231 protein-coding genes and 4 tRNA genes (2 of these 235 only partly in view) are annotated in these 227,437 nt (G+C 68.3%); 74 read left to right on the top strand and 161 right to left on the bottom strand.

What is annotated here, in order from left to right:
- Together AORI_RS44600 and glmS are read right to left on the bottom strand one after the other, a co-directional pair.
- A protein-coding gene (locus AORI_RS44600) for a bifunctional ADP-dependent NAD(P)H-hydrate dehydratase/NAD(P)H-hydrate epimerase (protein ID WP_016331130.1) crosses the window boundary here: on the bottom strand, positions 1-880 show its 5' portion. It extends 560 nt beyond the left edge of the window; only the first 880 of its 1,440 coding nucleotides appear in the window; the start codon lies at positions 878-880; the stop codon falls past the left edge of the window.
- 14 nt (positions 881-894) lie between these two features.
- Entirely contained in the window at positions 895-2,757 is a 1,863-nt protein-coding gene (gene glmS, locus AORI_RS44595; RefSeq protein WP_043848549.1) for a glutamine--fructose-6-phosphate transaminase (isomerizing), read from the bottom strand.
- 129 nt (positions 2,758-2,886) lie between these two features.
- Here glmS and AORI_RS44590 point away from each other — a divergent pair, with 129 nt between their 5' ends.
- Positions 2,887-3,711, top strand: coding sequence for a dienelactone hydrolase family protein (locus AORI_RS44590; protein WP_016331128.1), 825 nt, complete (start codon positions 2,887-2,889; stop codon positions 3,709-3,711).
- Positions 3,712-3,761: 50 nt separating this feature from the next.
- Here the strand turns inward: AORI_RS44590 and AORI_RS44585 are convergent, their stop codons facing one another.
- From AORI_RS44585 to AORI_RS44565, 5 genes are all read right to left on the bottom strand, one after another.
- Complete coding sequence (locus AORI_RS44585) at positions 3,762-4,298, bottom strand: hypothetical protein (RefSeq protein ID WP_016331127.1); 537 nt, start codon at positions 4,296-4,298, stop codon at positions 3,762-3,764.
- Between the two features lie 29 nt (positions 4,299-4,327).
- Entirely contained in the window at positions 4,328-6,727 is a 2,400-nt protein-coding gene (locus AORI_RS44580; RefSeq protein ID WP_016331126.1) for a hypothetical protein, read from the bottom strand.
- Positions 6,727-7,041 (bottom strand): hypothetical protein, encoded by a 315-nt coding sequence (locus AORI_RS44575; RefSeq protein WP_016331125.1) that lies wholly within the window; start codon positions 7,039-7,041, stop codon positions 6,727-6,729. Before AORI_RS44575 ends, AORI_RS44580 begins: the two co-directional genes overlap by 1 nt.
- 138 nt (positions 7,042-7,179) lie before the next feature.
- On the bottom strand, positions 7,180-7,485 hold the full coding sequence (locus tag AORI_RS44570) for an acyl carrier protein (protein ID WP_043847888.1): 306 nt from the start codon (positions 7,483-7,485) through the stop codon (positions 7,180-7,182).
- On the bottom strand, positions 7,475-9,172 hold the full coding sequence (locus tag AORI_RS44565; RefSeq protein WP_043848548.1) for a fatty acyl-AMP ligase: 1,698 nt from the start codon (positions 9,170-9,172) through the stop codon (positions 7,475-7,477). Before AORI_RS44565 ends, AORI_RS44570 begins: the two co-directional genes overlap by 11 nt.
- Positions 9,173-9,187: 15 nt before the next feature.
- Here AORI_RS44565 and AORI_RS44560 point away from each other — a divergent pair, with 15 nt between their 5' ends.
- Positions 9,188-10,120 carry a cytochrome P450 family protein gene (locus tag AORI_RS44560; protein WP_016331122.1) on the top strand — a complete coding sequence of 311 codons (933 nt, stop codon included), beginning with the start codon at positions 9,188-9,190 and terminating at the stop codon, positions 10,118-10,120.
- 4 nt (positions 10,121-10,124) lie between these two features.
- Here the strand turns inward: AORI_RS44560 and AORI_RS44555 are convergent, their stop codons facing one another.
- The 6 genes from AORI_RS44555 to rplM all read right to left on the bottom strand — a co-directional run bounded on the left by AORI_RS44555 (position 10,125) and on the right by rplM (position 15,939).
- Positions 10,125-10,604, bottom strand: coding sequence for a hypothetical protein (locus tag AORI_RS44555; RefSeq protein WP_016331121.1), 480 nt, complete (start codon positions 10,602-10,604; stop codon positions 10,125-10,127).
- An 11-nt stretch (positions 10,605-10,615) separates the two neighbouring features.
- On the bottom strand, positions 10,616-12,994 hold the full coding sequence (locus AORI_RS44550) for a hypothetical protein (RefSeq protein WP_016331120.1): 2,379 nt from the start codon (positions 12,992-12,994) through the stop codon (positions 10,616-10,618).
- On the bottom strand, positions 12,994-13,302 hold the full coding sequence (locus tag AORI_RS44545) for a type VII secretion target (RefSeq protein ID WP_016331119.1): 309 nt from the start codon (positions 13,300-13,302) through the stop codon (positions 12,994-12,996). Before AORI_RS44545 ends, AORI_RS44550 begins: the two co-directional genes overlap by 1 nt.
- 84 nt (positions 13,303-13,386) lie before the next feature.
- Positions 13,387-14,721 carry a phosphoglucosamine mutase gene (glmM, locus tag AORI_RS44540; protein ID WP_016331118.1) on the bottom strand — a complete coding sequence of 445 codons (1,335 nt, stop codon included), beginning with the start codon at positions 14,719-14,721 and terminating at the stop codon, positions 13,387-13,389.
- Between the two features lie 256 nt (positions 14,722-14,977).
- Positions 14,978-15,472: a 30S ribosomal protein S9 gene (rpsI, locus tag AORI_RS44535; protein ID WP_007031073.1), complete on the bottom strand. Its 495-nt coding sequence runs from the start codon at positions 15,470-15,472 to the stop codon at positions 14,978-14,980.
- A 14-nt stretch (positions 15,473-15,486) separates the two neighbouring features.
- Positions 15,487-15,939 (bottom strand): 50S ribosomal protein L13, encoded by a 453-nt coding sequence (gene rplM, locus AORI_RS44530; RefSeq protein WP_016331117.1) that lies wholly within the window; start codon positions 15,937-15,939, stop codon positions 15,487-15,489.
- Between the two features lie 276 nt (positions 15,940-16,215).
- On the opposite strand from rplM, the gene AORI_RS44525 reads away from it, so the two are divergent.
- Complete coding sequence (locus tag AORI_RS44525; RefSeq protein ID WP_043847887.1) at positions 16,216-17,106, top strand: hypothetical protein; 891 nt, start codon at positions 16,216-16,218, stop codon at positions 17,104-17,106.
- Between the two features lie 59 nt (positions 17,107-17,165).
- A complete protein-coding gene (locus AORI_RS44520; RefSeq protein ID WP_016331115.1) occupies positions 17,166-17,921 on the top strand; it encodes a DUF4333 domain-containing protein in 756 nt (251 codons plus the stop codon).
- A 123-nt stretch (positions 17,922-18,044) separates the two neighbouring features.
- Here AORI_RS44520 and AORI_RS44515 read toward each other — a convergent pair whose 3' ends face one another.
- The 5 genes from AORI_RS44515 to AORI_RS44495 all read right to left on the bottom strand — a co-directional run bounded on the left by AORI_RS44515 (position 18,045) and on the right by AORI_RS44495 (position 25,348).
- A complete protein-coding gene (locus AORI_RS44515) occupies positions 18,045-18,329 on the bottom strand; it encodes a WXG100 family type VII secretion target (RefSeq protein WP_016331114.1) in 285 nt (94 codons plus the stop codon).
- A gap of 52 nt (positions 18,330-18,381) precedes the next feature.
- Complete coding sequence (locus AORI_RS44510) at positions 18,382-18,702, bottom strand: WXG100 family type VII secretion target (protein WP_081809631.1); 321 nt, start codon at positions 18,700-18,702, stop codon at positions 18,382-18,384.
- Positions 18,703-18,935: 233 nt separating this feature from the next.
- Positions 18,936-19,298: a hypothetical protein gene (locus tag AORI_RS44505; RefSeq protein ID WP_016331112.1), complete on the bottom strand. Its 363-nt coding sequence runs from the start codon at positions 19,296-19,298 to the stop codon at positions 18,936-18,938.
- A 12-nt stretch (positions 19,299-19,310) separates the two neighbouring features.
- Positions 19,311-21,272 carry a type VII secretion-associated protein gene (locus tag AORI_RS44500; RefSeq protein WP_043847886.1) on the bottom strand — a complete coding sequence of 654 codons (1,962 nt, stop codon included), beginning with the start codon at positions 21,270-21,272 and terminating at the stop codon, positions 19,311-19,313.
- A gap of 68 nt (positions 21,273-21,340) precedes the next feature.
- A complete protein-coding gene (locus AORI_RS44495; protein WP_016331110.1) occupies positions 21,341-25,348 on the bottom strand; it encodes a type VII secretion protein EccC in 4,008 nt (1,335 codons plus the stop codon).
- A gap of 515 nt (positions 25,349-25,863) precedes the next feature.
- Here AORI_RS44495 and eccD point away from each other — a divergent pair.
- Both eccD and mycP read left to right on the top strand, forming a co-directional pair.
- Positions 25,864-27,228: a type VII secretion integral membrane protein EccD gene (eccD, locus tag AORI_RS44490; RefSeq protein ID WP_016331108.1), complete on the top strand. Its 1,365-nt coding sequence runs from the start codon at positions 25,864-25,866 to the stop codon at positions 27,226-27,228.
- A 23-nt stretch (positions 27,229-27,251) separates the two neighbouring features.
- Entirely contained in the window at positions 27,252-28,898 is a 1,647-nt protein-coding gene (gene mycP, locus AORI_RS44485) for a type VII secretion-associated serine protease mycosin (protein WP_016331107.1), read from the top strand.
- A gap of 85 nt (positions 28,899-28,983) precedes the next feature.
- On the opposite strand, the gene AORI_RS44480 is transcribed toward mycP, so the two are convergent.
- From AORI_RS44480 to eccB, 3 genes are all read right to left on the bottom strand, one after another.
- Positions 28,984-30,132 (bottom strand): WXG100 family type VII secretion target, encoded by a 1,149-nt coding sequence (locus AORI_RS44480; RefSeq protein WP_016331106.1) that lies wholly within the window; start codon positions 30,130-30,132, stop codon positions 28,984-28,986.
- Between the two features lie 5 nt (positions 30,133-30,137).
- Positions 30,138-30,452: a type VII secretion target gene (locus AORI_RS44475; RefSeq protein WP_016331105.1), complete on the bottom strand. Its 315-nt coding sequence runs from the start codon at positions 30,450-30,452 to the stop codon at positions 30,138-30,140.
- 68 nt (positions 30,453-30,520) lie between these two features.
- Positions 30,521-32,134: a type VII secretion protein EccB gene (gene eccB / locus AORI_RS44470; protein ID WP_081809630.1), complete on the bottom strand. Its 1,614-nt coding sequence runs from the start codon at positions 32,132-32,134 to the stop codon at positions 30,521-30,523.
- Positions 32,135-32,692: 558 nt separating this feature from the next.
- Between eccB and eccE the strand changes: the two genes are divergently transcribed.
- From eccE to AORI_RS44455, 3 genes are all read left to right on the top strand, one after another.
- Positions 32,693-33,874, top strand: coding sequence for a type VII secretion protein EccE (gene eccE, locus AORI_RS44465; protein WP_016331103.1), 1,182 nt, complete (start codon positions 32,693-32,695; stop codon positions 33,872-33,874).
- On the top strand, positions 33,871-34,593 hold the full coding sequence (locus AORI_RS44460) for a hypothetical protein (protein WP_007031058.1): 723 nt from the start codon (positions 33,871-33,873) through the stop codon (positions 34,591-34,593). The genes eccE and AORI_RS44460 overlap by 4 nt, the downstream gene beginning before the upstream one ends.
- Before the next feature lie 243 nt (positions 34,594-34,836).
- The gene (locus AORI_RS44455) at positions 34,837-35,796 is read left to right on the top strand and encodes an endonuclease domain-containing protein (protein ID WP_016331102.1); all 960 of its coding nucleotides are present in this window, start codon (positions 34,837-34,839) and stop codon (positions 35,794-35,796) included.
- Here AORI_RS44455 and truA read toward each other — a convergent pair.
- From truA to AORI_RS83810, 40 genes are all read right to left on the bottom strand, one after another.
- The gene (truA, locus tag AORI_RS44450; RefSeq protein WP_081809765.1) at positions 35,766-36,599 is read right to left on the bottom strand and encodes a tRNA pseudouridine(38-40) synthase TruA; all 834 of its coding nucleotides are present in this window, start codon (positions 36,597-36,599) and stop codon (positions 35,766-35,768) included. The genes AORI_RS44455 and truA overlap by 31 nt on opposite strands.
- A 73-nt stretch (positions 36,600-36,672) precedes the next feature.
- On the bottom strand, positions 36,673-37,236 hold the full coding sequence (gene rplQ, locus AORI_RS44445) for a 50S ribosomal protein L17 (protein WP_016331100.1): 564 nt from the start codon (positions 37,234-37,236) through the stop codon (positions 36,673-36,675).
- Between the two features lie 74 nt (positions 37,237-37,310).
- Complete coding sequence (locus tag AORI_RS44440; protein WP_005166811.1) at positions 37,311-38,384, bottom strand: DNA-directed RNA polymerase subunit alpha; 1,074 nt, start codon at positions 38,382-38,384, stop codon at positions 37,311-37,313.
- A 127-nt stretch (positions 38,385-38,511) separates the two neighbouring features.
- A complete protein-coding gene (gene rpsD / locus AORI_RS44435) occupies positions 38,512-39,117 on the bottom strand; it encodes a 30S ribosomal protein S4 (RefSeq protein ID WP_007031054.1) in 606 nt (201 codons plus the stop codon).
- Positions 39,118-39,140: 23 nt separating this feature from the next.
- Positions 39,141-39,548 (bottom strand): 30S ribosomal protein S11, encoded by a 408-nt coding sequence (rpsK, locus tag AORI_RS44430; RefSeq protein WP_004558885.1) that lies wholly within the window; start codon positions 39,546-39,548, stop codon positions 39,141-39,143.
- Positions 39,549-39,566: 18 nt separating this feature from the next.
- Positions 39,567-39,752 carry a hypothetical protein gene (locus AORI_RS44425; protein WP_005166807.1) on the bottom strand — a complete coding sequence of 62 codons (186 nt, stop codon included), beginning with the start codon at positions 39,750-39,752 and terminating at the stop codon, positions 39,567-39,569.
- The gene (gene rpsM / locus AORI_RS44420; RefSeq protein WP_005166805.1) at positions 39,749-40,129 is read right to left on the bottom strand and encodes a 30S ribosomal protein S13; all 381 of its coding nucleotides are present in this window, start codon (positions 40,127-40,129) and stop codon (positions 39,749-39,751) included. Before rpsM ends, AORI_RS44425 begins: the two co-directional genes overlap by 4 nt.
- 205 nt (positions 40,130-40,334) lie before the next feature.
- Complete coding sequence (rpmJ, locus tag AORI_RS44415; protein ID WP_004558882.1) at positions 40,335-40,448, bottom strand: 50S ribosomal protein L36; 114 nt, start codon at positions 40,446-40,448, stop codon at positions 40,335-40,337.
- A 36-nt stretch (positions 40,449-40,484) separates the two neighbouring features.
- Positions 40,485-40,706, bottom strand: a complete 222-nt coding sequence (gene infA, locus AORI_RS44410) for a translation initiation factor IF-1 (RefSeq protein ID WP_005166804.1) — start codon at positions 40,704-40,706, stop codon at positions 40,485-40,487.
- Positions 40,707-41,217: 511 nt separating this feature from the next.
- Positions 41,218-41,994, bottom strand: a complete 777-nt coding sequence (map, locus tag AORI_RS44405; RefSeq protein ID WP_016331098.1) for a type I methionyl aminopeptidase — start codon at positions 41,992-41,994, stop codon at positions 41,218-41,220.
- Between the two features lie 44 nt (positions 41,995-42,038).
- On the bottom strand, positions 42,039-42,593 hold the full coding sequence (locus AORI_RS44400; RefSeq protein ID WP_007031052.1) for an adenylate kinase: 555 nt from the start codon (positions 42,591-42,593) through the stop codon (positions 42,039-42,041).
- Positions 42,590-43,897, bottom strand: coding sequence for a preprotein translocase subunit SecY (gene secY, locus AORI_RS44395; protein WP_007031051.1), 1,308 nt, complete (start codon positions 43,895-43,897; stop codon positions 42,590-42,592). Before secY ends, AORI_RS44400 begins: the two co-directional genes overlap by 4 nt.
- Positions 43,898-44,203: 306 nt before the next feature.
- A complete protein-coding gene (locus AORI_RS44390; protein WP_043847884.1) occupies positions 44,204-44,836 on the bottom strand; it encodes a LysE family translocator in 633 nt (210 codons plus the stop codon).
- 50 nt (positions 44,837-44,886) lie between these two features.
- Complete coding sequence (locus AORI_RS44385) at positions 44,887-45,657, bottom strand: hypothetical protein (protein WP_228688295.1); 771 nt, start codon at positions 45,655-45,657, stop codon at positions 44,887-44,889.
- A gap of 277 nt (positions 45,658-45,934) precedes the next feature.
- Positions 45,935-46,381, bottom strand: a complete 447-nt coding sequence (gene rplO / locus AORI_RS44380) for a 50S ribosomal protein L15 (RefSeq protein ID WP_016331095.1) — start codon at positions 46,379-46,381, stop codon at positions 45,935-45,937.
- The gene (gene rpmD, locus AORI_RS44375; RefSeq protein WP_007031047.1) at positions 46,378-46,563 is read right to left on the bottom strand and encodes a 50S ribosomal protein L30; all 186 of its coding nucleotides are present in this window, start codon (positions 46,561-46,563) and stop codon (positions 46,378-46,380) included. Before rpmD ends, rplO begins: the two co-directional genes overlap by 4 nt.
- Before the next feature lie 2 nt (positions 46,564-46,565).
- Positions 46,566-47,210: a 30S ribosomal protein S5 gene (gene rpsE, locus AORI_RS44370; RefSeq protein WP_007031046.1), complete on the bottom strand. Its 645-nt coding sequence runs from the start codon at positions 47,208-47,210 to the stop codon at positions 46,566-46,568.
- Between the two features lie 31 nt (positions 47,211-47,241).
- Positions 47,242-47,640: a 50S ribosomal protein L18 gene (gene rplR / locus AORI_RS44365; RefSeq protein WP_007031045.1), complete on the bottom strand. Its 399-nt coding sequence runs from the start codon at positions 47,638-47,640 to the stop codon at positions 47,242-47,244.
- 2 nt (positions 47,641-47,642) lie between these two features.
- On the bottom strand, positions 47,643-48,182 hold the full coding sequence (gene rplF / locus AORI_RS44360) for a 50S ribosomal protein L6 (protein WP_016331093.1): 540 nt from the start codon (positions 48,180-48,182) through the stop codon (positions 47,643-47,645).
- Positions 48,183-48,198: 16 nt separating this feature from the next.
- Positions 48,199-48,597 (bottom strand): 30S ribosomal protein S8, encoded by a 399-nt coding sequence (gene rpsH, locus AORI_RS44355; RefSeq protein ID WP_007031043.1) that lies wholly within the window; start codon positions 48,595-48,597, stop codon positions 48,199-48,201.
- An 80-nt stretch (positions 48,598-48,677) separates the two neighbouring features.
- A complete protein-coding gene (locus AORI_RS44350; protein ID WP_005166789.1) occupies positions 48,678-48,863 on the bottom strand; it encodes a type Z 30S ribosomal protein S14 in 186 nt (61 codons plus the stop codon).
- A gap of 4 nt (positions 48,864-48,867) precedes the next feature.
- Positions 48,868-49,431, bottom strand: coding sequence for a 50S ribosomal protein L5 (rplE, locus tag AORI_RS44345; protein WP_016331092.1), 564 nt, complete (start codon positions 49,429-49,431; stop codon positions 48,868-48,870).
- A gap of 2 nt (positions 49,432-49,433) precedes the next feature.
- On the bottom strand, positions 49,434-49,748 hold the full coding sequence (rplX, locus tag AORI_RS44340; RefSeq protein WP_005166786.1) for a 50S ribosomal protein L24: 315 nt from the start codon (positions 49,746-49,748) through the stop codon (positions 49,434-49,436).
- Between the two features lie 3 nt (positions 49,749-49,751).
- Positions 49,752-50,120, bottom strand: a complete 369-nt coding sequence (gene rplN, locus AORI_RS44335; protein ID WP_005166785.1) for a 50S ribosomal protein L14 — start codon at positions 50,118-50,120, stop codon at positions 49,752-49,754.
- 79 nt (positions 50,121-50,199) lie between these two features.
- The gene (gene rpsQ / locus AORI_RS44330; protein ID WP_007031041.1) at positions 50,200-50,481 is read right to left on the bottom strand and encodes a 30S ribosomal protein S17; all 282 of its coding nucleotides are present in this window, start codon (positions 50,479-50,481) and stop codon (positions 50,200-50,202) included.
- Positions 50,478-50,726, bottom strand: a complete 249-nt coding sequence (rpmC, locus tag AORI_RS44325) for a 50S ribosomal protein L29 (protein ID WP_007031040.1) — start codon at positions 50,724-50,726, stop codon at positions 50,478-50,480. Before rpmC ends, rpsQ begins: the two co-directional genes overlap by 4 nt.
- On the bottom strand, positions 50,726-51,145 hold the full coding sequence (gene rplP / locus AORI_RS44320; RefSeq protein ID WP_005166782.1) for a 50S ribosomal protein L16: 420 nt from the start codon (positions 51,143-51,145) through the stop codon (positions 50,726-50,728). The genes rpmC and rplP overlap by 1 nt, the downstream gene beginning before the upstream one ends.
- Positions 51,146-51,148: 3 nt before the next feature.
- Positions 51,149-52,006: a 30S ribosomal protein S3 gene (gene rpsC / locus AORI_RS44315; RefSeq protein ID WP_016331091.1), complete on the bottom strand. Its 858-nt coding sequence runs from the start codon at positions 52,004-52,006 to the stop codon at positions 51,149-51,151.
- On the bottom strand, positions 52,006-52,422 hold the full coding sequence (rplV, locus tag AORI_RS44310; protein ID WP_005166780.1) for a 50S ribosomal protein L22: 417 nt from the start codon (positions 52,420-52,422) through the stop codon (positions 52,006-52,008). The genes rpsC and rplV overlap by 1 nt, the downstream gene beginning before the upstream one ends.
- A gap of 28 nt (positions 52,423-52,450) precedes the next feature.
- Positions 52,451-52,732: a 30S ribosomal protein S19 gene (gene rpsS, locus AORI_RS44305; RefSeq protein WP_003102083.1), complete on the bottom strand. Its 282-nt coding sequence runs from the start codon at positions 52,730-52,732 to the stop codon at positions 52,451-52,453.
- A gap of 18 nt (positions 52,733-52,750) precedes the next feature.
- A complete protein-coding gene (gene rplB / locus AORI_RS44300; RefSeq protein ID WP_005166779.1) occupies positions 52,751-53,584 on the bottom strand; it encodes a 50S ribosomal protein L2 in 834 nt (277 codons plus the stop codon).
- Between the two features lie 16 nt (positions 53,585-53,600).
- Positions 53,601-53,912 (bottom strand): 50S ribosomal protein L23, encoded by a 312-nt coding sequence (gene rplW / locus AORI_RS44295; protein ID WP_005166778.1) that lies wholly within the window; start codon positions 53,910-53,912, stop codon positions 53,601-53,603.
- On the bottom strand, positions 53,909-54,595 hold the full coding sequence (gene rplD, locus AORI_RS44290; RefSeq protein WP_016331090.1) for a 50S ribosomal protein L4: 687 nt from the start codon (positions 54,593-54,595) through the stop codon (positions 53,909-53,911). Before rplD ends, rplW begins: the two co-directional genes overlap by 4 nt.
- Before the next feature lie 2 nt (positions 54,596-54,597).
- Positions 54,598-55,248 carry a 50S ribosomal protein L3 gene (gene rplC / locus AORI_RS44285; protein WP_007031036.1) on the bottom strand — a complete coding sequence of 217 codons (651 nt, stop codon included), beginning with the start codon at positions 55,246-55,248 and terminating at the stop codon, positions 54,598-54,600.
- A 34-nt stretch (positions 55,249-55,282) separates the two neighbouring features.
- Entirely contained in the window at positions 55,283-55,588 is a 306-nt protein-coding gene (rpsJ, locus tag AORI_RS44280) for a 30S ribosomal protein S10 (protein WP_003102098.1), read from the bottom strand.
- A 411-nt stretch (positions 55,589-55,999) separates the two neighbouring features.
- Positions 56,000-57,193, bottom strand: a complete 1,194-nt coding sequence (gene tuf, locus AORI_RS44275) for an elongation factor Tu (protein WP_016331088.1) — start codon at positions 57,191-57,193, stop codon at positions 56,000-56,002.
- Positions 57,194-57,317: 124 nt separating this feature from the next.
- A complete protein-coding gene (gene fusA / locus AORI_RS44270) occupies positions 57,318-59,417 on the bottom strand; it encodes an elongation factor G (protein WP_016331087.1) in 2,100 nt (699 codons plus the stop codon).
- A 63-nt stretch (positions 59,418-59,480) separates the two neighbouring features.
- Positions 59,481-59,951: a 30S ribosomal protein S7 gene (gene rpsG, locus AORI_RS44265; protein ID WP_007031033.1), complete on the bottom strand. Its 471-nt coding sequence runs from the start codon at positions 59,949-59,951 to the stop codon at positions 59,481-59,483.
- Complete coding sequence (rpsL, locus tag AORI_RS44260; protein WP_003102113.1) at positions 59,951-60,325, bottom strand: 30S ribosomal protein S12; 375 nt, start codon at positions 60,323-60,325, stop codon at positions 59,951-59,953. Before rpsL ends, rpsG begins: the two co-directional genes overlap by 1 nt.
- Positions 60,326-60,648: 323 nt before the next feature.
- Positions 60,649-60,795, bottom strand: coding sequence for a hypothetical protein (locus AORI_RS83810; RefSeq protein ID WP_016331086.1), 147 nt, complete (start codon positions 60,793-60,795; stop codon positions 60,649-60,651).
- Between the two features lie 191 nt (positions 60,796-60,986).
- On the opposite strand from AORI_RS83810, the gene AORI_RS44255 reads away from it, so the two are divergent.
- The 4 genes from AORI_RS44255 to AORI_RS44240 all read left to right on the top strand — a co-directional run bounded on the left by AORI_RS44255 (position 60,987) and on the right by AORI_RS44240 (position 63,864).
- Complete coding sequence (locus AORI_RS44255; RefSeq protein WP_016331085.1) at positions 60,987-61,559, top strand: YbaB/EbfC family nucleoid-associated protein; 573 nt, start codon at positions 60,987-60,989, stop codon at positions 61,557-61,559.
- Between the two features lie 118 nt (positions 61,560-61,677).
- On the top strand, positions 61,678-62,037 hold the full coding sequence (locus tag AORI_RS44250) for an ESX-1 secretion-associated protein (RefSeq protein WP_016331084.1): 360 nt from the start codon (positions 61,678-61,680) through the stop codon (positions 62,035-62,037).
- 15 nt (positions 62,038-62,052) lie between these two features.
- A complete protein-coding gene (locus tag AORI_RS44245; RefSeq protein ID WP_016331083.1) occupies positions 62,053-63,240 on the top strand; it encodes a hypothetical protein in 1,188 nt (395 codons plus the stop codon).
- Between the two features lie 3 nt (positions 63,241-63,243).
- Entirely contained in the window at positions 63,244-63,864 is a 621-nt protein-coding gene (locus AORI_RS44240; RefSeq protein WP_016331082.1) for a hypothetical protein, read from the top strand.
- A gap of 4 nt (positions 63,865-63,868) precedes the next feature.
- Here AORI_RS44240 and AORI_RS44235 read toward each other — a convergent pair whose 3' ends face one another.
- The 9 genes from AORI_RS44235 to rpoB form a co-directional block, all read right to left on the bottom strand.
- Positions 63,869-64,363 (bottom strand): GNAT family N-acetyltransferase, encoded by a 495-nt coding sequence (locus AORI_RS44235; protein ID WP_016331081.1) that lies wholly within the window; start codon positions 64,361-64,363, stop codon positions 63,869-63,871.
- Between the two features lie 72 nt (positions 64,364-64,435).
- Positions 64,436-64,927 carry a hypothetical protein gene (locus tag AORI_RS44230; RefSeq protein WP_016331080.1) on the bottom strand — a complete coding sequence of 164 codons (492 nt, stop codon included), beginning with the start codon at positions 64,925-64,927 and terminating at the stop codon, positions 64,436-64,438.
- A 55-nt stretch (positions 64,928-64,982) separates the two neighbouring features.
- Positions 64,983-65,216, bottom strand: a complete 234-nt coding sequence (locus tag AORI_RS44225) for a hypothetical protein (RefSeq protein WP_016331079.1) — start codon at positions 65,214-65,216, stop codon at positions 64,983-64,985.
- Positions 65,217-65,242: 26 nt separating this feature from the next.
- Positions 65,243-65,476: a hypothetical protein gene (locus tag AORI_RS44220; RefSeq protein ID WP_016331078.1), complete on the bottom strand. Its 234-nt coding sequence runs from the start codon at positions 65,474-65,476 to the stop codon at positions 65,243-65,245.
- A 25-nt stretch (positions 65,477-65,501) separates the two neighbouring features.
- The gene (locus AORI_RS44215; protein ID WP_016331077.1) at positions 65,502-67,262 is read right to left on the bottom strand and encodes a hypothetical protein; all 1,761 of its coding nucleotides are present in this window, start codon (positions 67,260-67,262) and stop codon (positions 65,502-65,504) included.
- A gap of 81 nt (positions 67,263-67,343) precedes the next feature.
- Positions 67,344-69,188, bottom strand: coding sequence for a selenium-binding family protein (locus AORI_RS44210; RefSeq protein ID WP_228688294.1), 1,845 nt, complete (start codon positions 69,186-69,188; stop codon positions 67,344-67,346).
- 606 nt (positions 69,189-69,794) lie between these two features.
- Positions 69,795-70,895, bottom strand: coding sequence for a serine hydrolase domain-containing protein (locus AORI_RS44205; protein WP_228688293.1), 1,101 nt, complete (start codon positions 70,893-70,895; stop codon positions 69,795-69,797).
- A 325-nt stretch (positions 70,896-71,220) separates the two neighbouring features.
- Positions 71,221-75,132 (bottom strand): DNA-directed RNA polymerase subunit beta', encoded by a 3,912-nt coding sequence (locus AORI_RS44200; RefSeq protein WP_016331074.1) that lies wholly within the window; start codon positions 75,130-75,132, stop codon positions 71,221-71,223.
- A gap of 85 nt (positions 75,133-75,217) precedes the next feature.
- The gene (rpoB, locus tag AORI_RS44195) at positions 75,218-78,718 is read right to left on the bottom strand and encodes a DNA-directed RNA polymerase subunit beta (protein ID WP_037332717.1); all 3,501 of its coding nucleotides are present in this window, start codon (positions 78,716-78,718) and stop codon (positions 75,218-75,220) included.
- A 646-nt stretch (positions 78,719-79,364) separates the two neighbouring features.
- On the opposite strand from rpoB, the gene AORI_RS44190 reads away from it, so the two are divergent.
- Positions 79,365-80,549 carry a hypothetical protein gene (locus tag AORI_RS44190; protein ID WP_228688292.1) on the top strand — a complete coding sequence of 395 codons (1,185 nt, stop codon included), beginning with the start codon at positions 79,365-79,367 and terminating at the stop codon, positions 80,547-80,549.
- Between the two features lie 158 nt (positions 80,550-80,707).
- Here AORI_RS44190 and AORI_RS44185 read toward each other — a convergent pair whose 3' ends face one another.
- The 13 genes from AORI_RS44185 to rplJ all read right to left on the bottom strand — a co-directional run bounded on the left by AORI_RS44185 (position 80,708) and on the right by rplJ (position 93,555).
- Positions 80,708-81,574: a hypothetical protein gene (locus AORI_RS44185; RefSeq protein WP_016331071.1), complete on the bottom strand. Its 867-nt coding sequence runs from the start codon at positions 81,572-81,574 to the stop codon at positions 80,708-80,710.
- A gap of 138 nt (positions 81,575-81,712) precedes the next feature.
- Complete coding sequence (locus AORI_RS44180; protein WP_016331070.1) at positions 81,713-82,234, bottom strand: hypothetical protein; 522 nt, start codon at positions 82,232-82,234, stop codon at positions 81,713-81,715.
- 31 nt (positions 82,235-82,265) lie between these two features.
- Complete coding sequence (locus AORI_RS44175; protein WP_016331069.1) at positions 82,266-83,531, bottom strand: MCE family protein; 1,266 nt, start codon at positions 83,529-83,531, stop codon at positions 82,266-82,268.
- The gene (locus AORI_RS44170; RefSeq protein ID WP_043847882.1) at positions 83,531-84,733 is read right to left on the bottom strand and encodes an MCE family protein; all 1,203 of its coding nucleotides are present in this window, start codon (positions 84,731-84,733) and stop codon (positions 83,531-83,533) included. Before AORI_RS44170 ends, AORI_RS44175 begins: the two co-directional genes overlap by 1 nt.
- Positions 84,733-85,911: an MCE family protein gene (locus tag AORI_RS44165; protein WP_016331067.1), complete on the bottom strand. Its 1,179-nt coding sequence runs from the start codon at positions 85,909-85,911 to the stop codon at positions 84,733-84,735. The genes AORI_RS44170 and AORI_RS44165 overlap by 1 nt, the downstream gene beginning before the upstream one ends.
- Entirely contained in the window at positions 85,908-86,894 is a 987-nt protein-coding gene (locus AORI_RS44160) for an MCE family protein (protein WP_043847881.1), read from the bottom strand. Before AORI_RS44160 ends, AORI_RS44165 begins: the two co-directional genes overlap by 4 nt.
- The gene (locus AORI_RS44155; protein WP_016331065.1) at positions 86,891-87,922 is read right to left on the bottom strand and encodes an MCE family protein; all 1,032 of its coding nucleotides are present in this window, start codon (positions 87,920-87,922) and stop codon (positions 86,891-86,893) included. Before AORI_RS44155 ends, AORI_RS44160 begins: the two co-directional genes overlap by 4 nt.
- On the bottom strand, positions 87,919-89,256 hold the full coding sequence (locus AORI_RS44150; protein ID WP_016331064.1) for an MCE family protein: 1,338 nt from the start codon (positions 89,254-89,256) through the stop codon (positions 87,919-87,921). The genes AORI_RS44155 and AORI_RS44150 overlap by 4 nt, the downstream gene beginning before the upstream one ends.
- Positions 89,253-90,089 carry an MlaE family ABC transporter permease gene (locus AORI_RS44145; RefSeq protein ID WP_016331063.1) on the bottom strand — a complete coding sequence of 279 codons (837 nt, stop codon included), beginning with the start codon at positions 90,087-90,089 and terminating at the stop codon, positions 89,253-89,255. Before AORI_RS44145 ends, AORI_RS44150 begins: the two co-directional genes overlap by 4 nt.
- 3 nt (positions 90,090-90,092) lie before the next feature.
- A complete protein-coding gene (locus AORI_RS44140) occupies positions 90,093-90,845 on the bottom strand; it encodes an MlaE family ABC transporter permease (protein ID WP_020633292.1) in 753 nt (250 codons plus the stop codon).
- A gap of 38 nt (positions 90,846-90,883) precedes the next feature.
- Positions 90,884-92,053, bottom strand: coding sequence for an ABC transporter ATP-binding protein (locus AORI_RS44135; RefSeq protein WP_016331062.1), 1,170 nt, complete (start codon positions 92,051-92,053; stop codon positions 90,884-90,886).
- 509 nt (positions 92,054-92,562) lie between these two features.
- Positions 92,563-92,955: a 50S ribosomal protein L7/L12 gene (rplL, locus tag AORI_RS44130; protein ID WP_016331061.1), complete on the bottom strand. Its 393-nt coding sequence runs from the start codon at positions 92,953-92,955 to the stop codon at positions 92,563-92,565.
- A gap of 48 nt (positions 92,956-93,003) precedes the next feature.
- Complete coding sequence (rplJ, locus tag AORI_RS44125) at positions 93,004-93,555, bottom strand: 50S ribosomal protein L10 (RefSeq protein WP_016331060.1); 552 nt, start codon at positions 93,553-93,555, stop codon at positions 93,004-93,006.
- A gap of 329 nt (positions 93,556-93,884) precedes the next feature.
- Between rplJ and AORI_RS44120 the strand changes: the two genes are divergently transcribed.
- Entirely contained in the window at positions 93,885-94,730 is an 846-nt protein-coding gene (locus tag AORI_RS44120) for a hypothetical protein (protein ID WP_016331059.1), read from the top strand.
- A gap of 164 nt (positions 94,731-94,894) precedes the next feature.
- On the opposite strand, the gene AORI_RS44115 is transcribed toward AORI_RS44120, so the two are convergent.
- The 6 genes from AORI_RS44115 to AORI_RS44090 all read right to left on the bottom strand — a co-directional run bounded on the left by AORI_RS44115 (position 94,895) and on the right by AORI_RS44090 (position 98,529).
- Entirely contained in the window at positions 94,895-95,659 is a 765-nt protein-coding gene (locus tag AORI_RS44115; protein WP_016331058.1) for an alpha/beta fold hydrolase, read from the bottom strand.
- A 77-nt stretch (positions 95,660-95,736) separates the two neighbouring features.
- Entirely contained in the window at positions 95,737-96,450 is a 714-nt protein-coding gene (gene rplA / locus AORI_RS44110; protein ID WP_016331057.1) for a 50S ribosomal protein L1, read from the bottom strand.
- 82 nt (positions 96,451-96,532) lie between these two features.
- Positions 96,533-96,967, bottom strand: coding sequence for a 50S ribosomal protein L11 (gene rplK / locus AORI_RS44105; RefSeq protein WP_005152062.1), 435 nt, complete (start codon positions 96,965-96,967; stop codon positions 96,533-96,535).
- Between the two features lie 78 nt (positions 96,968-97,045).
- Positions 97,046-97,900, bottom strand: coding sequence for a transcription termination/antitermination protein NusG (gene nusG, locus AORI_RS44100; protein WP_016331056.1), 855 nt, complete (start codon positions 97,898-97,900; stop codon positions 97,046-97,048).
- 76 nt (positions 97,901-97,976) lie between these two features.
- The gene (secE, locus tag AORI_RS44095; RefSeq protein WP_007031001.1) at positions 97,977-98,429 is read right to left on the bottom strand and encodes a preprotein translocase subunit SecE; all 453 of its coding nucleotides are present in this window, start codon (positions 98,427-98,429) and stop codon (positions 97,977-97,979) included.
- A gap of 27 nt (positions 98,430-98,456) precedes the next feature.
- Positions 98,457-98,529, bottom strand: a tRNA-Trp gene (locus AORI_RS44090).
- 206 nt (positions 98,530-98,735) lie between these two features.
- Here AORI_RS44090 and AORI_RS44085 point away from each other — a divergent pair.
- Complete coding sequence (locus tag AORI_RS44085; RefSeq protein WP_016331055.1) at positions 98,736-99,965, top strand: pyridoxal phosphate-dependent aminotransferase; 1,230 nt, start codon at positions 98,736-98,738, stop codon at positions 99,963-99,965.
- Positions 99,962-100,858, top strand: coding sequence for a TIGR03619 family F420-dependent LLM class oxidoreductase (locus AORI_RS44080; RefSeq protein WP_016331054.1), 897 nt, complete (start codon positions 99,962-99,964; stop codon positions 100,856-100,858). Before AORI_RS44085 ends, AORI_RS44080 begins: the two co-directional genes overlap by 4 nt.
- 37 nt (positions 100,859-100,895) lie before the next feature.
- Here AORI_RS44080 and AORI_RS44075 read toward each other — a convergent pair whose 3' ends face one another.
- Positions 100,896-101,111, bottom strand: a complete 216-nt coding sequence (locus tag AORI_RS44075) for a hypothetical protein (RefSeq protein WP_016331053.1) — start codon at positions 101,109-101,111, stop codon at positions 100,896-100,898.
- Positions 101,112-101,228: 117 nt separating this feature from the next.
- Between AORI_RS44075 and AORI_RS44070 the strand changes: the two genes are divergently transcribed.
- On the top strand, positions 101,229-102,161 hold the full coding sequence (locus AORI_RS44070) for an SGNH/GDSL hydrolase family protein (protein WP_016331052.1): 933 nt from the start codon (positions 101,229-101,231) through the stop codon (positions 102,159-102,161).
- Positions 102,162-102,236: 75 nt separating this feature from the next.
- Here the strand turns inward: AORI_RS44070 and AORI_RS44065 are convergent, their stop codons facing one another.
- From AORI_RS44065 to AORI_RS44040, 6 genes are all read right to left on the bottom strand, one after another.
- Positions 102,237-102,641 carry a MaoC family dehydratase gene (locus AORI_RS44065; protein ID WP_016331051.1) on the bottom strand — a complete coding sequence of 135 codons (405 nt, stop codon included), beginning with the start codon at positions 102,639-102,641 and terminating at the stop codon, positions 102,237-102,239.
- Positions 102,638-103,087, bottom strand: a complete 450-nt coding sequence (locus tag AORI_RS44060; RefSeq protein WP_016331050.1) for a MaoC family dehydratase N-terminal domain-containing protein — start codon at positions 103,085-103,087, stop codon at positions 102,638-102,640. Before AORI_RS44060 ends, AORI_RS44065 begins: the two co-directional genes overlap by 4 nt.
- 88 nt (positions 103,088-103,175) lie before the next feature.
- Entirely contained in the window at positions 103,176-103,340 is a 165-nt protein-coding gene (gene rpmG / locus AORI_RS44055; protein ID WP_005152047.1) for a 50S ribosomal protein L33, read from the bottom strand.
- 45 nt (positions 103,341-103,385) lie between these two features.
- Positions 103,386-103,458, bottom strand: a tRNA-Met gene (locus tag AORI_RS44050).
- Positions 103,459-103,507: 49 nt separating this feature from the next.
- Positions 103,508-103,580, bottom strand: a tRNA-Thr gene (locus tag AORI_RS44045).
- A 79-nt stretch (positions 103,581-103,659) separates the two neighbouring features.
- Positions 103,660-106,275 carry a putative bifunctional diguanylate cyclase/phosphodiesterase gene (locus tag AORI_RS44040; RefSeq protein ID WP_016331049.1) on the bottom strand — a complete coding sequence of 872 codons (2,616 nt, stop codon included), beginning with the start codon at positions 106,273-106,275 and terminating at the stop codon, positions 103,660-103,662.
- A 280-nt stretch (positions 106,276-106,555) separates the two neighbouring features.
- Here AORI_RS44040 and AORI_RS44035 point away from each other — a divergent pair, with 280 nt between their 5' ends.
- The 6 genes from AORI_RS44035 to AORI_RS44015 all read left to right on the top strand — a co-directional run bounded on the left by AORI_RS44035 (position 106,556) and on the right by AORI_RS44015 (position 112,954).
- Positions 106,556-107,494 carry a GNAT family N-acetyltransferase gene (locus AORI_RS44035; protein WP_043847880.1) on the top strand — a complete coding sequence of 313 codons (939 nt, stop codon included), beginning with the start codon at positions 106,556-106,558 and terminating at the stop codon, positions 107,492-107,494.
- Between the two features lie 19 nt (positions 107,495-107,513).
- Positions 107,514-108,362: an SAM-dependent methyltransferase gene (locus tag AORI_RS44030; RefSeq protein WP_043847879.1), complete on the top strand. Its 849-nt coding sequence runs from the start codon at positions 107,514-107,516 to the stop codon at positions 108,360-108,362.
- A 166-nt stretch (positions 108,363-108,528) separates the two neighbouring features.
- Positions 108,529-110,931 carry an endopeptidase La gene (gene lon / locus AORI_RS44025; RefSeq protein WP_016331046.1) on the top strand — a complete coding sequence of 801 codons (2,403 nt, stop codon included), beginning with the start codon at positions 108,529-108,531 and terminating at the stop codon, positions 110,929-110,931.
- 165 nt (positions 110,932-111,096) lie between these two features.
- Positions 111,097-111,297 carry a hypothetical protein gene (locus tag AORI_RS84740; protein WP_081809629.1) on the top strand — a complete coding sequence of 67 codons (201 nt, stop codon included), beginning with the start codon at positions 111,097-111,099 and terminating at the stop codon, positions 111,295-111,297.
- The gene (locus AORI_RS84735; protein WP_081809628.1) at positions 111,294-111,797 is read left to right on the top strand and encodes a helix-turn-helix domain-containing protein; all 504 of its coding nucleotides are present in this window, start codon (positions 111,294-111,296) and stop codon (positions 111,795-111,797) included. Before AORI_RS84740 ends, AORI_RS84735 begins: the two co-directional genes overlap by 4 nt.
- A complete protein-coding gene (locus AORI_RS44015) occupies positions 111,794-112,954 on the top strand; it encodes an alkaline phosphatase PhoX (protein ID WP_016331044.1) in 1,161 nt (386 codons plus the stop codon). The genes AORI_RS84735 and AORI_RS44015 overlap by 4 nt, the downstream gene beginning before the upstream one ends.
- Before the next feature lie 41 nt (positions 112,955-112,995).
- On the opposite strand, the gene AORI_RS44010 is transcribed toward AORI_RS44015, so the two are convergent.
- On the bottom strand, positions 112,996-113,646 hold the full coding sequence (locus AORI_RS44010; protein WP_016331043.1) for a DedA family protein: 651 nt from the start codon (positions 113,644-113,646) through the stop codon (positions 112,996-112,998).
- A 153-nt stretch (positions 113,647-113,799) separates the two neighbouring features.
- Here AORI_RS44010 and AORI_RS44005 point away from each other — a divergent pair, with 153 nt between their 5' ends.
- The 4 genes from AORI_RS44005 to AORI_RS43990 are packed head-to-tail and all read left to right on the top strand — an operon-like array spanning position 113,800 to position 116,288.
- Entirely contained in the window at positions 113,800-114,933 is a 1,134-nt protein-coding gene (locus AORI_RS44005) for a sensor histidine kinase (protein WP_016331042.1), read from the top strand.
- Complete coding sequence (locus tag AORI_RS44000; RefSeq protein WP_043847878.1) at positions 114,924-115,568, top strand: response regulator; 645 nt, start codon at positions 114,924-114,926, stop codon at positions 115,566-115,568. Before AORI_RS44005 ends, AORI_RS44000 begins: the two co-directional genes overlap by 10 nt.
- Before the next feature lie 43 nt (positions 115,569-115,611).
- A complete protein-coding gene (locus AORI_RS43995) occupies positions 115,612-115,902 on the top strand; it encodes an ArsR/SmtB family transcription factor (RefSeq protein ID WP_016331040.1) in 291 nt (96 codons plus the stop codon).
- Positions 115,899-116,288, top strand: coding sequence for a VOC family protein (locus AORI_RS43990; protein ID WP_016331039.1), 390 nt, complete (start codon positions 115,899-115,901; stop codon positions 116,286-116,288). Before AORI_RS43995 ends, AORI_RS43990 begins: the two co-directional genes overlap by 4 nt.
- 60 nt (positions 116,289-116,348) lie before the next feature.
- Here AORI_RS43990 and AORI_RS43985 read toward each other — a convergent pair whose 3' ends face one another.
- Together AORI_RS43985 and AORI_RS83630 are read right to left on the bottom strand one after the other, a co-directional pair.
- Positions 116,349-116,729, bottom strand: coding sequence for a VOC family protein (locus AORI_RS43985; RefSeq protein WP_016331038.1), 381 nt, complete (start codon positions 116,727-116,729; stop codon positions 116,349-116,351).
- 47 nt (positions 116,730-116,776) lie between these two features.
- Positions 116,777-116,920: a hypothetical protein gene (locus tag AORI_RS83630; protein WP_158073309.1), complete on the bottom strand. Its 144-nt coding sequence runs from the start codon at positions 116,918-116,920 to the stop codon at positions 116,777-116,779.
- Between the two features lie 96 nt (positions 116,921-117,016).
- Here AORI_RS83630 and AORI_RS43980 point away from each other — a divergent pair, with 96 nt between their 5' ends.
- The 3 genes from AORI_RS43980 to AORI_RS43970 are packed head-to-tail and all read left to right on the top strand — an operon-like array spanning position 117,017 to position 119,349.
- Entirely contained in the window at positions 117,017-117,655 is a 639-nt protein-coding gene (locus tag AORI_RS43980; protein ID WP_016331037.1) for a TetR/AcrR family transcriptional regulator, read from the top strand.
- 40 nt (positions 117,656-117,695) lie between these two features.
- Complete coding sequence (locus AORI_RS82365; protein WP_016331036.1) at positions 117,696-118,910, top strand: DUF4241 domain-containing protein; 1,215 nt, start codon at positions 117,696-117,698, stop codon at positions 118,908-118,910.
- Between the two features lie 16 nt (positions 118,911-118,926).
- A complete protein-coding gene (locus AORI_RS43970; RefSeq protein WP_016331035.1) occupies positions 118,927-119,349 on the top strand; it encodes a PPOX class F420-dependent oxidoreductase in 423 nt (140 codons plus the stop codon).
- Here AORI_RS43970 and AORI_RS43965 read toward each other — a convergent pair.
- A complete protein-coding gene (locus AORI_RS43965) occupies positions 119,334-119,849 on the bottom strand; it encodes a GNAT family N-acetyltransferase (protein ID WP_043848540.1) in 516 nt (171 codons plus the stop codon). The two genes, AORI_RS43970 and AORI_RS43965, sit on opposite strands and share 16 nt — an antisense overlap.
- Positions 119,850-119,889: 40 nt before the next feature.
- Between AORI_RS43965 and AORI_RS43960 the strand changes: the two genes are divergently transcribed.
- The 3 genes from AORI_RS43960 (at position 119,890) to AORI_RS43950 (ending at position 121,742) form a co-directional block, all read left to right on the top strand.
- Complete coding sequence (locus AORI_RS43960; RefSeq protein ID WP_043848539.1) at positions 119,890-120,456, top strand: dihydrofolate reductase family protein; 567 nt, start codon at positions 119,890-119,892, stop codon at positions 120,454-120,456.
- Between the two features lie 95 nt (positions 120,457-120,551).
- Positions 120,552-120,923 carry a hypothetical protein gene (locus AORI_RS43955; RefSeq protein WP_016331032.1) on the top strand — a complete coding sequence of 124 codons (372 nt, stop codon included), beginning with the start codon at positions 120,552-120,554 and terminating at the stop codon, positions 120,921-120,923.
- Between the two features lie 60 nt (positions 120,924-120,983).
- Positions 120,984-121,742 (top strand): class I SAM-dependent DNA methyltransferase, encoded by a 759-nt coding sequence (locus AORI_RS43950; RefSeq protein ID WP_016331031.1) that lies wholly within the window; start codon positions 120,984-120,986, stop codon positions 121,740-121,742.
- Here AORI_RS43950 and AORI_RS43945 read toward each other — a convergent pair.
- The 3 genes from AORI_RS43945 to AORI_RS43935 form a co-directional block, all read right to left on the bottom strand.
- Entirely contained in the window at positions 121,693-123,093 is a 1,401-nt protein-coding gene (locus tag AORI_RS43945; protein WP_016331030.1) for an MFS transporter, read from the bottom strand. The two genes, AORI_RS43950 and AORI_RS43945, sit on opposite strands and share 50 nt — an antisense overlap.
- Positions 123,090-123,662: a TetR/AcrR family transcriptional regulator gene (locus AORI_RS43940; RefSeq protein ID WP_228688291.1), complete on the bottom strand. Its 573-nt coding sequence runs from the start codon at positions 123,660-123,662 to the stop codon at positions 123,090-123,092. The genes AORI_RS43945 and AORI_RS43940 overlap by 4 nt, the downstream gene beginning before the upstream one ends.
- A 93-nt stretch (positions 123,663-123,755) precedes the next feature.
- Positions 123,756-123,837, bottom strand: a tRNA-Tyr gene (locus tag AORI_RS43935).
- 119 nt (positions 123,838-123,956) lie between these two features.
- Here AORI_RS43935 and AORI_RS43930 point away from each other — a divergent pair.
- Positions 123,957-124,448, top strand: coding sequence for a YajQ family cyclic di-GMP-binding protein (locus AORI_RS43930; RefSeq protein WP_016331028.1), 492 nt, complete (start codon positions 123,957-123,959; stop codon positions 124,446-124,448).
- Between the two features lie 49 nt (positions 124,449-124,497).
- Here the strand turns inward: AORI_RS43930 and AORI_RS43925 are convergent, their stop codons facing one another.
- Positions 124,498-125,172 (bottom strand): hypothetical protein, encoded by a 675-nt coding sequence (locus tag AORI_RS43925; RefSeq protein ID WP_016331027.1) that lies wholly within the window; start codon positions 125,170-125,172, stop codon positions 124,498-124,500.
- 184 nt (positions 125,173-125,356) lie between these two features.
- Here AORI_RS43925 and AORI_RS43920 point away from each other — a divergent pair, with 184 nt between their 5' ends.
- Together AORI_RS43920 and rfbA are read left to right on the top strand one after the other, a co-directional pair.
- On the top strand, positions 125,357-126,505 hold the full coding sequence (locus AORI_RS43920) for a sialidase family protein (RefSeq protein ID WP_016331026.1): 1,149 nt from the start codon (positions 125,357-125,359) through the stop codon (positions 126,503-126,505).
- Between the two features lie 52 nt (positions 126,506-126,557).
- Entirely contained in the window at positions 126,558-127,439 is an 882-nt protein-coding gene (gene rfbA / locus AORI_RS43915; protein ID WP_016331025.1) for a glucose-1-phosphate thymidylyltransferase RfbA, read from the top strand.
- Here the strand turns inward: rfbA and AORI_RS43910 are convergent.
- From AORI_RS43910 to htpX, 3 genes are all read right to left on the bottom strand, one after another.
- Positions 127,429-128,745, bottom strand: a complete 1,317-nt coding sequence (locus AORI_RS43910) for an NtaA/DmoA family FMN-dependent monooxygenase (RefSeq protein WP_016331024.1) — start codon at positions 128,743-128,745, stop codon at positions 127,429-127,431. The two genes, rfbA and AORI_RS43910, sit on opposite strands and share 11 nt — an antisense overlap.
- A gap of 3 nt (positions 128,746-128,748) precedes the next feature.
- Positions 128,749-129,819, bottom strand: a complete 1,071-nt coding sequence (locus AORI_RS43905; RefSeq protein WP_016331023.1) for an LLM class flavin-dependent oxidoreductase — start codon at positions 129,817-129,819, stop codon at positions 128,749-128,751.
- 211 nt (positions 129,820-130,030) lie between these two features.
- Positions 130,031-130,897: a zinc metalloprotease HtpX gene (gene htpX / locus AORI_RS43900; protein WP_016331022.1), complete on the bottom strand. Its 867-nt coding sequence runs from the start codon at positions 130,895-130,897 to the stop codon at positions 130,031-130,033.
- Between the two features lie 134 nt (positions 130,898-131,031).
- Here htpX and AORI_RS43895 point away from each other — a divergent pair, with 134 nt between their 5' ends.
- The 18 genes from AORI_RS43895 to AORI_RS84120 all read left to right on the top strand — a co-directional run bounded on the left by AORI_RS43895 (position 131,032) and on the right by AORI_RS84120 (position 150,870).
- A complete protein-coding gene (locus AORI_RS43895) occupies positions 131,032-132,000 on the top strand; it encodes a YncE family protein (protein WP_016331021.1) in 969 nt (322 codons plus the stop codon).
- Positions 132,001-132,024: 24 nt separating this feature from the next.
- Positions 132,025-133,212 carry a BtrH N-terminal domain-containing protein gene (locus AORI_RS43890; protein ID WP_016331020.1) on the top strand — a complete coding sequence of 396 codons (1,188 nt, stop codon included), beginning with the start codon at positions 132,025-132,027 and terminating at the stop codon, positions 133,210-133,212.
- 9 nt (positions 133,213-133,221) lie between these two features.
- The gene (locus AORI_RS43885; protein ID WP_016331019.1) at positions 133,222-133,737 is read left to right on the top strand and encodes an acyl-CoA thioesterase; all 516 of its coding nucleotides are present in this window, start codon (positions 133,222-133,224) and stop codon (positions 133,735-133,737) included.
- A 135-nt stretch (positions 133,738-133,872) separates the two neighbouring features.
- Complete coding sequence (locus tag AORI_RS43880) at positions 133,873-135,798, top strand: S8 family serine peptidase (protein ID WP_043847877.1); 1,926 nt, start codon at positions 133,873-133,875, stop codon at positions 135,796-135,798.
- A 331-nt stretch (positions 135,799-136,129) separates the two neighbouring features.
- Positions 136,130-137,365, top strand: a complete 1,236-nt coding sequence (locus AORI_RS43875) for a class I SAM-dependent methyltransferase (RefSeq protein WP_016331017.1) — start codon at positions 136,130-136,132, stop codon at positions 137,363-137,365.
- Entirely contained in the window at positions 137,362-138,153 is a 792-nt protein-coding gene (locus AORI_RS43870) for a sugar phosphate nucleotidyltransferase (RefSeq protein WP_016331016.1), read from the top strand. Before AORI_RS43875 ends, AORI_RS43870 begins: the two co-directional genes overlap by 4 nt.
- The gene (locus AORI_RS43865) at positions 138,150-138,803 is read left to right on the top strand and encodes a PIG-L deacetylase family protein (RefSeq protein ID WP_043848538.1); all 654 of its coding nucleotides are present in this window, start codon (positions 138,150-138,152) and stop codon (positions 138,801-138,803) included. Before AORI_RS43870 ends, AORI_RS43865 begins: the two co-directional genes overlap by 4 nt.
- 5 nt (positions 138,804-138,808) lie before the next feature.
- The gene (locus tag AORI_RS43860) at positions 138,809-139,831 is read left to right on the top strand and encodes an NAD-dependent epimerase/dehydratase family protein (RefSeq protein WP_016331014.1); all 1,023 of its coding nucleotides are present in this window, start codon (positions 138,809-138,811) and stop codon (positions 139,829-139,831) included.
- Positions 139,831-141,105, top strand: a complete 1,275-nt coding sequence (locus AORI_RS43855) for a DUF4910 domain-containing protein (protein ID WP_016331013.1) — start codon at positions 139,831-139,833, stop codon at positions 141,103-141,105. The genes AORI_RS43860 and AORI_RS43855 overlap by 1 nt, the downstream gene beginning before the upstream one ends.
- A gap of 7 nt (positions 141,106-141,112) precedes the next feature.
- Positions 141,113-142,387, top strand: a complete 1,275-nt coding sequence (locus AORI_RS43850; protein WP_016331012.1) for an MATE family efflux transporter — start codon at positions 141,113-141,115, stop codon at positions 142,385-142,387.
- Positions 142,384-143,334: a glycosyltransferase family 2 protein gene (locus AORI_RS43845; protein ID WP_016331011.1), complete on the top strand. Its 951-nt coding sequence runs from the start codon at positions 142,384-142,386 to the stop codon at positions 143,332-143,334. The genes AORI_RS43850 and AORI_RS43845 overlap by 4 nt, the downstream gene beginning before the upstream one ends.
- Positions 143,331-144,518 carry a polysaccharide pyruvyl transferase family protein gene (locus tag AORI_RS43840; RefSeq protein WP_016331010.1) on the top strand — a complete coding sequence of 396 codons (1,188 nt, stop codon included), beginning with the start codon at positions 143,331-143,333 and terminating at the stop codon, positions 144,516-144,518. Before AORI_RS43845 ends, AORI_RS43840 begins: the two co-directional genes overlap by 4 nt.
- Positions 144,515-145,063 carry a dTDP-4-dehydrorhamnose 3,5-epimerase family protein gene (locus AORI_RS43835; protein WP_016331009.1) on the top strand — a complete coding sequence of 183 codons (549 nt, stop codon included), beginning with the start codon at positions 144,515-144,517 and terminating at the stop codon, positions 145,061-145,063. Before AORI_RS43840 ends, AORI_RS43835 begins: the two co-directional genes overlap by 4 nt.
- Before the next feature lie 4 nt (positions 145,064-145,067).
- The gene (locus AORI_RS43830) at positions 145,068-146,384 is read left to right on the top strand and encodes a glutamate-1-semialdehyde 2,1-aminomutase (protein WP_016331008.1); all 1,317 of its coding nucleotides are present in this window, start codon (positions 145,068-145,070) and stop codon (positions 146,382-146,384) included.
- Complete coding sequence (locus tag AORI_RS43825; RefSeq protein WP_016331007.1) at positions 146,381-147,880, top strand: right-handed parallel beta-helix repeat-containing protein; 1,500 nt, start codon at positions 146,381-146,383, stop codon at positions 147,878-147,880. The genes AORI_RS43830 and AORI_RS43825 overlap by 4 nt, the downstream gene beginning before the upstream one ends.
- Before the next feature lie 55 nt (positions 147,881-147,935).
- On the top strand, positions 147,936-149,372 hold the full coding sequence (locus tag AORI_RS43820) for a right-handed parallel beta-helix repeat-containing protein (protein WP_016331006.1): 1,437 nt from the start codon (positions 147,936-147,938) through the stop codon (positions 149,370-149,372).
- A gap of 155 nt (positions 149,373-149,527) precedes the next feature.
- On the top strand, positions 149,528-150,478 hold the full coding sequence (locus AORI_RS83805; protein ID WP_228688290.1) for a hypothetical protein: 951 nt from the start codon (positions 149,528-149,530) through the stop codon (positions 150,476-150,478).
- 203 nt (positions 150,479-150,681) lie between these two features.
- A complete protein-coding gene (locus AORI_RS84120) occupies positions 150,682-150,870 on the top strand; it encodes a mycothiol transferase (RefSeq protein ID WP_016331004.1) in 189 nt (62 codons plus the stop codon).
- Here AORI_RS84120 and AORI_RS43805 read toward each other — a convergent pair.
- The 11 genes from AORI_RS43805 to AORI_RS43755 all read right to left on the bottom strand — a co-directional run bounded on the left by AORI_RS43805 (position 150,857) and on the right by AORI_RS43755 (position 166,939).
- On the bottom strand, positions 150,857-151,489 hold the full coding sequence (locus AORI_RS43805) for a phosphatase PAP2 family protein (RefSeq protein WP_016331003.1): 633 nt from the start codon (positions 151,487-151,489) through the stop codon (positions 150,857-150,859). The genes AORI_RS84120 and AORI_RS43805 overlap by 14 nt on opposite strands.
- Positions 151,486-152,667 carry a glycosyltransferase family 4 protein gene (locus AORI_RS43800; RefSeq protein WP_016331002.1) on the bottom strand — a complete coding sequence of 394 codons (1,182 nt, stop codon included), beginning with the start codon at positions 152,665-152,667 and terminating at the stop codon, positions 151,486-151,488. Before AORI_RS43800 ends, AORI_RS43805 begins: the two co-directional genes overlap by 4 nt.
- On the bottom strand, positions 152,664-153,869 hold the full coding sequence (locus tag AORI_RS43795) for an O-antigen ligase family protein (RefSeq protein WP_016331001.1): 1,206 nt from the start codon (positions 153,867-153,869) through the stop codon (positions 152,664-152,666). The genes AORI_RS43800 and AORI_RS43795 overlap by 4 nt, the downstream gene beginning before the upstream one ends.
- 1 nt (position 153,870) lies before the next feature.
- Positions 153,871-155,394: a right-handed parallel beta-helix repeat-containing protein gene (locus tag AORI_RS43790; RefSeq protein WP_016331000.1), complete on the bottom strand. Its 1,524-nt coding sequence runs from the start codon at positions 155,392-155,394 to the stop codon at positions 153,871-153,873.
- Positions 155,391-157,337, bottom strand: coding sequence for a heparinase II/III family protein (locus AORI_RS43785; RefSeq protein ID WP_016330999.1), 1,947 nt, complete (start codon positions 157,335-157,337; stop codon positions 155,391-155,393). Before AORI_RS43785 ends, AORI_RS43790 begins: the two co-directional genes overlap by 4 nt.
- Positions 157,337-159,517 carry a bi-domain-containing oxidoreductase gene (locus AORI_RS43780; RefSeq protein ID WP_016330998.1) on the bottom strand — a complete coding sequence of 727 codons (2,181 nt, stop codon included), beginning with the start codon at positions 159,515-159,517 and terminating at the stop codon, positions 157,337-157,339. Before AORI_RS43780 ends, AORI_RS43785 begins: the two co-directional genes overlap by 1 nt.
- Positions 159,518-159,532: 15 nt before the next feature.
- A complete protein-coding gene (gene asnB / locus AORI_RS43775; protein ID WP_016330997.1) occupies positions 159,533-161,428 on the bottom strand; it encodes an asparagine synthase (glutamine-hydrolyzing) in 1,896 nt (631 codons plus the stop codon).
- Positions 161,429-161,439: 11 nt separating this feature from the next.
- A complete protein-coding gene (locus AORI_RS43770) occupies positions 161,440-163,038 on the bottom strand; it encodes a Wzz/FepE/Etk N-terminal domain-containing protein (protein ID WP_016330996.1) in 1,599 nt (532 codons plus the stop codon).
- A complete protein-coding gene (locus AORI_RS43765) occupies positions 163,035-164,315 on the bottom strand; it encodes a YveK family protein (protein ID WP_016330995.1) in 1,281 nt (426 codons plus the stop codon). Before AORI_RS43765 ends, AORI_RS43770 begins: the two co-directional genes overlap by 4 nt.
- 139 nt (positions 164,316-164,454) lie before the next feature.
- Positions 164,455-165,642, bottom strand: coding sequence for a glycosyltransferase family 4 protein (locus AORI_RS43760; protein WP_016330994.1), 1,188 nt, complete (start codon positions 165,640-165,642; stop codon positions 164,455-164,457).
- On the bottom strand, positions 165,623-166,939 hold the full coding sequence (locus tag AORI_RS43755) for a nucleotide sugar dehydrogenase (RefSeq protein WP_043848536.1): 1,317 nt from the start codon (positions 166,937-166,939) through the stop codon (positions 165,623-165,625). The genes AORI_RS43760 and AORI_RS43755 overlap by 20 nt, the downstream gene beginning before the upstream one ends.
- A gap of 381 nt (positions 166,940-167,320) precedes the next feature.
- Between AORI_RS43755 and AORI_RS43750 the strand changes: the two genes are divergently transcribed.
- Complete coding sequence (locus AORI_RS43750) at positions 167,321-168,319, top strand: hypothetical protein (RefSeq protein WP_043847874.1); 999 nt, start codon at positions 167,321-167,323, stop codon at positions 168,317-168,319.
- Positions 168,320-168,397: 78 nt separating this feature from the next.
- Here the strand turns inward: AORI_RS43750 and AORI_RS43745 are convergent, their stop codons facing one another.
- The 3 genes from AORI_RS43745 to ddaH all read right to left on the bottom strand — a co-directional run bounded on the left by AORI_RS43745 (position 168,398) and on the right by ddaH (position 170,760).
- A complete protein-coding gene (locus tag AORI_RS43745; RefSeq protein WP_016330991.1) occupies positions 168,398-169,060 on the bottom strand; it encodes a glycoside hydrolase family 75 protein in 663 nt (220 codons plus the stop codon).
- A 106-nt stretch (positions 169,061-169,166) separates the two neighbouring features.
- Positions 169,167-169,823: a polysaccharide deacetylase family protein gene (locus AORI_RS43740; protein WP_016330990.1), complete on the bottom strand. Its 657-nt coding sequence runs from the start codon at positions 169,821-169,823 to the stop codon at positions 169,167-169,169.
- A 91-nt stretch (positions 169,824-169,914) separates the two neighbouring features.
- Positions 169,915-170,760 (bottom strand): dimethylargininase, encoded by an 846-nt coding sequence (gene ddaH / locus AORI_RS43735; RefSeq protein ID WP_016330989.1) that lies wholly within the window; start codon positions 170,758-170,760, stop codon positions 169,915-169,917.
- Positions 170,761-170,834: 74 nt separating this feature from the next.
- Between ddaH and AORI_RS43730 the strand changes: the two genes are divergently transcribed.
- From AORI_RS43730 to AORI_RS43715, 4 genes are all read left to right on the top strand, one after another.
- Entirely contained in the window at positions 170,835-171,281 is a 447-nt protein-coding gene (locus tag AORI_RS43730) for an Lrp/AsnC family transcriptional regulator (RefSeq protein WP_005151923.1), read from the top strand.
- 13 nt (positions 171,282-171,294) lie between these two features.
- Positions 171,295-172,047 carry an enoyl-CoA hydratase gene (locus tag AORI_RS43725; protein ID WP_016330988.1) on the top strand — a complete coding sequence of 251 codons (753 nt, stop codon included), beginning with the start codon at positions 171,295-171,297 and terminating at the stop codon, positions 172,045-172,047.
- A gap of 289 nt (positions 172,048-172,336) precedes the next feature.
- Complete coding sequence (locus tag AORI_RS43720; RefSeq protein WP_016330987.1) at positions 172,337-174,244, top strand: 2-oxoacid:acceptor oxidoreductase subunit alpha; 1,908 nt, start codon at positions 172,337-172,339, stop codon at positions 174,242-174,244.
- Positions 174,241-175,305, top strand: coding sequence for a 2-oxoacid:ferredoxin oxidoreductase subunit beta (locus AORI_RS43715; protein ID WP_016330986.1), 1,065 nt, complete (start codon positions 174,241-174,243; stop codon positions 175,303-175,305). Before AORI_RS43720 ends, AORI_RS43715 begins: the two co-directional genes overlap by 4 nt.
- A 72-nt stretch (positions 175,306-175,377) precedes the next feature.
- Here the strand turns inward: AORI_RS43715 and AORI_RS43710 are convergent, their stop codons facing one another.
- The 3 genes from AORI_RS43710 to AORI_RS43700 all read right to left on the bottom strand — a co-directional run bounded on the left by AORI_RS43710 (position 175,378) and on the right by AORI_RS43700 (position 178,182).
- Complete coding sequence (locus AORI_RS43710) at positions 175,378-176,685, bottom strand: sunset domain-containing protein (protein ID WP_016330985.1); 1,308 nt, start codon at positions 176,683-176,685, stop codon at positions 175,378-175,380.
- 15 nt (positions 176,686-176,700) lie between these two features.
- Entirely contained in the window at positions 176,701-177,726 is a 1,026-nt protein-coding gene (locus AORI_RS43705; protein WP_043847873.1) for a polyprenyl synthetase family protein, read from the bottom strand.
- A 150-nt stretch (positions 177,727-177,876) separates the two neighbouring features.
- A complete protein-coding gene (locus AORI_RS43700; RefSeq protein WP_016330983.1) occupies positions 177,877-178,182 on the bottom strand; it encodes a DUF6204 family protein in 306 nt (101 codons plus the stop codon).
- A 180-nt stretch (positions 178,183-178,362) separates the two neighbouring features.
- On the opposite strand from AORI_RS43700, the gene AORI_RS43695 reads away from it, so the two are divergent.
- Together AORI_RS43695 and AORI_RS43690 are read left to right on the top strand one after the other, a co-directional pair.
- Positions 178,363-179,022, top strand: coding sequence for a hypothetical protein (locus tag AORI_RS43695; RefSeq protein WP_016330982.1), 660 nt, complete (start codon positions 178,363-178,365; stop codon positions 179,020-179,022).
- A 112-nt stretch (positions 179,023-179,134) separates the two neighbouring features.
- Entirely contained in the window at positions 179,135-179,770 is a 636-nt protein-coding gene (locus tag AORI_RS43690) for an SRPBCC family protein (RefSeq protein WP_016330981.1), read from the top strand.
- Here the strand turns inward: AORI_RS43690 and AORI_RS43685 are convergent.
- From AORI_RS43685 to AORI_RS43675, 3 genes are read right to left on the bottom strand one after another with little or no spacing between them, the layout of a single operon-like run.
- Positions 179,746-180,486 carry an HNH endonuclease gene (locus tag AORI_RS43685; RefSeq protein WP_016330980.1) on the bottom strand — a complete coding sequence of 247 codons (741 nt, stop codon included), beginning with the start codon at positions 180,484-180,486 and terminating at the stop codon, positions 179,746-179,748. The two genes, AORI_RS43690 and AORI_RS43685, sit on opposite strands and share 25 nt — an antisense overlap.
- Positions 180,483-181,670, bottom strand: a complete 1,188-nt coding sequence (locus AORI_RS43680) for an AAA family ATPase (RefSeq protein WP_016330979.1) — start codon at positions 181,668-181,670, stop codon at positions 180,483-180,485. The genes AORI_RS43685 and AORI_RS43680 overlap by 4 nt, the downstream gene beginning before the upstream one ends.
- Before the next feature lie 26 nt (positions 181,671-181,696).
- Entirely contained in the window at positions 181,697-182,755 is a 1,059-nt protein-coding gene (locus AORI_RS43675) for a hypothetical protein (protein ID WP_016330978.1), read from the bottom strand.
- 314 nt (positions 182,756-183,069) lie between these two features.
- Between AORI_RS43675 and AORI_RS43670 the strand changes: the two genes are divergently transcribed.
- The 4 genes from AORI_RS43670 (at position 183,070) to AORI_RS43655 (ending at position 186,205) form a co-directional block, all read left to right on the top strand.
- On the top strand, positions 183,070-183,492 hold the full coding sequence (locus tag AORI_RS43670) for a hypothetical protein (RefSeq protein WP_016330977.1): 423 nt from the start codon (positions 183,070-183,072) through the stop codon (positions 183,490-183,492).
- Positions 183,492-184,109, top strand: a complete 618-nt coding sequence (locus tag AORI_RS43665; protein WP_016330976.1) for a DUF3558 domain-containing protein — start codon at positions 183,492-183,494, stop codon at positions 184,107-184,109. Before AORI_RS43670 ends, AORI_RS43665 begins: the two co-directional genes overlap by 1 nt.
- Before the next feature lie 263 nt (positions 184,110-184,372).
- A complete protein-coding gene (locus AORI_RS43660) occupies positions 184,373-185,425 on the top strand; it encodes a hypothetical protein (protein ID WP_228688289.1) in 1,053 nt (350 codons plus the stop codon).
- A 27-nt stretch (positions 185,426-185,452) separates the two neighbouring features.
- A complete protein-coding gene (locus AORI_RS43655) occupies positions 185,453-186,205 on the top strand; it encodes an ESX secretion-associated protein EspG (RefSeq protein ID WP_016330974.1) in 753 nt (250 codons plus the stop codon).
- A 5-nt stretch (positions 186,206-186,210) separates the two neighbouring features.
- Here AORI_RS43655 and AORI_RS82130 read toward each other — a convergent pair whose 3' ends face one another.
- From AORI_RS82130 to AORI_RS43550, 21 genes are all read right to left on the bottom strand, one after another.
- Positions 186,211-186,843, bottom strand: a complete 633-nt coding sequence (locus AORI_RS82130; RefSeq protein WP_016330973.1) for a Scr1 family TA system antitoxin-like transcriptional regulator — start codon at positions 186,841-186,843, stop codon at positions 186,211-186,213.
- A 32-nt stretch (positions 186,844-186,875) separates the two neighbouring features.
- Complete coding sequence (locus AORI_RS43645; protein ID WP_016330972.1) at positions 186,876-187,661, bottom strand: alpha/beta fold hydrolase; 786 nt, start codon at positions 187,659-187,661, stop codon at positions 186,876-186,878.
- A 97-nt stretch (positions 187,662-187,758) separates the two neighbouring features.
- Positions 187,759-189,324, bottom strand: coding sequence for an NADH-quinone oxidoreductase subunit NuoN (nuoN, locus tag AORI_RS43640; RefSeq protein ID WP_016330971.1), 1,566 nt, complete (start codon positions 189,322-189,324; stop codon positions 187,759-187,761).
- A 3-nt stretch (positions 189,325-189,327) separates the two neighbouring features.
- A complete protein-coding gene (locus tag AORI_RS43635; RefSeq protein ID WP_016330970.1) occupies positions 189,328-190,878 on the bottom strand; it encodes an NADH-quinone oxidoreductase subunit M in 1,551 nt (516 codons plus the stop codon).
- Positions 190,879-191,053: 175 nt separating this feature from the next.
- Positions 191,054-192,952 carry an NADH-quinone oxidoreductase subunit L gene (gene nuoL, locus AORI_RS43630; protein WP_016330969.1) on the bottom strand — a complete coding sequence of 633 codons (1,899 nt, stop codon included), beginning with the start codon at positions 192,950-192,952 and terminating at the stop codon, positions 191,054-191,056.
- 12 nt (positions 192,953-192,964) lie between these two features.
- On the bottom strand, positions 192,965-193,264 hold the full coding sequence (gene nuoK / locus AORI_RS43625) for an NADH-quinone oxidoreductase subunit NuoK (RefSeq protein WP_005151882.1): 300 nt from the start codon (positions 193,262-193,264) through the stop codon (positions 192,965-192,967).
- Positions 193,261-194,106: an NADH-quinone oxidoreductase subunit J gene (locus AORI_RS43620; protein WP_016330968.1), complete on the bottom strand. Its 846-nt coding sequence runs from the start codon at positions 194,104-194,106 to the stop codon at positions 193,261-193,263. The genes nuoK and AORI_RS43620 overlap by 4 nt, the downstream gene beginning before the upstream one ends.
- A complete protein-coding gene (gene nuoI, locus AORI_RS43615; protein ID WP_016330967.1) occupies positions 194,103-194,642 on the bottom strand; it encodes an NADH-quinone oxidoreductase subunit NuoI in 540 nt (179 codons plus the stop codon). Before nuoI ends, AORI_RS43620 begins: the two co-directional genes overlap by 4 nt.
- Complete coding sequence (gene nuoH, locus AORI_RS43610) at positions 194,629-195,966, bottom strand: NADH-quinone oxidoreductase subunit NuoH (RefSeq protein ID WP_016330966.1); 1,338 nt, start codon at positions 195,964-195,966, stop codon at positions 194,629-194,631. The genes nuoI and nuoH overlap by 14 nt, the downstream gene beginning before the upstream one ends.
- Positions 195,963-198,443: an NADH-quinone oxidoreductase subunit G gene (locus tag AORI_RS43605; protein WP_016330965.1), complete on the bottom strand. Its 2,481-nt coding sequence runs from the start codon at positions 198,441-198,443 to the stop codon at positions 195,963-195,965. Before AORI_RS43605 ends, nuoH begins: the two co-directional genes overlap by 4 nt.
- Positions 198,440-199,720, bottom strand: coding sequence for an NADH-quinone oxidoreductase subunit NuoF (gene nuoF / locus AORI_RS43600; protein WP_016330964.1), 1,281 nt, complete (start codon positions 199,718-199,720; stop codon positions 198,440-198,442). Before nuoF ends, AORI_RS43605 begins: the two co-directional genes overlap by 4 nt.
- Positions 199,720-200,592: an NADH-quinone oxidoreductase subunit NuoE gene (gene nuoE, locus AORI_RS43595; RefSeq protein WP_016330963.1), complete on the bottom strand. Its 873-nt coding sequence runs from the start codon at positions 200,590-200,592 to the stop codon at positions 199,720-199,722. Before nuoE ends, nuoF begins: the two co-directional genes overlap by 1 nt.
- Positions 200,589-201,959, bottom strand: a complete 1,371-nt coding sequence (locus AORI_RS43590; RefSeq protein WP_016330962.1) for an NADH-quinone oxidoreductase subunit D — start codon at positions 201,957-201,959, stop codon at positions 200,589-200,591. Before AORI_RS43590 ends, nuoE begins: the two co-directional genes overlap by 4 nt.
- Entirely contained in the window at positions 201,956-202,720 is a 765-nt protein-coding gene (locus AORI_RS43585; protein ID WP_016330961.1) for an NADH-quinone oxidoreductase subunit C, read from the bottom strand. Before AORI_RS43585 ends, AORI_RS43590 begins: the two co-directional genes overlap by 4 nt.
- 5 nt (positions 202,721-202,725) lie before the next feature.
- Positions 202,726-203,274 (bottom strand): NuoB/complex I 20 kDa subunit family protein, encoded by a 549-nt coding sequence (locus AORI_RS43580; RefSeq protein ID WP_005151847.1) that lies wholly within the window; start codon positions 203,272-203,274, stop codon positions 202,726-202,728.
- A gap of 6 nt (positions 203,275-203,280) precedes the next feature.
- Positions 203,281-203,688, bottom strand: a complete 408-nt coding sequence (locus AORI_RS43575) for an NADH-quinone oxidoreductase subunit A (RefSeq protein WP_037335926.1) — start codon at positions 203,686-203,688, stop codon at positions 203,281-203,283.
- 852 nt (positions 203,689-204,540) lie between these two features.
- Positions 204,541-205,827 carry a geranylgeranyl reductase family protein gene (locus tag AORI_RS43570; protein ID WP_016330959.1) on the bottom strand — a complete coding sequence of 429 codons (1,287 nt, stop codon included), beginning with the start codon at positions 205,825-205,827 and terminating at the stop codon, positions 204,541-204,543.
- 2 nt (positions 205,828-205,829) lie between these two features.
- Complete coding sequence (locus tag AORI_RS43565; protein WP_043847871.1) at positions 205,830-206,528, bottom strand: class I SAM-dependent methyltransferase; 699 nt, start codon at positions 206,526-206,528, stop codon at positions 205,830-205,832.
- Positions 206,509-207,366: an AfsR/SARP family transcriptional regulator gene (locus tag AORI_RS82125; RefSeq protein WP_016330957.1), complete on the bottom strand. Its 858-nt coding sequence runs from the start codon at positions 207,364-207,366 to the stop codon at positions 206,509-206,511. The genes AORI_RS43565 and AORI_RS82125 overlap by 20 nt, the downstream gene beginning before the upstream one ends.
- Positions 207,367-207,435: 69 nt before the next feature.
- Complete coding sequence (locus tag AORI_RS43555; protein ID WP_016330956.1) at positions 207,436-208,539, bottom strand: glycosyltransferase family 4 protein; 1,104 nt, start codon at positions 208,537-208,539, stop codon at positions 207,436-207,438.
- 2 nt (positions 208,540-208,541) lie between these two features.
- Positions 208,542-209,660 (bottom strand): glycosyltransferase family 4 protein, encoded by a 1,119-nt coding sequence (locus tag AORI_RS43550; protein WP_199749887.1) that lies wholly within the window; start codon positions 209,658-209,660, stop codon positions 208,542-208,544.
- A gap of 110 nt (positions 209,661-209,770) precedes the next feature.
- On the opposite strand from AORI_RS43550, the gene AORI_RS43545 reads away from it, so the two are divergent.
- A complete protein-coding gene (locus AORI_RS43545; RefSeq protein WP_043847870.1) occupies positions 209,771-210,601 on the top strand; it encodes an inositol monophosphatase family protein in 831 nt (276 codons plus the stop codon).
- A gap of 179 nt (positions 210,602-210,780) precedes the next feature.
- On the opposite strand, the gene AORI_RS43540 is transcribed toward AORI_RS43545, so the two are convergent.
- The 3 genes from AORI_RS43540 to menD all read right to left on the bottom strand — a co-directional run bounded on the left by AORI_RS43540 (position 210,781) and on the right by menD (position 214,555).
- Positions 210,781-211,233 carry a DUF3592 domain-containing protein gene (locus AORI_RS43540; protein ID WP_016330953.1) on the bottom strand — a complete coding sequence of 151 codons (453 nt, stop codon included), beginning with the start codon at positions 211,231-211,233 and terminating at the stop codon, positions 210,781-210,783.
- A gap of 22 nt (positions 211,234-211,255) precedes the next feature.
- Positions 211,256-212,770 carry a M1 family metallopeptidase gene (locus AORI_RS43535; RefSeq protein WP_016330952.1) on the bottom strand — a complete coding sequence of 505 codons (1,515 nt, stop codon included), beginning with the start codon at positions 212,768-212,770 and terminating at the stop codon, positions 211,256-211,258.
- A 108-nt stretch (positions 212,771-212,878) separates the two neighbouring features.
- Positions 212,879-214,555, bottom strand: a complete 1,677-nt coding sequence (gene menD, locus AORI_RS43530) for a 2-succinyl-5-enolpyruvyl-6-hydroxy-3-cyclohexene-1-carboxylic-acid synthase (protein ID WP_016330951.1) — start codon at positions 214,553-214,555, stop codon at positions 212,879-212,881.
- A gap of 57 nt (positions 214,556-214,612) precedes the next feature.
- Between menD and AORI_RS43525 the strand changes: the two genes are divergently transcribed.
- From AORI_RS43525 to AORI_RS43510, 5 genes are all read left to right on the top strand, one after another.
- Positions 214,613-215,536, top strand: coding sequence for a 1,4-dihydroxy-2-naphthoyl-CoA synthase (locus AORI_RS43525; protein ID WP_007030899.1), 924 nt, complete (start codon positions 214,613-214,615; stop codon positions 215,534-215,536).
- Between the two features lie 99 nt (positions 215,537-215,635).
- Entirely contained in the window at positions 215,636-216,010 is a 375-nt protein-coding gene (locus AORI_RS82360; RefSeq protein ID WP_016330950.1) for a hypothetical protein, read from the top strand.
- Positions 216,011-216,042: 32 nt separating this feature from the next.
- Positions 216,043-217,167: an o-succinylbenzoate--CoA ligase gene (gene menE / locus AORI_RS43515; RefSeq protein ID WP_043847869.1), complete on the top strand. Its 1,125-nt coding sequence runs from the start codon at positions 216,043-216,045 to the stop codon at positions 217,165-217,167.
- Positions 217,168-217,229: 62 nt separating this feature from the next.
- Positions 217,230-217,388 carry a hypothetical protein gene (locus AORI_RS83800; protein WP_167337758.1) on the top strand — a complete coding sequence of 53 codons (159 nt, stop codon included), beginning with the start codon at positions 217,230-217,232 and terminating at the stop codon, positions 217,386-217,388.
- Between the two features lie 84 nt (positions 217,389-217,472).
- Positions 217,473-218,342 (top strand): 1,4-dihydroxy-2-naphthoate polyprenyltransferase, encoded by an 870-nt coding sequence (locus AORI_RS43510; protein ID WP_016330948.1) that lies wholly within the window; start codon positions 217,473-217,475, stop codon positions 218,340-218,342.
- 59 nt (positions 218,343-218,401) lie between these two features.
- Here the strand turns inward: AORI_RS43510 and cds1 are convergent, their stop codons facing one another.
- From cds1 to AORI_RS43495, 3 genes are read right to left on the bottom strand one after another with little or no spacing between them, the layout of a single operon-like run.
- Positions 218,402-219,484, bottom strand: a complete 1,083-nt coding sequence (gene cds1, locus AORI_RS43505; RefSeq protein ID WP_016330947.1) for an L-cysteine desulfhydrase Cds1 — start codon at positions 219,482-219,484, stop codon at positions 218,402-218,404.
- Positions 219,481-219,759 carry a DUF4229 domain-containing protein gene (locus AORI_RS43500; RefSeq protein ID WP_016330946.1) on the bottom strand — a complete coding sequence of 93 codons (279 nt, stop codon included), beginning with the start codon at positions 219,757-219,759 and terminating at the stop codon, positions 219,481-219,483. The genes cds1 and AORI_RS43500 overlap by 4 nt, the downstream gene beginning before the upstream one ends.
- Before the next feature lie 11 nt (positions 219,760-219,770).
- Positions 219,771-220,244, bottom strand: coding sequence for an Lrp/AsnC family transcriptional regulator (locus AORI_RS43495; protein WP_016330945.1), 474 nt, complete (start codon positions 220,242-220,244; stop codon positions 219,771-219,773).
- 247 nt (positions 220,245-220,491) lie between these two features.
- Here AORI_RS43495 and AORI_RS43490 point away from each other — a divergent pair, with 247 nt between their 5' ends.
- Together AORI_RS43490 and AORI_RS43485 are read left to right on the top strand one after the other, a co-directional pair.
- On the top strand, positions 220,492-220,704 hold the full coding sequence (locus tag AORI_RS43490) for a BldC family transcriptional regulator (RefSeq protein ID WP_016330944.1): 213 nt from the start codon (positions 220,492-220,494) through the stop codon (positions 220,702-220,704).
- A 149-nt stretch (positions 220,705-220,853) separates the two neighbouring features.
- Positions 220,854-221,036: a hypothetical protein gene (locus AORI_RS43485; protein ID WP_016330943.1), complete on the top strand. Its 183-nt coding sequence runs from the start codon at positions 220,854-220,856 to the stop codon at positions 221,034-221,036.
- On the opposite strand, the gene AORI_RS43480 is transcribed toward AORI_RS43485, so the two are convergent.
- The 7 genes from AORI_RS43480 to hemL all read right to left on the bottom strand — a co-directional run.
- Positions 221,033-222,367 carry a MinD/ParA family ATP-binding protein gene (locus AORI_RS43480; protein ID WP_016330942.1) on the bottom strand — a complete coding sequence of 445 codons (1,335 nt, stop codon included), beginning with the start codon at positions 222,365-222,367 and terminating at the stop codon, positions 221,033-221,035. The two genes, AORI_RS43485 and AORI_RS43480, sit on opposite strands and share 4 nt — an antisense overlap.
- Before the next feature lie 79 nt (positions 222,368-222,446).
- Positions 222,447-223,418, bottom strand: coding sequence for a c-type cytochrome biogenesis protein CcsB (gene ccsB, locus AORI_RS43475; protein ID WP_016330941.1), 972 nt, complete (start codon positions 223,416-223,418; stop codon positions 222,447-222,449).
- A gap of 5 nt (positions 223,419-223,423) precedes the next feature.
- Positions 223,424-225,004: a cytochrome c biogenesis protein ResB gene (resB, locus tag AORI_RS43470; RefSeq protein ID WP_016330940.1), complete on the bottom strand. Its 1,581-nt coding sequence runs from the start codon at positions 225,002-225,004 to the stop codon at positions 223,424-223,426.
- The gene (locus AORI_RS43465; protein WP_016330939.1) at positions 225,001-225,774 is read right to left on the bottom strand and encodes a cytochrome c biogenesis CcdA family protein; all 774 of its coding nucleotides are present in this window, start codon (positions 225,772-225,774) and stop codon (positions 225,001-225,003) included. Before AORI_RS43465 ends, resB begins: the two co-directional genes overlap by 4 nt.
- A 225-nt stretch (positions 225,775-225,999) precedes the next feature.
- A complete protein-coding gene (locus AORI_RS43460) occupies positions 226,000-226,581 on the bottom strand; it encodes a TlpA family protein disulfide reductase (RefSeq protein ID WP_016330938.1) in 582 nt (193 codons plus the stop codon).
- Positions 226,578-227,210: a histidine phosphatase family protein gene (locus tag AORI_RS43455; protein WP_016330937.1), complete on the bottom strand. Its 633-nt coding sequence runs from the start codon at positions 227,208-227,210 to the stop codon at positions 226,578-226,580. Before AORI_RS43455 ends, AORI_RS43460 begins: the two co-directional genes overlap by 4 nt.
- Positions 227,207-227,437, bottom strand: the 3' portion of a protein-coding gene (hemL, locus tag AORI_RS43450) for a glutamate-1-semialdehyde 2,1-aminomutase (protein ID WP_016330936.1). It continues 1,074 nt past the right edge of the window; the window shows 231 of its 1,305 coding nt (coding positions 1,075-1,305); its start codon lies off the right edge, out of view — the gene reads right to left on this strand; the stop codon is at positions 227,207-227,209. Before hemL ends, AORI_RS43455 begins: the two co-directional genes overlap by 4 nt.

The raw sequence follows: 227,437 nt of genomic DNA, 5'->3' as shown, positions 1-227,437 counted from the left end.
CCCGGCCCGCGTCGGTCACCGAACCCGTCGCGATCACCTCGGGCCAGTGCCCGCGCACGACATCCGCGGCATGACCGGCGTACCGCACCAGCCCGGACGTCGCCCGCACCGCCGCACCGGCCGCGAGCACGGCCGCGCCCGGATACGTCGCCGACCCGGCGGCCACCCCGACCACGCCCTGGCTGTACTTGTCGTCGTCCGGCCCCGGCACCGGCCACGCAGCGGCGACGTCGGCCGTATCGAGCCGCTGAAGATCGGGCTCGCTGAGCCGCAGCCCGATGTCCACCAGGGAGACCTCGCCGCAGGACGCGGGCGCGAGGGCGTGCACCGGCTTGAGCGCGCCGAACGTGACCGTCCGGTCGGCCACGACCGCCGGACCGTCGACGGCGCCGGTGTCCGGATCCACCCCGCTCGGCAGATCGACGGCCAGCACCGGAGCGCTCACGTACTCCAGCAGCGCGGCGGCGTCCGGCCGCAACGGCCCGCGCGCCGAGATACCGACGATCCCGTCGACGACGAGATCGGCTCGCCGGATCCACTGTGGACCGTCCTCAAGGGACACTACCCTGCCACCGGATCGCTTCAACGCCGCCAAACCCGGGCCGTGCGCGCGTTCGGGCTTCAGCAGGATCGCGGAGACGGCCACGTTTCGGCGGCGCAGGAACGCGCCGGCCCACAAGGCGTCACCGCCGTTGTTCCCCGACCCGACGAGCAGCGTCACCCGCCGCCCGGACACCGAGCCCGTGTGTTCGGCCAGCATTTCAGCGGCGTGCACGGAAAGACCGAAAGCCGCGCGCCGCATGAGCTCGCCGTCGGGGGTGACGGCGAGCAACCGGTCTTCCGCCGCGCGAATCCGTTCCGTGGTCCAGATTCCCTGCACGACGCCTCCGGTCTCTACTCGACGGTGACCGACTTCGCCAGGTTACGCGGCTTGTCGACGTCGTACCCGCGCGTGCGGGCGATCTCGGCGGCCAGCACCTGCAGCGGCACCGTGGAGACCAGCGGCTGCAGCAGGGTGGGGACGGCCGGGATCTCGATCAGCTCGTCGGCGAACGGGCGGACGGTCTCGTCGCCCTCCTCCGCGATCACGATCGTGCGGGCACCGCGCGCCTGGATCTCGCTGATGTTCGACACCAGCTTCGAGTGCAGCACCGCCCGCCCCTTGGGCGAGGGCATCACCACGACGACGGGCAGGCCCTCTTCGATCAGCGCGATCGGGCCGTGCTTGAGCTCGCCGGCGGCGAAGCCCTCGGCGTGCATGTACGCCAGTTCCTTGAGCTTCAGCGCACCTTCGAGGGCGACCGGGAAACCGACGTGACGGCCGAGGAACAGCACGGCCTTCGAGTCGGCGATCCGGCGGCCGAGGTCGCGGACCTGGTCCACAGTGGACAGGACCTTCTGCACCGCGGCGGGCATCGCTTCGAGTTCGGCGAACTCGCGGGCGACCTCGTCCGGGTACTTGGTGCCGCGGGCCTGCGCGAGCGCCAGGCCGACCAGGTAGTTGGCGGCGATCTGCGCGAGGAACGCCTTGGTCGAGGCGACGCCGATCTCCGGACCGGCGTGCGTGTAGAGGACGGCGTCCGACTCACGCGGGATCTGCGCGCCGTTGGTGTTGCAGACGGCCAGGACGCGGGCCTTCTGCTCGCGCGCGTGGCGGACGGCTTCGAGGGTGTCCGCGGTCTCGCCAGACTGGGAGACGGCGACGACCAGCGTCGCGCGGTCCAGCACCGGGTCGCGGTAACGGAACTCACTGGCGAGCTCGACCTCGACCGGGAGGCGGCACCAGTGCTCGATCGCGTACTTGGCGACGAGGCCCGAGTGGTACGCGGAACCGCAGGCGACGACGAAGACCTTGTCGACGTCACGCAGGTCCTGGTCGGAGATGCGCTGCTCGTCGAGGATGATCCGGCCGCCGTCGAAGTGGCCGCGCAGCGTGTTCGCCAGCGCCTCCGGCTGCTCCTCGATCTCCTTGAGCATGAAGTACTCGTGGCCGCCCTTTTCCGCGGCCGAGAGGTCCCAGTCGACGGTGAACGGCTTGGCCTGGGCGGCGTCGCCGTGGAAGTCGGTGACCTCGTAGCCGTCGCGGGTGATCACGACGAGCTGGTCCTGGCCGAGCTCGACGGCCTCGCGGGTGTGCTCGATGAACGCGGCGACGTCGGAAGCGACGAAGTGCTCCCCCTCGCCGACGCCGACGACCAGCGGCGAAGAACGGCGGGCGGCGACGACGGTGTCCGGCTGGTCGGCGACGGTCACGACCAGGGTGAACGCGCCCTCGAGACGACGGCAGACCGCGGCGACGCTGGCCGCGAAGTCGCCCTTCGTGTCGCCCTCGGTGTACGCGCGGGCGATCAGGTGCGCGGCGGTCTCGGAGTCGGTGTCGCTCGCCATCTCGACGCCTTCGGCCTCGAGCTCGGCGCGCAGGGCGGCGAAGTTCTCGATGATGCCGTTGTGCACGACGGCGACGCGCTGCGAGGCGTCGCGGTGCGGGTGCGAGTTGCGGTCGACCGGGGCGCCGTGGGTGGCCCAGCGGGTGTGGCCCATCCCGGCGGTGCCGGTGAAGGCGTCCCTGCCGACGGCGTCGAGCTGGGTCTCCAGGTTGGCCAGGCGGCCCGCCTTGCGCTCGACGTTCAGCGCGCCGGCGCCGTCGAGGACCGCGACGCCTGCCGAGTCATAGCCGCGGTACTCCATCCTGCGCAGGCCGCCGATGACGACGTCCAGGGCCGGGCGGTGTCCGACGTATCCCACGATTCCACACACGGCCACCAGCCTAACGACGGGAATCCGGCCCCCTCGCCCGGGCGCCCACGTGTCGCCTTTAGCGGGCTAAACGCGACGCGTGGGGCGGCGCGCGGGCCGGACGGGGGTGCGGGCAGTAAGGTCACGACCATGGCCAGCAAGCCCAAGCAGCTGCTCGCGGAGCTGTCCCACCCAGGTCCGCACGACGTTCTGCGCGGCAACCTCGCCCTGGTCGGACTGCCCGGTGTCGTGTTCACGCCCCGTTCCGGGCTCGGTCTGCCCGCGATCGCCTTCGGGCACGGCTGGCTTCAGCCGACCGGGAGCTACCGGCACCTGCTCCGGCACCTCGCGAGCTGGGGCATCGTCGCGGCGGCTCCGGCCACCCAGCGCGGGCCGCTGCCTTCGCACCGGCTGCTGGCCGGCGACCTGCTCACCACGCTCGAGCTGATCACGACGGTCCGCCTCGGACCGGACGGCATCAGCGTCGACCCGGCGAAGCTCGGCCTGGCCGGGCACTCGACCGGCGGCGGTTCGGCGGTGCTGGCCGCCGCGCAGGCGGCCGAGAACGACGAGCGACCCGAGATCCGCGCCGTCGCGACCATCACCCCGGCCCAGACGCTGCCGCCGGCGACGGTGTCGGCCCGGTCGGTGACCGTGCCCGGCCTGCATCTCGCGGCGAGCGAAGACCTGGTCGCGCCGCCGGTCGGCCATGCCGAGGCCATCGCGGACGCGTGGGGCGGGCCGGTGCAGCTGCGGAAGCTCGGGAAGTCGTCGCACCTCGGCGTCACCGAAGGCAGGCACTGGAGCCAGCTGCTGCTGCACGGGAAGCCGCACCGCGGGACCCAGCAACTGGCGCGGGCGCTGTTCACCGCGTTCTTCCTCACGCACCTGACGGGGACGACGAAGTACCAGCCTCTGCTGGACGCCGACGTCAAACGCGCCCCCATCGAGCTCCAGGACGAACCCGCCGCCTGACCGCCCGGATCGCGTTTAGCCCGCTAAACGCGATCCGGTGCCGAAGCAGGTCAGTCGACCATCCACGAGTTGTTCGAGAAGTCGTCGTCGTCGAAGCCCTTGTCATCACGGGCGTGACGACCACGACGACGCGCGGGCGTGCCGGGCGCCTCAGGCGCCGCGGCACCCGGAGCGGGCGTCGCCGCCGCGGGCGGGACGTCGACCGTCGCCGGCATCCCGGGCACCCCGGGGGCGACCGGAGGAGGCGGCGGAGGCGGAGCCGGCCGCGACACGTCAGGACGCGCACCGAACTCGGCGAACCGGGCGTCCGGCTTGTCGTCGTCCTCGATGTCGAAGCCGATGGTGTGGCTGCGGTCGGCGGTCGTCTTGCCGGTCAGCCAGCCACCCGCCTCCTTGCTCCGCTTCCCCAGCTCCTGCATGTGAGCGGCGTACTTGTCGTGGATGGCGGCGTCCTTCTGCATGGTCTCCACCGCCTGGGCCTTGGCGTCGGCGAGATGCCGCTCCCGCAGCCCGCGCTGCTCCAACTGCTCCGTGATGGCGGCGTCCTGCCTGGACATGGCGGCCGCCAGCCGGTCGACAGCGCTCATCGGTCCTCCCTCGTTCCCCGGTCAGGCGATCATCGCTCGTAACTGATCGAACGGTCGCCACCCTCGTCGTCGAGCGATCCGCTGATCCGGCCGCCCGCACCACTGGTCTCGAAAATGCCACCCTCGACGCGGTACTGGCTCGACCCGCGCTGCGTGTCACCCCCGCCACCGCCTGCCGCGCCGCCCATGGCGCCCATGCCACCCATCATGCCGCCCATTCCGGCGGGCGAGCTTCCGGCACCGCCCGCACCCGCGGGCGCAGGGTCCATCCCGCCGGGAGCCATCCCGAGACCGCCTTCGGCCCCGGCCGGCTGCGCGCCGCCTCCGGACTGCATTCCAGCTTCCAGCGAGCCGGCTTCGTTCAGCGCCCCCGAAGAAGCACCTTCGATGGGGCTTCCGAGCGCGCCTTCGAAGCTGCCCCCGCCTCCGCCGCCGCTCGCGGCCGGCGCGGTGCCATCGGCACCGGCACCCGAAGCACCACCGCCACCAGCGGCTTCAGCTCCCGCGGACACCCCAGCGGTCCCCTCGGCACCGACACCGACCTCGACGCCGCCAGGTGCGCTGAAGCCACTGCTGCCGCCTCCAGCGGGCGCCATCCCTGCCTCGGCCGGGGCGGGCATCGTCCGAATGTCGTCGGTCTTGCCGGGCTGCGGGTTGCCGGGATTCCGGTCGTCGAGGCCGTTCTTGAGGTCTTCGCCAGGCTTAAGCTCTTTCTTCTCACCCTTTTCGTCGAGGGTGTAGGTGGTCGGCTCGCCCTTGCCGTCGTCGACGGTCACCACGGTCGGGCCGTTCGGGCCGTCCGGCTGCTCGGCGGTGATCTTGAGGTTGCCGTCCTGGATGTGGATCTTGCCGTCCGGGCCGGGCCGGTAGACGCCGTCGGGACCGGGCTCGCCTTCCTTGACGGTGCCCTTCGGCCCGAACTCGCCTTCCTTGAGGTCCTTGCCCTCTTCGCCAGGCTTGCCGTCCTCGCCCTTCGGGTCGCCGAAGTCGAGCTTGTAGTCCTTCTCGTTGCCCTTGCCGTCGTCGACCTTGATGTCCATTTTGCCGTCTTTGTCCGGCTCGGTCATCTCGATCTTGTTGTCGCCCTTTTGGACGGTCATGGTGTCCTGACCGTCGATGCCGTCCTTGATCGCCTCACCCGTCGAGGGGTCGATCGGGTACGGCTTGCCGGTCTCGGGGTCGATTTCCAGCGGCTTGCCGGTGACCGGGTTCGTGCCCTCGGCCGGCTTCTCCTCCGGCTTCGGCGTCTCGGGGACCTCCGCGGCCGGCGGCGTGCTCGCACCGCCACCACTGCCGCTTCCACCGCCAGTGCCACTCCCGCCACCGGTGCCGCCGCCGGTGTTCCCACCGCCGCCGGTGTCGTTGCCCTTGCCCTTGCCCTTGCCGTCGTCGGCGGGCGGCTTCTCGGAGCCGGGCGCGGGGAACGGGTTCGTGTAGTCCTCCATGAACCGCGAAAGCTCGTGGTACTGCGTGTTGATCGTCTCGGTCGCGTTCTTGCAGAGCTTCTTGAAGTTCTCGTACCGCTCACCGAACTCGGTGGCGAACGAACCCTTCAGCCACTGCTTCGCGGCCCCGATCGCGTAATCCTTGTTCTCGTCGTTCAGCTTGCAGTCGTCATGACGCAGCCGTTCGGCGAGGTTGTTGCCCGGACACGCGGAGTCGAGCCAGTACGCGACGTCCATGAGCTTTTCTTTGGAGTCGACCTTGCCGTTCGCGATGTCGACGACCTGCTTCGCGATGTACAGGGGCGCCGTCGCGACCTTGTCGACCCGGAGCTTCAGCGTCTCGTCGACCTTCAGCTTGAGCGCGCTGTAGATCTTGTCGATGGTCGAAGGCACCAGCTTGATGGCGCCGTCCATCTGCGCGATGAGTTCCTTCGCGTCAGGCTGGATCCGCTGCTCGTACTTGACCTTCGCGGCCGTCGCGCCCTCGCCCTTCCAATCGTGGAAGAGCGTGGTCAGCGCCGAAGACGCGTCCCTCTGGGTCTGCTCGACGATCTTCTTGGCGTCGGCGAGATCCTCGACCTCGTCGAACATCTTCTGGAAATTGATCTCGCGGTTCTCGTGGAACCGGTCCCAGATGTCGGTCTTGTAGCTGATTTCGCCCGACTTCTCCGGCATCTTGTTCCAGACCTGCTCGGCCCAGTCGGAGAAGAAGTCCAGTGCCGGCTTTCCGAGGTCGAGCACCTGGTCGGATTTGGTCGTCGAACCCCCGGCGGCGGGCCGGGACATGGCGTCGAGGTCCTTGTCGGCCTGCTTCGTTTCGGCCGCCTGCTTCTTGTCCCCGGCCGCGTTCGAGTCCCGTTCGGCGACGGCCTTCTTGTATGCCGCTTCCCTGTTCCACGGCAGCATCAAGGCGTCTTTGGTGCCCTGAGTGACGTAGGGGTCCTTCAGCATTTCGTCGATCTGTGCCTGCGTCGGTTGACTCATTACTGGGCTCCCGCCTTGTTGGCAGCCGCGGCGTTCGCCTGGTCGGAAGAGGTGTAGCGGGTCGACGCGGTGCTGACTCCGCCGGCGAGCTGGGTGAGCTGGCCCGCGTAACCCTTCATCGCGTCGGAAATGGCGAGAATCCCGGTGGCGTAGCCCTTTTGGTAGTCCTTGTGGACCCGGCCGAAGTTCTCGGGCCCGACCTGGGTCGGCCCCACCTTCCCCGCCTCGGACGTCGTTTTCTCAGCCGCGCGCTCCAACGACGTCGACGCCGTGAGCATCGCCTCTGAATCGGCTTTGTAGCCCCCGTCCGGCATGACCGGTGCCCCCTTCGTCCCGCTGTATCCGCCTCGTTGTCCTACCTACGACGCACGCCGGCGGCATCAGGTGCCGTCGCATATGCACACAGAATGTACCCACCGGTCATCCGGCCCGCAGGGACATTCACACCTTTGCTAACTCAAACGATTTCGGCGCAAGAAGCCTGGTAGACCGCGTTTTCGCGGCTTCGCGCCCGCCTCGACGGCTTCGGCGAGCACGGTCGCCGCGCTCCGGATGTCGACAAGGCGGTCCAGCTCGTCGAGGTCGAGGTCGACACCGAACTCCACCTCGACGGTCGCCAGGAGCCGGACACGGCGCCGGGAGTCGACGCCCATCTCGGCGAAGGGCGTGTTCTCGTCGATGGTCTCCGGATCGACGTCGAAGGTCTCGCAGACGAGGGCCTTGATCTCGTCGACGTACTCGCTCCCGTCAGCTGCCATGGGGGAATTCTGTCCCATCCGCCGTCCAGTACCGCGTTCTGGCCGCGGAACGCGCGACCTTGCCGCTGGAGGTCCGCGGCAGACCGCCGGGCTTCACCAGGAAGAAGGCGCGGAGGCGCACGTCGTGCCGCTCGGCGACGGCGCGGGTGGCTGCCCGCTCGATCTCGGCTTCATCGAAGTCGGGGGCCTTCCGGGCGCGCTCGGCGACCACGACGACGCCCTCGCCTTCGTCACCGTCGACCGAGAACGCGGCGACCCGTTCGGGACCGAGGAGGGGATGCGCGGCGGCGACCGTCTCCTCGATGTCGTGGGGGCTGTGGTTACGGCCATCGATGATGATCAGGTCCTTGATGCGGCCGGTCACCGACAGCCTGCCGTCGCGGATCGCGCCCAGGTCGCCGGTGCGGAGCCAGCCGCCCTCGCCGTCGAGTTCGGCGTCGAACACCTCGGCGGTCAGGTCCGGACGCCGCCAGTACCCGGCCGCCACGTTGGGCCCCTTCACCCAGATCTCGCCCACTTCGCCTTTAGCGGGCAAAACGCGATCCGGTGTGGGGACGACGCGGACCCGCTGCCCCCTGGGCCAGCCGATCTCGACGACCTCCCGGCCGTCCACTTCGGTCACCACCGGGCCGTCGGAATCGCCGCTGGCGACGTAGACCGTGGCCTCGGCCAGACCGTAGGACGGCCGGAACGCGCCACGCGGGAAGCCGTGGGGTTCGTAGGCGGCGAGGAACTCGCGGACGGTCGCCGCCCGGACCGGTTCACTGCCGCTGAGCGCGATCGACACCGTCGAGAGGTCGTACTCGGCGCGCTTCGCCTCCGGCACGGCCTCGGTCACCAGGTCGTACGCGAAGTTCGGGGCCGCCGTGAGCGTGTTCGGATACGACGACATCAGCAGCAGCCAGCGCTCCGGGCGCCGGATGAACTCCAGCGGCGCGATGAACACCGTCCGGCCGCCGGAATGCATCGTCCCCGCGAGCAGTTGCGCCAGCCCCATGTCGTGGAAGAACGGGATCCAGCCGACGCACGTGGTGCGCTCGTCGACGTCGTAGGCGTCGCAGATCTGCCAGCAGGCGGCCGACAGGGCTCGATGCGTGACGATCACGCCCGCCGGTGATCGCGTGGTGCCGGAGGTGTACTGCAGGTAGGCGGGGGCTTCGGGGGAAACCGGCGACGGCAGCGACCGGTCCGCCGGGTCCGTCGGCAGGGTGTCGACGGCGATGATCTCGCGGGGCGCCGGAACCGGCTCGGTCTCGGCGAACTCCGTCAGCCGCCCGACCAAGGCTTCCGAGGTGAGCCAGATGTCGGCGTCGCAGTCGTTGAGGACGCCGACCAGCCGCTCGCGATGAGCGCGGACGTCCGGAGCGGACAGGGGCACCGCGACGGCGCCGGCGTACAACGCGCCGAAGAACGCGACGACGTAAGAGAGGTCCTGCCGCGCCGTGATCGCCACGCGGTCTCCTGGCCGGATGACCTCGCGCAGCTTCGCCGCGACCGCCCGGACGTGGACGAGCAGCTCCGCCCAGGTCAGCGTGTCCTCGACGGGCTCTTGGCGGTTCGAGCAATCGAGGTGCGTGTACGCCGGGCGCTCGACGTCGGCGCGTTCGAGCAGCCGCCGTACGAGCGGGGTCCGTAAGACTTCTTCGGGCACTTCTGAGCGCACTGGCACATCCTCCGGCCGCGGCATGGGCATCATACGAACGTGGACGACTTCTTCGTGCTGGACGATCCCGCGGATCGCGTCAAGGCCCTGCGCGACCGCGAACTCAGCTCGAACCCGGGCGGCGCCGCGGCCGAGACCCCGAACCTCCTGCTGATGGACGGCGCGGACCACCGGCGGCTGCGCGCGGTCGTCAAGGAGGTCATCGCCCTGGTGGAGCCGCTTCCGGACGCCGTGCTCACCGACCTCCGGATCGCGTTTAGCCCGCTAAAGTCGCTCCGGCGGTTCGATCTGGTGGCCGATTTCGCCAGGCCCGCGGCGGCCAGGGTGACGGAGGCCGTGCTCGGCACGGTCGAGCCACTCGGCGAGAAGCTCCTGACGAACCTTTCGGAGACCGCCGCGAACCTCGACGTCTGGTCGGGCGGGCCCGCCGGAGCCGACACCGCCGCGCTGAGGGTCGCGATGTTCTTCCTCAAGGCGACGGCCGTCGAAGGCGGCGGGCTGGCGCTGCTCCGCGAAGCACACGAAGCGGGCCGGATCACCGAAGACGAGCTGATGATCACGCCGGTGATGCTCGCCCACGCGGCGTACGAGAACTCCATGAACTTCCTCGCCCTCGCCGGCCTCGAACTCCTACGCCGCCCCGACGTTCTCGACGACGTACGCGGCCTGATCCACGAAATCGCCCCGACCCGCTTCGCCGCCCGACGCGTGACCACGCCGTTCTCCTTGGCGGGCAAGGACTTCACGACCGGGGACAAACTGGCCATCCCGCTGGGCCCCGACGCCGAACTCGCCTTCGGCCTCGGCCGGCACACCTGTCCCGGCTCGCGGGTCGCGGTCGCCGAGGGCGAAGTCGCGCTTCGCGCCCTCGCCGAAATCCTGACTCCCGACCACGTCGCCGAAGACGTGCGATACAAGACGCACGCCGTCTTCCACGGCGTCGAGCGGGCCGTCGTGGCGCTGCGAACCTGACCGCTCAGGTCGCCAGCCAGTCGGTGTTGGCGAAATCGTCGTCGTCACCCCGCGCGGCCGCCGCCCGCCGGTGCCGCCCGGCCGGACGCTCCTCCGGCGCGGGAGCCGGAGGCGGTGGAGGAGGTGCCGGCGCCGGAGGAACAGGCGGCCGGTACGCGACCGGCGCTTCCTCGGCCGTCCGATACCCGGCCCGACGCTCGTTCTCGGCCTCGTCCTCCTCGAACCCGAAGTCGCCGTCGTCCTCGACCTTCTCGCTCAGCGTCGACTCGGTCGCCCAGCCACCCGCGGCCTCCGCGCGCCGCTTCTGCTCGCTTCGCGCCGCCAAGGCCGCGGCCGTCTCCTGCTTGAGCTGGTCGCCCGCGGTCCGGGTCTCCTCGATCGCCTTGGCCGCGCGGTTGTCGACCAGGTACATCCGGTCGCCGTTCTCGCGCTCCAGCCCGGCCAGCTTGTGCCGGAGTGTGGCGAGATCCTCCTCAGGATTCACTGACCCCTCCCCTAGCGGAAGCCGATGACGCCGTCGTCGTCGAGCGAGCCGCTGATCCGGCTGCCCGTCGTCGTCGCGGTGTCGAACAGGCCGCCGTCGACCCGGTATCCGCTGGACGTGCGCTGCTGGTCTTCACCGGATCCTTGTCCGCCTCCGGCCGCACCGCCGCCCATCATGCCCATGCCGCCCATCATCCCCGCACTGGCCGCGGCCGGATCCTGGGCGCCCCCTCCGGGAGCGGAACCGAGCCCGGACGACGTCGTGGGCGAGGCCCCGCCACCGCCGGTCCCGGCCGGATCCGACGCCTCGCCGAGGCCGTTGTCCCCACCGGCGAACGGGTCGCTCAGCGACTGCGCCGTCGTCGCTTCCGGATCGCTTTCGGCCGTCACCGGTCCGGTCTGAGCGGGCGCTCCGCCGCCGCTCCCTCCGGACGTGGCTTCGTGCGGCCGGACACCCGGCTCGGCCGCCTGGCGTGCGGTCTCTTCGGCGGGCTGTGCGGCGGCATGCCTTCCAGCCGTCTGCGGTGTCGAGTCCGGGCTCGCGTGACGGCCGGCCGCAGGCTCGTCTTCGCCCAGCGTGTACTTCGACGGATGCCCCGAGCCGTCGTCGACGGTCACCAGCGTCGGCCCGTCGGGACCGCTCGGGCGTTCCGCGGTGATCTTGAGGCCGCCGTCCTCGATGTGGATCTTGCCGTCGGGGCCGGGCTGGTGGACCTGTCCGGGGTTCGAGGCCGACGGCTCGGCGCCCTCTCGCGGAGCCGGGTCACCCGCGGCGGCCTTGCCGTCACCGAAGTCGAGGTCGTAGTCCTTGACCTGCCCCGTGCCGTTCTGGACGGAGATACCCATCTTCCCGTCGGCGCCGGGTTCGGCCATGGAGATCTTGCGGTCACCCTGCTCGACCGTCACCGGCTCGGGCCGGGTGTCCTCCTTGATCGCCTCCCCCGTGCGGGGGTCGATCGGATACGGCTCGCCGGTGGCCGGGTCGATGTCGAGCGGCTTGTCCGTGACCGGGTTCTTCTCCTCGCCCGGGACTTCGGGCTTCGCCGGCTCCGGGAGTTCGGTGTTGCTCGGCGTCATCCGCCCGGCGCCGCCCCCGCCGGACGACGGGCCACCACCGCCACCCGCGGACGGGCCACCGCCACCACCCTTCTCGACCGGCTTTTCAACGGGCTTCTCGCCACCGGTTTCCGGGGTCTTGCCCAAATCCGCGAACGGATTCTCGACCACCTGCCCGAGCGAGTCGAAGTACGCCTTCCACGCGCCGTTGATCGCGTCGCGCGTGTTCTTGCACACCAGCTGGAAGTTCTCGATGTGCTTGCCGAACCAGCCGAGGAAGACGTTCTTCAGCCAGGCCACCGCCTGAGGTTTGAGGACCTCGTCGATGGTGCTCTGGTCGATGTCGCCGGCGTCGTCGTTGAACGCGTCCTTCGCTTCGATGCTCAGGAACTTGATGCAGTGGATGATGTCGTTCTGGCTGCACGAGCCGTCGGCGATGCGGATGATGCGCTCGATGTCCTGCGCCGTGGCACCGTCGATGTTGTCGGTGAACCACTTCTGCAGCCACTCGACCTTCTCGCGGCAGAACTTGCCCACCGAGGCGTTGGTTCGCAGAAGTCCGTCGCCCGCCGCCTTGAACGCTGCGGCGACCAGGCCGGTCTTGTCCGAATAGGCCTTCTGATAGGCACGCGCCTGCTCGGCCGCCGGGCCTTCCCAGGTGCCGAGCGAATTCCCCAGCTTTCCGGAGACGTCCTGCGCCGACCCGGCGATGGCCGTGCCGACCGCGGTCAGCTCGTCCGCGCTCGCCTTGAACAGGTTGAACGGGATGTTGTCCTGTTCGTGGTAGAGCCGCTGCAGCTCGCCGAGGGAAATCGCCGCCCCGCCGCCGGCCAGGGACAATGCGCGGACGTACAGCGGGTGGAAGATCTCGTAGACCTTGAACCCCGACAGACCGGGGACCATGATGTCGTTCGAATTCGCGCAGCCCGGATCGGTCTCGGTGGCGCGCCCGCCGATCTCCTGGGTCTTCGCCGCGTCCTTGTTGAGCGCGTCGCGATCGCCTTGCCGTCCGGCGGCCTGGTTCGCGTCGTACTTCTCTTGCGCGGTCTTGTAAGCCGCCTGGACCTCGCCCAGGGAGCCGTCATTGACGTTGAGATCGCCCTCGGTGATCCAGTCACCGTTCATCGACTTGATGTAGTCCCGGAAGCCGTTCCGCTCGGCTTCGCTGGCGAAACCGCAGCTTTCCGGCGTCTCGTCCTCGATGTAGTCGATGTAGTTGAGGGCGAGTTCGCGTTTCGTGTCGCGGTCGATGTTCGGGTCGTTGAGGATCTTCTCGACTTCGGCCCGGCTGGGAATGTCGTGGCCGCCACCGCCGCCGACGTCTGCGAGGCCCATCAGTGCTTCCTCATCTCGGCGGCGTTGGAGTCCTCATTGGACTGGTAGAGGTCCTTGGACGCCGCGAGTTTGCGCCCGAACTCGTCCGACGCGGCGAGATAGCTGCGCGCGCATTTCGCCAGGCGCTGGATGCTCGCGGAATAGCCGTTGAAGCAATCCCCGTGTGCCGGACCGAAGCTCGCCGCGCTCAGGTTGATCTGCTCGACCGCCCCGATCGGCCCTTCACAGGCCTGCTTGGGCAGATCCTGCAGAACCTTGGCCGCCTCGTTCAGCTGAGCCGGATCGACCTTGTGCCCTTTACCCGCCACCGTCACCCTCCCCTAGGTATACGCACACGGAATGTACCGGGCCGGTAACCGCAGCGCAGCGACTTGGGGAGAACGTGAGAGGGCTTACGAGGCGGAGGAGACGACTCCCGCCAGCCTGTCCGCGGCCGCCTGCGCGGTGTCGTGTGCCGGGGCCTCGACCATGACGCGGACCAGCTGCTCGGTGCCCGAGGGGCGCAGCAGGACCCGGCCTTCTTCGCCGAGCTCGGCTTCGACGGCGCCGACGGCGTCACGGACCGCGGCCGAGACGGCGACCGCCGCCTTGTCCGCCACCGGGACGTTCACCAGGACCTGCGGCAGGCGGTTCATGACGGCGGCGAGGTCGGCGAGCGACTTGCCGGTGGACGCCATGCGGCTCATCACCCGCAGCGCGGTGAGGAGGCCGTCACCGGTGGTCGCGTAGGCGGGAAGGACGACGTGGCCCGACTGCTCGCCGCCGAGCGCGAACCCGCTCGCGCGGAGCTCTTCGAGGACGTAGCGGTCGCCGACGGCGGTGGTGACGAGGTCGATGCCGTGGGCACGCATCGCCAGGTGCAGGCCGAGGTTGCTCATCACGGTCGCGACCAGGGTGTTCTTGGTCAGCTCACCGGTCTCGGCGAGCGCGAGCGCGAGGACGGCCATGATCTGGTCGCCGTCGACGAGTTCACCCGAGGCGTCGACCGCGACGCAGCGGTCGGCGTCACCGTCGTGCGCGATGCCGAGGTCGGCGCCGTGCTCGACGACGGCCGCGCGCAACGCGTCCGGGTGATTCGACCCACAGTGTTCGTTGATGTTCACGCCGTCGGGGTCGGCGTGGATCGCGATGACCTCGGCGCCGGCCTTGCGGTAGACGTCGGGGGCGGCGAAGGAGGAGGCGCCGTTGGCGCAGTCGACGACGACGCGCAGGCCTTCGAGCGGGTGCGGCGTGGCCGACAGCAGGTGCTGGACGTAGCGGTCACCCGCGTCGGGGACGTCCTTCACCCGGCCGACGCCGATGCCGGTCGGGCGGGTGACGGGGGCGGCGAGACCGGCTTCGATCTCGTCTTCGATCCCGTCGGGAAGTTTGTGGCCGCCCGCCGCGAAGAGCTTGATGCCGTTGTCGGGCATGGGGTTGTGGGAGGCGGAGATCATCACGCCGAGGTCCGCTTCGAGCGCGCCGACGAGATACGCGACGGCGGGCGTCGGGAGGACGCCGAGGCGGAGCACGTCGGCGCCGGCGGACGTGAGGCCCGCCACGACGGCGGCCTCGAGCATCTCGCCGCTGGCGCGCGGGTCACGGCCGACGACCGCGACCGGGCGGTGCGAGCGGTCGTGGGCGGCGAGGACGCGAGCGGCGCTGGCGGCGAGCGAGAGCGCCAGCTCCGGGGTCAGCTCCTCGTTGGCGAGGCCACGTACGCCGTCGGTACCGAATAGACGAGCCATCTGTCGACCTCCTTGAAAAACCACCACGACAACCTAGCCAGTGCCCCTGCGCCCCCTCCCGCACCCCCGGTTCGCCTTTAGCGGGCTAAACGCGACGCGCGCGACTTTAGCGGGCTAAACGCGACACGGGTGGGGCACGTGTGGCGGGTGTGACAGGTGGGACGGCGGGCGAGCGGGGCCCGAAGGACCCCGGAAACACGGAAGCGCCCATCCGAGAGACGGATGGGCGCTTCCGCGGGTTGCGCCAGAGGCGCGATCAGCGCTTGCTGTACTGCGGAGCCTTACGGGCCTTCTTGAGGCCGTACTTCTTCCGCTCCGTGGCGCGGGCGTCACGGGTCAGGAAGCCGGCCTTCTTCAGGGCCGGACGGTCGTCGGCGTCGACCTCGACGAGCGCACGGGCGATCGCGAGACGGAGCGCACCGGCCTGGCCCGAGATCCCGCCACCGTGCAGGTTGGCGAAGATGTCGAACGAGTCGGGCTTGTCGACCGTCACCAGCGGCTCACGGATGAGCTGCTGGTGCACCTTGTTCGGGAAGTACTCTTCGAGCGTGCGGCCGTTGAGCTTGAACTCACCGGTACCGGGAACGACGCGGACCCGGACGACGGCTTCCTTGCGGCGGCCGACGGTCTGGGCGTTGCCACCGGCGGCGCGCGACGGGCGCGGGGCGGCGGGGGTTTCGCTGGTCGCGACGGCGTCACCGACCGCGGGGGTCTCGACAGCCTCGACGGCCTCGGTCTCGGTGCTGGTCACAGACTGTTCCTCACTCACTTCGCGACCTGCGCGATCTTGGTGATCTCGCGCGCCTGCGGCTGCTGCGCGGCGTGCGGGTGCTCGGCGCCGGCGTAGACCTTCAGCTTCTTCGCCTGGGCGCGGCCGAGCTTGTTCTTCGGGAGCATGCCCTTGACGACCTTCTCGAGCAGGTGCTCGGGCTTGGTGTCGAGCAGCTCGCCGAAGGAGCGCTTCCGCAGACCACCGGGGTAACCGCTGTGCCGGTACGCGAACTTCTGCTCGCGCTTGTTACCGGTGAGCGCGACCTTCTCGGCGTTGACGATGATGACGAAGTCACCGGTGTCCACGTGCGGGGCGTAGGTCGGCTTGTGCTTGCCGCGCAGCAGCGTGGCGACCTCGGTCGCGAGCCGGCCGAGCACGACATCCTCGGCGTCGATCACGTGCCAGGCACGAGTGACGTCGCCGGGCTTGGGGCTGTACGTGGGCAAGGGTCTACCTCGTCGTCAACATTGCGTGTGGGTTCTGTGCGGGCCTAGCGCTTACGCGCCGCAGCGCACAACGACATATGAAGATACCCCCACGCCCGACCCTACTGCGAAGCGGGGGTCGGTCCGGGGTCCCATACTAGGACCGGCGCCCGGCGGGCGCCCCGCAACTGTACCTCGCCGGTGTGGCGGAACCGCCCACGGCATCATCCTTCGCGGGAGAGGATGAGACGATCCGGACGCGCACCGCGCGCGGGGGACTCGATCAGGGGAACGGCGATGAACAAACGTCCAACGACCATCTTGTGCGTGCTGAGCGCCGTGCTGGCGCTGACCACCGCCTGCGGCCAGGGGCGCGCGGGCACGGCCGTGCCGAAGGGCGACGACGCGGCGACCTACGTCGGCACGAAGTTCGAAACGGCGATGAACAAGCTGCAGGACACCATCGGCGACCAGCGCGACGTCACCAGCGAGTCGGGCGCCTACTTCCGCTTCGACGAGAAGTACATCCGCAGCACGATCTCCTCGGCCCGCACCGGTTCGCCGGAAAGCCGGGTCAGCCGCCAGCGCTCGCAGAAGAACCCGGACGAGAGCATCGACTGGTACACCCCGGGCGACGGGACCGTCGAGTACGTGTACCTCGGCCCCGTCTACAAGAGCCTCGCCCCGACGCCGTGGGTTTCGATGCCGAAGTCCGAAGCCGGGCTGACCATCCCCTGCGCGTGGGTCGGCATCATCACCGCCTGCAAGATGGCGGACGCGATCGCCGTGTCCTACAACGCGGACAAGAAGATCGTGAAGGGCGCCAAAAGCCTTCCGGAGAACCGGATCGAGCTGACCGCCGACATCCCGTTCGGGAAGTTCATGGAGCGGCGGGTGGAGATCCTGCCGACGTCGATCAGCAGCGCGGTCACGGCCGAGATGAAGAAGGCCCCGGTGCGCACCACCGTGTCCCTCAACCCGGACGGGACGCTGAGCCAGATCGTGATGGAGGCCAAGATCGAGGGCGGCGGGCACAAGATCGAGCTGCGCTACGACTTCCGCTTCACCGGCAAGGCGAGCGCGCAGGATCTGCCGAAGCTGCCGGACGCCTCACAGATCACCGTGCTGCCGGACAAGGCGGCCAAGGACGACTTCAACCGCCGCTTCAACGAGTTGAAGGGCGTCTGAGGCATGACTCGCTTTCGTCCCGACGCCGTGAAGTCCTCCCCGTCCCGAGGTGACCACCGATGAGCCAGCCGCCCGAACAGCAGCCACAGCAACCACAACAGCCGCAGCAGTGGTGGCAGCCGCCGTCGACTCCCGCGAACCAGCAGCAGGGCTGGCAGCAGGAAGGCCAGGCGACCGGTCCGCACTCCGGGCAGTGGCAGCAGAACGACCCGAACGCGGCGACCACCGGTTCCTACACGGGGCAATGGCAGCAGCAGCCCGGCGTCACCGGTTCCTTTTCCGGGCCCTGGCAGCAAAGCGCCGCTCCGGCGCCGGGTACGGCGTGGCAGCCGCAACAGCAGCAGCCGATGCCACAGCAGCAGGATTGGCAGGCACAGCAACAAAGTCCGGGCACTCCCCCGCAGGGGCAGTACGGCGGCGGGTTCCAGCCCGCCCAGCAGGCACAGCCGTCCCAGTACGGTGGGCTCGGTGCTTTCGGCACCGAACCCGAGAAGAAACCCAAGGTTTCCAAGAAGACCTTGCTGATCGGCGGGATCGCCGCGGCCGTCGTGATCGCGGGTGGCGTCGGGGCCTGGCTGCTCGGCGCGTTCGCGGGTGACACCCTCGACCAGAAGTCGGTCCAGGACGGTGTCGTCCGCGTGCTCAACGAGCATTACGGCGAGCCGGACGTGAAGAACGTGACCTGTCCGTCCGGCCAGCCTGTGGAGAACGGCACCACGTTCGATTGCACGATCGAAATGGCGGGACAGCAGAAGAAGGTCACCGTCCGGGTGCTCAACACCTCCCCGGAGTTCGAGGTCGGCGCACCGCACTGAGCCTCTCCTCAGGACAGGAAAGCCGCGACGATCCCGTCGCGGCTTTTCCTTTGACACAAACGAAACGGCGGGCTCGGCATCCGAAGATGCCTGCCCGCCGTTGCTCGTTCGGAGCCGGGAGACTCAGAACAGGCCGGTGACGCCCTGTTCCGTGGCCTGGTAGCCGTCGGCCAGCTGCGGCAGCACGCCGGCGACCTGCGCGAGCAGCTGCTTGAGCTCCTCGAACTTGTTGTCCCACTCCTGCTGAGCGGCCATGTACGCGACCTTCGCGTCACCGTCCCAGGTGTTGACCAGCGGGGACAGGTCGCTCTTCAGCTGCCCGAAGAGGGACTCCAGCTCGCCACCGGTGCTCTTGCAGTCGTCGGCCGCCGCGTGGATCGTGGCGTAATCGACCTTCATCTCGCCCATGAATTCCTCCAGTTATCAGAAAAGTTTTGGTTTTTGGTGCGGTGTAGCCGAATCAGCCGAGGACGCCGAAGCCCTGGTTGACCGACTTGATGAGCTCCTGCTGCTGCTGCTCGGTCGCGTTGTACTTCGAACCGGCCTGCTCGAGCAGGTCACCGATGTTCTGGAGGGCCTGGTTGAGCCCACGGCCCGCCCGGTCGAAGCGCTCCATCACGTTGTTGAACGCGAGCGCCGCGTCGCCGGTCCAGCCCGCGCGGGTGGCCTCGATGTTGTCGCGAAGCTTGCTCAGGTTCTGGTCCATCGAAACGCGGACCTCGGTCACGCGCTTCTCGGCCTCGGTGAACTGCTCAACTGTCCCGGTAAATCCGCCAGCCATGGGAGCTACCCCCTTCGTTCGTGGTTTATCCGTACTCGGTGAAGTTCGTTTGGTACGGACCTACGACGGAGACACTGCCACGTCTGGTTCCCTCTTGTCGCTCGTTGGTTTCAAGTAGTTGCTTGCGTTAACGCTCCCGGCGGGAACCGCCATCGGGAATCCGGCGCGCGCGCTGCGATTCACGTCGAAAAAAGGGCTTCCACCACGGGATTTAGCGAATGCACAGCGGCCGGTCAATCGCCGCGGCTCATGATTCGCGACTGCGAAAAGTCCTCGTCGTCGTCACCCACACGTGGCCGTCTGGACACGGGTTCCGGCCGAAGGGGAACCAAATCCGCCGCCGGCGGCAATGCGGGAACCGGAAGACCGGCGCCCGCGCGGAACCGTTTCGCGGCGTTCCGGAGCACGGCGGGGGTCGGCGCGGTCTCGCCGCCCGCGAGCCGTCCCTTGCCGAATTGCTTCGCGAGTTCGGCGTTCTCACCCCGGCGGCGTTCGTAGCGTGCCTTGGCCGTACGGGCGACCTGCCGGGCATAGGTGACCGCGTCACGTCCTGTGCGCGCGAAGTGCTCAGCGGCGGTCTCGGGTTCGGGTGGCATGAGCCTCCCCCTTCAGTTGACGACCACCATCGTTTTGACGACCTGCTCGCAGGCCGCGCTCACCCGTTGTTCGTGCGGTGAGCCGGTGCCGTACTGGCAACCGATGTGGACGCGGATCTTTCCTTGAGCGACGACGTACCAGTCGACCCGGGCAGCCGGCTTGGTCTCGCGGTAGTGGATGACGGTCTTGCCGGCGTACTCCGCGGCGCCGTTGAAGCCGCTGTACACATTCGGCTTGCCCCGGGCCTCGGCGCCGAGTTCGTCGACGAGCTTCTGTCTGTCGGCCGTCGCGTCGTAGGTCATCACGTATTCCTGGGCGACCACGAGGTCGTCCCCGTTGAGGGAGTCGCTCGGGTGGATCACCACCTGACGCTTGGCGACGCGGTCGTCGGTCTGCGTCCAATCCGGCGGCGCGACGAAGCGGTAGTCGTACTGGGCAAGCGTGCGGCCCTCCGGCTCGGCTTCCCCGCTGTTGACCGCGAAGAGGACGCCGCCGGCGATCGTCGCCACGGCCACCACGGCCGCGGCGACGATCCAGGGTGTCTTCTTCTTCCCGCCACGCTCGGCGGATTTGGTCTCACGGGCGTGCTCACCCGGCCGCCACGGCTGCGGGAGCGCCACCCCCTGCTGGCCCATCGGCGGCGACGGCGGCCCCTGCTGCCGCGTCGCGTTTAGCGGGCTAAACGCGCTCTGCGGGGGCGGGGCAGGCTGGTGAGGGCCGGGAGGGAACGGGGGACGCGGCGCGTCGGGGCGCCGGTCCGCGGGAGCGGGAACGGGCGCGGGGGCACCGCCGACCCGCGAGACCGCGGAGCCCGCCAGCGAACCCGTCCGGTCCGGGTCGATCAGCACGGCACGCAGCGCGCCGCGGGCGACCACGGTCTCGGGCTGGTCCAGCGTGGTGGGGACGACCCCGGTCCGCTCGTGCACCAGCCGGGACACCATCGGGATCCGGCTCGACCCGCCGACGAGGAAGATCGCCGTCAGCTGCTTCGGCCGCAGTCCGGAATCGCCGATCGCGGCCACGGTCAGCTCGACCGCGCGCCCGAGCGGGCCCGCGATGAGCCGCTCGAGATCCTCCCGGGTCACATGCGCGTCGGCGAACGGCGGCGGCATCGGGACGTCGGTGTACGCGTGCCGCGACAGCGTCTCCTTCGCGCCGCGCACGTCCTGCCGCAGCACGCGGCGCCGCCGCCGGTCCGTGAGTTCGCGGCCTTCGACGAGCTTCCGCCATTCCGGCGGGTCGGCGGCCGAGACCAGCGAGCCCACGTGCTCCAGGAGCGCCTGATCGACGTCCGCGCCCCCGAAGCTCGGATCCCCCCGGGTGGCCAGCACCTGGAACCCGGCGCGTTTAGCGGGCGAACTGCGATCCGCCGGGCTGCCGGGCATGCGCTGCACCACCGAGACGTCGACCGTGCCACCGCCGAGATCGAGGACCGCCAGCGCGTCGCCGGGGCGGCCGCTGAACTCGACGGTGCGCTCGGAGTTGAGATCGGCCGGGGCGAACGTCGCCGCGTGGTAGACCGCCGCGGCGACCGGCTCCGGCACGAGCGCGACCTGGCGCGCGAGCCCGTTCGCGGCCTGCCGGAGCAGCCGGGTCCGGGTCGCGCCCCAATCCGCGGGATGGGTCAGGACGAGCAGCTCGACCTCGGCGTCACCGGCGAGCCGGCGCGCCTCGGTCACCGCGCGCTTCAGCACGGCGTGGACGACGTCGGTCACGCGCAGGACGTTGTCGCCCAGCAGCAGATCGCCTTCGTCGATCCGGCGCTTCGGGTTCGGCTCGTAGCGCGACGGGTCCACCGCCGCCTGCCGTTCCGCCTCCTGGCCGACGAACAGCGTCCCGTCCGGCGCGGCGTAGACCGCCGACGACATCAAAGGCTGCCCATCCACCACGACGACCTGCGGCTCGCGGCCGTTGATCGAAGCGACTACGCAGGTGCTCGATGTCCCGAAGTCCACCGCAACCCGCACTGTCACAAGCCACTCCCGCAGATCGTCGTCGTCACCCCACGCCCGGCCAGTCCCTCACCTGGTTCCGCGGGAGGTCAGTCCGGCTGGATCCACGAGACCTGCATGAGCTGCTTGCCGTGCTTCCGGGTCACGAGGTTGCCTCGGCCCGGCGGCATCTGGCTCGGCTTCACGTTGGCGACGAGGTTGCCCTCGTCCCGCGAGCCGTTCATGACCATACCGGGCGCCGCGATCTCCCTGAGCTTGCCGAGGATCGGGTCGAACATCGCCCGGCTCGCGCCACCACTGCGGCGGACGACGACGATGTGCAGACCGACGTCCTTCGCCTGCGCGAGGAATTCGGCGAGCGGCTTCAGCGGGTTGCTCGTCTGCGTGGCGACCAGGTCGTAGTCGTCGACGATGATGAACAGCTCCGGACCGGTCCACCAGGACCGGGTCTTCAGCTGCTCCTGCGTGACGTCGGGGCCGGGGAGCCGCCGGGTCATCGACCCGTGGACGTCCTTGACCATGCTGTCCAGCTGCGCGGCGGACACCGCGTAGCCGAGCAGCTGGTCTCCGCCGACGAAGCCGAGCATCGTGCGCCGGTAGTCGACGAGGATGATGACCGCTTCCTGCGTCGTGTACCGCTCGGTGATACCCCGGGTGATCTGGCGCAGCAGGTTCGTCTTGCCCGACTCGCCGTCCGCGAACGCGTAGAAGTGCGAATCGGCGGCGAAGTCGAGGTAGATCGGCTGGAGGTCTTCCTCGTTGACACCGATCGGCACCAGCTTCGTGTTGCGCTTGGTGTCGATGGCCAGGACCTCGTCGTAGGTGACCATCTCCGGCAGCAGGCGGACCTGCGGCGCCGGGCGGCCCTTCCACGCGGCCTTGATCTTCGCGACCGCGTCGGCGACACCGGCGGCGACGTCGTCCGGGTTGCTCGATCCGTCGATCCGCGGCAGACCGGTCAGCAGGTGGAGCTTGTCCCTGGTGAGACCGCGGCCGGGGCGCCCGGCCGGGACGTTCACCGCGACCCGGCGGTCGATGTCCGACTCGCTCGGGTCACCGAGGCGGAGCTCGAACCGGGTACCGATCATGTCCTTGATCGCCGGGCGGATGTCCGCCCACCGGTTCGCCGCGATGATGACGTGCACACCGTAGGAGAGACCCTGGGTGGCGAGCTTGGTGATCGAAGTCTCCAGCTCGTCGAAGTCGTCCCGCAGGGCCTTCCAGTTGTCGACGATCAGGAACGCGTCACCGAAGGCGTCTTCCTCGGGCTTGATCTCGCCCCGCCGCTTGCGGTTGCGGAACTCGTTCATCGAGTCGATGCCCATGGCACCGAACCGGCCTTCCCGCTCGGTGAGCAGGGTGGTCAGCTCGGCCACGATCCGGCGGGCCTTGTCCGGCTCGCGCCGCGCGACCGCGACCCCACCGACGTGCGGCAGGCCCTGGAGACCGGCCAACGTACCGCCTCCGAGGTCGAGCGCGTAGAACTGCGCTTCCTCGGGGGTGTGGGTCAGCGCCATCGACATGATCAGCGTCCGGAGCATGGTCGACTTGCCCGACTGCGGGCCGCCGACGATCACACCGTGCCCGGCGCCACCGGAGAAGTCGGCCCACAGCAGGTCACGACGCTGTTCGTACGGGCGGTCGACGATGCCCATCGGCACCTGCAGCCGTCCGTTGCCGAAGAACCCGACCGGGGAAAGACCGCGGTCGTCGGTGGGGTTCAGGTTCGGCAGCAGGGTGTCGAGCGAGTTCGGCTCCTTGAGCGGCGGCAGCCACACCTCGTGCGCGGGCGGGCCCTGGCCGATCAGCCGGGACACGATCACGTCGAGCTCACTGGGCTCGACGGCCTCCTCCGACTTGGCCTCTTCCACCGGCGCGGCCTCGATCTGCTGCGGTTCCGGTTCCTTCGGCAGTTCGACGAAGTCCGGGACGAACAGCTGCGGGCGCTTGTCCGCGCGGACCACGGTCGCGACCGGGCCGGCGGCCTTGATGCCCGCGGGCCGGTACGGGCCCGAGACGTATGACGCCTTGAAGCGGACCAGCGTCGAGGTGTCGTACTTGAGGTAACCGCCACCGGGAACGGACGGCAGCTCGAACGCGTCGGGCACGCCGATCGCGGCACGGGATTCCGCGGCGGAGAAGGTCTTCAGACCGATGCGGTAGGAAAGGTGCGAGTCGAGACCGCGCAGCTTGCCCTCTTCGAGCCGCTGCGACGCGAGGAGCATGTGCATCTGCAGCGACCGGCCCAGACGGCCGATGGCGACGAACAGGTCGATGAAGTCCGGCTTCGCGGCCAGCAGCTCGGAGAACTCGTCACAGACGATGAAGAGCGCGGGCAGCGGGTCGAGGTCGGCGCCGTTCTCGCGGGCCTTCTCGTACTCCCAGACGTTCTTGAAGTTACCGCCGTTCTTCAGCGCCTCCTGGCGCCGGTTCATCTCGCCCGCCAGCGCGTCCTTCATCCGGTCGACCAGCGTGACCTCGTCCGCGAGGTTGGTGATGACCGCGGAGACGTGCGGCGCGGAGTCCAGACCGAGGAACGTCGCACCACCCTTGAAGTCGACGAGGACGAAGTTCAGCGTGCTCGACGAATGCGTGGCGAGCATGCCCAGCACCAGCGTGCGGAGGAACTCCGACTTACCGGAACCGGTCGCCCCGATGCACAGGCCGTGCGGGCCCATGCCCTCCATCGCGGCTTCCTTGATGTCCAGCTCGACCGGCTGGCCGTACTCGCCGACGCCGAACGGGACGCGGTAACGGTCCCGCACCGGGCGCGGGCGCCAGGCCTGCTGGACGTCGAAGGTCATCGGGTCGCCGGGGATGCCCAGCAGTTCGAGCAGACCGGGGTTGGACAGCAGCGGCTCTTCCTCGGCGGCGTCCTGCGCGGCGGTGCCGACGCGGTACGGGGCGAGGAGGCGGGCCAGTGCTTCGGCCTCGACCACGCTGAGCGTGTCCGGACGGCCGAACCATTCGACGCCGCCGGCGCTGCGCGCGCCGAGGCGGTCTTCCTCGACGACCAGCCGCAGACCACGACGGGCCGCGAGGTTGCCGATGGAGTCGGAAAGGTCGATCAGGGTGACGCCGACCAGACCCTCTTCGAGGATGATCTGCTCTTCGCGGGTGACCTCGGCGTCGTCGACGATGATGACGATATGCGGCTGGTCCGGGGCGGGCGTCGCGTTGCGGGAGAACCGCTGGCGGTCACGGAGTTCTTCGTCGAGCCACTGCTCGATCTGCGCGAGGGAGCCCGCCATCATCCGCAGCTGGCCGATACCGTCGGCGAGCGCCGGGTGCTGGGCGTGCGGCAGCCACTTCGCCCACTCCCACTCCTCCTTGGCACGGCCCGCCGTGGCGACCGCGATGAGGACGTCGTCGGGGCTGTGGAAGGTGACCAGCTGGGCCAGCATCGCCCGGGTGAGGCCGCGGGTCAGACCGCGGTCGCCCTGCATGCTGACCGCGGCGAACCCGCGGAGGGTGATCTGGGTCGGGAGGTCCGGGACGATCGAGTGCGCGCGAACGAACCGGCGCAGGGCGAGCGTGGCGATCGGCTCCAGTTCGTCGACCGGGCCGGTCTGCGGCGGCACGAGCCGCGTCGCGAGGCGGTGCGAGCTGCGGCCGACGCGGAGGTGGAGGAAGTCCTGGTCGTTCTGGCGGCGTTCCCACATGCGGCGGCTCGCGGCCAGCGACCACAGGGTCTGCGGGTCGGGGTGGACCCATTCGAGCGCGGCGCGCTGGTCGACCATGGCCTCGCGGGCCCTGTCGCGCATCTGGCCGAGGTAGCGCAGGTAGTCCTTGCGGTCCTCGTCCATCTCGGCCTTTTTGGCGCCGCCGCCCTTGCCCGCGCCGCCGGCCATCATGCCGACGGTGCTGAGCACCATCATGCCGCCCATCATCATCATCATGGGATTGCGTCCACCGGTGGTGAACATGAAGACCATCATCCCGATGGAGGCGACGATCATCACCGCGGGAAGCAGCTTCATGACGATGTTGCCCGGGATGGTGCGGGGCACCTCAGGCGGCGGTTCGAGATGCACCTCGCCGCCCGGCGGCCGCGGCGCCGCCAGGCGCGGTGACTTCTTGAACTGCAGCGTGCTCATCGAAGGACCCCTCTTCAAACTCGACGATGGCGGCCACCGTTGGTGCGCGTACGGGTGCGCGAGACAACCTATCGAACGTGACCGACGAAATCCGGACAACGCCGAGAACGGCCCCGACCGGGACCATACGCATGCCGGGAGTGTAGGGCTCCGGCTCCGCCGACGTGCGTTTAGCGGGCTAACTGCGATCCGGCGCCCACACGCCCGGACGTGCGTTTAGCCCCCTAATCGCGATCCGGCCACCCAGACGCGCCACTTGCGTTTAGCCCCCTAAACGCGATCCGGCGGTCCGGGGCACCCAGGTGCCCGGGGCTCAGGCGCGTCGCGTTTAGCCCGCTAAAGTCGACGCGCCGGCAGCCGGGCAGGGAGGCTTCGCAGGTCGCCTCTCCTACTTTTGCCGGTCTTTTTCCGACAGTCGATGATGTGGGCACCCGGGTTCGGTATAGGTTCCCCCGGGAGCAGACTCTCAGGGCAGGGGGAAGGCAGTGGCAACGGGCACGACGGTATTCAGCAGGGTGACGGTGGTCGCGCCACGCACCCGGATCGACGTGGCTTTGCCGGCTGACGTCGCGGTGGCGGACCTGCTGCCCATGCTGTTGGAGATGGCGAAGGAGGCGACGCCGGACGGCGGCGCCCGCCACGGCGGCTGGGCACTGGCGAAGCTGGGCGACGCGCCACTCGACCCGAGCCGGACCCTCGCGTCCCTCGGTGTCGTCGACGGTGAGCTGCTTCAGCTGCGCAAGCGCAACGAGAACCCGCCGCCCCCGCTGTACGACGACGTCGTCGACGCGATCGCCGAGTCGTCCCCGGACAGCTTCCGTCCGTGGACCAAGGAGACGGCGCGCCGCTTCGGGCACATCGCGGGCGGCCTCTCGCTGTTCTTCGCGGCCCTCGCGCTCTTCACCAGTGGCTCCTTCTACGGCGGCAACGCACTCGCAGCCGCGATCGCCGGCGGTGTCGGCGCGATCGCGTGCGTCGCGATCGGCGCGACCCTCGCCAAGGCCTACCAAGCCGAGGCGACCGGTGTGCTGATCGCCGCGACAGGCGGTCTGCCGCTGGCGTTCGTCAGCGGGTTCTACATCGTGCCGGGGCTCTCCCTGTGGGCGAACCTGCTGCTCGCGAGCACTCTCGTGATCATCGTGGCGGCGGTCTGCATCCTCGTCATCGGACACGGGATCACCACCTTCATCGCGGCCGCGACGACGGCCACGATCTCGGCGCTGACGTTCCTGGCCGCGACGCTCATCGACACCCCGATCGCCGGGATCGCCGCCGGCGCCACCGCGTTCTCGCTGGCCTGCATCTCGATCCTGCCGCGCGCGACGATCAAGCTCGCTGCCCTCCCGACGCCGCACGTCCCCGGCAGCGCCGAAGAGCTCAAGGAAGACTCGGGCTTCCCGGACTACCGCGCCATCGAACGCCGCACCGCGGTCGCCCACGAGTACATGACCGGCCTCCTGACCGGTTGCGGCGCGGCCACAGCGCTGTTCGCGATCATCGCCTCGACTTCCCCGACGGTCTTCGGCCCGATCCTCGGCGTGATCGCCACGCTGGTCCTGCTCCTCAGGGCGCGCGCGTACGCGAACGGCGCGCAGGCCATCGCCCTGCTGACCACCGGCATGGTGTCCGGCGCGGGCATCCTGCTCGGCTGGATGTGGTCGGCGAGCCCGTTGAACCGCGTTCTGTTCGTGTTCGGCGCGCTGCTGCTGATCGGCGCCGGCGCGCTCGTGGTCGGCGTGATCTTCCCGAACCAGCGCTTCTCGCCGCCGCTGCGGCGGACGGTGGAGATCTTCGAGGCCGTCTTCATCGCGACGGTGCTCCCGCTGGCGCTCGGCGTCATGGATCTCTACACCACGCTGCGCCACCTCAACTTCAAGTGACGACCCGATCGGATGATGCTCTGATGGCTGTAGCGCGGAAGTCCAGGGGGACGCGCGTCCGCCACCTCGGCCTCGCCGGACGTACCGGAACGGTGCTGCTGGCGGCCGGTATCGGTGTTCTCTCGCCGGCGTCGGTGGCTCTTCCGGCGTGGGCGCAGCAAAGCAGCGTCGCGCCGGAAGCCGGCGGTTACTACGCGACCCCGCCGCAGGTGAACAAGTCCATGAAGCCGAACGACGAAGGCAAGCCGGACAAGACCTACGAGAAGAAGACCGAGTGCGTCCAGCGCAGCAAACTCGGCGGCGACCAGGTCGACATCAAGAACCGGCCCTGGGGTCAGCAGTACCTGCAGATCGAACGGGTGCACCAGTTGATGCGCGGTGCCGGGCAGTCGTCGGTCGGCGGGGGCGTCAAGGTCGCCGTGATCGACACCGGCGTCTCCGCGCACCCGTACTTCGGAGGTCGTGTCGAATCGGGCGGTGACTACGTCGCGACTCCCGGCGGTGGCAAGGCGCCGGGGCTCGAGGACTGCGACGGTCACGGCACCGAGGTGGCGGGGATCATCGCCGCGAACCCGCCCGACGCGAGCATCGGGTTCCGAGGGGTCGCGCCGGACGCCACGATCCTGTCGATCCGCCAGTCCAGCCAGAACTACGAGGAAGCGGAGAAGAAGGAAGAGCCGCCGGCGCCGCCGGCTTCGTCCAACTCGGCCCCTCCCCCCTCATCGAACAATCCGGGTTCGCAGCTTCCACCGTCCTCGGGGAACGGCGCTGCCGGCGGAACCGCTCCGGGCCAGGACAAGGGCGGGCGGCAGCAGGGCCAGGGCAAGACCGCGGGCACGCTGAAGACACTCGCGCAGGCCGTGGTCCGGGCTGTCGACAAGCGCGCCAACGTGATCAACATGTCGGTCGACAACTGCCGCCCGGCCACCGGTGGCATCACCGAAGGCGAGCAGCAACTGCAGGCGGCGGTGAACTACGCCGTCGACAACAACGTGGTCGTCGTCGCGGCGGCGGGCAACGTCGGCGACAAATGCCCGCAGAACGACCAGCCGGATCCCAAGGCGCCCAAAACGATCGTCACGCCGCCCTGGTTCTCCGATGACGTGCTGTCGGTCGCGGCGATCGACGACACCGGTGGTGTCGCGGAATTCAGTGTCCACGGACCGTGGGTCAGCGTCGCCGCCCCAGGCACCAAGATCATTTCGCTGGACCCCGCGGAGGGTTCCAGCAGCCTGGCCAACCTGACCATCGAGGGCGGCAAAGACCCGGGCCCCATCCAGGGGACCAGTTTCGCCGCCCCGTACGTCGCAGGTGTGGCCGCACTTGTGCGCCAGAAGTTCCCGGAGCTGAATGCCCGTCAGGTGATGACCCGGATCAAGGAGACGGCGCAGCATCCCGCGGCGCCGGGCGGACGGGACAACTTCGTCGGCTTCGGCGTCATCGACCCGGTCGCGGCGCTGACGGCGATCGTGCCGTCGGAGGCGGACAAGGCCAAGCCGGTTCAGCTGCCCGCGAACCTGCCGCCCGCGAACGACCGCGACCCCGCGCCGATGATCGTCGCGCTCGCCGGAACCGGCGGGGGCCTGGTGGCGCTGCTCGTCACGCTGTTCGTGGTGCACTCGGTCCGCCGCAACCGGCCGACCGCCTCCCCAGGCCGCAAAACCCCGTAGCACTTGCGTTTCGCGGGCTAAACGCGATCTGGGCGAGCCCGGAACGCGTTTAGCCCGCGAAAGTCGCTCTGGCCCCTGGGGGCACCTACTTGGCGGGCTTGGGCTTCGGAGCGGGCTTCGGCGGGGTCTCGTCCTCACCGATGACAGGCGGGACGACCTGACCAGGCTCACCGACCACATCGGACGGCTTCGAAGCGGGCCGCGTCTTGGACTGGTGGGCCGTCTGTCCGCCACCACCCATGCCACCCATGCCCATCATGGGAGCCATCCCCATCGGCATCATCGCCGAGCCGACGCCGGCGACACCCGATCCATGCGCCGGAGCGGCCTGAACGGGCGCGACCTCCGGGATCAGCGCCTGCCCTTGCTCGGTCAGAGGTTCCTGCGATCCGGTCTGCCTGCCGTCGGCCGCGGCCGGCGACGTCGACTGGTCGTCGGACGCGGCACCGGAATCGACCTGGGCGGCGGCCTTTTCCTGGACCGGCGCGCCCTGCGCCTCGGAATCGTCGTGGAGCTTGAACTCCTCCTGCGGGTACCGGTGGGTGATCTCGATACTCCGCGATCCGGCGTCAGGATCGTCGACGCCGTCGCAGAACCGCACGAAGCCCTCGAGGACGTTGCGAGCGGCTTCGAAGAGCGCCTTGGCCGACTCCTGCGCCTCCTCCAACTGCGTACGCGCCCGCCGGACGCCGCCGACCGGCAGCATCGCGGTCTCGGAGGTCAGTTCCGCCGTGTCGACGAGGACCTCGACGAGGTCGGTCAGGATTCGGCGGATCGACAGCACCAGTTCGTCGAGCGAACTCGCCAGCGTCGTGAGGGCGTCCTCGACGTCAGAACCCGCGGCGTGGATGTCCACTATGTACGCGACGAACGCGTCGGCGTCCTTGCCGGACCACCCGGCGTCGAGGCGCCCGAGGTCTTCGGACAGCTCCTTCGAAACGTTGCCCGCGGTCTTCGCCGCTTTCCGGAGGAGGTCCGCCTCGTTCTTCAAGTCCTCCCAGCGCCCCACCAACGGGGTCAGGTAGGTCTCGACCGGATCGATCAGCCCCAGATGGCCGGACAGCTCCGAAACGAAGGCCAGATGCGGTGCCGCGGCCTCGACCAGCTCCTCCCCGCCCGAGCCCGTCGCGTTTAGCGGGCTAAACGCGCTCGGGGGCGGCTCGGGAGCAGCCGGGCGTGCGGCCGCCATCGGATGCGGGATGGAATCCGTCGGGTTCTCCGATTCGGCGATCATGCGGTTCAGAGCTCCACGGCGCGCTTGATCATCTGCGCTGCCTCGTCGTCGTGCCCGGCATGCCGCGCGGTCACGGTGTGCAGGGCCTCGGACGCCGACCTCAGCGCGGCCGCGCCCTCCACCAGCTGACGCCGGATGGCCTCGGCCGCACGCCCATAGGACGCGCCGAGGCCCAATTCCTCGCCCAGCGTGCCATGGGATTCGACGGTGACGCCTTCACCGGTCACCTCCGCGGCCGCCAGGTCGAGCTCTCCGGCGGCCGCGTCCACCCGCTTCGCATAGTCACCGACGACGTCGCCGTCGATCTTCAGGCCGGCCACTGCACCCTCCACTCACCCGATACCGCTCGGGCGTTGAGACGCTCGGGCCGTCCGGCGGGTTCCCGTGATCAGTTGCCCGCCGGAGCCTGCTGCGACTGCGTGGCGACCGAGCCGGCCCTGTCGTCGATCGGCACCGTGTCGAACGTCCGGAGCACATCCTGCGTGTTCAGCGAAGCGCCGGTGGGCAGGATCCTGACGATGGCCTCGGGCGCCGGCACTCGCTTGTTGAGCCCGATCGAATCAGCCGTCACGGCGTCAGGGACGCCATAACGGATCCCGCGATCGGAGATCAGCTGGATCGGCCCCTTGTCGAAGGTCTCCTTGCCGGTCGCCGACTGCACGACGGCCGCGAAGCCGGGCTCCATGTAGAAGCTGTTGATCGGCGCGCCGACCGGACCGGGGGTACCGATCTTGACACCGGGCGCGGATCCGTCGGCGTTCCTGCCCTTCGGCAGCTTGTCGTCGACGAACACCGCCGTGTGCCCGTCCCGGCCGCTGCCTTCGCCCGTGATGGACCAGCTCAGGCAGGAGACCCGGGAACCCTGGGTCGCGTCGAGCACCGTCGGCACGGTCTTCGGGTAGGCGTCGAGCTCGACGACCTGGGAGACCCGCGTGAGGTTGCGGATCTTGCCCAGTGGCACGGACATGACCGACGTGCTGCCGTCGTTCTTCCCGGTCTGGACGATGTCGGCGACCGCCGGGGAGATGGCCTGGATTCCTTCCTTCGTGATGAGGTAGAAGTCCTTCCGCCCTTCGGCCTGCTCCGTCGAGAAGACGTCGCCGACCTTCATGTCCTCGATCTCGTAGTTGGGCCTCTCGCCCTTGCCCGGGACCTCCGGAAGCTTCAGCTCCGGCACCTCGGGGATCGCGTCGAGCAGGCCCTGGGAGATACCGCGGGGCCGGTCGGACAGCTTCAGCGCGGAACGGACGGCGTTCGCGTCGGGCTTGATCTCGGCCTTCACCGCGTTCGCGTTCCGGGCGTTGGGGTCCGGCGTCTGCCGGTAGATCAGGTACTCCCGGCCGTTGACACCCTTGGCCAGCAAGGCCTCGTTCTGGCCGAGCTCACGGTTCCCGAGCTGCTTCACACCCGCGTAGACGGTCGTTTCCGTCTTCGAGAGATCCGGCTGGGGGATCGACGGGTCGTACATGACCTCGTCGCAGACGCCCCATTCCGGGGTCACACGCTGCGAGTCCGTCGGCATCAGCTGAGGACCGTTGGGAATGCCCATGAGCTGGCCGCGGGGAATGTTCTTCAGCTGTTCATCCGAAACGACTGTGGGGTTCTTCACTTCCGACGCCTGCGTGGGCCCGGCCGGCTTGCCTCCCGCCTGCTGCTGCCCTTGTTTCGACTGCGCGATGATCAGGAGCCGCGCGGAGGCGAGGTTGAAGGTGGGAATCAGTTTCTTCGGATTCCCGGCGACGACGTAGACCGTTCCGGACTGTTCGCCGATGACGATGTTGCCCGCGTCCGGCACGGAGGGTTTCGGGTTCAGCAGGCCCCAGATGACGAAGACCAGGACGCCCAGCGCGGCCAGCACGACACCCACGATGGTGGCCCGCGTGTGCGTGCGCATCGGGTCGTGGAGCATGACGGCGTCGCGACGGACCAGCGCGGATTGCATCCGTCGCAGAACGAACTGATAAGCCTGAACTTGAGACTTAGTAGTCGGTGTTGATGGCATTCTCGACCTACAGTCCTCCCCGTCGCGGTACGGTTCCGCAGGATAGCCGTACGGGGACCGTCTGGTGTGGGGTTTCTACCAACTCCAGCTAGTGTCAAGTTCCTCGGGACCGGCTTTCCGGGTACGCAGCAAGCACGAGGGGAAGAGAAAGCGCGGATGTCCGTCACCACTCCTCCACGTCCGCCCGGCCCTCCGGGGTCTCAACCTCCTGGTCGTCCGCCGGGGCCGCCGCCAAGGCCCGGCAGACCGGGTGGTCCGGGCGGCCCGGCCGGAGGCCCGGGAGGTCCCGGTGTTCCTCGCGGTCCCGGGGGCCCAGGCGGCCCTGGAGGTCCCGGCGGACCGCAGGGTCCAGGCGGCCCCGGTGGCCCGGGAGGCCCCAAGGGACCCGGTGGCCCCGGCGGACCTGGTGGTCCGGGAGGTCCCGGTGGGCCTGGTGGCCCGGGCGGCCCTCCGTCCGGCGGCCCCGGCCCGCAGTCCGGTCCCCCGCCCGGTCCGGCGGTACGGATCGCCGCGCCCGCGCGGCGCCGCACCGGTGGGATCAACCTCGGCCCGCTGCCCGTGGCGAACCTGGTCGTGCTCGAGCTCGGGCTCGCGATCGGCCTCATCCTGCTCGCGATCGACATGAAGCTGAAGTACGTCGCGATCGGCGTGCTCGGGTTCGCGATCATCATCGCGTTCCTGCGCTGGGGCGGCCGCTGGTTCACCCAATGGGCCGGACTCACGATGCGGTACATGTTCCGGTCACACGATCGTGTGGCGAATCCGCTTCCCCCGAGCAGCATCGAGTCGCTCGCCGCCGAAGAGGACTCCGTCACCGGCCCCGACGACGCCCGCGTGAACCTGCTTCGCCTGGCTGTCCCCGATCTCGTCGTCGCGCACGGTGTGGACCACGAACGTCAGCAGGTCGGCATCGCGTGGAACGACGGCACGTGGACCGCGGTCCTGCTCGTCGAACCCGCGCCCGCGCTGATCACCCAGGCAGGTGGCGCGCCGAGCCTGCCGCTGTCCGCGCTCGCGCCATGCCTCGAAGACCGCGGTGTGGTCCTCGACTCGATCCAGATGATCTGGCACTGCTACCCGGGCAGCGCCGCGCTTCCGTCGGACTCGCCCGCCCTCAGCTCCTACATGGAGGTGCTCGGCCCGCTTCCCGCGGCCGCGCGGCGGACGACGTGGGTGGCCATCCGGCTCGACCCGCGCCGGTGCCCGGCCGCCATCCGCGAACGTGGTGGCGGCGTCGTCGGTGCGCACCGCGCGCTGATCGGCGCGCTCTCGCGGGTGCGGAACGCCTTGGAATCGCAGGGCGTGCCGACCCGGCCGCTCGACCCGGACGAGTTGCTGCGGTCCAGCATTTCGGCCGCGGAACTGACCGCGGTCGCCGGTTCGCAGGGGAAGGTCGGCCTGCAGGAACGCTGGACCGGCGTCACCGCGGCCGGCATCGGGCACGCGAGCTACGCGATCACCAGCTGGCCGAAGGGCAAGATCAGCGGCAGCCTGAACGCGCTGACCAGTGTCCGCGCGCTGTCGGCGACGGTGGCGATGTCGATCTCGCCGTCCGCGGACGAGGGCAAGATCGGGCTTCGCGGGATCGTGCGCCTGAGCGCGCGGAACCCGCGTGAACTGGACGCGGCCGACCAGCGGCTGCAGGGCGTCTCGGACCGGCTGGGCGTGACGCTGACGCCGCTGCGCGGCCTGCAGATCTCCGGGTTCTCCGCGACTTTGCCGATCGGAGGCACGGCATGAGCACCCGCATGCGTGACGCAGGCCAGAGCGCCGGTGTCGCCCCGGAATTCACCGTCGATCCGGCGATGCTCGACGCGATCAGCCCATCCGGTGATCGCGGCGGCATCGTCCTCGGCTCCGGGCTCAAGGGTGAACCGCTGACCATCTCCGCGCTGCGCTCGACGCCGACCCGGATCGTGCTGGTCGGTGGTCTCTACCTGGCTCGCCAGGTGGCGTTGCGGGCGATGGCGGTGGGGGCGTGGGTCGTCGTGGCGACCGGACGACCGGCCGCGTGGCAGGTGCTCCCCCAGGCCGCGGGAAACCAGCCCAACGGCAGGCCTTCGCCGCTGGTGCAGATCCGGCGGCTGTCGCCGGTGGACCTCCCGCGTCCGTCCGAGGACGCGCCGCTGCTGGTGGTGACCGACGGCGGTCCGACACCGCAGGACCTGTTCCCGCCGCGGTCGCCGTGGCAGACGACGGTGTACGTGCTGCCCTACCTGCACCCGCAAGCCGGGGCGACCGCGAACGCGGCCGACCTGGTGCTGATGCAGCGGCTCCCGCCGGGTCAGGCCGAACTGGCCGCCCGCATCTGGCGGCTCCCGCCCCAGATGATGAAGCAGCTCACGACGCTGAAGGACGACCAGGTCGTCGCCCTGGGCCGCAACCTGTGGCGTCCCCTCCGGCTGGTCACCACGGCGAAAGAGCAGCAGATCCTGGGCCCGGTCCGCCGAGGCGACTAACCCCCACCCGCGTCGACTTTAGCGGGCTAATCGCGCTCTAAGGGGGCACTGTCCATATCGGACAGTGCCCCCTTTTGCGCCCCACCGCGTCGCGTTTTGCCCCCTAAACGCGATCCGAGGCGTGGCGTTCGTCAGTCAAGGGGCAATCGCGCCGGCTGTGGACAAGCCGGGCGTTGTGGATAAGTCGGCCTGAAATGGCATCGCTGGCCGCAGGTTGTCGGCCAGGTCGGCCACCGTGTCGACATGACCAAGCCCTTCGATTCATCTCACCTCCCCGATGTCTTCCGCGGCTCGGAGGCGCGCAAGGCGGGTCTCATCACGGCCAGCCAGCTGCGCGGCTCGAGCGTCCGGCGCCTGTTTCAGGACGTCTACACGCGCGCCGACGTCGAGGTCACACACGAGCTGCGCTGCCGAGGCGCCGCATTGTTGGCACCTCCAGAAGCAGTCCTAACCGGGCGATCGGCCGCGACCGTTCACGGTGTCGAGCTGGCCAACCCCAGCGACCCCGTCGAGATGATCGTGCCGGAGAAGAACCGCTTCGGCCCGATCGTCGGCATCAAGGTTCGGCGGACAGAGGTCAAACCCGAAGAATCGAGGCCCTGGAACGGCATTCGTATCGCACGGAAACGCCGAATAGCGTTGGATCTCCTGCTCCGGCTTTCTCCGCGCAAATCCAGCTGGACCCGACGGCTTCGCATCGGCGTTCCGGATCTGGACCAGTTCATGAGGGCCAACAAGCTGACCGATCTGCACCTCAACGGCGAGTTCTACGGTCGCCGGAATAGAGGAATTCGCTTGGCCAGGCATGCTTTACGGCTCTCCGACCCTCGCGCGGAATCGCCTCCGGAATCGGAACTCCGCATCGTGCTGGCCGCCGGCGGCATCACGGCGACGCCGCAGGTCGAAGTCAGGTCCAGGGTCGGCCGTTTCCTCGCTCGTCTTGACCTCGCGGACGAAAAGTTCCGTGTCGCCATCGAGTACGACGGCCGATGGCACAACACACCAAAGGAACAGGCCTATGACCGCAAACGCCGAAGACGTGTGGAGGCCGAGGGATGGCGATTCGTCATCGTCACCGCCGAGGACCTGGCGAACGACCTCAGAGGCGTCGTCGACGCCGTCTGGCGGGCCCGCCGCAACGCGTTTAGCCCGCTAAAGGCGCCGCGGCCGGGTCAGGAGGGGGTGCGCATGGCGCGCGTTTGATCGGCACGCGCGGCGAGTTCGGCGTCTGGCGGGTAATCGACGGCCATCAACGTCAGGCCGTGCGCGGGAGCGACGGCGCTGTCGCGCGTCCGGCTATCCAGAACTTCGCCCGGCCAATCGAGCGGACGTCGCCCGTCACCGACCAAAAGCAGCGCCCCCACCAGACTGCGCACCATCGAGTGGCAGAACGCGTCGGCGGATACCTCGACCTCGACCGCATGCGGGCCGGTCCGCCGCCACACGAGCCGCTGCAGCTCGCGAATGGTCGTCCCGCCTTCACGCTGCTTGCAGAAGGCCGCGAAGTCCTGGAGCCCCAACAGAGCCGCCGAAGCCTCGTTCATCGCGTCAACCGACAGCGGACGGCCCCAAGCCAGAGTGTCGTGACGCCGCAACGGATCCACGCCCCACGGCGCGTCCGAAACGCGGTAGAGATAGTGCCGCCGCACGGCCGAGAACCGCGCGTCGAACCCGGGCGCCGCCACTCGGGCATCCAGCACCCGCACGTCTCCCGGCAGGTACCGGTTCCAGCGGTGCCGCATCCGTCCCAGGTCAGGAATGCCGTGCTCGTCCAGTTCCAGACGACCGGATCGCGTTTTGCCCGCTAAAGGCGACGCGTCGACGTGGACCACCTGACCGGAAGCGTGCACACCGGCATCGGTCCGGCCGGCGACGACGACGGACTTCGGGACCGAAGCTCCTGGAGGCTGCTTCGCGAGCGCCTCTTCGAGGACTCCCTGCACGGTGCGCCGTCCAGGCTGCCGCGCCCAGCCGGAGAAATCGGTGCCGTCGTAGGAGACGTCCAGACGCAGACGAACGAGCCCGCCCTCCGCAGTGGGAGTGGCGGGCTCGTCCGGGGTGTTCGGTGCCGTCAGGACGTCAGTCCTTCTTGCTGTCCGCGTCCGCGGCGGGGGCCTCAGCGGCCTCGTCGGCGGCGGAAGCCTCCGTGGCCTCCGGAGCCTCAGTGGCGGCCGTGTCGGCAGCCTCAGTGGCCTCGGTGGTCTCCTCGGCGGCCGGAGCGGCGGCCTTCGGCTCGTCCTTGGCGAACTTCGTCTTGCGCGCGGCCTCGGCCTCGGCGGTGACGGTCTTCTCGGACACCAGCTCGATGACGGCCATGGGGGCGTTGTCGCCCTTGCGCGCCATCGTCTTGGTGATCCGGGTGTAGCCACCCGGACGCTCCGCGAAGAACGGACCGATCTCGGCGATCAGCTTGTGCACGACGTCCTTGTCGCGCACGACGCGCTGGATCTGACGACGGTTGTGCAGGTCGCCCCGCTTCGCCTTCGTGATCAGCTTCTCGGCCAGCGGGCGCACCCGCCGGGCCTTCGCCTCGGTCGTCGTGATCTTGCCGTGCTCGAACAGCTGGGTGGCCAGGTTGGCCAGGATCAGCCGTTCGTGCGCGGGCGACCCGCCGAGACGGGGTCCCTTTGTGGGGGTGGGCATCGGTTCTCCTCGTTCAGCTCACAGCTGAAGGCCGGCGCTCCCCCACCCGACCGGTGAGGGAGCCGTAGCTGGCCTTACAGCTGCTCCGTCTCTGCGTAGTCCTGGCCATCGTCGTGGCCGTTGTCCGAAATTCCGTCCGTGATGCTGTCGACGCCCTCGGACCAGCCTTCACCGTCGTAGCTGGCCGCGGCCGCGGTCGGGTCAAACCCGGGCGGGCTGTCCTTCAGCGCGAGGCCGAGACCGACGAGCTTGAGCTTGACCTCGTCGATCGACTTCGCACCGAAGTTGCGGATGTCCAGCAGGTCGGCCTCGCTGCGCGAGACCAGTTCGCCGACGGTGTGGATGCCCTCGCGCTTGAGGCAGTTGTACGACCGGACGGTGAGGTCCAGGTCCTCGATCGGCATCGCGTAGGCGGCGATGGTGTCCGCCTCCTGCGGCGACGGGCCGATCTCGATGCCTTCGGCGTCGACGTTCAGCTCGCGCGCGAGACCGAACAGCTCCACCAGCGTCTTACCGGCCGACGCGACAGCGTCCCGCGGCGTGATCGACGGCTTCGTCTCCACGTCCAGGATCAGCTTGTCGAAGTCGGTGCGCTGCTCGACACGGGTCGCCTCGACCTTGTAGGTCACCTTCAGCACCGGGGAGTAGATGGAGTCGACCGGGATCCGGCCGATCTCCGCGCCCGCCTGCTTGTTCTGCAGGGCCGGAACGTAACCGCGGCCGCGCTCGACGACGAGCTCGATCTCGAGCTTGCCCTTGCCGTTCAGCGACGCGATGTGCAGATCCGGGTTGTGCACGGTGACACCGGCCGGGGGCACGATGTCGGCGGCGGTGACCTCACCGGGGCCCTGCTTGCGCAGGTACATGGTGACCGGCTCGTCCTCTTCCGAGGAGACCACGAGCTCCTTGAGGTTCAGGATGATGTCGGTGACGTCTTCCTTCACCCCGGGAACGGTGGTGAACTCGTGCAGCACGCCGTCGATGCGGATGCTCGTCACGGCCGCGCCCGGAATGGACGACAGCAGCGTGCGCCGCAGCGAGTTGCCGAGCGTGTAGCCGAAGCCGGGCTCCAGCGGTTCGATGGTGAACCGGGAGCGGGTCTCGTTGACCGTCTCTTCGCCGAGAGCCGGTCGCTGGGAAATCAGCATCTTTCCTAATTCCTTTCCAAACGGCGCCCGCCATATGACACCGAAAGGGATGGCGAAGCGGCGGCGCACTCCGGGCGCCGCCGCCCGTGCCCACATCGGGCCGGGGAGACCCCGGCCCGATGATGGATCACTTCGAGTAGAGCTCGACGATCAGCTGTTCCTGGACCGGAACATCGATCTGAGCGCGCTCCGGGAGCTGGTGGACCAGCACACGGAGGTTGGACGGAACGACCTGGAGCCACGCGGGAACGGGACGCTCGCCGAACGACTCCTTGGCCGCGACGAAGGGCAGCATCGCGAACGACTTCGGCCGCACGTCGATGATGTCCCACTTCGTGACCTGGTAGGACGGGACGTTGACCTTGACGCCGTTGACCAGGAAGTGGCCGTGGCTCACCAGCTGACGCGCCTGACGGCGGGTGCGGGCGATGCCGGCGCGGTAGATCACGTTGTCCAGACGGGACTCGAGGATCTGCAGCAGGTTCTCACCGGTCTTGCCAGGACGCCGGACGGCTTCCTTGTAGTACCGGACGAACTGACGCTCGAGAACGCCGTAGGTGTAGCGAGCCTTCTGCTTCTCCTGCGACTGCAGGAGGTACTCGGACTCCTTGATGCGCCCGCGGCCGTGCTGGCCCGGCGGGTAGGGGCGACGCTCGAAAGCCTGGTCGCCGCCGATGAGGTCAACCTTGAGGCGACGCGAAATACGCGTCGCGGGGCCGGTGTAACGAGCCATTTCTTCTTACTCCTCCCCGTTCCTCAGACCCGGCGCCGCTTGGGCGGGCGGCAGCCGTTGTGAGGCTGCGGGGTCACGTCCTGGATGGTGCCGACCTCGAGGCCGGCCGCCTGCAGCGAGCGGATCGCCGTCTCGCGGCCCGAACCCGGGCCCTTCACGAAGACGTCGACCTTCTTCATGCCGTGCTCGGCAGCCTTGCGGGCGGCGTTCTCGGCGGCCATCTGCGCGGCGAACGGGGTGGACTTACGCGAGCCCTTGAAGCCCACGTGACCACTCGACGCCCACGCGATCACGGCACCGGTCGGGTCCGTGATCGAGACGATGGTGTTGTTGAAGGTGCTCTTGATGTGCGCGTGACCGTGCGCGACATTCTTCTTTTCCTTACGGCGGACCTTCTTGGCCCCCGCCGCAGTACGAGACTTCGGTGGCATGTTCTGAGGGTTCTCCTGTTAGCGCGCGTTCTCTTGGTGAGCGGCGACCGCTTCGGCCTGGCCGCGCCGGATGATCGAACCGGCGTCGGTGTACAGGTTGCGGAGCGCCATCGGGCGGGCGTAGAGCGCCTTGGGCGAGACACAAGCCGAGCCGCGGCGGTGGACGCCGCCCATACGCACGACCTTCTTGCCCTGGACGCTCACTTCTTGCCAGCCTTCTTCTTGCCGGCGACCGTCTTCTTCGGACCCTTACGGGTGCGGGCGTTCGTCTTGGTGCGCTGACCACGGACGGGAAGTCCGCGACGCCAGCGAAGGCCCTCGTAGCACCCGATCTCGATCTTCCGACGGATGTCGGCGTTCACCTCACGGCGAAGGTCACCCTCGACCTTGAAGTTCTCCTCGATGTAGACCCGCAGCTTGGCGAGGTCGTCATCGCTCAGATCCTTGACGCGAGTGTCCGCGTTGAGCTCGGCAGCCGCGATGAGCTGCTTCGAGCGGGTACGGCCGATGCCGTAGATGTAGGTCAGCGCGATCTCCAACCGCTTTTCGCGGGGGAGGTCTACGCCAGCGAGTCGTGCCATTGGCGTTGATGCTCCTTCATAGAATTCATCTCCAGGTCTGCTCCCCGTCCGGTCCCGGGACCGACTCGCCTGTCGTGCCCTCTGCTTGCGCTTCGGGTGTCCCGGCCTCGGCCTGAAGTCCGAGGGTGAACCGGGCCGTTCGCACGGCCCGGCAGGTGCGGGGAGATTGTGTAGCCGTCAATCCACTCTGTACGAGTGCGAGTGATCAGCCCTGCCGCTGCTTGTGCCGCAGGTTCTCGCAGATCACCATGATCCGGCCGTGACGGCGGATCACCTTGCACTTGTCGCAGATCTTCTTGACGCTCGGCTGGACCTTCACGTCTCCTGCTCTCCTGCTTGTGCTAACTCGTCGTGATCACTTGTAGCGGTAGACGATGCGACCACGTGACAAGTCGTAGGGCGAGAGCTCCACGACAACCCTGTCCTCGGGCAGGATGCGGATGTAGTGCTGCCGCATCTTGCCGCTGATGTGTGCAAGGACCTTGTGGCCGTTCTCCAACTCGACGCGGAACATCGCGTTGGGGAGCGGCTCGACTACGCGGCCTTCGACCTCGATGGCCCCGTCTTTCTTGCCCATGTCCTCCGCATTTCCTGTCGCTACACTGTGTGATCAGTCAAAGCTTGAGTGCTTGGCTGGGTGGTGCATCGGCACACTCCTGCCCGGCTCCAATGTCCGTTCGCGAGAATTCACGAGCGCGCAGGATCCGGGCGCGATGAGTACACCGACTTGACAGTGTACGCAACCCGTGTCGTGAGCCCCAAACGGGGGGTGACTGTGTTAGGTGCCCCCTGAGCCCGCCCGATGCTACCTCTCCATCTTACGCCCGCGCCGAACTGCGTTTAGCGGGCTAATCGCGATCCGGTGGGGCCGCGACCTCGGGCGCTCGGCGGCCAAGGTGCACCCGATGGGGGCAGCCGGCGGGCGCCGCAACGGCGGACCCGAGCGCTGCGCCGACCAGCGGGCCGACCTGCGTTTAGCGGGCTAATCGTGCTCCGGGAGGCCCACTCGCCTTTAGCGGGCTAAACGCGATCCCAGGGCGCACCTGCGTTTCGCGGGCTAAACGCGATCCGACGGGCGCAGGGGCAGGTCAGGCGTCTTCGGGGGCGGTCAGCACCCACGGGCCGTCATCGGTGATGGCGACCGTGTGCTCCCAGTGCGAGGCCCGCGAGCCGTCCGCGGTCACGACGGTCCACCCGTCTTCGAGCTCGACGGTCTCCCCGCCACCACCGGTCAGCATGGGCTCGATCGCGAGCGCCATACCGGTCTTGAGCCGCGGCCCCTTGCCCGGTTTGCCCAGGTTCGGCAGGAACGGGTCCATGTGCATCTGGCGCCCGATCCCGTGACCGCCGTACTCGACGATCATCCCGTACTCGACGCCGTCTTCCCGGCCGGCCTTCTCAGCCGCGGTCTGCACCGCGTGCGAGATGTCCGTGAGCCTGCCGCCGGACGACACCGCGGCGATCCCCGCCCACATCGCCGCCTCGGTGGCGGCCGAGAGCGCGAGATCCGCCTTCGACACCTCACCGATCGCGAGGGTGACCGCCGAGTCGCCGTGCCAGCCGTCGAGGATGGCGCCACAGTCCACCGAGATGATGTCGCCGTCGTTCAGGACCTGCGTCTTCGACGGGATGCCGTGGACGATCTGCTCGTTCACCGAAGCGCAGATCGACGCCGGGAAGCCGTGGTAGCCCTTGAACGAGGGCACCGCGCCGGCGTCGCGGATCGTCTGCTCGGCGAGCTCGTCGAGATCCGCCGTGGTCACCCCCGGCTTGGCGATCTCGCGCACCGCGGTGAGGGTGCGCCAGACGACCAGACCGGCGGCCCGCATCGCCTGGAGCTCGCCAGGGGTCTTGATTTCGATCATGCGCCCACGACGAAGCCGTTGCAGTACACGCAGTCCTCCGAGATTCACGTGCGGTCGCGCAGCGCTTCCAGCACGCGGGCGGAGATCTCGTCGACCGAACCGACGCCATCGACCGTGACCAGGATGTCCGCGTAGTACTCGAGCAGCGGAGCCGTCTCGGACACGTAGATCTGCTGGCGGCGGCGGATGACCTCTTCGGTGTCGTCCGAGCGGCCGCGGGACAGCAGCCGCTCGACGACGACGTCTTCCGAGACCTGGAGCTGGATGACCGCGTTGAGCTTGGTGTCGACCTCGCCGAGGATCTCGCCGAGGACGTCGGCCTGCTTCGTGTTCCGGGGGAACCCGTCGAGCAGGAAACCGACCTTGGCGTCGGGTTCGGCGAGACGCTCACGCACCATCTCGTTCGTGACCGAGTCGGGCACGAGTTCACCGGAGTCCAGGTAGCGCTTGGCTTCCTGGCCCAGCGGCGTCTGCTCGCCCACGTGGGCGCGGAACAGGTCGCCGGTCGAGATGTGCGGGATCCGGAGCTTCTCCGACAGTGCTACCGCCTGAGTACCTTTGCCCGCGCCAGGAGGGCCAACGAGAACCAGGCGCGTCACTTCAAGAACCCTTCGTAGTTACGTTGCATCAGCTGGCTTTCGATCTGCTTCACGGTGTCGAGACCGACACCGACCATGATCAGCACAGCCGTGCCACCGAACGGGAAGTTCTGGTTGTTCCCGCTGCCGGTGACGGACAGGAAGAAGTTCGGAAGGATCGCGATGATGCCCAGGTACAGCGAGCCCGGCAGGGTGATGCGGCCGAGGACGTAGCTGAGGTACTCCGCGGTGGGGCGACCCGGGCGGATACCCGGGATGAAGCCACCGAACTTCTTCATTTCTTCCGCACGCTCGTCCACGTTGAACGTGATCGTGATGTAGAAGTACGTGAAGAAGATGATCAACGCGAAGTACAGCAGGACGTGCGCCCAGCTGGACTGGTTGACGATGTAGTTCTGGATGAAGACCTGCCAGCCCGCGTTGCTGTTGGCGTCGCCGACAAGGCGGCTGATCAGGTCCGGCAGGTAGAGCAGCGACGAGGCGAAGATGACCGGGATGACACCGGCCTGGTTCACCTTGATCGGCAGGTAGGTCGAGGTTCCGCCGTACATGCGGCGGCCGATCATGCGCTTGGCGTACTGCACCGGGATCCGGCGCTGGCCCTGCTCGACGAAGATGACGCTGGCGATGATCACCAGGCCGAACACGCAGATCAGGGCGAAGACGACGCCGCCCGCGCTGCTGAGGATGTTGCCACCCTCGATCGGGATCCGGGCCGCGATGTTCAGGAAGATGAGGACGGACATGCCGTTGCCGACGCCGCGCTCGGTGATCAGCTCACCCAGCCACATCATGACGGCGGTACCGGCGGTCATCGTGATGACGATGATGGCCAGCGTGTAGACGCTGTTGTCCGGGATGATCGCGGTGTCGCACTGCGGGAAGAGCTGCTTGCGGTCGGCGAGCGCCACCACACCGGTCGCCTGCAGGACCGCGAGGGCGATCGTCAGGTACCGGGTGTACTGGGTCAGCTTGCCCTGGCCGGCCTGGCCTTCCTTCTTCAGTTCCTCGAACCGCGGGATGACCACGGTGAGGAGCTGGACGATGATGCTGGCCGTGATGTACGGCATGATGCCGGTCGAGAACAGCGACAGCTGCAGCAGTGCACCGCCACTGAACAGGTTCAGCAGCTGGTAGACGCCCTCCTGCGACCCGGTCTCCGTACATTGCTGCACGGCGGAATAGGAGATGCCCGGGGCCGGAATGGTGGCACCGATTCGGTAGACCGCGACGATGGCTAGCGTGAACAGGATCTTCTTACGTAGATCCGGCGTCGCTAGAGCCGAGCGGAAGGCGCTGAGCACGCGGGGAACCTCCTCGGCGTCGTCGGCTGTCTTACCGACGATCGGCTTGGCCGGCCTGGGGCCGGCGGGAACACACAGCTTTCTGGCACAAGCCAGGAACGCTTCGGGGCACACTCGTCCCGAAGCGTGCCGCCGACTCTAACAGCTTCACAGGGCGTGTCCGCAGTGCGTGTGGGTTTTCCGGACGAAGGTTGGTCCGCGGGGTTGATCGACCGCCGCTTCTCGCTTCGGGATCTTGACAGATCGCCTTGGCGTTCCTCACTTTCCGGCCACCGGATCGCGATTAGCGGGCTAAACGCAACGTGATCAGGAGCTCGAAGTAGCGAGCGCGCCCGCCATGCCGAGAAGCACGACGCCGGTGCCGCGATCCACGTTGCGAGTCGCCCGGCGGGACAGGCGGAGGGTCTTCACGAGCGCGCCCGCGCCGATGTAGGTCGCACCGGCGACGAACTCGGCGAGCAGGTAGACGGCGCCGAGGATCGCGATCTGGGCGGAAAAGGAGCCGTGAGCTGCGTCGATGAACTGGGGCACGAACGCGGTGAAGATGAGGATCGCCTTCGGGTTCGTGATCGCGACGACGAATTCCTTCCGCGCGATCCGGAGCGCGGGTACGGATTCAGCGCCTCGTGGCGTCTGGACCAGCGCGGTTCCGCCGCCGCGGAACGTCGACCACAGCAGGCGCCCGCCGATCCAGACCAGGTAGGCGACGCCGGCCCATTTGATCACTGTGAGTGCAAGCTCCGACGCCGCGAGGAGCTGTCCGAGTCCAGCGGCTACGGCAGCGATCAACACCGTGAATGCGGCCAATCGGCCTAACAGGCCGGCGAGCCCTTTCCACGCCCCCTGCGTCATTCCGTGGTGCAGGCCGAGCAGATTGTTCGCCCCTGGCGTAAAAGCCACGAGCACCGCCGCTCCGAAAAAGACCGCCACCCAAGTCATCGGTCACCTCCTCCCCCACCGTATCGGCGACCGCGAGCGCGTTTAGCGGGCTAATCGCGCTCTTTCGCGCCGGGACCCGGCGGCGGCGCGAAGGCTGAATAGTCCGGGACCTCCAACTGCGGCTCCGGCGGGAGCACCGTGATGGAGATGCCGTCCTTCGGTGTGGGCATTTCCGCGAGAGCCGAGTCACCGCTCAGCGGGATTTCTTCGTCCTGGACGCGGTGGCTCATGACCGCCGCCCCCGCCGCGGCGACGACCGCGGCGAAGAGCGCCCACATCCCCGCTTCGAGTGTCAGGGTCACCTTGACGCCTTCTCCCAGCTGACGCCCGCCGCTCAGCGTGGTGATGCTGCTGACGACGCCGGCGAGGAACACCGCCGCGATGGTGGTGACCCACCTGTCCAGTGCGCCCGGGTGAAGACGCCCGGCGGCCCGCGTAGTGACGATCGTGGCCGTCAAGAGGAGCGCCGCGGCGACCAGGAGCGGAATACCGAGAGGGGACGTCGACGTGGTGAAAGCAGCTTCGTTGATCTGTGTCGCCGTCGTGTCCCACGCGCTCTGTACGGACACCATCAGGAGCTGTTCGCTGGCGTCGAAGGCGAACCGATGCTCTGTCTTGAAGAGCGGGAAGAAGCAGCCGACGAGGGTCAGGACCAGAGCCAGAGCGGCCAAGCCCGCCGCCACCAGCCTGCGAGGCTCGAGCCGACCGGATCGCGGCGGCTCGCCTACGGGATCCATGGGGCCGGAAACCGACACGACCATCGGCGGGGCGTCCGGCTGCTGCTGAACGGGCTGCGGATCCCGCCCTGGAGGTATGGCCACTTCACGATTCTTCCAGCTCAGGCACCCCTCCGCCACGATCGCGGCCGCCGTGGCCGACCTGCGTTTCGCGGGCTAAACGCGATCCGGGCGGCGGGCACCCGGGCGACCGTCAATCGCGTTTAGGGGGCTAAACGCAGGTCGGCGGGCGGGACCGGACAAAACGGACCAGATCGCGTTTAGCCCGCGAAACGCAGGTCGGGGCCGCCGGAGCGAGCGCAAGCGAAAGGCCCGCCTGGCGGAGCCTGGCGGGCCTTTCGGTGAAGCGAGCGAAGAAAGCTCAGAGCGTGGTGGCGGAGCCACCGGCGGCGGAGAGCTTCTCCTTGGCGGAGCCGGAGAAAGCGTCGGCGGTGATGTCCAGCTTGACGCCGTTCAGGTCACCGTTGCCGAGCACCTTCACGAGCTTGTTCTTGCGAACAAGACCCTTCGCGACGAGCTCCTCGTTGCCGACCTTGCCACCCTCCGGGAACACGCGGGCGATGTCGCCCAGGTTCACCGGCTGGTACTCGGTGCGGAAGCGGTTCTTGAAGCCGCGAAGCTTCGGGAGCCGCATGTGGATGGGCATCTGCCCACCCTCGAAACCGGCGGGCACGTTCTTCCGGGCCTTGGTGCCCTTGGTACCGCGACCGGCGGTCTTGCCCTTCGAGCCCTCACCACGGCCGACGCGGATCTTGTCGCGCTTCGCGCCCGGAGCCGGACGAAGGTGGTGGATCTTGATGGCAGTCATGCCTTGACCTCCTCGACCTCCACCAGGTGGCGGACGGTGTGGATAAGGCCGCGCACCTCGGGAGTGTCATCACGCACGACGCTCTGGCGGATCTTGCGCAGCCCGAGGGTGCGCAGCGACTCGCGGTGAGCGTGCTTCGTGCCGATCTTGCTCTTGACCTGGGTCACCTTGAGCTGAGTCATGGTCAGACCCCCTGCCCCGCGCGCTGACGCAGCATGCGAGCCGGAGCGACGTCCTCGAGCGGGAGACCGCGGCGGGCCGCGACCTCTTCGGGACGCTGCAGGCCCTTCAGGGCCGCCACGGTCGCGTGCACGATGTTGATCGCGTTGTCGGAGCCGAGCGACTTCGACAACACGTCGTGGACACCCGCGCACTCCAGCACCGCGCGCACCGGGCCACCGGCGATGACACCGGTACCGGCCGAGGCCGGACGGAGCAGCACGACACCGGCGGCTTCCTCACCCTGGATCGGGTGGGGGATGGTGCCGGCGACGCGGGGAACGCGGAAGAAGTTCTTCTTCGCTTCCTCGACGCCCTTGGCGATGGCCGCGGGAACTTCCTTGGCCTTGCCGTAGCCGACGCCGACCTGACCGTCGCCGTCACCGACGACCACCAGGGCGGTGAAGCTGAAGCGACGACCGCCCTTGACGACCTTGGCGACGCGGTTGATCGTCACGACCTTCTCGAGGTGCGGGGTCTTCTCCTGGCCGGCCCCGCCACGGCCGCTGTCGCGCCGGTCCCGGCGGTCGCGACGGTCATTGCGGTCGTTGCCGCCCTGCCCGCCGGGTCCGCCCTGGCCGCCGCCGAATTGCCGTGTACGTCCCGGCATCAGGCTTTCCTTCCATTCACGAGCATCTGCATCAGAACTCCAACCCCGCCTCACGGGCAGCGTCGGCGAGCGCCGCGATGCGGCCGTGGTAGGCGTTGCCACCACGGTCGAACACCACGGTCGAGACACCGGCGTTCTTGGCGCGGGCGGCGACGAGTTCCCCGACCTTGGCGGCCTTGGCCTTCTTGTCGCCTTCCAGCGCGCGGACGTCCGCCTCGAGGGTGGACGCCGACGCCAGGGTCTTGCCGGCGAGGTCGTCGATCAGCTGCACGGCGATGTGCCGCGACGAACGCTTGACGACCAGGCGCGGACGCTGGTCCGTGCCGTTGATCTTCTTGCGAAGGCGGAAGTGCCGACGGGCCTTCGCGACGCGGCGGCGGGTCGAGATGTCCTTGCCGACCGGCTTGCGCTTCGTAGTCGTGTCGCTCATGATCACTTACCCGTCTTTCCGACCTTGCGGCGGATCTTCTCACCCTCGTAGCGCAGGCCCTTGCCCTTGTACGGGTCCGGGCGGCGCAGCTTGCGGATGACCGCGGCGATCTGGCCGACCTTCTGCTTGTCGATGCCCGAGACCGAGAACCGGGTGGGGCTCTCGACCTTGAAGGTGATGCCTTCCGGAGCCTCGATCTTCACCGGGTGGCTGTAGCCGAGGGCGAACTCGAGGTCCGAGCCCTTGGCCTGCACACGGTAACCGACACCGTGGATCTCGAGCTTCTTCTCGTAGCCCTCGGTCACACCGACGACGAGGTTGTTGACCAGCGTCCGGGTGAGACCGTGCAGGGCACGGCTGGTGCGCTCCTCGTCGGGCCGCTTGACCTCGAGCGTGCCGTTTTCGGCTTGCTCGACGGTGATGGGCTCGGCGATGGTGTGCTCGAGGGTGCCCTTGGGCCCCTCGACCTTGATCTGCTGACCGTCGATGGTCACCTTGACCCCGGAGGGGACGGCGACCGGCAGCTTTCCAATGCGTGACATGTCTTTGCCCCCTTCCTTACCAGACGTAGGCGAGGACTTCGCCGCCCACGCTGTTGCGCTTGGCCTGACGGTCGGTCTGGAGGCCGGACGACGTCGAGATGATCGCGACGCCGAGGCCACCGAGAACCGACGGCAGTTCGGTCGATTTTGCGTAGACCCGCAGGCCGGGCTTGGACACGCGGCGGAGGCCGGCGATGCTGCGCTCACGGTTGGGGCCGTACTTCAGCTCCACGACGAGGTTCTTGTGCTTCTCGCCCGGCTCGTCGCGGTAGCCCGAGATGTAACCCTCGCGCTTGAGGATCTCGGCGATGTTCGCCTTGATCTTCGAGTGGGGAAGCACGACCTCGTCGTGGTAAGCCGAGTTCGCGTTACGCAGACGGGTCAAGAAGTCTGCGATGGGGTCGGTCATCGTCATGGTGACCTGTCAACCTTTCTCGCCCTGGTTCCCTGCAATCACTGCAGGGCCTGTGGCGAAGTGGGAGTTAAAAAAGACTCTTACCAGCTGGACTTGCGGACGCCGGGCAGCTCGCCCGCGTGTGCCATCTCGCGAAGGCAGATCCGGCAGAGCCCGAACTTGCGGAACACCGAGTGCGGGCGACCGCACCGCTGGCAGCGCGTGTAACCGCGAACCTTGAACTTCGGCGTCTTCGCGGCCTTGTGGACCAGTGCTTTCTTGGCCATCGACTCAGTTCTCCTTGAACGGGAAGCCGAGCTTGCGAAGCAGCGCGCGGCCCTCGTCGTCGGTGTTGGCGGTGGTGACGACAGTGACGTCCATACCGCGCGGGCGGTCGATGGCGTCCGGGTCGATCTCGTGGAACATGGACTGCTCGTTGAGACCGAACGTGTAGTTGCCGTTGCCGTCGAACTGCTTCGGCGAAAGCCCGCGGAAGTCACGGATACGCGGCAGCGCGATGGTCAGCAGCCGGTCGAGGAACTCCCACATGCGGTCGTTGCGCAGCGTGACGCGCGCACCGATCGGCTGGCCCTCACGCAGCTTGAACTGCGCGATGGACTTGCGAGCCTTGCGAACCTCGGGCTTCTGCCCGGTGATCGCGGCCAGGTCGCGGATGGCGCCTTCGATCAGCTTGCTGTCACGGGCGGCGTCTCCGACACCCATGTTCACGACGACCTTGACGACGCCCGGGATCTGGTGGACGTTCTCGAAGGAGAACTCCTCCTGGAGCTGTCCCTTGATCTCCTCGCGGTACCGCACCTTGAGGCGCGGGGCGATCTTCTCTGCGGTGGTCATGATCAGATGTCCTTACCGTTCCGGCGCGAGACCCGGACCTTCTTGCCGTCCTCGCCGATGCGGTAGCCCACCCGGGTCGGCTTGCCGTCGGAGTCGACGACCATCACGTTCGAGACGTGGATGGGCGCCTCCTGCGTGACGATGCCGCCGGACTGCGCGCCGCGCTGGGTCTGGGAGATCCGCGTGTGCTTCTTGATCCGGTTGACGCCCTCGACCAGCACGCGCTCGCGCTCGGGGTAGGCCTGGATGACCTTGCCCTTGGCACCCTTGTCCTTGCCGGCGATGACGACGACCGTGTCGCCCTTCTTCACCTTCATGCTCTACAACACCTCCGGCGCGAGCGAAATGATCTTCATGAACTTTCGGTCGCGCAGCTCGCGGCCGACCGGCCCGAAGATGCGGGTGCCGCGGGGCTCATTGTCGTTCTTGATGAGCACAGCAGCGTTCTCGTCGAAGCGGATGTAAGAACCGTCCGGACGACGGCGCTCCTTGCGCGTGCGAACGATGACCGCCTTGACGACGTCACCCTTCTTCACGCCGGCAGCCGGCATGGCGTCCTTCACGGTGGCGACGATGATGTCGCCGATGCCCGCGTAGCGCCGCCCCGAGCCACCGAGAACGCGGATGCAAAGGATCTCCTTCGCGCCCGTGTTGTCGGCAACCCGAAGCCGCGACTCCTGCTGGATCACGTCTACTCCTGTATGTCGCGCTGGTTCTCGCGGTGTCGCGCGAGCCTTGCGGAACTAAGGGACTCAAAAAGAGCCCTACTTACTTGGCCTTCTCCACGATCTGCACCAGACGCCAGCGCTTGGTCGCCGACAGCGGGCGGGTCTCCATCAGGGTGACCCGGTCGCCCACGCCCGCCTCGTTGTTCTCGTCGTGCACCTTGACCTTGCTGGTGCTGCGGAGAACCTTGGCGTAACGACGGTGCTTCTTGCGGTCCTCGAGCTCGACCACGATCGTCTTGTTCATCTTGTCCGAGACGACGTAACCCTCACGGACCTTGCGGTCGTTGCGGGGGGCCGCCTCAGCGTTGGGCTGCTCGCTCATGCGGCACCTTCACTCTCGGCGTCAGGGGAAACGGACAGGCCGAGTTCACGCTCGCGCATGACCGTGTAGATCCGCGCGATGTCCGTGCGGACGGTGCGCAGACGGCGGTTGTTGTCGAGCTGTCCGGTCGCCATCTGGAAGCGGAGGTTGAAGAGCTCCTCCTTGTATTCCTTCAGACGCAGAACGAGCTCTTCCGCGGTGAGCTCACGCAGCTCCGATGCCTGGGCGGCACCTGCCTTCGCCATCAGAACTCACCACCTTCACGGGTCACGATGCGGCACTTCATGGGCAGCTTGTGGATCGCGCGACGGAGCGCCTCGCGGGCGGTCTCCTCGTTCGGGAACGAGATCTCGAACATCACGCGGCCCGGCTTCACGTTGGCGATCCACCACTCGGGCGAACCCTTACCGGAACCCATGCGGGTTTCCGCCGGCTTCTTGGTCAGCGGGCGGTCCGGGTAGATGGTCGTCCACACCTTGCCGCCACGCTTGATGTGACGCGTCATGGCGATACGAGCGGACTCGATCTGCCGGTTGGTCACGTAGCTGTGCTCAAGCGCCTGGATGCCGTACTCGCCGAAGTTCACCTTCGTACCGCCCTTGGCGGCACCGTGGCGCTTCGGGGAGTGCTGCTTCCGGTGCTTGACCCTGCGCGGGATGAGCACGTGTCAGCCCTCCGTCTTTTCTGCAGTCTCAGCAGCCGGGGCCTCGGTGGCGGTGCCACCCTTGGGGGCGTCGTCGCTCTTCGCGGCGGCGGCCGCCCGGCCGGCTTCGGTCGAGGTCGGCGTCGTGCCCGACGAGCCGGAACGGCGCGGTCGGGACGGGCGGTCACCACGGTCACGGCGCGGGGCGCGCTCGGCGGCCGCGGCGGCGTCACGCGCCTCCTTGGCCTTGAGGCCACCCACGAGCTCGCCCTTGTAGATCCACACCTTCACGCCGATGCGACCGAACGTCGTCTTGGCCTCGAAGAAGCCGTAGTCGATGTCGGCGCGCAGCGTGTGCAGCGGGACGCGGCCATCGCGGTAGTGCTCGGAGCGGGACATCTCGGCACCGCCGAGACGACCGCCGCACTGCACGCGGATGCCCTTGACCTGCGGCGAGCGCATGGAGGTCTGGATCGCCTTGCGCATCGCGCGGCGGAACGCCACACGGTTGCTCAGCTGCTCCGCGACACCCTGCGCGACGAGCTGGGCGTCGGCCTCGGGGTTCTTGACCTCGAGGATGTTCAGCTGGACCTGCTTGGCGGTCAGCTTCTCCAGCGCGCCGCGGATGCGGTCGGCCTCCGCGCCGCGACGGCCGATGACGATGCCCGGCCGGGCGGTGTGGATGTCGACGCGGACCCGGTCACGGGTGCGCTCGATCTCGACCTTGGAGATCCCGGCGCGCTCCATGCCCGTGGACAGCAGCTTCCGGATCTTGACGTCCTCGGCCACGTACTCCGCGTACTGCTTGTCGGCGTACCAACGCGACTTCCAGTCCGTGGTGATACCCAGGCGGAAGCCGTGCGGGTTGATCTTCTGGCCCACTACCGGCCACCTGCCTTCTTCTTGCCCTGTGCCTTCTTGGCCTCGGCCTTGGGACGCGACTCCACCTCGACGGTGATGTGGCTGGTCCGCTTGCGGATCCGGTACGCGCGGCCCTGGGCCCGCGGACGGATGCGCTTGAGGGTCGGGCCCTCGTCGGCGTAGGCGTTCTTGACCCAGAGGGTGTCCGGGTCGAGATCGAGGTTGTTCTCGGCGTTGGCCACGGCGCTGGCGAGCACCTTCGCGACCGGCTCGCTTGCCGCCTGCGGGGCGAACTGGAGCACGGCCAAGGCGTCGGCGGCGCTACGTCCCTTGATCAGCTCGATCACCCGGCGCACCTTGGTAGGCGAGTCCCGGACGAAGCGAGCCCGCGCGTAAGCCGTCGGCAAAGCCTCGGCCACGTCGTTCTGGGCGTTCATCGCTAGTTCCTTGTTCTCTCGTGCCCGCTCAGCGGCGGCGCGACTTGCGGTCGTCCTTGATGTGGCCCTTGAAGGTCCGAGTCGGCGCGAATTCGCCCAACTTGTGACCCACCATCGCCTCGGTGACGAACACCGGGACGTGCTTGCGGCCGTCGTGCACAGCGATCGTGTGACCCAGGAAGTCCGGGATGATCGTGGAGCGACGCGACCACGTCTTGATCACGGTCTTCTTGCCCGACTCGTTGAGAGCGTCCACCTTCTTGAGCAGGTGGTCGTCCACGAAGGGGCCCTTTTTGAGGCTACGTGGCATGTTCTTCTACCTCCCTGCTCAGCGCTTCTTGCCGGTACGCCGGCGGCGGACGATCATGGCGTCGGAAGCCTTGCGGCGGCGGGTGCGGCCTTCGGGCTTACCGTTCGGGTTCACCGGGTGGCGACCACCGGAGGTCTTACCCTCACCACCACCGTGCGGGTGGTCGACCGGGTTCATGACGACACCACGGACGGTGGGGCGCTTGCCGCGCCAGCGGTTACGGCCCGCCTTGCCCCAGTTGATGTTCGAGTGCTCGGAGTTGCCGACCTCGCCGATGGTGGCGCGGTTGCGCACGTCGACGTTGCGGATCTCGCCCGAGGGGAGACGAAGCTGGGCGTACGGCCCGTCCTTCGCCACCAGCTGCACCTTGGCACCGGCGGACCGCGCCATCTTCGCGCCGCCACCGGGGCGGAGCTCGATCGCGTGGATCACGGTGCCGACCGGGATGTTGCGCAGCGGCAGGTTGTTACCCGGCTTGATGTCGGCACGGGGGCCGTTCTCGACCGTGTCACCCTGCTTGAGCTTCTCCGGGGCGATGATGTAGCGCTTCTCGCCGTCGGCGTAGTGCAGCAGCGCGATCCGAGCGGACCGGTTGGGGTCGTACTCGATGTGCGCGACCTTGGCGGGAACGCCGTCCTTGTCGTTCCGGCGGAAGTCGATCAGCCGGTACGCACGCTTGTGGCCACCACCCTTGTGCCGGGTGGTGATCTTGCCGCTGGAGTTACGGCCGCCGGACTTGCTCAGCGGACGCAGCAGCGACTTCTCCGGGGTGGACCGAGTGATCTCGGCGAAGTCGGAGACGCTGGAACCGCGACGACCCGGGGTCGTCGGCTTGTACTTGCGGATGCCCATGTGTCAGCTCAGTCCTTTACGCGGTGGGTCCGCCGAAGATCTCGATCGGCTTGCTCTCAGCCGAAAGAGTCACGATGGCGCGCTTGGTGTCCTTGCGCTTGCCGAAGCCGGCGCGAGTCCGCTTACGCTTGCCCTGGCGGTTGGCCGTGTTGACGCTGACCACCTTGACGCCGAACACCTTCTCGACCGCGATCTTGATCTGGGTCTTGTTGGCGTCCGGGCGGACGATGAACGTGTACTTGTGGTCCTCGAGCAGCCCGTAGGACTTCTCGGAGATCACCGGCGCGAGCAAGATGTCGCGGGGATCGGGGATGGCGATCGCACTCACTGCTCGTCACTCCCTTCAACCTCGCTCGACCGAGCCGAAGCCTTCGCGCCCTTGCCCCGGACGGGGCCGGCGACGAACACGTCGTAAGCGGCCTTGGTGAACACCACGTCGTCGTTGACCAACACGTCGTAGGTGTTGAGCTGGTCGGGCGTGATGATGTGGACCTCGGCCAGGTTGCGCACGGAGTTCCAGCTCAGCTCGTCGTCGCGGTGCAGGACCACGAGAACGCGCTTGGCCTGGGTCACCGCGGCGATGGCGGCCTTGGCGGACTTGGTGGACGGCTTCTCGCCGGTCACCAGTTCGGTGATGACGTGCAGCTGTCCGGCACGGGCCCGGTCGGAGAGGGCGCCACGCAGAGCGGCGGCCTTCATCTTCTTCGGGGTCCGCTGGGTGTAGTCACGCGGCGTGGGGCCGTGGACGACGCCACCACCGGTGAACTGCGGCGCACGGGTCGAACCCTGGCGGGCGCGGCCGGTGCCCTTCTGGCGGTACGGCTTCTTGCCACCACCGCGGACTTCACCGCGGGTCTTGGTGTCATGCGTGCCCTGGCGAGCGGCGGCCAGCTGGGCCACCACGACCTGGTGCATGAGGGGCACGTTGGCCTGCACGTCGAAGATCTCCGAGGGGAGCTCGACCGTGCCGTCGGCTTTACCGGCCGGGGTCTTCAGCTCGACGCTGGTCATGTTCAGTTACCACCCTTCGCGGCGCTGCGAACGAACAGCAGGCCGCCCTTGGGACCGGGCACGGCGCCCTTGATCAGCAGCAGGCCGTCCTCGGCACGCACCGCGTGCACGGTCAGGTTCTGCGTGGTGACCCGGTCGTTGCCCATCCGGCCCGCCATGCGCAGGCCCTTGAAGACGCGGCCCGGGGTGGCGCAGCCACCGATCGAGCCGGGCTTGCGGTGCACGGCCTGGGCACCGTGGCTCGCGCCCTGGCCCTTGAAGCCGTGACGCTTCATGACACCGGCGTAGCCCTTGCCCTTGCTGGTACCGGTCACGTCGACCTCGATACCGGCCTCGAACACCTCGGCGGTGATCTCCTGGCCGACCTCGTAGGTCTCGGCGTCGGTGGTACGCAGCTCCGCAAGGTAACGGCGCGGGGTCACGCTCGCCTTGTCGAAGTGGCCGGTGCGCGGCTTGTTCACCCGGCGCGGGTCGACCGCGCCGAAAGCCAGCTGCACGGCCTTGTAGCCGTCGTTCTCCTGGGTCCGAACCTGGGTGACCACGTTCGGCCCGGCCTGGACGACGGTCACCGGGACGACCCGGTTGTTCTCGTCGAAGACCTGGGTCATGCCGAGCTTGGTGCCCAGGATGCCCTTCACTTGCCTGTCAGACATGAGTCTCTTACTCTCCGCCGCTCGCCAGCCGCTGCTACTGGATGTTGACGTCGACGCTCGCCGGCAGGTCGATGCGCATGAGCGCGTCGACCGTCTTCGGCGTCGGGTCGAGGATGTCGATCAGACGCTTGTGCGTGCGCATCTCGAAGTGCTCGCGCGAGTCCTTGTACTTGTGCGGCGAGCGGATGACGCAGTAAACGTTCTTCTCGGTGGGCAGCGGCACCGGCCCGACAACACGGGCGCCGGTACGCGTGACCGTCTCGACGATCTTGCGTGCCGAGGTGTCGATCGCCTCGTGGTCGTAGGCCTTGAGCCGGATGCGGATCTTCTGTCCCGCCATGGTGGCTGCTCGTTCCTTGTCGTCTCGTGCCGCTTTTGTCTTTTCAAACCTCAGCCTGGCTGAGGTTTTCCCAGTTCAACGGCCCTGTCCCCGGTCCACGCGGTCGGGCGTGTCGTGCCCGACGCACAGACGGATCCCGCGGGATCTTCGTCTTGCCTGGTCTTCCTCAACGTGAGGAGGCATCGAGCCGGCGGAAAAGCTTGGATCGCCGTCTCAAACGCCCTTGCCCGCTAGCCTCACCCGAAGGAAGTGCTCCGCGGACCGTGGCCGCTCATACCAGGGCGGCCGGAACCTGTCTTCGGAAAGAAGTACGAGTTCGGCCGCCCCAGGACGAGCAACCTGAATAGTGTCGCACACGTGATTTGACGCCCCTAACCCGGGGGTGTATTACCCCCGGGCGGGGCGCCTAAATCACTTGATGATCTTGGTGACCTGGCCGGCGCCGACGGTCCGACCACCCTCGCGGATGGCGAAACGCAGGCCCTCGTCCATGGCGACCGGCTGGATCAGCACGACGCTGATGTCCGTGTTGTCGCCCGGCATGACCATCTCGACACCCTCCTTGAGGGTGACGACGCCGGTCACGTCCGTGGTACGGAAGTAGAACTGCGGGCGGTAGTTGTTGAAGAACGGGGTGTGACGGCCACCCTCGTCCTTCGACAGGATGTAGACCGAGCCCTCGAACTCCGTGTGCGGGGTGGTGGTGCCCGGCTTCACGACGACCTGGCCGCGCTCGACGTCCTCGCGCTTGATACCGCGGACCAGCAGACCGACGTTGTCGCCCGCCTCGCCGGTGTCCAGCAGCTTGCGGAACATCTCGACACCGGTGACGGTGGTCTTGGTCGACTTCTCCTTGATGCCGACGATCTCGACCTCTTCGTTCACGTTGACGCGGCCGCGCTCGATGCGACCGGTCACGACCGTGCCACGGCCGGTGATGGTGAAGACGTCCTCGATCGGCATGAGGAACGGCTTGTCGAGCTCGCGGACCGGGTCCGGCACGTTCTCGTCGACGGCTTCCATCAGCTCGAGAACGCTCTCGCCCCACTTGGCGTCGCCCTCGAGGGCCTTCAGGCCGGAGACCTTGATGACCGGAGCGTCGTCACCCGGGAAGTCCTGGGAGGACAGCAGCTCGCGGACCTCGAGCTCGACGAGCTCCAGGATCTCCTCGTCGTCGACCATGTCGGCCTTGTTCAGCGCGACCACGATGTAGGGCACGCCGACCTGCTTCGCGAGCAGCACGTGTTCACGGGTCTGCGGCATCGGGCCGTCGGTCGCCGCGACCACGAGGATCGCGCCGTCCATCTGCGCCGCACCGGTGATCATGTTCTTGATGTAGTCCGCGTGACCGGGGGCGTCCACGTGGGCGTAGTGACGCTTCTCGGTCTGGTACTCGACGTGCGAGATGTTGATCGTGATACCGCGCTGCTTCTCTTCGGGCGCGTTGTCGATCTGGTCGAACGCCGAAGCGGTGTTCAGCTCGGGGTACTTGTCGTGCAGAACCTTGGTGATCGCCGCGGTCAGAGTGGTCTTACCGTGGTCGACGTGACCGATGGTCCCGATGTTGACGTGCGGCTTGGTCCGCTCGAATTTCGCCTTCGCCACTGGAATGTCCTCCTGGACTGTTTTGCTTACTCACCGGCCAACGTGGCTGTCGGACGGGGATTCGTTTCTTGACGGATGCTGCGGACGTTCAGGAGTGTTCCTTATGCCCGCGAGCGGACGGGAACTACTCCCCCGTCGCCTTCGCGATGATTTCCTTCGCGACGTTCGCGGGAACCTCGGCGTAGGAGTCGAACACCATGGAGTAGTTGGCACGTCCCTGCGTACGCGAACGCAGGTCGCCGACGTAACCGAACATCTCCGACAGCGGGACCAGTGCCTTGACGACACGGGTACCGGCGCGCTCCTCCATGGCCTGGATCTGGCCACGGCGGGAGTTGAGGTCGCCGATCACATCGCCCATGTAGTCCTCGGGCGTGGTGACCTCGACGGCCATCAGCGGCTCGAGGATGACCGGACCGGCCTTCTTCGCGGCTTCCTTCATCGCCATGGAGCCGGCGATCTTGAAGGCCATTTCCGAAGAGTCGACCTCGTGGTACGCGCCGTCCAACAAGGTGAACTTCAACCCGACGAGCGGGTAGCCGGCCAGCACGCCGTACTGCATGGCGTCCTGCGCGCCCGCGTCGACCGACGGGATGTACTCCCGCGGCACGCGGCCACCGGTGACCTTGTTGTCGAACTCGTAGAGGGCACCGTCGGTGGACTCGAGCGGCTCGAGCTTGACGATGACCTTCGCGAACTGACCGGAACCACCGGTCTGCTTCTTGTGCACGTAGTCGAGCTTCTCGACCGTCTTGCGCACCGTCTCGCGGTAGGCGACCTGCGGCTTACCGATGTTCGCCTCGACCTTGTAGTCGGACTTCATGCGGTTGACCAGCACCTCGAGGTGCAGCTCGCCCATACCGGCGATGATCGTCTGGCCGGTGTCCTCGTCCAGGTTGACCTGGAACGTCGGGTCCTCTTCGGCCAGCTTCTGGATCGCCAGGGACAGCTTCTCCTGGTCGGCCTTGGTCTTCGGCTCGATCGCGACGCGGATGACCGGCGCCGGGAACGTCATCGACTCGAGGACGACCGGGTTCTGCGGGTCGGCGAGGGTGTCACCGGTGGTGGTGTCCTTCAGGCCGATGACCGCGTAGATGTGGCCTGCCTGGGCCTCGTCGACCGGGTTCTCCTTGTTGGAGTGCATCTGGAAGAGCTTCCCGATGCGCTCCTTGCGCTCCTTGGTCGCGTTGATCAGCTGCGCGCCGGAAGCGATCTTGCCCGAGTACACCCGGATGTAGGTCAGCTTGCCGAAGAACGGGTGCGCGGCGATCTTGAACGCCAGTGCGGAGAACGGCTCGTCGACGGACGGCTTCCGGCTGACCGGGGTCTCACCGTCGGGCAGCGTGCCCTCGACGGCCGGGACGTCCAGCGGCGACGGAAGGTAGTCGATGACCGCGTCGAGCATGGGCTGGACGCCCTTGTTCTTGAACGCGGAACCGGTGAGCACCGGGTACGCCTCGCGGGCGACGGTGAGCTTCCGGATGCCGGCCTTGATCTCGGCCTCGGTCAGCTCCTCGCCCTCGAGGAACTTCTCCATGAGCGCGTCGTCGGTCTCGGCGACGGTCTCGACGAGCTTCTCGCGGTACTCGGCGGCCTTGTCGGCCAGCTCCGCGGGAATGTCCTCGACCGAGTAGTCCTCGCCCTTCTGGACCTCGCCGCGCCAGGTCAGCGCCTTCATGCGGACCAGGTCGATGACACCTTCGAACTCGTTCTCGGCGCCGATCGGCAGCTGGATGACCAGCGGGCGGGCGCCGAGGCGCTCCTCGATGGTGCGGACGGTGAAGTAGAAGTCCGCGCCGAGCTTGTCCATCTTGTTGACGAAGCAGATACGAGGAACCTCGTACTTGTCCGCCTGACGCCAGACCTGCTCGGACTGCGGCTCGACACCTTCCTTGCCGTCGAAGACGGCGACGGCACCGTCGAGCACCCGCAGCGAACGCTCCACCTCGACGGTGAAGTCGACGTGACCCGGGGTGTCGATGATGTTGATCTGGTGGTCGGCCCAGAAGGTGGTGGTGGCAGCCGAGGTGATGGTGATACCCCGCTTCTGCTCCTCCTCCATCCAGTCCATCGTCGCGGCGCCGTCGTGCACCTCGCCGATCTTGTAGTTGATCCCGGTGTAGAACAGGATCCGCTCGGTGGTGGTGGTCTTACCGGCGTCGATGTGGGCCATGATGCCGATGTTGCGGACCTTGTTCAGGTCGGTCAGCACGTCACGTGCCACGAGAGTGTTCCCCTGTCTCAAAATTGGGGCCCGGCAAGGCTTTGATCGGCAGCCGGGCGGATATCACCAGCGGTAGTGCGCGAAGGCCTTGTTGGACTCGGCCATCTTGTGGGTGTCCTCACGCCGCTTCACGCTGGCGCCGAGGCCGTTGCTCGCGTCGAGCAGTTCGTTCTGCAGACGCTCGATCATGGTCTTCTCACGGCGAGCCTGCGAGAAGGAGACCAGCCAGCGGAGCGCGAGGGTGGTGGAGCGGCCCGGCTTGACCTCGATCGGCACCTGGTAGGTGGCACCACCGACGCGGCGGCTCTTCACCTCGATGGTGGGCTTCACGTTGTCGAGGGCGCGCTTCAGCGTGACGACCGGGTCGGTGCCGGTCTTCTCGCGAGCGCCTTCGAGGGCGCCGTACACGATGCGCTCGGCCAGGGACCGCTTGCCGTCCTTCAGCACCTTGTTCACCAGCTGGGTGACCAGCGGGGATGCGTAGACGGGGTCAGAGATCAGCGGCCGCTTCGGGGCCGGACCCTTGCGGGGCATTAGCTCTTCTCCTTCTTCGCGCCGTACCGGCTGCGCGCCTGCTTACGGTTCTTGACACCCTGGGTGTCGAGCGAACCGCGGATGATCTTGTAGCGGACACCCGGCAGGTCCTTCACACGACCACCGCGCACGAGCACCATCGAGTGCTCCTGCAGGTTGTGGCCTTCACCGGGAATGTAGGCGGTGACCTCGATGCCGCTGGTCAGCTTCACACGAGCGACCTTGCGAAGCGCCGAGTTCGGCTTCTTGGGGGTTGTGGTGTACACGCGAGTGCACACGCCACGCCGCTGCGGGCTCCCCTTGAGGGCCGCGGTCTTCTGCTTGGCAGCCTTGTCCTGGCGGCCCTTACGGACCAGCTGCTGGATCGTGGGCAATGGACCAGCTTTCTGTTCGCGATCTTGCTACTACGTGTTGTCTCCGGCCCCCGCGGTCGGGCGTGTCGGCCCGCGTCACGGTCTTGCGACCGGTAACTTCCCGTAGGGATTTTCCGTCGGATCCCGCGTGGGCGAAGCCTTCGGACCGGATGCCTGAGCACCCCGTCCGTGCCGCACGGCACACGGGACGGCCCGACGCCTGCCGGGCACGGTCTCCAAAGATACCCGGCCACTTCCGGACCGGCCAAATCGGGGGGTCGATAACTATATCGTGCCGGGCGGCACGCCGCGGCCACCCTGATGGAACGGCGTTTCGGCCGCTTTCATTCCTCTTCGGGCTTGGCGTGGTCGGCCCGGCCCGGGTGCGGGTCACGGGAAAGATCGATCAGCGGATGCACGGGAGCCCCCTCCGGCGCCGCGTGACTCCCCCGCCTGGGCTCCTCGGTGCTTTCCTGCTTCTCGGCGTCCACGACGCCCTCCCCTCGTTGGTGCTGATTCCGTACTTGTGGATCACTACTCGGCGAACCACGCTACCTATTCCCCTATCGGGTGAGCCGGATGGATCCGGGAACCACCCCGTCGCGTCGAACCGGTGAATGAGTCACGATGAGACTGGTCACAGCGCCGGCCCGGCCGTCGCACCGCACGATGGGGAGGCTCCATGTCCGCCGAGTTCGAGCAATTGGTCGCGCAATTCGACCAGTTCCAGTCGCAGCTCCGGAACGTCGACGATCGGCTCGCGAGCATCGGCGGCATGCAGGACGAGCTCAGCAGGATCGAGGCGACGGCGTCCTCTTCGGACCGTTCGGTGACCGTGGTCGCGGGGCCCGGCGGCGCGATCATGGACGTCAAGTTCACCGAAGACGCCCTTCGCCTGCGGCCGGACGCGCTTTCCGCGGCGCTGATGTCGACCATCCAGCAGGCCGTGGCCGAATCGGCCCGCAAGCAGGCGACGATCGTCGAAGAGCACATGGGCGACGACCTCAATCTGGTGGACCAGGTGCTGGAGACCCAGGCGGACCTGTTCGGCACCACCGTCGAGGAGATGCGGGCGCGGATGGACGAGGAGTCGACGTCGCGGCCTGCCGCCGAGCAGCAGTCCGACGACTACTCCGAACGTTCCGTCCTCAAGTCCGCCGACGAGCCGCAGCGGCCGCAGCCCTCGCCGCCCCCGGCGTCGAGCGGCTCGGACGGCGACCGTTTCCTGAAGAACCTCTTCGACGACGACCACTGATCGCGTTTAGCGGGCTAAACGCGATCCGAGGCTCTGGGAACCGCAGGCGGGGCAGCCGGGTCCAAGGCGCCGATCACGACGAGCCGCATCGGAAGGTGCGCGAAGGGAGGGACCGCCGATGGCCGGAGGGCATGAGGTGGTGATCAGCGCGCTGCGCACCTACTCGGGCAAGCTCGAGCAGGACGTCCGGATCCCGAACGAGGTCGGACGGCTGACGCAGCAGTCCGACGTCGGCGACGAGTCATGGGGAGTCGTCGGCCTGTTCGTGAAGCACGAATACACGTCGATGCTCACCGATCTGCAGGATCTGCTGATCGAGATGTCCGCGGGGCTGACCGCGGCCTCGGAGAAGCTCGGCAACGCCGCCACCGCCTACGAGCGGAACGAAGACGACAACGTCAAGGCGCTCAACGAAATCCTCAAGCTGCTGGAGCAGCCGGCGCAGTCGAGGACACCGAAGATGGGGCCGGCCAAGTAGCGAGGGGGACTGATCGTGGCCGATCAGAAGATCACCGGCGAACACACCAAGATCCAGATCAACGACTACAACCCGGACACCATCCGCACGGACAAGATGCTGACCTCGCTGCCCGGGCCGATCGGCAGTGGCTTCAGCACGTTCGACACCGTCAAGAAGGCGACCGCGGACGGGTTCCAGGCGAGCGACATCGGGACCATCGCGGCCAGCGGCGCCGGCTTCGTCAGCTCGTGCATGGGCGTGGCGGACATCGCCAGCGACCCGATCGGCTGGCTGGTCGGCCAGGGCCTCAGCTTCCTGATGAACGTGTGCCAGCCGATCCAGGACGCCATCCACATGGTGAGCGGCGACGGCCCGGCGCTGTCGAACGCGGCGGGCAACTTCAACAACATCGGTGTCTATCTGCAGGACTACAGCAAGAAGTTCGGCGAAGACGCGAAGACGTCGCTGTCGCAGTGGACCGGTGACGCGGCGAACGCGGCGGGCGAGAAGCTGGCGAAGTTCGCGCAGGGCATCGACGGGATCGCCGCGCAGGCCGGGGACATCGCCCAGCTGCTGCAGATCTCCAGCATGGTGATGACGGTGATCGAGGAGTTCATCAAGGCGATCCTCACCGAGTTCATCACCTGGCTGATCATGATCTGGATCCCGGCGCTGGCCGCGGCCGTCCCGACCTGTGGCGGTTCGACGGCGACGGCGGGCGGGCTGACGGCCACCCGCGCGGTCTCCACCACGTCGAAGGTGCAGAAGTTCCTGAACAAGCTCCGCCAGCTGCTCGACAAGATCAAGCAGTTCCTTGGCAAGCTCAAGGAGTTCTTCGGCAAGTGGAAGGGCAACTACAAGGAGCTGATGGCCCACAACAAGTCCACCGCGCAGCTGGCGGCCGGGCCGGGCGCGTCCGCGTGGGGCAAGTTCGCCTCGAAGGACGGCGCCATGGGCGGCAGGCTCGCGGACGGTTTCGGTGAGCGGATGACGTCGGCCACGAAGAAGGCCGCGTTGAACACCGTCGGCCTCGGCAAGGCCACGAATCCGGACGGCAGCTGGAAGACGCCGGAGACGGGCCGCGAGAAGGGCGAGGTCGCGGCGGGTGTCGCCGGGAAGGCCGGCACGTACACGTCGGGCGGGATCAAGGCAGGCCAGTACGGTTCGGTGGGTGACGACGAACAGACTCCCGAGGAAGCCTCCGACAATCTGGACTTCTGAGCCGTGACCGCGTGGATCATCGCCATCGTCGCGGTGGCGTTGCCGGTCGTGCTCGCCGCCTGGTGGATCCTCGCCGGGGCGGCGAAGAAACGCGGGCTGGCCACGTTGGCGCGGGAGCGGGGCTGGGACTTCTACAGCGGTGCCCGGCTCGGTGCCTCGGGCGGGCGGCACGAGCAGCCCGCGACGGGCCGGGCGCCCGCCCCGTTGCGGCGGGCGGGCGAGTCGATCGACCAGGCGGTGGTCGGCACACACCGGGGGAAGCCATTCGGTGTCTACCGGTATCACCGGTCGGGTGCCGGGTTCCGCCAGGACGGCACCCGCGAGTCCGGTTCGCTGCGGACGGTCGTGCACGTCGAGACAGGCGCGGCCATGCCGGACTGCACGCTCTCGATCAGCGGATCCGAAGTGGACTGCTCGAATCCCGCGTTCGTCCCGCGTCCCGAGGTCCGTGACTGGCTGACGGCGAACGCGGGCCGGTGCCGCGAGTTCCATACGTCCGGGCGGACGGTGGCGGTGGTGCCGAAGACGCTGCCGAGCGGGAAGCAGCTCCTGCGCACCTTGGACTACCTGGCCGACGTCGCGGACCGGGCCCCGCTTACCGCCACCCCGCCGGATCGCGTTTAGCGGGCTAAACGCGATCCGGGACTTCCAGGGACTTCGCGAAGAAGTGGTGGGCGAAGGGTTCGTCGTTGAAGCGCTCGACCTCCTCGTAGCCGAGGCGCGCGTACAGGGCCCTGGCCTCGACCAGGTCGCGACGGGTGTCGAGACGGATCAACGAGGCACCGAGGCCGCGGGCGACGTCTTCGGCGGCGGCCACGAGCAGCGCGGCACCGCCCTTGCCGCGTTCGGACTTCCGCAGGAAGACGCGGGTGAGCTCGGTGATGTCGGGCGAGGCGATCCGCAGCCCGGCGCATCCGGCGAGCACCCCGTCGCGCCGCGCGAGGAGGAAGGCGCCGGTCGGCGGGGTCAGATCCCGGCTGTGGTTCTTCTCGAGCAGGTCGTCGAGCTCCTCTTCGGTGACCTGGCGCTCGTAGAAGCGGGACGCGATTTCGTCCAGGTACTCGCGCAGCAGCTGAGCGGCGTCGGGGTGATCGACGGGGGTGACTTCGAAGCTCCAGGTCATGGCTACATTCTGCCGACCCTGGCCACCGCTTTTCCCCCGCCTCCGGATCGCGATTAGGGGGCTAAACGCAGGTCAGGAGGGGGCCAGGCGGCCGGCACAGGTGGCGACCTCGCCGGGGGCGGACTTCTCGGAGGTGACCACGGCGCCGCCCACGGCCACCCGGCACTCGACGGCACCCTCGCCCTGCCCCATCAACTGGACGGTCGGCGGGGTGCCGGTGTTCTTCCACGTGAGCTCCTTGCGCCACGGCAGCGTCACCTGCAACTCCTGGTGCACGAGCCCCAGCCCGTTGGAGTCGTAGACCACGGTCGCGGTCCCCGTCCCGGCGAGCTCGTACGCGATCCGCCAGTCGTTCGACACCGGCTGAGGCTGCGGCTGGCTGAGCGTCCTCGTGATCGTGCGGTCCGGTCCGCGCGACGGCGCTGCCTCAGTCGGTTCGCCGACCACGGCCACGGTCTCGGCCTGCGGCTCCTCGCCGCCGTTGAGCAGCACCACACAGGTCGCGAGCGCGGCCACCACGATCCCCGCGATGGCGATGCGCCCGATCAGTTGTCTGTCGGCCATCGGTCCTCCTCGCCGAAAGCGGCGGCGCGGCCCGTGAGCCGCGCCGCCACGGAAGTCAGGACGGCAGCAGCCGGCCGGGGACGCCGTTGAGCGACTGGATCAGCCCCAGCACCGGGACGCCGAGCGGCGCGAACGTCCAGATGTTGTTGAGATCGCTCGTGTCGGGTTCGTCGACGACCACGACATCGTTCGGGGCGTCCTGCGCGGCGAGCGCGGGAGCGGCCGAGCCGAGTACGACGAGACCGGCGAGCGCGGCGCCGGTGACCGCGCGGACGAAGGTCTTCTTCATGAGATTCTCCTTTGCTGGTAACGGTTTTACGAAATGGGCGTGATGATCCCGTAGATCGGGGCGAGGACGTCGGTCGGCACGGGGACGGTCGGGCCGAGCAGACCGCCGAGGTCCAGCCCCGGGATCAGCCAGACCGCGGGATTGCCGCCACCGGTGGGCAGACCCGGCAGCGGGTCGGCCGAGGCGACGCCGCCGGCGAGTCCGGACAGCGCCCCCGCGACGGCGAGCGGCAGCAGCACACGGGCCGCGATTCGCTTCATTTCTTCTCCCATTCTTTTGGTGAAATCACCGCAGTACCGAACTGACCGGCACGATCGTGCCGTCGGGGATCCATTGCCCCGCGTAGTTCCGGTCGGCGATCATCCCGACGGCGTGCGGTTCGCCCGGGTACATCGGCATGGCGTTGACCTGTGCCGCCGCGAAGATCTGGACATCCCCGCTGATCGACCGCCACTGGTCGCCCAGCCAGCTCCGGAACCCGCCGAGCGTGGGACTTTCGCCGCCGAAGGCGTTGCCCGCGGCGACGGCGAAGCTGACGGCGACCTGCTCACGCGGGTCGAACCTCAGCGGCACCGAAGAGCTCGCGACGGAGTTGACGATCGGCCCGTTCAGCAGCCAGGGCGCCAGGTACAGGCCGTATTGATGGGTCGGTTTGAGCCGCTGGGACTCGGCCGCGCGGGTCATCGCCGTGTAGCCACCCGCCCAGCCGGACACGACGAGCAGCGCGGTGTTCGGCCCCGCCTCGGCCTGCACCGGCAGGCCGGATCGCGCGGCGGTCTCGCGGACCAGCTTCGCGGCGGCCACACCGCGCGGCGACGCGTCCTCGACGAGGGTGAGCGCGGAAGGCTTGCGCCCGGCGAGGAATTCGACGAGTTTGACGAGAGAACCGCTGTCCTCACCGGAAAGCGCGTCCGCGGGGCAGGACGTGAGGACTTCGCGGCGGTCGGCGATCAAGCCACCCAGCGCGGCCGAAGCGCACTCGGGCGCGTCCGCGTCCTCGATGGCGAGGCCCGGCTCCTCCCCCGCGTCGACCTCGATCGTCGTCTTCTCCCCGCCGCGGCTGATGATCAGGTCGCTTCGTCCCTTCGGCAGGTCGACCTCGGCCCAGGTGCCCTCGGCGCCGGGGCGCACGATGGCCTTGCCGATCAGGCCGCCTTCGAGCCCGGCGGACAGGTCTTCTCCCGCGCTGGCGGGGAAATGGACGAGGTTCTTGCCTGGCCGCTGCGGGCTCACCAGCACGGGGAACCGCTGCTCACCGAGGGCGGCGTCCGCCAGCAGCGCGACACCGGGAGTCGGCAGCTTGGGCGGTTCAGGAATGGCCGCGAGAGCGCTCCAGGCGACGAATCCGACGGCCACGGCCGCCGCACCGAACCGATAGGCACGCGTGGATTCCTTGTCCGAGAAGAAGAAACCCGCGACGACGGTGGCGACGATCGGCAGCAGCGCGATCACCAGCAACGTCAGCCCGAAGAGCGTGCCGTAGATCCGGCGGTCGAACCCGAGCCCGGAGGAGAACAACTGCACCGTGCCCGCGACGACGAGAAGTCCGCCCAGTGTCAGGGAAAGCGGGCCGAGCCGGAAGTTCGTCTGGCGCCACTGCGCGGCAGGCACCCAGACGGAAAGGACGGTGACACCGAACCACAAGGCGGCGGCCGCGACGTAGACGGTGTCGATGGCGAATTCGACGCCTGTCCGCCCGAGCGAGGTTTCGAGCACCACCAACGCGGCGAGCGCGAGCGAGGCCCAGCGGCCCGCCGACGGCCACCGGATCAGGACGGGAATCGCCAGTGCCAGCACGAGATGCACGATCAGCGCGATGACGTTGACGTCGGTCGCGAAGGCGGAAACCGCGGCGAGCGCGGCGGAAATCCCGCCGAGGCCGGCGATGGTGAGACGAAGACGGCCGGGCAGTTCGCCCACCAGCGGGCGCAGGATCCCTGTGCCCGCGAGGAACGCGGTCGCCAGCAGAAGTCCGAGCCGGAGCAGGACGAGGGCGATGTCGGCTCCGGCCGAACCCGAGCTCGCCGGTATGACGTGGTGATCCATGGGGACCTTCTCCGAGCAGATCGGCGGAGCCGTGGGTGGCGGAGTGTGCCCGCCACCCACGACCTTCCGCGCCGAGCAGGGTTATTTGAGATCCGCGTCCGCCACGACGAACAGTTCGGAGTGCGGTTTGGCGTTGCCGAAGGACCCGTGCGGCCAGGTCTTCCGGTTGAAGTTGATCCCGACCTGTCCGGTGAACTCGTCCCGGAAGTTCCGGTCGACCGCGATCTTCCCGTCCTCGCCGAGGTTCAGCAGGTTGACCTTGTGGTCACCGTCCAAACCGGACCGGGCGACGAAGTAGTTCGACACCGCGAGGTGCTGCGGCTTGTCGGTTTCGTGGTAGTACCCGTCGTCACCGAGCACGAAGTTGTCGTACGCGCCCCAGTGCGGGCCGCCGCCGGGCGTGCCCGGGTTGATCGGCGCCGCGCCGACGACGGTCGGCAGATCGCCGCCACCGCCCTGCTGGGACTTCTCCTTGGTGTCGATCCGGCCCTTGATGTTCTCGACCTTGTCGCCGGCGGCGAGCAGCTTCTGGATGTCGAGGACGTACACGCCACCGGTGGTGCCGGGGTCGTCCGGGCCGAGCGCGCCCTTGGAGCGTCCGGTGATCGCGCGGTAGAGGTACTTGTCGTCGGGGCTGGTCTGGATCCAGCCACCGTTCGAGCCGCCGCCGTTGGAGTCGTTGTTCGGGTGGATCGCCTTGTTCGCCGCGCCGTCGTCGAACACCTGGATCCAGTGCGGCTCCTTGGCGGTGATGTCCGGCGTGTAGAACACCGCGCCACCCTGCATGGTCTGGGCGAACGCGCCCTTGTGGCCGGGCAGGTTGGTCACCGTGGTCTCCATGACCGCGCGGCTTTCCGCGTGCAGCGGGTCCGCGGGATCGGCCCTCGGGCCGTCCGGCAGGTACGAGACCGCCTTGAGCTTCGGCTTGTTGCGGTCGGAGATGTCCCACGTGCGGACGGTCGGCCGCCGCAGATACGGCGACGGCTGCTTCACCGGGTCGAGGATGATGTTCCGCGGCTCGGCGTAATCGCTGGTGACCAGGGTGTTGAGGTCCTCGCGCGCCTGGATGCCGTGCGGGTTGGCGCAGGTGGGCTTGTCCAGCTGCGGGAGGTTGTCGCACAGCTTCTTGTTGTCGCCCTGCGGCGTGGCGGCCGGCGACTCGGAAAGCACCTGCGCGTTCTGGTCGAAGCGGACGACCTCACCGGGGCTGCCGGCGAAACCGTTGCCCACCACGGTGGAGCCGTTGGCATAGGTGTGCGGGCCGGGCACGACCGGCCCGCCCATGTACGTGCCGTACGCCGTGCCGTCCTTGAGCACCCAGTACGCGTCCGGCACGGAACCGCCGAGGGTCTGGGTCGGGAGGCTGACCCCCTTGAGCTTCAGCTGCGGCAACGCGGAGACGTCGAAGGCGTACGTCGCCGCGGCGAACAGCGCGCCGGCGTAGATCGTGTCGCCCTTGTGCCACACGTACTGCATGTGGTGCGGCTCGTTCTCGACGAGCGGGCCGACGGTGGCGGTGTTGACGACCTTGCCGTACGTCGGCGAACCCTGCGTCGCGTCGATCACGGCGAGGAAGTCCGGACCGGGCAACGCGTTCTTGATCTTGTTCAACCCGCCGCCGAGCGAACCCGGCAGGTTCTTGATGTCCTTGACCAGGGTGTCGGCGATGTTCTCGTCACCGGCCCAGACCAGCAGCCACTTCTTGCGCTTGCCGTCCGCGCTCCGGGACGCCGCGACGTCCTTGGACACCAGATGGTTCTGGACCCAGTACTCCTTGCCGTCGGCCGCCTTCTTCGCGTCCTTGACGACCTGGACATCGGCGTAGGCACTCGTCGAGGAGCCGGTATAGGTCACCGTGCCCGCGGCGAGCGCCGCCGCCAAGGCGCCTATCACCACTTTTCGCCACTTGGGCGAGCTGGATAGCATTCTTTCTCCCTGTTTTCGCTACCGAAGCGCCAGACAATCGGCACACCTCTCCCCTATTTCGCGCAGACGTCACCGCACGAATCGAAGGGGAAAGCAATCAACCGCCGGTTCGCGCAGGGAACCGTTGCGGCACAGTGGAAAACGTCAGCGCGCGGGAACGAGCGCATCCGTTTCGGATACGCGAATCAGCCTGCGTCGCGACAAACCCGGAATAGGTCAGGAATCCATACACAGCGCGCTTGCTTGCTGCCGCAAGTCAACGTGCCGGCGCCACACCAAGGCGACTGGGGATTGCATGGGCGAAATACTCGTGTGAACCCGCCGGGGTGTCAATCTCGTGATCAAAGAATGAGACATGCCACGGCAGGGTGAATTTCCCACGATGCGGATGGGCCATTGAGCCGAATGGGTGGCGGTTTTCCGAGCAGTGGGAATTAGACCACTTGGCGGCACTACCGCAGGTCACAACGGACCAGTAACCTGCCCTCGACCCCTGGTGGTGACGTTATGAGTTCGTTACTAATCTCGGGAACTTCGCCGCGTACCGACCTGCGCCCGCCCGCCTCGGATCGCGATTAAGGGGCTAAACGCAGGTCGGCGGCGGGGTCAGGCGGGGCCGCAGAGGGCCTGGTGCTTGAGGGCAGCCAGGGCGTCGTCGATCGGGTGCGTTCCTTCGGCGTCCGGCTTGCGCCACCGCACGAAGTTCATCGCGGCGGAGAACTGCCGTCCGCCGTCGGGGCTGGCCCAGGCCATGGTCATCGCTCCCCAGACCGTGCCGTCGTGACCCCAGAAGACTCCGTGCCCCGGGATCTCGGTCTTGTAGAGGCCGAGCCCGTAGTCGATCAGCCGCCCGTCCTGCGCGATGACCGGGACGAGGCGCTGCATCTCCCCCAGCGAGGACGGGCTGACGATCTCCCCGTCCATCAGCTTGCGGTAGAAGCGGTTGAGATCCGCGACGGTCGAGACCAGTCCGGCGCCCGCCATCACCCAGGACATGTTGTAGACGCTGTAGTCGCGCGGCGGATCGATCGCCCCGAACAACGCCTCGTACATCCGCGAGTGCGGCTCCTCGATGTGCGGGCCGGCGGGGAAGCCGGTGTTCGTGAGGCCCGCGGGTTCGATGATGGCGCGGGCGATGTGCTCCTCCATCGGGACACCGGTCAGGTGCTCCAGCAGTTCGCCCAGGAGCAGGTAGTTAGTGTTGGAGTAGACGCCGGGAGTGCTGCCCGGCTCGCCGGTGGCGGGCGCGCCGACACCGATCGCGATCAGCTCGGCCGGGCGGAACTCCTGAAACCGGTTGTCGTCGAGGCTCTCGGGGGCGAGGTTCTGGAGTGACGGGAACGCGAAGGGCAGGTACTCGGCGAGGCCACTGGTGTGGTTGAGCAGCATGCGGATCGTGATCGCCCGACCCCGGTCGCCGGGGACCAGCAGCGGCAGGAAGTCGCCGATCGGCGCGTCGAGCTCGAGCCGCCCCGCCTCGACCTGCCGCAGCACCGCGGCCGAGACGAAGGTCTTGGTGATACTGCCGACGCGCTGCCGCATCCCGGCCTCGACGGGACGGCCGGTTTCGAGGTCGGCGACCCCGGCGGCGCCGCGCCGGATCCGCTCGCCCGCCCGCACCTCGGCGAACACCCCCGGCACCCCCGCCCGATGGACGTCGTCCAAGGCGGACCGCAGGTGCTTCGTGGCCGAGTTCTGTTCTGTCACAAGGGATTCCATATCGACCATCCTTTCGACCGGCGGTCCCGCGATCGCCCGCCATCCGTCGCGCATCCAGGCGGATACCGCACCGATCGTCGGCGGCACCCCGGCCGGATCGCGATTAGGGGGCTAAACGCAGGTCGGGCCGGGCAAAGGGAAAGCCCCCGGTCTGGGATGGACCGGGGGCTTTCTCGGGGGTGGTGAGTCAGATGACGTCGGCACAGGTGCCGGCCAGCCCGAGCCGCCGCTGCCCGTGCCCATTTCGGGTGACTGGAAACGGGAAGGGCCCCCGCCGGATCGGCGAGGGCCCTTCTCGTGGATTTCGCTTCGGTCAGCGGAAGTCGCGGCCGAAGTCGTAGTCGTCCAGCGGCACCGCGGCGCCCGGCGTCGAGCCGAACACGTCCGGGGTGTAGTAGCCGTCGTCGTAGGACGGGATCGCGTAAGCGGCGACCCGCGCCTCCTCGGTCGGCTGCACCTGGATGTTGCGGTACTTGTTGATCCCGGTACCGGCCGGGATCAGCTTACCGATGATCACGTTCTCCTTGAGGCCCACGAGCTTGTCCGAGCGGCCGTTGATGGCCGCGTCGGTCAGGACACGCGTGGTCTCCTGGAACGAGGCCGCCGACAGCCACGAGTCCGTGGTCAGCGAGGCCTTCGTGATCCCCATCAGCACCGGACGACCCGAGGCCGGCTCGCCGCCCTCGGCGACCGACGCGCGGTTCTTCGCCTCGAACTTGGTCCGCTCGGGCAGCTCGCCCGGCAGGAAGTCCGTGGCACCGGAGTCGATGATCGTCACGCGGCGCAGCATCTGCCGCACGATGACCTCGATGTGCTTGTCGTGGATCGACACACCCTGCGCCCGGTACACCTTCTGGACCTCGTCCACCAGGTGCATCTGCGCCTCGCGCGGCCCCATGACCCGCAGGACCTCGTGCGGGTCCGGCGTGCCTTCGAGCAGCTGCTGGCCGACCGCGACACGGTCACCGTCGCCCAGCGGGCCGTTCGGGGTGTTCGCGAGCCGCTGACGCTTGGACAGCTTGTCGAAGACGATCTCTTCGCTGCCGTCGTCCGGGATCAGCGTGATCTTCCAGAACCGCTCGCTCTCCTCGATGCGCACGCGGCCATCGACGTCGGCGATCGGCGCCTTGCCCTTCGGGACCCGGGCCTCGAACAGCTCCTGGACACGGGGCAGACCGGTCGTGATGTCGTCACCGGCCACACCACCCTGGTGGAACGTACGCATCGTCAGCTGCGTACCCGGCTCACCGATCGACTGGGCCGCGACGATACCCACGGCCTCACCGACGTCGACGAGCTGACCGGTCGCCATGGACCGGCCGTAGCAGGTGGCGCAGATACCGACGGCCGACTCGCAGGTCAGCACCGAACGCACCTTGACCTTGGAGATCCCGCTCGAGATGAGCTTGTCGATCGCCGGGTCACCGATGTCGTCACCGGCGTTGAGCACGACGTTGCCCTTGGCGTCGACCGCGTCGGTCGCCAGGTTCCGCGCGTACACGCTGGTCTCGACGTGCTGGTCGCGCAGGACCTTGCCGTCGCCGATGTCCTCGCCGATCGGCATGTTGATACCGCGGGTGGTGCCACAGTCGATCTCGCGGACGATGACGTCCTGCGACACGTCCACCAGACGACGGGTCAGGTAACCCGAGTCGGCGGTACGGAGCGCCGTGTCCGCCAGACCCTTACGGGCACCGTGCGTCGCGATGAAGTACTCCGCCACCGACAGGCCTTCACGGAAGTTGGCCTTGATCGGACGCGGGATGTACTCACCCTTCGGGTTCGACACCAGACCACGCATACCGGCCAGCGACCGGACCTGCGTCATGTTGCCCGCCGCGCCCGACTTCACGATCATCGCGATCGGGTTGTCGTCCGGCAGCGCCGTCTCCATGATCTTGTGGACCTCTTCGGTGGCCTGCGTCCACACCTTGACGAGCTCGTTGTTCCGCTCGGCGTGCGACAGCTGACCACGCTGGTACCGCTTCTCGACCTGGTCGGCCTTGCCTTCGTACTCGTCCAGAATGGCCTTCTTGCCTGCCGGGACGAGCACGTCGGAAATGGCGACCGTGACACCCGAACGGGTCGCCCAGTAGAAACCGGCGTCCTTCAGGCGGTCCAGGGTCTGCGCGACCTGGGTCATCGAGTAGCGCTCGGCGAGGTCGTTCACGATCGCGGCCTGACGCTTCTTCGGCATCGGCTCGTTGATGAACGGGTAGTCCGCCGGCAGCAGCTCGTTGAACAGCACGCGGCCCAGGGTGGTCTCGGCCAGCCACGCCTTGCCCGGCTCCCAGCCGTTCTCCGCGAGCCTCGCCTCGTCGGCCTTGGCGGGCTGACGGTCGGTGACGCGGATCTTGATCGGGGCGTGCAGGCTCAGCGCCTTGCGGTCGAACGCCATGATCGCCTCGGCGGGCGACGAGTACGCGTTGCCCGCGCCCTCGGCGTTCTCGTTCAACCGGGTCAGGTGGAACAGACCGGTCACCATGTCCAGACGCGGCATGGCGAGCGGACGGCCCGACGCCGGCGAAAGGATGTTGTTCGCCGACAGCATCAGGATGCGGGCCTCGGCCTGCGCCTCCGCGGACAGCGGGAGGTGCACGGCCATCTGGTCACCGTCGAAGTCCGCGTTGAACGCTTCACAGACCAGCGGGTGCAGCTGGATGGCCTTGCCTTCGACCAGCTGCGGCTCGAAGGCCTGGATACCGAGGCGGTGCAGGGTCGGCGCACGGTTCAGCATCACCGGGTGGCCGGTGATGACCTCTTCGAGCACGTCCCACACCTGCGGCCGCGACCGCTCCACCATCCGCTTGGCGGACTTGATGTTCTGCGCGTGGTTCAGGTCGACCAGCCGCTTCATGACGAACGGCTTGAACAGCTCGAGCGCCATGTCCTTCGGCAGACCGCACTGGTGCAGCTTCAGCTGCGGACCGACGATGATGACCGAACGACCGGAGTAGTCGACACGCTTGCCGAGCAGGTTCTGACGGAACCGGCCCTGCTTGCCCTTGAGCAGGTCGGACAGCGACTTCAGCGGGCGGTTACCGGGACCGGTGACCGGGCGGCCGCGGCGGCCGTTGTCGAACAGCGCGTCGACGGCCTCCTGCAGCATCCGCTTCTCGTTGTTCACGATGATCTCGGGCGCGCCGAGGTCGATCAGCCGCTTCAACCGGTTGTTCCGGTTGATGACCCGGCGGTAGAGGTCGTTCAGGTCGGAGGTGGCGAAGCGGCCACCGTCGAGCTGGACCATCGGGCGCAGGTCCGGCGGGATCACCGGGACGGCGTCGAGCACCATGCCGCGCGGGTCGTTGCCGGTGGCCTGGAAGGCCGCGACGACCTTGAGCCGCTTCAGCGCGCGGAGCTTCTTCTGCCCCTTGCCGTTGCGGATGGTGTCGCGCAGGCTCTCGGCCTCCGCGGCGACGTCGAACTCGGTGGCCAGCTTCTGGATGGCCTCCGCGCCCATGCCGCCGGTGAAGTACTCGCCGTAGCGGTCGACGAGCTCGCGGTAGAGCAGCTCGTCGGCGATCAGCTGGCGGGTGTCGAGCTTGGTGAAGGTCGTCCAGACCTCCTCGAGACGGTCCAGCTCGCGACCGGCGCGGTCACGCAGCTGACGCATCTCGCGCTCGCCGCCTTCCTTGACCTTGCGGCGGACGTCGGACTTGGCGCCCTCCGCCTCCAGCTCGGCCAGGTCGGCTTCCAGCTTCTGCGCCCGTGCCTCGATGTCCGCGTCGCGCTTGGTCTCGAGGTTCTTGCGCTCGACGCCGATCTCGTTCTCGAGGGTCGGCAGGTCGTTGTGCCGCAGCTCGGTGTTCACACCGGTGATCACGTAGGCCGCGAAGTAGATGATCTTCTCGAGGTCCTTCGGCGCCAGGTCGAGCAGGTAGCCCAGGCGGGAGGGAACACCCTTGAAGTACCAGATGTGGGTGACGGGAGCGGCCAGCTCGATGTGGCCCATCCGCTCACGGCGCACCTTGGCGCGGGTGACCTCGACGCCACAGCGCTCGCAGATGATGCCCTTGAAGCGGACCCGCTTGTACTTACCGCAGTAGCACTCCCAGTCCCGGGTCGGGCCGAAGATCTTCTCGCAGAAGAGGCCGTCCTTCTCGGGCTTGAGCGTCCGGTAGTTGATGGTCTCCGGCTTCTTCACCTCGCCGAAGGACCACTGACGAATGTCGTCGGCGGTGGCGAGGCCGATGCGGAGCTCATCGAAGAAGTTGACGTCCAGCACGTCTTTACATCCCCTTGGGGTTGATGCGACTAGAGGAGTTGGCGAGCGGAGGCGGGAGCCTGGCGGGCTCCCGCCTCATCGCGGGTCAGTGCACGACGTCGTCCACCGAGGGCGACTCGTTGCGGGACAGGTTGATGCCGAGGTTGGCCGCGGCACGCTCGAGGTCCTCGTCGTCGGAGTCGCGCATCTCGATCGCGGCGCCGTCGCTGGACAGCACCTCGACGTTGAGGCAGAGCGACTGGAGCTCCTTCAGGAGCACCTTGAACGACTCGGGGATACCCGGCTCGGGGATGTTCTCCCCCTTGACGATGGCCTCGTACACCTTGACGCGGCCGACCACGTCGTCCGACTTGATCGTCAGGAGCTCCTGCAGGGTGTATGCGGCGCCGTACGCCTGCATCGCCCAGCACTCCATCTCGCCGAACCGCTGGCCACCGAACTGCGCCTTACCACCCAGCGGCTGCTGCGTGATCATCGAGTACGGACCGGTGGACCGGGCGTGGATCTTGTCGTCGACCAGGTGGTGCAGCTTCAGGATGTACATGTAGCCGACGGAGACCGGGTACGGGTACGGCTCGCCGGAGCGGCCGTCCAGCAGCGTGGCCTTGCCGTTCTGCTTGACCATGCGCTCGCCGTCGCGGTTCGGCTTGGTCGCGCCGAGCAGCCCGGTGAGCTCCTCTTCCTTGGCGCCGTCGAACACCGGGGTCGCGGTGTTCGTGCCGGGGTCGACGTCGTAGAGCTCCTCGTTGAGGTTCTTCGCCCACTCCGGGTTGCCCTCGATCTTCCACCCCTGCGACGCCAGCCAGCCCAGGTGAAGCTCCAGGACCTGGCCGATGTTCATACGACGCGGGACACCGTGGGTGTTCAGGATGATGTCGACGGGCGTGCCGTCCTCCATGAACGGCATGTCCTCGGCGGGGAGGATCTTGCCGATGACACCCTTGTTCCCGTGGCGGCCGGCGAGCTTGTCGCCCGGCTGGATCTTCCGCTTCTGGGCCACGTAGACGCGGACCAGTTCGTTGACGCCCGGGGGCAGCTCGTCGTCGTCCTCGCGCGAGAACACGCGGATGCCGATGACCTTGCCGGTCTCGCCGTGCGGCACCTTCAGCGAGGTGTCGCGGACCTCGCGGGCCTTCTCGCCGAAGATCGCGCGGAGCAGGCGCTCTTCCGGGGTCAGCTCGGTCTCGCCCTTGGGCGTGACCTTGCCGACCAGGATGTCGCCGTCGCGGACCTCGGCACCGATGCGGATGATGCCGCGCTCGTCGAGGTCGGCGAGGACCTCCTCGGAGACGTTCGGGATGTCCCGGGTGATCTCCTCGGCGCCCAGCTTGGTGTCGCGGGCGTCGATCTCGTGCTCCTCGATGTGGATCGACGTGAGCACGTCGTCCTGCACCAGGCGCTCGGAGAGGATGATCGCGTCCTCGTAGTTGTGGCCCTCCCACGGCATGACCGCGACGAGCAGGTTCTTGCCGAGCGCCATCTCACCGTTCTCGGTGGACGGGCCGTCGGCGATGACCTGACCCTGCTCGACCCGGTCGCCCTCGTTGACGATCGGGCGGTGGTTGAAGCAGGTGCCGTGGTTCGAGCGACGGAACTTGTACAGTCCGTAGCTCTTCCGCGTGCCGTCGTCGTGCATGATCGTGATCAGGTCGGCCGAGAGCTCCTCGACCACACCGGCCTGCTCGGCGACGAGCACGTCACCGGCGTCCACCGCGGCACGCAGCTCCACGCCGGTGCCGACCAGCGGGGCCGAGTTGCGCAGCAGCGGAACGGCCTGACGCTGCATGTTCGCGCCCATGAGCGCGCGGTTCGCGTCGTCGTGCTCGAGGAACGGGATCATCGCCGTCGCGACCGAGACCATCTGCCGCGGCGAGACGTCCATGTAGTCCACGTCCAGCGGGTCGATCAGCTCGACCTCGCCGCCCTTCTTACGGACCAGGACGCGGTCTTCGACGAAGGTGCCGTCGTCGTGGATCGGCGCGTTCGCCTGCGCCTTCACGTAACGGTCTTCCTCGTCCGCGGTGAGGTAGTCGACCTGGTCGGTGACGCGGCCCTCGACGACCTTGCGGTACGGGGTCTCGATGAAACCGAACGGGTTGACCCGCGCGTACGAGCAGAGCGAACCGATCAGGCCGATGTTCGGGCCTTCCGGCGTCTCGATCGGGCACATGCGGCCGTAGTGCGACGGGTGGACGTCTCGGACCTCCATGCCGGCGCGCTCACGCGACAGACCACCCGGGCCGAGGGCGGACAGACGACGCTTGTGCGTCAGCCCCGACAGCGGGTTGTTCTGGTCCATGAACTGCGACAGCTGCGAAGTACCGAAGAACTCCTTGATCGCCGCCACGACGGGACGGATGTTGATCAGGGTCTGCGGCGTGATCGCCTCGACGTCCTGGGTGGTCATCCGCTCGCGGACGACGCGCTCCATCCGGGACAGACCCACGCGGATCTGGTTCTGGATGAGCTCGCCGACGGTGCGGAGACGACGGTTGCCGAAGTGGTCGATGTCGTCGGTCTCGACCGGGATGACCTGGTCGCCGACGGTCGCCTTGTCCTCGCCCGCGTGCAGGCGGACCAGGTACTCGATCGTCGAGACGATGTCCTCTTCGGTGAGCGTCCCGGTGTCGTACGGCGTGGTCAGGCCGAGCTTCTTGTTCAGCTTGTACCGGCCGACCTTGGCCAGGTCGTAGCGCTTCGGCTTGAAGAACAGGTTCTCCAGCAGCGTCTGCGCGCTCTCCTTGGTCGGCGGTTCGCCCGGGCGCAGCTTGCGGTAGATGTCGAGCAGCGCCTCGTCGGTGCCGGCGGTGTGGTCCTTCTCGAGGGTGGCGAGCAGCGTCTCGGAGAAGGAGAAGCGCTCGCGGATCGCCTCGGTGGTCCAGCCGAGCGCCTTCAGCAGCACGGTGACCGGCTGGCGGCGCTTGCGGTCGATGCGGACGCCGACGGTGTCGCGCTTGTCGACGTCGAACTCCAGCCAGGCACCCCGGCTCGGGATGACGCGGACGTTGAAGACGTCCTTGTCGGTGGTCTTGTCGACGCTGGTGTCGAAGTACACACCCGGCGAACGGACCAGCTGCGACACGACGACACGCTCGGTGCCGTTGATGACGAAGGTGCCCTTGTCGGTCATCACCGGGAAGTCACCCATGAAGACCGTCTGGCTCTTGATCTCGCCGGTGTTGTTGTTCACGAACTCGGCGGTCACGAACAGCGGGGCCGCGTACGTCATGTCCTTGTCCTTGCACTCCTCGACGGAGGCCTTGACCTCGTCGAAGCGCGGGTCGGAGAAGGACAGCGACATGGATCCGGAGAAGTCTTCGATCGGCGAGATCTCGTTGAGGACCTCTTCCAGGCCGCCGACCGGGTTTTCTTCACCTTCTTCGACGCGGCGTTCGAACCACGCCTCGTCGCCGGTGAACCATTCAAAGGACCTGATCTGCACGTCGAGCAGGTTCGGGGTGCTGAGCGGCTCGCGAATCTTTGCGAAGGAGACCCGCTTGGGGGCTCCCGGGATTCCCGTGGACTCCGAGCGAGATACAGCCGAGGTGGTCGCAGCAGTGGCCTGGTTCGCGGGAGAGACTGCCAAGATGCGTCCTTCCGGGGACAATGAGCGGTGAGCAGCCGCGTCAGCAACAGCTGATGCGGTCTGTCAAGGGTGCCGTGTGCCCACTATCCTAACTACCGGCTCCGGGCAGCCTGAAAGAGGGCAGCGCAAAGAAGCAGTCTAGCCCGAACGTCGCGGTCTGTCCAGGGGGCGCTCCCGATGGGGCCCAGCCTGCATCGCAACGTCTTCAGGTATGCCTCTCCTCGGCCTCCCCGGGCCGTCCCTCCCGCAAGGGCACCGCCGGTTCTCACCGTTGCCAGTAAGCGTGACCCCACAGGGGCTCTGAGTCAAGATGCCGCGCGGTGGTCCCGCCGGTTGGCGCAGCGTGGAAGTAGCCCCGCGCCTGGTGCTTCACAGGACGATCATCCTGGTTACCGCCCGGTACCCGCAGGTGACGGCGCCGGCGCGCCGACCTGCGTTTAGCGGGCTAAACGCGATCCGGCCGCCGGGGCTTCCCGGGCGGTCACCGGGTCTGGCCAGGCGACCGGCGGGGCGCTCCGGGCGAACTCGGCCCGTGTGACCGTTGTGACCGGTGGGCCGTCTGGTGCGGCGCACAGGCACGGCGACGCACCTGCGTTTCGCGGGCTAATCGCGACGCGCGCCGGGCGGGCGCTGCCAGACTGGGGGCGTGAGCGAAACGTGGGAGCAGGACGCCAAGATGCCCCCGGTCCTCTTGCGGCCGGAAGCCGAGCTGCGGAAGGCCTCGGAACAGAGTCCCCTTCTCGGCGAGGTCCGCGGCTACGTCGCCGGGTCGGACTCCGGCGATCCGCTGATCCCCCGGTGGGCGGAGGTGTCCGGGCTGGTCCGCGTCGTCGACGGTAAGCACGTGCCCGTCGAGGAGAACGCGACGCTCGTCGACGACGCTCTCCGGCTCTGGGAGCGGCTGTATTCGACGATCGGCGAGGCTGAGCCTCTGCCCTTCGGACTGGTCGCGTCGATCACCCTCACGCTCTACCGGTCGGGTCCGGTCGCCGTGCCGGTCGAGCTCCTTTTCGAAGCCATCGAGCTCGGGCAGGCGCCGGACGGATCGACGCGGTACGCGACCAGCGTCGCGCTGGACCTGTTGGAACGGCTCGGCGCGCTCGAGAAGCGCACCGCGGACCCGGCCGGGCTCGCGCTGATCGCCGAGATCGCCGGAAAACCCGATCCCTCCCCGTACGTCCTCAGCCTCACCCCGATCGCCGTCTGGGCGATCAACAGGGCGCTCCGCGAGGCCGGAATGGACGCACCGGTCATCGGTGAGGCGGCGGAAGAGAGTCTCGGCGAGCTGAGCCCACGCCTCGCCAAGTCCGCGCCGGGGATCATCGACGCGGAGCTGAAGGCCTGGGTGCGGCATCGGTCGCCTTCCGGCGCGGCGGCAGAGGCGAGCGCGTTCCTTCACTCCGCGCGGCTCCCGGTGGAACGGCTTTTCGCCTTGATCGCGCTCGGGGAGACCGGCGAGATCGGCCTCGAGACCGCTGCGGCGGTGCGGGCCGAAGGCGGTCTGGTCGGCGCGGCCGCCGCGATGTGGCTGTCCGAACGTGGCGCGGTCGACCGGGAAACGATCACCCGCGACGAGGTCGTCCTCGGGATGGCCGACCACTACGCGGCGATGCACGCGCTCGGCGCGTTCGTCCATCAACTCGCCGACATGGACGACCGCTTCGACGTCGTGGACCTGCTGACGTCCTCCGGCCATCCGGACCGGCTCGAACTTCTGGACGTCGTCGGCACGGACCATCCGGACCGGAAGATGGCCAAGAAGGCGCGCACGGCGAGCTTCAAGCTCCGGTCGAGCGGCGTCCGAGGCCCTGGTCAGCGCGGCGACGCGTGACGATTAGCCCGCTAAACGCAGGTCAGCGGGGGTGGGGCTGCCGGAAGCCGTGAAGGCCTCCTTGAGGGACTCTGGGTCCCTCAAGGAGGCCTTCACGGAACGACGCGGGGCCGCAGGCGCGGATCGCGTTTAGCGGGCTAAACGCGATCCGGGCCGGGTCACTTCGAGGGGGCCGGGGAGGCCGGGGGCGAAGCGGGGGCCGAGGAAGCGGTGGGGTTCGGCGGAGCGGCGTAGGTGTTCATCGCCGTGATCTTCCACTTGTCGCCCTGCAGCTCCGCGTTCAAGTGCAGCTGAGCGCTCCCGGCGGTGGTCTTGTTCGTGTCGGCCCGCGTCGAGCTCTGGTCGACGAACACCATCACGTCGGCCCGGTCGCCTTCCAGCCGGATGACGGCGCTCCGGGTGACCTTGCAGGTCACGACCATCTTCTGCTGCGGGGCCAGCCGCTTGACCTCGCCCATCAGCAGGTTGTACTTCGCCCGCACGTCGTCGTTGACCAGCAGATCCGCCGCCGCGGTCTCGGTCTTCGCGATGTTGTTGTAGTCGTACGAGAACAGCGCCTCGGTCGCCTTCGCGACCTGGTCCTTGACCTGCGCGGTCTTCGCGACGTCCAGCAACGCCGTGTTGTTCGTCGAGCTGGACACCTCGTCGGCCTGGATCTTGAAGAGCACCGCGGTCGCGGCCAGCAGCAACCCGACGACCACCAGCGCGCCCGCTAGGATCAGCTGCTTCGAGCCCGGCTTCTTCTCGTCCTCCGACGACTCGTCGAGCTCGGCTTCGGCCTCTTCGAGGTCGTCCGGCTTCTCCTCGGCGACCGCGCGGGTCTTCGCACGCGGGCTCGGCTTCGCGACGACCTCTTCTTCGGGAGCCTCGGGCTCTTCAGCGACCTCAGTGTCCTCAGTGTCCTCAGCGGACTCGACGACCTCAGGCTCAGGCTCAGGACGCGGAGCCGGCCGCGGCGACGGACGACGAACCGGCGCCGGCTTCGCCACCGGCGTCTCCTCGACCTCGACCTCCGAGGTGGACACCTCGGGAGAAGAAGCGGGAGCAGGAGACGCACCGGGCCGTCGCAGGCCGGCCACCCGGGGGCGGCGCACCGGCGGAGTGCTGCGAGGGGGCTGGCGACGGGAGGGGGGCACTACGTGGCTCCGTTCTAGGTGACGCTCTTACTGACCGGCCGCGACGAGGGGCACGTTGTCGATCCCGGACAGCTTCCACTCATCGCCGACCCGGGTCATCGAGACCTCCAGGCGCAACGCCTTCGAGCTCGCCTTGTCGCCCTGGGTGACCTGCGTGGAGATGGCGGCGAGGAAGCTCGCCTTGCCCTCGTGGTCGTCGAGTTCCTCGACCGCGATGTCCTGGATGGTGGTCACGACCTTGGTCTTCGCGTCGCCGAGCGCCTTGCGGTAGGTCGGCTCCAGCTGGGCCAGCTGCTGGCTCATCTTCTCGTCGGAGACGGCCTTCTGCCGGTTGAAGAACTCGTCGAGGTTCTCGAAGTCGACCTCGGTGTACGCCTTGATCGCGGTGCCGCCCGCCTTGACCACATCGTCCCGCGAGCGCGCCAGGTCGGCGTTGTCGTCCGACGCGGCCACGGCCCACATGACACCGAAGATCGCCGCGGCGAGGAAGGCGGCCAGCGCGAACGCCGCCGCCCCCAGTACCAGGGTCCGCGATCGAGAAGAACTCATGACACTCCAGAGTAGGTATACGGTCTCGGGCTCAGCCGGGCAGGCCCAGCAGCGTGCCGAGGGTGGGCAGGCTGACCCCGGGGCTCTGCAGGACGCTCGGCATGCCCTGCGCCGCGCGCAGGCTGGCCAGTTCCTCGGCCGAGCGGCCGGCGTTCGCCGCGACGTCGCCTTCCGACGGGATCTGCGGGACCCCGTTGTACGGCGCGTTCTGCGCACCGCGCACGTTGATCGGGCTGCCCTTCGGCTCGGCGCAGTACGCGTCGTCCTTCGGCGCGCGAGGCGCCGTGTCGGTGCCTTCGCGGTACTTGTCCAGGCCGATGTAGCCCTTGGTGCACGACGGCGGGTTGAACAGGTTGAGCGCGAGCCCCAGGTGCGCGGTGCCGTCGTTGGCGACGGTGTTCGCGCCGGCGGCCAGCATCGGGTACGTCACCAGGCCCTGTTCGAGCCCGTCGAGCCGGGTCACCAGCAGGTTCGACGTCGTGAGCAGGTTCGCCGTCAGCGCACCCAGCCCCGGTCCGGATTCGGCGAGCACCGAGCTGATCTGGTTCGCCACCTGCGGGGTGATCCCGATCAGCTTCCGGATGTCGGCGTCGGAGTTCTTCAGCGTGCCAGAGAGCTTGTTGAGGTCCGCGCTGAACGACTTCATGGAGCTCGACATCTCGTTCTGCGTTTCGAGGACCTGCCCGCCCTTTTCCAGCAGCTGGATCGTCTGCGGCAGGTACTCCTGCGCGGTCGTGGTGAAGCTCCGCGCGGTGTCGAGCAGCCGCTGCAGGTCCGGGCCGGTGCCGTTGAAGGCGTTGTACGACTCGTCGACGACCTTGCGCAGCGAGTCGGTCGGCACCGAGGCCGCGAGGCTGTCGAGGTCGCCGATGAGCTGCTCGGTCGGCACCGGCGTCTTGACCTTGTCGGCCGGGATGACCGAACTCCCGTTCAGGAACGGTCCCTTGTCGCTCTTGGGCTTCAGGTCGACGAACTGCTCGCCGACCGCCGACCGGTTCGCGACGACGGCGTCGAGATCGGCGGGCACCTGCGGGGCGTCCGGCGAGATGTCGAGATCGGCTTCCAGCCCGGTCTTGGTCAGGCGCAGCTCGCCGACCCGCCCGATGTTGAAACCGCGGTACGTGACCTCGGCGTTGGTGAAGATGCCGCCGGACTGCTTGAGCTGCAGCTTCACCGTGTAGCCCTCGTCGCCGAAGACCTGGCCGAGCCCGGCGAACCGGATCAGCGCGTACACGATGGCGACCACGGAGATGATCGCGAACGCGACCAGCTGGATCTTCGTCCTACGGACCAGCATCAGCCGGCACCTCCCGAAAGCACGCCGAAGATACCGGCGGGTCCGGTCTGTTGCGGCTGGCCGCCGCCCTGCGGCGCGCCGGCCTGGCCACCGGCGACGCCGCCGACGCTGTCCGGGATCGGCAGCGGCGGATTCTCCCCCGGCCCCTCGGTGCCACCGGTCAGACCAGGCACCGGGACGACGTCCTTGAGCGGGTTCTCCCGGCTGCGGCCGAGGTTCTTGAGGATCTCGTTCAGGTTCAGGTCGATCTTCGCGAACAGGTTGAAGTAGTCGCCCTTGACGCCGTCGTAGGCGGCGTCACTGAACGGGAAGGTCAACAGGATCTCCAGCGCCTTCGGCAGATCCGCGCCCGCTTCGCCGAGCTTCTGCAGCGTCGGCTGCAGTGCCTTGAGGTCGGCGACGAGGTCTTCCTTGCTCTTGTTCACCGTGTCGACGGCGACACCGGAAAGGCGGTTGAGCGCGTTCAGCATGGTCACCAGCTGGCCGCGCTGCTGCTCCAGCACGCCGAGACCGGGGCCGAGGTTGTCGACCGCGCCGACCAGCTTGTCCTTCTGGCCGTTCAGCGTGAGCGAGAGCCGGTTCAGCCCGTCGAGCGCCCGCGTGATGTTCGCGGACTGCTTGTCGAGGTTCGTGACCAGCTCGTTGGTGTTGTTGAGCAGCGCCTTCAGCTCCGGCGAGCGGCCGGTGGTGGCATTGTTGAGCTCCTTGGTGATGGTGTTGAGCTGTTCCACCCCACCGCCGTTGAGCAGCAGCGAAAGCGCGCCGAGCAGTTCTTCGACCTCGACGCTGCGGTTCGTGCGGGCCAGCGGGATCACCGCGTTGTCGGCGAGCTTGCCCTGTCCGTCGGCGGGGGCGGCCAACTCGACGTACTTCTCGCCTAGGAGGCTCGACTGCTTGACGTTGGCGAGCGCGTTCGCCGGCAGCTTCACGTCGCCGTTGACCCGGAGGGTGACTTCGGCGTTCCAGCCGTCCTGGGTCAGGCCGATCGCTTCGACGCGACCGATGGCGACCTCGTTGACCTTCACCCCGGCCTGCGGGGTCAGGTCGAGCACGTCGCGGAACTGCACCTTGACCGTGTACGGATGGTCGCCGAGTTCGGCGCCACCGGGCAGCGGGACGTCGTAGATCCCGCTGAACCCGCAGCCGCTCAACGTCAGCGCCGTGACCGTGCCGACGGCCGCCAGAACCAAAGACTTCCTCATCACTTGGCCGCCGTTCCGTAGAGCTGCCCCGCGATCGGGAGCGGCAGCGGCGGCAGCTGGCCCGCCTGCGACGACTGGATCACCTGCGCGATCGACGGCAACGGCACCAGCCCGTCGACCAGCCCGGCGACGCCCTTGCACGCGTCGCCCAGCGCGTCGAGCGCGTCCGGGGTCTGCTTGAGCAGGTTGCACACCATCACCAGCGGCGGCTGGGTGAGCTCGTTGAGGTTGGCCCGCGCGTCGAGCGTGCCCGACGAGGCGTTGTAGGTGTTGACCAGGTTCCCGAGGCCGACCGGGGCGACGTCGAGGATCTCGGCGAGCGCGCCGCGCTGGTCGACGAGCACCTTGGTCACGCTGGCCAGCTTGTCCACATTGGACTTGAGCCGGTCGCGGTTCTTCTCGATGAACGCCTGCACCGCGGTGAGTGTGTCCGACAGCTGCTTCACCGTCGCCGAGAGGTTCTCCCGCTCCCCCGCGAGGAATCCGCTGACGTCGGCGAGCTGCCGTTCGAAGTCGCGGACCTGCTTGTCGCTGTTCACCAGCGTCTGCGAGAAGGAGCCGAGGTTCTCGACGGTCTTGAACAGGTCGTCCTTGTTGCCCGACAACGTGCCCGCGGCCTGGCCGAGTTTCGTGATCGTGTCGTGCAGCGCCTGCCCGTTGCCGTCGAAGTTCTTCGCGGCGGTGTCGAGCAGGTTCGACAGCGAACCGTTCTTGTTGGCGCCGTTGGGCCCGAGCGACTTGCTGACCCGGGACAGGCTGGCGGCGAGCTCGTCGACCTCCAGCGGCACCTCGGTGCGGTCGAGCCCGATGACGGCGCCGTCGGCGATCCGCGGGCCGCCCTTGTAGGCCGGGGCGAGCTGCACGTAGCGGTCGCTGACCAGCGACGGCGACACGATGATCGCCTTCGCGTCCGCGGGCACCGCCACCGAACGGTCGTATTCGAGTTCGACGCGGACCTGGTTGCCCATCGGCTGGATCTTGGTGACCGTGCCCATGTCCACGCCGAGCATGCGGACACTGTTGCCTTCGTAGAGGCCGACGGTGCCCGCGAAGTACGCGGTCACGTGGTTGCGGCCCGCGTCCTTGAGCGTCCACCACAGCGCACCGGCGACGACCAGCGCGAGCACGATCGCGATGGTGAAGCCGCGCGCGAGGCCGGAACCGAGACGGGTACTCATTTCTCGTAGCACCCCTTGTCGTTGATCGGGCCGAACGACGGCAGGACCAGTCCGCAGATGTAGTTGTCGAACCAGCGGCCGTTGCCGATCGTGTTCGTGAACACCCGGATGAACGGCGCGAACCGCGCGATGCCCTGGCCGAGGGCGTCCTGGTTGCGCTGCAGCATCGAGGTCAGCTGGTCGAGCTGGGTGAGCACCGGGTCGAGCTGCGCGTCGTTGTCGTCGACCAGGCCCTTGAGCTGGGTGGCGAGGTTGCGCGAGCCGTCCAGCAGCGCGGAGATCGCCTCCTTGCGCTTGGCCACCTCGCCGAGCAGCTTGTTGCCGTCGGCCAGCAGCTTCTGGAACTCGGCGTCGCGGTCGACGAGCGTCTGCGAGACCTGCCGCGTGTTCGCGAGCAGGCTCGCCAGCTGCGAGTCGCGTTTGGCGATGGTGTCCGAGAGGCGGGAAAGGCCGGTCAGCGCGCCCTTCACGTCGGCCGGGGTGTCCGCGAAGGTCTCCGTGATGACGTCGAAGCTCTTCGCCAGCTGCGTCGTGTCGATGTCGTCGACGGTCTGCGAGAGGCCGCGGAAGGCGTCGAGGACGTCGAACGGCGACATCGTGCGCTCACGCGGGATCGTCGCGCTCGGGTCGAGCGTGCGCTGCCCTTGCGGGTCGAGCGCCAGGTACTTCTGGCCGAGCACGGTCTTGATCTTGATCGCCGCGCTGGTCTTGTCGCCCAGCCAGGCGTCCTTGACCTTGAACGAGATCCGGACCTTGTCGCCGTCGAGCTTGATCTGGGAGACCTTGCCGACCTTCACGCCGGCGACCCGGACGTCGTTGTCCTCCTGCAGGCCCGAGGCCTCGCTGAAGTCCGCGGTGTAGGTGGTCCCGCCGCCGATCACCGGCAGGTCTTCGGAGTTCAGCGCGGCGATGAAACCGAGCAGCAGCACCGAGATGCCGACCAGCGCGATCGGGATCGGATTGCGTTTCCGGAACGACTTCATGCCGTGCACCTCGCCCGGTTCACCGGCAGCAGCGGCAGGTTGATCGGCTCGTTGATCAGCGGAGGCAGGGCGACGGCTCCCGTCATCTCACAGGCGAAGAAGTTGAACCAGGAGCCATAGTCGGCGGTGCGGGTCAGCGCCGTCACCTTCTGCGGCAGGAACTGGATGAAGTGCTCGACGAGCGGCTGGTTGTCGTTGAGGTTCTTCGACAACGTGCCGAGCGCGGCGATGTCCTGCTTGAGCGGCTCGCGGGCCTCGCCGAGCAGACCGGAGGTCGTCTTGGCCAGGGTGCCGAGCGAGTCGATGGCGTCGCCGATCGGCTCGCGGTCCGCGGCCAGCCCGGAGACCAGCTGCTGCAGCCTGACGATCAGGTCGTTCAGCTGCGGTGTGTGCGCGTTGACCGTGGTGAGCACCGAGTTCAGGTTGTCGATGACCTCGCCGATCACCTTGTCCTTGTCGGAGATCGTGGTGGCCAGCGACGCGGTGTGCTTCAGCAGGCTTTCGACCGTGCCGCCCTCGCCCTGCAGGACCTGGATGACCTCGTAGGACAGCTTGTTGATGTCGTCCGGGTTGAGCGCGGTGAACAGCGGCTTGAACCCGTTGAACAGCTGCGTCAGGTCGAGCGCGGGCGTGGTGCGCTCCAGTGGGATGTTCCCGCCGGGCTCCAGGGTCTTGCCGGAGGAGTCGGTGCCCTGCCCGAGCGAGACGTAGCGCTGGCCGACCAGGTTCCGGAACTTGATCTGCGCGGTGACCCCGGCGGGCAGCTTGCGGCCGGCGTCCACCTCGAACTCGACCTCGGCCTGGCGCCGGTCGACGATGCGGACGTCCTTGACCTGCCCGACCCGGACACCGGCGATGCGGACGTCGTCGTTGGGCAGCAGGAGGGTGGCGTCGCTGAACCGTGCCTTGTAGGCGTTGGTGCTGGTGGTGTTCACGTTGGCGATGCTGATCCCGAGGATCGTCGTGAACAGCACCGTGACCACGATGAAGGCGCACAGCTTGAGCAGCGGAGCGAGCAGTCCCCTCATTTGACGTGCACCTCCGCTCCCCGGTAGAGCGGTCCGACGAGCAGCGAGCCCCAGCCGGGCACGTCCGAGGCGGCCATGCCGACCTGCGGGGCGACCAGCTGCGCGAGGAAGTCCGATTCGGACGCGCTGTAGGACGGGCTACCGCCGGGTGCTCCCCCGCCGTTGTAACCGCCGACGTTCGCGAAGCCGTTCGAAGGCGAAAGGCCGTCGTTCGCCGAGCGGGCCGGCGGCTTGACCGTGCTGCCGTCCTTGATCGGGCCGTCCGGCGGGTACTGCGGGAACGGGTCCGGGAACTGCTTCAGGTCGTAGCAGCGCGGCCCACGTTTGTCCTCGAACCGCGGCTCGTCCTTGCCGGGCAGGTACGGCCCGCGGTTGACGGTGACCTCGATGGTCGCGTGCAGACCGGGCCGGTCGGTGCCCTTGCCGAGGGCCTTGTCGATCTTGGGCAGGTTGTCCGCCATCTGCCCGATCACGCAGGGGTACGACGGCGCGTACTTGGCCAGCAGCTCCGCCGTCGGGCGGGCGGTGTCGGCGAGCCGGATCAGGTTGTCGGCGTTGTTCTGGAGGAACGTCTGCAGATCGACCGAAGCCTGGGTGACGCTGCCGTAGAGGTTCGCCAGGTTCAGCTTCTGGTCCACCACGGTGCGGGTGGTGGTGCTCAGGTTGTCCAAGGTCTGCACCAGGTCCGGAGCGACGGCGTTGAGATTGTCCGAGAACTTCGCGAGCTCTTTGAGGTTCTGCTGGAGCTTCGGCTCGTGCGGGTTCAGCTGCCCGACGTAGTCGCCGAGCTGGGCGAGGGTGTCGCCGAGCTGGTCACCGCGGCCGTTGAGGGCGGTGGAGATCGCCGAAAGCGTGCTCGACAGCTTCTGCGGCTGGACGGCCTGCAAGACCGGCATCAGATGGGCGAAGGCCTGCTCCAGCTCGACCGCGCCGGACGTGCGGTCCTGGGTTATCACGTCGCCTTCCGCGATCGCCTTCTCCGACGGCGCGTCCGGGATCTCGAGGGAAACGAAACGCTCACCGAACAACGTCTTCGGCAGGAATCGCGCCGAAACGTTCTGGGGGATCAGTTTCGCCGACTCGGGATTCAGCGCGAGCGTGAGCTCGGCGCCGTCCGGGGTCGCGGTGATCTCCTTGACCGAACCGACGATGAGCCCGCGGACCTTCACATCGGACTGCTTCAGCAACTGGTTCCCGATGTTGCCCGACTGGAGCTTCACGCTGACGACGGGCGTGAACGCCCTTTGGTACAGCGCGATGCTCAGCGCCACCCCGCCGATGAGCACGGCGACCAGAAGCAGGCCCAGCAGCCTGCGCCGGATTGTCGCGATCATCCTGCGATCCTCACCGTGACGTCGGTTCCCCAGATCGCGAAACCGATGAAGAAGTTCATGATGGACACCGTGACGATGCTCAGCCGGACCGCTTTACCGACGGCCACGCCGACACCGGCGGGGCCACCGGAGGCCCGGTATCCGAAATAGCAATGGGACAGGATGATCAAGACGCTGAACAACAGCACCTTGATGAACGAATACAGCACATCCTGTGGTGGTAGGAACAGGTCGAAATAATGGTCGTAGGTACCCGCTGACTGGTTGTAGATGTAGATAACGACCAACCGCGACGCGAGATACGAACTCAGCAGGCCGATGACGTACAGCGGGATGACCGCGACGAAACCGGCGATGATCCGGGTGGTCACCAGGTACGGCAGGCTCGGCACGCCCATGACTTCGAGCGCGTCGATCTCCTCCGAGATCCGCATCGCGCCCAGCTGGGCGGTGAACCCGGCGCCGACGGTCGCCGAAAGCGCGAGGCCGGCGACCAGCGGGGCGATCTCGCGGGTGTTGAAGAACGCGGTCAGGAAGCCGGTGAAGGCCGAGGTGCCGATCGAGTTCAGCGCCGAGTAGCCCTGGAGACCGACGAGGACACCGGTGAACAGGGTCAGGCCGACCATCACGCCGACCGTGCCGCCGATGACGGCGAGCGAGCCGGAACCGAAGCTCACTTCGGCGAGCAGCCGCAGGACTTCTTTCATGTAGCGGCGAAGCGTCCTCGGCGTCCACAGCAACGCGCGGCCGTAGAACGACATCTGGTCACCGAGGTTGTCCAGAGTCTGCAAAGGACGGTTGGCGACCCGCTTGGCGCCCTGGAGAAAGGTCATGCGTCAGTCCAGCTTTCCGGGCACGATCTGCAGGTAGATCAGCGTGATCACGAAGTTCACCACGAACAGCATGAGGAACGTGATGACGACCGACTGGTTCACCGCGTCGCCGACGCCCTTCGGGCCGCCGGACGGGTTCAGTCCCCGGTAGGAGGCGACGACCGCGGCGATGAAGCCGAAGATCAGCGCCTTCAGCTCGCCGACCCAGAGGTCCGGCAGCTGGGCCAGCGCGGAGAAGCTCGCCAGGTACGCACCCGGCGTCCCGCCCTGGAGGACGACGTTGAAGAAGTACCCGCCGAGCACGCCGATGACGCTGACCATGCCGTTCAGCAGGAGCGCCACCAGCATCATCGCGAGCACACGCGGCACGATCAGCCGCTGCACCGCGGAGACGCCGAGCACCTCCATGGCGTCGATCTCCTCGCGGATGGTCCGCGCGCCGATGTCCGCGCAGACCGCGCTACCGCCGGCGCCCGCGACCAGCAGCGCGGTGACCAGCGGGCTGGCCTGCTGCACGGTGGCCAGCACCGACCCGGCGCCCGTGTAGGACTGGGCACCGAGCTGGCGGGCGAGTGAACCGAACTGCAGCGAGATGACCGCGCCGAACGGGATCGCGACGAGCGCGGTCGGCAGGATCGTGACGCTGGCGATGAACCAGGCCTGCTGGATGAACTCCCGCAGCTGGAACGGGCGCTGGAAAATGCCACGAACGATGTCGAGGCCGAGAGCGAACAGGTTCCCGGTCTCGCGCAACATGCCGATCCCGGGGATCTTCGCCGATGAAGCGGAAGAGCTCACGCGCCACCTGACCCCGGATCTTGTGGCCGCAAGCGGTGGTTGCCCGCTCTCCCGGGGTGCGGGATGTGGGCGACCTGGTCGTCGGGCAGCTGGCCCTGGTGGTGGTTCGGGATCGAGCTCTCAGCGGGCACCGACCGGTGGCCGGCGGTCGCGAGGCGCTGCGGGCGGACGCCGTAGCGCTGCTGCTCCTCCGGGGAGAGCGACTCGATGATGCTCTGCTGCGCCTCGGGCGGCAGGCCGTGCAGGATCTGCATGACGCGGTCCTTGCGGCGGACCGCGCCCATCCGGGTCGGCACGCCGGGTGTCGGCTGCATCTGCGGCGGCACCCCGCTGACGTCCTCGACACCACCCGCGTGGTGACCGGCCTCGAACATCGCGCGCTCCGCGGCGAGCTGGGCCGAGTCCTTCTCCTCGCTCATGCCGATGGGGCCGTCCATCTTGCCGTTGAGGAACTGCTTGACGACCGGCTCCTCGCTGGTCAGCAGCACCTCGCGCGGGCCGAACATGACCAGTTCCTTGCGGAAGAGCATGCCCAGGTTGTCCGGGACGGTGCGGGCGAGGTTGATGTTGTGCGTGACGATCAGGAACGTCGCGTCGATCTGCGCGTTGACGTCGAGGAAGAGCTGGGAGATGTAGGTGGTGCGGACCGGGTCGAGACCGGAGTCCGGCTCGTCGACCAGGATGATCTGCGGGTCCAGCACCAGGGCGCGGGCGAGACCGGCGCGTTTGCGCATACCGCCGGAGATCTCGCCGGGCAGCTTCTTGTCGGCGCCGTTGAGACCGGTCATCTCGAGCTTCTCGAGCACGATCCGGCGGACCTCGGTCTCCGACTTCTTCGTGTGCTCCCGCAGGGGGAAGGCCACGTTGTCGTAGAGGTTCATCGAGCCGAACAGCGCGCCGTCCTGGAAGAGGACGCCGAAGAGCTTGCGCACTTCGTAGAGCTGGTGTTCGGAGCACGTCACGATGTCGACGCCGTTGATCATGCACCGGCCGCGGTCCGGCTTAAGCAGACCGATCATCGACTTCAAGAAGACGGACTTACCGGTTCCGGACGGACCGAGCATCGCCGAAACCTCGCCCGGAGGCAGGGTCAGCGTGACGTCCCGCCAGATGGCCTGCTTACCGAAGGACTTGGAAAGACCTTCGATGACCACCTCGGCACCCATCGCACCTCCAGGAGCTGTTCCGCGTCGTCGCGCACTGCCTTCCCGTGCCACTGGCCCGAGAGGACGCATGCGTTCGCGCAGCGATACCCGCGTCAACCAGGTGCAACGAGCTGAGTGCGAACAGGTTACTCACCAGTTTTCTTTTCTGGCCAGACCCGCGGGTAACTTTTCGCGCAGCCCGCCGCCTGCCCGTGCACCGCTAGCGGCACCGTAGTGCACGTCACTCCGGTGCGCAGATCCACGACCTGCCCCGCCCCAGGCCGGATCGCGTTTAGCCCGCTAAACGCAGGTCAGCCCCCACGCCACCCTCCACGCCGCCCCGGATCGCGTTTCGCGGGCTAAACGCGATCCGGCGCCCTGGACGCGCCAAAACGCTTAGCCTTGCTACGCGTCGCGATTAGGGGGCTAAACGCAGGTCGGGACGGGGGCTGGAGACAGCGAAGGGGCGGGCACCCGTGTGGATGCCCGCCCCTTCGACGGTGCTGCGGTAGGCGCTGACGCGCCCGAGATCACTTGATGGCGATCTTGGCGCCCGCGGCCTCGAGCTTCTCCTTGGCGGCCTCGGCGGCCTCCTTGTCGACCTTCTCCAGGAGGGCCTTGGGAGCGGCCTCGACCAGCTCCTTGGCCTCCTTCAGGCCCAGACCCGAGACGACCTCACGGACGACCTTGATGACCTGGATCTTCTTGTCACCGGCGGACTCGAGGACGACGTCGAACTCGTCCTGCTCGGCGCCAGCGTCGGCGGCAGCGCCACCGGCGGCCGGGGCCGCGGCGACGACGGCGGCCGGGGCGGCGGCGGTGACGTCGAAGGTCTCCTCGAATTCCTTCACGAACTCGGACAGCTCAAGAAGGGTGAGCTCCTTGAAGGCGTCGATCAGCTCGGCGGTGCTCAGCTTCGCCATGGTGGCTTTCCTCTCTGAAACGAACTAAAAGTTCGGGGGTGGGGGTGTTCAGCTCTCGGCGGGTGCTTCGGCTGCTTCGGTACCGGCGTTGCGCTGCTTCTCCTCCAGCGCGGCAGCCAGGCGAGCGACCTGGGACGCCGGCGCCTGGAACAGCGCGGCGGCCTGGGACAGCTTCGCCTTGAACGCGCCCGCCGCCTTGGCGAGCAGGACCTCACGGCTGTCGAGATCGGCGATCTTGGAGATCTCGTCCACGGACAGCGACTTGCCGTCCATGTAGCCGCCCTTGATCACAAGCGCGTTGTTGTCCTTCGCGAAATCGCGAAGCGCCTTCGCGGCGTCAACCGGCTCACCTTCGACGAAGGCGATCGCGGTCGGGCCGACGAACAGGTCCTCGAGACCCTCGATGCCGGCGTCCGTGGCGGCACGCTTGACGAGGGTGTTCTTCGCGACCCGGTACTTGGCATTGGTGCCGAGAGCGCGGCGCAGCTGGGACAGCTGGGACACGGAGAGGCCGGTGTACTGGGTAACGACTGTGGCCGAGCTGCTGCGGAAGCTCTCCGCGATCTCGGCGACGGCCGCCTCCTTGTCGGGCTTCGCCATGGTCGCCTCCTCTCTTGGCTAGTGGTCCACTGGCCTTGAGAGCCCTGAAACGACGAAACGCCCCAGCGCAGACAGGCGCGGGGCGTCAGGGCACACGACGACGTGCGTCGTGGGCGAGCCTCGTTCCTCCTGCGCGGGTCGCCCGCCCTAGCGGGGCCTTCGTTCTCCAGGCCGTATGACCAGGAGAAGACCAGCGGTCTTCGGTAGAACCTTGACAAGAGTACGTGACCCTGTTTGGCCCTCCGCACGGACCCCCTGTCAGATCGCGTTTAGCGGGCTAAACGCGACCGGCGGAGTGCGCGGGAGGCCTCGCGAGGCATCATGGTGGCGTGGCGGAGCAGCGTGATGACGGAAAGCCGGGCAGCGAGCCCGGCACGGACATCGAGCCCAAGGCGGGAGGTCAGCCCGCGCCCCGGCTGGATGAGGAGCAACTGCGCCAGTTCCAGCAGTTTCAGCAGTTCCAGGAATATCTGAAGTTCACCGAGGCGCAGCAGCAAGGCCTCGTACCGTCACAGACCACGCAGCCCGCGACCCAGTACTACGGAGGACAGCCGCCGGCGCCTCCGGGACCGCCGCCCGGCGAGCTCGTGCATGCCCCTCGCCCGCGCATGCCGCGTTGGCTGCGGCGGCTGGGCGGGAAGCTCCTCGCCTGGATCATCGTGATCTTGCTGATCTGCATCGGCGCGACCATCACCTACCGGCAGATCTTCCCCAGCGACGCCGGGGAGGACACGGCGACGTTCGTCCAGGGCGGCGGCGGCAAGCACCGCACCAACCAGGTGCTGTCGACCAACCCGTGGGAGGCCGTGCGGGCCATCTACGACACGATCGGCAAGCCGTACCCGCCCGCCACCCGCGTCGAAAAGGTCTGCCTGTCGATGAGCGAACAGGCGCAGGCCCAGTTCGCCCGCGACCTCGGCTATCCGGACTGCGCGACCGCCGTCCCGGCGCTGAACGCCAAGGTCACCGACATCACGCCGTACATCTACGCGGTTCGCCCGATGTCGAGTGTGGTCCCGCGGCAGAACCTGACGATCCACTCGTGCTGGTACAACATCCGCGGTGGCCCTGTGCTGGGCAGCTTCACCCTGCAGGAAGTCGAGATGGGTCAGTGGCTGATCACCGGGCACGCGAACTCTCCCGAGCCCTGTCCCGCCCCGCCCACCGGCAACTGACCTGCACGTCTTCACCCCCGGATCGCGATTAGGGGGCTAAACGCAGGTCGGCCGCGGATCGCGTTTAGCCCGCGAAACGCAGGTCCGCACGCCAGATCGCGATTAGCCCGCGAAACGCAAGTGCGCACGCCAGATCGCGTTTAGCCCGCGAAACGCAGGTCGCGTCAGAGGTCGTGCGCGGTCAGGAAGCCGGTAAGGGCGGAGCCAAAGGCGGGGTGCATGACGGCGGCCATGTGATCACCGGGGACGCGGACGAGGCGGGCGCCGGCGATGGCGGCGGCCAAGCGTTCGGGTTCCGCGGCCAGCGGGTCGGTGTCCCCGGCGAGGATCAGGGTCGGCACGGCGATCGCCGTCAGGTCCAGTTTCGGATTGGCCGTGCCGCGGGCGACGGCCGCCAGCGCGATCCGGTCCGCCCGCAACGCGTCGGCCAGCGCCCGGAAAGGCGCCGAAGACGGCGGAAGCGTCGAAGGATCCGAAGTGAGCAGCGCCTCGCTGATCGCCTCAGGCGTGACGACGCGGGTGTCGACGCCGCCGAAGTCGACGATCCCCGACCCGACCCCGCCGATCGCGAGGCACCGGATCCGCGGGTCGGCGGCCACCGCGCCGAGCGCGATCATCGCGCCCATCGAGTAGCCGACCATCGACACCTCGTCGAGGTCCAGCGTGTCCAGCAGCGCCGACACGTCGCGCACCATCGCGTCGTCGCCGTAGCTCGCCTCGTCGTGCGGTTTCGCCGACCGCCCGTGGCCGCGCGCGTCCAGGCTGATCACGGTCAGCCCCGCGTCCTGGAGGGTGTCGACGACGCCGGGAGCGATCCAGTTGGCGTTCGTGTCCGCGGCGAAACCGTGCTGCAGCAGTACCGGACGCCCGCCGCCTTCCCAGACGGTGTAGCTCAGCTGAAGCCCGTCGAACGACGCGAAGGTAGGCATGCCCTCCAGCAAACACGAAAAAGGGGCGGCCCCGCCGTAGCGGGACCGCCCCCTTCTCAGTGATGTCTAACTCAGACTCACGCGTCCTCGGTGAGGAGGTTGCGGGTGCGGGCCGGGTCGACCGGGACACCCGGGCCCATCGTCGTGGAGATCGTGACCTTCTTCAGGTAGCGCCCCTTCGCCGACGACGGCTTGGCACGCAGGATCTCGTCCAGCGCGGCCGCGTAGTTCTCCACCAGCTTCTCGGTGTCGAACGAGGCCTTGCCGATGACGAAGTGCAGGTTGGCCTGCTTGTCCACGCGGAAGTTGATCTTACCGCCCTTGATGTCCGAGACGGCCTTCGCGACCGCGGGGGTCACGGTGCCGGTCTTCGGGTTCGGCATCAGGCCACGCGGGCCGAGGATGCGGGCGATACGGCCGACCTTCGCCATCTGGTCCGGCGTCGCGATCGCGGCGTCGAACTCGAGCCAGCCACCCTGGATGCGCTCGATCAGTTCGTCGGTGCCGACCACGTCCGCGCCGGCGGCCTCGGCCTCGGCGGCCTTGTCACCAACGGCGAAAACAATGACGCGGGCGGTCTTACCGGTGCCGTGCGGCAGGTTCACGGTGCCGCGGACCATCTGGTCGGCCTTCCGAGGGTCGACACCGAGGCGCATGGCGACCTCAACGGTGGCGTCCATCTTCTTGGAAGAGGTCTCCTTGGCCAGCTTCGCGGCCTCGAGCGGGGCGTAGAGCCGCTCGCGGTCCACCAGCTCAAGAGCCTGACGGTAGGCCTTGCTGTGCTTGGGCATTGCTTCTGTCCTTAACTCTTCAACGGATCAGTGTGGTGTTGGAGCCAGCACTTGGCTCTCCCACGGTGGTGCGGGGTGGAACTCAGTCGACGACCGTGATGCCCATCGAGCGGGCGGTGCCGGCGATGATCTTCGCGGCCTGGTCGATGTCGTGCGCGTTCAGGTCGGATTCCTTGGTCTTCGCGATGTCGCGGACCTGGTCCCAGGTGACCTTGGCGACCTTGGTCTTGTGCGGCTCGCCGGAACCCTTCTCCACGCCCGCGGCCTTCAGCAGCAGCTTCGCGGCCGGCGGCGTCTTGAGCTTGAAGTCGAACGTGCGGTCTTCGTACACGGAGATCTCGACCGGGACGACGTCCCCGCGCTGCGACTCGGTCGCGGCGTTGTAGGCCTTGCAGAACTCCATGATGTTGACGCCGTGCTGACCCAGCGCGGGGCCGACCGGCGGCGCGGGGTTGGCCGCACCCGCCTTGATCTGCAGCTTGATGATCGCCGCAAGCTTCTTCTTCTTGGGTGGCATTTCGTTTGTTCCTTCTTACTGACTTGAGTCCCCCGCACACCTGCCAGTACGCGGGGACTGCCGGCCGTCTGGCGGCCGTCAGATCTTGGAGACCTGGTTGAACGACAGCTCGACCGGGGTCTCCCGGCCGAAGATCGACACCAGGACCTTCAGCTTCTGTCCGTCCACGTTGACCTCGGAGATCGTCGCGGGCAGCGTCGCGAACGGGCCGTCCATGACGGTGACCGACTCGCCGACCTCGAAGTCCACCTCGACCGCGGGGGCACCCAGCGGCGACTCGGTGGCGGCGGCCTCGCCCTTGCCGGGCTTGGCGGGGGCGGCCGTCTCGACCTTGGGCGCGAGGAACTTGAGCACCTCGTCCACGGTCAGCGGCGACGGACGCGACGTGGCGCCGACGAACCCGGTGACACCCGGCGTGTTGCGCACCGCGCTCCACGAGGCGTCGTTCAGGTCCATGCGGACCAGGATGTAGCCGGGCAGCACCTTGCGCTGCACCTGCTTGCGCTGGCCGTTCTTGATCTCGGTGACCTCTTCGGTCGGGACCTCGATCTGGAAGATGTAGTCCTCGACGTCCAGCGTCTGGGTCCGGGTCTCGAGGTTGGTCTTCACCTTGTTCTCGTAACCCGCGTACGAGTGCACGACGTACCACTCACCGGGAGCGGCGTTGAGTTCCGCGCGCAGTTTGGCGACCGGGTCGACGTCCTCGTCGGCCTCGGGCTCGGCGGCGGTGTCGTCGTCCTCGGTGTCGTCGGTCTCGACGGACGCCTCGTCGGCCTCCGCGACATCTCCGGCTTCGTCGACCTCGTCGCCTGCGGCGGGCACCTCGACGGAGTCCAGGTGCTCGGACTGCTCGTCGCCGAGTGCCGCGTGCACCTGCTCGTCGGAAAGCTCGGTCAGCTCATGACCGGCTGCTGTGCCGTTCTCGGAGGTCACGTTCCGTCCTCTCAGTTGATCGGTTGCCGTGGCGCAGGCCACCGTGCGATGCCCTCAAGCACCGCGAACGGCTGCCTCAGCTGCCGAAGACGGCACCGACGACCTCTTTGAAGGCCAGGTCGAGGCCGCTCACCAGCGCCACCATGAACACCACGAAGACCAGCACCACCGCGGTGTAGGTGACCATCTGCTTGCGGTTCGGCCAGATGACCTTGCGCAGCTCGGCCCAGACCTCACGGATGAAGCGCATGAGCCGGGCGAAGATCGACGCCTGCTTCGGCTTGCGGTCGCGCTTCGGGGTCGCCGTGCCTTTGGCGTCCTTGGACTTCTCGGTCTTGTCCCCTGCCTTCGCCTTGCCGGCGGGGCGGGTCTTGTCGTCCGACTTGGCGTCGGCCTTACCGGACGGGCGCGCGGACGCACGGCGCTCACGCCGGGCAGCGGCGGTCACCGGGCGGGACTGCTCGTCGGGCTTCTGCCCGGCGCCGTCCTGCGCCTTCTCACCGCTGGCGTCGCTGTCGCTCACGACCACTCCTCCGCCTTCACCAGTTCGCTTACGCAGGGGTGACAGGACTTGAACCTGCAACCTGCGGTTTTGGAGACCGCTGCTCTGCCAATTGAGCTACACCCCTTTGGAGCCCCGATGCTCTGGAGCTCCCGAGGACGCATTCCATCGTCCCCACCGCCGTGGCGGGGATGACCGTAGTGCGTTCCGAGACCAGAAGTCTACGGCAACCCCCGAACAGCTTCGCAACCGCGCCCCTCAAAGCGGCGCGGAGCAGCCTTCCGCGGGGAAACTCCCCCACGGCCGACCCCATGATCGTGCCACGATGTCGCCATGAGCGCTCCCGCACCCTCGTCTTCGCCCGCCGCACGCGTCTCGGCCCGGATCGGCGGCATCACGCCGTCGGCCACGCTGGCCGTCGACGCGAAGGCCCGGGAGCTCAAGGCGCAGGGCCGTCCCGTGATCGGGTTCGGCGCGGGGCAGCCGGACTTCCCCACCCCGGCCAACGTGCTCGAAGCCGCCGAAGCGGCGGTCCGCGACAAGGTCAATCACGGCTACACCGCCGCGGGCGGGCTGCCGGAGCTGCGCGAGGCGATCGCGGCGAAGACCGCCCGCGACTCCGGGTTCGAGGTCGATCCCGGCCGCGTCCTGGTGACCAACGGCGGCAAGCAGGCGGTCTACTCGGCGTTCGCGACGCTGCTCGACCCCGGCGACGAGGTGTTGCTGCCGGCGCCGTACTGGACGACGTACCCGGAGTCGATCGCCCTGGCAGGCGGCGTCCCGGTGCAGGTCACGGCGGACGAGACGACGGGCTACCTGGTCACCGTCGAGCAGCTCGAAGCCGCCAGGACGCCGCGCACGAAGGTGTTGCTGTTCGTGTCGCCGTCGAACCCGACCGGCGCGGTGTACCCACGCGAGCAGGTCGAGGCGATCGGGCGCTGGGCGCACGAAAACAACCTCTGGGTGATCACCGACGAGATCTACGAGCACCTGGTGTACGACGGCGCCGAAGCGCCCTCGATGCCGGTCTTGGTCCCGGAGCTCGCCGACCGGACGATCGTCCTCAACGGGGTCGCGAAGACGTACTCGATGACCGGCTGGCGGGTGGGCTGGCTGCTCGGTCCGCAGGACGTCGTCAAGGCGGCGACGGCGTATCAGTCCCACTTGTGCGGCAACGTTTCGAACGTCGCACAACGCGCGGCGCTGGCCGCGGTGAGCGGACCGCTCGACGCCGTTTTCGCGATGCGCGAAGCTTTCGACGCTCGGCGAAAGAAGGCGCTGTCCCTGCTTTCCGAGATCCCCGGAGTCGAGACTCCGGTGCCACTCGGCGCTTTTTACGTCTATCCGTCGGTGAAAGCCTTGCTGGGCAAGGAGATCCGTGGTGAACGTCCGGCGGACACGGTGGCGCTGGCGGATCTGATCCTGCGTGAGGCCGAGGTCGCCGTGGTGCCCGGCGAGGCGTTCGGGACGCCGGGGTATTTCCGGATTTCCTATGCGCTGGACGAAAACGATCTCGCCGAAGGGATCACCAGGATGGGCCGTCTGCTCGCGGAAGCACGGTGACCGTGGTGCGCTTGGGAATCGCTCTTCCGCAGTACGGTCCCCTCGCGTCGATGGACGCCGTCACCGGTTTCGCCGCGGCGGCCGAGGAGCTCGGGTACGAGTCCCTGTGGGTCGGGGATCGGGTGCTGGCGCCGGTCTCTCCGTCGGATTTCTACCCCGGCGGCACACCGGAACGGCCGTATCCGCCCGAGTTCGTCACCTTCGCCGATCCGCTGATCCTGCTGACCGTCGCCGCGAGCGTCACGAACAAGGTCCGGCTGGGCACCAGCACGCTCACCGGGACGGTGTATCCGGCCGTGGTGCTCGCCAGGATGCTCACTTCACTGGATCAGGTGAGCGGTGGCCGTCTGGACGTCGGGCTGGGGATCGGCTGGCTTCGCGACGAGTACACGGCGACAGGCACGCCCTGGAAGGGACGCGGCGGGCAACTGGAGGAGCTTCTCGACGTCCTCCGGAAGTTCTGGACCGGCGACCCGGTCGAGCACGAAGGCGAACGCTGGCGGATCCCGGCGTCGAAGGTGGGGCTGCGACCGGCGCAGAGCCCGCATCCGCCGGTGTTGCTGGGCGGGTTGTCCCCGGTGGCGCTGGATCGCGTCGGCCGTCGCGCGGACGGCTGGCTTCCGGCGGGACTTCCCGCGCCGTATCTGGCGAAGCTCTGGGAGACCGTGGTGGCCGCGGCCGAGAAGGCGGGCCGCGACCCCGGCGAGCTGCGGCGGGTACTGCGGATCAACCCGAAACCGGGAACGGACCTCAAGGACGTCGCGGCACAGCTGGAGGCGGCCGCCGAAACCGGGATCGCCGAGGCCTTCGTCGACCCGCATTACCTCGCGCGGGACGTCACGCACGCCCTCGATCTCGCCGCCGAACTGCGCCACCTGGTCCCGAACGGCTGAAGGCCCTCCCCGCTCACCGGGAAGGGCCTTCAGAAGATCAGGATTGGCCGTCGGCGAGCTGGACGAGCGCGTGGGCCTTCGCGGCGTACTTCCAGTTGCCGAGGTCCCGGATGGTCTTGATCTTGAGTTCGGCGAGGAGTTCGTCGTGCTTCTGGGTCAGGCCCTCGAGCGCGGACGGCGGCGCGTCCAGCAGCTCGCTGATCCCCTTGTCCTCCCACGCCTTGTCCACCAGCTTGTTCAAGTTCAGGCTCACGGTCTTCGCCTTTCCTCGGGGCAGGTACGGGCACCACCCTGAACGTGATCCACGTCTCAGGCAACCGGAGATCACCCGTTCACGTCCAGTTCACCGACGGTCGGACCGATGACAAACGTGACCCAGGTCGCGTACAACGAACGGGTGACGCAGCGAAGAACGGGCGGCGGCTGCCTCTTCCTGGTGATCGTGCTGTCCGTCCTGGGGATCGCTTACCACCTTTGGGAGCGTGGAACGGCGGTGACACCGGCGGGCGTCACCACTTCGGACGGCACGGGCCGGTACGTGGCGCTGGGTGACTCCTACACGGCCTCGCCGGGCACCGGGCGGCCCGTGGGCGCGCCGGCGGGCTGCGATCGCTCGGACAACAACTACCCGAGCCTGCTCGCCGCCAAGCTGCGTCCGGCCGAGTTCGTCGACGTCAGCTGCGGCGGCGCCACGACCGAGCACCTCACCGGCGAGCAGAAGACCCGTGACGGCACGAACGCTCCCCAGCTCGACGCCGTCGACGGCGACACGACGCTGGTGACCGTCGGTATCGGCGGCAACGACGTGGGCTTCGCCGGCTTCGCGAGCCAGTGCGCGACGCAGGTGCAGACCGCTTCGCCCTGTAAGACCCAGCTGACCGCGGGCGGACGCGACCAGCTCGCCGAACGGATCACCGCCGCGGCGGACCGGCTCGGCGGAATCCTGGACCAGATCCGCGCGAAGGCCGCTTCGGCGCGCGTCGTGGTCGTGGGGTACCCGACAGTGCTTCCGGACGACGACGCCGGCTGCTGGCCCGTCCTGCCGGTCGGCGCGGGGGACGTGGCCTACTTCCGCGACTCGCTGAAACGACTGAACACGGCATTGCAGGACACGGCGAAGGCGCACGAAGCGGGCTTCGCCGACATGTCGACCGCGAGCAAGGGGCGGGACATGTGCAGTGCCGCGAACCGGCGCTGGGTCGAAGGCCCCACTCCGTCGGTGCCCGCGGCGCCCCTGCACCCGAACGCACGGGGTGCGCAAGGAATGGCGGAGGTCCTCGAGAAGCTGCTCAAGCTCGCGTAGAGCAAGGGACCTTTGCTACCACTTACTTAGGCACGCTAAGCGAGTGGTAGCAAAGGTCCCTTGCTCCCCCGGACGTCAGTTGCGGACGACCGCCTGCGCCTTGCCCAGGACGGCCTTGCCCTCGAACTTGGCGGTGATGTCGACGCGGGCGGTGCCGTCGTCATTGACCACGGCGACCTTCCCGGTGAACTCGATCGTCGCCGCGCCCTCGTTCGGCACGACCACGGGACGCGTGAAGCGCGCGAAGTAGTCGACGAGGCGGCCGGGGTCGCCGAGCCAGTCGGTGACGAGCCGCGCCCCGAGCGCCATGGTCAGCATCCCGTGCGCGATGACGTCGGGAAGGCCGACCTCCTTGGCGAAGGCCTCGTTCCAGTGGATGGGGTTGAAGTCCAGCGACGCGCCCGCGTAGCGCACCAGCTGGTCACGGGTGACGTCGATGGTCAGCGGCGTCAGTTCTTCCCCGACGGTGAACGTGCTCACGCGTCCTCCCCTCGGACCACGAGCTGGGCGTTCGTGGTGGCGATCAGGCCGCCGTCGGCGCCGGAGATCTCGGCGCGCAGGTTGATGAAGTCGTTCCCGGCGCGGGCCATGATGTTGTCGATATGCGTGGTGAGCGACAGGACGTCACCCGCGTGCACCGGCCGCGTGTAGGTGAACCGCTGATCGCCGTGGACCATCCGCGAGTAGTCGAGCCCCAGCTCGGGGTCCGACACGATCGCGTTGATCGAGGCGAGATTGATGATCGTCAGGAACGTCGGCGGCGCGATGACGTCGGGGTAGCCGGCCGCATTCGCCGCTTCGGGGTCGCGGTAGAGCGGGTTCGCGTCGCCGAGCGCGTCGGCGAACTCCCGGATCTTCTCGCGACTCACTTCATAGGTACTGGTCGGCGGGTACACCCGCCCGGTGAACGACTGGTCCAAGGCCACCCGAGCAGGCTACCGAACCCGAAAAATACCCGAAGCCGCCCTGGTGACCAGGGCGGCTTCGGGTAAGACAGGTAGAACCGCTAGACGCTCAGCGGGTCTCTTTGTGAGTCCGGTGCGTACCGCAGTTCGGGCAGAACTTCTTCATCTCCAGGCGATCCGGGTTGTTGCGCCGGTTCTTCTTGGTGATGTAGTTGCGGTGCTTGCACTCCTCACACGCGAGCGTGATCTTCGGTCGCACGTCAGTGGCAGCCACAGCATTTCCTTCTCTACTAGGCCTGGGATACCCAGGATTACCGCGTAGCGGTGGCCGGACTTGAACCGGCGACACAGCGATTATGAGCCGCTTGCTCTGCCAGCTGAGCTACACCGCCTTACATGAACCTGGCCGCGACACGCTTGCGTGACGCGGCTGAGGTTCTGAGCCCCTTTACGGAATCGAACCGTAGACCTTTTCCTTACCATGGAAACGCTCTGCCGACTGAGCTAAAGGGGCCTTGCCTCTCGCGAGGACTTGGAAAGATTAGCAAGTCCCCGCGAGGGGGTGGAACAGGGGGGTACGTTACCGCGAAACCTCAGGTCAGCAGGGTCAGGACGGTCTCGGAGTGGCGTCCGGGCGAACGCGCCGTCCGAGCCTGGAGCCACGCCTCGAGGCGATCCTCGGGCAGCGGCCGCGAGATGAGGTAGCCCTGCGCGACGTCACAGCCCATCGCTTCGAGCTGATCCCGCGCGACGTCCTCCTCGACGCCCTCCGCCACGACCGTGAGGCCGAGCGAGTGGCCCAGCTCGACGATGGAGCGCACGACCGCGAGGTCGCCGAGGTCGGTGCCCATGCCGAGGACGAAGCTCTTGTCGATCTTGACCTGGTCGACCGGGAGCTGCCGCAGGTACGCCAGCGACGAGTAGCCGGTGCCGAAGTCGTCGACGGCGAGCACGATGCCCAGCGAGTGCAGCTCCCGCAGGATCGGCAGCGCCTTCTGCGGGTCGGACATCACACCGGACTCGGTCAGCTCGAAGGTGAGCAGCTCGGGCGGGATGCCGAAGCGGTCGAGTTCGCGGGCGACCTTCGTCGGGAAGTCCTCGTCGGCCAGGTTCCGCACGGACAGGTTCACCGCGGCGGAGATGCGCAGGCCCTCGTCGAGCCACTTGCGCACGCGCTTCAACGACTCTTCGAGCACGAACGACGTCAGGACACCGATGAGGCCGGCGGCTTCGATCGCCGGGACGAACTCGTCCGGGCCGAGCCTGCCGAACTCCGGGTGCACCCAGCGGACGAGCGCCTCGACGCCTTGGATCTGCCGGTTCGGCAAGGTGATCTTCGGCTGGTAGTGGACGCTCAGCTGGCCTTCTTCGAGCGACTGCCGGAACTGCGTGACCATCTGGAACCGGCGCATGAAGATCTGGCCCATGCTGGCCATGTAGCCGCGGACCTCTTCGCCGCCCTTGGTCGCGCGGACGGCGACGTCGGCGCGCTGCAGGAGCCCGTCGACGTCGACCTGATCGTCGTCCTCCGCCGACGAAGTGGCGTAGCCGATCATCGCGTTGGCTTCGACGGAGAGCCGGTCCACCGGGTACGGGGCGACGAGTTCCGCGCGAAGCAGCTCCGCGGCGGCCTGGGCGCGTTCCGGCGCGCAGCCGACGAGGAGCGCCGCGAAGGACGCGCCTTCGAGCCTGGCGAGCGGGACGTCGGGGCCGAGAGCGTCGCGGATCCGGCGGCCCGCGGCGATGACCATCCGGTCCGCCCAGACGTAGCCGAGGGCGTCGCTGACGGTGGAGAAGACGTCCAGATCGACGCGGAGCACGACCGCGTCGACCTGTTCCCGCAACGGTTCCTTGGCGACCTGGCGGAAGCCCGGCCGGTTGAGTAGGCCGGTCAGCGGGTCGTGGTACGCGTCGTGGCGCAGGGTCGCGAGCAGGCGCCGGTTGTCCAGCGACGTCGCAAGGTGGCTGGCCATCGTGCCGAGCAACTGGACGTCGTATTTGCCGAACCCACGCCAGCGGCTCAGCCGGTCGTGCGCTTCGACGACGCCGAGGAGCTGGTTCGCGCTGCGCAGCGGGACGACCAGCGCCTCCTGCGCGCCGCGGTCGAGCAACGCGGAGCGGACGTCGGGATTGGCTTCGGTGATCCGGAAATGGCGGACGTGCGCGCCGGGCAGGCGCAGCAGCGGATCGTCGGCGGCCGGGTCGACGGGCGGCAGTTCGTCGCCCGCGACGACCATCCGCATGGTGTCCTTCGGCTCCAGCCGAAGCCTCAGCACGACGCGACCGGCGGCGAGCTGGTCCTTGATGCGTTCGGCGATGGTCGCCCATTCGCGGACGTCCACGCCGCCGACGAGTTCGTCCGCGCGCCCGGCGGGCCGTGCGGCGGCCTGCTGACCGGACCGCGCGACCATCAGGCTGACGTCGGACAGCGCTTCCATGTCGCGCTGCTCGCGCAGCAGGTCGGAGTACGCCCAGTACAGCGCGGTGAGGCCGAGGAAGACGGCGAGCACGAGCGGCCAGGCCTTCGGTGTCCCGGAAATGACCAAATATCCGGAAAGGCCGACCGAAGCGTTGACGAAGCCGACGACGAGGATGCGGCCGGTCAGGCGGATCGCGGTGCTGACCCGCATGCGGCGGCGCAACACGCGGACGGCGGCGAGCGCGAGCAGCGTGCTGACCAGCGGCGCGGTCAAAGTCCCGGCCAGCGCGGCGATCCAGGTCATGTCGTGGGCGCCGGAGGCCTGTTTCACCAGTCCTGCCACGGCGAACGCGCCGGTGATCTCCAGCAGGAACGCGCCGGCGTTGTAGAGCACGCGGCCGGCGACCTTGCGGGCCAGCAGTGTTCCGATCCCCGCCGCGAGATGCGCGGCGAGCACGACTTCGAAGGGAGCGACGAAGAATCCGATGACCAGCGGGATCTCGGTGAACGAGATCGTCCACGAGATGCCGCTGCGGACGTCGACGTTGATGCCGAGCTGTTCGGCGAGCAGGAACGCGAGGGCGAGGATCGGCCCGATCCACAGCAGATCGTCCGAGGCCTCGAAGTCCAGCCAGAGGCTGACCGCGGCCGCGGCGGCGATGCCCATGGTGAGTACCGCGAAGGTGTAGACGCGGAACCGTCGCTCGTCGGTACGAGCCTCCGTAACGGCGCCTCCCTTGCCCGCAGCCGCCTGTGCGGCGCTCCCGGGCCTGCCGTTCGTGTCCGGCATCCGACCTTCCTTCCCGGCTGCCCAACCGGTCTTGTCCTACCGCGACCTCGGGGACGAGGGCAATACAGTACCCCGGAGGGCGTACCCAAGTCCCATTCGAGACAGTATGAGATCACCCCAGGGTTAACAATGGGCGCGTCGCGCTGACCTGCGTGGACCAAGGGGTGAAATGGGAGCGTTATTCGCGTTCCTTCCGACTACCGGAAGTCACCTGGCGCCACGCTCCGGCCAATCTCGTGAAGTTCCCGGCGGACCCGTCAGTAGGGGCTTGAATAGCCCTATGAATAGCCACGCCATCGCCGCCGGGCATGCCGAGCGGCTCGCCACCGTGGACGCCCTGCTCCCCGAAATGCCTGCACTGGAGCCTGTCGAGGGCTCCGTGTCACTCTCCGCGACGGCAGGCGACTCGGCCGCCGCCGGATTGTCGGTACGGACCGAGGCGGGTCCTGATTCTGTTGACTCTCCGTGGCGGGCCCTCGTCGAACATCGCCTCGAAGCCCGCCTGACCGGTCCCCGCCCGGAAGCGGCCCTCGACGCATTACTCACCCGATGGGATGAACATCTGAAGACAGTGGCCCCACCTGGGGATGTCGAGACGTCGGCGACCGTGGTGCGGCCCAGCCGGGACTCCCCCGGCTCGGCCGAATTGCTGCGCCGCGGCTTCGCGCCGGTGCTGGTGATCGCGGTCCGCCCGGCCGACCGGCTCGCCGTGACCGGGCCGCCCGCCACTCCCGGCGTGCACATCCGGCCCGCCGAAGCGGATGATCTCGAAACCGCCGTCGGACTCGAACTGGAATTGCAGCGTTATGACGCGCAGTTCGGTTCTGTCACTTTGCGCGAGGGCGCGGAGGAAACGATCACGGCGGACCTGTCGAAACAGTTGGGCCGGGAAAATCCGACGTTGTGGATCGCCGAGCTGTACGGCCGTCCGCTGGGCATGGTGCGAGTGCAGTTCCCCGGCGACACGGCGTGGATCCGCGGCCGGGTCGCGGCCGAGAAGGTCGGCTACCTGTCTTCGTTGGCGGTAGCGGAACAGGCGCGGTCGAGCGGCGTGGGGACGGCGCTCGCCGCGCACGCGCACCAGGTCTTCGACGAATGCGGCACCGACGCCGTGCTGCTGCACCACGCGCTGGCCAACCCGCGCTCGACGCCGTTCTGGTACGCGCAGGGCTACCGGCCGCTCTGGACGTACTGGCAGCGGCGACCGGCGGTCCCATGATCCGGATAGGCTCGTTTACGTGACGAGGGACGATGACACGGCCCCGGTGGCGCCTACCGGGGTCGACACCGAAAAGCCGTCCGCGGCGAGGATCTACGACTGGTTCCTCGGGGGGACCCACAACTGGGCGGTAGACCGCGAGTTCGCCCGCGCGCTGGAAAAGCAGTGGCGCTGGGTCAAACCGGGCGCGCGGCACAACCGCGAGTTCATGAACCGCGTCGTGCGCGCGGCGCTCGACGCGGGGATCCGGCAGTTCATCGATCTGGGTTCCGGTGTCCCGACAGCCGGGAACGTGCACGAGATCGTGCAGGAGGAACTGGAGCCGGGCGATACGGCGAAGGTCGTGTACGTCGACTACGAGCCGGTGGCGGTGGCGCACGCGGAGCTGATCCTCGAACGCCACGAGGCGACCGACTGGGCGGGGATCGTCCAGGCCGACATGCGGCGGCCGAAGGATGTCCTGCGGCATCCGGAGACGCTGCGGCTGATCGATTTCGACCGGCCGGTGTGCCTGATGATGATGGCCGTCCTGCATTTCGCCGGCCCGCACGACGATCCGCCCGCGCTGGTCGCGACGTACCGGAACGCGCTCGCGCCGGGCAGCTGGCTGGGGCTGTCGCACATGAGCTTCGGCGGCCAGACCGGCGTGGACGCCGACGGGCTGCACTGGATGGTCGAGCAGTACCGGAAGACGAGCAATCCGGTGTGGATGCGGGACCGCGAAGAGATCGAGCCGCTCTTCGGGGACTGGCCGTTGCTGGAGCCCGGCGTCGTCCACCTGCCCGACTGGCGGCCCGTGCGGGAGCTGCGGCGGGACGAGGAAGGCGCCCGGCCGTTCGCTTGGTGCGGTGTCGCCGTCCACCCCTGACATCCGACCTTTCGCCGGTTCGCGTCGCGTTTAGCGGGCTAAAGGCGACGCGTTCCCGGCAGAGGTCGGAGGAATGGGTGATCGCTGACGGCGAACGCGCAGAGGAAACAAACGGGTCGATCGGAGAGTTGAGCTAGGCAGACTCAACTAACCGAGGAGTGCACAGATGACCGACAACCGCCTCCTGCCCGTCCTCCCGCTCGATGACGACGTCGTGCTGCCGGGCATGATCGTCCCGCTCGACCTCGCCGACCCGGAGACGCGCGCCGCGGTGGAGTCCGCCCAGGCCAACACGCCTGCCCAGGCTTCCTTCCCGGGGATCCGGTCCAGCGCCGCCACCAAGGCCGAGGTGCTGATCGTCCCCCGCGTCCACGGCGAATACGCCGAGCTCGGCACCATCGCGACCGTCGAGCGCATCGGGCGCGTGCCCGGCGGCAAGACCGCGGTGCTGTTGCGCGGCACCCGGCGCGCCGTCGTCGGCCGCATCGCCGACGGCCCCGGCGCCGCCCGCTGGGTCCACGCCGAGGTCGCGACCGAGACCACCGACGACAACTCCGCGAGGCTCGCGTCCGAGTACAAGAGCGTCGTCCTCGCGATCCTCCAGCAGCGTGGCGGCTGGCAGATGATCGACGCCGTCCAGGAGGTCGAGGACCCGTCCGCGCTCGCCGACCTCGCGGGCAACTCGTCGTACCTGAGCACCGAGCAGAAACTCGAACTGCTCACCGCGCTCGACGTTTCGGCCCGGCTGGAGAAGGCCCTCGAATGGAGCCGCGAGCAGCTGGCCGAGCTCGAGGTCACCGACACCATCCGCAAGGACGTCCAGGAGGGCATGGAGAAGCAGCAGAAGGAGTTCCTGCTGCGCCGCCAGCTCGAAGCGATCCGTAAGGAGCTGGGCGAGCTCGACGGCACGGCCAACGACGACGACTACCGCGCCCGCGTCGAGGCCGCCGAGCTGCCGGACGCGGTCAAGAAGGCCGCACTGTCCGAAGTGGACAAACTGGAGCGCACCTCCGACCAGTCCCCCGAGGGCGGCTGGATCCGCACGTGGCTGGACACGGTCCTCGAACTGCCGTGGAACGAGCGCACCACCGACGTCCACGACATCGCCGCGGCGCGCGACATCCTCGACGCGGACCACGCCGGCCTCGAAGACGTGAAGGAACGCATCATCGAGTATCTGGCCGTGCGCAAGCGTCGCGCGGAGTCGGGTCTCGGCCCGGTCGGCGGCCGTCGTTCGGGCGCGGTGCTGGCGCTCGCCGGTCCTCCCGGGGTCGGCAAGACGTCGCTCGGCGAGTCCGTGGCGAAGGCGATGGGCCGCAAGTTCGTCCGCGTCGCGCTCGGCGGCATCCGTGACGAGGCGGAGATCCGCGGTCACCGCCGCACGTACGTCGGCGCGCTGCCCGGCCGGATCGTCCGCGCCATCAAGGAAGCGGGTTCGATGAACCCGGTCGTGCTGCTCGACGAGATCGACAAGGTCGGCGCCGACTACCGGGGCGACCCGACGGCCGCGCTGCTGGAGGTGCTGGACCCGGAGCAGAACCACACGTTCCGCGACCACTACCTCGAAGTCGAGCTGGACCTGTCCGACGTCGTGTTCCTCGCGACGGCGAACGCGCTCGAAACCATCCCCGGCCCGCTGCTGGACCGGATGGAGCTGGTCACCCTCGACGGCTACACCGAGCACGAGAAGGTCACCATCGCCCGCGACCACCTGCTTCCCCGTGAGCTGGAGCGCGCCGGTCTCGGCAAGGACGACGTCACGCTGACCGACGGCGCCTTCAGCCGCATCGCCGCCGAATACACGCGAGAGGCCGGGGTGCGCAACGCGAACCGGACCATCGCGAAGGTGCTGCGGAAGGTGGCCACCAAGGTCGCGCTGGACGAGGTCGCGCTGCCGCTGACGATCGACGCCGACGGGCTGGAGACCTACCTCGGCCGTCCCCGGCACCTGCCGGAGTCTTCGCTGCCCGCGTCGACCCAGCGCACGTCGACCCCGGGCGTGGCCACCGGGCTGGCGGTGACCGGCGCCGGCGGTGACGTCCTCTACATCGAGGCGTCGCTGGCGGATCCGGAGTCCGGCTCCACCGGGCTTCAGCTAACCGGCCAGCTGGGCGAAGTGATGAAGGAGTCGGTGCAGATCGCGTTGTCGTACCTGCGTTCGCACGGCGCGGAGCTGGAACTCCCGGTCGGCGATCTGAAGGACCGCGGCATCCACGTGCACGTCCCCGCGGGCGCGGTGCCGAAGGACGGGCCGAGCGCCGGCATCACGATGACGACCGCGCTGGCGTCCCTGCTTTCGGGCCGGGTCGTGAAGTCGGACGTCGCGATGACCGGTGAGGTGTCGCTGACCGGGCGTGTGCTGCCGATCGGCGGGGTCAAGCAGAAGCTGCTGGCCGCGCACCGGGCCGGGATGAAGACGGTGATCATCCCGCAGCGCAACGAGCCCGATCTGGACGACGTCCCGGCCGAAGTGCTGGCACAGCTGGACGTCCACGCCGTGGCGAACGTCCGCGACGTGCTGGACATCGCGCTGGCCCCGGCGACGGCTCCGGTCGCCCAAGCGGCGTAACGGCGCGAGGCCGAAGCCCCGGATCCCATCGTGGGTCCGGGGCTTTCGGCTTCCCGGATCCGGACGAACCCGGACATTGACTCGCCTTAAACTCCCTATCACGTTTTGATAACGTAGATTGCGTGCCACCCAGCCGGGGTGCGTGATCCTTGAGAGGGCAAGGTCATGAGTCAAGGAATTCTTTCCCCGTTGCGGCCGAGGCGCAGGTGCGTTTCGGCCGGTCAGATCGTCTGTCTCAGCATTCTCACCGGATTCACCGCGGCGCTGACCTTCGCCGGCACCAGCGCCACGATCGCCGCGGGGATCGCCATCGCCCTGTTCGGCGCCGTTCTCCGCCAACCCGCGCCCGCCAAGGCATCCCGATGAACACGGAAGCGGAGTTCATGGCGCGACTGCGCGAACTCCGCGACCGAAGCGGCCTCAGCATCCGCGCGCTGGCCGCCGCGACCGGCTGGTCCCGCAGCACCTTGGCCGACCTCTTGGCCCGGAACACCTTGCCCGGCAACGAAAACCAGATGCGAATCCTGTTGCGCGCACTGCTCCGGACGGTCCCCGGCGAGCTCGGGGTCGACGAATATCTCGCCGACTGGCGTCACCTGATCGGACGTCGCCACCACCGCAATGGGGGTTGCGCACCACTCGACCGGATACTCGTCGCGCTGGAAATCGCCGCACAGCGCGGCGGGGCCGAAGCGCCGGGCCTTCGCAAAGCGAAAGAAATAGTGCTGCACGAAGGTTCCCTACGAAAGTTCCCTCCTCGCGGTGAATACGCCGCGAATTCACCTGGATGTCCCGTTCCGCCCGTACTCTCCGACCCGCTCCATCCCGCACCACCACATCAGCGGATGTCTCGGAGGCACGAGTGAAGCGACGGAATTTCCTGCGCGCGGCCGTGGTCGGCGCCGGTGTCACGGCGTTCGGAAACAGGCTCTCGGGAGCGGCTCTCGCCGCGCCCGCCCAGAACGGACCCAGCCCCTACGGCGCGCTCCAGGCGGCCGACGCGAACGGGATCCAGCTGCCGGCGGGATTCACCAGCCGTGTCATCGCGAGGTCCGGCCAGCAGGTCGCGAGCACCGGTTACACCTGGCACAGCGCCCCGGACGGCGGCGCGGTGTTCGCCGACGGCAGCGGCTGGATCTACGTGTCGAATTCGGAGATCACCCCCGGCGGCGGCGCGAGCGCGGTCAAATTCGACGCTAGCGGAAACATCACCGGCGCCCATCGCATCCTGGCGAACACCCGCCAGAACTGTGCGGGCGGCAAGACTCCGTGGAACACCTGGCTTTCCTGTGAAGAGATCGACCTCGGGTTCGTCTACGAATGCCAGCCGAACGGCCCGGCCACGGCCGCCGTCCAGCGGCCCGCGATGGGGAAGTTCAAGCACGAGGCCGCGGCGGCCGACCCGGTGCGCAAGGTCGTCTACCTGACCGAAGACACCTCGGACGGCTGCTTCTACCGCTTCGTCCCGACCACCTGGGGCAACCTCTCCGCCGGGACGTTGCAGGTGCTCAAGGCGGGCACGGCGACCTCGGGCAGCTTCACCTGGGCGAACGTTCCCGACCCCGACGGCTCCCCCACCGCCACCCGCAACCAGGTCTCCGGCGCGAAGCGGTTCAACGGCGGCGAAGGACTGCACTACGCCAACGACACCGCGTGGTTCACCACCAAGGGTGACAACCGCGTCTGGCAGCTGAACCTGACCAACAACACCTACGAGCTGGCCTACGACGACTCGCTGGTAAGCCCCGGCTCGGCCCCGCTGACCGGCGTCGACAACGTCACCGGGACCTCGTCGGGTGACCTGTACGTCGCCGAAGACGGCGGCAACATGGAGATCTGCATCATCACGCCGAACGACATCGTGGCTCCCTTCCTGCGGATCAACGGCCAGAGCTCGTCGGAGATCTGCGGCCCCGCCTTCACCCCGGCGGGCAACCGGCTGTACTTCTCTTCCCAGCGTGGCACCTCCGGTTCGTCCTCGGGCGGGATCACCTACGAGGTGACCGGCCCCTTCCGGGCCTGATACCGGCGTGCGGGGCGCCCGATCCAGGCGCCCCGCACGGCTCAGGCGTCGATACGGGACTTCTCGCGGACACGGCTCACCACGAAGAGGATCAGGGCGACCGCGACGGCGGCGATCACGAAGTACTGGAAGAACCCGGCGTATTCCTCCACCAGATGCCAGCTCTCCCCCAGACCGTAGCCGGCCAGGACGAAGCCCGTGTTCCAGATCAAGCTGCCCAGCGTGGTCAGGACTAGGAACCGCCAGAACGGCATGCGTTCGATCCCGGCGGGCAGGGAGATGAGGCTGCGGAAGATCGGCACCATCCTGCCGAAGAACACCGCCTTGGAGCCGTGTTTCCGGAACCAGGCTTCGGTCTTGTCGAAGTCGGACGTCTTGACCAGCGGGATCTTCGCCATCCAGCGGCGTGTGCGGTCGCGGCCCAGCAGCAGGCCGAGGTAGTACACGATGATCGCGCCCGCCACCGAGCCGAACGTCGTCCACACCACCGCCTCCACCAGTGTGAACGTGCCCTGGCTGGCGGAGAACCCGGCGAGTGGGAGCACCAGTTCGCTGGGGATCGGCGGGAACAGGTTGTCCAGGCCGACGATGATCGCGGCGCCCGGACCACCCAGCGCGTCCATCAGTGACACCGCCCAGCCGGCGAGTCCTCCCATCGGTTCACTGGCGGATTGGGCGAGGAGGAGGTTCATGGCGGCCTTTCGTGGTCGTCTGCGGATGTCAACGAACGTACGAATCGCCCGGGTTCCGCACACTGTGGTGAAGCGGCACAAATCACTGCGGTAAACCGCAGTACCGATCTCCGGCTACCCCGCTAACCTGGCGTTATGCCTATTCCGGCAGCGATGCGCCGCTATCTGCGCAAAGCACTCCGCGGCACACTCGGCCTGGCGATCGGCGCCATGACCGCTGCCGCGGAGGCCTTCTACGTGCTCTTCGGCACGCTCGCGCTCGCGGTTCCCGCGCTGCGGCAGCCGGTCTTCGCCGGTGCGCGCGTACTGTCCGAAGTGGAACGGCGACGACTGGAGAAATACTTCGGCGAAGAGAACGCCACGAACTACACCGATCGCCGTGCGATGGCCTATCTCGTCCCCCGGTCCGTCATCGGGCTGCTCTGCGCCGCGATCTTCATCCTGATCCTGCTGGGCGCCGGATCCGCGGTGATCATCGCCGCTCAGCTCTTCGAGGGTCAGTCGCCCGGCGGAGGAGCACCGGCCGACTGGTACGACCCGGTCACCACCGTCCTCTTCGGCGGATTGCTTGTTTTCCTTTCCTTGCAAGGGCTGATCGGAGCCGCGACGCTGGACGCCAGGCTGGCGAAGCGCTTTTTCGGTCCCAGCAAAAGCGAACAGTTGCGCCGGCGGCTCTCCGAACTCACGACCAGCCGGGCGGAAGTGGTCGAGGCGGTCAACGGTGAGCGCCGCCGGATCGAACGTGACCTGCACGACGGCGTACAGCAGCGGCTCGTCGCGCTCGGGATGCTGCTCGGCCGGGCCCGTCGCGCGACCGACCCGGAGCGCGCTTCGGAACTGCTCCGGCAAGCGCACGAGGAATCACAGCGGGCACTCGTGGATCTGCGTGAGGTCTCCTGGCGGGTGTATCCGATCGCGCTGGACGCGGACGGGCTGCATCCCGCGTTGGAGGCGCTCGCGGAACGCTCGGGCATCCCGGTCCACCTACGGGTCGACCTGCCGGAACGGCCACCGGCGGCGATCGAGACCGTCGTCTACTTCGTCGCTTCGGAGGCGGTCACCAATACGATCAAACACGCCGCGGCGACGCGGATCGACATCGACGTGGAGCGGGACGGGGACAGGGTGCGGGTACGGATCACCGATGACGGCGCGGGCGGGGCACGTGAGTCGGGCGGCGGGCTTTCCGGCCTCGCGATGCGCGTCGCGGCGGCGGACGGACGGTTCACAGTGGACAGTCCGCTCGGCGGCCCGACCGTGGTGACCGCGGTGCTGCCGTGCGAGTGATCCTCGCGGAGGACTCGACCCTCCTGCGCGAAGGGCTGGTCCGGCTGCTGGTCGAAGAGGGACACGAGGTCGTGGCGTCGGTCGGCGACGGTGAAGCGCTCCTCTCGACGACGGCCGCCTACCGGCCGGACGTGATCGTCACGGACGTCCGGATGCCGCCGACCCACACCGACGAGGGGCTTCGCGCGGCGCTCGAGATCCGGAAACGCTGGCCGGAGATCGGGGTGCTGGTGCTCTCGCAGTACGTCGAGAAGCGCTACGCCGCCGAGCTGATCACCGGCGACGGCGAACGCGTCGGCTATCTCCTGAAGGACAGGGTCGCCCAGGTGGGCGAATTCCTGGACGCGCTCGACCGGGTGGCCGCGGGCGGTGCGGCGTTCGATCCGGAGGTGGTGCGGCGGTTGCTCGCGCGGACCACGCACACCGATCCGCTCGCGAAGCTGACCGTCCGCGAACGTGAAGTGCTGGAGAAAATGGCGCAAGGCCACACGAACCCCGGGATCGCCGAGTCGTTGTTCATCTCGCTGAGCGCTGTCGAGAAGCACGTGAACGCCCTCTTCGACAAGCTGGAACTGGCCCACACCGCCGGATACAGCCGTCGCGTCCTGGCCATCCTGCGCTACCTCGGGTCCTGACCCCGAGTTGACAGGCAAGTGACCACTTGCCTATAACTGAGTCGTGGACGGCAACCTGTTCAAGGCGATCGGCGACGCGACGCGACGCACCATCCTGGACGAGCTGACCGAAAAGGACGGTCAGACCCTGTTCGAGATCTGCGGCAGGCTGACCATGAAGCACGGCTTGACCTCGTCACGGCAGGCCATCTCGCAGCATCTCGCGATGCTCGAACAAGCGGGCCTGGTGCGCACCCGGCGACAGGGCCGCTACAAGTTCCACCACATCGACACGGGCCCGCTGCGGTCGATCGTCGAGCGGTGGCCCATCGACCGAGAGGAACCGAACCCGTGATCCGGATCAACATCACCAGCGTCTTCGTCGACGACCAGGCCAAGGCCCTCGACTTCTACACCGGAAAACTGGGCTTCATCAAGAAACACGACGTGCCCACCGGGGACGCCCGCTGGCTCACCGTGGTCTCCCCGGCCAACCCCGACGGCGTCGAACTGCTGCTGGAGCCGGACGGGCACCCCGCGGCGAAGCCGTTCAAGAAAGCGTTGGCCGACGACGGCATCCCGTTCACCCAGTTCGCCGTCGACGACGTGTACGCCGAGGTCGAACGACTCAAGGGCCTCGGCGTCGAATTCACCCAGGACCCCGTCGACATGGGCCCCGTGGTCACCGCGGTCTTCGACGACACCTGCGGCAACCTGATCCAGCTCGCCACGATGAAGTAGTCCCGGCAGGGCAAAGCGGGGCTTGGTCCACTGTGGACCAAGCCCCGCTTTGACGTTTCCCTACTGCTGCACCCATTCCACGAGTTCCACGGGCACACCGTTCGGGTCGGTGACCATGAAGAGACGCTCTCCCCACGGTTCTTCCCGCAGCGGCAACGTGATCTCGACACCTTCGTCGCGCAGGCGCTTCTCCTCGGCCTCGAGGTTCTCGACCGTGAAGGCCACGATCACGCCGGACGCGCGCTGCTGCCGAAGGTTCTCCGGCAAGACCTCGATCCCCGCCTGAAGCAGGACGATGGTCACCTTCGCGGTTTCGTGCCCGAGGGAGACGAAACCCTCCGCGGCCATCTGCTCGGTGAAGCCGAAGTGCTCGGTGAAGAAACGGCTGGACGCGGCGACGTCGTCGACGGTCAGCGAGATGGTGGAGGCAAGGACGTTCATGGGCTATCCCCTTCGGTCGGCGATGAGTTTTCGGACGAGCTGGGCGGTCAGTACGACCGGCGGCGCGGGACGCCGATCGAGCGGCGCACCGGCATCGAGCGGCCGGGGAACGGCTGCTGATGACGGCGGTCGTTCCGGCGGACCTGGGCGCGGTTGGTGCCTTCGTTGCCTTGGGGGATTCGAGCGGTCAAGGAGCCTCTTCTCTCGCGGTCGGTAGTACGGACGTAAGTTTACATCCGACCTACTGGAAGTCAAGGATATTTTTACGACGGTGGTAAACTTCGCTCATGACCAGCGCGGATGTGGGCCTTCGGGAGCTCAAAAAGCAGGAGACACGGCAGCTGATCTCCGACCAGGCGACGCTCCTCTTCATCGAGAAGGGCTTCGAGGAGACGACGATCGCTGAGATCGCCGCTGCGGCGAGAGTCGCGAAGAAGACCGTCACCAACTACTTCGCGCGCAAAGAGGACCTGGCGCTCGACCAGCACGAGGAGTTCACGAACGGGCTGGCGAACGCCGTCCGTGACCGGAAGCCGGGTGAGTCGGCGCTGGCCGCGCTACGGCGCACCTTCCTGGACGCGGTCGCGGCGCACTCCCCTGTGATCGGTTTCACCGGGCCGGTCTTCGCGAAAATGGTGCTGGAGAGCCCGACTCTGACCGCGCGGCTACGTGAACTGCACGAACTGCGCGAAGCGGCGCTCGCCGAACTTCTCGCGACCGAGACCGGAGCCGACGCGGACGACGTCACCCCGGTCATGGCCGCCGCCGAGCTCAACGCGATCGACCGTGTCCTCTTTCGCGAGGTCCTCCGGCGTTCCCACGCCGGCGAGAGCAACGACGAGATCGCCGAAGCGCTGACGAAGGCGACACAGCGGGCTTTCGAGCTGCTGGAGCCCGCCTTCGGCGACTACGCGATCCGCGAATAGCCCCTGGGATTTGTCGGGGGTAACCGCTAGGTTTCGCTCCATGTCTGAGGGGACCTTGCTCGACGTCGTCTACTGCGAAGGCTGGGACCCGGTCACCCGAGCGCTGATCGGACGGTTCTCCCCCGGCGTCGCGCGGGAACGCGATGCCGCCGGGGAGCAGTACGCCGTCGCGCTGGTGCGCCCCGGCACCGAAGTGCCGCAAATGCTCATCGAAATCGCCTGGAAGCACCACTTCGCCCGCTCCGCGCACTTCGACGAGCGGAGCAGGCGCCGCGCGTTGTTCGAGTTCCGCGTGCTCGAAGACGGCGCGCTGTTCCTCGTGAGGGTCGATCAGTGGACCTACCATTTCGACGATCAGGAGGAGTTCGACGAGCGGAACGCCGGTCGGGTCGAGCTGTCCTTCGGCCCTGAAGGTGAGGGCTGGGTGAACAAGGCTCCTCGTGGCTACGGCGGCGGTTCCAGCAGCGGTCGCGTGCGAAAGCCGGTGTCGGAGCTGAGGATGCCGAAGCCCGCCTTCGGCGACTGGGAACCTTTCACGAATACGAAGCAGCTGACCCTCCGGACGCCGGAGACCCCGGTCATCGATCCACCGCTTCCGGCCGAAGAACGCCCTTGGCGGCCCTCCGTTCCCTTGCGCCCCTTCGGTATCGACGAAATGTTCACCGCGGGCACGCGCTTTTCCCTGAGCGACGGCCATGGCGTCGGCGAGATCGAACTTCGGGATGCCGGGACACTCCGCATGCCCAGCGGCAGGCTCGTCGCGGCGGATCCGGCCTTCCTGGATTCGGACGCCGCCCACTTCACGGTCACCGTGCCTCCCGGCGAGTACCAGGTGGCGATCTCGGTGATCCGGTTCGTCGGTGAACCGGCCCACGAACGGGTCGTGGCCGCCAAACTCGTCGTGGCCGACGTCCCCGTCGTCACCTGGGAAGCGGCGCTCTGGCCTGGGCAGAACGCGCTTTTCCTCGGTGACGGGGAGTTCTACGGCTACGGCGTGGACAGCGGCACCGGCTGCTTCACCGACGCCGACGCCCTCCCCGAGGAGATGGACGACGACCTCCTGGAGAAATTCGAGGAGGTGGACCCGCATATCGACGTCACCCCGGACGGAGCCGGCGGCAACATCATCGCGTTCACCACCGGCTGGGGAGACGGCAGCTATCCGACCTGGATCGGCCGGACGGCCGACGGCACGCCGGTCTGCTTCGTCACCGACATGCTGATCCTGAACCGTGCCCGGATTCTCACGCCCTGAGGGGGATCATGGCGCCATGACCTTCACCGGAGAAGAGATCGCGTACCTGCGCTCGCAACCGTTGGCCCGCTTCGCGACCCTGTCGGAGGACGGAGAACAGCCGGACGTCGTCCCGCTGGCGTTCGAGTTCGACGGAACGCATTTCTGGGTGGGCGGTGCGGGCGCGTCGGTCCTCGCGACCCGGAAGTTCCGCAATATCCAAGCGGGACAACGCAAAGTCGCCTTGCTCGTCGACGATCTCGTCTCGCTCGACCCGTTCATCGCCCGCGGTGTCCGGATTTACGGCGAGGCTGCCGACCCGATCGAACGGACGGGGATCGTCGGCCCGGGCATCTACTCGCGCGTGACGCCGAAGGTGTCGTGGAGCTGGAACATGGCGGGCGAACCCGCGGGCGAGGCGTGGTATCCGTCGCGGCGAGCGGTTCACGGCGACACGTAGAGGAGCATGTCCTTCAGGACGCCGCCGATCTCATGATGGGCGGGCAGGAGTCCTTCGCAGCGGAAGCCCGCATTTTCGGCCGCGCGCAGAGAACCGCGGTTCCACGGCTCGATGTACAGCTCGATCCGTTCGACGCCGGACACGGTCCAGGCGAACTCGGTAATCGCCTTGAGCGCGTCGGTCGCGTAACCGCGTCGCCGGCGCTCTGGCGAGATCGAATAACCCAAGATCCCGATGCCTTCGGACAGCTTTCGCAGCCAGAGTCCGATCGTGCCGACGGCGGCTCCGTCCGCGACGATCACGAAGGGATAGCCCCGCCCCTCCGCCCGGCCGCTCTGCTGCCGCCGCACCCATTCCTCGGCTTGCCGCCTGGTCGGATGCGCGGGCAGGCTGCCGATGAGCGGGATGTAGGGGTCTTCGCCGAGTTCGAGGGCGAGCCGGACATCGGCTTCGGTGAACTCGCGGAGGACGACGGATCCGTGGGCGGGCGGCTCGGTCATCGTTCCATTCTTGTCGGTGGCCGGCGGTACCGTCGGGTCCATGCGGAAGCTGATCGTCACCGAGAACTGCACGATCGACGGCGTGATCGAGCTGACGGGCGACTGGTTCAGCCCGGGCGACACCGATCCGGACGTGGACCAGTCCGACGTTCTGGCCACGCTCCAGGAACAACGTGAGAATGCCGACGCGTTCCTGCTCGGACGCGTCACCTTCGAGGACATGCGCGGGTACTGGCCGCACCAAACCGAAGACACCACAGGGATTTCCGCATACCTCAACACCGTGAACAAGTACGTCGTCTCGAGCACGCTCACGAAGCCGGAGTGGGAGAACACCACGGTGCTCTCCGGCGGGCTGCGCTCGGAGATCGAGAATCTGAAGACCGCCGAAGGCAAGGACATCGTGACCACCGGCAGCATCTCGCTGGTGCGATCGCTCATCGCCGAGGGGCTCGTCGACGAGTACCGGCTGTTCGTCTATCCCGTCGTGGTCGGCGAAGGCCGTCGGCTGTTCGACGGCGCCACCGGTGTCCCGAAGCTTCGGCTGGTGGAGGAGAAGGCGTTCGCTTCGGGCGTCGTGCTGCTGCGCTACCGCGCGGCGAACTGACGCTTCACCGGGTCGTGCGGCGGGAATTCCTGCTCACCCGTCGCTCGGTAATGTCGTGCTCCGGTTCGGCGACGGGAGAACGACGGAGGTGGCGCATGGTCGACGCGTCGAAGTTCACGGCCGCGGTGTTCCGTCGCGCATCGGAACGGCCTGACGTCCCGCCGCGGCTGGCCCGGGCGGCGACCTGCGTCCGGGAAGGCAAATTCACTTGGGAGGAGGTCGCGACAGGGAATTGCGAGCACCCGCTCGCACAGGCGCTGTTCGCGCCCAGAGCCCAGGAGAAGCTGTGGCCTCTGCTGGCCGAGGTCGCTGCGGAGCTCGAATCGGAACCTCCACCGGCCGAACCCCGGCGCGCGCGACGACCGCCGACGACGGACGACGACTTCAGCGAGTACACCTACCTCGAAGATCTGGCCGAGCCGAACACGCGTCCCGCATGGCCGCAAAGGCGGGGTCGCGGCCGGTGAGCGCCCCACGTAAGAAAACAGGATGAGGAGCGCACGGTCCCGCGCGTAGCGTCGGCGGCCGTGATCAGTGAGACGGACACAGGAGACGAACCTTCGGACGGCTGGTTCCCCGAGAGCGTGGCCGCGAACTACGACGATCCCGGTGGGGCGAACGCGCCCGAAGTGGTGACGCCCGCGGTGGACGTCCTCGAAGATCTGGCCGACGGCCCGGTGCTCGAGTTCGCCGTCGGGACCGGCCGGATCGCGATCCCGCTGGCCGCGCGTGGCGTGCCGGTGAGCGGCATCGAACTGAGCCGGGCGATGGCGGCGCGGATCGCGGACAAGCCGGGCGGAGCCGCGGTCGACGTCACGATCGGAGACATGACCGAAACGCGGGTGGACGGCGAATTCTCGTTGGTCTTCCTGGTGTTCAACACGATCGGCAACGTGACCACCCAGGACGGGCAGGTCGACGTCTTCCGGAACGCGGCGGCGCACCTGCGGCCGGGCGGGCTGTTCCTCGTCGAGGTCGGCCTGCCCGCGCTGCGCCGCCTGCCACCCGGACAGGACATCGTCCCGTTCGCGATGGCGCCCGGTTACGTCGGCTTCGACCAGTACGACGTGGTCACGCAGGAGTTCACGTCGAACCACGTCACCGTGACACCGGATGGACAGGGGCGGTTCCGCCGCATCCCCTTCCGGTACGTCTGGCCTGCCGAACTGGACCTCATGGCCCGCATCGCCGGGATGCGCCTGAAGCACCGTTGGGCGGACTGGGACCGATCGGAGTTCACCGCCGAGAGCACCAAACACGTGTCGGTCTGGGAGCGCGGTTCGTGACGATGATGGCCGCGCTGACGGCGAGCAGCGGCAGTGCCCACAGCGTCGTCGTGAGGTAGCCGTTCCGGGCGGGGAGCAACGTTCCGTCCGGAGTGGCAGCGGCGAGGAGAAGGCCGGCTAGACCGCTGCCGACGGCCATCCCGATGCTGCGGGCGATCTGGTTGATCGAGAGCACGCTGGCCGTTTCCCCTTGGGGCACACCGGCGAGAACGAGTTTCGGCATCACCGCGAAGACACCTCCGACGGCGAAACCGAGCAGGGCGATCGCGACGAGGACGAGAAGGAACGACCGGTTGCCGACGGCGAACAGCAGGGCGCTCGCGACGGCGATCACGACCGAGAACGCGTACGTCCACCGTTCGGTGAGGCGTGCGATGAGCCGCGGGATCGCTTTCCCCGCAACGAATCCGAGCAGTGAGAACGGGATCAGCGCCGCACCCGCGGCGACTCCGGGAAGCGCGAAGCCGTACTGGGTGCCGGCGGGCGTCTGCACATAACGCGTGAACAAGCTGAACAGCAGGTACAAACCCGCTCCGGCCACGAGGATCGCCAGGTTCGCACGGAGGATGGCGCTCTGGCCGAGCAACCGAAGGTTCACCAGCGGCGCCTTCGTGCGCAGCTCGACGAACGCCCACCCGCCCAGGACCGCGGCGGAACCGGCTAGAACACCAGCGCCCAGCCACGCGGTCGTCCAGATCGACGGCTCGGCGATGACCAGCAGGAGCCCGAGCGTGCCGAGAGCGAGAAGCAGCGTGCCGGGGACATCGATCCGAGGAAACTCGCCGGGCGCTTCGGCGGGAAGGAACCGCCAGGCGATGACGAACGCGACAGCGGACAGGAGGAAGCCGAATCCATAAGCGACACGTAGTCCCGCGAGCTGGTCGAGCAGGCTGACCACCGGGTAGCCGACGCCGATACCGACCGTCGACGCGACCGAAAGCGCGGCGATCGTCGATGTCGCGCGCTCAGGCGGCAGGTGTGCGCGGGCGACGCTCATCAACAGCGCCCCGGCCGCGACCCCGAGCCCTTGCAGGCCGCGTCCGATCAACAGCGCCGCGTACGGCAGCGGGAGCACCGTCAGCAACCCGCCCGTCATGACCAGGCCCAGGGTGACCAGGATCGTGGCGCGGCGATACGGGCCGCTGCCGAGCCTGCCCAGCACCGGGCCCGCGATCGCGCCGCTGAACAGCGTCACCGTCAAGGTCCACTGCGCGGCGTCCAGAGAGACGTGCATGCCCGTGGCGACCGGAGTGATCAGGGGCGCCCCGACGCTGCCGATCACCGCGCCCGCCAGCGCCGTGCACACCAGCGCGGGGCTCAGCCGCCCGTCTTGCCGCACGGGGACACTCATCGGTTCGTCCCGGTGGTGATGTGGGTGAACAGCCCAGGCTGGATCTTGGTGCGGACGCCCTCGGCCCACGCGGCGTCGACCTGCTCGACGTCCATCGCGGCGCCGGTGTTCAGCAACATCCCGAAGGCGAGGAAGGTCTTCACGGTCACCGGGTCGAGTCCGGTGCCGTCCTCGGCCGTGCCCCACAACCGCGCGAAACACGACCGCACCACGTCCCGCACCTCCGGGTCGCCACACGCGGCGAAGCCCTGAAGCTGCAACAACAACCCGGTCCGGTCGGCCAGCAGGTCGTAGTACTGCGCGCCCATCGCCGAGAGCGCGTCCAGGCCGGTCTTCCCGTCGCCCGCGTCCCGCATGGCGTCGCTGAGCCGCTCGAACGCGGCCTGGACCAGCTCCAGGAACAGGACCTTCTTCGTCCCGAACATCCGGAAGACGTACGCCTGCGTGATCCCCGCCGTCTTCGCGATCGCTTCCGTCGACGCGCCGTGCAGCCCGTGTTCCGCGAACTCCTGCGCGGCGATGGCCAGCACCTGGGCACGTCGCTCGGGTCCGCTCATCCGTCCAGCCATCCCTCTAAGTTACTGGTTACTAACCACTAACTAAAGGTGGGCGACGCAACAAACAGAGCGGCCCCGTGACTGGGTCACGGGGCCGCTCTGGTGTGGCGAGTGAGGGATTCGAACCCCCGAAGGCAGTGCCGTCTGATTTACAGTCAGATCCCTTTGGCCGCTCGGGCAACTCGCCGTGGCCGGGTGTCCCCGGCCGAGACGAAAGAATACCCAACGCCGTGGCGGGCCGGTCAACCGGGTTCCACAGGGCTAGGGTGGAAGCTCCTGACAAGCGAGTACGAGGTGTGAGAACACGTGGCGGATCCCTCTTTCGACGTGGTGAGCAAGGTCGATCGCCAGGAGGTGGACAACGCCCTGAACCAGGCCAGCAAGGAACTCGGTACGCGGTTCGACTTCCGGGGTACCGGGACCAAGATCGACTGGTCCGGTGAGGAGGCGATCGCGATCGAGTCCGAGACCGAGGAGCGGGCGCTGGCGGCGGTCGAGGTGTTCAAGGAGAAGCTGATCAAGCGCGGCATCTCCCTGAAGGCCTTCGAGGCGGGCGAGCCGGCGTTGTCCGGCAAGATCTACAAGATCGGCGGCAAGATCCTGCAGGGGATCGCGTCGGACAAGGCGAAGCAGATCGCCAAGTTCATCCGCGACGAAGGCCCCAAGGGCGTCCAGGCGCAGATCCAGGGCGACCAGCTGCGGGTGTCCGGCAAGAAGAAGGACCAGCTGCAGGACGTGATCGCCTTGCTGAAGGGCAAGGACTTCGAGATCGCGCTGCAGTTCACGAACTACCGCTGAGCACGGCGACGACGAGGCCACCTTCCGCCGAAGGTGGCCTTCGTCATGTCTACGAGGCGGTGACCGTCCAGGTCCCGTCGCCTTCCACCGACACGAAGGCCGGACCGGTCACGGGCACGCTGCCCTTGTAGTCGCCGAGCTGGTTGACGGGAAGTTCCGAGTAGTCTCCGCTGTGCACCCACACCGCCGTGCGGCCGCTGTTCTTGGTGGTGACGGCGACCGACGAAACGCCATCGGGCGCGGCGAACACCGCTTCGCTCTTGCCGGACAGGGGCTTGCCCGGCGTGAGCACGGGCAAACCGCTTTCGTCGGTGATGGTCAGCGTCCAGGCGGCGTTGGCCTTGACGGTGAACGTCTTCGCCTGACGGCCGGGCATGTCGTTGATCCACTGCGTGCCCTTGTACGGGCCGATGTCGTTGACGATCAGCTCGTTCTCCGTGTTGACCGCGACGTGCCCGGAACACTTCGGACAGTCGAAGGTCACAAAGCCGATGCGCGACGGCCAGGTCATCGGGACCGACGCGTTCCCCTTCCCCGAATGCTTCTCCTCCGGCTGCGGGCCGGGCTTCGGGGTGGTAGCCGGTGTGGGGGTCGTCGATGGCGAGCGCAGCCCTTCCGGAGCGGCCGCCCGCGGGACGACGCGGCCCAGGGCCGACGGCGAGCAGGCCACCAGGCCCGCGGTCAGCAGCACGGCACTCGCGGCCGCGCACAAGCGCCTGATCACGTGTTTCCCCCTAGTCGAACCCGTCATCCGATCTTCGCCCGCCAATAGCCCAGCGTTACCGGTCCACCCGGCCGAGCGATTCAGGCCACTCGGACGTGGGTTTCCGCCGCAACGCCTCCTCAGGAGCCCGAAAGGGACAAATACCCGTGTTGTAATCCGGCGATCGCGTTCGAGGAAGGTCACGATGAGACGCCGTTCCAGCTCCGCACTCGCCTTCGCGCTGTCACTCACGGTGATCGCGTCCCTGTTCACGTCCGCGCAGGCCGCGGAGCGCCAACAGCTCGTGCCCGGCTATGGCTCGTACCCCCGGCTCATCCGCCTGGAGCACTCCTCGATCGGCCGCGGCCGCATCCTCGCGTCGCTGACCAGCGAAGACGCGAGCGGCAAGTTCACCCCGATCATGGAGAGCACTGACGAGGGCCAGACCTTCCACAAGATCGGCGAGGTCCGCGACCGCGACGGTCGCCGCGGCATGTGCTGCGGAACGCTGTACGAACTACCGCAGCGGGTCGGCAGGCTGCGCGCGGGCACCCTGCTGTGGGCCGCGAGCTACCGGCAGGACGCCGGTCCGCAACGGCGGATCGGCATCAGGATCTGGTACAGCCGCGACGCCGGCCGCTCGTGGGCCTTCCTGTCCGAGGCCGCCCGCTCGCACAACCACGACGGCATCTGGGAGCCGGAGTTCGTCGTCGACGCGGGTGGCACGCTGTGGCTGCACTACGCCGACGAGACCGAGGCGCCGCAGTTCGCGCAGGTGATGAACCGGGTCGCCTCCACCGACGGGGTGAACTGGGGCACCAAGCAGCGCACGATGGCCATCCCGCCGCATCGGGTGCGGCCCGGGATGCCGATCATCCGCCGCCTCCCCGACGGCCGGTATTACCTGGCCTACGAGATCTGCAACTACCGCGACCGCTACTGCGACCCGTACTTCAAGATCTCCTCCGACGGCGCCAACTGGGGCGATCCCCTCGATCCCGGCACCCGCGTCACCACCGCCAGCGGCAACTACTTCCAGCACGCGCAGACGATCACACTGTTCCCCGGCGGGCCGAACGGGGTGCGGCTGGTGATGGTCGGGCAGATCTACACCAACGCCGCCGGCGTCCCGCAGCCCAAGAACGGGCAGGTCCTGCTGGCCAACGACAACTTCGGCGCCGGGCACTGGTACGAACTGCCCGCGCCGGTGCACATCGTCGGGATCCACAACAACTTCTGTCCCAACTACAGCTCGACGCTGCTGCCGGTCGACGGCGGCAAGAACGTGTTGCAGATCTCCACCGAGTACAACCTCGGCTGCAAGGCGTATTTCGCGAAAGGTCCGGCGTTCTGAGCACCCGGTAGTGTGAGGTCCCGAGCGATCGGTTACGAAGCGGGGGCATCGCATGAAGGGCATCGTGCTGGCGGGGGGCAGTGGGACGCGTCTGCATCCCATCACCCAGGCGATATCGAAACAGCTGCTACCGGTCTACGACAAACCGATGATCTACTACCCGATCTCGGTGCTGATGTTCGCCGGGATCCGCGAGATCCTGATCATCTCGACCCCCGTCGACCTGCCGCATTTCCGGCGGCTGCTCGGCGACGGCAGCCAGTTCGGGCTCAGCTTCAGCTACGCCGAGCAGGCCGCCCCGAACGGGCTGGCCGAGGCGTTCGTCATCGGCGCGGACTTCGTCGGCGACGACGACGTCGCGCTCGTGCTCGGCGACAACATCTTCTACGGCCAGGGCTTCTCCAGCAGGCTCCAGGCCGCGGCGACCGCGCTCGACGGCTGTGTGCTGTTCGGCTACCCGGTCAAGGACCCGCAGCGGTACGGCGTCGGGGAGATCGACGCCGACGGCAAGCTCCTCTCCATCGAGGAGAAGCCCGCGAAACCGAAGTCGAACAAGGCCATCACCGGCCTGTACTTCTACGACAACCAGGTCGTCGAGATCGCCCGTGACCTCAAGCCCTCCCCGCGCGGCGAGCTGGAGATCACGGACGTCAACCTCACCTACCTGCGGCAGGACCGCGCGACCCTGATCGACCTCGGCCGCGGGTTCGCGTGGCTCGACACCGGAACGCACGACTCGCTGCTGGAGGCGGGCCAGTTCGTGCAGGTCCTCGAACACCGGACGGGTGTCCGGATCGCCTGCCTCGAAGAAGTCGCGCTGCGCATGGGCTTCATCGACGCGGAGCAGTGCTTCGCGCTCGGGGCGAAGCTGGCGAAGTCCGGCTACGGCGAATATCTGATGAACGTCGCGCGCACCCAGGGCGCTACCGGCTGAACAGGTGTTCCCGCAGGGTGTCGCCGGTGTAGTCGGTGCGGAAGACACCCCGCTCCTGAAGGTGCGGGACGACGTCGTCGACGAACGCGTCCAGCCCGACCGGGGTCAGATGCGGCACCAGCACGAAACCGTCGGCGGCGTCGCTCTGGACGTACTCGTCGATCGATTCCGCGATCTGCCGGGCGGTGCCGACGAACTGCTGGCGCGCGGTCACCTCGATGACCAGTTCGCGGATGGAAAGCTTTTTCTCCTCCGCGATCGCCCGCCATTTCGCGGCCACGGCCAGCGGCTCCTTCTCGTGGCGGACCCGGCCCCAGGTCAGCGGTTCGGCGTCGGGGTCCGGGTCGATCTCGGGGAGCGGGCCGTCGGCATCGTAGGCGGAGAGGTCGCGGCTCCAGACCTGTTCGAGGAACTGGATCGCGGTCGCCGGGCGCACCTGCTGGTAGCGGATCTCGCGGGCCTGCTCGTGCGCGTCCTCCTCGGTGTCGCCGAGGACGAAGGTCGCGGCGGGCATGATCAGCAGCTCGCCGGGCTCGCGGCCGTAGGCGGGCAGCCGTCGCTTGACGTCGGCGAAGAACTCCTTGCCGCTCTCCAGCGAACCGTGGCGGCTGAAGATGACGTCGGCGGTCTTCGCGGCGAACTCCCTGCCCTCGTCGGAATCCCCGGCCTGGATGACGATCGGCTGCCCCTGCGGGGTCCTCGGGACGGTGAACTCGCCGCGAATGTCGAACTGCGGTCCACTGTGGACAAAGTGGCCGATGCCGCGGGCGAAGACGCCGTTCTCCTTGTCCCCCACCAGCGCGTCGGGGGCCCAGCTGTCCCACAGCTCACGCACGGTCGCGAGGAATTCCTCGGCGCGGCGATAGCGGTCCTCGCGTTTCAGGAAGCCGCCACGGCGGAAGTTCTGGCCCGTCCACGCGTCCGGTGACGTGACGACGTTCCACGCGGCGCGGCCGCCGGAGAGGTGGTCGATGCTCGCGACCTGGCGCGCGACCTCGTACGGCTCGTTGAAGGTGGACGACAGCGTGCCCGCGAGGCCGAGCCGGGTGGTGACCGCGGAGAGCGCGGCCAGCACGGTGGTGGTGTTCGGCCGCCCGACGACGTCCGAATCGAGGATCTTGCCCGCATGTTCGCGCAGGCGCAGGCCCTCGGCGAGGAACAGGAAGTCGAATTTGCCCCGCTCGGCCGTGCGCGCGAGATGCTCGAAGGACGAAAAGTCGATTTGACTACCCGAACGCGGGTCGCTCCACACGGTCGTGTCGTTGACGCCGGGGAAATGCGCGGCGAGTTTGACCTGTTTGGGCATTTGTCACGCCTCCGCGTACTGGTTGGCGGCGACCCCGAGGCCGAGGTGGTCGCGCAGGGTGGCGCCGGTGTAGGACTGCCGGAACACATCCGCGGCCTGGAGGGCGGGCACGGTCTCGGCGGTGAAGAGCGCCAGGTCGTCGGGCAGGACCGCGGGCCGGATGTGGAAGCCGTCGAGGCCGTTGGACGCCGCGAGGCGGAGCAGCTCCGTGGCGAGGTCGGCGGGAGTTCCGGTGAAGCTCGGGCCCGGCGGGAAGGGCGCGTAGGCCTCCAGCGCCCGGCGGCGGTCGATGGCCGCCTGCTCGGTCTCGGCGAGCACGATCGACAGGCCGGCGAGGAGTTTCGCGTCCGGGAAGCGCTCGCGGGCGCCGCGGATCTCGTCGACCAGGACGACGTCGGCGCCGTGCGCGTACGGCGAGTCGCCGTACACCGCGACGACGGGGTGGCCCTGCGGTGGGCGCGGCGTGATCGAAGGTCCCTTGACGCTGAAGAAGCGGCCTTCGAAGTCGACGTAGTGCAGCTTCTCGCGGTCGATGAAGCGGCCGGTCGGCTCGTCGCGGATGATCGCGCCGTCCTCCCAGCTGTCCCAGAGGCGGGCGATGACGTCGACGACCTCGGCGTTCTCCGCTTCGGCGTCCACCTCGGACGGGAGGGTGCGCCTGCCGAAGTGCGCGACCTCGGCCTCGGTGCGCGAAGGGACCGCGAGGACGCCTGCGCGGCCGCGGCTCGCGAAGTCGAGCGAAGCGACGGCCGTCGAGATGTGGAACGGTTCGGTGTGCGTGGTGGTGACTGTGGGGACGAGACCGATTCCGCTGGTCACGGGGGCGATCGCGGCGAAGGTGAGGAGCGCGTCGAGCCGGCCTCGGACGACCTCCTCGCCGCCGGGTTGGAGCGCGAGGGTGTCGTCGAGGGTGACGAAGTCGAGCGAAGCCGCTTCGGCGAGCTTCGCGTGGGCGAGGTAGTGGGCGGCGGTGAACAACGCGGACGGGCGGACGTCGGAGACCCGCCAGGCGGCCGGATGCTGCCCGGCCCCGTCGAGCGCGACCCCGAGGTGCAACTGCTGTGCGGAACCCATGCCCCGGGGAACTCGCGCACCTCCCCCTCGATTCCCGCTCCCACGAGGTGAGACTCCCGGGCCGACCTGCGTTTAGCGGGCTAATCGCGATCCCGGGGGCACTTGCGTTTCGCGGGCTAATCGCGATCCGGGCGGGAGCGATCGCGTTTAGCCCGCGAAACGCGATCTGGGGGCCCACCTGCGTTTCGCGGGCTAAACGCGATCCGGGAGGTCAGAAGGGGCGGCGCGCCATGTCTTCCAGGCGCCGGATGCGTTCGGCCATGGGCGGATGCGTCGAGAAGAGCTTCGAGAGGCCTTCGCCCGGACGGAACGGGTTCGCGATCATGAGATGCGACTGCGAGACCAGCTTCGGCTCCGGAACGAGCGGCGCCGCGCGCGTCCCGCTGTCGAGTTTCCGCAGGGCGGACGCCAGCCCGAGCGGGTCGCCGGTGAGTTCCGCGCCCGAAGCGTCGGCCTGGAACTCCCGCGAGCGGCTCACCCCGAGCTTCACGACGGCGGCCGCGATCGGCCCGATCAGCGCCAGGAGCAGCCCGACCAGCGGACTGTCGCCGTCTTCGCGGTTGCTGCCGCCGAAGAGGCTGGTGAACATCGCGATGTTGGCGATCACGCTGATCACGCTCGCCAGCGCGCCCGCGACGCACGAGATCAGGATGTCGCGGTTGTAGACATGGGACAGTTCGTGCCCGAGCACCGCGCGCAGTTCGCGCTCGTCGAGCAGGTCGAGGATGCCGGTGGTGCAGCACACCGCCGCGTGCCGGGGGCTGCGGCCGGTGGCGAAGGCGTTCGGGGCCACGGTGGGGCTGATGTAGAGCCTCGGCATCGGCTGCCGCGCCGTCGTCGCCAGCTCCCGCACGATCCGGTACATCGCCGGCTGCTCGGCCTCGGACACCGGCCGAGCTCGCATGGCCCGCAGCGCCAGCTTGTCGGAGTTGAAGTAGGCGTACGCGTTGACGCCGAGCGCCACCACCAGGCCGATGACCAGTGCGCCCCGCCCGAAGAAACCGCTGATTCCGACGATGAGCGCGGACAGCAGGCCGAGCAGGACGACGGTCTTCAGCCCGTTCTGGTGCTTGTGCACGGCGTCCTGCTCCTTTCTTTCTCAAGGGTGGGGGTTACTCATCGGAAACAACGCGATCGGGGGACGCGAAGTTCCTTCGCGTGCTCGGATCGCGGGTTATCGTCGAAGCCCGGGACGATCATCGGGAGGCGCCTGTGCGAGGACCCGAACTGAGCCGCCGAGCCCTGCTCACGCTGGCCGCGGCCGGCGCCTCCGCGGTCGCCTTCGCGCCGGCGGCCAGAGCCGAGAAAGTCCTTCTCGTCGAGGTCGGGGGCGCCCCGGAGGCGGTCGCGGTGAATTCCGTCACCGGCTTCGCCTACCTCTCGGACCCGTCCACCGGCACGATCGTCGTCCTCGACTCGCGGTCCGGCACGGTCGGTGACGTGATCCCGGTCGGCGGCGAGCCCGCCGGGCTGGCCGTGGACACGGTGACCAACCGGGTCCTCGTGGCGAATCCGCCCGCCGGGACCGTCCTCGTGCTGGACGGGCGGACCAACGACGTCGTCAGCGTGGTGCCCGCCGGTCCCGGCGCGTCCAGTGTCGACGTCGACGAGCAGGCGAACCGCATCTACGCGGCCAGCGCCCTCACCGGGACACTCGCGGTCATCGACGGGGTGGGCTGCCGCTTGCTGGACCTGGTCCCGGGCCCGACGCGCGGGTTGTCGTCGACGGCGATCGACAGTGGACGCAAGCTCGCGTACTGCACCAGCACGGCCACCGACTCGCTGGAGATCTTCGACATCGGCGCCGGCCGGTTCACCGGCGGCATCCCGGTCGGCAAGTCGCCCACCGGCGTCGCCGTGCACAGCGCGTCCGGCACGGTGTTCGTCGCGAATTCGGCCATCCACCATCTGTCCATCGTGGACACAGGCGAACGCAAGGAAAAGGCGACGGTGCTGCTGCGTTCGGAGTCTTCGGCGCTCGCGGTCCATGAGGGATCGAACACCGTTTACGCCAACGGCGGCCCCAACGGCATCGCCAGGATCGACGGCAGGACGAGCCTGCTCACCGGCGACCTGTCACTCGGCGTGAACCCCGGCGCGGTCGCGATCGATCAGCGCACCAGGACGGTGTACGTGACGGATCCCTTACGCGGCAGGGTTTCCCTGATCAGGGACTTCTGACGCCGAAACGGGCATGATGGCGGGGTGAGCGAGTACGCATTGCGTGGCGGGCTGCAACCCGACGTCTCGGCGGTCACCGCCGTACTGACCCATCACGGGGTCGAAGGGCCGGACGGTCAGGCGCCCAGCGAGGCACTGGTCTTCGCCGCGTCCGGCGGGATCGGGGCGGGTTACATCCTGTGGGACTTCGCCCACGAGACGATGTCGACGATCGTGTTCGGCTTCCGCGCGCGCTGGCAGTATCCGCAGGAATGGCTCAAGTCCACAGTGGACCGTCTCGGGCTCGCCGTCGACCTCCACACCACCGGCGGCAAGCGCGCCGCCGCGAAACGGCTCTCCGCGAATCTCGAAGCCGGACGGCCGTCGATCGTCCTCCCCGACCGCGAGTCGCTCGGCTACTGGCGGCTGCCACCGGAGCTGTCCGGCGGTGGCGGCCACTTCGTCGTCGCGTACGGCGAAGAGGACGGCCGGGTGCTGGTCGACGACCGGAACCTCGCCCGGCTGACGGTCGACCGGAAGACTTTCGACGCCGCGCGGGGCCGGGTCGGCTCGTACAAGAACCTGCTCGCGACGATCGAGCCCGGCGAGGTCCCCGACTGGCGGGCGGCCGTGCGCGGCGGGCTGACGGACTGCGCGCGGAACCTTTCGGAACCGTCGAAATCGTTCTCGCTGCCCGCCTGGGGGCGATGGGCGAAGGCGATGACCGACGAACGTGACCCCAAGGGCTGGCCTCGCGCGTTCGGTGAGCGGCGCGGGCTCGTCGGCGCGCTGTTCAACGTCTGGGAGAGCGTCACTCCGGCAGGGATGGAGGGCGGGCATCTGCGCGGGCTGTTCGCCGACGCGCTCACCGAGGCGGCCGCCCTGCTCGAACTCCCGGCACTGGCCGAACAGGCGTCGACCTGGCGCGGGATCGCCGAGCGCTGGGCGGAGCTGGCCGAGGTGGCCGTTCCCGCGTCGAACGCCGAATTCGCCTGGATGCGCGGGCTCATCAGCGCGGTTTCCGCGGGTGTCCGCGAGGGCGACGCGGGGCAGGACGCCGCCGCGGCCGCCGGTGACGAGATGTGGAAACTGCGCGCGCATTACAACGACGAAACGCCGTTCACCGACGCCGAAGCCCGTGAGCTTTTCGGCACGATGGGCACCCTGCTCCGGGACATCCACGCCGCCGAGACGGCGGCGATCCGCGAACTCTCCGAAGCCCTGATGGAGTGAACCGGGCCGGTGTCCGTTGCGCCGCGCGGCCGGAACACCACGCGATCGTTCAAGATCCACTTCGTGCACGCACATCCGCTGGGGACGACCAGTGCGCGTCCCGCTCCCGAGATCCACCTTCACCGCCATCGCCTGCGTGTCGCCGACCTGGACCATCTCGGTCACGTCGGGAATGTGCGGTTGCTCGACTACTTCCAGGAAGCCCAGGTCGCGATGCTCGACCCGCGGCGTGAGCATCTCTTCCAGGCCAAGGGACCGGCGTATCTCATCGCGAAGCACAACGTCAGCTACCTGCGCAGGCTGACCTTCCGCGACAGCCCGGTCGAGGTGGAGACCGTGGTCGGCCGGATCGGGACCTGCGACGTCGTGGTGAACAGCAGGCTGCGCGACGAACGGGCCGTTTACGCGCGCTGTCGCACCATCTGGGTCGCGTGTGTCCTGCCCGAAGGCAGCACGCGAAGACTCGGCGACGAGGAACGCGAACGGTTGACGCGGTTCAGCGGGACGATCGACGAGAGCTCCTGAATCAGTTTTTAACCGTTTATGCTCCATTTCCCGCATCGCCGGAAAACGGCTGGGCCGTTCAGCGGCTGATCATCACACTTTTCGGCCGGTACCTTCGGAAGACCTCTCCCCTGCAGAGCTCCCCGGAGGTATTTCATGCCACGGTCGAAGTCTGTCCGCTTTCTCGCGCCCTTGGTCGGCGCGATGCTATTGACGAGCGGGGTGGCCGTCGCCGCCCCGGCCGTCGAAGATCCCCAATTCATCCGCCTGGCCAGCAGGACCTTCGATCCGCTCAGCCAGCGTACGGCCGCGAGCCAGGACTGGAAGGGTGCCTACCTCCTCCAGGTCCGGGGCGCGCTGACCGACGAACAGCGTGGGCGATTGCGGTCGCTCGGCGTGCGGATCGGGACCTACATTCCCGATTTCGCCTATGTGGTGCGGCTGAAGCCGGAGAACCGCGAATCGGTCGCGAAATTGAATTTCGTCCGCTGGCTCGGCGAATACCGGGCGGACGACAAGGTGGAGATCTCACTGGCCGCGACGAGCGGCTACCTGGTGACGCTGGTCGAAGCGGACGCGCGGGACCAGCGCGCGGTGGCCGAGCGGATCCTGCGGCTCGGCGGGAACATCGAGGCGATCTCGCAGAGCGGGCAGCACATCGTGGCGAAGCTCGGCACCGGCCAGGCCGCCACCGTGGCGCAGGGGGCCGAGGTGCTCGCGGTCGGTGCGATCACCGCGCCCGAGACCGACATGGCCAACGCCAGGGAAAGCAGCGGCGCGAACTACATCGAAAGTGTCGGCGGCTACCGCGGCCAAGGCGTGCGCGGCGAGGTGATGGACGGCGGACTGCGCGTCACGCACCAGGAGTTCAAGGCGCGGCCGACGGTGATGCACGGGTCGAACTCCACCAGCACCAGCCACGGGACGTCCACGTACGGCCAGATCTTCGCGTCGGGTGTGAGCGCGCCGCAGCGGGGGCTGCTGCCCGAGGCGCAGGGGATCTTCGCCACCTACAACAAGCCGGACCGCTACGCCCACACCAAGGAATTGGTCGACCCGGCGGGCAAGTACCGCGCGGTGTTCCAGAGCAACAGCTGGGGTGGCGGGCTGACCACGGCCTACAACTCGGTCTCCGCCGAGCTCGACAAGATCGTCTTCGATCACGACCTGCTGATCTGCCAGTCGCAGAGCAACGCGGGCACCCAGCAGTCGCGGCCGCAGGCCTGGTCGAAGAACGTGCTCTCGGTCGGCGGGCAGTACCACTACAACACGCTGGGCCGCACCGACGACAAGTGGAACGGCGGCGCCAGCATCGGCCCGGCCGCCGACGGCCGGATCAAACCGGAGCTGTCGAACTACTACGACCGGATCGACACCACGTCGTCCGGCAGTGACACGTCGTACACGACGTCGTTCGGCGGCACGAGCGGCGCGACCCCGATCACCTGCGGAAACGCCGGGCTGCTGTTCCAGATGTGGGCCGACGGCGTGTTCGACGGCGGCCCCGGCAAGGGCCGCGACGTCTTCGCGAGCCGCCCGCACGCCGCGACCGCGAAGGCGCTGCTGATCAACGGGGCCGACCAGTTCGCGTTCAGCGGCACCTCGCACGACATGACCCGGACGCATCAGGGCTGGGGTACCGCGAACGTGCGGTACCTGCACGAACAGGCCAAGGCGAACGGGTGGAAGCTGCCGGTGCTGGTGAACGAGACCGACCTGCTGGGCACCGGGCAGTCGAAGAAGTACACGGTCGCGGTGAACGGGACCAAGCAGTTCAAGGCCACGCTGGCCTACACCGACCCGGCGGGCTCGCCGAGCGCGTCGGTCGCCAGGGTCAACGACCTGACGCTGAAGGTCACCGCGCCGAACGGGACCGTCTACTACGGCAACAACGGGCTGAAGGCGGGCAACTTCTCGACCGCGGGCGGGTCGCCGAACACCGTCGACACGGTGGAGAACGTCATCCTCGAGAAGCCGGCCGCCGGTACGTGGACGGTGGAGGTCGTGGCGACCCAGGTGAACGCCGACGGTCACCCGGAGACGTCGGCGACCGATGCGGACTACGCGCTGGTGGTTTCCTGACGGTTTGACGGCCGGATCGCGTTTAGCCCGCTAAACGCGAAGTGGCCGGTGAGGTGGGTTCGTGAAGCGCGTGAAGGCCCCCTTCCCTCGGCTGAGTCGAGGGAAGGGGGCCTTCACGCACGTCTGGGCTGTGGCGGGCGAGTCGCGTTTAGCCCGCGGAACGCGATCGGGCGGGGTTGCCCGCGCCCGGATGGCGGAGACGTCTGCGCCGATGGCCGAGACGCCAGGTTTCGGTTGTGAGACGGAAGCGTGAGACCCCTGGAAGGCATGTAACGAGGCGACCCGAGGTGCCGACGTCTGGGATACGTGACGCGAGCCAAGGAGCCTCTCGATGACCACCTGCCGACTCTGCGGCTCGGCCCATCTCGCCAGTGTCGTCGACCTCGGGGCGACGCCGCCGTGCGAACGATTCCTGACCGCGGAACAGCTGCAGGAACCGGAGCCGACGTACCCTCTGCACCTGCGGGTCTGCACCGAATGCCGGCTCGCCCAGATCCCGCCGCTGATCACCCCGGAAGAGACTTTCACCGAATACGCGTACTTCTCGTCGTATTCCGCCTCCTGGGTCGAACACGCCAAGACGTTCGTCGACGGCGCCGTCGAGCGGCTGGGGCTCGACGAGTCCTCCTTCGTCGTCGAGGTCGCCAGCAACGACGGTTATCTCCTCAAACACGTTGTGGCACAGCGGATTCGTTGTCTCGGCGTGGAACCTTCGGTGAACGTGGGCCAAGCCGCGCGTGACGCCGGGGTGCCGACGAAGACCGCCTTCCTCGGCCCCGAAACCGGACGCGAGGTCCGCGACGAGCACGGCCCCGCCGACCTCGTCGTGGCGAACAACGTTTACGCGCACATTCCGGACATCATCGGGTTCACGCACGGGCTCCGCGCCCTGGTCGCCGACGACGGCTGGGTCAGCATCGAGGTCCAGCACCTGCTGACGCTGATCCAGGAGAACCAGTACGACACGATCTATCACGAGCACTTCCAGTACTACACGGTGGAATCCGCGCGCCGGGCCCTCGCGCGCGGCGGATTGTCCGTTGTGGACGTCGAGCTCCTGCCCACCCACGGCGGGTCGATCCGGCTGTGGGCGCGCCCGGACGCCGTCGCCGGCGAGCCGAGCGAGCGGATGACGCAGGTCCTCGACGCCGAAAAGGCGGCCGGACTGCACGAAATGTCCGGCTACACCGAATTCTCCGAGCGGGTCACCAAGGTCCGGCTCGAGCTGAACAAGTTCCTCACCGACGCCGCGCTCGAAGGCAAGACCGTCGTCGGTTACGGCGCCCCGGGCAAGGGCAACACGCTGCTGAACCACTGCGGCATCCGCCCGGACGTCTTGCGGTACACCGTCGACCGCAATCCGTACAAGCACGGCCGGTTCACCCCCGGCACCCGGATCCCGATCCTGCCGCCGGAGCGCATCGAAGCGGACCGGCCCGATTACGTGCTCGTCCTTCCGTGGAACCTCCGGAAGGAACTGACCGCCCAATTGTCCTTTGTGGACGAATGGGGCGGGAAACTGGTCTTCCCCATCCCGCACCTGGAAATCGTCGAGGTGAAGTCGTGAAGGTAGTCCTCTTCTGCGGCGGCTACGGCATGCGGATGCGCAACGGTGACGCGTCCGACGTGCCCAAGCCGATGGCCATGGTCGGCCCCAGACCCCTGATCTGGCACGTGATGCGGTACTACGCGCATTTCGGGCACACCGAGTTCATCCTCTGTCTCGGCTACGGCGCGCACCACATCAAGGAGTTCTTCCTCAATTACCAGGAGACCACCTCCAACGATTTCGTCCTGCGGAACGGCAAGGCGGAGCTGCTGTCGACCGACATCGCGGACTGGTCGATCACCTTCGTGCAGACCGGTCTCGAATCTGCCATCGGCGAACGGCTGCGCCGGGTGCGCCCGTACCTCGAGGGCGACGAGATGTTCCTCGCCAACTACGCCGACGTCCTCACCGACGCGCCCTTGCCGGAGATGATCGAGCGGTTCACGGAATCCGACGCCGGCGCCTCGATGATGGTCGTGCCGCCGCAGTCGTCGTTCCACTGCGTCGAAATGGGCGAGGACGGCCGCATCGGCGCGCTGACCCCGGTCAGCGAGATGCCGCTGTGGGAGAACGGCGGGTACTTCGTGCTGCGCCAGGAGATCTTCGACCACATCCCCGAGGGCGGCGACCTGGTGGCCGACGGCTGCGGCGAGCTCGCCAAACGGGGCAAGCTGCTCGCGTACCCGTACCGCGGGTTCTGGAAGCCGACCGACACCGTCAAGGAACGCGTCCAGCTGGACGACGCGTACGCGCACGGAGACCGTCCGTGGGCACGCTGGGAACGCGAAGCGGCGAGCACGGCGTGATCGAGCTCGGCACCGGCGGCGTCCAGCGGATCGTCGCGCTCGGCGCGCACTGTGACGACATCGCCATCGGGGCGGGCGGCACGCTGCTGACGATCTGCGCCGCCAACCCGGGCGTCCGGGTGGACGCCCTCGTCCTTTCCGGCGGCGGCACCGAACGGGAGACCGAGGAGCGCGCCGCGCTCGCGGCCTTCTGCCCGGGCGCCGACGTCGAGGTCACCGTGCTCAAGCTGCCCGACGGCCGGCTCCCCGCGCATTGGGAAGAGGCCAAGAACGGGCTGGAGGAGCTGCGCCGCCGCACCGACCCGGACCTCGTCCTCTCCCCGCGCACGGCGGACGCGCATCAGGACCACCGCGGCCTGGCGAAGCTGGTGCCGACGGTGTTCCGCACCCATCTCCAGCTGGAGTACGAGATCGTGAAATGGGACGGCGACCTCGGCAAACCCACCGCGTACGTCCCGCTGCCCGCCGAGCTCGCCGAGGAAAAGGTCCGGCTGCTTCAGGAGCATTACGCCTCCCAGCGGCACCGGCCTTGGTACGACCGGGAAGCCTTCCTCGGCCTCGCCCGCATTCGCGGCATCGAATGCGGGCAGCGCTATGCCGAGGCCTTCGACCTCAAGAAACTGACGCTCGACCTCACTCCGAAAGGCTGAAAGCCATGCGTGTGCTGCTGACCGGGCACAAGGGTTACCTGGGCACGGTGATGGCCCCGGTGCTGGCCGCCGAAGGCCACGAGGTGATCGGCCTCGACTCCGGTCTCTACGACACCTGCGTCCTGGGCCCGAAGCCCGAAGATCCCGAAGGTTTCGAGGTCGACCTTCGTGACGTCACGGCCGAGCACGTGGCCGGGGTGGACGCGGTGATCCACCTGGGCGCGCTGTCCAACGATCCGCTCGGTTCGCTGGCGCCGGAGCTGACCTACGACATCAACCACCACGCTTCGGTCAAGCTCGCGAAGCTGGCGAAGGACGCCGGGGTCAAGCGGTACCTGTACGCGTCGACTTGCTCGGTGTACGGCGCTTCGGGCGGAGACGGCCTGGTCGACGAGGACGCGCCGCTGCGCCCGGTGACGCCGTACGCCGAGTCGAAGGTGCGGGTGGAGGACGACGTCCAGGAGCTCGCCGACGACGACTTCAGCCCGGTGTACATGCGCAACGCCACCGCGTTCGGGTTCTCGCCCCGGCTGCGCGGCGACATCGTGCTCAACAACCTGACCGCGCACGCGCATCTCTCCGGTGAGGTGCTGGTGCTCTCCGACGGCACGCCGTGGCGGCCGCTGGTGCACGCCAAGGACATCGCGCGCGCGTTCGCCGCGGCGCTGGTGGCACCGAAGGAAGCCGTGCACGGCAAAGCGTTCAACATCGGCACCGAACGCAACAACGTGACCGTCGCCGAGATCGCCGAAGAGGTCGTCGAGGCCGTTCCCGGCTCGACGCTGCGGATCACCGGCGAGGCGGGCGCGGACCCGCGGTCGTACCGGGTCGACTTCTCCCGGTTCCGCGCGGCGATCCCCGGCTTCGACTGCGACTGGTCGGTCAAGGACGGCGCGCTCGAACTGATCGAGGCCTACAAGACCCACGGCCTCACCGAACACGGCTTCCAGCGCCTGTTCACCCGGCTCGCGCGGCTTCAGGACCGCACCGCCGCGGGCGAACTCGACGACACCCTGCGGCGTCGCTGATGTCGAACAGGGATCTGGAGACGGGCGCCGACCTGCGAAGGCTGGTCGAGCGCCTGTATCCGCTGTGCCGCAGCATCACCGGCGACGGCGTCCGCCGCACGCTGGAGATCGTCGGCGAGCACGTCCCGCTGGAGATCCACGAGGTCCCCACCGGCACCCGGGTACTGGACTGGACGGTGCCGCAGGAATGGAACATCCGCGACGCGTACATCAAGGACGCCTCCGGCCGCCGCGTGGTCGACTTCGGTGAGTCGAACCTGCACGTCGTCGGCTACAGCGTCCCGGTGTCGCGGAAGATGCCGCTCAGCGAGCTGCGCGAACACCTGCACACCCTGCCGGACCAGCCGTCCTGGGTGCCGTACCGGACCAGCTACTACGCGCCGACCTGGGGTTTCTGCCTGGCACAGGAAACGCTCGACGCGATGCCGGACGGCGAGTACGAGGTCCACATCGACTCCACGCTGGCCGACGGGAGCCTCACCTACGCCGAACACGTCGTGCCGGGCGAGGTCACCGACGAGGTGATCATCTCCTGTCACACCTGCCATCCGTCGCTGGCGAACGACAACGTCGCCGGGATCGCGATCGCCGCCGCGTTCGCGCGGACGCTGGTCAAGCCCCACTACACGTACCGGTTCCTGTTCATGCCCGGCACGATCGGCGCCATCACCTGGCTCGCGCGCAACAACGACCGCGTCGGCCGGATCAAGGCGGGGCTCGTGCTGGCGTGTGCCGGCGACCCGGGATCGTTGACCTACAAGCGAAGCCGCCGGGGCGACGCCGAAATCGACCGCGTGCTCGCGTACGTCCTGGCCGACCGCGCGCACAAGATCGTCGACTTCTCGCCGTACGGCTACGACGAGCGCCAGTTCTGCTCCCCCGGCTTCAACCTCGGCGTCGGCTCGCTGACGAGGACGCCGTACGCGGGTTATCCCGAGTACCACACCTCGGCCGACAACCTCGATTTCGTGTCCACGGAGGCCATGGAGGAAACCCTTCAGACCCTGAAAGACACCTTCGCCGTCCTTGACCGCAACCGCAGCTACGTCAATCTCAGTCCCTACGGCGAGCCGCAACTCGGCAAGCGCGGGCTGTACGACTCGCTCGGCGGGCGAAGCGACGCGAAACAAGCCCAGATGGCCATGCTCTGGGTGCTCAACCTCTCGGACGGCGAGCACAGCCTGCTCGACGTCGCCGAGCGGTCCGGGCTGCCGTTCGATTCCGTCGTCGCCGCCGCTCGGGCGCTGCACGACGCCGGATTGCTCAAGGATTAGAGGCCCCATGCGATCACTTCTGCGTTCCCAAGCCGTCCGGGCCATGGCCGGACGGCTCAGCTGGGGCCTCGGCGACCAGGCCGTTTCCAGCATCACCAACTTCGTGGTCGGTCTGTTCGTGGCGCGCTCGCTCGGCACGTTCGCCTTCGGCATGTTCAGCCTCGCTTGGGTCAGCTACGGCGTGGTGCTCAACCTTTCGCGCGGGCTGACGACGGATCCGCTCATGGTGCGGTTCTCCGGGGTGTCCACCGAATCCTGGCGGACCGCGACCGCCAAGGCGACCGGGACGGCGCTCTCCACGGGTGTCGTCGCCGGTGCCGTCAGCGCGGTCGCCGGTCTCGTGGTGGGCGGCCCCGTCGGCGGCGCGTTCGTCGCGCTCGCCTTCGTCATCCCGACGTTGCTGCTGCAGGACGCCTGGCGGTTCACCTTCTTCGCCGCGGGGCACGGGAAGAAGGCGTTCGTCAACGACGTCGTCTGGGGCGTCGCGCTGATCCCGGCGCTGTTCATCGCGCACCAGTGGTTCGACACGGTCGTCGCGTTCATCCTGGCGTGGGGCCTGTCCGGGGCGGTCGCCGCCGGCTACGGCTGCCTGCAGGCCGGGGTCCGCCCGGATCCGCGCGGGACGCTCGACTGGCTCAAGCACCACCGCGACCTCGGCACCCGCTACCTGATCGAAAACGTCAGTAACAGCGGCTCCACCCAGCTTCGGATGTACGGGCTCGGCGCGATCGCCGGGCTCACGAGCGTCGGCGCGGTCCGCGGCGCCGAACTGCTGCTCGGACCGTTCTTCGCGCTTCTGATGGGACTTTCCCTGGTCACCGTGGCGGAAGGCGCGCGGGTGCTCCAACGGGCCCCGCATCGCCTCCGCCACTTCTGCGCCGTGCTCGGCGCGGGCCAGGCGGCCGCGGCCCTGCTCTGGGGTCTCGCCTTGCTTCTGGTACCCCACGACGCCGGCCGGTTCGTCCTCGGCGACGTGTGGGATCCCGCCTCCGAACTGATCCTCCCGGTGACCATCGGTATCGCCGCGGCGGGATTCAACACCGGGGCGGCCGCCGGATTGCGTGCGCTCGGCGCTGCGAAAAGGAGCCTTCGCGCCCAGCTGATCAACTCGGCCGGCTACGTCGGCTTCGGGCTCATCGGCGCCTTCTTGGCCGGGGCGTCCGGATCCGCCTGGGGGGTCGCGTTGGCGATCACCAGCGGATCCGCGGTGTGGTGGCTGCAACTCCACTCCGCTCTCAAAGAGCATCTGACTTCGGAGAAGGAAGAAATGAGGACGTCATGAGCACCGCTCCTCGGCTGAGCATCGGGCTCCCGGTCTACAACGGCGAGGACTACCTCGCCGAATCGCTGGACGCACTCCTCGGCCAAAGCTACGAGAACTTCGAGCTGATCATCTCGGACAACGCGTCCACGGACCGCACCGAAGAGATCAGCCGCGAGTACGCGAAGCTGGACTCCCGTGTCCGCTATGTGCGCCAGCCGGTGAACATCGGCTGCGCGCCCAACCACAACTACTGTGTCGACGTCGCCCGCGGCGAACTGTTCAAATGGGCGTCCGACGACGACCTCTACGCCCGTGACCTGCTGGAACGCTGTATCGAGGCACTCGACGAGCACCCCGAGTTCGTCCTTTCGCACTCGTGGACGGCGATGATCGACGAGAAGGCCGTCGTCACGCAGGCACTGGAGTACCCGCTCAACACGGTCTCGCCGCACGCCGCGGAACGCTTCCGCAGCACGCTGTTCGCGCCCGGCGGGGACGACGACGGCGCGGTCATCCGCACCGAGGTGCTGCGCCGGGTCGCGCCGCTGGACAGCTACCACCACGCGGACCGCACGATCATCTCGGAACTGGCCCTGCACGGCCCGTTCCACCAGGTGCCCGACTGGCTGTACTTCCGGCGCGACCACCCCGGCCGCTCCGAACACGAGCACCCGACCGTGCGCAGGCGCGCCACCAACCTCGACCCGAAGCGCGCCGACAAACTGCGCCACCCGATGGTGCGGCTGCTCGGCGAATACGTGCTCGGCTACGTCAAGGCGATCCGCAACGCGCCGATCTCCGGCGCGGAGAAGCGCGAATGCTTCCGCTACCTGCGCCAATGGATGCTGAACCGGGCGGGGAACCCGGCCATGGGGCGAATGCCCGTCCAGGCCGAGGCCGAGCTGGGCCCGCGTGAAGTGTCCGTGGCCTCGGTCGTCGCCGGCCAGGAGGGACGAGTCCCTTGACCTCGCCCGTGAGAATCGGGCTGTTCGGGCTCCTCGGATCGGGAAACCTCGGCAACGACGGTTCCTTCGAGGCGGTTCTCGGGTATCTGCGCACGGAACATCCGGGCGCCGCGCTCAGCGTGATGTGCGGCGGTCCGGAAATCGTCGCGTCGCGCTACGGACTCGAAACGACCGCGTTGAACTGGTACGAGGGCGAGTACCGAACGGCATCGGGACCGCTGTCCATCGCCGCGAAGGGCTTCGGGAAACTCGTCGACATCTTCCGCACGGTGGCGTGGGTGCGGCGTCAGGACGTGGTGATCGTGCCGGGGATGGGTGTCCTCGAATCCACCCTTCCCTTGCGTCCCTGGGGTTTCCCGTACGCGCTGCTGCTGCTTTCGATGTCCGGCCGCCTGGTCGGCACGAAGGTGGCGCTGGTGAGCGTCGGCGCCAGCGTGAGCACGCACCGGGTCACCCGGTCCGTGATCGGCTGGGCCGCGCGGCTCGCGACGTTCCGGTCCTATCGGGACGAGCCGTCGCGAGACGCGATGCGCGCGATGGGCGTCGACGTCGCGGACGACCGCGTCTACCCCGACCTCGCCTTCGCCCTGCCCGCGCTTTCCGAGCCGGTGCTGCCCCGGTCCGTCGGGGTCGGGGTGATGGCGTACCACGGCGGGAACGACGACCGGCACCGCGCCGCCGAGATCTACGAGTCCTATGTGGACAAGATGACCCGGTTCGTCGCCGGGCTGATCGCCGACGGCCGCCCGGTCCGGCTGTTCATCGGCGACCGGGCCGACGCGCAGGTCGTCGACGAGATCATGCGGGAACTGGAATCCCCACTGCTCGCCGCCGCCGAAACGGCCACGTTGGACGAGGTGATGCGGGCGATGTCGGCGGTCGAGACCGTCGTCGCCACCCGGTACCACAACGTCCTGTGCGCGCTGAAGCTGGCGAAACCGACGTTGTCCATCGGGTACGCCCGCAAGAACGAAGTCCTGATGACCACGCTGGGACTCGGCGAGTTCTGCCAGTCCGCCAAGGAGATCGACTTCGACGCGCTGGTGCGCCAGTTCGCCGAACTCGAGTCCAGGGCGGGCGAACTCACCGAGATCGTCGCGAAACGAAGCGCGGAGCAGGCGCGACTGCTGGACGAGCAGTTCGCCGCGCTGTCGGCCGCCTTCCTGCCGATGGGAGTCCGATGAAGGTGATCCCGGTGCCCGCCATCGCGGGCGCGTACCTGTTCGAGCCGACGCCGCACGCCGACGAACGCGGCTTCTTCAGCCGCACCTTCGACGCCGACGTCGTCCGCTCGGCCGGGATCGACCCGAACGGTTTCCTCCAGGACAGCGTTTCCCGCTCCCGCAAGGGAGTGCTGCGCGGGATGCACCTCCGTTCGGGGCTCGGCGAGGCGAAGCTGGTCCGGTGCTCGTGGGGCGCCGTCTTCGACGTCGTCGTCGACCTGAGGCCGGATTCGCCGACGTTCCTCGGCAAAGAGACGTTCGAACTCTCCGGGGAGACGCAGGTGTCGCTGTACATCCCGGCCGGGTGCGCGCACGGGTTCCAGGCGCTCACCGAGTACGCCGACGTCTCCTACCGGATCGACCGCGCGCACGATCCCGCCGAGGACGTCGCGATCGCCCACGACGACCCCGAACTGGCGATCCCGTGGCCGCTTCCGGTGGCGCTCATGTCGGAACGGGACCGAGCCGCGCTCCCGCTTTCCGCGGTACTACAGAACACGAGGTGAGAGCATGACCCGTCAGCTGCCCAAGTCCATGCGGGCCAACGAGCGCCTCCACGCGATGATCCCCGGCGGGGCGCACACCTACGCCAAGGGTGACGACCAGTATCCGGAGAACCTGGCACCGGTCATCTCGCACGGGCTCGGCGCGCATGTCTGGGACGTCGACGGGAACGAATACATCGAGTACGGCTCGGGGCTGCGCGCGGTCAGCCTCGGGCACGTGCACCCGAGGGTGAGCGAAGCCGCCCACCGCGAGATCGACCGGGGCGCCAACTTCGCCCGTCCGTCCATTGTGGAGGAACGGGCGGCGGCGAAGTTCCTCGAAACCGTGCCGACCGCCGAGATGGTCAAATTCGCCAAGAACGGCTCGGACGCCACCACGGCCGCGGTCAAACTCGCCAGGGCGGCCACCGGCAGGCCGCTGGTGGCGATCTGCCGCGACCACGCGTTCTTCTCCATCGACGACTGGTTCATCGGTACCACCGCGATGTCGGCGGGCATCCCGGACGGGATCACCGATCTCACCGTGTCGTTCCCCTACGGCGATCTCCCGGCGACGGAGCGGCTGCTGCGGGAGAACGCGGGGCGGATCGCCTGCCTGATCCTGGAGGCGTCGACCCAGCTCGAACCGCCCGCCGGCTACCTCGTCGGCCTGCGGGAACTCGCCGACCGGTACGGCTGTGTGCTGATCTTCGACGAGATGATCACCGGTTTCCGCTGGTCGGAGGCGGGCGCGCAGGGGCTGTACGGGGTCACGCCGGATCTCTCGACGTTCGGGAAAGCGCTCGGCAACGGGTTCGCCGTCTCGGCGCTGGCGGGCAAGCGCGAACTGATGGAACTCGGCGGGCTGCGCACCGGCGAGGACCGCGTCTTCCTGCTGTCGACCACGCACGGCGCCGAGACGCATTCGCTGGCCGCCGCGATCGCGGTCATGGAGACCTACACCGAAGAAGGCATCGCCGCGCGGCTGCACGCGCTCGGCGACCGGCTCGCCGCCGGGGTCCGCGAAGTCGCGGCCTCGGCCGGGGTCGGGGAACACGTCGTCGTGCGCGGCCGGGCGAGCAACCTCGTCTTCGCCACGCTCGACGCCGAGAAGAACCCGTCGCAGGAGTACCGCACGTTGTTCCTGCGGCAACTGGTCACGGGCGGGGTCCTCGGACCGTCGTTCGTGGTCAGCAGCGCGTTGTCCGAAGAAGACATCGACCGGACGGTCGAAGTGGTCTCGCAGGCCTGCCTCGTGTACCGCAAAGCGCTCGACGCGGATGATCCGGCACCGTGGCTGGGTGGCCGTCCGGTGAAGCCGGTATTTCGGAGAAGGGTATGAGTTCAGGGATCGCATATCGCTCGACCGGCACGCGGGTGTTCTGCACCGCGTTGTCCGTACTACTGCTCCAGGTCGCCGTTGAGAACACAGCGGTGGCGTCCGAAGAGCCGGCTCGAGGGGTGTGCGGCACGACCGTCGGCGTCCCTTCCGCCCCGGAAGGCGCCCAGGTCGTCGATCCAGGCACCGATCTGACCGACAAGACCCGGTTCAGCCCGCCGGGAACCACGTTCTGGCTGTCACCGGGCGAGCACACGCTGAGTTCCGACCAGTTCGGCCAGGTGATGCCGAAGGACGGCAACGTCTACCTCGGCGCGCCCGGCGCCGTGCTCAACGGGCGCGGGATCAACCGCGCGGCCTTCACCACGCAGGCCAAGGACGTGGTGATCCGCGGGCTGACCATCCGCGGTTTCGTCGCCGAACGCGACCAGGGCGTGGTCAACCACGACTCAGGCGAACGCTGGACCATCGAAGGCAACGTCATCGAGGACAACGACGGTGCCGGGATGATGACCGGATCCGGCCAGCGGGTGATCGGGAACTGCCTGCGGAACAACGGGCAGTACGGCATCAACGCCTACCGCTTCGGCGGCGGGCTGACCGGTCTGGTGATCGAAGGCAACGAGATCACCGGCAACAACACCGGCGATTGGGAGGCGAAGATCCCGGGCTGCGGTTGCAGCGGCGGGGCGAAGTTCTGGGCCGTGAACGGCGCCGACGTCACCGGCAACTGGGTCCACCACAACCACGGTGTCGGGCTCTGGGCCGACACGAACAACAACGATTTCCTCATCCAGGACAATCTGATCGAGGACAACGCGTCCGAAGGCCTGTTCTACGAGATCTCCTACAACCTGGAGCTGATCGGGAACACCTTCAACCGGAACGCGCTGGTGCAGGGCCGGAAACGGGCAGCCAAGGGCGACAACTTCCCGGTCGCCGCGGTGTACCTCAGCGAGTCCGGCGGCGAACCGAGGCTGCCCGCCCGGACCAGCCGGATCGACATCCGGGGCAACATGTTCTCCGACAACTGGTCGGGGATCACGCTGTGGGAGAACGCCGACCGGTTCTGCAACAGCCCGGCCAACACGTCCACGCTCTCGTGCACGGAACTGGTCTCCCCGACGTCCGCCTGCTCCGCCCCGGGCATCGCGACCGAGCCGCTGTACGGCGACTGCCGCTGGAAGACACAACGCGTTTCGGTGCACGAGAACACCTTCGAGTTCGACTCGGCGATGGAAGGCTGCCTCGGCCTGTGCGGGCGGATGGCGGTGCTCTCGAACTACGGGACCTTCCCGTCCTGGTCGCCGTACCGGGGCGCCGTGATCTCGGAGGCGATCACCTTCCGGCAGGAGAACCGGTGGTACGACAACCAGTACTACGGACCGTGGACGTTCGTCGCCCACGACACCTCACGGCGGCTGACCGCGGCGCAGTGGCAGGCGGCGCCCTATCTGCAGGACACCTGCAGCGGCTTCGGGGAGACGGTGACCTGCTGAAGGTTCACCTGTAAGTGTCCATCTGGGACCGTCCATACTGGCTTACCGTTTCAGTATGCCCGCGTTCCTCGTTGTCCTGCTGCTGCTCGCGACAGGAGTCGTCCCGGCCTCGGCGGCTCCTGTCGCGGCCTGCGCCGCGGGCCCGGTCAGCCCGGGGAAACCGGACGGTGCCGTGGTCGTCTCCCCGGGCACGGACCTTTCCGCGAAGACACGCGAACTCCCGGCCGGCACGACGTTCTGGCTGACCGACGGCAAGCACACGCTGGGCCCGGACGAGTTCGGGCAGATCATCCCCAAGGACGGCAACGCCTACCTCGGCGCCCCCGGTGCCGTGCTGGACGGCGGCGGCGTCAACCGCTACGCGTTCACCCAGCAGGCTCACGACGTCGTCATCCGCGGCCTCACGATCCGCGGTTTCGCGGCGCCCCGCGATCAGGGCGTGGTGAACCACGACTCGGGGGAACACTGGACCATCGAGGGCAACACGATCGAGGACAACCGCGGCGCCGCGATGATGGCGGGACCGCGTCAGCAGGTCATCCGGAACTGCCTTCGGAACAACGGTCAGTACGGCATCAACGCTTATCGAGCGGGCGACGGGATCACCGGGCTGCTCGTCGAGGGCAACGAGATCACCGGCAACAACACCGACGACTGGGAGACGAAGGAACCCGGCTGCGGCTGCACCGGCGGCGCGAAATTCTGGGCGGTGAACGGCGCCGACATCCGCGGCAACTGGGTGCACCACAACCACGGCGCCGGCCTGTGGGCCGACACGAACAACAACGACTTCCTCATCGAAGACAACCTGATCGAGGACAACTCTTCCGAAGGCCTGTTCTACGAGATCTCCTACAACGTCGTGGTCCGCGGGAACACCTTCCGGCGGAACACGCTCGTGCAGGGCCGGGCTTTCGCTGCCCGGGGCGACGATTTCCCGGTCGGGACGGTGTACATCTCGGAGTCCGGCGGTGAGCCGCGGGTGCGGGCCCGGACTTCGCTGGTGGAGATCGTCGACAACGTTTTCGAGGACAACTGGTCCGGAATCACCCTGTGGGAGAACGCGGACCGCTTCTGCAACAGCCCGGCGAACACTTCCTCCGGCTCTTGCACGCTTCTCGTCCCCTCGGTCTCTTCGTGTTCCGCGCCGGGCATTTCGTCGCGTCCGCTGTATGACGACTGCCGGTGGAAGACACAGCGGGTTTCGATTCACGGCAACAAGTTCTCCCACGGATCTTCCTGCTCGGGGTATTGCGGGCGGATGGCGCTTTTGGCGAACTTCGGCACTTATCCGGAGTGGTCGCCTTATCGGGGTTCTTCCGTTTCGGACGCGGTGACGTTCCGGCAGGAGAACCGATGGTATGACAACGCTTATTCGGGTGAGTGGCGGTTCGTGGTTCATGACACTTCGCGGACTGTGGGGGTTTCGGGGTGGCAGGGGGCTCCTTACTCGCAGGATGCTTGTAGTTCTTTTGGGGACGGTGGGTGCTGAGGCGCCGGGGTGCGACGACTGGGCTTGCGCGACGATGTAGGAATTGGGACGTTGAGTGTCCCAATTCCTACATCGTCACCATCTTTTTCTCATGAGAGGACCTTTCATGCACTCTGCGAGGGAGAACTGTCGGTACCTGGTTGCACGATGATCCGGTGCAACGAGGATCCTGGACCACCAATCCCCTGCTCACCGCCCCGGGCCATCCGGAGGTGGTCCGCGCGACCGAGCTCGAAGAGATCGGCGTGCCACGCCGGACCATCTCCCGTCGATGCGCGGCGGGCGGCCCCTGGCGAGCACTGCTCCCCGGAGTCGTGCTGCTGAGCAACGGCACACCGACCGAGGAGCATCGAGTCCGCGCCGCGTTGCTCCATGCCCGACGAGACGCGGTGCTCACCGGCGTCTGGGCGCTCCGCCGACATGGCTTGGAAAGAGTTCCCGATCAGGAGGAGGTTCATGTCCTCATACCGGCGAATCGCGGTGTGGCCGACGCCGGATTCGCCCGAATAGAGCGAACTCACCGCCCACCTCGTCCCCACCTCCGCGGCGACCTCCCCGTCGCCCCCGTCCCCCGAGCCGTCATCGACGCCGCCCGAAGACTCACCGACGAAGACGAGATCCAGGCGATGATGGCCGAGTCCGTCCAACGTCGCTTCTGCACCGCCGAAATGCTCACCCACGAACTCGACCAAGCGGGAAGAACCGGAACCGCGCTCCCCAGACGAGCCCTGGCCCCGCTCCTCGCCGGAGCGAGATCCGTCGCCGAGGCCGACGCTTGGCGGCTCTGGCGAAGATCCGGCCTCCCGCCGGGGCATTGGAACGTGCCGATCTTCGACGCGGACGGCAACTACATCGCCACCCCGGACTTCTGGTGCGACGCATGTGCTTTCGCCTGGGAGATCGATTCCTACCGTCACCATGCCGACCTCACCGGCCATCGCGCCACCGTCGCGCGCAACGCGCGTTATGTCGCCGCGGGGATCGTCGTGCTTCAGACCTTGCCGTCCCGTCTGCGAGCCGAGCCGGCGCAGGTCGAGCGCGAGCTGTTGGCCGCGTTCCGGACAGCGCAGGCGCGGCCGCGGCCGAACATCAAGCTGGTCGCGTGAGTGCTGCTTCTGGGCTATCTCGCCCACAGCGCGATAGCGATCCTCCGCAAACTCGACGGGCTCTCCGAAGCCGACCTCCGGTGGTCGACCGTGCCATCCGGGTGGACGCCGTTCGGTGTCGACTTCTCGTGGCCGGGCACGGCCGAACAGGAATGGCTCATCACGCCGGACGACGCCATCGCCCGGGATCATCGCCTTCTCCCATGGCGAGTGCCCGGTTGGCGGCTGTCACCCCCTTGGACGCCCTCGCCGCACGGGCGACGCGCCGCAGCGGCGTCGAGGAGCACCCGACCTTCGCCTGGGTTCTTTTCCATCTCGCGCAGAGCTTCGCCCGGCACGCGGGTCACGTCGACGTCGGCCGGGAACTGTTCGACGGCTTCACCGGGAAGTGAGCCGGTCCACCGCCCACCCCACCACCGGCACCACCGCGACAGCGACCCCGAACCCCCCGAAGGTGTCGGTCGGATAGTGCGCCCCCAGCGCCACCTCGGCCCACCCCATCGCGAGCCCCGCGAAAGCGACCAGCCCCACCAGCACCGAGGCACCACCGACAGTCCCGAGGCCGCGCACGTCGATCACCAGCAGCCCCACGACGGTCGCGACGGTCACCGCGAAGGCCGTGTGCCCACTCGGGTACGAGAGGAATTCGCCGTGGATCAGCCTGCCGACCAGGGGTTTCAGCCCGGTGGTCAGCGCCACCGTCACACCGCTCGCCACCACCATGAGGATCGCGATCCGCTGCCGCCGGTGCCGCAGGCACAACCAGCCGAACAAGGCGATCACCACGATCGCGCCCACCGGTTCGCCCGCGAAGTCGATGGCGGTCGCCAGGTACCAGAGCGGGCCTTCGACGCGGTCGACGACGGGGAGTACGAGGGCGTCCAGTCCGGCGGTGTGCGAGCTGCCGGCGTAGCGCAGGCCGAGGACGAGGGCGACGACGAAACCGAAGGCGCCCAGGGTCCAGAGCGGGATTCGCGCGCGCGGCGGGATCGCGGGCGGGCCTGTGATCACGCGTCGATCGCGGCCTGGTAGCCGCCGACGAGCCGTTCGAGGCCGACCTTCGGCGTGAACTCCTGTTCGTACACCAGCCGCGCCGCCCAGCCCATCTCCTGGTTCCGTTCGGCGTCGCCGACGATCTCCCGCAGGCGAGCCGCGAGCGACTCGGGGTTCCCTGGCTCGTGCAGCAGGCCGGTGACGCCGTCCTCGACGAGTTCGAGGAAGGCGCCGTGGGCCGCGGCGACGGTGGGGACGCCGGCGGCCATCGCTTCGACCACGACCAGCCCGAACGCCTCCAGCCATTCCGACGGGGCGATGACGGCGTTCGAGCGGACGATCAGCTCTTGACACTCCACTTTGGACTGGAGGCCGACGTAGCGGACGTCGTCGCGGCCGTGGGCCCAGCGCGCGACCTCGTCCTGCATCGGGCCGGTGCCGGCGATCACCAGCGGCGGCAGCGGGCCGCCCGCCGCGACGAGCCGATCCCAGGCCTTCATCAGCAGGCCGATGCCCTTTTCCTCGGTGATCCGGCCGAGGAACAGCAGGTGCTCCCCCGCGCCCTTGCGCGTCTTGCCCGGGTCGGTGACGAAGTTGTACTTCACCGCGAGCCGGTCGGCGGGCATCCCGGCGGCGATCAGGATCTCACGTTGCGCCCGCGAGATGCAGAAGAACTTCGAGACACCGGACCACCAGCGCTTGCGGTTCAGCACCATGCTCGCCGCCATCGGCACGGTGGCGAGCCCCGAATCGCGGTAGCACCCGTGCCGCACCGCCGGGATCGGCTTGCGTCCCACGCAGTCGGTGCAGATGTAGCCCTCGCGGTACAGCGTGCCGGGCGGGCAGATCAGTGTGTAGTTGTGCACGGTCGCGACCGTCGGCACCCCGGCGTCCGCGCACGCGGCCAGCACCGACGGCGAAAGCAGCGGGAACGTGTTGTGGACGTGGACCACGTCCGGCCGGTCGTCGGCGAGGCGCCGCGCCAGTTCCGCGCGCACGGCCCGGTTCCACGGCACCTGCAGCGGGACGACGGCCTTGCGCGGCAGCGACATTTCCGCGATGTCGTCGCTGCGCCGCTCGAACAGGCTCACCTCGTGCCCGGCCTCGGCGAGCAGCGCGGTCTCCTGGTCCACGACGTTGTTCTCGCCGCTCGGCTGCTCGGATCGATACCGGTTGTGGATCACGAGGACCTTCACACGGACTCCTTGGAAAGCTCAGGGTCGGCTCGTACCAGTAGCGACGCGGCCAAGGCCAGGTGCAGCAGGTACGGCGACGCGTCGCCGAGGCCCGCCTCGGTGTAGGAGGCGGAAAGACAGTAGGTGATCAGGAAGATCGCGCAGACCCTGGCCGGCGACGGCGGCCGCAGCACCGCGACCACGACCAGCACGAGCAGGAACGCGGCCACGATCGCGATCCCGACATAGCCCTGCTCGTGGTAGACGGCGAGCCAGCTGCTGTCGATCGGGAGCCCGTCGTAGGACTTGTCGGTCAGCCCGACGCCGAACAGGTACTCGAGCGTCGTCCGCGGCGCGTCGAGCAGCGCGTCCCACACCTTCGCGCGGCCGGTGAGGCTCGAGAAGTTCTCCTCCGACTGGCCGCGCAGGAACCAGGTCTGCAGCAGCCCGCTCAGCGCCACCGCGCAGAACACCCCGACGAGCACCAGCCCGGTGAACACCTTGCGCGCGCGGGCGCTGGACATCCACTGCGACATCAGCGCCACCACGGTCCCGGCCACCAGGCCGAGCATGGCGGTGCGGGTGTGGGTCAGCAGCAGAATCGCGAACGACGGCACGATGACCACCAGCGCGTTCCGCCGCTCCAGTTTCCCGCCGAGCCACAGCAGCGTCGTGAGACCGATGACGATGGCCGCGTACTGGCCGACCTGCGGCGGCGTCAGCGGCCACAGCGTGCCGGTGAGCCGTCCGCCGTATTCGAACGGCAGCGCGTTGCCCGGGCCCAGCGCGAGCCCGATGACCACCGTCACCAGCACCACGCCGTAGGCCCGGATATGCGTGCGAACGAGATCTAGGCTGCCGTTCCACCAGCGGGTCAGCAACCACAGCGTGCTGATGAACAGCGCGAACCGGAAGCAGCGGAACAGCGCGCCGAAGCCGCCTTCCAGGTTCAGGCTCGCGACCACGCTCAGCACCAGCAGCACCGTGAGCAGGAAGAGATAGGCGCTCGGCCGGATCCGCAGCCGGGCGTTCAGCGCGAGCGCGATCACGAACGCGGCGCCCAGCGCGCCCATGGTGATCAGCTGGCTGACCGACCTCGGCAGCGGGATGACCGTCTTCGCCCCGGTCGAGCCCAGGGTGTTGATGATCAGCAACGTCCAGGCGATGCCGACCGCCTTCGGGGTGCTGCGGATCGCCGCCGGACGGACCGCGGGTTCGAGCATGTCAGCCACCTCCCGCACGCGTCAGTTTGCTGCCCTGGTCCTGTTTGTAGGGCGCGCCCTGCCACTCGCCGAAGCCGAGCACGCGGCTCGGCTCGAACGCGACGAAGTTCCACGGCCCGGAGTAGACGTTGTCGTAAAGCCGGTTGCCCTGGCGGAACGTGATCGCCTGCTGCACGACCTCGCCCTTGTACGGCGACCAGTCCGGGTACGTGCCGAAGTTCGCGAGCATCGCCATCCGCGCGCAGCTCTCCTCGCAGCCCGCGACGGCCGGGTCGAGGACGAACCGGTTGTGGTGGATCTCGACGCGCTGGGTCTTCCAACGGCAGTCGGCGTTCAAGCCGCCCGACGTGATCGCCGGCTGCGCGCATTTCGCCTGGTCCGGCACCAGCCGGGTGCAGGAGCCGGACGACGTGTTGGCCGGGCTGTTGCAGAACCGGTCGGAGTTCTCCCACAGGGTGACGCCGTTCCAGTTGTTCTCGAACGTGTTCCCGGAGATCTCCAGCTTGTCCGTCCGTGCCTTCACCCTCGGCTCGCCGCCGGATTCGGAGACGTAGATCGACGCCACCGGGAAGCTGTCGCCGCGGTCGATGTAGCGCTTGCCGTCCACCCAGTTGTTGCGGCGGATGGTGTTGCCGGTGATCACGGCGTTGTAGCTGGTCTCGTACATCAGCGCCGAGCCGTCGTTGTTCTCGATGACGTTGGCCTCGATGCGGAAGTCGTTGTTGTTCGTGTCGGCCCACAAGCCGACGCCGCGGTTGTCGTGCACCCAGTTCCCGGTGATGTCGGCGCCGTCGACCGACCAGAACTTGACCCCGCCCGAGCAGCCGCAGCCGTCGATCTTGGCTTCCCAGTCGCCGGTGTTGTTGCCGGTGATCTCGTTGCCCTCGACGACGAGGCCGGTGATCCTGTTGTGCTGGGCGTAGGCGTTCATCCCGTACTGCCCGTTGCGGCGCAGGCAGTTCCCGCGGACCTGCTGCCGCGCGCCCGCCATCAGCGCCGCGCCGTCGTTGTCCTGGACGGTGCTCTGCTCGATGACCCAGCCGTCGGCCGAGTCGTGGTTGACGACGCCTTCGTCGTGCGGCGCGGCGAAACCCTGGACGGTCAGGTTACGGATCTTGACGTCGGCGGAGTTGCCGGAGAAGGCGTACTGGTTGATCTTCCGGCCGTCGAGGACCGCCTTCGGACCGCCGATGTAGACGTTGCCCGGCTTCGGGTTGACCTGGTCGTAGCGGTCGTCGCCGAGCCGGTGCGTGCCCGGTGCCAGCCAGAACGTCGTCCCGGCCGGGTTCGAGCGGGTCTTCGTGGCGAGATCACCCGGCACCGCGGGGTCGATCTTCACCGCCCCCGCCGGCGCTTCGGCCGGGCCCTCCGGCAGCTTGTCGCACACCTGCGCGACGGAACCGGACGGCTGTTTGCCCGGATCCGGTCCCGGTCCGTCGGCCGGGGTCGTGCAGGCGGTGAGCGTCAACGAGCCGAGCAGCACCAGAAGCGCTGCCCGGCGGAGGCGGTGCGGTCGTGCGATCACAATGGTGGATCCTCGTTACCCGAATCGAAGGTGAGCACGCTGGTGAAGGTGGCCCCGTCGGCGGCGGTCCCGCCGCCGAGCAGGGTCCATGCGGGCTCGCGGCGGCCGAAACCCGCCGAGTACCAGCCCATCGGCGGCGTGGTTTCGCCGCGATGCGCCGACCAGGTGAGCTCCGGGGGGAGCTCGAACGAAGCCGTCCTGTCCTGGCCGTCGGCCGTCCACGACAGGACGGCCCTGCTCCCGGTCAAGGCGACCTCGACGGCGGGTCCGAGGTGGAACGCGAGGCGGCAGTGCCGTGCCTCGCCGCCGCGGACCTCGTCGAGAATCGTCAATTCGCTGCCGTCCAGTTCCACCGAACGCTGGTGCACCGACGGCGCGTAGCCGTCGTGTTCCGCGCTCCAACGCGACGGCGTCCCCGCCGCGATCACCGTGGTGACCGCGTGTTTCGTCCACAGGAACGGCCCGCCGGAGACGGACTGGTCGGTGCGGGAGAGTTCGAGCGTGTTGTGCCCGGCCGTGGACCGGAAGTACGACCGCCACTTCGGCTCGCCGTGGTAGCAGTACGTTCCGGGGTCGGCGAGGATGTCGACGCCGTCGTGCCGGACCTCCACCGAGAGCGCGTCCGCGTGCGCGTGGGCCGCGATGGACAGGAAGCCGTGCGGGCCGCCGTCACACCGGCACCAGAGCTCGCCGTCGCGCAGGATGGTCATCCCGGCGTCGGCGAAGTCGTCCCGCCGTCGCGCCGGACGCCGGGCGCCGACCTGGATGTCCTTGGCCAGTGCGGAGAAGAGCTGGGTACGGACGTCCCCGCCCGGCGTCTCCGGCCACCAGTCCAACCGTCCGAAAAGGACGGATCCGGTGTCGATCAGCGAAGCCCAGCGGCTGGTCTCGTCGCCGTCGACGATCAGCCCGAAGCCGTCGTCCGCATCGCCTTGCCGCGGCGGCCGCAACCGGTTGTCCACAATGGACGCGAGCGCGTCGGTCATCCGGAGCAGGACGAGCCAGGTCGACTCGGGCACCGTGACCCCGGCGGCCTTCGCCTCCAGCGCCCCGGCGAGCCCCAGTTCCAGGACGAGCCCGTGGTACTCGGTGGCGAGTTCCCGGTTCAGCCCGGAGTCGAAAGTGTTGTGCCGCAACATCTTGTCCAGCGACGCCAGCGCCGAGTCCCGCCACTGACCGGACTCGGGGAACCAAGCGAACGCGCAGGCCGCGGCGAGCTGCCCGGCGTCCTCCGCGATCACGTGGTTGTTCGCCGACGAACCCCGGCTCGGGAACGCGGCCAGCCAGCGCTGGTGATGCCAGATCTGATTGAGCGCCACGGGATTGTCCTCGAACAGCGCCGGGGCCTGTGCCCAGCCGTCGAGCAGCCGCCGGACCCAGACCCACGACAGCAGCCGGATGCCCAGCTCGATCCCGCTGACCCAGTGCACGCCGCGCATCGGCGGGTTGGCCGCCCACCACGACGCGAGGTGCGCGGCCACGCGTTCGGCGTACCGGTCCTCCCCGGTCAGGGCGTACGCGGCGGCCAGCACGGTGAGGTGCTGATGCCGCGACGGCTCCCAGATCTGCTTGATGTCGCCGACGGTCTCCTCGCTGCGGTACGGGATGTCGAAGGAGTACACATCGGACGGCGCCCGGCGGCCGGTCTTCGGGTCGTACGACCAGTCCGGATCGGCGAGGTCGTCCCGCTCGACACCGAAGTACTCGGCGCGCCCGTCCATCAGGCGGTCGGCGGTGACGAGCAGATCCTTCACCGCTTCGCCCGAGACGGCGGCGAGGACCTCCTCACCGGGCACCGTCGCGAACCGGCGATCCGGCAGCCAGACCGCCTTCTCCCCCGCGACCCCGCGCCACTGGCGTTTGCGCACGACGTCGGTGACCCGGCCCGCGATCTCGGCGGGCCCCATCCTCGACAGTCTTCGCAGGTACCAGGACGGATCCATCAGCCCAGCCCCTCCTTGGCGTTGATCCGCACCACGGAACCGGTTTCGAGGCTGCGGTTGACCGCGAGGGTGGCCAGCGTCGTCGAAACGAGCGACTCGACCGACACCGGCATCGAGACGCCGGTCGTCAGCGCGTTGACGAACGCTTCGAGCTCGGCGGCCTGGCCCTTGTCCCGGCCCTTGGGGATGCGGGAGCTCGCCCATTTCTTGCGGCCGAACACCGACGCGCGCGCGAAGTCGTCGAACTTCAGCACCTTGCCGTCGGCGGTGACGTCGATCGTCTCCTTGGGGAACGCCGAAGAACCGCTGGTGGTGTACGCGATCGACGCGGTCGAGCCGTCCGGGTAGCGCAGCAGGATCTGCAGGTCCTGGTGGCCGGGAGTCGCGGTGGCGTACACCGACACCGGGTCGGAGCCGAGCAGCCAGCTGACCGTGTCGATGAAGTGGCCACCCTCGCCCGCGAAACGCGAACCCTCGCTTTCGGCCTGGTTGTACCAGCTGCCGGCGTCGAGCTGACCGGCGTTGACCAGGTACCGCACGGAGGCCGGGCCGATCCGCGGCCCGAAGTGGAGCACCGACTCGTTCAGCAGCGGCGCGAACCGGCGGTTGAACCCGACCTGCAGCCGGTCGTTGCCGGACTCCTCGATCGCGCCGAGCACGATCTCCAGTTCCTTCTCCGACAACGCGAGCGGCTTCTCGACGAACACCGCCTTGCCTGCGAGCAGGGCGCGCCTGGTCAGCTCGGCGTGCGAGCTGTGCCTGGTCACGATGAACACCGCGTCGATGGAGGAGTCTTCGAGCATCGTGTCGAGATCAGTGGTGGCGCGGGCGAAGCCGAACTTGCGCTTGGCGTTCGCGCCGGAGAGCGCGGAGGTGGTGACGACCTCGGTGAGATCGACGCCCTCCATCTCCGCGAGATGCGGCAGGAGCATCGAGGACGCGTAGTTGCCCGCGCCGACGAACGCGACCCGCACGCCGCCGCCCTTGGGCACCGCCCGGACCGACGCGGTCTTCGGCATCGCGACCTCGGCGACCTGCTCGGTGGCCGCGACGGCGCGCTTCTCGTACTCGAACAGCACCGCGACGGCCTTGAGCTCGCCCTCGTTCAGCTTCCGGTACGTCTCCACGGCGTCGGAGAACGCCGAGACGTGCGAGATCAGCGGCTCGACGTCGAGACGGCCGCTGCCCATCAGGTCGACGACGCATTCGAGGTTGCGGCGCTCGGTCCAGCGGACCTGGCCGATCGGGTAGTCGCGGCCTTCGAGTTCGTACTCCGGGTCGTAGCGGCCGGGGCCGTACGAGCGGGAGAACCGGACGTCGAGTTCCTTTTCGTAATAGGCGTTCCACGGCAGGTTCAGCGAGCACTTGCCGATGTCGATCACCCGGCCGCGGTCGCGGGCCAGCTTCGCGGCCAGCTCCACCGGCTCGTTCGTGCTGCCGCCCGCGGCGAGGTACACCTGGTCGACACCGTGCCCTGAGCTGATCTCCGCTACCGCCGTGTCGACAACGCCGGACGCCGGGTCGCCGCACTTCAGGGCGCCGAGCCGTTCGGCCAGCGCGCACCGGGACGGGTCCGGGTCGACGCCGACCACGCGGACCCCGGAGGCGACCAGCAGCTGCACGACCAGCTGGCCGATCAGGCCGAGCCCGATGACCAGCGCGATGTCGCCGATCTGCGGTTCGCCCTGGCGGACACCCTGCATCGCGATCGAGCCGACCGTGCCGAACGCGGCGTGCCGCGGGTCGACGCCGTCCGGCACCTTGGTGTACAGGTTCTTGGGCACCCAGTTCAGTTCCGCGTGCAGCGCGTGCTCGTTCCCCGCGCACGCCACGTAATCCCCGACGGCGACATCGTCGATGCCCGCGCCGACCTCTTCGACCACGCCGCACAGCGAATAGCCCAGCGGCGTGTACGAGTCGAGCTTGTTCATCGCCTTGCGGTAGGTGGCGCCCAGACCGTTCGTGGCGACGCTCTGCATCACCTTCGCGACCTGATCCGGCCTGGCTTTCGCCTTGCCCACCAGCGAAAGGCTCGCCTCGGACACCTTCATCATCTCGGTGCCGGTGGAGATCAGCGAATAGGCGGTGCGGACCAGCACACCCCCCGGTTTGCACGCGGGCACTTCGACGTCGAGGAGCGCCAGCTCCCCGCTCTTGTAGTTCTGCACTACCTGCTTCACGTCGCTCCTCAGCGATCAGGGGGTCCGCGCCGAAACGGCGCCGCGGTACCAGTACTCGAGGGTCAAGATGTGCCAGAGATGCTTGGACCGGTCCTGCTGCCCGGACGCGTCTTCGTCCACGAGCTTCCGCAGGGCCTCACGACGGAGGAACCCGGCCTTCACCAATTCACCTTCGTTCGTCACCTCGCGCACCAGCGGCGCGAGGTCGCGGCTCATCCAAGCCCGCAGCGGCGCGCTGAACAGCCCCTTCGGCCGATGCACGATCTCGGCGGGGAGGATGGACAGCGCCGCTTCCTTGAGCGCCATCTTCCCTTGGCGCTTCACGATCTTCTTGTCACCGGGGATCCGGAACGCGGCCTTCACGACCTCGATGTCGACGAACGGCGTCCGCACCTCGGTGGAGGCGGCCATGCTGGACCGGTCGGTGTAGGCAAGGTTGAGCCCGGGCAGGAAGAGCCGCGAATCGGCGAGGCACATGCGGTTCACGAAATCCGACAACGTGTTGTCGTGATAGGTGTCCGCGTGTTCGGTGATCACGTCGTCGACGGCGCCCGCGAGGTCCGGGTTCAGCAGGCCGGCGAGTTCGGCCTGGTCGTACATCGTGTAGCTGCGCCGGAACGCGGTCTCCTCGGGCAGCTCCGCGAACGAGAGGAACCGCTTGGCGAACCGGACCGAACGGAACCCACGCTTCGAGGTCGCCACCGGCAGTCTGTCCACAAGGGACTCGACGGGTCGCCGCACGAGACCGGGAACCCGCTGGTACCGGACGGCGATCTTGTTCGCGAGATGCTTGCGATACCCGGCGAACAGCTCGTCGGCGCCCATCCCCGAGAGCATCACCTTGACCCCGGCCTCGCGGGCGGCGGTGCAGATCAGGTAGCTGTTGATCGCCGCCGGATCGCCGATCGGCTCGTCCAGGTGATAGGTCATCCTGGGCAGCAGGTCGAGCACCTGCGGCGCGATCTCGATCTCGTGCAGGTCGACGCCGAACTTCGCGGCGACCTTCTTCGCGTACATCAGGTCGTCCGGCATGGCCTCGAACTTCGCGTCCTCGGCCCGGAAACCGATGGTGTACGCGGAGATCCCCGGCCGCTCGCGCGCGGCGAGCGCGGTCAGGTAGCTGGAGTCGAGCCCGCCGGAAAGGAACGTCGCGACCGGCACGTCGGCGATCAGGTGCTTGCGCGTGGAGTCTTCGATGACGGCGTTGAGGTCGAACTCGCCCTCATAAGCGGCGCCTTCTTCGGCGACCTGGCGCAGCGACCAGAAGGTGCCGCGTTCGACGTCGCCGGTCGGCCGGAACCGCGCCCAGCTGCCCGGCGGCAGCTTCTCCGCCTCGCGGAACGCGCACCGGCCGTCCGGGACCCAGTAGTAGAGCAGGGACGCGACGAGTGCGGTGTCGTCGACGGTCAGCGAGCCGCCCAGTTCGGCCGCCAGCGCCTTCAGCTCGGACGCGAACGCGACCCCCTTGCCGCGGCGCACCAGGAAGAGCGGCTTGATACCCAGCTGGTCGCGGACCAGCACCAGCTCACCGGAACGCTCGTCGAAGACACCGAACGCGAACATGCCGCGCAGCCGGTGCAAACCCTCGGTGCCCCACTTCCGCCAGGCTTCCAGCAGGACCTCGGTGTCGGACGTGCCCCGGAAGCGCACACCGGCGGCTTCGAGTTCCTTCCGCAGCTCCGGCGCGTTGTACAGCTCGCCGTTGTAGGTCAGCGCGAGCCCGTCCTTGACCATCGGCTGCGCGCCGGTCTCGGTCAGGTCGACGATCGACAGCCGTCGGTGTCCTAAATGGACTTCTCCGTGGTCGTACCTGCCGGAACCGTCAGGGCCCCGGTGGGCGAGTGTCTTGGTGAGCCGATCGGTGAGCGGTCCCCCGTCCGGCCAGAAGTAGGCCCCTGCGATGCCGCACATCTAGTCTCCCCCTACAAGGCTTCGGCGTTATCCGGTGACACAGGCGCGAATCGTTTGGTCGGCGCATCGGCGTTGTCGTCGGCGCGTTTGTACGGGGTCGGATGCCGCCGCGCGCTCTTCTTCTCCCGCGGGAACATCTCGACCGGCTTCACCACCGGCCGCGGCTCCCGGCGTTCCGGCGGGGCCGTGCGCTCCGGCACGGCACCGGCGCGACCGCGCAACGCGGTGTGCAGGCCGTCCCACAGCGTCCCGTCGGTGTGGTCGCGGGGATCCGGGTCCACCACCACGACCCCGATGATCGGGATCCGCCGGTCCGCCAGCTGACGGGCGACGGTGTGCAGCCATTCGGTGTTCGCGTGCCCGGCGCGCACGACAAGGATCGTTTCCCTGCCGAGGAATTCGAGGTCGGTCCACGCCGTGCCCGGCTCGACCGAGCCGACGCCGATACGCCGTTCGTTCGCGGCCATCGGGACGTCGCCGCGGTCCAGCACCTGGACCGGGCCCTCGCCTGCCAGCTCACGGAGGTCCGTCTTCGGCAGGTCGTCGACGAGCGACACCGGCCCCTTCCCGGCCAGTTCGCGTGCCATGTCGACGGCGAGCGCGGCTGTGATCTGACGGGCGCCGAGGTCGAGCAGCGACACCGAACCGCCCTCCTGCCGCGCCGCTCGGACGAGGGTCGCCGCGACCCGCTGCCGCCGGGTCGCCGCACGCGAGCGGCGCAGGAACCGGGGCGGCTTCGGCAACTGCGCGATCACGGAGGCGCCGAGATGCTGCGAGATCTCGCGGCGCAGCACCGGCCGGTCCTTCACCACGCTCGTGACGGCCGCGAGCCCCAGCCCGGCGAGCAACCCCAGCGCGAAGCCGATCCCGGCGTTGGTGGCGAGGGTCTTGAGCAGTGAATGCGGCAGGATCCGCGGCGCGTCCACGATCTGCGTCCCGGCGGCGACCTTCGGCGTGCCGATGCCCGCCTCCTGCGCGCGGCCGTCGTAGTCGGAGATCTTGGACGTCAGCTCCGCGCGGCGCGAGTACAGCCGTTCCAGCTGGGCGGGGTTGGCGTTGCGGCCCTTGGCCTCTTCGGTGACGATCGACGCTTCGATCGGGGTGAGCTCGTTCTGGGCCTGGTTGCGCTGGTCGAGCAGCGCCTTCTGCTGCGCCGCCGCGGCCGCCTGGTTGCGGCCGATGTACTCGGCGATGAAGGCGTCCGAAATCGCCTGCGCGCGGGCCAGCGCCTCGTCCTTGGTCTTGCCCTTGACCGTCAGCTGGAGCACGTTGTTCGTCAGGCCGAGCCCCTCGTAGTCCTTGAGGAACTCCTCCGGCGCCTGCGTGCTGTTCAGCTTCTTGAGCGCCTCGCCCGCGGTCTTCGTCGTCTGGAGCACGGCGACGTCGGTGCGCATCAGCGTTCCGCTGTCGGTCGGCGAGTCGTCGGGGTGGATCACGAGGATCTGCGCGACCGCGGTGGGCGGCGACGGCAGGAGCATCGCGACCAGCCCGCCGGCGATCAGCCCCAGCAGGGCGGTCGCGAGCCACATCCGGCGTCGTCTCCGTATCGAGACGACCAGCCGTTGCAGATCGATGAGCGGTTCTGACTTCGCTTTTTCGGCGCTGGTCACGCGGTACCTGCCAGTGCTTCGTGGTCGGACGGGGTGGGCGTGCCGGGCCGGGTGCGGGCCGGCCGGACCGGCCGGATCAGCACGGTGCCCACCATGGCGAGACCGGCGTCGGCGACGGCTTCGGCGATCCCGACCAGCTCCCACGCGGACCGGGAACCGAGGCTCGTCACGACGAGGACCCCGTCCGCGTCGGTGTCCGCGACGACGGGCCGTGCCGGGGACACCGTCACGACGGTGAACCACCGGCCGGCGAGCGCGGCGAGCCGTTCGGTGGCCGCCCGCCCGGCGTGATCGCCGTCGGCGGCGACCACGAGCAGCCGCCGGTGCGGCAGCCGGGAGATCAGCCGCCGGTACAGGACGTCGGAGTCGATCTCGTCCGCGAAGACGTCGACCCGCGGGACGTTCCACGGCCTGTCGTCACGGAGGAGCTTGGCCCGCAACGTGGTGGCCGGGGGCGCCTGCTCGACCGCGTCGAAGGTCGCCAGCACCGGTCCGCCGATCGCCGCGGCGATCTCCTCCTCGTCCCGCAGCCGGCGGTCGGTGCGGGCGGTGAAGAGGTGACCGAACAGGCCGATGAGGAAGAACAGCGCCGCGCCGCCGAGGGCGAGCTGCGGAAGAGTGGGCGCCGCCGCCGAGGACGGCAGTTCGGCCGAGCCGAGGACGACCATGTTGCCGAGGCCGCTGGCGGTGTCGGCCGCGTTCAAACTGGACATCGCCGACTCGATCGACGAGCGCAGGCCCTGCAGTTCGGTGCGGAGCTGGACGCTCTCGACGGTCGTCTTGCCTTCGTTGACCTTCGCGGAGAGTTCGCTGATGCGCTGGTTCGTCTGCTGGACCTGCTGACGCAGCGTCTCGCGGCGTTCCTGCGCCAGCTGGACCGCCGCGTCACCGGAACCGGCGATGATCTGCGTCGAGTACTTCACGAACTCGCCCGCGATCTGGTCGGCCATCCGCTGCGTCTGTTCGGCGGTGTCACCGGTGGCCTCGATGGTGATGACATTGCCCTGTGCGACCGACGTGGCCACCCTGTCCCGCAACTCGGCGCCGGACATCCCGTCGCCGAGGCCGGCGGCCGCCCGGTCGAGCACGACCGAGCTGGTCGCCACCTCGGCCTGGGTGAGCAGCTCGTCCGCCTCGCGCGGGCCCTGCAGCAGCACGCTGGACGTCGTCCGGTAACCGGGCGAAAGGATCACCGACGATCCCGCGCCGATCAGGGCGCCGAGCACGGCGAGGACCACCAAGGTCCGCCATCGCCCGCGCAGGACCTGTCCGATCATGGACAGGCGCACCGTGTCGTCAGTCAAAGCCGGGGTCTCCCATCGGTGCGTGCGGGTGCAGCATCAATCCCGTCGGAGCGACCGCGATGTTGGTTACAGGATTGCCCGAGTCTTGTTCAAAACGCGACCGGGATGTCGATCACCGGACCGCGGCCGCGTAGGCCGCGAGCAGGGCTTTCTGCGAGTTCTCCCACGAGAGCGGACCGGCGACGCGCGCCCGGCCCAGCTCACCCATCTCGGCCCGCTGTTCCGGCGAGTCGAGCAGATGCGCGATCAGCTTCGCGAACTCCGGCTCGTCGTTCGCCGGCGCGTACAGCGCGGCCTCCCCGGCCGAAACGCGGGCCTCCCGCAGTTCGAAGGAGACGATCGGGCGGCTCATCGCCATGTACTCCATGATCTTGTTCATGGTCGACACGTCGTTGAGCGGGTTCAGCGGATCCGGCGAAAGGCAGATATCGGCCGAGGACAGGTAGCGCAGCAGATCCTCGTCGGAGATCCGGCCGGTGAACTCGACCTGGTCGTCGAGCTTCAGTTCCTTGGACAACGCCACCATGGCGTCGAAGGCGTCACCGGAACCGATGAACACGGCATGCCAGTCGTCACGGCCGACCTCGTCACGCAGCGAAGCCAGGGCGCGCAAGGCGTAGTCGACGCCGTCCTGCGGGCCCATCACGCCGAGGTACGCGAGCAGATGCGGCTTGCCCTTCTTCAGCTCGGGCTCGGCCGGGACCATGTGGAACCGCTCGACCACCGGCGCGCTGCGCACGACGAAGACGTCGTCCGGCGACTTGCCGCCGCGCTTCACGGCGACGTCCTTGTAGCTCTCGTTGGTCGCGATGACGACGTCGGCCGTCTTGTAGGTGCGGCGCTCCAGCGCGCAGACCGCGCGGTACAGGAAGTCCTCCCCGCGGTCGAAGCGCGAAAGGTACAGCTCGGGACAGAGGTCGTGCTGGTCGAAGATGAACTTCGCGCCCTGGCGCTTGAGGTACAGCGCGACCAGGAACAGCAGGTCCGGCGGGTTGCAGGCGTGCACCACGTCGACCCGGCCGACCTTGCGGGCGAGCCGGAGCGTGTGCCACAGCGCGGAGCCGTACTCCTGGACGTACCCGGCCGGGCCACCGGTGGCGGCCTTCAGCGGGTATCGCAGGATGTGGACGCCGTCGATGGTGACCTCGGCTTCGGTGTCCCGTTTCGTCCCTTGTGGACAGATGACGTGGACTTCCCAGCCGGCGTCGCGAAGGGTCTGGCACTCCTGCCAGACGCGGCGATCGAAGGGGACGGAAAGGTTCTCGACGAGGATGAGAGCTTTACCAGGCAAGACCGACATATCCCTCTTCAGCCCGGCGCTCGGCGGCGTCGGGTACGCGGACGAGATCGATGATGGTGCGGCCGCCACCGGCCGGGAGCGCCGCGAGGACCTCCGGGTCGGAGGAGCCGATGAGGCAGACCTCGGCGTGGTCGACGACCTCGTCGATGGAGCCGGCCAGCAGCTGGCTGAGATGCGGCAGCCTGCCCTCGATGTACTCGCGGTTCGCGCCCATCAGCCGCGAAAGGCTGACGTTGGCGTCGTAGATGCGGAGGTCGTAGCCCTTGCCGAGCAGCCGCTCCGCGAGCTCGACGAGCGGGCTCTCGCGGAGGTCGTCGGTGCCGGGCTTGAACGACAGGCCGAACAGGCCGATCTTGCGTTTTCCGGTGCGCGCCACCAGTTCGAAGGCGCGCTGGAGGTGTTCGTCGTTGGAGGGCAGCACGTGCGAAAGGATCGGGACGGCGACGTCCGCGCGGTGCGCGGCGTAGACCAGGCCGCGCAGATCCTTGGGGAGGCACGAGCCGCCGAAAGCGAACCCGGGGCGAAGGTAGGCGGGGCTGATGTTGAGCTTGCGGTCGGCGAGGAAGACGTCGATCACCTGGTGCGAGTCGAGCCCCAGCGCGCGGCAGATCGCGCCGAGCTCGTTGGCGAAGCCGATCTTGAGCCCGTGGAAGGAGTTGTCGGCGTACTTCGTCATCTCGGCGACCGGGATCGCGACGCGGAAGACCTCGCCGGGAAGCCCTTCGTACAGCGCCGCGACGACGTCGCCGCTGGCCGGGTCGAGCTCGCCGATGACGGTCTTGGGCGGGTCGAAGAAGTCCTTGACGCTGCTCCCCTCGCGCAGGAACTCGGGGTTCACCGCGACACCGAAGTCGACACCGGCGGTGCGGCCGGACGACTTCTCGAGGATGGGGACGAGCAGGTCCAGGCAGGTGCCGGGGAGCATGGTGCTGCGGAAGACGACGGTGTGCCGTTCGGTCTTGTCTCGGAGCGCTTCGCCGATCTCCTCGGCGACGCGCTCCAGGAACGCCGTCGACAGGCTGCCGTTCGGCGCGGACGGGGTACCGACACAGATCAGGGAGACTTCGCTGTCCGCGATCGCCTGTCTCACGTCGGTGGTCGCTCTCAGCTTGCCCGCGGCGACCACTTCCGCGGTCAGTTCCCCGATCCGCTCCTCGACCACCGGCGCCTTGCCGCTGGAGACGAGTTCGATCTTCACCGGGTTCACGTCGACCCCGACGACCTCGTGCCCGCGTCCGGCCAGGCACGCCGCCGACACGCAACCGACGTAACCGAGCCCGAAGACACTGATCTTCATGACGAATTCCTCCAGCCGCATTCCGCTGCCCGTTGGTCGGCGGTGGGACCGGGTTCGTTACCGGTGTCCACGGTTCGCCTGCTTTTGGCGGAATGCCTGTGGGGCAAGGGAATTACTCATCGTTCGAGGGGCGTGAAACGCTACAGGGCGCGCGTAAGGGACGCGTAACGATCTCGGGAGGGGGTGGGGGTGGGTGAGGGGGGTAGGCGGCGGTGAGGCGTGGGTCGGGTGGGTCGTGAGTGGCGTTTCGGGTTCTAACCCGAAACGCCACTCACGACCAACCCGACCCAGCTATCCACAGCCACGTCTCCTCTCCCCCCTGTTATCCACAGATCCTCTCCACGCCCGCCAGACCCACGGCTCAGCGGCGATCGTCGAAGGGTGCCTCTTCACAAACGCTGGTCGGTGGAATCCATCCCGGCCGAACAACGCCCGAGCTGGCCTGTCGTCCTGGCGGAACAGCATGGAGTCGTCGACACCCGGCAACTTCGCGCCTACGGCCATTCAGTGGCCGATATCGAGGCCAACCTCGCGGCCGGACGCTGGCAACGAGTGCTACCGCGCGTCTATGCGATGTTCACCGGCGACCTCTCCAGGTCGGCCAAGATTCACGCGGCGCTGAAGTACGGCGGCGGCCATGCGGTATTGAGTCACCGCACCGCCGCCGAGGAGTGGGGGCTGATGCCCGTCGTCGACGGCCCTGTCGAAATCACGGTGCCGTACACGTTCTCGGCAGTCTCGGTCCCGCCCTTGGTGATCGTGCACCGTTCGCGTGCCCTGCCGCATATCGCGATCGGAACGTCTCCCCCACGGACCCGCGTGACCGACACGATCATAGATCTGGCCACGGCCCAGAGAACCCCGAAGACTGCGACCAATACAGTGGTCGACCTCGTCAGCCGAAGCAAAGTCTCCTTGGCGGCGATGGAGAACTGCGTGTTTTTACGGCCGCCTTTCCGTTACCGGCCCGCCATCCGGCACGGTCTCGGGCTTCTCGGGGGTGGGCTGATGTCGGCCCTCGAAATCGAATACAAGGAAGCGGTCGAAGACGCACACGGCCTCCCACAAGGTAGCCGGCAAACACCTTTCGAGGTGAAGGGCAAGATCCTCTGGGAGGACGTCACCTACGACCCGCATGGCGCCGGAGTGACGGTCAGACTCGACGGCCGCGCCACCCACGCCATGCCGGACGTGGCCTTCCGGGACCGGATGCGGGACAACGCGGCCGAGCTGGCGGGCCGGGCGCGTCTCGTCTACGGCTGGAACGATGTGCGGAATTCCCCGTGCGAGGTCGCTGCGGAAGTCCACACCGTCCTCTGCCGCGAAGGTTGGGACCCGACCGGCCGCCGCGCCTCGACGTGCGGAAAATGCGGGTCGTGAGTGGCGATTCGGGTTCTAACCCGAATCGCCACTCACGACCAACCCGACCCAGGCGCTCCCGGGGCCGCGCCCCTTTCGTCAGCCCTGAACGAACTTCGCCGCCAGCCCCTCCCCCACGGAGGTCGCCTTCCCGTGGTTCTCGATGGGCGAGACCTTCGAATTCTTGAAGCAGATGTACGTGACGCCCGAGTCGACGCCGCCGTTCTTCGGGTCCGGGTTGATGCCCAGCGCCTTTGCGGTCGCGTAGGACGCTTCGCCGATGATGTTCTTCGGGCCGGTGTCGCCGATGACGGTGTAGAGCACTTTGTCGTTGTAGATCACCGCGCACGAACCGGCGCCCTTGAGGCCGGCCTTCTCGAAGTTCCACGTGCTGCTGATGCTCGGCACGACGATGTAGGGCGTCTCGTCGGCGACCAGCGCCTTGCCGTCGGAGCGCGGGTACGCGGTGCCGTCCTGGAACCACGGGTCGGTGTTCTTGTTGCACCGCGCGGTCGGCTGCCCGTCGCAGTCGACGTCCATGTCGGCCTTCCAGAACACGGCGCTTCCCGCGTCGCAGACCGCGATGGTCCGGCCGGTCTCCTCGTCGGTCTTGTACTTGCCGTTCGAGACCTGTTTGCAGCTGGTGGTCTTCGCGAGCAGCTGCTGCGCGGTCGGGCCCGCCTGTACCGAAGCCGCGGCAGTCGCCGCGGGGGCCAGTCCGGCGGCCACCACCATCGCCGAGAACAGGAGCAGTTTCCGCATACCGAGCACCCCTTAGTTAATAAAACTTCTTTATCGAGGGTGCCCAGAATGCCTTCGCCGACGGTTCGGCTCAAGGGTTATTTTCCCACTGTACAAGGAAAACCGGTCAAAAGCGGGCAAGCCTGGCGACCCGTGCCATGACCCGTCCCGCTCGACGGTACAGACCTTCCCGGTTACCGAGCACGTTGTCGATCCATTCCTGATCGACGTCGTGCCGGACCTCGGTACGCGGCCGCAGCCAGCTGTCGCGCGACACCGCCCCGCCTTCGTGCGTGTAGACCCGCGTCGCACCGGAACGCCGGAGCCTGCTGAGCACCCGCCGGTCGTAGGCGCCGAACGGCGGCGCGTACGCGCGCACGGGTTTCCCGCTCAGGTCCGCGAGCAGTTTCGGCGCGATTTCGAGTTCGCGCCGGGCGTGCCTGCCGTCGAGCCGCCGCCAGTCGCGGTGCTCCCAGCCGTGCGAACCGATTGACATGCCCGCTTCGACCAGCGCGCGAAGGCCGTCGGCGTCGAGGAAACCCCGCTGCCCGATCCGGCCGGCGAGCGGGAAGAACTCGGCCGTGAGATCGCGCTCCACCAATCGGGGGAGCGCGATCTCGACGTCCGAGGAGTTGCCGTCGTCGAAAGTGAGCCCGACGTCTTCACGTCCGGCCACCGAGTCGAGCACCCGCTCGAACTGTTCGACGGTCACCCAGGTTTCGTCTTCGCCTGGATCCAGCGTGCGCACGGGTTTGCCCACGCCGCCGATCGCCAGGATCACCATCCGCGCCTCATTCGGGACCGAGTGTGTTTCCCGATTAATCGCATTGGCGAATGGAGTAGTTACATGATCCCGCAAGGTGTCCACTAACGGATTACTTGCGGATCTCCAGGGTGCAGCACTTCGGGCCGCCGCCCGCCTTCCGGAGCTCGGAAATGTCCAGGAAGACGACCTCGTAGCCGCGTTCGGTCAGCCGCGCCGCCAACCCGGTCGCCTCGACCGGCAGGACGACGTTGCGGCCGTCGGACACCCCGTTCAGGCCGAAACACTCCGCGTCGGCCCGGTCCGCGATTACCGCGTCGGGGAACATCCGCTCCAGCACCTTCCGCGACCCGGCCGAGAAGGCCTCCGGGTAGTAGGCGATCTGGGCGGACGCGGTGTCGGTCGCCTCGGCGAGCACGAACAGCGCGGTGTCGAGGTGGTAGTAGCTCGGGTCGATCAGCCGCAGCGAGACCACCGGGACGCCGAGGACCTCCTGCGCCTCGGCGTGCGCGGCCGGGTCGGTGCGGAAGCCGGTGCCGGCGAGCAGGACCTTGCCGGTCCAGGCGAAGTCGCCTTCGGCTTCGTTGATCTTCTCGGGCATGGTGATGTCGCGGTAGCCGTGCTCGACGAACCAGCGGCGGAAGTGCTCGGCCTCGGCGGTGCGCTGCGGGGCGCGGAACCGCGAGCCGAGGACCCGGCCGTCGACGACCGTGCCGGAGTTCGCGGCGAACACCATGTCGGGCAGGCCGGGCTGGGCGTCGATCTCCTCGACGGTGTGGCCAAGGCGTCGGTAGGTGTCGCGGAGTTCGGTCCATTGCGCCATCGCGGCGTCGACGCTGACCGGGACCGACGGGTCCATCCACGGGTTGATGACGTAATCCACCGCGAAGTACCGCGGCGGGCACATGAGGTAGCGGCGCGTCGTGGGTACACGGGGCTGCTGCTCCAGTTCCGGCATACCCGAAGGGTAAGGGTTACCTAATTCCGCAATCAATCGCTGTTCGCTGCGCACATACCTGCTAAACATTGCGTGTGAACACCATCGACCAGCGAATCGTTTCGTGCCTGATGGCCAATGCGAGGTCCAGCTACGCCGACATCGGCAAAGTCGTCGGCCTGTCCGCGCCCGCGGTGAAACGCCGGGTCGACCGGCTGCTCGAAACCGGGGTCCTGCGCGGGTTCACCGCGGTGGTCGACCCCGAGGCGCTGGGCTGGGGCACCGAGGCCTTCGTCGAGATGACCTGCAACGGCAACATCACCCCGGCCCGGATCCGCGCCCGGCTGGAGCCGCTTCCCGAGGTCGTCGCGGCCTACACGGTGTCCGGCGCGGCCGACGCGATCGTCCATCTGCGCGCTTCGGACATCCATCACCTGGAGACCGCCCTGGAACGGCTCCGTGGGCTGGAGATCGTCGACCGCACGGTCTCGACCGTCGTCCTGTCCAGGCTGTTGGAACGCCCGCCGACTCCCGAGGCATGACACCCTCGACCGCGTGACCGATCAGATCCGCTCCAGCCATGACGGCGGCGTCGCCGTGCTCACCATCGACGCGCCCGCGACCCGCAACGCATTGACCCTCGACCTGTCCGCGCAGCTGGCCGAGGCCGTCTCGCGCGCCGAAGCCGACGAGCGTGTCCACGCCTTGGTCGTCACGGGCGCGCCACCGGCGTTCTGCGCGGGCGCCGACCTGGACACGCTCGCCGGCGCCCGGGAGGACGGACTCCGCGCGATCTATGACGGCTTTCTCTCGGTGGCGCGGTGTTCCCTGCCGACGATCGCCGCGGTCGGCGGGGCCGCCGTGGGCGCCGGACTGAACCTCGCGCTCGCCGCGGACGTCCGCATCGTGGGACCGAAGGCGAAGTTCGTGGCCAGATTTCTCGATCTCGGCATCCATCCCGGCGGCGGGATGACGTGGATGATCCAGCGGCTCGTCGGCCCGCAGAAGGCCGCGGCGATGACACTCTTCGGTGAGGTCGTCGGCGCCGAAGCCGCTGTCGAAAGCGGGCTCGCGCTCCGGCTCGTCGAAGGAGATCTGGTCGAAGCCGCCCGTGAACTGGCGAAACCCGCCGTCGGCGCTCCGCGAGACGTCCTACTGGCGACGAAGCGCACCCTTCGGCACACCGCCACGCTGACCGACCATTCGGCCGCCGTCGACGCCGAGATCGAGCCTCAGGTGGCGTCACTCACCGCCCCCGCGTTCACCGAACGGCTGGCGAGGTTGCGGGCCGCACTGTCCAACTGCTGACCGTTCCTCGACTGGACTTCACTACGCTTGAAGGAGATACGGCTCACAATCGAGCCGAATCGCTGACCGTTACCATCAGTAACAGATAAACCGGATAATCCCCGCTCAGCGACGAGCTCAGGACACTTGAGAAGTAGGTCCGGCCCGTTTCTACGGCAACCTGGGAAGTGTGCCGAGGGCTAACCTCGGGACATGGACCTGTGACCTGGCCGACATCGCCGGGCGAGGCACGCCGATCCCCGGCACGGCCGGGGACGACGCACGTCGGGAGAGAGGGAATCCCTGACCTATGAGCACGAGCGCGAACGGCAACGGCTCCTTGTCGGCCGTGCGGCCGACCGAGGTCGCCAAGCTGGACCGGGTGGTCATCCGGTTCGCCGGCGACTCCGGTGACGGCATGCAGCTGACCGGCGACAGGTTCACCTCGGAAGCGGCCGCCTTCGGCAACGACCTGTCGACCATGCCGAACTTCCCCGCGGAGATCCGCGCGCCACAGGGCACCATCCCGGGCGTCTCGAGCTTCCAGGTGCACTTCGCCGACTACGACATCCTCACCCCGGGCGACCGGCCGGACGTCCTGGTCGCGATGAACCCCGCCGCCCTGAAGGCGAATCTCGCCGACGTCCCGGCGGGCGGGACGATCATCCTCAACACCGACGAGTTCTCCAAGCGGAACCTGGTCAAGGTCGGCTTCGAGAACGACCCCCTCGACGACGACACCCTTTCGGCCTATCAAGTCCACCGGGTCGCCATGTCGACGTTGACCAGGGGCGCGCTCGAAGAGACCGGACTGTCCAAAAAGGACGCCGAACGCGCGAAGAACATGTTCGCGCTCGGGCTGCTCTCCTGGATGTACCACCGGCCGACCGAAGGCACGGAACGGTTCCTGCGCGAGAAGTTCGCCAAGAAGGCCGACATCGCCGAGGCCAACATCCTGGCCTTCCGCGCCGGCTGGAACTACGGCGAGACGACGGAGTCGTTCGCGACGACGTACGAGGTCGCGCCCGCGAAGCTGAACCAGGGCACGTACCGCCAGATCACCGGGAACACCGCGCTGGCGTACGGGCTGGTCGCCGCCGGGCAGCAGTCCGGCCTGCAGATCCTGCTCGGCACGTACCCGATCACCCCGGCGTCGGACATCCTCCACGAGCTGTCCAAGCACAAGAACTACGGAATCCTCACCTTCCAGGCCGAGGACGAGATCGCCGGCATCGGCGCGGCGCTCGGCGCCTCCTACGGCGGCGCGCTGGGCGTCACCTCGACGTCCGGGCCCGGTGTCGCGCTGAAGTCCGAGGCCATCGGCCTCGCGGTGATGACCGAACTGCCGCTGGTCGTCGTCGACGTCCAGCGCGGCGGCCCGTCGACCGGCCTGCCGACCAAGACCGAGCAGGCCGACCTGCTGCAGGCGATGTTCGGCCGCAACGGCGAATCCCCGGTGCCGATCGTCGCGCCGCTGTCCCCCGCGGACTGCTTCGACGCGGCACTGGAGGCCACGCGGATCGCGCTGAAGTACCGCACGCCGGTGTTCCTGCTCTCGGACGGCGCGATCGCGAACGGCTCCGAGCCGTGGCTGATCCCGAACGTCGAGGATCTGCCGGATCTGCGCGTGGAATTCGCCACCGAGCCGAATGCCGAGGACGGTTCCGGGGAATTCTGGCCGTATGTACGCGACCCCGAGACCCTCGCGCGCCAGTGGGCGCTGCCGGGCGCCGCCGGTCTGCAACACCGCATCGGCGGGCTGGAGAAGGCCGACAAGACCGGCCACATCTCCTACGACCCGGACAACCACGACAAGATGGTGCGGCTGCGCCAGGCCAAGATCGACGGTATCGACGTCCCGGACCTCGTCGTCGATGATCCGAGCGGCGGCAAGGCACGGGTGCTGGCACTCGGCTGGGGCTCGTCCTACGGGCCGATCGGCGCCGCGTGCCGCCGCGTCCGCAAGGACGGCATGCCGATCGCGCAGGCGCATCTGCGTCACCTCAACCCGTTCCCCGGCAACCTCGGTGACGTACTCCGTTCGTACGACACCGTCGTCGTCCCGGAAATGAACCTCGGCCAGCTTTCGATGCTCTTGAGGGCCAAGTATCTCGTCGACGTGAAGTCGTACACGAAGGTCGCCGGGCTGCCCTTCAAGGCCGAAGAGCTGCAAGGCGTCTTCACGGAGATCATCACCAGTACGGAGGGGGCGAAGTGACCGCGATCGACCTGGGGATCCCCACCCTCGGCGGCTTGGACCTTGTGCCGACCGAGACCGAACCGCAGAAGGCGAAGGACTACAAGTCGGACCAGGAGGTCCGCTGGTGTCCCGGCTGCGGTGACTACGTCGTGCTCAACGCCGTGCAGTCGTTCCTGCCGACGCTCGGCCTCAAGCGCGAGAACATCGTGTTCATCTCGGGTATCGGGTGCTCCTCCCGGTTCCCGTACTACCTGAACACCTACGGCATGCACTCGATCCACGGCCGGGCGCCGTCGATCGCGACCGGGCTCGCGACCGCGCGACCGGATCTGTCGGTGTGGGTCGTCACCGGTGACGGCGACGCGCTGTCCATCGGCGGCAACCATCTGATCCACGCGTTGCGGCGCAACGTGAACATCAAGATCCTGCTGTTCAACAACCGGATCTACGGCCTCACCAAGGGCCAGTACTCGCCGACGTCCGGTCCGGGCATGGTCACGAAGTCCACCCCGATGGGCTCGGTCGACACCCCGTTCAACCCGCTTTCGCTGGCGATCGGCGCCGAGGCGTCGTTCGTGGGCCGCGCGCTCGACTCGGACCGCAAGGGCCTGACCGAGGTCCTGGAAGCCGCCGCGAAACACCGCGGGTCGGCGCTGGTGGAGATCTACCAGAACTGCCCGATCTTCAACGACGGCGCCTTCGACGTCCTCAAGGACAAGGACGAGGCCGCCACCCGGCTCATCCCGCTGAAGGCCGGCGAGCCGATCAAGTTCGGGCCGCAGGGCGAATACGGTGTCACGCGCGGCGGCTGGGCCGGGCTGGAGGTCGGGAAGGTCGCGAACATCGGCGAGGAGAACCTTGTCGTGCACGACCCCACGATCGAGGACACGTCGTACGCGTTCGCGCTTTCGCGGATCGGCGACCAGAACCTGAACCACGTGCCGACCGGCATCCTGCGGCAGGTCGAGCGGCCCACCTACGACGACCAGGCGCGTGCCCAGGTCACGGAGGCCCAGGCCGCGCGGAAGCCGGATCTGCAGGGGCTGCTGCGCGGCAAGGACACCTGGACCGTGGTTTAGGTCGCCCTTCCCCGAACGCAATGAAAGGTCCTTTCCTCGCAAATTTTGCGAGGAAAGGACCTTTCATTGCACTCAGGTGAGGGGACGGAAGCCAACCCGCTCAGCGTCGGCGGCCGTACGGAACCAGACCTCCGCGACCATCTTCGGGAACTGCTGCGAGTCCTCCGTGCAGTACCGCAGAGCGGTCACGCTCGCCTTGACCGCGAAGTCGTCGGCGGGACGGCCGCCACCCGGCCGCGGCATCGCCGAACCGGGACCGAACGGGCCGGGCGGGACGGACTCGGCCACCGGAGCGGAGACCTGCCGCGCGGGCGGGGGCTCCGGCGCGGGCATCGCGTCGCCCGGCTGGACGGCGGGTTCGAACAGCGAACCGCTCTGCCCACCGGACAGCTCCGGCTCACGGCGTTCGATCGCCCGCATCGACGGCTGGATCGGCTGAGGCGGCTCGAAACCGCCGCGGACCGCGCCGCGCGGCGTGCGCTTGGGCAGCACCTGGGTGGCTTCGGCGGGCGTCTCGGGCTCCGAGTCGAGGTGCCCGGCCTTCGCTTCTTCGTCGGAGCCGAACGCATACGCGGGAGGATCGTGAAGCTCCTCTTCCCGCTCGAACCAGTTGGTCTCGACGGGAGCCTGTTCCGTCTCCACGCGCGACGCGGGGCTGAACAGCGAAACCGGCTCCGGCTGCGTCTCGGCGCCTTCGGGGTCCAGCTGCATCTCCAGGCGGGACCGGTACGGCCCCTCGCCCGGCAACGGCGGCTGGGGCTCGGGCTCGGGTTCCGGCTCGAGGTCCAGCTTCGACGCGGGCTGGAGGTAGTCGGTCGCCGCGGCGACGTACGGGTTCGCCGGCTCGGGCTCAGGCTCGGGTTCCGGCTCCGGCAGGGCCGCCGGGATGAACTGCGTCCGCTCGGCCGCGGGCTCCGGGTCGGGTTCGGGCTCCGGCTCCGTCCGCTCCGCCGTGCGGTACTCGGCCTCGTACTCTTCTTCGGGTTCGAAGGTCTGCGTCGCGGTCGGAGAGTGCTCCGGCTCCTTGACGACGTCCTGAACAGGCTCCTCGGCAGGCTCGGTCCACTGCTGCGCGGGCTCCTGCTCGGTGAGCGTCTCGGGATACGCGGGCTTCGGCTCCTCGGCCGCCGCGAACTCCTCGTCCAGATCGTCGTGCGACGGCTTCGTGAGGTACGCGGTGCCGCCGGCGACGGCCGCGGCACCCGCGCCGAGGCTCACGCCGGCGGGCAGCCGGGACGTCTCGGCGTGCGCGGTGGCCAGCGAGCTTTCGAGCTCACGGATGCGCTTGCGCGCCGGGATCACCAGCACCAGCCAGGTGAGCAGCGCGCCGACGACGAACGCCAGCAGACTCCACAGCCAAACCTGTCCGAAAATGGACATCTAACCTGCCCTTTGTCAATGCGTTCGCGCGACCAGGTAGTCGGCGACCGATTCGCAGGCGTCCCGGGCGGGCGACGCGGGCAGCGCCGCGAGCTCGGCACGCGCCCGACGAGCGTAGTCGGAAAGAGTTTCGCGTGCGCGTTCGAGTCCGGACGAGGCCCGCAGCAGGCCGAGGGCCTCGGCGACGAGCTTGTCGTCGGAGATCGGGCCGGACAGCAGCTCGACCAGGCGCGGGTCGGTGGCCGGGTCGGCCAGCGCGTACAGCATCGGAAGCGTGCGGACGCCTTCGCGCAGGTCCGTGCCCTGCGCCTTGCCGAGCTCGTCGGAAGCGGAGGCGATGTCGATGACGTCGTCGGAGATCTGGAACGCCGTCCCGATGATGTCGCCGAAGCGGCGGAGCGCGTCGATGTACTCGTCGGGCGCGCCGGACATCATCCCGCCGAACCGGCCGGAGGTGGCGATCAGCGAACCGGTCTTCTGCGCGATGACCGTGAGGTAGTGCTCGACGGCGTCGTCGCCGTCGGCCGGGCCGACCGTCTCGCGCATCTGCCCGGTGACCAGCTCGCCGAAGGTCTCGGCGATGATCCGGGCCGCGTCGGTGCCGAGGTCGGCGACCAGCCGCGAGGCGTGCGCGAACAGGAAGTCGCCGGTCAGGATGGCGATGGTGTTGTCCCAGCGGGCGTTGACGCTCTCCGCGCCGCGGCGCATCGTCGCCTCGTCCATCACGTCGTCGTGGTACAGCGTCGCGAGGTGCACCAGCTCGACGGCCGCGGCGGCGGTGACCACCTGGTCGCCCTGCTTCGGCCCGAACTGCGAGGCCAGCAGCGTGAACAACGGACGGAAGCGTTTGCCACCCGCCTCGACCAGGTGCGAAGCGGCGTCCTCGACGGCCTTGACGTCACTGCGGACGACCTCGCGGAGCAGGGTCTCGACGTCGGCGAGACCGGTCGCGAGGGTGCGCAGGAGCTGCTCGTCGGCGATCTGGAGTCCCACGGACGCGCGCAGGTCCTCGATGGCACCACCTGGGGCAGGTGAAGACACAGACACGTCGGCTCCGCTCTCTTTGACACCGTTCGGGGTTGCTCCCAGCGTAGTGGCTAGCCGCTGAGGCCTGTTGACGTGCTGTCCTGCGGAAACGGTGACGAAGATGACACCCCCGTCGAGTATCCGGCCGGCGTCGGCGCGAACGGGTCAGCGGCGGCGGATCTTGATGTCGTCCATGCAGGTCGCCTTGCCCGCGACGTCGCGGTACGGATAGCCCTTGGCGTCCAGCATTTCCATGACCTTCAGCTCGGCTTCGTCGAGTACGTCACGTTCTTCTTCGCCCTGCAGCGTGATGCGGAAGGTGAACGCGCCGAGGTGCGCGCTGTAGGTGAGCAGGCCGTCCTCGGTGAACCCGATCGCCTGGTGGTCGCTCAACTCCGCGAGGAGCCGGGCGCGGGTGCCGGCATCGGGGTGGTCGAACTTGCCGTTGACGAGGACGCGGTAGGTCGGCATACGCCCGAATATACAGACCTGTATCCGGATACGAATCCGAATATCCAACGGGTGTCCATGATCCACGGTCGAGTGAAACGACCGTCACGCGCGCAACGGGCGAATCCGACACGCAGATAGTGATGACAAAGGAAGAACGGCCAACCGGCTCGCTCTCCGTCACGTGAGGAGGACGTGGAAATGCGCATCACCATCGCAGGCCGGGCCGGCCTGGTCGGCGCACTGCTGCTGGCGGGCCTCGGCGCCGGAGTGGCTCCGGCCGCCGCGTCGAACCCGGCCGGAATGGCGTCACTCGGCTCCGCCGCCTTCACCAAGGGCACCTCGGCGCCGATCTCGATCGCCTCGCTCGCCGACTGCGCGGTCGAGGGACCGACCAGCAACTCTTCCGGGGTCGTGACCAGGACCGGGATCACGTTCGGTGGCGGCACGACGACGTGCACGACCACCGTCGTCGACCCCGAAAACGACGTGACCACGACGAAGTCGGAGGCCAAGGGCCAGAACTTCGAGCTGTCGGCGCTGGTCTCGTCGAGCGGGCCGCGGATCAAGATCAGGTCCTACTCGGTCAGCTGCACGGCGACCCAGACCGGCACGAACGCGAGCTGGACCTACGGCGGCGCGACCGGGCTCGGCACCCTGCCGTCGCCGGTGCCGGTCGGCTACGTCAAGCCGATCACCAAGTCCAACGGCACCCTGCTCGCCGAAGCGATCTTCAACGAACAGACCTTGCCGGGTAACGGCAGCATCGGGCTGACCATGCTGCGGATCAAGTTCGCCCCGGCCTCGAACATCACCGGCGAAGTGGTCATCGGGCGCACTGCCTGTTCCCCCACTCCGTAAGCCATCCCGCCGGGAAAGGGGCGTCCGGAATCTGCCGGGCGCCCCTTTTCCATTCTGGCTTATATAAGTCTCTGCTGATATCTTGGCGGCAGCCGAGCAGAGGAGGGCACCGATGGTCGACGTGACCAGCCAGATCGACTCCGTCCAGCGCAAGCTGGGCAAGCGCGTGATCGAAGCGGGCGAGGCGGTGACGGCGACCGTCAGCCAGGTGTACGACACCGGGCTCGACGATCTCTGGGACGCCTGCACCAACCCCGAGCGCATCCCGCGCTGGTTCCTGCCGGTGAGCGGCGAGCTGCGCGTCGGCGGGAAGTACCAGCTCGAAGGCAACGCGGGCGGGACGATCGAACGCTGCGACCCGCCGAAGAGCTTCGCCGCGACCTGGGAGTACGGCGGCGACGTCAGCTGGATCGAGCTCCGGCTGACACCCGAAGCCGACGGGCGCACCCGGTTCGAACTCGACCACACCGCCGTCCCCAGCGAGCACTGGAACCAGTTCGGGCCCGGCGCGGTGGGCATCGGCTGGGACATGATGCTGAACGGGCTCGCGCTCCACCTCGAATCCGGCGAAGCCGCCGATCCCGAGGCGGCCATGGCCTGGATGACCAGCGAAGAAGGCGTGCGGTTCATGACGCTGAGCAACGAGGCCTGGTACGAGGCCGACGTCGCCAACGGGACGGACGCGGCCACCGCCCGCACCCGCGCCGACGCCACCTTGGCCGCCTACACCGCGCCGCCGGAGAGCTGAAGATCTTCGGCGAGTTCCGGGGCGCGAAGCAGGTCGATCAGCTCGTCGTCCGCCCGGAACACGGCGCGGGCGCCCGGCATCCCCGCCTGCCGGAGCATGGCGTGGAGGACGTCGGCGTGCGGCTGGTCGAGCAGGGTCCAGACCATCGCGCGCCGCTTCACCTCGTCCCCCAGCTCGCGCGCCGTCCACCAGGCGAGGACGAGCGCGGTCACCTGGCTGACCGCGGTTTCCCGCCCCCGCGCCAATTGCGCGCGGTTCAGCCCGCACACCTTGATGGTCTGTTCGCCCTTTTCGGTCAGTGCGCGGTAAGTCCCGATCGACAGCACCAGGAACAGGTGTTCCAGCGGGTCTTCGGCGGTCGGGTCGACGAGCAGGCTGTTGCCGTCTTCGTCCACCGGGAACAGGTCGCGTTTGTGGTGGCTGTTGCAGTATTCGCAGGCGAGCACGTGATTGAGCCAGTCGAAGGCGCGGCCGGGATTCCTCGCGATCGGCTCGAAATGGTCCACAGTGGACCCGAGGCCGTCTCCGCAGTACATGCAGTAGCCGCGGCCGGCGGCCATGACGTCCAGCCCGGCCCGCAAAGAACGCCGTACGGCACGGGAAACCCGCCAGAGTCGCCGGGCTTCCTTCGTGTCACCGGGAGGGATCCGCGCCGTCAGCTCTTCGAGATCGGCCACCACCTGCCCCGGCAGCGCGATCCGGCGGATCCCGATCACCGATCGTCGGCCTCGAACCGCCTGGCCACCTCGTCGACCCGGCTCGGCGGTGAGCTGCTCAGCATGCCGCGCAGGCGTTCCCATTCCCGGACGCCGTTCGCGTCCGCCCGGCCGGACGCCACCTGGAATTCGAGCTCGGCGAGATGCTCCCGCAGTTCGACCGCCTGCGGCGAATAAGGCGTGTCCAAGCCGAAAAGGTCGGACAGCACCGCGTCGTCCCCGGAGCCGAACACGACCCGCTCGTACAGCTCCTCGGAGACCACACGCGGCGGAACCTCCTCGTCGGGCCCGGAAAGCCGGATGAGCCCGCCGGGGTCGGCGGCCTGGCAGACGTAGGGGCTGTGCGTGGTGACGATGAACTGGATCCGCGGGAAATGCGCCTTGAACCACGGCCCCATGCGTTTCTGCCACGACACGTGGAGATGCGCGTCCACCTCGTCGATGATCACGACGCCGGGGCTCTCGTGATCGAGGCCGGCGCTGTCTAGTTGCTTGAGCAGGTCGACCACGAGCGCCGTCACCGTGCGATAGCCGTCGCTCATCTCGCGCAGCGGGAACCGGTCGCCTCGGTACTCGACCCAAAGCCCGTCCGAATCGACGTCCCGGATCCGGTAACCGCCCGGCAGGAGACCGTCCCCGAGGATCTCCAACGCCTTGTCCTTCAGCTCGCGCGCGCCCGCTTTTCCTTCCAGGGCACGGAGATGCTGATTGATCAGCCAGGTGACTCCCTCGGCGAGCGAGGCGTCTTCGTGGAAGAGGCTGGCCATCCGCGCCAGCGACCCCGCGCCGCGCATCCACGACTCGGCCTCGCCACTGCCGCCCGCGAGCCGCCGGAAGGGCCCGTACGCGGCGCAGAACGGCTGGCCCGGGGGAAGCCCGGAGATCGGGAGCAGACCGGAGTCGAGCCAGCGGACCTCGACCGGCGCCGGCCCTTCCTCGCGCATGACCGAAAGCTCGATGGACCCGGACGTCTGATCCGTCGAGATCCAGCTGCCGGCGTCCGACAACAGGCCCCACGCGACGTCCGGCGCCGCCGCGACCGCGATGGCGCGCAGCAACGAGGTCTTGCCCGAACCGTTGCGCCCGGCGAGGACCACCCAGCCGGGGCCGGGAAGCCGCAGGTCGACGGCGCGGGCGCCGCTGAAGCCGCGGATGTTCTCCAGCCGGACCCGCTCGATGTACATGGAGGAAGCTTACGACGGTGTGGCCGTCACCTGGGCCCCCGAAAGTGGGTCGCCATCACGAAATCCATCACAGCGAGCGCATTGCCGACGTCCAGGTCCGAAACGACCTGCCGGCGGTCCCAGTCTTTGCTCCCTCTCTCGTGCTCGGGCACGACCCTCAGCCGGACATGCCCGCGAACGTCGATGTTCCCGAGCGGTGCGGCGTAAAGGGCGAATTCGCGGTCGTCCTGCGTACGGAACGTGACCCCAGGGCTCTCGCCGAACGTGATCAGCTGGTGGTCTTTGTAGGTCTTGTTCGGGTCAGCGTGCCACTCCCCCGGCGTGGCGATCGGCGCGAAGTCCGCCCCGAAGGCCATCTTGACCGCGTCGCGGAACACCGCGCATTCGAGGTTCGGATCGGCGGCGCCGGCGGCGAGGATCTTCTCGGCACCGGTCGGCACTTCGACCTCTACAGCCGGATCGCAGGTCTCCCCTTTTTCGGTGGCGCCCCAGTCCGCGCAGGCCCCCACCCGGGCACTGTCTTGACCTTCCGGTGGGTAGACGAGGTCGCGGGGCAGTTTCGCGGCGCCCGCGGTGGCGAAGTCCCGGAGGAGTCCGCAGTCCTTGCTGCGGCTGGCCCTGCCGACCTCGAACGTGATCGCGCGCTCGAAGCTCACCGGCACTGTGATCTCGCAACCATCGAGACCGCCCATGCGCCTGGTCTCGGTCTGATAGCCCTTCACGCCGCCCAAGTCGATGACGGCGCCGTCGACCCGGTGGAGAACAAGGTGGCTCGGGTCCATATCGCGGACCGAGATCAGGTCGTAGCCCCCACGGAACAGCGAGCACTGCTTCCTGTCACGTTTCACCTCCGTTCTCCGCTCGACCGGCCGGGTATCGCCTCCCTTCCTACGGTCGTAAACGGCGAGGTCGATCAACTCGCAGAGATCCAGCGTCGCGAGCGCCGTATCGACGGCCTCCTCGTCGCGATCCGCCGGACGCGGCTGCTTCGGCTGCCATTTCGGAAACTGCGGTGGCGGAGGGGGCGTTTCCACGGATTCCGCACAACCCGCCAGCAGGCTCAGGAGTACTGCGCCGAAAATCACTCTTCAAAACTTCATTACGCAGAGTATGCAAATTTTGCATGCCGCCCACCAGGTAGAACCCTGTTTCTCGAGGCGCATTCACACGATCGGTTTTCACGGATAGTCACCGAGTCTGGCTCGGCTATTCAGCAGGGAACGTGGCTTTATGCAGACGGGTTCACCGGCCCGGGAACCCTGGTAATCTTCCCGGCGTCGGATTACGCAGGGTGCATCGGGGAGACGCGCCTTGTAGCCACGGGAGGGGCACATGACGACGGTGACTTCGGGGCGGCTTCGGCCATTCAGCGGGGAGCGGTTCGGCGCCGCGGGGGTGCATGGCCGTGCCTGAGGGGACACCCGTATATCAACCTGGCTTCGACCCGGGCTCGGTCTGTAAGGCTCCGCCCACTGGGGGCTCCTATGGGACGCCTGTCGCGGAAGGCGCCGGGTTCAAGTACGACGAGGCGACACTGCATGAGCTGGTCAAAGAGTGGTCTGACCTGGCCGTTGAATACCGGAAAGACCGCACCCATGCGTTCAACATCGCCGCCGCCCAGCCTCCGGGGCTGGAGTACGCGAGCGGGGACAACGCCCTGCTTACCCGCAAGTCCGGCGAAGCGCTCGTCAAGGCACTGAACGACCGCGTCGCCTATTGCGAGAACATGGCCAAGAAGTACGTCACCGCTCTCGGCAAGTACGCCACCGCCGAGGATCACGCCAGAATCGCCATCAACCAGCAGTCGGAGGGCCTCACCTGATGCGACGCGCCACCCTGTTCCTCAGCGCGGCCGCGCTCGCAGCTCTCTCCTCGTGCTCGACACCGACCGTCGACGGCAGCCCCACCCCCACCAGCGGCGGACCGAGCTCCGCGCCTTCGAGTTCGACCGGCTTGCCGCCAGGCGTCCCCAAGGTAGGGAACCCGATCGACGTGGCACGGTTCAAACAAGACCCCTGCGCCACGCTCACCGAACCCCGGGTCGACGAACTCCTGGGCACCCGGGCCGAAGCCGAGCGAGCGGACGGCGCAGCCGGACCTTCCTGTCTGTGGCGCATCCCCTCCACATCTCGGCCTGTGGTCCAAGTGATCGTCAGTGATTTCGGTGACAGCGGCACCGCGAAGTTCTATGCGGGCAAGGGGACGAACTACAAGTTTCTCGAACCACTCGAACCGATCGACGGCTATCCGGTGACCGCCTATGGAGTCATCGACATCCGCGGCCAAGGCGACTGCTCGGTGGCGCTGGGGACCAGCGATACCCAATCACTGGGCATCGCCTCGACACTGTCTGAGGTCAACATCGGCAAGAAGGATCCGTGCGCCATCGCACGAGAAGCCGCGATCAGGGTGCTGGCCACCATCCGAGGGGGTAACTGATGCCGGCAGGACCGCTCACCGCCACCCAGATCTATGAACAGATCACGGGTGGCGAAGGCACCGGATCACTGGCTCGTGCACAGGAAAGTGCCTACACCCTAGCTTCCAAACACTCAGAACGCTTGCAACGGATCACGGCCCTCAGCCAGAAGACCGCCGGCGGCTGGCAGGGTGGCGCAAGTGACGCAGCCGTCGCGGCGACTCGACCGCTCGTCGACGCCGCTGCGGACGACGCTATGCACGTAACGATCGCCCAGAACGCCATGACGAGCCAAACGGACGCGTTCGGTAAGGCCAAGAACTCGGTCAAGCCGGTTCCGCCCGAGCAGCCCGCACCGACCGCCGAGGACGTCAAGGCCGTCATGGGTGGCAGCCTGGTCGGCTACTGGAGCCGGGTGCAGGGGTACCAAGCCGACAGCCAGCACAACATCGACACTTTCGCGTCCTACCACTCCGCCAGCACCGCCAACGGCGACGAGCTGCCCGCCCAGTACGCGCAGCTCACCGACCCCGGCGGCAGCGTCACACTGGACGAGGGCGGCGCCGGGAAGCCCGTGGTGAAGGGGTTCGGCGACGGCTCCGACGGACGCGAGCATGGCGCCGGCGAGCCGTACCGAGGCCCGAGCGGACCGAGCGGACCCAGTGGCCCCAGCACGCCGAGTGGGCCCAGCGGGCCGAGCGCGCCGGCGCCGGGTGGCGCACAGGACAGCGGTCCTCAGCCTGGGCAAGGGCCTCAGCCTGGCCAGTACCCGGGCACGCAGCATCCTGGCCATCAGCTACCGGACGACGGGACCCGTGCGAGTTCGTACACGCCGCCCCAGACAACGCCGGTGGTACCGCCGGCGGCGAACCTCGACTTCGGGCCGACCGGGAAACCGAACCCGACCTATAACACGCCTGGTGCCTTCCCGCCCGGTTACGGACCCGGGATGAGCGGGCCCGGTGTCTACGGCCCTGGAGGCAGGCCGCCAGGCGTCCCAGGTACGACAGGCGGACCTGGTGCGACAGGCGGCCCCGGTGCCGGCGGGACAGGCAGGCCTGGCGGGACAGGGCAGCAGCCCGGCATGGGTGGTCGTAGCGGCGCGGGAATGCACGGCGAGGCCATGGGCGGCCGTGGCGCGGCGGGAGCGGCCGGTTCCGCTGGTCGTGGCGGCGCGAACGGAATGCCGATGGCGCCCGGCGCCGCCCGCGGGAAGGGCGAGGAGGACAAGGAGAAGAAGGCTCCGGCCTACCTCCAGAACCCGGACCCGGACGAGACCTTCGGCGGCTACATCGAAAAGCCGATGCCGCCGGTGATCGGCGAGAAGAAGAAGTAGCACCACAGTCCCAGGGGAGGGAGCCACGTGGTGCTCGCGCGCCCGGTCGAGATCACGCTCGACACACTGTTGACCGCGTTCCGTCACGCCGGTTGCGGAGATCCGCATCTGATCTTCGCGGGCGGGCTGCGGTACATCCCGCCGTCGTCGCGGAACGGCGAAGACCGGGCGGCGTTCGAGGAGCTCGGTGGGCTCGGGTTCACCGAGGGCAAGCGGCTGACCAGCGACTTCGAGGACGTCCTGCACATACTCGACCGGCCGAACACCGAGTACTACGCGACGGTCCGCACGGAGACGGAGCAGTACAGCGTGCTCGTCGCCGTACGCGGGCGCGCCGCGGTGACGGCGATCTGCGAAGGAAACCGGGTGTGGCTGAAGGGCGTGCGAACCTCCGACCGCGCGGCCGCGCTCGTGATGAACCTGCCCGAGTACCCGCCCGCGCGATTCTCGCCATTCTCCTTGCCCCAGGACGATTTCAACGGCGACGGTGGCAACGATCTCTACGACGAGCCTGCGTCTCGAAGCCGGGAAGCCCGGCAACTGGACGAGGTGTTCGAGCTGCCGTATTTCGGCGTCGGGTTCTTCGCCGCGGCCATGCGCCCCGACGGCGGAAGACGCACGGAAGCCAAGGACGACCTGACGTATCTCGACCTCGACGCCGGCCGGGTCGCCATGCACGTGAGCGGTTCTCCCCGGAACCGGTACATCACCGTCCTGCCCGGCGAACCCACGCTATTGGCGCAAAAGGTCGCCGCGTTGCGAGCGAGCCTCGACCACTGACTCGATCAGGCGCACCGACCGGGCGGGATCCAGCGCGACAGCGTCCACAGTGGACTGGACGTAGGGTGTGACATCGCAGCGCCGGTGCAGGAACAGCCCGGTCCCCGGTGTTTCAAGTAGACCAACGGCCGCGCGGGACCGAATTCCAGCCGAACGTAGTCGCCACCGGGATACGCTCCGGCGGCGAAGGGGATGACCCGGAGTTCGACGGTGGGCCGTTCGGCCACCTCGATGAGATGTTGGAGCTGATTCGTCATCACTCTCGGCCCACCGACCTGGCGGCCCAGCACCGCGAAAGAAGAGTTCGTAGCCCTCGCGTCGGCAGGTGTTCGGAGCGGCTCAGGAACCAGCGTGGTCCCGAAAGCGACGATCTTGGTGGTCTCCTTTCCGTACTGCACAAGCGTTTCCCGCTGAACGGCCAAGTCGGCGAACCACCAGGGTCCGTTGTCGCGAGCCAGCGAGAGCAGCGCGGGCACCTCCTCGGCGGATGCCGCGCGCAGGTCGGTTTCGATCCGGCTGATCGTCGACTGGGACCACACCAGTTTGTCGGCCACCTCGGTCGCGGCCAGTTTGGCGGCCTTCCGCGCGACACGAAGTGCCTCGGCGAGCGCTCTCGCCCGGGGTGTGGGCTTCGGCATCGCGAGCAACCTACCCCATGCGCCCCGGCAAGTCATTCCCCGAGCCGGGCGACCTCGCGAACAGCCCCCGAAATAGCGGTGAAGTCCTTCTTCAGCAGCGCCCCGTGGTTGCTCTCGACCTTCGCGCTCACCTTGATGTTCGGGTTGCGGATGGTCACCGCGTCGAGCCCGGCGCGGATCTGTTCCTGCTCGTCCCCCTTACTGCCGAACGACGTTCCCGACGCGACCACGTACCGCGTCGGAACCTTGATGTCGTCGAGCACCGGGCCGAGTTCGGCCTCCCTCGAGAGCTTGCCGAGTTCGATGTTGCTCTCCGCCTGCTGGGCGGCGGTCATCCGCGGCGTCAGGCCGGTCGGGCGCAGCAGCGGCATGATCAGGTTGAGCCGCTTGAACAGCTTGCGGATCCGCTGTTCCATGGCGTCGTCCAGCCAGTCGTACGGGAACGCGCCGTCGACCAGGACCGTGCCGATGGTGCGCGCCGGGTTCCTGGCGGCCCAGTGCGCCGCGACGACCGCGCCGTAGGACCAGCCCACCACGATGGCCCGCTCCACTCCGCGGGCCGCGAGGACGGCGTCGACGTCGCGGACGGCGGCCTCGAAGGAGTAGTCGGCCGAACGCCGCGACTTGCCGCGGGCGCGCTCGTCGTAGGTGATGTGGCGGAAGTCCGTGCCCAGGTCGGCGAGGATCCGCCGCCAGTAGCCCTGGGTGGCGAACTGGCCGTTGAGGTAGATGACGGGGATGCCGGGGCCGCCGGTGTCGGTGACGGCCAGCGCGGTGTCTTCGACGGGGACCATCCCGGTCCAGGTGGAGGAAGTCATGAGGGCACTATCGAGGTCCGGCCTGACACCCCTCTGACGTCGCCCTGACACGAAAAAGCCCCCTCACGTCAGCGAGGGGGCCTTTCGCGAACCGGGACTACTTGAGGGCGAAACCGCCGGAGCCCGCCCAGTCGAGGGCGAACGCCGGGAGCAGGCCCAGCACCAGCGTGACGATGACGCCGAGCGTGATCGCCGTGGTGGTGAACGCGCCGGGCACGGTGACGGTCGGGCCGTCGGGCGCCGGCTCGGAGAAGTACATCAGCACGATCACCCGCAGGTAGAAGAACGCGGCGACGGCGCTGAAGACCAGGGCGACGACGACCAGCGGCGCCATCCCGTCGGACAGGGCCGCCGAGAACACCACGAATTTGCCGACGAAGCCACTGGTCAACGGGATACCGGCCAGCGCGAGCAGCAGGAAGGTGAACACACCCGCCAGTACCGGAGACCGCTTCGCCAAGCCTGCCCAGGCGGACAGGTGCGTCGCCTCGCCGTTCGAGTCCCGCACCAGCGAGACGACACCGAACGCGGCGAGCGTGGTGAAGCCGTAGGCCAGCAGGTAGAACAGCGTGCTCGAGAGGCCTTCCTCGGTCATCGCGATGGCACCGACGAGCAGGAAGCCGGCGTGCGCGATGGACGAGTAGGCGATCATGCGCTTCACGTCGGTCTGCGTCAGGCCCAGCACCGCGCCGATCAGCATCGAGATGATCGCGACGGCCCAGAGCACCCCGCGCCATTCCCAGCTGGTCGACTCGAACGCCACCTGGAACACCCGCAGGATCCCGCCGAACGCGGCGACCTTGGTGCAGGCACCCATGAACGCGGTGACCGGCGTCGGCGCGCCCTGGTAGACGTCCGGGGTCCAGGTGTGGAACGGGCCGACCGAGCCCTTGAACAGCAGGCCGACCGCGAGCAGCCCGAGCCCGGCGAACAGCAGCGTGTCCGACCGGTCCGAACCGGCGGCGGCGTTGGCGATGTCCGACAGCTTCACGGAGTTCGCGTAGCCGTAGAGCAGCGCGAGACCGTAGAGGAAGAACGCCGACGAGAAAGCGCCGAGCAGGAAGTACTTGACCGCGGACTCCTGCGAGAGCAGGCGACGGCGACGGGCCAGACCGCACATCAGGTACAGCGGCAGGCTCAGCACTTCGAGCGCGATGAACATGGTGAGCAGGTCGTTCGCCGCGACGAACGCCATCATGCCGCCGAGCGCGAACAGCGTCAGCGGGAAGACCTCGGTCTGCATGCCGGTGGTGCCGACCTGCGCGCGGTCCTGGACCGTGCCGGGGCGGATACCGGCCTGCGCGACGAACGCGCCACCCGGCTCGACCGAGCGGTCCGCGATCAGCAGCAGCGCGCCCAGTGCGAGCGCCAGCAGCGTGCCCCACAGGAACAGCGACGGCCGGTCGACGGCGATGGCGCCGCTGAAGGTCGTGACGCCGCCCTTCGGCGCGGAAGTGCTGGCGTACCAGGCGAGGAAGACGCCCGCCGCCCCGATCCCGACCAGGGACAGGAAGACCTGCGAAGGCCACCGCATGTGCTTGGGCAGGAAGGCTTCGAACAGCACGCTGACACACGCGGCCCCGAGGATGATCAGGATCGGCGTGACGGCGAAGTAGTCGATCGACGGCACCTGCACCGGTGGCGCCTGAGTCAAGAAGAGCACGGTTTACTTGCCTCCCTGCACGGACGACATCGTCGCCTGCACCGACGGGGTGATCGTGTCGAGCACCGGCTTGGGATAGAACCCGAGCGCGATGATCAGCACGACCATCGGCGCCAGGATCGCGATCTCCCGGCCGCCGAGGTCCTTGATGGCTTTGGTGGCCCCGAGTTCCGGAGCCATGGCCGTCCCCGGTCCGCCACCGGCGCCGATCAGGGCGTCGCCGCGGACGGGCCCCTGCATGACGCGCTGGTAGAGCCAGAGCACGTAAGCCGCGGCCAGCACCATGCCGACCGTCGCGATGATCGTGTACACCGGGTAGTCCACAAAGGACCCCAGCAGCACCAGGAACTCACTGATGAAGGAGTTCGTGCCCGGCAGGGACAAAGTGGACAGACCGGCGATGAGCAGCATCCCGCCGAGCAGCGGGGTCACCTTCGCCATGCCGCCGTAGTCGGAGATCCTGGTGGATCCGCCGCGCATCACGATCAGGCCGACGACCACGATCAGCATGCCGGTGGCGAGGCTGTGGTTCAGCATGTACGACACCGAGCCGACCATCGCCTGCTCGTTGAAGGTGAAGATGCCCAGTGCGATGAAGCCGAAGTGGGCGATCGACACGTACGCGATGAAGCGCTTCATATCGCGCTGCCCGGCCGCGAGGATCGATCCATAAAGGACACCCGCGACAGCGAGCACCAGCACCCACGGCGCGAGTTCCTTGCTGGCGTCGGGGAACATCGGGAGGCAGTAGCGCAGGAACCCGAACGTGCCGACCTTGTCCAGCACGCCGACCAGCAGCACCGCGACGCCGATGGGCGCCTGGCCCGCGGCGTCCGGCAGCCAGGTGTGGAACGGCACCAGCGGGGCCTTGATCGCGAACGCGAGGAAGAACCCGAGGAACAGCCAGATCTGCGTGCCCAGCGGAGCGTCGCGGACGACCGTGACGAGGGTTTCCCAGTCGAAGCTGCCCTTGCCGAGCTTGTCCGACGCGAGCGAGTACGCCCCGATCGCCGAGGCCAGCATGATCAGGCCGCCGAGGAACGAGTACAGGAAGAACTTGACCGCCGCGTACTGCCGGTTCGCGCCGCCGTAGCCGCCGATCAGGAAGTACATCGGGATCAGCATGATCTCGAACAGCACGTAGAACAGGAAGACGTCGGTCGCGGCGAACACCGCGATGGTCAGCGCCTCCTGCACCAGGATCAGCGACAGGAACCCGCCCGCCGAGCGCCCGGCCGGGAGCTTGTCGGTCAGGCCCAGCGCGCCGACCACGATCGGCACCAGCAGGCCGATGACCGCGATCATCACCAGCGCGATGCCGTCGATGCCGAACGAGATGTGGATGCCGAAGTTCGGGATCCAGTCCATCGAGGACTTCTGCTGGATGCGGTCCCCCGAAGGCGTGTAGCTCGCCCACATCGGGATCACCAGCAGGAACGTCAGGAGCGACACCACGAGCGCGGTGAGCGTCGCGAGCCTGTCGTTCTTCTTCATCCCCGCGACGACCGCGGCGCCGACGAGCGGCAGCAGGATGGTTGCGAGTACCAGTGTCATGGGAGGGTCCTCACAAGAGTCGCGGCAGCCGAATCAACCACAGAGCGCGCCCCGGCCGAAGGCCCCGCGATCGCGGGGGCAGGGCGCCCTGACTCGAGACCTGAGCCAGACAGCGGAAGTCGCGCCCTGTCGACGCAATCGCGGAAGCGCGCAAGCCGCGTGATGGCTTTTGCAGTCATGCGAACCTCACCAGCAGAAGTGCCGCCAGAAGCAGGAATGTGCCGCCCAGCATGGACAGTGCGTACGAGCGGACGAAGCCGGTCTGCAGGCGGCGCAGGCGCCCGGATCCGCCGCCGAGCGCGGCGGCGATCCCGTTGACCGCGCCGTCGACGCCGCGGTTGTCCACGTAGACCAGCGCCCTGGCGAGCCAGGTGCCCGGGCGGGCGACCAGCGTCTCGTTCAGGGTGTTGCCGTAGAGGTCGTTGCGCGCGGCCTTGACCACGGCCGAGACCCGCTCGGGGCGTTCCACCGGAACGTCCTTACGGCCGACGAAGAGCCACGCCGCCGCCGCGCCGAGCACCGAAAGCGCCACGGTGAGGATCGGCACCAGCGCGTGCGGGATGACGCTGTGGCCACCCTCTTCGAGCGGGCCGACCACCGGCGAGAGCCATTCGGCGAACCGGTCGCCGAGGGCGAAGAACGCACCGGCACCGATCGAGCCGATCGCCAGGATGATCATCGGCCACTTCATCACCGCGGGCGATTCGTGCGGGTGGAAGTCGCGGCCGTCGGAGCTCTTGATCTCCTTCCAGCGTTCCTTGCCGAAGAAGGTCATCACCATCAGGCGGGTCATGTAGAACGCGGTGAGGCCGGCGCCGAGCAGTGCCGCGCCACCCATCACCCAGCCGCGCCAGCCGCCCTGCGACAGCGCCGCTTCGATGATCGCGTCCTTGGTGAAGAAGCCCGAGAGCGGCGGGATGCCGATCAGCGCCAGGTAGCCGAGGGCGAAGGTCCAGAAGGTGACCGGCAAGTGCTTGCGCAGCCCGCCGAACTTCCGCATGTCGACCTCGTCGTTCATGGCGTGCATGACCGAACCGGCCCCGAGGAACAGTCCGGCCTTGAAGAAACCGTGCGCCACCAGGTGCATGATGCCGAGCGCGTAGGCGATCGGCCCGAGGCCGACGGCGAGCATCATGTAGCCGATCTGGCTGACCGTGGAGTACGCCAGGACCTTCTTGATGTCGTCGTAGGCGCAACCGATGATGCATCCGATCAGCAGCGTGACCGTGCCGACGAGGGTGACGATCAGGCGGCCGTCCGCGGTGGCGTTGAAAATCTCGTGCGCGCGGGCGACCAGGTAGACGCCGGCGGTGACCATCGTCGCCGCGTGGATGAGGGCCGAGACCGGGGTCGGGCCCTCCATCGCGTCGGGAAGCCAGGCCTGCAGCGGGAACTGGCCGGACTTACCGCAGGCGCCCAGCAGCAGGAGGATCGCGATCGCGGTGACCGCACCGGTCGGGATCTGGCCGACGGCGCCGAACACCTCGGCGTAACCGGTGCTCCCGACGTACTTGAACATCAGGAAGATCGCCAGCGCGAGCCCGACGTCACCGACGCGGTTCATCAGGAACGCCTTCTTCGCCGCGGTGGCCGCGGACGGGCGGTCCTGGTACCAGCCGATGAGCAGGTACGACGCGAGACCCACGCCTTCCCAGCCGAGGTACAGCGTCACGAAGCTGTTGCCCAGCACCAGGATCAGCATCGAGGCGACGAACAGGTTGAGGTACGCGAAGAACCTCGACCGGTCACGGTCCTCGGCCATGTAGCCGATCGAGTAGAAGTGGATCAGCATGCCGACGCCGGTGATCAGCAGCACGAACGTCAGCGACAGCGCGTCGATCCGCAGCCCGAAGTCGACCTGCAGCGCCGAAACCGGGATCCACGAGAACAGCTTGACGTCGGCGGTGGCCTTCGTGTCGGCCGTGAAGAACAGGATCAGGCCGTACACGAAGGACAGCGTGACGGTGGCGCTGCCGAGAAGGTGTCCCCAAGGACGAGCGCGTTTACCGGCCAGCAGAAGAATCAGGGCGCCGAGGGCGGGAAAGGCCACCAGCAGCCACGATGATGCGGTCACTCTCGGTGCTCCCTAGTACTTCAGCAGGTTGGTGTCGTCGACCGAGGCCGAGCGCCGGGTGCGGAAGATCGCCATGATGATCGCGAGCCCCACCACGACCTCGGCGGCGGCGACGACCATCACGAAGAACGCCATCACCTGGCCGTCCAGCGACCCGTTGATCCGGGCGAACGTGACCAGGGACAGGTTCGCCGCGTTCAGCATCAGCTCGATGCACATGAACACGACGATCGCGTTGCGGCGCACCAGCACCCCGACCGCGCCGATGGCGAACAGCAGCGCGGACAGGAGCAGGTAGTACGTCGGGGTCATTCCTTCTCCCCTTCAGACTTGCCGACCAGAGCGTGGGCGTCCGGACCTTCGTCGGTCCCGGCGACCTGCTTCCGTTCGGTTTCCAGCTGCGCGGCCGAAGTCGACTCGATGATCTCCGAAAGCGACTCCCTGGCGATCGAGCCGTCGGGCAGCAGCGCCGGGGTGGCGACCGAGTTGGCCGTGGCGAACACACCCGGGCCGGGCAGCGGCGAAGGCCGGTCGTGCTTGCCGGTGAACCGGTCGACGACGAGTTCCTTCTGGTTCTTCTTGCCGCCCTTGGCGTGCCGGTCGGTGAACGCCAGCACCATCGCGCCGAGCGCGGCGGTGATCAGCAGCGCCGAGGTGAGCTCGAACGGGAACAGGTACTTGGTGAAGATGAGCCGTCCCAGCCCGCCGGGGCCGCCGCCGTCGAGGTTCGCCGGATCACGCGGCAGCGCCGGGGTGACGTTGGCCAGCGCGCGGGCGAGACCCGCGGCGAGCAGGCCGCCGACGCCGATGCCGAGCAGGGTCGCCATGACCCGCTGCCCGCGCAGCACTTCGACGACCGAGTCGGAACTCTCCCGGCCGACCAGCATCAGCACGAACAGGAACAGCATCATGATCGCGCCGGTGTAGACGATGATCTGCGTGAAGCCGAGGAAAGGCGCCTGCTGGATCATGTACAGCGCGCCGAGGCACAGCATCGTGAGGACCAGCCACAGCGCCGAGTGCACGGCGTTGCGGGAGAAGATCATGCCGAGCCCGCCGAGCAGCGCGAGCGGGCCGAGCACCCAGAACGCGATGGTCTCGCCGGTGGTGATCCCGGCCGAAACGTCCGTCTGCGCGAGGAAAGCCGTGATCACTGGACCGGCTCCTTCGACTCAGCGGGCTTCCGTGCGAGTTCTGGACCGTTGACGTAGTAGTCCTGCTCGTTGTCGCCCAGCCGCATCGGGTGCGGCGGCTGCTCCATGCCGGGCAGCAGCGGCGCGAGGAGGTCTTCCTTGGTGTAGATCAACCGCTGCCGGTCGTCGTCGGCCAGCTCGTAGAAGTTGATCATCGTCAGGGACCGGGTCGGGCAGGCCTCGACGCACAACCCGCAGCCGATGCAGCGCAGGTAGTTGATCTGGTAGTCGGCGCCGTACCGCTCACCGGGCGAGTACCGCGCCTCTTCGGTGTTGTCGCCGCCTTCGACGAAGATCGCGTCCGCCGGGCAGGCCCACGCGCACAGCTCGCAGCCGACGCATTTCTCCAGCCCGTCCGGATGCCGGTTGAGCTGGTGCCTGCCGTGATACCGCGGAGCCGCGGGGGCGCCCGCCTCCGGGTACTCCTCGGTGGCGACCTTCTTGAACATCATGCCGAAGGTGACACCGAAACCCTTGATGGGATCAAACATCCCCATCGCCGGCCTCCCTTCCACTGGAAACCGCCGCGGGCTTGCGCTTGGCAGCCCGGGCTTCGGCCTTCGCGAGGGCCTTCTGACGCGGGGTCTTCTCCGGGACCTGCAGGTCGAGCGGCGGCACGGGGAACCCGCCGCCGGTCACCGGGACGTAGTCGTCTTCCGGGACCTTCTTGTCCGGCAGCAGCAGGCTCAGGATGACGACGACGAGGATGAGCGCGCCGCCGCCGATGAGGATCTGCGGGGTGGACAGGCCACCCGAGTTCTTGATCGCGCGGACCGTGACGATCACGACGATCCAGACCAGGTTGACCGGCACCAGGACCTTCCAGCCCAGGCGCATGAACTGGTCGTACCGCAGCCGCGGCAGCGTGCCGCGCAGCCAGATGAAGCCGAACAGCAGGATGAACAGCTTGGCGGTGAACCAGATCAGCGGGAGCCAGCCCTGGTTCAGCGCGTGGTCCGCGCCGACGAACGGGAACTTCCAGCCACCGAGGAACAACGTGGTCGCGAACGCCGAGACGATCACCATGTTGACGTACTCGGCGAGGAAGAACATCGCGAACTTCATCGAGCTGTACTCGGTGTGGAACCCGCCGACCAGCTCGGATTCGGCCTCGGGGAGGTCGAACGGCGCGCGGTTGGTCTCACCGACCATGGAGATCAGGTAGATCACGAAACTCGGCAGCAGCAGGTAGAAGTACCAGCCGGTCTGCTGGGAGTCGACGATCGCCGAGGTGGACATCGAGCCCGAGTAGAGGATCACGCCGACGATCGAAAGACCCATCGCGATCTCGTAGGAGATCACCTGAGCCGCGCTTCGCAGCCCGCCGAGCAGCGGGTACGGCGAGCCGGACGACCAGCCCGCCAGCACGAGGCCGTACACCCCGATCGAGGAGCAGGCCAGGATCACCAGCACGCCGACCGGCAGGTCGACCAGCTGGAGCACGGTCCGCTCACCGAAGATCGAGACGACCGGCCCGAACGGGATCGCCGCCAGCGCGATCAGCGCCGGCACCGCGGAGATCACCGGCGCGAGGAAGTACACCTTGCGGTCGGCGGTGTCCGGGATGATCTGTTCCTTGAACGGCAGCTTGATCGCGTCCGCGAGGGACTGCAGGTAGCCGCCGGGCCCGACCCGGTTGGGGCCGGGACGGTTCTGCATCCGGCCGACGGCCTTGCGCTCCCAGACGATCAGGAAGATCGTCAGGATCGGGCCGATCAGCAGGATGACGACCGTCTTGAGCAGGACCAGCCACAACGGGTCGTCCGCCAGCAGCGCCGCCCGCTCGGCGGCGTCCGGCATCTGGCTGAGCAACGGAGTCACTTCTCACCTCCGGTGAGGGTGACGGCCGAGCCGTGGCCCGCGCAGAGAGAGGCGCGGACGGCCGAGCCGTCGGAGTTGCCCGGGAGCCACACGACGCCGTCCGGCAGGTCGGCGACCTCGATCGGCAACGTGATGGAACCGCGTTCGGTGGAGACCTTGACGCTGCCGCCCAGGCCTTCGGCGGTCTTCGCCGAGAGCTTGGCGACGACCTCGCGCTGGGTGCCCTTGAGGTGCGGCTCGCCGTCCTGCAGCGAACCGTTGTCGATCAGCTGGCGCCAGGTGGCGAGGAGGACCTGCCCGTTCTTGGGCTCGGCGCGTGCAATGAACGGTCCGTTACTTGCAAATTCCGCAAGGAACGCCCCGTTCCTAGCAGGCAGCTTGGCCAGATCGGCGGCGGAAGCGGCCGGGGTCTGGGTGAACAGGTCCGCGTCCATCTCGACGGCGAGGGTGTCGAGCACCCGGCAGTCCGGCAAGGCACCGGTGCCTTCGAGGGTGACGGCGAACTCGCGACGGCGGCCTTCCCAGTTCAGGTAGCTGCCCGCCTTCTCGACCGCCGGGGCGATCGGGAGGACGACGTCCGCGTGCTCGGTGACCCCGCTGTGCCGCAGTTCCAGGCTCACCACGAACTTCGCGTTCTCGAGCGCGCGACGGGCCAGGTCCGGATCCGGCAGGTCGTCCGGGTCGACACCGCCGACGAGCAGGCCGTCGATGTCCTGACCCGAAGCGGCCTTGAGGATGGCGGTGGTGTCGCGGCCTTCCGTGGCGGGAAGTGTGACGCCCCAAGCCTTTTCGACCTCGGCGCGAGCCTCGGCGTCGGCGACCGGGCGGCCGCCGGGCAGCAGCGTCGGCGCCGCGCCCGCCGCCAGGGCACCGCGTTCACCCGCGCGACGCGGGATCCACGCGAGCCGGGCGCCGGTGCGCTCCACCAGCCGGTGCAGGGCCGAGAAGAGACCCGGGACCTCGGCGGCACGCTCGCCGACGAGAATCACGGCCCCTTCGGCGGCCAGCGCCTGGTCGACGTCCTGCGCGTGCTGCGCGATGCCGTCGATCGCGGCGGCCTCGGAGCCCGGAGCGCAAGCCAGGAGTTCGCCGAAGGTCTTGCGGACCGACGAGGTGGTCCACTGTCCCAAGTGGACGACGCGGGTGCGGTTCTTGCGGGCCGCCTTGCGCAGCCGCAGGAACACGATCGGCGCTTCGTCCTCCGGCTCGAACGCGACGCACAGCACCGTGCGCGCCCGCTCGATCTCGCCGAAGGTGACTCCGCTTTCCGGCGTCGTCCCGACCACGTGCGACGCGAGGAAGCCCAGCTCCTCGGCCGAATGCGGGCGGGCGCGGAAGTCGATGTCGTTGGTGCCCAAGGCGATCCGCGCGAACTTCGAGTACGCGTAGGCGTCCTCGACGGTCAGACGGCCACCGGTCAGCACCGCGGCGCCCTTGCCGTCGCGCGCCTTGGCCAGCCCTTCGGCGGCCGCGCGCAGCGCGTCGGTCCAGGAAGCCTCTTCGAGCACGCCGTCGGCGTTGCGGACCAGCGGGCGCCGGATGCGGTCGTCCGCGGTCGAGTAACGGAACGCGAAGCGGCCCTTGTCGCAGAGCCACTCTTCGTTGACCTCGGGGTCGTCGCCCGCGAGCTTCCGCATGACCTTGCCGCGGCGGAAGTCGGTCCGCTCGGCGCAGCCGGACGAGCAGTGCTCGCACACGCTCGGCGAGGACACCAGGTCGAACGGCCGCGAACGGAACCGATACGCGGCCGACGTCAGCGCGCCGACCGGGCAGATCTGGATGACGTTGCCGGAGAAGTACGACTGGAACGGCTGGCCCGACGTCGTGCGCGAGGCCAGGTCCAGCACGTCCGCGGTCTCGGCGGTGCCGATCTGCTGGTGGGCGCCGCGTTCGAGGAGCTCGATGAACGGGTCGCCGGCGATCTCGCGGGAGAACCGGGTGCAGCGCTGGCAGAGCACGCAACGCTCCCGGTCCAGCAGCACCTGCGAGGAGATCGGCAGCGGCTTCGCGAAGGTCCGCTTCTGGTCGACGAAGCGGGAATCCGCGCGGCCGTGCGCGAGCGCCTGGTTCTGCAGCGGGCATTCGCCGCCCTTGTCACAGATCGGGCAGTCCAGCGGGTGGTTGATGAGCAGCAGCTCCATCACACCTTGCTGGGCCTTGTCCGCGACGGCCGAGGTCAGCTGGGTCTTCACGACCATGCCGTCGGCGACCGTCATGGTGCACGAGGCCTGCGGCTTCGGCATCGGGCGGCCACCCATTTCGACCTCGACCAGGCACTGGCGGCAGGCGCCCGCCGGGTCGAGCAGCGGGTGGTCGCAGAAGCGCGGGATGACCGTGCCGAGCCGTTCGGCGGTGCGGATCAGCAGCTCGCCCTTGGGCGCGATGACCTCTTCACCGTCGATGACCAGCTTGACGTGGCCCTCGGGGACCGGAGTGTCCTCTGTGGACGTCCCGGGCTTGTCGGGTGCGATCGTCATGCCTGCGCCCCCACCAATTCGCGCTTGTTTGCTTGACACAAAGCCAGGAATTCATCCCGGAAGTACTTGATACCGCTCTGGATCGGCGAGACCGCGCCGTCGCCGAGGGCGCAGAACGAGCGGCCGAGGATGTTGTCGCAGACGTCGAGCAGGGTGTCGATGTCCTCCTCGGTGCCCTTGCCCTCGACCATGCGCTCCAGGATCTGCGCCAGCCAGTACGTGCCCTCACGGCACGGCGTGCACTTGCCGCAGGACTCGTGCTCGTAGAACTGCGTCCACTTCATCACGGCCCACGGCACGGAAACGGTCTCGTTGAAGACCTGCACGGCCGTCGTGCCCAGCATCGACCCGGCTTCCGCCGCGCCTTCGAAGTCCAGCGGAACATCGAGGTGCTCGGCGGTGAACATCGGCGTGGACGAACCACCCGGCGTCCAGAACTTCAACGGGATGCCGTCCTTCATGCCGCCCGCCATGTCCAGTAGTTCGCGCAGCGTGGTGCCGAGCGGGCATTCGTACTGGCCGGGCTTCTCGACGTGGCCGGAGATCGAGTAGATCTTCGGGCCGGGCGACTTCTCGCGGCCCATCTCGCGGAACCAGCTCGAACCGCCGTTGACGATGTACGGCGCGCTGGCGATGGTCTCGACGTTGTTCACCGTGGTCGGCGCGGCGTAGAGGCCCGCGGCGGCCGGGAACGGCGGCTTGAGCCGCGGCTGGCCGCGACGGCCTTCCAGCGAGTCCAGCAGCGCCGTCTCCTCGCCGCAGATGTACGCCCCGGCGCCCGCGTGCACGGTGATGTCGAGGTCGAATCCGGAGTCGAGGATGTTCTTGCCGAGGTAGCCCGCTTCGTACGCCTCGCGCACGGCAGCGTTCAAGCGGCGGATGCAGTGCAGCGCCTCGCCGCGGACGTAGATGAAGCAGTGGTGCGAACGCATCGCGTACGAGGCGATGATGCAGCCCTCGATCAGCGAGTGCGGGTCCGCCATCATCAGCGGGATGTCCTTGCAGGTACCCGGCTCGCCCTCGTCGGCGTTGATGACGAGGTAGTGCGGCTTGTCCTCGTTCGGCGGCATGAAGGACCACTTGATGCCGGCCGGGAAGCCCGCGCCGCCACGGCCGCGGAGGCCGGAGTCCTTGACCAGCTGGACGATCTGCTCGGGAGTGGCCTTGAGCGCCTTGCGGATCGCGGTGTAGCCCTCGAGGGCTTCGTAGGACTGGATCGTCCAGGAGTTGGGCGAAAGCCAGCGCTTCGTGAGGACCGGGGTGATGGGATCGGCCATTACTTCTTCTCCACTTCGGGGAGCGGAACGTCCTTCATGGCGGGAGCCGTCCAGCCGCGATCCTGCGCGACCTGCGCGCCCCGCAGGGTTTCGACGGCCTGCGAAGGACCGTCGACGTCCGTGCGGTACTGCTGCGCGTCCTCCGGGAAGAACCCGGCGAGCTGCAGTTCGGCACCCTTGAAGTTCGTCAGCGGCGCGCCGCGCGTCGGGGCCGGCTTCTTGCCCGCCTGCAACGCGTCGACCAGCGCGACGGCCTTGTCCTCGGTCTGGTTGTCGAAGTACTCGTAGTTGACCTGGATGACCGGGGCGAGGTCACAGGCCGCGAGACATTCGGCGTGCTCCAGCGTGATCGAGCCGGGCTCGTTCGGCGTGCCCGCGGTCTCGTTGTGCCCCAACGGCTTCTCTTCGGAGCCGAGATGCGTCTGGAGCTTCTTGTAGATCGCGTCGCCGCCCATGGCCGCGCACAGCGTGTTCGTGCAGACGCTCACCAGGTGCTCGCCGCACGGGCGGCGCTTGTACATGGTGTAGAACGTCGCGACCGCGCTGACCTCGGCGTCGGAGAGGTCCAGGTTCTGCGCGCAGAAGGCGATGCCCTCCTGGCTCACGTAACCCTGCACCGACTGCACCAGGTGCAGCATCGGCAGCAGCGCCGACCTCGACTGCGGGTACCGCGCGATCAGGTTCTGCGCCTTGGCGTACGTGTCGGCGTCGAAGATGTCTTCGAGCTTCGCGTTCTCCAGGATCCCTTCCGCCTCGGCGGGATCCGGCGCGATCGCGATCACGTCGACGTCGCCACCGGCGGCGATGTGGGTCTGCTCGGCCAGGCTGGTGCCGGGCTCGGGCGTCGGTGTCGTTTCGGGCTGGGTGCTCAACGGTCCACTCCCCCCATGACGGGGTCGATCGAGGCGATGGCGGCGATCACGTCCGCCACCAAGCCGCCTTCGGCCATCGCGGGCATCGACTGCAGGTTCACGAAGCTCGGTTCGCGCACGTGGACCCGCAGCGGCCTGGTGCCGCCGTCGGAGACCAGGTGCACGCCGAGTTCACCGCGCGGCGACTCCACGGAGGTGTAGGTCTGGCCCGGCGGGACCTTGAAGCCCTCGGTGACCAGCTTGAAGTGATGGATCAGCGACTCCATCGACTGGCCCATGATCTTGCGGACGTGCTCGAGCGAGTTGCCCATGCCGTCGCTGCCGATCGAGAGCTGCGCCGGCCAGGCGACCTTCTTGTCCTCGACCATGACCGGACCCGGCTCGAGCTTCTTCAGGCACTGCTTGATGATCCGCAGGCTCTGGTGCATCTCCTCGACACGCAGCAGGTAGCGCGCCCAGCAGTCCGCCTCGGTGGAGGTCGGGATGTCGAACTCGAACTCCTCGTAGCGGGAGTACGGCTCGGTCTTGCGCATGTCCCACGGGAGACCCGCGCTGCGCAGCACCGGGCCGGTGACACCGAGCGCGAGGCACGCGTCGACCGGCAGGTACCCGACGCCCTTGAGCCGGTTGCGCCAGATCGGCTGACCGGTGAAGAGCTTGTCGTACAAGGGAAGCCGCTCGTCCATCGTCTTGACGAACTGGCTGACCACCTCGTGGTAGTCGGCGGGCATGTCCTGCGCGAGCCCACCGGGGCGGATGAACGCGTGGTTCATCCGAAGGCCGGTGAGGTGCTCCAGCAGGTGCAGGACCTCTTCGCGCTCACGGAAACCGAGCGTCATCGCCGTGGTGGCACCGAGTTCCATCCCGCCGGTGGCGATGTAGACCAGGTGCGAGCCGATGCGGTTGATCTCCAGCAGCATCACGCGCAGCAGTTCGGCGCGGCGCGGGGCCTGGATGCCGAGCAGCTTCTCGACGCCGAGGCAGTACGCCATCTCGGTCGAGAGCGGGGCGAGGTAGTCCATGCGCGTCACGAAGGTGACGCCCTGGGTCCACGTGCGGTACTCGCAGTTCTTCTCGATCCCGGTGTGCAGGTAGCCGATGACCGAGCGGAGCTGGGTGACGGTCTCGCCCTCCATCTCCAGCACGAGCCGGAGCACGCCGTGCGTCGATGGGTGCTGCGGGCCCATGTTGATGACCATGCGCTCGTCGTGGCGGGAGTCCTCGATGAGGTCTTCCCAGTCACCGCCGGAGACGGTGTAGACGCGGCCTTCGGTGGTCTCGCGGGAGTCGGCGTACTCGACGCTGTCGCTGCCCTCGGGCGAAGTGTCGGTGCCCGTGGTGACGTCTGAGAGGTGTTCGGTGCTCACGAGTACGACCTCCGCTGGTCCGGCGGCGGGATCTCCGCGCCCTTGTATTCGACCGGGATCCCGCCGAGCGGGTAGTCCTTGCGCTGGGGGTGACCGTCCCAGTCGTCCGGCATGAGGATGCGGGTCAGCGCCGGGTGACCGTCGTAGACGATGCCGAACATGTCCCAGGCCTCCCGCTCCTGCCAGTCGGCCGTCGGGTAGACCCCGACCAGCGACGGGACGTGCGGGTCTTCGATGTCGAGGGTGACTTCGAGCCGGATGCGGCGGCGGTAGGTCATCGACGTGAAGTGGTACACCGAGTGGAGCCGCTGCGGCACGTCGACGCCGTAGTCGACGCCGGACACCGAGCTGAGCAGTTCGAAGCGGAGACCGGCGTCGTCGCGCAGGACCTTGGCGATCTCGACGAGGTGCTCGCGGGAGACGTAGAAGGTGATCTCGCCGCGGTCGACGGTCGTCTGCTGGATCGCGTTCGCCGGGATCTTGTTGTCCGCCAAGGCCGCGTAGAACTCGTCGGCGAACTCGTCGAACCAGCCGCCGTACGGGCGCTCCGCCGGGGGCGGGCTGTACGCGGGGAGGCGGACGCCGCCGTAACCGGAGGTGTCACCGGTGCCGCGGACGCCGAACATGCCCTGGCGCTCTTTACCGGTGACGACCGGCTCGGCCGGACGGGTGCCCTGCGGTTCGAGGCCGCCTGCGGGCCGTTCGGCGCTGGACTGCTCGCCGCCGGTTTCCGGGGTTTCGGGGGAGTTTTCTTCGGGCACGTCGCTCACTTCTTCGCGTACTTGATCGAGGAGGCGATCAGCTCGGTGCGCTCACCGCTGGCGGCGCGGATCGCGGCCCGGCGGGCGTTGATCGGCTCGTCCTGGATCTTGGCGTGCAGCTTCAGGATCGCGTCGAGCAGCATCTCGGGGCGCGGCGGGCAGCCGGGGAGGTACATGTCGACCGGGACGATGTGGTCGACGCCCTGCACCACGGCGTAGTTGTTGAACATGCCGCCGGACGAGGCGCAGACGCCCATCGCCAGCACCCACTTGGGCTCGGCCATCTGGTCGTAGATCTGGCGGAGCACCGGCGCCATCTTCTGCGTGACGCGGCCGGCGACGATCATCAGATCGGCCTGGCGCGGCGTCGCGCTGAAGCGCTCCATGCCGAAGCGCGCGATGTCGTAGCGGGAACCGCCGACGGTCATCATCTCGATCGCACAGCAGGCGAGACCGAAGGTGGCGGGCCACATGGAGTTCTTGCGGGCCCAGTTCACCAGGCCTTCGAGACTGGCCAGGAGGATGCCGTTGGGGAGTTTTTCTTCGAGGCCCATGCTTCTCTAGTTCCAATCCAGGCCGCCGCGACGCCACACGTAGGCGTACGCGAAACCGACCGTCGCGATGAACAGCACGATCTCCACCAGGCCGAACATGCCCAGCGCGTCCGCGGAGACCGCGAACGGGTAGAGGAAGACCATCTCGATGTCGAACAGGATGAACAGCATCGCGGTGATGTAGTACGCGACCGGCATCCGGCCGCCGCCGACGACCGGCTGCGGCGACGGTTCGATACCGCATTCGTAGGCCGCGAGCTTCGCCTTGTTGGCCCGGCTCGGGCCGACGAGCGGGCCGAGCAGCACCGAAAGCACCGCGAACGCGAGAGCGAGGACGAACAGGAGGACCAGGGGGAGGTACATGTCCAGGTTGGGCACCTTCGAGGTGTCCGCCTGGGCCAGCACGGGCAACATCAGCACGGGGTTTTCGCCATCCTTTCCGCGCCGCTGCGGTTTTCGAGTCGGGGTTCACCGCTTCCCTCGGTCGGCACCCTAAGTCACCTGGGTCACACCGCCGAGGGTTAGGCAACCCTTACGGGCCGTGCATGACGGCCTCCTTGCTTGTGAAATAGTTCACAAGCCTCCCGTCGAGGATGTGAAGCGATTCACAAAGCATGGGGCGAGTGTAGGACGTGACTCACATTCTTGTCCCTAGGCCCCGTGCTATAAGGCTGCCCTAACTTGACCGCACGGCCAGTACGGTTACTTCCGGCGTGCGGTACCGGTGACCTGCGACGTCGTTCTCAAGATCGGCTTCAGGGGGCTGTTTGACCGCATTTGTCCTGTGACCGATACCACTGCGCGGAGTACCCGTGACTGGTCCAGACGTGTGGGGCGGCGCAGGTGGGAGCCGGGGTGAGGCGTGGGGCCAGCGGGCATCAGTGGCGATTCGGTGTTCGGTTACCTGCTGACAGTCTTGCGTGACTGGCTGGACGACGCACGTGATCCAAGGGACGACACGCGTGCCTGAGCGGACGTCTCGCAGCTGGGCCTTCACCGAGGGCATGTCGTCCATCTGGTCACGTGTGTCGTCCGTCGGATCACAGGTGCCGTCCGCTCAATCACGTGAAACCACCGTCTCGGTACAGGTGGTCGTGAGTGGCGATTCGGGTTCTAACCCGAATCGCCACTCACGACCACCGCGCCCCAGGCCGCACCGCCGCCTCGCCCCTCCCGAAGCGAGTGAAGGCCCCCTTCACGCGGCTGAGCCGAGGGAAGGGGCCCTTCACCGCGTGAGATGCGGCGAAGGGCCCCTTCAGCCCAGCGTCAGCGCGGAGAGGGAGTCGCCCGCGCCAGAGCAGCGATGAGACGGTCGACGCCGTCCCCGCCCTTGGCGTCGTAGCAACCCGAAAGTCCCTTGTAGACCAACGGAAGGATCGAGTTGATCCGGAGGCCGTACTTCGTCGCGGCGTGCATGACCTTCGGCTTCCCGATCAGCTTCGCGAACACGTTGCCGAGCCGGTAGTAGCCGCCCATCAGCTCCGCGACGGCGCGCGGGTAGCCCTCCAGCGCCCGCTCGCGCGAAGGTCCTTCGCGCCGCGCCAGCGCCTGCACGACGAACTCCGACGCCAGCTGCGCGGACTCCATCGCGGCCGAGATGCCCTCGCCGTTGAACGGGCTGACCATGCCACCCGCGTCGCCGAGCAGCAGCAGGCCGTCGCGGTAGTGCGGGGTGCGGTTGAAGCCCATCGGGAGACCGGCGCCGCCGACCTTGCCGATGGCGTTCTCCTCGCGGTAGCCCCATTCCTCGGGGGTCCCGTCGAGCCACTGGCGCAGCAGCGCGCGGTAGTCGGTGCTGCGGAACGCGGCCGACGTCGACAGCATGCCGAGGCCGACGTTCACCGTGCCGTCGCCCAGCGGGAACGCCCAGCCGTAGCCGGGCAGCAGCTTCGGGTCGCGCGGGTCCGAGCGGTCCCACAGCTCCAGGTGCCCCTCGATGAACGGGTCGTCGTGACGCGGGCTCTTGTAGTACTGCCGCACCGCGACGCCCATCGGGCGCTTCTCGTTCTTCTGGATGCCGACGCTCAGCGCGAGCCGCGCGGAGACGCCGTCGCAGGCCAGCACCAGCGGAGCGCGGTAGCTCACCGGCGTCTTCTCCGGGCCGACCTTCGCCTCGACGCCGATCACGCGGCCGGTCGGGCTGGTCACCGCACCGGTGACGGTGGTGCGCTCGTAGAGCCGCGCGCCTGCCTTCACCGCGGTCTTCGCGAGCAGGTCGTCGAAGTCCTGGCGGGTCCGCGAAACGCCGTACGGCGGGTAGCTCGTGAGGTCCGGCCAGTCCAGTTCCAGCGTGAGCTCGCCGGTGAGGATCCGCAGGCCGCGGCTGTGCACCCAGCCCGCGTCCTCACTGGTGTCGATCCCCAGGTCGATGAGCTGCTTGACGCCGCGCGGGGTCAGGCCGTCGCCGCACACCTTCTCGCGCGGGAACTCGGTCTTCTCCAGCAGCAGCACGTCGACGCCCGCGCGGGCGAGGTACGTGGCGGCGGTGGACCCGGCCGGACCGGCACCGACGACGATGACCTCGGCGTCGTGGTCAGGGTTGCGACGTGTCATGCCTATGAATTTACAGTCGGCTTTTTGGCGCGGTGGATGGCGACGACGCCGAACGTGAGGTTCAGCCACTCCACCTCGGTCCACCCGGCGCTCGCGATGATCTCGCCCAGCGTCCGCTGATCCGGCCACGCCAGCATGGATTCGGCCAGGTAGGAGTAGGCCTCGGGGTTCGACGAGGTCCTGGCGCCGACCCAGGTGAGCAGCTTCGCGATGAACTTCCGGTGCAGGAAGCGGATCGGCGGGAATGTGGGCGTCGACACCTCGCAGATCACCAGTCGGCCGCCCGGTTTGACCACCCGCGCGATCTCGGTGAGCGCGGCCTTGGTGTCGACGAAGTTCCGCAGCGCGAGCGAGATGGTCACCGCGTCGAAGCTGCCGTCGGCGAACGGCAGCTTCATCGCGTCGGCGGCCACCATCGGGACGCCGCGATGCTTGCCCGCCTTGAGCATGCCGACCGAGAAGTCCGCCGCGAGACACCACGCGCCGTTGCGCGCGTACTCGACGGTGGACACGCCGGTGCCCGCCGCGAGGTCCAGCACCTTCTCGCCGCGTTTGGCGTCCAGCACCCGGCCGGTGATGGTGCGCCAGCGGCGGTCGAAGCCGAAGGTCATGAACGAATTCGCGCGGTCGTAGCCGTCCGCGACGTCGTCGAACATGGCGGCGACTTCGTGCGGATCCTTGTCAAGACTCGCTCGGGACATACCCGAACACTAACCCCGAGGCCCTGAGACAGGTCACCCAAGCGGGAGCAAAGCGACAGCCCGTAGGTTCACCTGGCCCGGTGAAGCAACGCCGGGGCACGGTGCGCACCGGCCCCGCGACCTCGCCGGCGAGGATCCTCCGCTCCAGCAACCGCAGTTCCGGCCCCGGTTCGAGGCCGAGCTGATCGACCGAGATCCGGCGCGCACGCCGGTACGCCGCCAGCGCGTCGGATGTGCGGCCGGCTCGCCACAGGGCGTCCATCAGGAGGTACTGGGCACGCTGCCGCAAGGGGTGCCGGCGCACCAGATCGGCCAGCTCGACGGCCGCGCTCGCGTGCCGCCCGAGGTCGAGTTCCGCCTGGTAGAGCTCTTCGAGCAGGACCAGGCGGTGCTCCGAGAGCCGCATCGTCTCGTCCGAGAGCAGGGGGACGTCGAGGCCTTCGTAGGGCGCGCCGTGCCAGTGCGTGAGGGCCTGCCGGATCAGCGAGGCCCGCTGCGCCGGGTCCGTGGCCTTCAACGCCTGGCCCGCCAGCGTCTCGAAGGTCTCGACGTCGAGTTCGCCGGGGTGGACCTCCAGCCGGTAGCCGCCGTTGTCGAAGACGAGCCGGTCGCCCTCGGGCAAGGCCTGCCGCAGCTTGTGGACGTGCCAGTGCAGCTTCGGCACCGCCCGCGGCTCCCACTTGCTGTCCCACAGCGCCTCGGTGAGCACGTTCACCGGGACGAAGGTGTTCGCCCGGACCAGCAGCACGCCGAGGAGCGTTCTCCGCATCCGGCCGTGCAGCGGGACCGACCCCGAACCGGAAGAGATGCTGAACGTTCCCAGTACTTCGAACCTCACGTGCCGTCCTCTCGCTCGATGGCGTGAGGGGACGATGAATGCCGGTTGTACAAAGAAGATACAAAGTGATCAAGTGTGCGCGGAGAGCATTCCCCGTACCGCCCGCGGCCAGGCGAATTCCTCCGCGCGAGCCCGCGCGGCCGCACGCCGCGCGTCTTCCGGGCTCTCCAGCAGCCCGGTGACCGCACCCGCGAACGCGGGCGCGCGATCGTCGACGGCCTCGCCGCAGCCGGGCCGCACGATCTCCCGCAGCGCCGACGACGCCGAGACCACCACCGGCGTGCCCGAAGCGAGCGCCTCCAGCGCCGCGAGTCCGAACGTCTCGTGTGGACCGGGTGCGAGGGAGACGTCGGCGCTGGCCAGCAACCGGGCGACGTCGCCGCGTCCGGAGAGGAAGCCGAGGAAGGTCACCGGAAGGCCGCGTGCCCGCCGTTCCAGCGCCCGTCGGCGGGGCCCGTCGCCCGCGATGACGAGCCGTACGCGGTGCCCCGCCTCGGTGAGCTCGGCGACGGTGTCCACACTGCGCTCGACGTGCTTCTCCGGCGACAGTCGTCCACAGTGGACGATCAGCGCGTCGGCGTTCCCGGTCAGCGTGTGCCGCCAGCCGTCGTCGCGCCGGGCCGGGGCGAAGGTCGTGAGGTCGACGCCGAGCGGCACGCGCCGCACGTTCGGCGCGGCGATCCGGTCGAACTCCGCGCGGGCGAACGCCGTCGTGCAGACCACCGTGTCGTAGTGCCGCGCCATCCGCCGGTTCGCGACGTCCGCGACGCGCCGCGCGACGGGTTCGGGCATCAGGAACTGCTCCAGCAGCCGGTCGAGGCGCTCGTGCGAGATCACCATGCTGGGCACGCCGTTGCGCCGCGCCCAGACACCCATACCGCGCAGGGTGAGCCTGTCGGACACTTCGAGCCTGTCCGGCTCCAGGCGTTTCAGCACCGCGCGCACCCGATGCGGATCGACCGCGCGATAGCCGCCCGTACCGGGAATCTGTGGCGCGGGAAGGGAAAACCGGCGTACGCCCGAGGGCAGCGTCTCATCCGCGTAGCGCTGCCCGGGCACCACGAGGGTCACCTGATGACCGCTGGCCACGTACCCGGCGCCGAGATGGTGCAGCGCCGTCCGCAGGCCGCCCGAGCGTGGTCCGTAGAAGTTGGCCAGCTGGACGATGTGCATCTTTACGCCGCGCGAGCGATCTTGCCCTGGACGGCCTCGTAGTGGCCGACCAGTTCGTGGCACACCGCGGGCCAGGTCCGGCCCAGTACGACCTTGCGCGCCTTCTCCCCCAGCCTGGCCCGGAGCGCTTCGTCGCGCAGGTCGTTCACCTTGTCCACCAGCGCCGTCGCGAACCCGGCCCGGTCGGCGGGGAGCAGATAGCCGGTGCGGCCGGGCAGGACCAGATCCTTCGGCCCGCCCGCGTCCGGCGCGAGCACGGGGAGCCCGGACGCCATCGCCTCCTGGATGGCCTGACAGAACGTCTCGTGCGGTCCTGTGTGGACGAAGACGTCGAGGCTCGCGTACGCGGCGGAAAGCTCCTCGCCGTAGCGGGCGCCGAGGAACGCCGCGCCCGGGATGCGTTCGCGCAACATCGGCAGCTCAGGCCCGTCACCGACGACGACCACGCGGATCCCGTCGACCCCGGCGAGCGCGGTCAGCCGCTCGACCTCCTTCTCGGGTGCGAGTCTGCCGACGAAACCGACCAGCAGTTCGCCGTTGGGCGCCAGCTCGGCACGCAACGCGGGATCGGCGTGGACCGGCGAGAACCGCTCGATGTCGACGCCGCGCGCCCAGCGGTGCACCCGCGGGATCCCGTGCAGTTTCAGCTGTTCCACCGAATCCGTCGACGGCGCGAGCGTGCGGTCGGCCCGTGAGTGCAGGCGGCGCACCCAGCGCCAGGCGGCACGGGCGGCGATGCCGAAGCCGTACGCGGCGGCGAATCCAGCGATGTCGGTCTGGTACACCGCGACACACGGCACCCGCAGCCGCCTGGCCGCGGCGAGCCCTCGGGCGCCGACCACGAACGGCGACGCCAGATGCACCACGTCGGGCCCGAAATCGGCCAGCGCGGTGAGCACCGTCCTGGTCGGCACGCCGACCGGGAGGGAGTTCACGCCGGGGAAGTCGAGGGCGGGAATGCGCACGACCGGGGCGCCGAGGTACTCGACGGGACCCGGCCCCGGGGCGATGATCAGCACGTCGTGCGCGCGGTCGCGGAGGTGTTCCACGACGCGGAGCACGGAGTTGGTCACGCCGTTCACCTGGGGCAGGAAACTTTCGGTGACTATCGCGACTCGCACGCGGTCACTGTCGCATCCGGTTGTGACGGCCACGCCAACAAAAACGGAACAGACGACATGTCATCTCAAGGTCGTGTTCCGTAAACCAGACTCGGCCACACTAGGCAGGCATGACCCTCCTGTCGTCTAGGCCGCCTCAGCCCGTCGAGCCCGGGCTGGTGTCGAGGGCCCTCGAAGTGGCCGGGCGGCTGGCCAACGACGCGACCGACGTGATCACCGCGACCGCCGGCCGGGGCGCCCAGCCCGATCCGAAGGACTCACCCTTCGACTGGGTCACCGACACCGACCGGATCCTCGAACGCCACACCCGCCGCGTGCTGACCGCGGAATTCCCCGGTATCCCCGTCGTCGGCGGTGAATTCGGCGCCGACCACGGTGCCGACGTCGCGGAGTACCGCTGGGTGGTCGACCCGGTCGACGGCACCGCGAACTACGTCGCCGGTGTGCCGTGGTGCGCGTACAGCCTCGCCCTGATCGACGCCTCGGGACCGGTGGTGGGCGTGGTCGCGGACCCGTACCGCGCCCAGATCTACGCCGCCGCGCGCGGCCGCGGCGCCCGGGCGAACGGCAAGCCGATCACGCTGACCGACCGGTGCGGCACCGCCGGGGCGATCGTCTGCACCGAGCTCACGCGCAAGGGCGTCTGGCCGGGGATGGGCCAGTTCATCGAACGGGCCGCCGCCGCGCACGCCGGGGTCCGGGTGCTTGGCTCGGCGGCGCTGGCCATCGCGCAGGTCGCGCTGGGGCACGCCGCCGCGGCGGTGCTGCACAGCTACCGCGAATGGGACGTCGCCGGCTCGGTCGCGCTGGCCATCGAGGCTGGGGCCGTCGTGCTGGACCGGCACGGCGAGGACACCGCCCTGCCCGTCGACGCCCTCCTGGTCGCTGCCCCCGGCGTCGCCGACGAGGTCCTGGGTTGGTGGCGGGAGTCGGTCGGCTGAGTTCCGCCCCCAATCACGCGAGTTACGCCTCTGATCACGCGTGTCGTCCCTTCAATCACGCGAGTTCGCGGTTTCCGCACGTCAAGCCCGCGTGCCGCATCGGACGACACGCGTGATCAGACGGACGACACGCGTGCTTGGGGGCGCGACTCGCGTGATTGAAGGCGCAACTCGCGTGATCAGGCGGCGGACTCGGCGAGAGAGCGCCGGTAGGCCAGCCGTTGCCGCCGGATCCACCACAGCAGCGGACCGGCGATCAGCCAGGTGAAGAAGATCATGCTGCCCAGCGGCAGCAGGGTGTTCGCCGCCGAGCGCCCGGCCACCCGCGCGAGTTCCGGGTCGCCGACGTCGTACTCGATGTTCACCAGCTGCCCGGCGGCCAGTCCGGACGGGTAGAGCACGCCGTTGGCGGGGCTGTGGATGATGCCGTCGGGGGTGGCGTAGTTGATGATCGTGCGGTCGAAGGCCACCGACTCGACCTGGGCCGTGGCCTGCCCGAGCTCCGCTTCGATCGCGCTGTCGTTGCGGATGGCGGCGAACAGCAGCGAGACGCCGAGCACGGTGACGAGTGAGGCGACAACGAGGGCGGCATACCACCCGATGCGCCTCACCCGCTCCGTTTTGGCCGTCACGCCGCGAGCGTATCGCTACCCGTCAGTGGGCGTGTCGCGCGGCGAGGAATTCGTGCGTCGCCTTGATCTGCGGGTAGGACTTCGGTGCGACCGGGGCCACAGCGGCCCGGAAAGCCTGCGCACCGTTCGGGCCCACCGCGGGCTTGCCCTTGGTGTACAGCCACGTCTGGAACAGGTCGTACAGCGGTTTGCCCGAGATCTTCTCCGCCAGTGCGATGAACTCCGGGATCACCGCCGACTTGGCCTTCTTCACCTGCTGCCAGGTCTGCAGGATCCGGAAGAACGTGTCGTCGCCCACGGTCTTGCGCAACGCGTGCACGGCGAGCGCGCCGCGGTCGTACACGGCGGCGTCGAACTGGTTCTCCGCACCCGGGTCGGCGGGCAGGACCTGCCAGAACGGGTCCTCGGCCGGCACCGAGTCGTAGATGTACTGCGCGAGTTCGTCGGCGGTGCCCTCGCCGGTCTCCTCCGACCACAGGAACTCGCCGTAGGAGGCGAAGCCCTCGTTCAGCCAGATGTCGCTCCACTTGCCGAGCGTGACGCTGTCGCCGAACCACTGGTGCGCCTGCTCGTGCGCGACGATCGAGGTGTTGGAGCCGGACCGGAACGCCCTGGCGCCGTAGACCGGCCGCGTCTGGTTCTCCAGCGCGAAGGTGATGCCGGTGGTGACGACACCGCCCTGCGCCTCGAACGGGTAGGGCCCGAACTTCGAGGCGAGGAATTCGGTGATCTCCGGTGTCCGCTCGATGCTGGCCTTGGCCGCGCCGAGCGATTCGCCGAGGTCGGCGCCGTACGCGGTGATGAACGGCTGACCGTCCGGCGTGGTCTGCTGGTTCACCTCGAACTTGCCGACCTCCAGCGAGGTGAGGTACGTCGCCTGCGGTTTGGTGCTGCGCCAGTTCCAGCGCGTCCAGCCGGGCCGCTGCACCGTCTTGCGCACGAGCGTGCCGTTCGACAGCGCCGCGACGTCGTTCGGGACCTCGACCGAGATGTCGTAGGTGGCCAGATCGGTCGGGTGGTCGTTGGACGGGAACCACCAGGCCGCGCTCTGCGGCTCGTCGACGGCGAGCGCGCCGTCCGGGGTCTTCTTCCACGCGGTGAACCCGTCGATCTTCACCTTCGACGGCGTGTCCGCGTAGGCGACGACAACGGTGGCCGTCTGGCCCTTCTTCAGCGGAGCCGACGGCGTGACGGTCAGCTCGCCGGTGCCGTCGGTCGACGTCGCGAACTTCGCGGGCCGGTTGTTCACGCGGACGCTCGACACCTTCAGGCCGAAGTCGAGGTTGAACGCCGAGAGGTCCTGCGTCGCGGTGAGCAGGATCGTCGTGGCCCCGGACAGCAGGTCGGTCGCGGGCTGGTAGGTCAGCCGCAGGTCGTAGTGCCCGACGTCGTAGCCGCCGTTACCGGCGTGCGGGTAGTACGGGTCGCCGATGCCGATCGAGCCGGGCGCGGGTGCGGCCGCCGCGGAACCGGCGAGCAGCACCGAGACGACGCCCGCGGTCAATCCGGCGAAGCCGGCGCGAGTCTTCAAGCGCATTGCGAATCCTCCCAGGATTTGTCAGCGCGCTCGAACGTAGCCAGCCGATCATGCTCCAGACACGTCCAAAGGAGGGGTTCCTAACCCCTGGACTGAGATCAAAAACGGCTAGACAGCCCGCACCGCGGAGGAAACCGCCGTACGGAGGCGCGCGTGCAGCTCGCGGTGCCGCGTTCGGTCCACGCGGACCTCCACCACCCGCAGCCCCGGCGCGGGCTTGAGCGCCTCGCGGAACTCGGTGAGCGTCTCGGCGACGACGTGCGGCACGCGGTAACCGGCGCACAGCGCGCCCAGATCGGCCCCGTGCGGCGTCCCGAAGACGCGCTCGAAACCGGCGTTGTGCTCCGGCGCCCCCTGCTCCAGCAGGGAGAAGATGCCGCCGCCGTCGTCGTTGAGCACCACGATCGTCAGGTCGGGACGCTGTTCGGCGGGCCCGGTCAGCAGACCGCTCGCGTCGTGCAGGAACGTCAGATCGCCGAGCAGGGCGTACGAATGTCCCCTGTGGACGGTCGCGGCGCCGATCGCGGTCGAGACCATGCCGTCGATCCCGGCGACGCCGCGGTTGCGGTGCACGAGGACGTCGGGCCGCAGCCGTCCGGCGAGCGCGACGTCACGCGTCGGGTTGGACGAGCCGACGACCAGCAGGGACCCTTCCGGAACCGCGTCGACGAGTTCGGTCGCCAGGCGCAGCCCGCTCGGCCACGGTTCCGCGGCCAGCGCTTCGGTCACCGCCGCCGACGCCGCCTTGTCCGCGCGCTGCCAGCTCGCCAGCCATTCCGGGTCGGCCGGTTTGGACGGCTCGTCGAACCACTGGCCGACCTGGCGGACGTTGTGCGCGGGCGCGGGCCAGTCCGAATCGGGCCGGACCAGCAGCACCTCGACGTCCGGATCGGACAGCACCCGCTGGACTTGCCGGAACACCGTCGGGCGGCCGATGCAGAGGACCTGTTCGGGCTTGTGCCGCGAGATGAACTCCTCGACACCGAGCAGCCACGCGCCGGACGAGATCGCCGTCGCGCCGGCCATCCCGATGCCGCCGGTCTCGGAGACGACCGGCCAGCCGTGCAGTTCGGCCCATTCGCTGGCCGCCTGCACACCGGTGTCGCACGCGATGACCAGGCCGGACCGGGCCGAGGGCACCACGAACGAGGGAAGCGCGCCGAAGTCGGGCAGCTCGGTCCAGCGAGCGCCGTCGGGACGCCCTTCGAGTGACTCGTACCACTCTCCGTCATCATCGACGTCCGGCACGAGCGGCTCCCGGAACGGGATGTTCAGGTGCACGGGCCCGCAGCGCCATTCGCCGTACGCGGCGTTCCAGGCGCGGCAGATCTGGCCGCGCCAGTACGAGTTCTGCCCGGCACGGCGTTCGGCGACGGCGAGCTCGTCGAAGTAGCGGATGGCGTTGCCGTAGAGCTGGTGCTGGTCGATGACCTGGCTCGCGCCGGCGGCCCGCATCTCGGGCGGGCGGTCGGCGGTCAGCACGATCAGCGGGACCCCCGCGCGATCGGCCTCCAGCACGGCGGGGTGGAAGTTCGCGGCCGCGGTGCCCGAGGTGCACAGCACGGCGACGGGGCGGCCGGTGCGCGCGGCGATGCCGAGGGCGAGGAAGGCGGCGCCGCGTTCGTCGATGCGGACGTGCAACTGGAGGCGTCCGGCGGCCGCCGCGTCGTACAGCGCGATCGACAGTGGGGCGTTGCGTGAGCCCGGGCAGAGGACGACGTGCGAGACGGTGTTGCGGACGAGTTCGTCGACGATGACCCTGGCCTGCGCGGTGGAAGGATTCACCGGCAGACCTCGGGTTTCACACTACGACTCACGGCCACACGTCCTATTCTCCCAAACGTGGATGACGCCCAGGTTTCCGAGCTGTTCGACCCGGCCTTGTGGACCGAGGTCGAAGGTTTCGACTTCACCGACATCACCTATCACCGCTCCTCTGAGAGCCGCTCAGGCAAACGTGTCGTACGTGTCGCGTTCGACCGTCCCGAGGTCCGCAACGCCTTCCGCCCGCACACCGTCGACGAGCTGTACCGCGCGCTCGACCACGCGCGGATGAGCTCGGACGTCGGCTGCGTCCTGCTCACCGGCAACGGCCCGTCGCCGAAGGACGGCGGCTGGGCGTTCTGCTCCGGTGGTGACCAGCGTATTCGCGGACGCTCCGGGTATCAGTACGCGGACGGGGAGACCTCCGACACGATCGATCCGGCCAGGGCAGGCAGGCTGCACATTCTCGAGGTCCAGCGGCTGATCAGGTTCATGCCGAAGGTGGTCATCGCCGTGGTCCCGGGGTGGGCGGCCGGCGGCGGGCATTCGCTGCACGTGGTGTGCGACCTCACGCTGGCTTCGGCCGAGCACGCGCGGTTCAAGCAGACCGACGCCGACGTCGGCTCCTTCGACGGCGGCTACGGCTCGGCGTATCTGGCCAAGCAGGTCGGGCAGAAGTTCGCGCGGGAGATCTTCTTCCTCGGGCGCGAGTACACGGCCGAGCAGATGCAGGCGATGGGCGCGGTCAACTCCGCCGTCCCGCACGCGAAGCTCGAGGCCGAGGCGCTGGACTGGGCGTGGGCGATCAACGGCAAGTCGCCGACGGCGCAGCGGATGCTCAAGTACGCGTTCAACCTCACCGACGACGGCCTGGTCGGCCAGCAGCTGTTCGCCGGCGAGACCACCCGGCTCGCGTACATGCAGGACGAGGCCGTCGAAGGCCGCGACTCCTTCCTGGAGAAGCGCTCCCCCGACTGGTCGGCGTTCCCCTACTACTACTGACCCCTTTTCGGCCCGGCGAAAAGGCCTGGAACAGGGCATTCGGCGGCGCTTACGTTCCCCCTCGAAAGAGAAACCCGACTCGTTCGAGGGGGAACGACCATGAAGAAATCTCTACGGAGAGCGGCGCTGACGCTGCCGGGCATCATTGCGGCGGGGCTGCTGGGTGCCGGCGGGACGGCGCCCGCGCAGGCCGACCCGATCCAGCCCCTGAGCTGCAACCACGGTCACACGAACAAGGACAGCGGCGAAGGGCGTGCGAAGCAGCGGATGCGCTACCGCACCGGCCCGCACACCAGCTGCTCCGCGTACGGCTGGGTCGACGGCGGCACGCTGATCTACTACCACTGCTACACGCGTGGTGAGGACATCAACGGCACCGACTCCTGGACCTGGGGACGGATCGCGGGCACCCAGAAGCAGGGCTGGTTCTCCGACTACTACCTCAGCGACGGTGGCGCCCTGACTCCGTGCTGAGCCGGGGTGCCCTTCGGCATTAGCCTGGCGGGATGCGTGCGGTAGGGGTGGACGGGAGTCCGGAGTCGATCGTCGAGCTGACCGCGGCACTGGCCGGGGCGCTCGACGGCGGCTCCGCCGTCCTCCCCTACTCGTCCGAGGCCCTGCGGGACGCGATGGAGCCGGCGCGCCCGGCCGAGCCCGAGACCGCGGTGATCATCGCCACCTCCGGGTCGACCGGCGAACCCAAGGGTGTGCTGCTGTCGGCGTCGGCGCTGACCGCGTCTGCTCGCGCCACCCACAAGCGGCTCGGCGGGCCGGGGCACTGGTTGCTCGCGACCCCGGCGCAGTACGTCGGCGGGCTGCAGGTGCTGGTCCGCTCGCTGCTGGCCGGGACGACGCCCGCCGTCCTGCACGGCTCCGGTTTCCGGCCGGACGCCTTCGCCGAAGCGGCCGCGCCGCTGCTGTCCCTGGACGGCCCGCGCTACACCGCGCTCGTGCCGACTCAGCTCGGGCGGTTGCTCGACGCGGGCGGCCCGGGGCTCGCGGCGGCCCGCGCGTTCGACGCGATCATCGTCGGCGCCGCGGCGACCACCGCCGGACTCCGCGAGCGCGCGGCCGAAGCCGGCGTGAAGATCGTGCCCGCGTACGGCATGAGCGAGACCGCGAGCGGCTGCGTCTACGACGGCGTACCGCTGGACGGAGTACACGTCGACCTCGAAGACGAGCGGGTCTGTATCACGGGTGACGTCCTCGCGCACGGCTACCGGCTGCGACCCGGCCTGACCGCGGAGGCCTTCGAGGGCGGCCGGTTCCGCACGTCCGACCGTGGCCGGTGGACGGCCGACGGGCGGTTGGAGATCCTCGGGCGGATCGACGACATGATCAACACCGGCGGGGTGAAGGTGGCCGCCGCGGCCGTCGAGCGGATCTTGACCGCGCAGCCCGGGATCCGGGACGCGTGCGTGGTCGGAGTACCCGACCCCGAGTGGGGTGAAGCCGTCGTCGCGCTCGTCGTCGGCGCTGGTTGCGACGTCGAATCGCTGCGTGCCGCGTGCCGTGAGGAGGCCGGTGCGGCGGCCGCTCCGAAGCGGGTCGAGTTCGCCGAAGAACTCCCTCTGCGCGGCCCAGGGAAGGTCGACAGGACGGCCGTCAGGAATCTCCTACGAAGGTCGTGAATTCCCCACCGATTACCGGGACGTTGTTGACACGATCATTACCCGCGGGTTTACGTCTACATATGACGCGCTGGACACGCACAGTATTGGCCTGCACCGCCGTCACGATGGGACTGGTCGCTTTGGCCGGGCCCGCGCTGGCGGACGAACCGGAGACCGCCGTTCCGAACAGCGGCACGCTCACCTGGACCCTGGAAGACGCGATCGACGACCTGAAGTAGGGCCGCTCGTCACCTGCTCGCGATGGCCGGGCAGGTGACGAGCCCCGCATACCGGCCGGTAGTGGCCAGGGCCAGAATGGCGGCATGGCGACTGCTGGTGAATGGATCGAAGGGGCGCGCCCGCGGACGCTGCCCAACGCGGTGGCGCCGGTGGTCGCCGGAGTCGGCGCGGCGGTCGCGCTCGACGGCTTCTCCTGGCCGCGCTCGATTCTCGCGTTGCTCGTCTCGCTTTCGCTGATCGTCGGCGTCAACTACGCCAACGACTACTCCGACGGCATCCGCGGCACCGACGAGAACCGCGTCGGCCCGCTGCGGCTGGTCGGCTCCGGGGTCGCGAAGCCGAAGGCCGTTCTGGCGGCCGCTCTCGTCGCACTCGGGCTCGCAGGCGTCCTGGGGCTCGTGCTCGTCGCGATCAGCGGACTGTGGTGGCTGCTGGCGATGGGCGCGGTCTGCATCCTGGGCGCCTGGTTCTACACCGGCGGCAAAAAGCCTTACGGCTACTACGGTTTCGGCGAGATCGCGGTCTTCGTCTTCTTCGGGCTGGCCGGCGTGCTGGGCACCGTGTACGTCCAAGCCGGACAGCTGAGCTGGGCCGCGCTCGGCTGCGCGGTCGCCGTCGGCTCGTTCTCGACCGGTGTGCTGACCGCCAACAACCTCCGCGACATCCCGACCGACATCGAGTCCGGCAAGCGCACCCTCGCCACCCGGCTCGGTGATGGCGGCACCCGCCGGCTTTACCTGACGCTGGTCGCCGTCCCGTACGTCGTGAGCGTGCTGCTCGCCTTCGTGACGCCGTGGGCGCTGCTGGGCCTGGTGACCGCGCCGTTGCTGCTGAAGTCGGTCAAGGCCGTCGGCGGCGGCGCGCAGGGGCGGGCGCTGATCCCGGCGCTGCGGGACACCGGGTTCGCGATGCTGGGGTGGGCGGTGCTGAGCGCGGTCGCGCTGGCCCTCTGACGCCTCGTGAGTGGTAAAGACGGTTCTAACCCGAATCGCCACTCACGACCACCTGACCCTCAGGCCTCCGGAGCGAGCTTCCCGCTCACCAAGAACTCGCGGTACTTGTCCAGATAAGGCGCGATGTCGATGTTCTTCTGCGCCAGCCAAGCATCGTCGTAGTACGTGTTCGCGTACCGCTCCCCGCCGTCGCACAGCAGCGTGACGACACTGCCCGCCTGCCCCTCCGAGACCATCCGCGAGATCAGCGTGAACGCGCCGAACAGGTTCGTCCCGGTCGAGCCGCCCGCCCAGTGCCCGGTCCGCTCGCGCAGCACGCGGATGGCCGCCAGCGAAGCGGCGTCCGGCACCTGGAGCATCTCGTCGATCACGCCGGGCACGAACGACGGTTCGACGCGCGGCCGCCCGATGCCCTCGATCCGCGACGGCATGCCGGTGCTGTAGTCGAGCGCCCCGGTCTGCCAGGCGCCGAAGAACGACGAGTTCTCCGGGTCGACGACGGCGATCTTCGTGGTGTGCCGCTTGTAGCGCACGTAGCGGCCGAAGGTGGCGCTCGTGCCGCCGGTTCCGGCGCCGACGACGATCCACGTCGGCACGGGGTGCCGCTCGGACTGCATCTGCGCGTACACGGATTCGGCGATGTTGTTGTTCCCGCGCCAGTCCGTCGCGCGCTCGGCGTAGGTGAACTGGTCGAGGTAGTGGCCGTTGCACTCCGAGGCGAGCCGCTCGGCCTCCGGGTACATGTCCGGCGCGCGGTCGACGTAGTGGCATTCGCCGCCGTAGAACTCGATGAGCGCGATCTTCTCCGGCGACGTGCTGCGCGGCACCACGGTGATGAACCGCAGCCCCAGCATCCGCGCGAAGTACGCCTCCGAAACCGCGGTCGAGCCGCTGGACGCCTCGACGAGCACGGTGTCCTGCCCGATCTGGCCGTTCACCAGGCCGTACAGGAACAGCGAACGCGCGAGCCGGTGCTTGAGCGAGCCGGTCGGGTGGACGGACTCGTCCTTCAGGTAAAGGTCGATACCCCACTCGGCCGGCAGCGGGAAGACGTGCAGGTGCGTGTCGGCGCTGCGGTTCGCGTCGGCCTCGATGATGCGGACGGCTTCGCGGACCCAGCTCCGGCTGTGCAGACGGCTCACGCGGCGCCGTCCGCTCGGTCTCCGCGCAGCTGGGAGCGCAGTTCGGCACGGGCGCGAGCGCGCTTTTCGTTGCGGCGGGCGAGTCCGGCGGTCACGCGCGCGTTCAGCGGGCGGAACAGCAGCAGACCCAGCGGCAGCCCCACGACCAGGCCGATCAGCAACGCGACCAGCAGCGGGACGTTGACCAGCAGCAAGCCCCCCGCGATGACCCCGACCAGGACGAACCTGGCCAGCACGTACAGCGTCAGGTCACGGGGCAGGTGATTATCGCTCACATCAACGCAGGCTACGCGTCGCCGTTGCGGCCCTCGTCCAGGCCCGCGTTGTTGGGCCGCCCTTCGAAGCGGGTGGAGAGCACGACGGTGGTGTTCGTCCGGCCGACGCCGGGGATCCGCCGCAGCCTGCCGAGCGTCTTCTCGAGATCGTCGACGGTCGCCACCCGCACCTTGACGACGAAGGCTTCGTCACCCGCGACGGCGTAGCAGCTTTCGACCTCGTCCAGGGCCCCGAGTGCCTCCGCGACGTCGTCCTCGGTCGCGGTGTCGGTGGGGTGGATGCCGACCAGCGCCGTCACCCCGAGTCCGACCGTGTTGGGGTCGACCATGGCGTGGTAGCCGGTGATCACGCCGGCGGCTTCGAGCTTGCCGACCCGTTCGTGCACTGATGAAGCCGAGAGCCCGACAGACCGGCCGAGGTCGGCGTAGGTAGCCCGCCCGTTCTCCCGCAATGCCGCGATGATCTTCCGATCCACCTGGTCCACCGCTACACCTTAGGTGCCACGCCCCGATTCGCGAGATCAGGGCGCGTTTTCATACATCCGTGACAAGACCGGGCCTCGATCCGCGCATGTCGCGGTTGTCGGTTTTGACCTTTAAGGGCTCTTTACCTATGGACAACCGTTCGAGTACCTGACGGGTGAGATGCAACGATTGCCGTGTTGGCTACCCGGCACGACGGGCATCGGACCCGCCTCCGGTTTAGCACCGAAACCGTGAAGGAGGCGGAAAATGACCGCGACCATGGGCGGAAGGTTGCTCACCCCCGGCGAAGTGGCGGCCCTGTTCCGGGTCGACCCCAAGACCGTGACCCGCTGGGCGACCGCGGGCCGGATCGGCTCGATCCGTACTCCCGGCGGGCACCGCCGGTTCCGCGAGGCCGAGGTGAACGAGCTCCTCGCCGAGCTGACCACCGACGCCAGCGAGCCCACTCGCAAGGTCTGACCAGGCATTTCCCCTGAAAAGGACTCCAGTGACGAAGGGCTCGTAACCGCCCTTCGTCACATTGGGGTATCCATGAGTCCCCCCGCACGCGGCAAAGAGGCTAGCCTCGTGGGACTGAGCAACGTCCTCCACGCGGAAAGGGACCGAGCATGATCTATCTGCTCGCGGCCATCGGAGCGCTCACCGTCGCCGTGGTGTTGTGGCGCGCGTTCGGGATCGAGCGTGTCGGGGTGCCCTCGTCGCGACCGACCTTGGCCCCGGACGACGACCCCGACTTCCTGCGCAAGCTCGGTGAGCAGCAGCGCAAAGGTAAAGACGAAGACAAAGATTAGGGCTGGACCGGCTGGTACTGCTGGCCGCCGAAGCCGTCCGCGACGGTGGCCGCCAGTTCCAGCAACGCCAGCCGCGTGTCCTCGCCGAGCCGGTCCAGTTCGATCTCGGCGCCCTCTTCCAGGTGCGGGTCGAACGGGATACGGCACACCGAGCGGACACGCGCGCCGAAGTGCGCGGAGAGCTTGTCGAGATCGACCGAGCCGCCCTTCGGCCGCACCGAGTTGATCACCGCGACGGATCGTTTGACCAGGTCGCCGTAGCCGTGCGCCTCCAGCCAGTCGAGGGTGGCCGACGCACTGCGCGCCCCGTCGACGGAGCCTGACGAGACCACCACGAGCGCGTCCGCGACGTCCAGGACGCCCTTCATCGCCGAGTGCATCAAACCGGTCCCGCAGTCGGTGAGCACGATGTTGTAGAAGTGCTCCAGCAGGTTGACCGTGCGCCGGTAGTCGTCCTCGGAGAAGGCTTCCGAGACCGCCGGATCCTGCTCGCTGGCGAGGATCTCCAGCCTGCTCCCGCCCTGCGACGTGTACGAGCGGACGTCGCTGTACCTGGTGATCTTGTCCGCGTCCCGCAGCAGATGCCGCACGGTCGCGGTGGTCTCGATCGGGATCTTCTGCGACAGCGTGCCGCGGTCCGGGTTCGCGTCGACGGCGACCACCCGGTCACCGCGCAGCGATGCGAACGTCGAGCCCAGCGTGGTCGTCGTGGTGGTCTTGCCGACGCCGCCCTTGAGGCTCAGCATCGCGATCTTGTAGCACCCGCGCAGCGGCTGGTTGATCTGCGCGATCAGTTCGCGTTTGCGCGTGTCCTTGGGGCTCTCCCCCGGGTTGACGAGTTTGCCGGTGCCCACGTAAAGCGCCTTGCGCCAGCCCGACTGCGGCTTGCGCTTCTGCGGCTTCACCAGGCTCGCGGTGGCGAGTTCGTCCGGGAGGGCGTGCCTGCCCTGCGGCTGCGGCAGGCCCGGCACCGCCTGCTGCTGCGGCGGCGCGTACTGCTGCTGAGGCGGCGGGTACTGGGCGGCCTGCTGCGGCTGAGGGTGCAACGGCGGCAGGTTCTGGTCGTAGGGCTGCTGATACTGCTGCCCTTGCGAAGGCTGCGGCAGCGGCGGAACGGGCTGCGGCAGCGGCGGAACGGGCTGCTGCTGCTGCGGGTACTGGCCCTGCTGCGGGTACTGCGGCTGGACGACCTGGGTCGGCTCGGCCTCGAAACCGGTCGCGGCCGGATGCGGCGCCGAGTCCGTCCTGTCCTCGGAGAACATCTCCGAGGGCTGGGCGCTCTCGGTCGGTTCGGGGTGGCCAGGAGCCGATTCTTCGCTGGGTCCGGTCACCGCTGAATTCCTCCTCCGCGCACGTCTTCCCCCACTACCTCAGTATTGACGGTAGCCGGGTCGCGCGCAGCGGCGACGGTCAGCCCCCGGCGTAGGAGTGCAGCCCCGACGTCACCAGGTTCACGAAGAACATGTTGAAGATCGTCGCGGAGAAGCCGACGATGTTGATGATCGCGGCCCGCTTCCCGCGCCAGCCCGCGGTGGCACGGGAGTGCAGGTACGCCGCGTAGACGACCCACGCCACGAAGGCGACGGTCTCCTTCGGGTCCCAGCCCCAGAACCGGCCCCACGCCGCCTCGGCCCACACCGCGCCGCAGAGCACGCCGAAGGTGAAGATCGGGAAGGCGAAGATGGTGGTGCGGTAGGCGATGCGGTCGAGCACGTCCGCGGCGGGCAGCTTCGGGGCGAACTTGGCGAACTTCGCCGGGTTGTCGTCGTGCGCGGCGCGGAACAGGTAAAGGACGCTCGCGACGCCGGGCACCAGGAAGACGCCCGAGCCGATGATCGCCGCGGAGACGTGGATGATCAGCCAGTACGACTGGAGCGCGGGCTGCACCGGCGCGGCCGTCGTGTACAGCATCGTGCCGTTGACGAACATCAGGATCACGACCGGCAGCAGCAGGAAGCCGGTGAGGTGGCGGACCGGGAACTTCCGCATGATGACGAGCCAGGTCACGACGGCGATGAAGGTCGTGGCCATGCCGTATTCGTAGAGGTTGCCCCACGGCGCGCGGTGCACGGCGAACCCGCGCAGCACGATCGCGGCCAGATGCAGCAGCGCGGCCAGCACCAGCAGCGCGGCGCCCATGCGGCCGATGCGCTCGGGGCGGCCGACCTCGCGCGGCGTCTCGACGGGCGTGCCGTAGGCGGGCGGCGGACCGCCCGCGCCGACCAGTTCGCGGGAGCGCTGCATGCTGCGCTGCGCCGCCAGACGGCCCTTCGCACCGAAGCCCTGCTCGATGAGGGCGAACATCAGCGCGAGGACGTAGATCGCCGCCGCGGTGGTGTAGGAGTAGTCGCTGTACTGGGACAGCGTCTCGTTGATCGGCATGACCTCTAGTTGCCTCTCTGCCCCTGGAGCAGCTTGTCGCTGATCCGCTGGAACTCTTCGCCGTAGCCCGCCTGATCGGTGCGCGCCAGCCCGGCGACCTCGATCACGGTACCCGTCTCACCTTCACGCGCCGGGGTCACCCGCACCCACACCCGGCGCCGTTTGACCAGCAGCGATCCCGCCAGCCCGATCAGCATCGCGACCGCGCAGACCAGCACCCAGCCCTGCACGGGGTCGTGCGAAACCTGGATGGCGACCCATTCCTGGACACCGTCGAAGCGGACCTTCGTGCCGTCGTCCAGCACGGTCTCCTGCCCCTGGTCCAGGTTCTGCCGGGTGAGCTTCTTGAGCCTGCCGTCCGCGACCAGCGACTGGTCGATCTGGAAGATCGACTGCCCGCGGCCCGCGTCGAGGCCGAGGTCGCCGCGGTAGATGTCGACGGCCACCGCCGGCTTGTTCGCCTCGGGCCGCGACGACGTCAGCACGTTGCCGTGCAGGAACGCGGTCGGGGCGAGCAGCCCGGTGATCGCGAGCTGACGGGTGCGGCGTTCGATCGGGTCGGCGATGCCCGGCTGGTCGATCTTCGTCGCGCCTTCGGAGAGCTTCGTCGGCTCGTCGGCGGGACGCCACGGCGTGATGTTGGTGCGCACGGTGCCGTCGGGGAAGGTCACCGTGAACTTCGGGGAGTAGCCGAAGTTCAGCAGGTAGACGCGGTCGCCCGCGGTGCGCAGGGGCGAGTTGACCTCGAGCCCGTACGGCTTCCACGCGCCGGTCTTCAGATCCTCGCCGGACTGGTACTCCATGTTGGAGTGGTAGTAGTTCGCCTGCCCGCTCTCGGTGTAGCGCGCCTCGAAGTCCTTCAGCCGGATGCAGAACCCGTTGAGGTCGGTGCCGTCGACGCGCAGCCCGGCGTTGAAGGTGTCGTAGCCGAGGATGCCGGAGTTGCACCACGGGCTGCCGTCGGCTTGGACGATGACCTGGCCTTCGTAGCCGAACAGCTTGCCCAGCGCGAAGAAGATGATCAGGCCGAGCATGCCGAAGTGGAAGACGAGGTTGCCGGTCTCGCGGAGGTATCCGCGTTCGGCGGAGATGCTTCGGCTTCCGTCGGCCTCTTCGCGCTCGACGCGGCGCCAGCCTTTGAGCAGCGTGTGCGTGTCCGCCATGACCGTCTCGGGCGTCCGGTCGGTCGTGCTGGACACGTGATGCGGCATCCGCGAGAGCTTGCGCGGCGTCAGCACCGGCTTCGCGCGCATCGCCTTCGCGTACTCGAAGCTGCGCGGCGCGAGGCAGCCGATGAGCGAGACCATCAGCAGGATGTAGATCGCCGAGAACCAGACGCTGCCGTAGACCTCGAAGAACTGCGTGCGGTCGAGCAGTTCGCCCCACCAGCCGTGCGCGGCGATGTACTCGTCCGTCTTGGCAACGTTGAGGTTCCGTTGCGGCAGCAGGGCGCCGGGCATCGCGGCGAGCGCGAGCAGGAACAGCAGCACCAGCGCGGTGCGCATCGACGTCAGCCCGCGCCAGGTGTTGCGCAGGAAGGCGAGGACGCGCTTCAGCGGCGTCTGACGGTATTCGGTGGTGGTCACAAGGGCAGCCTGATGTCGGTCACGAGGGTGTTCCTGATCCAGCCGGTCATGTCGCCCCACAGCCCGGTCACCAGCAAGACGCCGACGACCAGCAGCAGGACGCCGCCGAAGACCTGCACCTGACGGCCGTGGCGGCGCAGCCAATCGGTGGCCCGGACGGCCCAGCGGGCGCCGAACGCGATGAGGAGGAACGGCAGGCCGAGGCCGAGGCAGTAGACCAGGATCAGCACGTAGCCGCGCGCCGCCGCGCCGCCGGTGGCGCTGGCCATGGACATCACCGCGGACAGCGTCGGCCCGATGCACGGCGTCCAGCCGAGCCCGAACACCGCTCCGAGGACCGGCGCGCCCCACAGTCCGCCGCGCGGCACGTGATGCGAACGGAACTCGCGCTGCAGGCCGGGGATCCAGCCGAGGAAGACCAGCGCCATCGCGATGGTCAGCACGCCGCCGAGGCGCTGGATGAGGTCCATGTTGAGCTGGACGACGTCGGCGATCCACACCAGCGTTCCCAGCGTCACCACGAAGACGACGGTGAACCCGAGCACGAACAGCGCCGCCGCGCCGACGACGGCGAAGCGGCCCTTCTTGCGCTCCTCGTCGGCGCTGACCGCGGGGGCGTCCGCGCCGACCAGCGCCGCCAGGTACGCGAGATACCCGGGCACCAGCGGCACGACGCACGGCGACGCGAAGGAGATCGTCCCGGCCAGCAGCGCCACACCCGCCGCGAGCAGCAACGGCCCCGAGAGGGCCAGCTCGGTAACGGAGTTCACCCGGCTGAGCGTAGGCAGTGTGATCGGAGTGAAAACGCCGGGGCTGGCCCAACGGGACCTACGTCGCACCCGGTCAGGACCTTGGTCCCGGTGGGCTGAAAGCGTCCTTCACCGCATGCGACGCGGTGAAGGACGCTTTCGCTGCGTCAGATGCGGTGAAAGTCCCTTTCAGCCCACGGCCCGCGCGGATCGCGTTTAGCGGGCTAAACGCGATCCGGGGGTGGGTCAGGCGGGTTCGGCGGCCAGGCGCTGCACGACCGGCAGCAGGTCCGACGCCAGCAGCTCCCGCAGGAACACGGCCGCGACGCGGTGCTGCTTGTCCAGCACGATCGTCGACGGGATGATGTTGCGCGGATAACCCGAGAGCTGCAGCAGCGTCCGCCCCGACGGGTCGTAGATCGACGGGTACGTCAGCTTCCGGTCCCGCATGAAGTCCTGCGCGGGCGCCCGGTCGTTGTCCCGAAGGTCGATGCCGACCACCTGGACGCCGGACGCCTTGGTCTGGTCGTAGACCTTCTGCATCTCCGGCGCCTCGACCCGGCACGGCCCGCACCACTGGCCCCACAGGTTCAGCACGATGACCTTGCCGGGGAAGTCCGCGATCGAGAGCTGTTTGCCCTCGTTCATCAGGTCGTCGCCGGACAGCGTCGGCGACGGCTGGCGTTCCGCGACGTCGTAGGTGATGTCGACCTTCCCGCCCGGCGAAACGAAGTTGAACGAGCCGCCGGTGACGACGGCGTCCTTGCCGGTGGTGCAGCCGGTGACGACGAGCATCAGCACCGCCACGGCGGCCAGCACGCGCTTCATGCCCCGGTCACCTTCGGGTCGGTCGTGCCCGCGGGTTCGCTGTAGACGATCCGCACGAGTTCCTCGCCCTCGAAGACCAGGCTGGTCAGCGAAGCGAGCGAACACTGCCGGTTACGCGGGTCGTGCCAGAGCCGCTTCGCCTCCAGGAACCGCCGCACGGTCCAGATCGGCAGCTGGTGCGAGACGCACAAAGCCTCGTGGCCCTCGGCCGCCCGCCGCGCGCGGTGGATCGCGCCGAGCATGCGGTGCGCGATCTCGACGTACGGCTCGCCCCACGACGGCCGGAACGGGTTGACCAGCTTCGGCCAGTGCTTCGGCTCGCGAAGCGCGCCATCGCCGACGGCGACCCGCTCGCCCTCGAACTGGTTGTCCGCCTCGATGAGCCGCTCGTCGGTCTCGACGTCGAGCCGGTGCGCGGCGGCGATCGGCGCGGCGGTCTCCTGCGCGCGCTGAAGCGGCGAAGCGACAACGTGCGTGATGTCGTGCGTCGCGACCGCTTCAGCGACCGTCAGCGCCTGGCGCTGTCCGCGATCGGAAAGCTTGAAGCCGGGCAGACGGCCGTACAGGATCTTGTCCGGGTTGTGCACCTCGCCGTGGCGAAGCAGGTGCACGATCGTCGTCGCGCTCACGCCTGGACCGCCTCGGCGGCGGCGCGGGCGGCCACGCGAAGCGCGGACTCGATGATCTCGAACTCGGCGTCGCCCATGGCCGCGTTGACGAACCAAGCCTCGTACGCGCTCGGCGGCGCGTACACGCCGTTGTCCAGCAGCGCGTGGAAGAACGCCGGGAACCGCCAGGTCTCCGCGGCCTGCGCGCCCGGGTAGTTCGTCACCGGGTTCTCGCTGAAGAACACGCT

The sequence above is a fragment of the Amycolatopsis keratiniphila genome (genome assembly GCF_000400635.2).
GTDB lineage: Bacteria > Actinomycetota > Actinomycetes > Mycobacteriales > Pseudonocardiaceae > Amycolatopsis > Amycolatopsis keratiniphila.
This window is presented reverse-complemented; position numbering and strand designations above follow the sequence as displayed.

Coding starts and splice junctions, on each gene's coding strand:
- AORI_RS44155 (WP_016331065.1), bottom strand. CDS start 87,922: ATGAGGGGACTGCTCGCTCCGCTGCTCAAGCTGTGCGCCTTCATCGTG.
- AORI_RS43565 (WP_043847871.1), bottom strand. CDS start 206,528: ATGTCCCGAGCGAGTCTTGACAAGGATCCGCACGAAGTCGCCGCCATG.
- AORI_RS43535 (WP_016330952.1), bottom strand. CDS start 212,770: ATGCGCTTGAAGACTCGCGCCGGCTTCGCCGGATTGACCGCGGGCGTC.
- AORI_RS44215 (WP_016331077.1), bottom strand. CDS start 67,262: ATGGATCACCACGTCATACCGGCGAGCTCGGGTTCGGCCGGAGCCGAC.
- AORI_RS43690 (WP_016330981.1), top strand. CDS start 179,135: ATGGTCGACGTGACCAGCCAGATCGACTCCGTCCAGCGCAAGCTGGGC.
- AORI_RS43860 (WP_016331014.1), top strand. CDS start 138,809: ATGCGTGTGCTGCTGACCGGGCACAAGGGTTACCTGGGCACGGTGATG.
- AORI_RS44085 (WP_016331055.1), top strand. CDS start 98,736: ATGAGCGCTCCCGCACCCTCGTCTTCGCCCGCCGCACGCGTCTCGGCC.
- AORI_RS44180 (WP_016331070.1), bottom strand. CDS start 82,234: ATGAGTTCTTCTCGATCGCGGACCCTGGTACTGGGGGCGGCGGCGTTC.
- AORI_RS43765 (WP_016330995.1), bottom strand. CDS start 164,315: ATGATCGGACAGGTCCTGCGCGGGCGATGGCGGACCTTGGTGGTCCTC.
- AORI_RS43545 (WP_043847870.1), top strand. CDS start 209,771: ATGACCCTCCTGTCGTCTAGGCCGCCTCAGCCCGTCGAGCCCGGGCTG.
- AORI_RS43970 (WP_016331035.1), top strand. CDS start 118,927: ATGACCTTCACCGGAGAAGAGATCGCGTACCTGCGCTCGCAACCGTTG.
- AORI_RS44235 (WP_016331081.1), bottom strand. CDS start 64,363: ATGACCTGGAGCTTCGAAGTCACCCCCGTCGATCACCCCGACGCCGCT.
- rfbA (WP_016331025.1), top strand. CDS start 126,558: ATGAAGGGCATCGTGCTGGCGGGGGGCAGTGGGACGCGTCTGCATCCC.
- ccsB (WP_016330941.1), bottom strand. CDS start 223,418: ATGCCGATCAACGAGACGCTGTCCCAGTACAGCGACTACTCCTACACC.
- nuoK (WP_005151882.1), bottom strand. CDS start 193,264: ATGACCCCGACGTACTACCTGCTCCTGTCCGCGCTGCTGTTCGCCATC.
- AORI_RS44150 (WP_016331064.1), bottom strand. CDS start 89,256: ATGATCGCGACAATCCGGCGCAGGCTGCTGGGCCTGCTTCTGGTCGCC.
- AORI_RS44460 (WP_007031058.1), top strand. CDS start 33,871: ATGAGCACCCGCATGCGTGACGCAGGCCAGAGCGCCGGTGTCGCCCCG.
- AORI_RS43760 (WP_016330994.1), bottom strand. CDS start 165,642: ATGTCGGTCTTGCCTGGTAAAGCTCTCATCCTCGTCGAGAACCTTTCC.
- infA (WP_005166804.1), bottom strand. CDS start 40,706: ATGGGCAAGAAAGACGGGGCCATCGAGGTCGAAGGCCGCGTAGTCGAG.
- rpsE (WP_007031046.1), bottom strand. CDS start 47,210: ATGCCGGGACGTACACGGCAATTCGGCGGCGGCCAGGGCGGACCCGGC.
- AORI_RS43555 (WP_016330956.1), bottom strand. CDS start 208,539: ATGCACATCGTCCAGCTGGCCAACTTCTACGGACCACGCTCGGGCGGC.
- AORI_RS43740 (WP_016330990.1), bottom strand. CDS start 169,823: ATGGTGATCCTGGCGATCGGCGGCGTGGGCAAACCCGTGCGCACGCTG.
- rplR (WP_007031045.1), bottom strand. CDS start 47,640: ATGAGCGACACGACTACGAAGCGCAAGCCGGTCGGCAAGGACATCTCG.
- AORI_RS84735 (WP_081809628.1), top strand. CDS start 111,294: ATGAACACGGAAGCGGAGTTCATGGCGCGACTGCGCGAACTCCGCGAC.
- AORI_RS43580 (WP_005151847.1), bottom strand. CDS start 203,274: ATGGGCCTCGAAGAAAAACTCCCCAACGGCATCCTCCTGGCCAGTCTC.
- AORI_RS44160 (WP_043847881.1), bottom strand. CDS start 86,894: ATGAAGTCGTTCCGGAAACGCAATCCGATCCCGATCGCGCTGGTCGGC.
- AORI_RS43575 (WP_037335926.1), bottom strand. CDS start 203,688: ATGTTGCCCGTGCTGGCCCAGGCGGACACCTCGAAGGTGCCCAACCTG.
- AORI_RS44585 (WP_016331127.1), bottom strand. CDS start 4,298: ATGAGCGCTGTCGACCGGCTGGCGGCCGCCATGTCCAGGCAGGACGCC.
- AORI_RS43755 (WP_043848536.1), bottom strand. CDS start 166,939: ATGAAGATCAGTGTCTTCGGGCTCGGTTACGTCGGTTGCGTGTCGGCG.
- AORI_RS83800 (WP_167337758.1), top strand. CDS start 217,230: ATGACGCGCTGGACACGCACAGTATTGGCCTGCACCGCCGTCACGATG.
- AORI_RS43880 (WP_043847877.1), top strand. CDS start 133,873: ATGCCACGGTCGAAGTCTGTCCGCTTTCTCGCGCCCTTGGTCGGCGCG.
- map (WP_016331098.1), bottom strand. CDS start 41,994: ATGATCGAAATCAAGACCCCTGGCGAGCTCCAGGCGATGCGGGCCGCC.
- AORI_RS44510 (WP_081809631.1), bottom strand. CDS start 18,702: ATGGCTGGCGGATTTACCGGGACAGTTGAGCAGTTCACCGAGGCCGAG.
- nuoF (WP_016330964.1), bottom strand. CDS start 199,720: ATGGCCGATCCCATCACCCCGGTCCTCACGAAGCGCTGGCTTTCGCCC.
- AORI_RS44225 (WP_016331079.1), bottom strand. CDS start 65,216: ATGAAGAAGACCTTCGTCCGCGCGGTCACCGGCGCCGCGCTCGCCGGT.
- rpmC (WP_007031040.1), bottom strand. CDS start 50,726: ATGGCGAAGGCAGGTGCCGCCCAGGCATCGGAGCTGCGTGAGCTCACC.
- AORI_RS43460 (WP_016330938.1), bottom strand. CDS start 226,581: ATGAAGCGCGTGCTGGCCGCCGTGGCGGTGCTGATGCTCGTCGTCACC.
- AORI_RS43920 (WP_016331026.1), top strand. CDS start 125,357: ATGAGACGCCGTTCCAGCTCCGCACTCGCCTTCGCGCTGTCACTCACG.
- AORI_RS44210 (WP_228688294.1), bottom strand. CDS start 69,188: ATGCTATCCAGCTCGCCCAAGTGGCGAAAAGTGGTGATAGGCGCCTTG.
- AORI_RS44040 (WP_016331049.1), bottom strand. CDS start 106,275: ATGCCGGACACGAACGGCAGGCCCGGGAGCGCCGCACAGGCGGCTGCG.
- AORI_RS43850 (WP_016331012.1), top strand. CDS start 141,113: ATGCGATCACTTCTGCGTTCCCAAGCCGTCCGGGCCATGGCCGGACGG.
- AORI_RS43660 (WP_228688289.1), top strand. CDS start 184,373: ATGACGAGCCAAACGGACGCGTTCGGTAAGGCCAAGAACTCGGTCAAG.
- rplO (WP_016331095.1), bottom strand. CDS start 46,381: ATGACTGCCATCAAGATCCACCACCTTCGTCCGGCTCCGGGCGCGAAG.
- AORI_RS44525 (WP_043847887.1), top strand. CDS start 16,216: ATGAACAAACGTCCAACGACCATCTTGTGCGTGCTGAGCGCCGTGCTG.
- AORI_RS44230 (WP_016331080.1), bottom strand. CDS start 64,927: ATGGCCGACAGACAACTGATCGGGCGCATCGCCATCGCGGGGATCGTG.
- AORI_RS44145 (WP_016331063.1), bottom strand. CDS start 90,089: ATGACCTTTCTCCAGGGCGCCAAGCGGGTCGCCAACCGTCCTTTGCAG.
- AORI_RS43485 (WP_016330943.1), top strand. CDS start 220,854: ATGATCTATCTGCTCGCGGCCATCGGAGCGCTCACCGTCGCCGTGGTG.
- AORI_RS82130 (WP_016330973.1), bottom strand. CDS start 186,843: ATGCCGAAGCCCACACCCCGGGCGAGAGCGCTCGCCGAGGCACTTCGT.
- asnB (WP_016330997.1), bottom strand. CDS start 161,428: ATGTGCGGCATCGCAGGGGCCTACTTCTGGCCGGACGGGGGACCGCTC.
- rpsK (WP_004558885.1), bottom strand. CDS start 39,548: ATGCCACCGAAGTCTCGTACTGCGGCGGGGGCCAAGAAGGTCCGCCGT.
- AORI_RS43570 (WP_016330959.1), bottom strand. CDS start 205,827: ATGACACGTCGCAACCCTGACCACGACGCCGAGGTCATCGTCGTCGGT.
- AORI_RS43490 (WP_016330944.1), top strand. CDS start 220,492: ATGACCGCGACCATGGGCGGAAGGTTGCTCACCCCCGGCGAAGTGGCG.
- AORI_RS44455 (WP_016331102.1), top strand. CDS start 34,837: ATGACCAAGCCCTTCGATTCATCTCACCTCCCCGATGTCTTCCGCGGC.
- rplK (WP_005152062.1), bottom strand. CDS start 96,967: ATGCCACCCAAGAAGAAGAAGCTTGCGGCGATCATCAAGCTGCAGATC.
- AORI_RS44220 (WP_016331078.1), bottom strand. CDS start 65,476: ATGAAGCGAATCGCGGCCCGTGTGCTGCTGCCGCTCGCCGTCGCGGGG.
- AORI_RS43635 (WP_016330970.1), bottom strand. CDS start 190,878: ATGACACTGGTACTCGCAACCATCCTGCTGCCGCTCGTCGGCGCCGCG.
- AORI_RS44575 (WP_016331125.1), bottom strand. CDS start 7,041: ATGCCGGACGGGGGCTACAAAGCCGATTCAGAGGCGATGCTCACGGCG.
- AORI_RS44480 (WP_016331106.1), bottom strand. CDS start 30,132: ATGATCGCCGAATCGGAGAACCCGACGGATTCCATCCCGCATCCGATG.
- rpsD (WP_007031054.1), bottom strand. CDS start 39,117: ATGGCTCGTTACACCGGCCCCGCGACGCGTATTTCGCGTCGCCTCAAG.
- rpmD (WP_007031047.1), bottom strand. CDS start 46,563: ATGACTCAGCTCAAGGTGACCCAGGTCAAGAGCAAGATCGGCACGAAG.
- AORI_RS44440 (WP_005166811.1), bottom strand. CDS start 38,384: ATGCTGATTTCCCAGCGACCGGCTCTCGGCGAAGAGACGGTCAACGAG.
- AORI_RS44570 (WP_043847888.1), bottom strand. CDS start 7,485: ATGGCAGCTGACGGGAGCGAGTACGTCGACGAGATCAAGGCCCTCGTC.
- AORI_RS43785 (WP_016330999.1), bottom strand. CDS start 157,337: ATGGATCCGTCCTGGTACCTGCGAAGACTGTCGAGGATGGGGCCCGCC.
- AORI_RS44495 (WP_016331110.1), bottom strand. CDS start 25,348: ATGAGCACGCTGCAGTTCAAGAAGTCACCGCGCCTGGCGGCGCCGCGG.
- eccB (WP_081809630.1), bottom strand. CDS start 32,134: ATGCCATCAACACCGACTACTAAGTCTCAAGTTCAGGCTTATCAGTTC.
- AORI_RS43510 (WP_016330948.1), top strand. CDS start 217,473: ATGGCGACTGCTGGTGAATGGATCGAAGGGGCGCGCCCGCGGACGCTG.
- AORI_RS44580 (WP_016331126.1), bottom strand. CDS start 6,727: ATGAGTCAACCGACGCAGGCACAGATCGACGAAATGCTGAAGGACCCC.
- AORI_RS44250 (WP_016331084.1), top strand. CDS start 61,678: ATGGCCGGAGGGCATGAGGTGGTGATCAGCGCGCTGCGCACCTACTCG.
- AORI_RS43845 (WP_016331011.1), top strand. CDS start 142,384: ATGAGCACCGCTCCTCGGCTGAGCATCGGGCTCCCGGTCTACAACGGC.
- AORI_RS44135 (WP_016331062.1), bottom strand. CDS start 92,053: ATGGGTGCCGAGGTGGTCATCGAAGGTCTTTCCAAGTCCTTCGGTAAG.
- AORI_RS43795 (WP_016331001.1), bottom strand. CDS start 153,869: ATGCTCGAACCCGCGGTCCGTCCGGCGGCGATCCGCAGCACCCCGAAG.
- AORI_RS44115 (WP_016331058.1), bottom strand. CDS start 95,659: ATGCCTACCTTCGCGTCGTTCGACGGGCTTCAGCTGAGCTACACCGTC.
- AORI_RS44005 (WP_016331042.1), top strand. CDS start 113,800: ATGCGCCGCTATCTGCGCAAAGCACTCCGCGGCACACTCGGCCTGGCG.
- AORI_RS43710 (WP_016330985.1), bottom strand. CDS start 176,685: ATGTCCATTTTCGGACAGGTTTGGCTGTGGAGTCTGCTGGCGTTCGTC.
- lon (WP_016331046.1), top strand. CDS start 108,529: ATGACCGACAACCGCCTCCTGCCCGTCCTCCCGCTCGATGACGACGTC.
- AORI_RS43645 (WP_016330972.1), bottom strand. CDS start 187,661: ATGACTTCCTCCACCTGGACCGGGATGGTCCCCGTCGAAGACACCGCG.
- AORI_RS44255 (WP_016331085.1), top strand. CDS start 60,987: ATGTCCGCCGAGTTCGAGCAATTGGTCGCGCAATTCGACCAGTTCCAG.
- AORI_RS43670 (WP_016330977.1), top strand. CDS start 183,070: ATGGCCGTGCCTGAGGGGACACCCGTATATCAACCTGGCTTCGACCCG.
- rpsJ (WP_003102098.1), bottom strand. CDS start 55,588: ATGGCGGGACAGAAGATCCGCATCCGGCTCAAGGCCTACGACCACGAG.
- rpsH (WP_007031043.1), bottom strand. CDS start 48,597: ATGACGATGACCGACCCCATCGCAGACTTCTTGACCCGTCTGCGTAAC.
- AORI_RS43945 (WP_016331030.1), bottom strand. CDS start 123,093: ATGAGTGTCCCCGTGCGGCAAGACGGGCGGCTGAGCCCCGCGCTGGTG.
- rplL (WP_016331061.1), bottom strand. CDS start 92,955: ATGGCGAAGCTGAGCACCGCCGAGCTGATCGACGCCTTCAAGGAGCTC.
- rplC (WP_007031036.1), bottom strand. CDS start 55,248: ATGTCTGACAGGCAAGTGAAGGGCATCCTGGGCACCAAGCTCGGCATG.
- AORI_RS43745 (WP_016330991.1), bottom strand. CDS start 169,060: ATGCGGAAACTGCTCCTGTTCTCGGCGATGGTGGTGGCCGCCGGACTG.
- AORI_RS43960 (WP_043848539.1), top strand. CDS start 119,890: ATGCGGAAGCTGATCGTCACCGAGAACTGCACGATCGACGGCGTGATC.
- AORI_RS84740 (WP_081809629.1), top strand. CDS start 111,097: ATGAGTCAAGGAATTCTTTCCCCGTTGCGGCCGAGGCGCAGGTGCGTT.
- rpsQ (WP_007031041.1), bottom strand. CDS start 50,481: ATGAGCGAGCAGCCCAACGCTGAGGCGGCCCCCCGCAACGACCGCAAG.
- AORI_RS43875 (WP_016331017.1), top strand. CDS start 136,130: ATGACCACCTGCCGACTCTGCGGCTCGGCCCATCTCGCCAGTGTCGTC.
- AORI_RS43830 (WP_016331008.1), top strand. CDS start 145,068: ATGACCCGTCAGCTGCCCAAGTCCATGCGGGCCAACGAGCGCCTCCAC.
- AORI_RS44590 (WP_016331128.1), top strand. CDS start 2,887: ATGGCCAGCAAGCCCAAGCAGCTGCTCGCGGAGCTGTCCCACCCAGGT.
- rpsG (WP_007031033.1), bottom strand. CDS start 59,951: ATGCCCCGCAAGGGTCCGGCCCCGAAGCGGCCGCTGATCTCTGACCCC.
- AORI_RS43820 (WP_016331006.1), top strand. CDS start 147,936: ATGCCCGCGTTCCTCGTTGTCCTGCTGCTGCTCGCGACAGGAGTCGTC.
- rpsM (WP_005166805.1), bottom strand. CDS start 40,129: ATGGCACGACTCGCTGGCGTAGACCTCCCCCGCGAAAAGCGGTTGGAG.
- AORI_RS43940 (WP_228688291.1), bottom strand. CDS start 123,662: ATGGCTGGACGGATGAGCGGACCCGAGCGACGTGCCCAGGTGCTGGCC.
- AORI_RS44565 (WP_043848548.1), bottom strand. CDS start 9,172: ATGCCGCGGCCGGAGGATGTGCCAGTGCGCTCAGAAGTGCCCGAAGAA.
- AORI_RS44515 (WP_016331114.1), bottom strand. CDS start 18,329: ATGGGCGAGATGAAGGTCGATTACGCCACGATCCACGCGGCGGCCGAC.
- glmM (WP_016331118.1), bottom strand. CDS start 14,721: ATGGCTCGTCTATTCGGTACCGACGGCGTACGTGGCCTCGCCAACGAG.
- AORI_RS84120 (WP_016331004.1), top strand. CDS start 150,682: ATGGCGAGTGCCCGGTTGGCGGCTGTCACCCCCTTGGACGCCCTCGCC.
- AORI_RS43910 (WP_016331024.1), bottom strand. CDS start 128,745: ATGCCCAAACAGGTCAAACTCGCCGCGCATTTCCCCGGCGTCAACGAC.
- ddaH (WP_016330989.1), bottom strand. CDS start 170,760: ATGCCGGAACTGGAGCAGCAGCCCCGTGTACCCACGACGCGCCGCTAC.
- AORI_RS43665 (WP_016330976.1), top strand. CDS start 183,492: ATGCGACGCGCCACCCTGTTCCTCAGCGCGGCCGCGCTCGCAGCTCTC.
- AORI_RS43955 (WP_016331032.1), top strand. CDS start 120,552: ATGGTCGACGCGTCGAAGTTCACGGCCGCGGTGTTCCGTCGCGCATCG.
- mycP (WP_016331107.1), top strand. CDS start 27,252: ATGGCTGTAGCGCGGAAGTCCAGGGGGACGCGCGTCCGCCACCTCGGC.
- AORI_RS44505 (WP_016331112.1), bottom strand. CDS start 19,298: ATGCCACCCGAACCCGAGACCGCCGCTGAGCACTTCGCGCGCACAGGA.
- rplD (WP_016331090.1), bottom strand. CDS start 54,595: ATGACCAGCGTCGAGCTGAAGACCCCGGCCGGTAAAGCCGACGGCACG.
- AORI_RS43835 (WP_016331009.1), top strand. CDS start 144,515: ATGAAGGTGATCCCGGTGCCCGCCATCGCGGGCGCGTACCTGTTCGAG.
- rplX (WP_005166786.1), bottom strand. CDS start 49,748: ATGAAGGTGAAGAAGGGCGACACGGTCGTCGTCATCGCCGGCAAGGAC.
- rplE (WP_016331092.1), bottom strand. CDS start 49,431: ATGACCACCGCAGAGAAGATCGCCCCGCGCCTCAAGGTGCGGTACCGC.
- AORI_RS43825 (WP_016331007.1), top strand. CDS start 146,381: ATGAGTTCAGGGATCGCATATCGCTCGACCGGCACGCGGGTGTTCTGC.
- AORI_RS44140 (WP_020633292.1), bottom strand. CDS start 90,845: ATGTTGCGCGAGACCGGGAACCTGTTCGCTCTCGGCCTCGACATCGTT.
- rplJ (WP_016331060.1), bottom strand. CDS start 93,555: ATGGCGAAGCCCGACAAGGAGGCGGCCGTCGCCGAGATCGCGGAGAGC.
- AORI_RS43720 (WP_016330987.1), top strand. CDS start 172,337: ATGAGCACGAGCGCGAACGGCAACGGCTCCTTGTCGGCCGTGCGGCCG.
- menE (WP_043847869.1), top strand. CDS start 216,043: ATGCGTGCGGTAGGGGTGGACGGGAGTCCGGAGTCGATCGTCGAGCTG.
- rplV (WP_005166780.1), bottom strand. CDS start 52,422: ATGAACGCCCAGAACGACGTGGCCGAGGCTTTGCCGACGGCTTACGCG.
- AORI_RS43855 (WP_016331013.1), top strand. CDS start 139,831: ATGTCGAACAGGGATCTGGAGACGGGCGCCGACCTGCGAAGGCTGGTC.
- AORI_RS43985 (WP_016331038.1), bottom strand. CDS start 116,729: ATGAACGTCCTTGCCTCCACCATCTCGCTGACCGTCGACGACGTCGCC.
- AORI_RS44350 (WP_005166789.1), bottom strand. CDS start 48,863: ATGGCCAAGAAAGCACTGGTCCACAAGGCCGCGAAGACGCCGAAGTTC.
- AORI_RS43965 (WP_043848540.1), bottom strand. CDS start 119,849: ATGACCGAGCCGCCCGCCCACGGATCCGTCGTCCTCCGCGAGTTCACC.
- AORI_RS43980 (WP_016331037.1), top strand. CDS start 117,017: ATGACCAGCGCGGATGTGGGCCTTCGGGAGCTCAAAAAGCAGGAGACA.
- AORI_RS44170 (WP_043847882.1), bottom strand. CDS start 84,733: ATGAGGAAGTCTTTGGTTCTGGCGGCCGTCGGCACGGTCACGGCGCTG.
- AORI_RS82360 (WP_016330950.1), top strand. CDS start 215,636: ATGAAGAAATCTCTACGGAGAGCGGCGCTGACGCTGCCGGGCATCATT.
- AORI_RS43700 (WP_016330983.1), bottom strand. CDS start 178,182: ATGCCGACCTACCGCGTCCTCGTCAACGGCAAGTTCGACCACCCCGAT.
- AORI_RS44165 (WP_016331067.1), bottom strand. CDS start 85,911: ATGAGTACCCGTCTCGGTTCCGGCCTCGCGCGCGGCTTCACCATCGCG.
- AORI_RS43680 (WP_016330979.1), bottom strand. CDS start 181,670: ATGTACATCGAGCGGGTCCGGCTGGAGAACATCCGCGGCTTCAGCGGC.
- rpsS (WP_003102083.1), bottom strand. CDS start 52,732: ATGCCACGTAGCCTCAAAAAGGGCCCCTTCGTGGACGACCACCTGCTC.
- AORI_RS43605 (WP_016330965.1), bottom strand. CDS start 198,443: ATGACGATCGCACCCGACAAGCCCGGGACGTCCACAGAGGACACTCCG.
- AORI_RS43695 (WP_016330982.1), top strand. CDS start 178,363: ATGCGCATCACCATCGCAGGCCGGGCCGGCCTGGTCGGCGCACTGCTG.
- AORI_RS44010 (WP_016331043.1), bottom strand. CDS start 113,646: ATGAACCTCCTCCTCGCCCAATCCGCCAGTGAACCGATGGGAGGACTC.
- rplQ (WP_016331100.1), bottom strand. CDS start 37,236: ATGCCCACCCCCACAAAGGGACCCCGTCTCGGCGGGTCGCCCGCGCAC.
- AORI_RS43905 (WP_016331023.1), bottom strand. CDS start 129,819: ATGGGTTCCGCACAGCAGTTGCACCTCGGGGTCGCGCTCGACGGGGCC.
- AORI_RS44550 (WP_016331120.1), bottom strand. CDS start 12,994: ATGGGCCTCGCAGACGTCGGCGGCGGTGGCGGCCACGACATTCCCAGC.
- AORI_RS82365 (WP_016331036.1), top strand. CDS start 117,696: ATGTCTGAGGGGACCTTGCTCGACGTCGTCTACTGCGAAGGCTGGGAC.
- rplA (WP_016331057.1), bottom strand. CDS start 96,450: ATGCCCAAGCACAGCAAGGCCTACCGTCAGGCTCTTGAGCTGGTGGAC.
- rplB (WP_005166779.1), bottom strand. CDS start 53,584: ATGGGCATCCGCAAGTACAAGCCGACGACCCCGGGTCGTCGCGGTTCC.
- nuoI (WP_016330967.1), bottom strand. CDS start 194,642: ATGGGGATGTTTGATCCCATCAAGGGTTTCGGTGTCACCTTCGGCATG.
- AORI_RS44175 (WP_016331069.1), bottom strand. CDS start 83,531: ATGCTGGTCCGTAGGACGAAGATCCAGCTGGTCGCGTTCGCGATCATC.
- AORI_RS44390 (WP_043847884.1), bottom strand. CDS start 44,836: ATGACTTGGGTGGCGGTCTTTTTCGGAGCGGCGGTGCTCGTGGCTTTT.
- AORI_RS44035 (WP_043847880.1), top strand. CDS start 106,556: ATGAATAGCCACGCCATCGCCGCCGGGCATGCCGAGCGGCTCGCCACC.
- rplF (WP_016331093.1), bottom strand. CDS start 48,182: ATGTCACGCATTGGAAAGCTGCCGGTCGCCGTCCCCTCCGGGGTCAAG.
- AORI_RS44520 (WP_016331115.1), top strand. CDS start 17,166: ATGAGCCAGCCGCCCGAACAGCAGCCACAGCAACCACAACAGCCGCAG.